The sequence below is a fragment of the Haemophilus haemolyticus genome (assembly GCF_003490595.1).
In the GTDB taxonomy this organism is placed as follows: Bacteria; Pseudomonadota; Gammaproteobacteria; order Enterobacterales; family Pasteurellaceae; genus Haemophilus; species Haemophilus haemolyticus_L.
In genome coordinates this window covers 1-230,686 of the sequence record NZ_QQGY01000001.1, presented here as the reverse complement: position 1 = coordinate 230,686, position 230,686 = coordinate 1, and the positions used below count along the sequence as shown (strand labels likewise).

The following is a 230,686-nucleotide window of genomic DNA, read 5'->3' as shown; positions in this document are numbered from 1 at the left end:
TTGAGACAGGCTTTATGCCTGTCTATTTTCACTCTAAACAAGCAAAAAGTGCGGTTATTTTTTCCCGAGAATTTTATGACAAATATTCAAACTCAAATAGATAATCTACGCAAAACCTTACGCCAATATGAATACGAATATCACGTTCTAGATAATCCCACAGTGCCTGATAGCGAATATGATCGTCTATTTCATCAGCTAAAAGCATTAGAACTAGAACATCCTGAATTTCTTACTTCAGATTCACCAACTCAACGAGTTGGGGCAAAACCACTTTCTGGGTTTAGCCAAATTCGCCATGAAATTCCCATGCTCTCTTTGGATAATGCTTTTTCCGATGAAGAATTCAATGCCTTTGTAAAACGCATTGAAGATCGTTTAATCGTATTACCTAAAGCACTTACCTTCTGTTGTGAACCTAAACTTGATGGTTTGGCAGTGAGTATTTTGTATGTAAATGGCATTCTCACCCAAGCTGCCACTCGTGGTGATGGCACCACAGGCGAAGATATTACAGCCAATATCCGTACTATTCGTAATATTCCATTACAACTTCTAACGGACAATCCTCCAGCACGTTTAGAAGTGCGAGGCGAAGTTTTTATGCCACACGCGGGATTTGAGCGTTTAAATGAATATGCACTAGAACATGGTGAAAAAACTTTTGCTAACCCTCGTAATGCGGCAGCAGGATCTTTGCGTCAACTTGATCCTAATATTACAAGTAAACGCCCATTAGTATTAAATGCTTATGGTATTGGGATCGCTGAAGGCGTTGAACTGCCAAGTACTCATTATGCTCGTTTGCAATGGCTAAAATCTATCGGTATTCCTGTGAATCCAGAAATTCGTTTATGTAATGGCACAAATGAAGTTTTAGATTTTTACCGAGATATTCAGAATAAACGAAGCTCGCTGGGTTATGACATTGATGGGACAGTATTAAAAATCAATGATATAGCCTTACAAAATGAGTTAGGATTTATTTCTAAAGCACCTCGTTGGGCAATTGCTTATAAGTTCCCAGCTCAAGAAGAATTAACGGTGCTGAATGATGTTGAATTCCAAGTTGGCCGAACGGGTGCAATCACACCAGTCGCTAAATTAGAACCAGTGTTTGTTGCAGGTGTTACAGTAAGTAATGCCACCTTACACAATGGTGATGAAATTGAACGCTTAAATATTGCTATTGGCGATACTGTTGTCATTCGCCGAGCAGGCGATGTAATTCCACAAATTATCGGCGTATTACATGAACGTCGCCCTGATAATGCAAAACCAATTATTTTCCCAACAAATTGCCCTGTGTGTGACTCTCAAATTATTCGTATTGAAGGCGAAGCGGTGGCTCGCTGTACGGGAGGATTATTCTGTGCCGCACAACGTAAAGAGGCATTAAAACATTTCGTCTCTCGTAAAGCCATGGATATTGATGGTGTAGGCGGAAAATTAATAGAGCAATTAGTAGATCGCGAACTGGTTCATACACCAGCGGACTTATTTAAACTTGATTTAACTACGCTCACACGTTTAGAAAGAATGGGTGCAAAATCTGCAGAAAATGCGCTCAATAGTCTTGATAAAGCCAAAAGCACGACTCTTGCTCGCTTTATTTTTGCTTTAGGCATACGTGAAGTGGGTGAAACCACTGCATTAAATCTTGCCAATCACTTCAAAACCTTAGATGCGCTTAAAGCCGCTGATCTTGAAGAACTTCAACAAGTGCCTGATGTAGGTGAAGTTGTAGCAAACAGAATTTTTGTATTCTGGCGTGAAGCGCATAATGTTGCCGTCGTTGATGATTTAATCGCACAAGGCGTACATTGGGAAACCGTGGAAGTAAAAGAAGCAAGTGAAAACTTATTCAAAGATAAAACCGTCGTCCTCACCGGCACTCTCACACAAATGGGTCGCAACGAAGCAAAAACATTACTACAACAGCTAGGCGCAAAAGTAAGTGGCTCAGTTTCCAGCAAAACGGACTTTGTCATCGCAGGTGACGCAGCTGGCTCTAAACTCGCAAAAGCACAAGAACTAAATATTACAGTATTAACAGAAGAAGAATTTTTAGAGCAGCTTAATATTTTAAATTAGTTGAATAAAAATCATATAAACAAGAGCGGCCAAAAATTATCGTATTTTTGACCGCTCTTTTATATCTGAAATACGCTACTAATGTCTGCCTCCAAAAGGTGGTTTTGCAAACCAAATCACAATAAACAATCCTAAGAATCCCATAGCTGATAGCCAAAATATTTCATTTGCGCCAATAATAAATCCTTGCGATGTTATTTGTTGAGCGAGATAAGCTGAAGTTTGGGTATCACTTAAACCAAATTGATTCATTTGATGGTAAAAACTTTGGGAAATTGGGTTATAAGGATTAATGTGTTCTGTTAATTGAGTATGATGAACAGCTTCACGGTTATACCACATAAATGTGGTTAAAGATGTTCCTACAGAACCCGCTAAAGTTCTCAAGAAGTTAAATAAGCTAGACGCAGAAGCCATTCTATGCGCAGGCAAACCAGATAACGTTATTGTGGTAAGTGGCATAAAGAAACAGGCTACCGCTAAACCTTGTACTAATTGTGGTAAAGCCACATCAGCAAAAGCCATTGATGGCTCGAAAGTCACCGCTCGCCAATAAAATGTTATTGCATATACAATAAAGCTTATCGTCACTAAAATTCGCATATCGATCTTATAACCGAAACGCCCAATAATCGGTGAAAGCAAAATTGGGAATAATCCAACTGGGGAAGCAGCAAGCCCTGCCCACGTCGCGGTGTAATGGAAGACTTGTTGTAGCAAGAGCGGAATTAATACCACAGAACCTAAATAAATCAAAAAGGCTAAACTAGTACATAAACACCCTACGCTAAAATTACGTGAGCGAAAAAGCGAAATATCCACTACAGGATTGTCATCCGTCAATTCCCAAATAACCAAGGCAATCAGACAAACGACAGCGATAACGGCTAATATAATGATTTCATTAGAATTAAACCAATCTTGCTCACGGCCCTGATCAAGCATTAATTGCAAACATCCCACGCCTAAGACAAGTAAAACTAAACCGACTTTATCAATAGGTTGATGAACAATTTCACTTTCTCGGCTACCCAAAATCTTCCAGCTGATTAGCACAACTAATAAACCAATCGGAACATTGATAAAGAAAATCCATCCCCAGTGGATATTATCACTAATCCATCCGCCTAAAATTGGGCCAAAAATAGGCGCAACCACAATAGTCATTGACCAAAACGCCAATGCCATTCCGCGTTTTTCTGGTGGATAATTATTCAATAATAAACTTTGCGAAAGAGGGATCACTGGGCCTGCGACAGCACCTTGAATGACTCGAAAAATAATTAATGCTTCAAGACTATCTGCAATCCCACAAAGCCAAGAAGAAACAACAAATAAAAAAGTTGAGACTAAAAATAACCGCACTTCACCAAAACGTTTTGCTAACCAACCTGTTATTGGAATAGAAATCGCATTTGCCACACCAAAAGAAGTAATTACCCACGTACCTTGACTAAAAGAGGCGCCAAGATCGCCCGCTATAGTAGGAATCGCCACATTTGCAATCGTAGAATCTAATACCTGCATAAAGGTGGCGAGAGATAAAGCCAGCGTCAATAAAATCAGGGCGCCACCTTGAATAGGAGGGAATTTTTTTGCGGAATTTTCCATAACGTCGCCTTAATGGCTGTTTTGCTGAATGATAGATTCAATTAAATCTTCTACCGCACTTTCATCATATTTAAGTGTATCAGTAGAAAATAACGTTTTCGGTTCTGTTTTTTCTCGCAACATTGGACCAGATGAATCGGAAATTCTTACTTTTGCCGTTGCAGAAAGACCAATTCTCAATGGCGTTTCGGCAAATTGTTGTGGATCTAATTTAATTCGCACAGGTACACGTTGCACCACTTTAATCCAGTTACCAGTAGCATTTTGTGAAGGTAAGAGAGAAAACGCATTACCAGTCCCCATTTCAATACCATTTATCACGCCATCAAATTCTTTATTTTTACCGTATAAATCAAAATGAATTTTCACTGGCTGGCCAATGCGCATATTCGTTAATTGGGTTTCTTTGAAGTTAGCTTCTAACCACATTTCCTCATTAGATACCACCGCCATTAATGCGCCTCCCACTGAAACGGCTTGCCCAACTTGAGCATTACGACGCGCCACATAGCCATCAATTGGGCTTCTAATTTTTGTACGTTGTAAATTCAACCAAGCCTGTTTGAGCGAACTCATTGCATTCTGTATTTGCGGTTGTTGACGTAATGGAACGTTACTCAATAAAGCCTGATTAGCAGCTAATTGGTTTCTAGAGGAATTTAAATTTGCTTTGGAAAGCTCAACGGCTTCTTTTGCATGTTGGAAAGATTCTTTATCAATCGCGCCCATTTTTTCAAGTTGAACTCGGCGCGCCAAATTGCCTTGTGCTTGAGCTAAAGAAATTTCATTGGCGTGCACAGCTGATTGCAATTGCTGCACAGTAAAACCGAGTTGTTCTACCTGACGTACAGCATTGGCGAGATTGCTTTTTGCCTGTTCGAAACTAAGTTTTGCATTCGTATCATCCAATTCAACTAGAATGTCACCTGCATGGACTTTATCCATATTGTCAGCATTAATCTTCGCTACATTACCCGCAACTTGTGATGACACCATTACTTGATTTCCGCCCACATAAGCATCTTCTGTTTCTTCAAAATCCTTCAAGAAGAAAAACCAATACAAAGCACAAGCAATACCAATAATAAGCAGGACAAGAATAAAAATGCTTAAGCCTTTTTTACGGTTAGTTTTATTTGATACAGATTTAGTTGATTGGGTTTCAGTTGCAGTTTGCGTCATAATGCCTTCCCTGATTTGGGATAATGTTTAAAAATGGGATATTTAAAACTATCAAAAATAAAATGAAAGGTCATTATGAAACTTTAAAAAGGGGAACTCAAGGGAAAATCATCATCTCTTTATTTTCTAGATTAATGAATGTTCTAAAGATATGGTCTCATTAATTTGATTTATTTTCGTGTAAGAATCAAAGATCGACAATCATAGCGATTTTGTTCATCCGCCTCACGATATTCATCAAATTCAATTTTCCACTCATCCCAATTCAATTGAGGGAAAAAAGTATCACCATCTAGTTCTGCCTGAATTTGAGTAAAATATAACTTATCTGCTTGTGGCAAATATTGTTTGAATAACTCTCCCCCACCAATCAACATAATTTCATCAAAATCTCTGACAAAATCGACCGCTCTTTCAAGGCTATCTTTCCATACCACACCTTCGTGTTCAAAAGGCTGACGAGAAAGTACGATATTCGTCCGTTTAGGTAGCGGACGACCAATACTTTCAAACGTTTTACGCCCCATGATGACCGGTTTGCCAGTAGTGTTCTGACGAAACCATGCTAAATCTGCGGGCAAGTGCCAAGGCATTTGGTTATCTTTACCAATCACGCTATTTAATGTCGTCGCCACAATTAAACTAAATGTCATAAATCCCCCCTAAAATTTGACGTTACTATACCTGATATTAGGTGATTTTTCAATGTCATAAATCCCCCCTAAAATTTGACGTTACTATACCTGATATTAGGTGATTTTTCATTGATTTAGTGATAACGTTAATGCCGATTTTAAGAACTTTGGAAACGACTATGAACAAAAAAACAATCGTAGTGAAATTTGGTACAAGTACCCTAACACAGGGTTCACCAAAACTGAATTCACCGCACATGATGGAAATCGTTCGTCAAATTGCAAAACTGCATAATGATGGATTTCGTATAGTGATCGTTACTTCTGGCGCTATTGCAGCGGGTCGCCATTATCTGAATCATCCTCAATTACCCCCCACAATTGCCTCAAAGCAACTACTTGCAGCGGTTGGTCAAAGCCAATTAATTCAGGCTTGGGAAAAATTATTTGCTATTTATGATATTCATATCGGACAACTTTTATTAACTCGTGCCGATATTGAAGATCGCGAACGTTTTTTAAATGCGCGAGATACTTTACACGCACTTTTAGATAACCACATTATTCCTGTGATTAATGAAAATGATGCGGTGGCGACCGCAGAAATTAAAGTTGGCGATAATGACAATTTATCTGCATTAGTCGCAATTCTTGTTCAAGCAGAACAACTTTATTTATTGACTGATCAACAAGGTTTATTTGATAGTGATCCGCGTAAAAATCCTGAAGCAAAATTAATTCCAGTTGTAGAACAAATCACTGATCATATTCGCTCAATCGCAGGTGGAAGTGGCACTAATCTTGGCACTGGAGGAATGATGACTAAAATCATTGCAGCCGATGTTGCCACTCGCTCTGGAATTGAAACAATTATTGCCCCAGGTAATCGCCCAAATGTGATCGCAGATCTTGCTTATGAACAAAATATTGGTACAAAATTTATTGCACACCAATCTGATCGGTTAGAAAGTCGCAAACAATGGCTTTTCGCCGCGCCATCTGCAGGCATCATCACTGTTGATGAAGGGGCTAAAAACGCTATTCTTGAACAAAATAAATCCTTATTACCCGCTGGCATTATTAACGTAGAAGGGCTTTTTTCGCGTGGTGAAGTAGTCAAAATACGCACTCAATCGGGTAAAGACATTGCGCTAGGTATGCCACGCTATAACAGCGATGCCCTACAATTAATTAAGGGCCGAAAATCAGCAGACATTGAGAATGTTTTAGGCTATGAATACGGTGCAGTCGCAATGCATCGTGATGATATGATTATTTTGTAATAACCCTTAATGAAAAAATCCCAACTAATTGCACCGCACTTTTAGTAGGGATTTTTTTATTTCAATGATAGAGATCTAATGTATCAAGATAACTCAACAATGTTAGATTAGCATCACATGCCAATCACAACACAATCTGCCACACTTTTGGCTTTACTTTGCGCTTGCACTGCGGCATCTCGACTAGCAAATCCACCAACACGAACACGGTTCCATTCACCATTCACTTGTACTTGTGCATTTAAACCAGTCATTGCTAAACGACCTTGCATATTTTCAGCTTGTGCTCGATTTTTGAAAGCACCACATTGCAAACCAAATTTTTTACCACCATTCGGATTATCTGCTGTTTTAGGTTGCTCAACTTTTTTAGCAGTATCAATTTTAGGCTGTTCTTGTTTTTGTGTAGATTCAGGTTTCACTGTTTCTATTTTTAACACTTCAGGCTTTTTCTCCTGCTCTACTTTTTGTGTCACTTGAGCTTTAGCTGCTTCTTCCGATCGTTGTTGCTCCGCTAATTTACGCGCCTCTTCTGCTGCTTGTTGTTCTTTTTCCATTTGCACGAGGACTTGGCGTTGTTCTTCTGTTAAGCGCATATTTTGCTCTACGCTCGCAGGTTTATTATCAACAGGAACAGTTCGCGTTTCTAACGCTTTGATATAACTCCAAACTTCCTCTGGCCGATTAGGTAAGACACTTTTAGGTTGCGTTTTTTCTTGTTGTGTCGCAGCCTGTTGCACTACAGCTTCGCTATTTTTATTTTTCAACAAATAAAGTCCTGTGCCAAAAGCCAACACAATGACTAAAGCGAGGATGATCAGAATATTCTTATTCTTTTTTGTTTTTTTCTTATTATTTGAACCGCGACGTGCGGCAAAATCTCGATGAGCCACAATAAATTCCTAAATTTGAAGTGATATTTTAATAATTCAACAAAACTCATTAAGTTTACTGAAAAATAGGCTTTAAATAAAGACTAACATCAATAGATTATTGTGTATAAACACAAAATAAAAATACCGCACTTATTAGCTAAGTGCGGTATTTTTTCACAATATTTTGAGAAAATTATTTCTCGTCTTTGAATCCTGACTCAACGCCACTCATATCAGGTAATTGGTGTGCAATACCTTTGTGACAGTCAATACAAGTTTTACCTTCAGTCTTCATTTTTTCATGCATACGTGCTGCCACAGAACGTTGATCGTTGAAGTTCATACGATCTACTTTATGACAGTTACGGCATTCTTTAGAATCGTTAGCTTTCATACGAGCCCATTCGTTTTCAGCCATTTCTAAACGATGTGCATTGAATTTTTCTAAGGTATCCACTTTCCCAGTATAGTGAGCAAATACTTCTTTCGCTGCAACAATTTTACGTTTCATTTTTGCGCCAAATTCATGTGGCACATGGCAATCTGGACAACTTGCGCCTACACCTGTACGAGTTTGATAATGCACGCTATGCAAATATTCTGGATAAGCATCTTGAGTATGACAACTCGCACAGAACTGCTCAGTGTTAGTTTTCTCTAGACCATAGTTAAAACCAACCCAAGAAAGAATACCGCCAATAGCTGATAAGATAATAATTGTACCTATCGCCATACGGCTTGGTTTTCTAAACCATTGCCAGAAACGCTTTAAGATATTTGGTTTTTTCTCAGACATATAGACCTCTTAAATTAGTTTCCGTAACCTTTCATCGGTTTGAAATCATTTGGAACAATCGGATCTACGTTTGATTGAGAAACGTGACATTGTAAACAGAAATAACGACGTGGTGATGAGCTTGAACCCACTTTACCATCACGATCCATAAAGTGAGTTGGGCTGATTCGGGTTGCACCACTCAAACGAGAATTTTCTGGACTGTGGCAATTTAAACATTGGTTCGCATTTTTTGTCACTTGATAATTTGCAACACTATGTGGAACCATTGGAGGTTGGTTTACATAGTTTAATGCTGGTAATTCACTTTGGCGTGGCGCATTGTGAAATGCCGGTGCAATATTTTCTGCCGCTTGAGTTAAATCTTTTCCCACTGCTGGTGCATCAGATGCCATCAGTGAGCCAGCAAAAAGTGCGGTAAATAATCCCGCTAAAATTTTAGATACCTGTTTAGTCATATTAATCACTCCCCTGAATGATCGAATCTGGTCGAAAATTTAAAAACTTTTTCAGCGCAAACGTCAATACAACGTCCGCAGCTGATGCAATCTTTGGAAAGCACAAGTAGGCTTTCGTCTTTTTTTCCATGTAAAGGTGAACGTAACACTTGGGCTTCGGGACAAACATTGTAACAATCCATACAATTATCGCATTTTGCACGATCAATCACTTTGATACGGATTAAACTTTTTGCACCAATCACACCATAAGCAGCGCCAATCGGGCAAAGATGTCCACACCAACCATGTTCTGCAATCAATAAATCAAAAAGAAAAATAACAAGTAATAGCCAACCTGTTGCACCAAAACCAAATATAAAGGCACGGCCAAGTGCAGCCACTGGATTAACCCACTCCCAAAGCAACATTCCGCTTACGCAACTGCCTAATAAAATAAGCGCAAGAATACCATAACGTAAACCGCGCGAAATTTTTGCCGTTTGGCGAATGCCTAACTTACGGCGTAGCCACGCAGCACAGTCAGTCACAACATTTAGTGGACATACCCAACCACAAAATACTTTACTACCAAGCACTGAGTAAAATAACACAATAATTGCTGCTCCAATCAAGGTGAGAGCATCAGGTAAATGTCTTGCAGCCAAGCTTTCTGCTGTAATTAAAGGGTCGCTTAATGGAACAGTATCGAGCAATAAGCTTCCACTATAATTGCCTTTTAAAATCCACACGCCAAAATAAGGACCGCTTAAAAACATCGCAAGAATGCTAAGTTGGCTTAATCGACGCCAAAACAAAAAGCGGTTTGCGTACCACCAACCCCATTTTTCTCGCGACTCTCTACCTGCAAATTTTGGTGTATTTGCCATTATTTGCCACTCCCTAAAATAGGTGCAAGCACGGGTTCTGCCGGTTCAGGAATTACAGTTGTTCCTTCTGGCGTTCGAGTAGGCAATGAAATCATATCTTTAGGCGCAAGAGAATGGCCAGCTTTCGCTTTTTCTTCCCAGCCTAAACGATAATGTTTACCTAACATACCTTTTGCAAGATCCATTGGTAAAACCTTAATCGCAGCTTCTTCTAACACACAAGCTTGCTCACATTTCCCACATCCGGTACAGGCATCAGAATGTACTGTTGGAATAAATAACGCATGCTTATCAGAACGTTGATTATGTTGTTTTTCCAATGTAATCGCTTTATCGATTAATGGACAAACCCGATAACAAACATCGCAACGTAACCCTTGCCAGTTCAAACACGTTTCATGGTCTAACAGTACTGACAGCCCCATACGCGACTCATTAATATCTGTCGCATTGCGATCAAGTGCGCCTGTTGGACAAGCATGAGCACAAGGAATATCCGGACACATTTCACAAGGTTTATCACGCGCAATAAAATACGGTGTTCCCGCTTCTACTGGCGATAATAAAGATGCTAAATGCAGCATATCGTAAGGGCAGGCTTGAACACATTGCCCACAACGAATACAAGCGGCAGAAAACGCTTTCGCATCTTGCAAAGCAAACGGCGGACGTAATGGCACACCTTCGCGCGCAAGACTTTGATTTTGCTGCAATCCCAACAAAATCCCAACGCCAGCTAAACCACCCGCAGTACGGGTTGCTTCTTTAAGAAATTTTCTACGTTCAGGATTGAGAGCGGGCTTCTTCATTTTCTTTTTAGATTTTAACCGCACTTTCATCTTCCTATGTTATTGATAGGAGGAAAATAAAGTGCGGTTGATTTTTACATGGTTTTTACGCAGCCTTTTCCACTTTTACCGCACATTTTTTGAAGTCGGTTTCTTTTGAAATTGGGTCTGTCGCATCTAGCGTTAAGCTATTTGCAAGCTGACCTGCATCAAAGAAAGTGGTAAATACTAAGCCACGAGGTGGTTTATTACGTCCGCGAGTATCTAAATAAGAAATCATTTCTCCTCGACGAGATGAAATCTTAATTTTATCGCCATGGCGTAAACCACGAGCTTCAGCATCTAATGGGTGCATCCAAACAAGGTTATTCGGCATTGCACGGTGTAATTCAGGCACACGACGAGTCATAGTACCTGTATGCCAATGCTCTAAAACACGACCGGTAGATAACCATAAATCATATTCTTTATCTGGAGACTCAGCTGCAGGCTCATAAGGTACCGCAAGAATAATCGCTTTCTTGTCTGGATAACCGTAGAATGCCACACCTTCACCTTCTTTAACGTACGGATCGTAGCCTTCACGGTAACGCCATAAGGTTTCTTTACCTTCTACAACCGGCCAGCGTAAACCACGCGCTTTGTGATACATTTCAAACGGAGCCAAGTCATGACCATGACCGCGACCAAATTCAGCATATTCTTCGAATAAACCTTTGTGTACATAATAACCAAAGTGTTCTGATTCGTCGTTTAATTGACCTTCAGCAAGTTCGCTTAATGGGAATTTATCTACTTGACCATTTTTGAAGAGCACATCATATAAAGTTTTACCTCTATATTCAGGCATTTGAGCAAGTAATTCTTCTGTCCACATTTCATCAGTTGTGAAGTATTTTGCAAACTCCATTAATTGCCATAAGTCTGATTTTGCTTCACCTGGTGCTTTTACTTGTTGACGCCAGAATTGGGTACGACGTTCTGCATTACCGTAAGCACCCTCTTTTTCTACCCACATTGCAGTTGGAAGAATTAAGTCAGCAGAAAGTGCGGATACAGTTGGGTAAGGATCAGATACAACAACGAAGTTGCCTTCTTTACGCCAGCCTGGTAAACGATCTTGATTAATGTTTGGACCAGCTTGCATATTGTTGTTACACATTTGCCATAGCACATTCATTTTGCCATCGTTCATTGCACGGTCTTGTGCAATTGTGTCCAAACCAACTTTTTCAGAAACCGTACCTTTTGGTAATTTCCAAATACGTTCCGCTGTTTCACGGTGTTTAGGATTAGTTACCACTAAGTCTGCTGGTAAACGGTGAGGGAATGAACCTACTTCACGCGCTGTACCACAAGCAGAAGGTTGACCTGTTAATGAGAATGGTCCACAACCTGGAAGTGAGATTTTCCCAGTTAATAAGTGGATATTATAAATTAGTTGGTTTGCCCACACACCACGAGTGTGTTGGTTGAAGCCCATTGTCCAGAAAGATACCACTTTTTTGCTTGGATCAGCATAAAGTTTTGCTAAGGTTTCAAGCTGAGTTTTATCCACACCTGACATTTCAGATACTTTTTCAAGTGTGTATTCAGACACAATTTGTTTTAATTCTTCGAAAGAAGAATCATACATTTTGCCCGCAGTTTTACGGTTAGTATCTTTTTCTAATGGATTTTCAGGACGTAAACCGTAACCAATATTGGTTTCACCACGTTTGAATTTAGTGTGTTTGTTCACAAAATCGTGGTTTACAGCATTGTTCTGAATTAAATAATTGATAATATAGTTCATGATCGCCAAATCGGTTTGTGGTGTAAATACCAAACCGTGATCAGCAAGTTCGAAACTACGATGCTCGTAAGTAGAAAGTACAGTTACACGAACATCAGGATTAGAAATACGGCGATCAGTAATACGAGACCACAAAATTGGGTGCATTTCCGCCATATTTGAGCCCCAAAGAACGAAAGCATCTGCATTTTCAATGTCGTTATAACAACCCATAGGTTCATCCATACCGAAGGTACGCATAAACGCAACTGCAGCCGATGCCATACAGTGACGTGCATTCGGGTCTACGTTGTTAGAACGGAAACCAGCTTTCCAAAGTTTGTTCTTCGCGTAGCCTTCCCAAATGGTAGACTGACCAGAACTGAACATACCTACTGCATTTTGACCGTTCTTTTTGAAAGCTTCTTTGAATTTTTCAGCCATTGTTTTGAACGCAAAATCCCAAGAAACAGGCGTAAAATCGCCGTTCTTATCAAATTTTCCGTTTGTCATACGTAAAAGTGGCTGAGTTACACGGTCTTTACCGTACATAATTTTCGGTAAGAAGTAACCTTTAATACAGTTTAAACCACGGTTTACTTCTGCATCTGGATCACCTTGAGATGCAACAACACGTCCATCTTTAGTACCAACTAATACTGCACAACCGGTACCACAGAAACGACATACTGCTTTATCCCATTTAATTTCGGATTCAGCCGCAACCACATTTTTGACTGGGATGGTTAGCCCCGCAGCCGTTGCCGCAGCTACAGCTGCGTTGGCTTTCATAAAGTCTCGACGACTTAAACTCATCGCGTTTCCCCCACGTTAAACGTTTGATTTTAAATTTATTTCTTCTGCTCGTCTTGCTCGTGATACACCAATGACACATTAATAACACCATCAATGTCTTTCACGCTTTCCATCTTTTCAAGCAAGATATGTTGATCATGCGATTGCATCACTACGACCATCTTTCCAAATTTTTCATCAAAAGTTGGAATTTCAGTGTGCTCAATCGCTAAAAGTGCGGTTCGAATTGCCGCAAATTTTTCCGGATTACCTTGAACAATTAGCCCAACAACATGCCAATCTTTTGCACTTTCCGGAGATAAATTTGTATTACTCATTTTGTTTTAGATAACTAATTTTAATCGCATTCACCGGACACCCCTGTAAACAAGCCCCACAGCCGTTACAAACATCCGTATTCACTAAAGGCTGTGCCACTCCACCCATTTGCAGATGAAAACTAATTGCTCTCATCGAGCAACTGTCTTGGCAAGAACGACACTCAATGCGATGTTGGCTTAAACAAGCCATGCCAATTTCGATTTTGTGTAACCACGGCTTTTCATCGCGAGAATGAAAAATAGGTTGTTTACACACATCTACACATTTTCCACAAAAAGTACATTCGCCATTATCAAAACGAACTTCAGGAAAGCCTCCATCGCCTTTCACCAAAATATTGGTTTCACAAACAGAAAGACAATCGCCACAGCGCGTACATTGCTCCACAAAAATAGAATTTTCTACAGCCCAAGGTGGGCGAACTCCATCAAAGCCTTGTTTTTGCTCATTTTCTGAATGTAAAGACGTTAAGAATTTACCTCGTAAAAACTGTCTGCGGGGTAAGTTTTCAACGGTCATCGAGCGTGCCTTTTGTGAATAAATAAACAAATGCTTTTTTAAGGCCTAGAATTATGCGACGCAACAGTTACAATATGAACCACCCAAAATGGGTAGATCGTTAAATTATTGAGCTTTATTTGTGATAGATCAAAAAATCTAAAGTGCGGTGAATTTCGCTAATATTTTTAATAAAACAGCACAGCAATTTATGCCATGCTGTTTTTAAATCAAATTACTCTGCTTTTGCTGGATATTCCCACCAAATATCAAATAATTCACTTACTTCAATTTGTTGCAAACCATTGGTTTCTAACCATTTTTTCACAGTTTCACGATGGCTTTCATCACATTTACCAATTTTTTCTAGGCAAACTAAACCTTCCCAATGTAAATACCCGCTACCTTCATAAGCTAAACCATTTGGTTGAATCACTTCGTTAATAAAACGATCAACAATTTCATCTACTGTTTCAATCGCAGTACCTTCTGCAAATTGGAAATTTACAAGAAAACCAAGTTCTTGGAATTCAGCAAGGTGAAGTTTTTTGCGTTGGCGTTGATTGTAAGATTTAGACATGGTATTTCTCCTATTAAGGTTATATTTAAACGCGTATTCTATATTAAATTCGTGAATTTGGCATCGGATTTCCCCAACATCAATCTTCACCCAAAAGTTAATTTGCCCAAAATAGGCTTATTTCTTCACAAAATATAAATCCCAAACACCGTGTCCAAGTCTGTGACCTCTGGCTTCAAATTTAGTTAAAGGTCTAAAATCTGGTCTTGGAATATAATCGCCATTTTTCGAGGTATTCACTAAATCGGTGTTTGCGCTTAATACTTCTAGCATTTGCTCAGCATAATTTTCCCAGTCTGTTGCCATATGGATAAAACCATTTTCACCTAATTTTTGTACAACTTGTGTCACAAAGTGCGGTTGAACAATACGGCGTTTATGATGTTTTGCTTTATGCCAAGGATCGGGGAAAAATAATTGCAAACCGCCAAGCGCATCATCAGCAATACTGTCACGTAAAATTTCCGTGGCATCATGACAAATCACGCGTAAATTCGTTACGCCTTTTTCCACTGCATAAGCAATACAAGCACCAACGCCAGGAGTATGAACTTCAATGCCCAGGTAATTTTTGTCGGGATTAGCAAAAGCCATATCCACGAGCGACTTCCCCATTCCAAAGCCAATTTCTAATACAACTGGATTATCGTTACCATAAATCTTCGCAAAATCAAAAGTTTCCGTTTGATAATCTAAACCCAGTGTTCCCCAGTTATCATTCATCATGTTTTTCTGAAATTCGCTCAAACGACCAGTGCGGAGCACAAAACTACGGACTTTGCGTTTATAGCGGCCATCTTCGGTAAATTCTGCGGTTTCAACGGTTTTACGTTTTTGATCAGCAAAAGTTTGTGTCATAAAAATCTTGTTCGTAAAAAAATTGGCGGCGATTATACCAATTTTTCTCGTATAATAGGGCAAATTTTTTCCCAAGGTTGATTATGAAAATTGTCCGAGTGGCACTGGCTGTGCCGCTTCCTCGTTTATTTGATTATCTCTTCCCCGATGATGTTTCATTACAAATCGGCACACGTGTTCTTGTGCCTTTTGGTACGCAAAAACGCGTCGCCATTGTGGCTGATTTCCCGACAAAATCAGACGTGCCAGAAGATAAGCTCAAAACCATTCTTCAACCATTAGATTTAGCACCGCTCTTCACCCCAATTTATTGGGATTGGCTTCATTGGGCAGCAAATTATTATCAAGCGGGATTAGGCGATGTGTTATTTCAAGCCTTGCCTGTGAAATTACGTAACGGCGAAAGTGCGGTAAAAAATGACCGCACTTTTTGGCGAATTACAGATGCAGGAAAAAATGCCCTTGAACAAGGCGAATTAAAACGCTCGAAAAAGCAAGCTGAAGCCCTACAATGCTTATCTGAAACTGATCTTGAAAAAGGCAATAATGATTTTTCTTCTGCGATTTGGTCAGCTTTAAAAGCCAAAGGGTTTATTGAGGAAATTACTCTCCAAACAAAACCCCTAAGCTGGCAACAAAGCTTAGGCGATAACCCAATTATCAATACTGAAAATCGTTTAACCTTAAATAAGCAGCAAGCCTTAGCTTTCAGTCAATTGCGTTTTCATTCTGGTTTCAATGTATGGCTGCTCGATGGGGTGACGGGTTCAGGCAAAACAGAAATTTATCTGCAATATATTGAAGAAATTTTAAAATCGGGTAAGCAAGTATTAGTGCTTGTACCCGAAATCGGGCTAACACCTCAAACGGTGCACCGTTTTAAAGCACGTTTTAATGTAGAAATTGATGTGCTGCATTCTAATTTAACCGATATACAACGGCTTTATGTATGGGATCGTGCTCGTTCTGGACAAAGTGCCATTGTGATTGGCACGAGATCGGCATTGTTCACACAATTTTCTAATCTTGGTGCAATTATTTTAGACGAAGAACACGACGCGTCTTACAAACAGCAAGACAGTTGGCGTTATCACGCGCGAGACTTGGCGATTGTACTTGCTCAAAAACTAAATATTGCCGTATTAATGGGCTCCGCCACGCCAAGTTTAGAAAGTATTAATAATGTACAAAACGGCAAATACCAACATTTAGTTTTATCAAAAAGAGCGGGAAATTCTACCGCACTTCGTCATTTCGTTATTGATTTGAAAAATCAACACATACAAAATGGGCTTTCAAAACCCTTATTGGAACGGATGAAAGCTCACCTCGAAAAAGGCAATCAAGTGTTGCTTTTCTTAAATCGTCGTGGCTTTGCGCCCATATTGCTTTGTCACGAATGTGGTTGGATTGCACAATGCCCTCATTGTGAAAAACCTTATACCTATCATCAGCATCAAAATGTATTGCGTTGTCATCATTGCGGTGCACAGAAAACTATTCCTCGTCAATGTGGCGATTGTGGTTCTACCCATTTAGTTACCACAGGTCTCGGCACAGAACAATTAGAAGAAACCTTGAAAATGCTATTTCCTAATTATTCTGTGGCTCGAATCGACCGCGATAGCACTGCGCGTAAAGGAAAATTGGAAGGTTATTTAGAAGATATTCAACAAGGCAAAAGTCAAATTTTGATTGGCACACAAATGCTGGCGAAAGGACATCATTTTCCGAATGTTACCCTCGTTGCCTTAGTGAATGTAGATAGCGCATTATTTTCACTGGATTTTCGTGCAGAAGAACGTTTAGCTCAACTTTATATTCAAGTTGCTGGACGAGCTGGACGTTCCGATAAACAAGGCGAAGTCGTGCTACAAACACATTATCCTGATCACCCTTTGCTTACCACGTTATTAGCGAATGGCTACCAAGCTTTTGCAAAAGAAACCTTACAATTACGCCATTCAATGGGATTGCCACCTTTCACTTTTCAGGCATTATTTAAAGCACAGGCTCGCCATTCTGAGCTTGCAGAAAATTGCTTAAGCCAGGTTGCAGATTTTTTTCAATCGAAGCAAATCACGGGATTACAAATGCTTGGCCCAATGCCTGCACCGTTCAGCAAAAAAGCAGGGCAATATCGCTGGCAGTTATTATTGCAGCATCCTTCAAGAATGACGTTGCAAAAAGCATTAAGAGAATATCAACAAGCCGAAATTGAAAAAAACAGCCAAGTGCGGTTAATTTTGGACGTCGATCCGCAAGACTTATCATAAAAAATGCGGTGAAAATTCACCGCACTTTCTCTATAAAATCTATTTGAAATCCTCGACATCCCCCAATAGACAAGCATATTTTGCCGTATTGGGACTGGACTCCAAGGCAATTTTTAATGCCATCGTCAGAGGAACAGACAGTAGCATTCCCACTGTTCCAAGTAACCATCCCCAAAACAATAATGAAAGGAACACCACTAACGTTGAAAGCCCTAATCGTTGGCCCATCATTTTAGGCTCAATAATGTTACCGACAACCATATTGATCGCAATAACACCGATTGCCACACCAAAGCCAATTCCAAAACCGTTCAGTAATAAGGCTTGAACAATAATCGGAATAGCCGCGATGATTGAACCAATATTCGGAATATAATTCAGCAAGAAACTCAAGGTTGCCCACAAAATGGCATATTGAACCCCACAAGCCTCTAACAAAATAAAAATACCAACGCCAGTAAGCAAACTCGTGATACTTTTAATGCCAAGATAACCAATTACGCCTTGTAAAACGCGGTCAATATGGCGTTCTTCTTTGGCGGCATCATGAGGGGTGGAACTAATCACCATAGCAAATTTATGTTTCATCGTTGGTGCTTCAGCAAGCATAAAAATCACGACCAACACCAAAACAAACACATTACTCACCACACCAGAGAAATTCAACAATACTCGGCTCACAAAATTCATAATGATGCTTGGGTCAAAATTTTCTTGGATGGTTTCACGCGAAAGCGTGAAAGGCAGATTGAAACCTTGCAACAATCCAGTTAAATCACTCACGCGTTGTGAAAGCAAAACTTTATATTGTGGAATTGATTGGGTAAATTCTCTTGCTGTGCTGTTAATCAGCCCGACTAATAAGAAAAACACCAAAGAAATCAAGACGAAAAGCAAAGTAATGGCCAACCAATGAGGAATTCGGCGTTTCGTCATCGCCTTAATCATCGGTGAACAAATTATCGCGATAAATAGCGATAGCAAGAATGGCACTACAATTTCTGCCGCCAATGCAACACCAGCTAAGATAATAATCACCGAAGCAATGCCACGCAAAGTGCGGTGTAAATTTAAATTATTTTGCACTAAATCGCCTCCTCGTTTTCTTCGCCCGTGCGAATGCGGATCGCTCGCTCAACGTTATAAACAAAAATTTTGCCGTCACCGATTTTGCCTGTTTGTGCCGTTTCAATAATAGCTTCAATACATTGATCCACAAGCTCATCAGGAACTACCACTTCCAATTTCACTTTCGGCAGAAAATCCACCATATATTCCGCACCACGATAAAGTTCTGTATGACCTTTTTGGCGACCAAATCCGCGTACTTCCGTGATTGTCATACCTGAAATACCAATATCTGAAAGACTTTCTCGCACATCGTCTAATTTAAAGGGTTTAATCATTGCTTCGATTTTTTTCATACTATTTCTCCAGATTTTCGCGTCTTGCAGATTTAGGACGGAAACTTTCGATGATTTCTGGCTTGGTATCAATATATAAGCCGTTAATCAGTTGCAAACAATAAGGCACCGCGCTGAAAATGCCTTTTACAAGCACATTTCCCTCTTTATCTTTCACACCTTCCAAGGTTTCTTTAATTGCTTTAGGCTGTCCCGGAAGATTTAAAATCAGGCTTTCCTTACGAATCACTCCCACTTGGCGGGATAAAATTGCGGTAGGCACAAAATGCAAACTCACTTGACGCATTTGTTCGCCAAAACCTGGCATTTCTCGATCTGCTACCGCAAGGGTAGCATCAGGCGTTACATCGCGTTTTGCAGGCCCAGTTCCACCAGTTGTCAGCACTAAATGGCAACCATCTTCATCCACCAGCTCTTTTAATGTTTGTTCAATAATCGGTTGTTCATCGGGGATTAATCTTGTTTCCAAATGGAAAGGATCTACTAACGCTTGTTCTAACCAAGCCTGTAATTCTGGGATACCTTGATCTTGATATACGCCTGCTGATGCGCGATCAGAAACAGACACCAGACCAATTTTTAAAAGTGCGGTCATATTTTTCCTTATTTTTATAAATGATTTTGACGTGATTGGATAAATCAAAAATGCGGTAAAAACTTACCGCACTTTGGAAGGGCTAGAAGAATAAGATTCCGCCCCAAACGATACCGACAATACAAAGGGCAATAAATACCGATGCAGAACCTTGATCTTTCGCACGCCCTGAAAGTTCGTGGCGTTCTGTACCAATGCGATCAACGACAGCTTCCACCGCACTATTTAAAAGTTCTAACGCCATCACAAGCAAAACAGAAGAAATCATCAAGATAATTTCAATTTTTGTTTCGCCTAAAAAGAACGCAAGAGGAATTAAAATGCAGGCTAAAAAACATTCGTGACGAAAGGCTGTTTCATTTTTAAACGCACTTTTTAAGCCTTGTAATGAATATTTAGTGGAGTTGATTAAATGGGTTAGCCCTGTCGTTTTATACATAACTTTTCCTATTTTTATAAACGTTTCGCTTCGATAACATCATCTAATTTTGCTAATCGAGCCAATATTTTACTTAAACTTTCAACATTATGGAGTTCAATTTCCATATCAATGGTAGCAAGCTGTTTTTTGGTATCAGCACGGCTTGACACCCCTAATACGCTAATTTTTTCATTTGCCAGAACCGTCGTAATATCACGTAATAAGCCATTGCGATCGCCTGCCACAATACGGATATTAATATGAAACCCACTTGCGTAATTTTCGCCCCAAATTGATTCCACCACGCGCTCGGGGTGAGCCGCTTGCAAATCTAAGAATTGTTCACAATCCGCTCTGTGAATAGAAATACCACGCCCCATTGTGATATAACCAACAATCGCATCGCCAGGAATAGGCTGGCAACAGCGTGCAATATGATGCATAAGATTGCCCACACCTTCCACAATCACATAGCCATTGTTCTTTTCAGATTTCTGCTGAGAATTCACCGCACTTTTGTTAGCAACATGACGCAAAATTTCTTGATCAACTTCTTCAGCAGTCACTTTAATCAATTTACTTTGCAAGAAATTGATTAAGTTATTTAAACGAATATCGCCACTGCCAATGCCAGCATAAAGATCGTCCACATTTTTCAAGTTATAGCGCGGTAACGCATAAGGTTCCACTTGCTTAATACTTAAATTTAAACGCGCTAATTCATTATCGAGTAATTCTTTACCCGCTGGAATATTTTTATCACGATCTTGTTTTTTAAACCATGCTTGAATTTTGGCGCGAGATTTTGCAGTGTGAGTAAATCCCAAATTTGGGTTTAGCCAGTCACGGCTCGGGTTCGGATTTTTCTGGGTAATAATATCGATTTGATCACCCATTTGTAGCTGGTAGGTAAATGGCACAATACGCCCCGCCACTTTTGCCCCGATACAACGATGACCAATTTCACTATGAATTGCATAAGCAAAATCTAATGGTGTAGATCCTGTTGGCAAATCCACCACTTCGCCCTTTGGCGTAAACACATATACACGGTCATCAAACACTTGGCTACGCAACTCTGCCATCACTTCGCCTGAATCCGTAATATCATCTTGCCAAGCTAACAATTTACGCAACCATGCAATTTTTTCTTCGTAGGCAGACATACTGCCTGTATTGCCTTCTTTATATTTCCAGTGCGCCGCCACCCCTAACTCTGCATCATCATGCATTTGTTGGGTTCGAATTTGTACTTCAATTGGCTTGCCACCTTTACCTAAAACAACAGTATGAATAGATTGATAACCGTTCGGTTTCGGGTTAGCTACATAATCGTCAAATTCTTTGGGTAAGTGTTTAAATTGAGTATGCACAATCCCAAGTGCGGTGTAACAATCTTGCAATTTTTGCACGATAATTCTGACCGCTCTTACATCATATAAACCGCTAAACTCAAGATGCTTTTTCTGCATTTTGCGCCAAATGCTGTAAATATGTTTCGGACGACCATAGACTTCCACTTGCTCGATACTTTCACGTAAATAACCGCTCAACTCGCTAACGAAATCAGCAATGTAATGTTCTCGATCAAGGCGACGTTCCTGCAATAATTTAGCAATAGTGCGATATTGTTCTGGATGGAGATAACGGAAGCAGTAATCTTCTAACTCCCATTTCAACTGACCTATCCCAAGACGATTGGCAAGAGGAGCATAAATGTAAGAACATTCTTTGGCGGCAAGGACTTTATCTTCTTCGGCGCAACGATGCTCTGCATCACGCAAGAAAGTAATACGTTCGGCAAGTTTAATGATTACGCAGCGGAAATCGTCCACCATCGCTAACAACATACGACGAACATTATCCACTTGTAATGCGTTAGCGGAATGGCTGGCATTGAGTTGACGGATGTTATCCATTTCCAACACGCCTTTGAGCAATTTAGTGATTTTCGCACCAAACTTTTCTTTTAGGCTTTCCCAATCGGTTAATTTATTTGCAACCACAGGAAACAACATTGCAGTAAGCAATGTTTCCGCATCCATATTAAGTTCGTGCAAAATTTCTACCATTTCCACGCCGGACTGGAGCATCAAGGTAGCATTCTTCATTTCATCGGGATGGGTGCTCATTAAGTCGCGTGCGTAATACCACGCATCGATCAAACTTTTTTCTGTTTGTTCTGCTAGTTTTAAGCCAGCGCACCATTGTTCAATCACAAAATCCTGCGGATTTAACAAATGAGAACCACGAACAGCAACCATAACACCCCCTTGTTGATGAAGAGCAAGCAACTTCCTGTCACTTTTATTTTGGGTGGCTATTCTATCAGAATATCCTCGTTATTTTGTATTAAATTGCTGAATTAATAGGAGGGTCAAATCTATCCCATTGAAAATTATATTTTTTCTATGTTGGTAATCTAAACAAATGGGTTTGCGGAGATGATAACAATACGATTGATTCTATACCTTGTGCCAATAGCCTGCACCATATACGAGCCTTATCCCTAGCGAAAGTAAGTGGAATTAATGGATAGTTTCCAAAAGATTTTTTAATGCGTTTTTTGGTTGTTGGGTGAGTGTAAATGAATCGCCATATTTTGGCCCCAGTTGGTTTAACCAATAAATACTGATTATCCTTATCAGAAAATAGTTGCTCTTTATCGGTTGGTTTAATTCCATGAATATAAGAATCAGTGAATTTTTTTGAAAAGTCTCTAGCCATTGTTCAAACCCTAATAAATAAAAATTTACCGTTCTTCTGTTCCCTCGTTTTTGTTCCTTCATAAAGAGGGAACATTTAAGGGAACAATAAAAACGAACAATGACAAACAATAAAAGACGAAAACAACAATAAGGTTGATTCTCAAATGCTGTTTGTATGATGTTTTTTGACAAAAAAGACGTTATTTGACAAGTCGAATGGTCCCCCCTGCCGGACTTGAACCAGCGACCAAGCGATTATGAGTCGCCTGCTCTAACCGACTGAGCTAAGGGGGGAAAGTGCGGTGATTATAGAGAAATAATCACTTGAAGTCTATAAAAGAAGGGATGATTGATGAAAAATCAATCATCCATTTTTATCACTATTAAAAGAAGTGCTCTAAATGTAACTCTATATTTAATTATGGAAAGTATTCAAATTATTACGTATTACACCTTGCTCTTTGACGATCATCCTCTAGATCAGAAGGTGCATCATGTCCTCCCATAATATAACCCAAATGAGGCTTAACCCCCCTTACTCTTTCCTTATCACAAAAAATTTCAAACCAATCAGCTAACCAATACGGCTTTTCTTTTTTTAAGTTTTCAGTTAATTCAATTGCAAGAGATTTTCGTATTAAATATAAACTTGAACCTTGATTATTATAACTATGATACATAGGACAGAAATTTTCATCTAAATTAAACCAATCAAAGGCTAAACTTTGTAAAATAATTAAATCTACATTTTCTTGGTTCAAGAAATATCCGTTTTCAAAAACATCAATCACTTTTTGAAGTGATGATTGTAAATCATCTTTTAAAAGCACATCATCTTCGGCAATAATAGCAAAATCTCGCTCTAGTAAATCATCATCATTTGCAATTGCTTTCCAGCACGCAATATGGGAAAGGGTACAAGCAATTTCACCTGAAGTTATCTTCTGCCCCAGTAAACTTTCACACTGTGAAATATTAAAAAAAATTTCTAAATCAAATAGCTCAAGCAACTTCTTATCAACAGCAGGCATACGCGTAAATAAATTTGCTGAAGTTTGAGAAAAAAACTTTTTTAATCGATCAGGAGACCGATTTAAATTAATAACGTATCCTTTTGTTTGTTTGTTTGTTTGTTTGTTTGTTTGTTTGTTTGTTTGTGCAAGCATAATTTCCTTTTTTGATTAGAATCGAAATTTAAAAGCCCATTTCTGGGCATTAAATCATTATTGAAGTGCTGAAATATCCGCCACTTGTAAGAACAAGCCTTGTAACGTGTTTAAAATCGCTAAGCGGTTTTGGCGTAATGCTGGATCTTCAGCATTTACCATTACGTTATCAAAGAAGCTGTCTACTGGTGCGCGTAAGTTCGCTAATTTATCTAATACAGCCGTGTAATCACCTTGTGCGATAAGCGGTTGTACTTCAGTGCGTAATGCAAGTACCGCTTCAGCAAGGGCTTTTTCTGCTGGCTCTACGCAAGCGGTCAAATTGATCTCGCCAATTGCAGCATCCGCTTTCGCTAAGATGTTGCTTACACGTTTGTTTGCTACTGCTAACGCTTCCGCTGAATCTAAAGTACGGAAATGTGAAACCGCACGCACGCGCGCATCAAAATCAGCTGGACGAGTTGGACGATGAGCCAATACGGCTTGAATCACATCCACTGCAATGCCTTCATCTTGATACCATGCACGGAAACGGCCGAGCATGAAATCCACCACATCAGTAACCACGTTTTTATTAGTAAGTTTATCACCGAAAAGTGCGGCTGATTTTTTCACTAAATCTTCTAAATCCAGCGGCAAGTTTTTCTCTACGATAATACGTAACGCACCTAATGCCGCACGACGCAATGCAAATGGGTCTGCACTGCCTTTAGGTGCTTGGCCGATACCGAAGATCCCTGTTAAAGTGTCAAATTTATCCGCTAAAGCGACCGCACTTGCCACTAAAGATTTTGGTAACTCATCACCGGCAAAGCGTGGCATATATTGTTCATTTAATGCGACTGCCACTTCTTCATCTTCACCGTCATGACGAGCATAATGCATACCCATTACACCTTGCGTATCGGTGAATTCGAATACCATGTTGGTCATCAAGTCACATTTTGACAGTAAACCTGCACGTTTTGCTTTCGCTTCATCTGCACCAATTTGTTTTGCAATTTCGCCTGCAAGTTGCTCAATGCGATCTGTTTTGTCTTTCAATGTGCCCAGTTGTTGTTGGAACAACACGGTTTCTAAACGTGGTAAACGATCGACCAGTTTTTGTTTTAAGTCGGTTTTGAAGAAGAATTCCGCATCGGTTAAACGTGGACGAACCACTTTTTCGTTCCCTTCGATAATCGCGGTTGGATCTTCTGGGTTGATGTTCGAGACAAAAATAAAGTGCGGTAATAATTTGCCATCTTTGTTATAAATTGGGAAATATTTTTGGTCGCCTTTCATGGTGTAAACCAAAGCTTCCGCAGGCACTGCTAAGAAACGCTCTTCAAATTTTGCCGCTAATACATTTGGATATTCAACTAATGAAGTCACTTCTTCAAGCAAGCTTTCTTCAATATCAGCCACGCCGCCAAGTGCGGTTGCTTTTGCTTGAGATTTTGCAAGAATTTCTGCTTTACGCTCGTTGAAGTCGGCTACAACAGAACCTTTTTCACGCAATAATTGCGGATATTGGTCTGCATGTTGAATTTCAAATTCTTTCTCGCCTAAGAAACGGTGACCGCGAATAGTACGCGCACTTGCTACACCTAAAATTTCGCCTTCAATTAACTCATCACCTAACAACATAGTCACGGTGTGAACTGGACGAATAAATTGCACGGTTTTATCTGCCCAACGCATTGGTTTTGGAATTGGCAATTTCGCCAACGCATTTGCCACAATGTCGTTCAGCAAGTTTTTGGTCGGCTGACCTTCAATTTTTGCACGGTGAACAAGCCATTCACCTTTATCGGTCGCAATGCGTTCTGCTTGCTCAACGGTAATGCCACAACCACGCGCCCAGCCTTCTGCCGCTTTGGTCGGTTTACCTTCTGCATCAAAGGCTGCTGACACTGCCGGCCCGCGTTTTTCGATTTCTTTGCTTGGCTGTTGTGTGGCTAAGTTTAACACTTTCACTGCCAAACGACGTGGCGCCGCAAACCATTCGATTTTATCGAACGCTAAGCCTGCTTGGTTTAATTCCGCCTCAACGTTATCCGCAAAAGAGGTCGCTAATGTTTTGAGAGCTTTTGGTGGCAGCTCTTCAGTGCCGATTTCTACTAGGAAGTTTTGGGTTGTCATTGAAATATCTCTTAGATTTTTTAGAAAATCATCTAATTCTTGAGGTAAAAATATGAATTTAAAATCTAATTTAAGTCCTATTTTAGCAAAGCTTTTAAAATAAGCATTTAATTTATTTATAGTAATTTCTGCGCCTTTTCTATACCCATTATCAGAATGTATATTAGATGTCAACTTGCTATAAACAGGGTTTGGATGCTGATTTTTACCACCATTTTTTTCAGGATTGCAAATTATAAAACAGGATATATTTAATTCTCTTAAACAACTATTCTCGTTTAAAAAATATAATAATACAGAAATTCCCTGATAATACTTATTTTGTAAGTCTTTAAAAGAAACATTTCCCGTGCTCTGATCCTTAAACTCAATAAATAAGAATTCTGTGTCTGTATAGTAAAGACCATCTGATGAGCAAGTGGTTCCTTGTTTACCTTTAGCTATCAACGTTTTTTCTACTGAAAATATATTAGCCAACTTATCAAAATTTAAAATAAGTTTATCGTTGTCTAGAAACCATTTTTGATTTTTTTCTTTAGATACCTCAGATATCCTCTGAATTTGCTCAGGATATCTATCACAAATATCTTTATACAATTCTTGGTAATGCATACAAATTTTATTCAGTTAATTATAGTTAATACATTCCTTCTAATTCATTAGCAAACTTTAATACGATCCCCCCCATTACATTGTCTGTATATTCTTCAAAACTAGTGGAACCATCTATCTTATTTGCCCAATAGAAATTTTTACGTGCATTATCTATTTCTTTTGAGTAATGATATAAAGAAGATACGATATAAGGGCTATGAGTAACCGCAATAATTCTTATATTATTTTCTACAAGCTTACACAATAATCTTGCATACTCATTCTGCCATTTTGGATGCAAATTAGTTTCTGGTTCATCTAAAATAAGTAACGTATTTTTATTTATAACATTTCCTTTGATTAAGGCATTAATTAACCCTATAGATTTTATTCCTGATGCTGTATTCATGGATGAAATCTTTTTCCCGTTCCTATGAAGTACGAAATCATCAAATTCATCATCATAAGAAAAATCACCATCTATTAACAAAGAAATTTCATTAGATAGTTTTTGCAATTCCTCATCTCCTATTAAATCAATTAAATCAGATTGGTAATTAGTTAGTTTTTTTGCAAGATCCTTTAAATGCAAAGAAACTGTATCCCTCATCCAAGGACGTCTAGGTAGATTTTCATCTAAAGATGTAATTGCATTATAAAACATTCTTCTAAATTGAAGAATAAAAGGACTTTCAATATAAGTAATATCACTTATATTCATTCTCTGTCCAAATTCAACATTGTCAATAACAGAATTACTAATACTAAATTTAATTAAATTATCACCATCTTCATTAAGTAAATTAATACGTGATAAATTTTCTGCTAATTTACCAAATTCGGAAAAAATAGCTTTCCTTAACGCATCTCTTTTAAGTTTATTTTCATCGGGCTTATTATTAATGAGATTTTGTATATTTTCTATAATTTCCTCAATCTTATTTTGTATAGGATTATAAATATTTACTTGTTCCAACTTATGAAGTAATATACTAATATCTTTACTAATTATTAAATCTTCAGGATCTAATCTCCTAACTTCATTAGAAATAACTCTAGCTTTATTGTCATTTGGTAAAGATAATAATGAACTAAGCCTAATTAAACTAGAACGAATTTCCGATATTACCCCTACCTCTAAATCATCTTCATATTTTTGACTAGATTTAATTAGAGCAAATAATAATTTCCCTATAGTGCTTTTCCCTGAGTCATTTTCACCACAGATAACAGTTAGTCCGTTTATATTTACTGATGCTGATTCAATTATTCCAAAATTTTGGATATTTAGTTTCATTTAACTTCTCCTATTAGAATTCTCATTCTATTAGATAATATGGGCTATTTCATTAAAATTTTTTATACTATAAATTTTTGTTCAGATGTCTAGGCATACTTTACTTTTTAAAAATTAATATGCTTTTAAAAGCTAATTAATCCTAGATTTCCCACTACAACCATTTACTATTTGGTGCGTTAAACTAATACAATAATTTCATTGGTAAAGGCATTGACTACATTTACCAGCATTATTTATTTTCTAACTGCTTACCCTTTTCAACACTCTCCCTCAACACCTGTTGAAAACGCTCATAATCACAAAAGCCCTTTTCATCTTTTTCACAGCCTTTGAGGGTTAATGCTGTTTGGTTTGGTGGTGTTGCTAAACTTAATGGCGTGATGTTAATCAGTTGTTCAGTGCTTTGATACACATAATCCAACTTAAATTTGAGCTTGCCACTTGGTTTGTGCTTCCACACTTCAAATAGTAACTTGCCACCGATTGGGATATTTTCCAATGAATCATTCAATTCATAAGGCTCAACACCTAGTGCTGCAAGCAGAGCGACGATATTAGAATCGTGTCCAACTAATAAGCTAATTTTGTTCTCACTATTTAGCTGTTGCTGAATAAATGCCAATAACGGATATGAGGCATTTTGCGCCAACGCTTCGTTGTTTTTAAATAAAGTGCGGTAATATTCGTTTTTAATTTCGTTAATTGCACGCCATTTTTCTTGGCTATCTACGCGGCCGTTTGCGATTTCTGAATCAGGCTTACCCACATAATGTGCAAGCAATAACGCACTGACAATTTTCTTTCCTGTGCTGATAGAACCCGTAATTTTGACCGACTTGCCGTCTTTAATACTGTATTCACCGACTTTTCCACCTAAATCACATTCGCCTTTTTGTAAGCAGTTTGGTGAGTTTTTGTAATCGATAATTTCACTCAATAGCGCATAATTTGGCGCTAATTTTTGCTGTAAAGCGGTTAAATCAACGTTATTTTTTGCAGATTCAATCAAGGCTTTACTTGGATTATGCGCCTGCGTGTTAAAAATTGGATCTTTTTCTGAACCAATTTTACCGTGATGTTGCAGTTGAACATTACAGCCCGCAAATGCACCAGAAACAATCGCCTGACCTGTTGCAATTGTGCGTTGCACTCCATTGGCATAAGCGAAAATACCTTCGCCTGATGCACAACGTTCTGTTGTTAATAATCCTTTATCTGCAAGCCATTGACCTAAATACTGCCCGAAATAAGTTTCTAGCACCGTCCCTTTTGCCGTGAGATAGCCAGATGGTACATTCCATTTTGCCCATTCATAAGGGGAATATTTCGCCATTTCTTGCGGATCTTTTTCCACTGGTGAACGCAATCCGTGTCGGCTGAAAATCAATACTTTCTCTAATTCATAATCAGCACTTGAGGAATTTAGGCTATTTTCTGTTGCTAACACACTAGTTGCTAAAGCAGAGCCGAGCAAAAGTGCGGTAAATTTTAGGGTTATTTTTTTCATATTTGAGACTTAATCATTTAATGCTGAATTGAGCTATAAAAATTCAATGCATATTTGGTGCCGTAAACTAACACCATAAATACCGCAACAATATTGACTACCGCAAAAAAGATTAACTGTTTACTGTTGCTTTCCAGCCAGAGCATTTTAAATAATGCGAGCGTACCAATATTTTCATCAAGTTCGCTCTCTCCACTCAGTGTTCTTAAGGTTTTCAGCATCTTACGTACAAAAAAGACGGTATTAATTGCCATTACACTAAGTGCAATAAATCCGGAAGCGAGGCATAAAAATAGCACAAGCAGATTACCCCACTCCCAATGCCGCCAATCCAGTTCAGAAAACATAAATAATGCCAGTGATAAAAATAACACTGCTGGCGTTAAGTTACGTAAAAACATTAAATAATCATCGCCAATTTTAAATAAAAATTGCCAAAACCCGACTTTCTTCATTACTTTAAAAAATCTCTTTTAATTTGGATTCATCCAAAATAACACGGTCGTCATCTAACAATAACGCCGGAAAGCCCGCATAGCCTTGTGCTTTTGCATCATCAAATGCGGCGTGACGATCACGCAAGCGTAACCATTGTTTCAAATTCGGGATGGAAGATAGTACTTCCACTGACTCATAATCCACGCCCAAGCGTTTTAACTCAGCCACAAATGGCGCAGTATCAGGGCAATCTGCCGCATAATAAAGAATGGGTTTACTCATTTTGCTCTCCTAAAGTGCGGTTAAATTTCACCGCACTTTTGTGAATTACCTTTAAATGTTATTTTTTACAACCTGGGAAACCTAAGGCTTCACGGCTTGCATAATAGGCCTCTGCCACACTTTTGGTTAAGGCACGAATGCGTAAAATATAGCGTTGGCGTTCGGTTACCGAAATCGCTTTGCGTGCATCTAACAAGTTGAAGCTGTGTGCCGCTTTTAAAATACGCTCATAAGCAGGCAATGGTAATGGTTTTTCTAAGGCTAATAACTCTTGTGCTTCTTTTTCGTATTGATCGAAGCAGTAGAATAAGAAATCTGTGTTTGCGTGTTCAAAGTTATAGGTTGATTGCTCAACTTCATTTTGATGGAAAACATCGCCATAAGTGGTTTTGCCAAGCGGGCCATCAGACCAAACTAAGTCATACACAGAATCTACGCCTTGAATGTACATTGCCAAACGCTCTAAACCGTAAGTCACTTCGCCCGTGACAGGTTTACATTCTAAGCCACCCACTTGTTGGAAATAAGTAAATTGAGTCACTTCCATCCCGTTTAACCATACTTCCCAGCCTAAGCCCCAAGCACCTAAGGTTGGGTTTTCCCAGTTATCTTCCACGAAACGAATATCGTTTTGTGTCGGATCGAAACCGAGCATTTCAAGTGAACCTAAATAGAGTTCTTGAATGTTATCTGGAGACGGTTTAATCACCACTTGGAATTGATAGTAATGTTGTAAACGGTTTGGGTTTTCGCCATAACGACCATCGGTTGGACGACGTGAAGGTTGCACATAAGCAAATGCCATTGGCTCTGGGCCTAATGCGCGCAATGCGGTCATTGGGTGAGAAGTACCTGCGCCCACTTCCATATCAAACGGCTGAACAATGGTGCAGCCTTGGTTTGCCCAATATTCTTGCAGGGCTAAAATCATACCTTGGAATGTTTTTACGTTAAATTTTGTGCTCATAATCGTTGATCTAATGTGATTAAAAATGCCCGCATTATACTTGAAAGCGCAAGACGGATAAAGGCGAAAAAGTGCGGTTAAAAAACGAATTTTTTTACAAAATGAACAGAATTTGTAAAGGAAATGAAAATTCTCAACTAGGAAATGAATTTCTATTGTGTCAAAATAGCGCACTTTTTAAAAAGAGGAACCAACTTAATGAAAACTAACTTAATTACTACCGCACTTTTATTGAGTGCATCGGCTTTTGTACAAGCTGAAACCAAAACCGAGCTTGAACCGATCAATGTGTATTCAGCATCCGCCACCCCTATCAGCCTTCACCAAACAGCGTCGTCTGTTACCGTATTAACAGAAAAAGATTTTGCAGAGCGTAATGCGACTTATGTGAGTGATGTGTTGAAGACTGTGCCGGGAGTAACGATGATGGCTTATGGCGGTCGTGGTACATTAACCAATTTCTCTGTTCGTGGCTCTGAAACTAATCACACTGCTGTGATTATTGATGGAGTAAAAGTAAACCCTGCAACAGGCTATGGCTATGACTTCGGTGGTTTATCATTGAGCAACATTGAACGCATTGAAGTACTACGTGGCGAACAATCTGCTCTGTGGGGTAGTGATGCAATGGGCGGTGTAATTTATATCACTACCAAAAGTGGCTTATACAAGGATAAACCATTCAATGTTGATTTCGATTTTGGCACTGGATCTCATCGCACCCGCGATGCTTCAGTTACTGTTTCAGGACAAAATAACGGTTTCTATTATGCTGTTCACGGCGACAGTCATCGTACTCATGGCATTTCAGCGATTAGCTCACACACTTTCCATTACACCGCAGAAAATGGTACACAATTTACGACAGGTGGAGCTGTTGAGAAAGATAAATTCCACCGCGATAATACTTCTGTTCGTTTAGGCTACGATATTGGCGATAAAGGCGTAGAAGTATTAGCTTCTCATTCTTCACAAACAGGGCATTATGATAATTCTTCATTTAGTAATGGTCGTTTGGTTGAAATTAACCCAACTTCAGACAGCTATACTCGCATGCGTGAAACCGTATTCAAACTCAGCAGTTATGTCGGTAGCGATGATGAACTATTCAAAAATAAAGTTAGCGTGAGCCATGTTAAAACAGATAGCGATACCACAGAAAGTGGAAATGATAGCTACTATGATGGTAAAAAACTTAACGCAAATTATCAATTAGATGTAAATTTTGATCGTGAAGGTGATGTAAAACAAGCCTTTAGCTTCTTAAGCGAATATCAAAATACGCACTATGATGCCCAATCCTCTTTTGCTACTTTCCAAAATAAAAAATTAACAGAGAAAAGTGCAGCAGCAGAATATCGCCTTTTTACTAAAGATGATCATAGCCTTTCTGTTAGTGGACGTTACAACAGCAGCTCGCAATATGAAAATGCATGGACAGGACGTATTTCAGGAGCTTATCGCTTATCTCCAAACTTTAAAGCGCATGCAAGTTTAGGGACTGCTATTCAAAACCCAACTATGACTGAATTTTATGGCTGGAGTGGTAAATTTATCGGAAATCCTGACTTAAAACCTGAACGCAGCCGTGGTGGAGATGTTGGTTTATTGATTGAAACTAACGATAAAGTACACAGCCTTGATATTACTTACTTTGGACGTAACGTAGATCGTTTAATTACCACAGAAACAATAGGCGTATGGCCAAATTCTGTTTCTCGTTCAATTAACTCTGATGGTATTACCAAAATTAAAGGCGTAGAAGTAGCATATAACGGAAAACTTACCGAAAAATTGACCGCTTACACTAACTACACCTATATGCGTGCAAAAGATAGCAATGGTGTTGAAGTAAAATATCGTCCGAAACATACTGCCAATGCAGGTGTGGCATATCAAATTACCGAACAATGGAGTACTGATGCAAATGTTTCTTATGTGGGCAAACGTATCGGAACTTATCCTCTTCGCACCCAAATGCCCTCTTACACTTTAGCGAATATTGGCGTGAATTATAAAGTTATCCCGAACTTGACGATTTATGCAAACCTCAACAATTTATTCGACAAAAAATATGAAAACTACCTTGGCTACGGCCAAGAAGGACGTAATGTTTACGTTGGATTGAAAGGATCGTTCTAATTATTATCCACCTATAAGGGCGTGCTTAGCACGCCTTTTTACATTATTAACGGCGTAGCGTATTATTATTATCTATATGCAAAAAACTCGTTTAATTTTAACCGCACTTTTCTTGCCCTTGACTTCGCATGCGTCGGAGCAATTTGTCTCGCTTACGCTTTGTAGCGATCGTCTTTTGTCGGAAATTGCACGTCCTGAGCAAATTGCCGCACAATCTCCTTATTCTAAAAATCCCTTGATGATGTTGGATAAACTCAATGTGGATAAACCAACCCTTGAGCCACAACTCACTGCATTATTGCCCTATCTCGATAAAACGTTTCTGATCAATGAAACCTTTTATCCACAACTTGTAGCAGATTTAAAAAAACTCGGGGCAAAAATTGAACCAATTAATGACACGCCACAAACGGCAGAACAATTATTTGGGCTAATATTGCACTTGGGCAAACTCACGGGTAACGAAACCCATGCGAAATCTTTAATCGATAAACTTAAATTACAAGATTCTCGCCTCAATCTATCACTCACTGACACATTAATACTTTCAGATACAGGCATTGTAGAAACTTATACGCCACAGTATCCTACTTTACTTAACTTGCTAGGCTTAACCCCGCTAAAAACACCACTTACGGCACAAAATTTTTCTCTTGAAAAAGTGTTACGAGCCGAACCCAACGTGTTGATTGAAATCAGCGACCAACAAAGTTATAACGAGCAAGCGGAATTGCTTAAACATCCGCTTTTGCAAAATCTTTTTAAAAATCGACCGCACTTTCGTATTCCAATGAAATATACTTATTGCTTTGATCACGGCGTGTGGCAAGGGGCAGAGAAGATTTATCAACAATTAAAATGATATTTGGATTACATAGGAAATTGATCATTGACCAAAACATTAAAATTAAATACCGCACTTTTCTTCGCGTTGCTGTTGATTAGCGGCTTTGCAATTTATCATCAGCTCGGCGATTTTGCTCATCTCAAAAATGCCGATGGTGTGCTCACGGATATGCGCTCGCTCGTATTGCTTGATATTCGCCTACCGCGCCTCGGATTAGCCATTTTAACTGGTGCAAGCCTTGCTTTAGCAGGCAATGCAATGCAGGGGATATTTCAAAATCCACTGGCAAGCCCTGGATTATTGGGCAGTAGTGCCGGCGCCACCACCATCAGTGTCTTTTTGCTCTATTATTTTTCCGTGCCCTTAAGTCTGTTGCTTATTGGCGGTGTGGCTGGTGCGTTATCTAGTTTTTTATTGGTTTATTTAATCGCTAAAAATCATGGTACAACAGCGATGATCTTAAGTGGTTTAGCCGTCAATATGTTGCTCTCTGCTGCTGTTGCATTACTACTTTCGAACGCAGAAAACCCGTGGGCGTTAGCTGAACTCTACCGCTGGCTACAAGGCTCTCTTGTGTGGGCAAAACTTGACACGCTACTCATTTCATTTCCAATCGTATTATTGGGATTGTTCTGTTTATATCGTGAACGCCGCTATATTGACTTGCTCACCTTCGGTGAAGAAACTGCGAGTACAATGGGCGTGAATCCTAAACGTAGCTTTTTCATCACGACCTTTGGCGTAGCATTATTAGTGGGTGCAACGATTCCGCAAACAGGCACTATCGGTTTTGTTGGCTTAATCGCACCGCACTTTGCTCGTCTCTTGCTAAAAAAACGCCCATCACAACTTTACATCACCAGTGCATTACTTGGCGCATTATTGCTACTTATTGCGGATCTTTGCGTGCAATATATTCCAATCTTTTCACATATTTATATTGGTACGCTCATCGCAATCATTGGCGCACCTTGCTTAATTTGGATTTTAATTACGGAGCAACGCAAGTTGGCAAGATAATGATTAGAATCGAAAACCTTTCTCAGCCTTATGGCTTAAACAACATCAGCTGCACGCTTCCTAAAGGAAAACTGATCGGCATTATGGGCGCAAATGGTGCGGGTAAATCAACTTTGCTCAAAACGATTGCAGGAATTTTACCTATTACAAAAGGTGAAATTTATTTTGGGAATAGCCCGTTAAGCAAAATGAGTACAACGGAAAAAAGCCTGCAACTCGCTTATCTGTCTCAAGATACCAATATCCATTGGGATTTATCGGTTTATGATGTGATTGCTCTCGGCTTAAATTCCCCCTTATCATCGGCAAAAGAGCGGTCAAAAATCACGGAGATTTCACAAAAATTTTCGATAGAACATTTGCTTAATAAATCCTTTCAAAAACTATCAGGCGGAGAAAAAGCACGAGTGCAACTCGCTCGTTGTTGTATCAAAAATGCGCCACTATTGCTTGCCGATGAACCAATCGCACCACTCGATCCCTATTATCAAATAGACATGATAGAACAATTAAAATCGCTCACGCCCCAGCATACTTGCGTTGTAGCGATCCATCATTTATCCCTTGCATACAAATACTGTGATGAAGTGATTTTGCTCAACAAGGGGAAAATCATTGCGACAGGCAAAACACAAGCGGTGCTAAATTCAGCGAATCTTGCAAAAGCCTTTGATATAAGCGTGAAATTTGATGTAGAAAGAAGAGAGATTTATGGAATAGAGAAATTGGAAACCTAATTCCAATTTCTCATTTTTCTGAAAGTAAAAAATTATTTTCGATAAAAATCAACCGCCCTTACAAATCAACCAAGGAACTTGCTTGCCTTGTTGATTCTTGTAGTAAATTGAGCTTTGAGATCGCGCGATTAAGTCCACATAACTTCCTTGAATCGGATCATACGAACGATAAACCACTTCAAATTTTGTACCGCGCGCATTCAGTGTCAGCGTATATGAATGATCAAAAGGCACCGCCTTGCCATTATCTAACTGGAAATAAAACCCGAAGTTATCTTTCATACGGCTTTCACGCGACAGAGGGAAATAAGTCGTCAAATGAGAAATCCCCCCAGTCTCTTTATTATTACAACGATAATGATATGGCTTGTAATTAACAGAATTATTTAACTCAGTTTGGCTAATATTATTCTTTAAAAATCGAGATTTAACCGTCTTCTTCGGCTGATGTGTTGTAGTACAAGCAAATAAACTCACAAGAGCTCCCACAAACAGCGCCATCTTTAATTTATTCATAAATACAAAATTCCGAGAAATAAGAAAGCGCGTATGATAGCGGAAATTGGGGATTGTGCAAGGGATTGGAATGAGACTAAAAAAACCGCAATAAAAACTGGAAATGTAATTCCAAATACATACAAAAAAATAAAATATGGAAATTAACTCCCAAAGATTGTACACTTTTTTACAAATATGAAATTAACTTCCAATTAGTAAAACTATGATCTCTCGTGAAAATTATTTACAACAACTGATTCAATTTAAAGATACCGATTTTATTAAAGTCATCTCTGGTGTTCGTCGTTCCGGTAAATCGGTGTTACTCATGCAATACCGTGATTACCTTCAACAACAAGGAGTTTCCCCTGAAAATATTCTTTACCTCAATTTTGAATCTTTTGAATATCAATGGGTGAAAGACGCTCAAGACTTCCAACAGCTTATTCAAGAAAAAATGCCGTCTTCTCAAGAGAAAACTTACTTTCTGATTGATGAAATTCAGTTTGTGGAAGGTTGGCAAAAAATTGTCAATGCGCTTCGCGTGAGTTTTAACACCGATATCGTGATTACAGGTTCCAATGCCAATTTGCTTTCCGGTGAGCTTGCGACGCTGTTAAGCGGTCGATATGTGGAAATTAAAATTTACCCACTTTCTTTTAAAGAATTTTTACGTTCCAAAAATGTAGATAGTCAGTCAAGATTGGTGGATAAACTCTATTCGGAATACGAAAAATATGGTGGTTTCCCCAGTGTCGCCATTGCTGATGAACCTTTAAAAGAAACGATTTTATCCGGCATTTTTGATTCCATTGTGCTGAATGACATTGCTCATCGAGCCGGCGTGAAAGACACGCATATTCTTAAAAGCGTGATTCTTTTTTTGGCGGATAACGTAGGGCAGTTGGTGAATCCAAGCAAAATTAGCAACACGCTCACGTCCGAACGTGTTCCCACCTCAAACCATACGATCAGCAAATATCTTGATTTGTTAGAAAATGCCTTTCTTTTTTATAAAGCAAAACAATATGATATTCGCGGAAAAGGCTATTTAAAAACCAATGCGAAATATTTTATTGTGGATAACGGTTTAAGACGACACGCTATCGGCAAAAAAGGGACGAATTATGCCAATCGCTTAGAAAATATTGTTTTTATTGAATTGCTAAGACGGGGTTATAGCGTTGATGTGGGTAAACTCGACAGCAAAGAAATTGATTTTATCGCCCGAAAAGCCGATGAAATTTTATATGTACAAGTTGCCTTTGAAATCCCTGAAAATACCCACGAAACAGATAATCTTTTGCATATTAAAGATAACTATAAAAAGATCTTAATTACGGGAAAATATTACGAACAAAAAGAGATTGATGGGATTGAAGTTATTTATGTGGTGGATTGGTTGATTGGGGCTAGAGGGTAACAAGTTACCCTCGGTTACGCATAGTCCAACCCCGTTGGGGTTGTGTGGTTTGAAATACCCCAAAGGGGTATGGTTATGCTTAACCGTGGGTATACTTACCCACGGATTAAGGTATTATGCTGACATGTGTTTTTCCAACTTAAGTCTTTGAAATAAAATGCAGTTAGTTTGATAAAATTTAATTATTTGATAAGTTTAATATCATTGATACAGCTAAGTAAAAACTTTGGTTCTGTGATAATAAAGTAATAAGAACCAGCAGCTACCAATAATGCTACAAACATACCAATCAAGTTACTTTGCGTTTTTGAAGCTATTGAATAGCTAAGAAACTTATATGTATAGATTAGATTCATAACCAATAAAACCACACTTAATATCGAAGAAATAAGGAAGTATATAGAATAAACTTTCCATTCTCTTACCATTTCCCAATACTCTGAAAAGCTTTTATTCTGAGCATACTTAGATAGAGCATGAAATTTTTCCATTGAAAACAATTCTTTTGCGTAGAGAAAAGATATCAATCCTATCAAGAATATCAAAATAAGGTTGAAAAAATCTTTTTTGTCAAAATCTCCAATTTTAAAAAGGTTATAGACTGATATCAGATTTAACAATAAAAATACATGAAGATATAGAATGGTCTTCGAAATGCAATCAGCATATTTAAATAGGTAATAATTAATTGCTGCTATTATTATGATGGCGGCAACACCAACGCCAGCAATTGAACTTATTTCATTATTGTTTTTGGGAGTGTTATTGTAATAATTGTTAGTTGTATTATTACTATTATTTTGATTTCCAATACCTATTTGAGTAACATTGTTTGCATTGCCCGAAGTATTGCCTTTACCTATTTGTGCTCTAATTTGATGCCCCATGAGTTTTCTCCATTAGTTTAAGTTTAGTTAATAAAAATATTGATAAATATTACTTCATCGCCACACCCAACCATTTCATCATCTCCCTCTCATCCCAACCTTTACGTTTGGCATAATCTTGAGCTTGGTCTTCATCAATGCGACCTAAAGTGAAATAGTTACTTGCGGGGTGGGTGAAGTACCAGCCGCAGACAGAAGCTGCCGGCCACATGGCGTAGCTTTCGGTGAGCTTCATGCCGATGCGTTGTTCCACTTCTAATAAATCCCAAATCAAAGCTTTTTCCGTATGTTCTGGGCAGCTTGGATAACCTGGCGCCGGACGGATGCCGACATAGTTTTCATTGATTAAACCTTGATTGTCGAATTCTTCTTGCGTGTAGCCCCAAATACGGGTGCGTAGCTCAAAGTGCAGGTATTCCGCCATGGCTTCAGCGAGGCGGTCGCCCACGGCTTGTAGCAAGATGGCATTGTAGTCATCGCCTGCCGCTTTATAGCCTTCCACCAAATCCATTTCTTCAATACCGGCACACACGGCGAACATGCCGAACCAGTCTTTTTTACCGCTTTCGCGATCGGCAATAAAGTCGCTTAAGCAGAAGTTAAATGGACTTTTACTGTTTTTACCACGTTCCGTTTGTTGGCGTAAGCCGTAAGCGGTACCAATTGGTTGTGTGTGTTCTTCATCAGAGAAAAGCACCACATCATCGCCCACACGTTCTGCAGGGAAAATACCTAAAATACCGCTTGGGTTGAGTTTGTGGTTTTGTTCTAATTCATCTAAAACGACTTGTGCATCGTTCCACACTTTGCGTGCTTCTTCGCCGCCTTCTGGATAATCAAAGGCATCAGGGTAGCCGCCCATCAATCCCCAAATACGGAAGAATGGTGACCAGTCGATGAATTTGCGTAATTCAGCAATCGGCACGTTTTTAAATTCCACAATGCCGGTTTGGTTTGGTGTTGGTGGCACGTAATCTGCCCATTCTCCACTAAAGCCATCAAAGCGGTTCGCTCGTGCTTCTTCAATGCTAAGTTGTTTACGCAACGGTTTGCGGTTGGCAAAAGATTGTTGGATTTTCTCGTAATCCTTTTTGAACTGTTCCCACAATGCTGCACGCCCTTCTGGGTTCATTAAGGTGGCACATACTGTTACCGCACGGGAAGCGTTAGAGGTATAGAACACGCCATGTTGTTTGTATTTTGGATAAAGTTTAATGGCTGTATGTTCTTTGGACGTGGTAGCACCGCCGATCAATACAGGCAAGTTCAAACCTAAACGCGTCATTTCTCCGAGGAAGTATTCCATTTCGTCTAGGGATGGCGTAATCAAACCGCTCAAGCCGATAATATCCGCTTTTTCATCAATGGCGGTTTGAATGATTTTGTCCGCTGGTACCATCACGCCTAAGTCAATGACTTCAAAGTTATTACATTGCAACACCACGCTCACAATATTTTTGCCGATATCGTGCACGTCACCTTTTACGGTAGCGATCACCACTTTACCGTTGCTTGAGCCTTTTTGTTTGGTGGCGTTAATAAATGGCTCTAAATACGCCACGGATTGTTTCATCACCCGCGCGGATTTCACTACTTGCGGCAGGAACATTTTGCCGTCGCCGAACAAATCACCCACCACGTCCATGCCTGCCATCAGCGGACCTTCAATCACTTCCAGTGGCGTTGGTAATTTTTGGCGCGCTTCTTCGGTGTCTTCGATAATGTGCGTGGTAATGCCTTTCACGAGGGCGTGTTTCAAGCGCTCTTCCACCGGCCACGTACGCCATTCGGCCACAGAATCCACCGCACTTTCATCGTTGCCTTGGTTGCGATATTTTTCCGCAATATCCAGTAAACGTTCGGTGCCATCCGGTGTACGGTTTAAGACGGCGTCTTCAATTACATTGCGTAATTCCGGATCCAGATCATCGTAAATCGCGAGCTGTCCTGAGTTCACGATTCCCATGTCCATGCCTTGTTTAATGGCATGATAGAGGAATACGGCGTGAATGGCTTCACGCATCACGTTGTTGCCGCGGAAGGAGAAGGACACGTTTGACACCCCGCCCGAAATTTTCGCATGCGGTAAAGAGCGTTTAATGCGGCCGGTGGCGTTAATGAAATCCACACCGTAGTTGTTGTGCTCTTCAATCCCCGTACCGATAGCGAAAATATTCGGGTCAAAAATAATGTCTTCTGGCGGGAAGCCTACTTGGTTGACTAAGATGTTATAGGCACGGGTACAGATTTCCACTTTACGCTCTTCGGTATCAGCCTGCCCCACTTCATCAAATGCCATCACCACAACGGCCGCACCGTATTTATGCACCAATTTAGCCTGATGAATAAATTTTTCCTCGCCCTCTTTCAAAGAGATGGAGTTCACAATTGGTTTGCCTTGCACCGATTGCAAGCCCGCCTCAATCACTTCCCATTTGGAGGAGTCGATCATCACCGGCACTTTAGCTGCATCCGGTTCTGTTGCCATAATGTTGAGGAAACGGGTCATGCATTTTTTGCCGTCGAGCAAGGCTTCATCCATGTTCACGTCGATGACTTGTGCGCCGTTTTCTACTTGATCGATAGCAATTTCAATGGCTTCTGCAAATTTGTCTTCTTTAATTAAGCGTTTGAATTTTGCCGAACCTGTCACATTATTACGCTCGCCCACGTTCACAAACAGGCTTTCATCATCAATATTGAGTGGTTCTAAACCGGACAAACGCATCGCGGTTTTGATTTGTGGTAATTTGCGTGGTGGGATATTTTCTACCGCTTCAGCAAAGGCTTTAATATGTTCCGGTGTGGTGCCGCAACAACCGCCGATAATGTTCACAAAACCACTTTCTGCCCACTCTTTTAAGTGAGCAGCCATCTCTTCTGCCCCTAAATCATAACCACCAAAAGCATTCGGCAAACCTGCATTCGGATGCACAGAAACATAGGTTTCACTGATTTTTGAAAGCTGTTCTACATATTGGCGTAATTCTTTTGGACCTAAAGCACAGTTCAAACCGAAAGTGAGTGGTTTTGCATGACGGAGGGAGTTATAGAAAGCCTCAGTAGTTTGCCCAGAAAGGGTACGCCCTGAAGCATCGGTAATGGTACCAGAAATCATGATTGGCAATTCTACGCCTAATTCTTCGAATACACTTTCAATGGCGAAAACGGCCGCTTTAGCGTTAAGCGTGTCGAAAATGGTTTCGATCATAATTAAATCCGCGCAACCTTCGATTAAGCCTTTTGTTGCTTGGGCATAAGCATCCACCAACTCCATAAAAGTCACATTACGGAAACCTGGGTCGTTTACATCGGGTGAAATGGAGGCTGTACGGTTTGTTGGCCCTAACACGCCCGCGACAAAGCGAGGTTTTTCTGGCGTACTATATTTATCTGCAGCCAAACGCGCTAATTTTGCGCCAACAAAATTGAGTTCATAAGCGATAGATTGCAAGTCGTAATCCGCTTGAGCAATCGTAGTTGAACTAAAAGTATTGGTTTCAATAATATCTGCACCCGCTGCCAAATATTTCTCATGAATAGCGGAAATTAGCAGTGGCTGAGTCAATGTCAATAAATCATTATTACCGCGTAAATCGACCGCACTTTCCTTAAACTTCTCACCTCTAAAATCGGCTTCTGTCAGTTTATATTTTTGGATCATCGTCCCCATTGCACCGTCTAAAATGAGAATGCGATTTTCTAGAGCTTGTTTAAGTTGAGCGGTTTTATTCACCATAATTATTTTGTTCCGTAAATCTTAATAATAACTAGGGAATAATAGGTGTAAGGGCTAGGGGTGTCAAATGTTAGAAGGAAAGTGCGGTTGGAAAATAAAATATTTTTTATATAAGAAAAATAAAAAGTTTATGCAAAACGGTTGAATTATTGCTCAAAAATCCGTTAGCATAGTGGCGTATTAGTTTATCTAATATGTTAAGTTTAACTATTATTAACTAGAGGATCTCTTCATGAAGAAACTTATCGCAGTTGCGGTGCTTTCTGCGTGTGGCTCGTTAGCTCATGCAAACACCAATATTCCAAACTACAATACAGACGCCCATCTTTACGAATTCACGCAAATCTACGATTTAGTTGCACCAAAAGGCTCGCAAGGACAAACCAATTTATGGGTTCCATTGCCATTTAATGGAGAATACCAACAAGTGAAATCGATTCACTTTGAAGGTAATTACATGAATGCCTATGTAACAGAAAACAATAAATACGGTGCGAAAACCTTATTTGCAACTTGGGATAAAAATGCACAAAAACGTGATTTAAAAGTCACTATGGTCATTGAAACAAAAGACCGTGAACCGATGGTGAAAGGTGCTTTAGAGAATTATACTCCGCCAAAAGATATTCAGTATTCCGTGGATGTACAAGAATACTTAAAAGCGACTCCACATATTAAAACTGATGGCATAGTGAAAGAATTTGCTGACAAAATCGTAGGTAAAGAAACTAATCCATTAAAAAAAGCAGAACTTATTCACCATTGGATCGTAAAAAATATGGAACGTGATAATTCTGTATTAGGTTGTGGCGACGGCGATGTAGAAAAAATTCTTACCACTGGCGTATTAAAAGGTAAATGTACCGATATTAACTCTGTATTTGTGGCGCTTGCTCGTGCGGCAGGCATCCCAGCTCGTGAAATTTTTGGTATTCGCTTAGGGGCGGCAGAGAAAATGGGCAAATATTCAAAAGGTGCCTTCGGTAGTGCGAATGAACAAGGCATCGCAAACGTAAGTGGTGGCCAACACTGCCGTGCTGAATTCTACCTTGCAGGGTTTGGTTGGGTACCAGTTGATTCCGCAGATGTTGCCAAAATGCGTTTAGCAGAGAAAAAATCTGTTGAAGATAAAGATACACAAGCCGTAGCAAAATATTTGTTTGGTAACTGGGAAGCAAACTGGGTTGGATTCAATCATGCCCGTGACTTCGATTTATATCCACAACCAGAACTGGCTCCAATCAATAACTTCGGCTATCCGTATGCTGAAGTGGGTGGTGATCCGTTAAATTCCTTTGATCCAAAAGAATTTAAATATGACTACGTCTCTAAAAAGCTCTAATAAATCCTTTTGGGTTGCCATAGCCACCGCACTTAGCGCCGCGGTGGCATCAACTTTGTGCTGTATTGCGCCATTAATCTATTTAGTATTTGGCGTGTCTTCCACTTGGTTGATTGGCTTAGGCGAATATAATTATTTGCGTATTCCGATGCTTATCGTTTCATTATGCGCCTTTGCCTATGGGTTTTGGCTGTTGATGTTTTCCAAAAAAATCATTTGTAGCAAATATATTTCCCGTAAAAAACTTGTCGTACTTTATTGGATTGTATTTATTGTGATGATTTTTTTCTTAACCTATCCAACAATTTTGCCTTGGATTTTAGAATTAGCTAATTAGGAATAAAAATGAAGAAATTATGTACCGTACTTTTGCTTTCACTGTTTGCCATTTCTTTCGCTCATGCGAATGAAACCAAACAAATTGTGCTAAAAGTAAAAGAAATGAATTGCCAGCTTTGCGCCTACTTAGTCAATAAAGAACTGCGTAATATTGATGGCGTTATTTCAACAAAAGCATCCATTAAAGATGGTTTAGTGACGGTTGTTGAAGATCCTAAAGTCACAAACCAACAATTATTCGATGCGATTCACAAACTGAAATATACTGCTGAAGTCGTGAATTAAACGTTAAATATCTAGCAAAAAAGTGCGGTGAAAATTGATCTGACCCCAAAAAGTTAGACTGTTATTTAAAGGATTGTTTTCGGTATTGTATCGGACTCAGTCCTTTTAATTTTAGTTGAATCCGTCGGTGGTTATAGTAATCCAAATAATCCCTGACGGCATCAACTATCTCCTCTCTACTGTTAAATTCCCGACCATAAAAACATTCCGTTTTTAATCGCCCAAAGAAACTTTCCATCGCGGCATTGTCCAAGCAATTCCCTTTTCTTGACATACTTTGAATGATGCCATGTTCAGCCAAGATTCGACGATAAGCTACCATTTGATATTGCCATCCCTGGTCTGAATGTAAAATGACACCACAAGCTTTGTTTAATCCTTTGACAGCTTGCATTAACATGTCCTCTACTTGTGCCCAGTTTGGGGAATAGCTGAGATTATAGGAGACTATCTCATTGTTAAATAAGTCTAAAATTGGGGATAAATAGACTTTACTTCCATCTTTCGCCTTAAACTCGGTGATATCAGTTACCCATTTTTGTTTCGGGGCCGTTGCACTAAAATCACGTTCAAGATGATTCGGTGCAATCACCCCTATCGTGCCTCGATAGGTGGTAAATTTCTTGCTTTTTCTTGACCGCACTTGGAGCCCAAGTGCCTGCATTAAACGTTGGACTTTTTTATGATTCACGCCTGGCAAACAGGCATGAACACGTCGGTAGCCATAATCAGGATGATTGGCTTTGATGCGTTGAATGGCCTTTTTCAGAGGCTCATCCTTATCTAGTTTAATCTGAAGTTTAGCAAAAAACGTACTACGCGCTAACTGTGCAAAGCCTAAAAGCCATTTTAACGGATAGCGGGTTCTTAACCTTTGGATAATTTCTGTTGCTCGGCTTCGTCCTGAAGTCTGAGCCTTCTCAACTCCTTTAGGTAGGCTACCTCCGCTTCAAGCTGTAAAATTCTCAAACGTAAACGCTCTTCTTCAGTTTTGGGTGGCGGTGGCATTCTGGCATATTTGGGTTTCATCGGCGGTAGTCCTGATGGTTTGCGGGGAATCAGTCCTTTTATGCCACTTTTTTCAAACCGTTTCAACCATGTCCCGACTAAGGCGTTGGAAGGAATATTGTAAAAACGCGCGGCTTCTCTAATACTCATTTTTCGATTCAGAATAGGTTGAAGAACCTGTAATTTAAATTCGATTGTGTAGTGTCTACCCATAAAAAATCTGCACCTCAATTGTTGGTTTGTTTAGTCCAACTTTTGGGGTGCAGATCAAAATTCACCGCACTTTTCGTTTCGAACAATCGAATTATTTAATCACGCCACATGCCATACGTGGGCCGCCACCGCCAAGTGGAGCTGGATGATCGGAGTGATTATCACCACCAGCATGGATCATAATAGAGTGACCGCGAACATCATCTAAATGTTTAAGACGTGGTGCTAAAACAGGATTAGTTGCAGTGCCATCATGTAATACAGTTAATGCAGGTAAATCACCTAAGTGTGCATCATCTTGCCATGGGTAACCATGTTGTTTTGCGCCTTTAGGATCCCAGTGACCACCAGCGCCTAAACCAGCTGTCAATTTACCCTCTTTTTCTTTTGGCTCACAGCTTGGGTTTTCATGGATGTGGAAACCATGTAAACCTTCGCTTAATCCTTGTAAATTAGGGGTAAACACAAGACCATAGTTAGATTCAGTAATAGTCACAGTACCCACATCTTTGTTACCATTTACTGGATCAAGTTGTTGCACTTTCACTTCAATAGAAGCACCTTTTGGTGCCATATTGTGATCGTGATTATGCTCATGTGCTTGCGCAACACCAACTGAACATACCGCACTAACCGCTAGTGCTAATAAGGTTTTCATATTCATTGCAATCTCCTTTATTGCAGTAAAAACTCACGACTATTTTAGTCAATTTTGTTTTAAAAGCCGATAAGTTTTTACGAAAATTTTACATTATTTTAAACATCCACGTACAATCAATACGCCAACATTTCGAGCTTGCGCGACGGCTTTCGGTTTACTCAGTTTAATTTTTAATCCTTGAAGTTGATAACTTGACTCAAGCAAATCAGCCACTTCATAAGCTACTCGCTCAATCAACAAGAAAGGTTTACTTTCCACATAATCAATTATCACTTGGCTCACTTCAGCATAATTTAAACAATATTCAACATCATCCGTTTCTGCTGCTTGTTTACAATCCCACGCCATTTCCAAATCAAACTCAAGTTTTTGTTTAATTTGCTGTTCCCAATCATATACACCGATTTGTGCAAAAACAGTCAATTCTTCAATAAAAATACGATCCATAAGGTTTCCTCTAAAATTATTGTAGGCGTATGCTATCAACTTTGGGTAAAATAACGAACAGTTTTTCTTGCTGGAGTGTAAAATGAGCCTTTTCGCCCTTTTTTATATGCTTTTTGCCTATCTTTTAGGCTCAATTTCCAGTGCGATTTTAATTTGTCGCCTTACTGGATTGCCCGATCCACGTCAAAATGGCTCACACAACCCTGGTGCAACGAATGTATTACGTATTGGAAATCGTAAGTCTGCGTTGGCGGTGCTTATTTTTGATATGTTAAAAGGGATGATTCCTGTATGGGCAGGTTATTATTTAGGTTTAACCCAATTTGAATTAGGGATGGTCGCACTTGGTGCTTGTTTAGGGCATATTTTCCCCATTTTCTTCCAATTTAAAGGTGGCAAAGGTGTTGCAACTGCCTTTGGGGCAATCGCACCAATTTCTTGGACTGTTGCAGGTTCAATGTTTGGTACGTGGATCTTTGTTTTTCTTGTTAGTGGCTATTCTTCATTAAGTGCGGTTATTTCTGCTTTACTTGTGCCTTTTTATGTGTGGTGGTTTAAACCTGAATTTACTTTTCCCGTTGCCTTAGTCTGTTGTCTATTAATTTATCGTCATCACGATAACGTTCAACGTTTATGGCGCGGTCAAGAAGATAAAGTTTGGGCTAAATTTAAAAAGAAATAAAAAATTCACCGCACTTTTCTAAATTTCCACTGGAGTTTCCTGTGCATACTAAAAGTTCCGTTTCCACCCGTATTGCTAAATATTTATTTATCATTCTTATCGTTGCTGGTGTGATTAGCTCGCTAAGTTTGGCAATTATGAGCAGTAATAAATATGACGCAGAAGCCATTAATATTTCAGGTTCTTTGCGGATGCAAAGTTATCGCCTGCTCTATGAAATGCAAGAACAACCAGACAGTGTGGAAACGAACTTACGTCGTTATCATATAAGCCTTCATTCATCTGCTTTATTGGAAGTTCAAAATCAATTTTTCACACCGAATGTATTAAAACATTCCTATCAAAACATTTTGCAACGTTGGACGAACATGGAAAAATATGCCCGCCAACACGATGTAAAAAACTATAGTAATCAGCTCACTGACTATGTGGCAGATGTTGATTATTTTGTGTTTGAGCTACAACGTTTTAGTGAACAAAAATGGATTTTGGGCGTATCGGTACTTTTTTTCGCGATGTGGTTAATTTTACTCATGGTGTCTTATGTAATTTGGTACACACAGCGGGAAGTCGTAAAACCACTGCACTTAATGACGAAAGCCAGTATGCAAGTGCAAATGCGTCAATTCAATCACATTCCTCTAGATACAACGAAACAAAATGAACTCGGTACATTAGCGCGTATCTTCACACAAATGTCCACGGAGCTTGGGCAGCTTTATTCACGTTTGGAAGAAACAGTAAACGAAAAAACACAAAAGTTACGCCAAACCAACCGCTCTTTGACGACCCTTTATCAAAGTTCTCAAATTCTTAATGCCAACACAATCAATGATAAAGTATTAAGCCAAGTGCTCGATCACATTCTGGTCAGCGAGAATTTGAAATATATCAAAGTTGAAGTTATGGGTGCAGAGCATTGGGATATTGCTTTTGGTACTCAAGATTTAGACTGCTCGTTGCAAACTGAGACACTTTCTGTCGATAACGAAGAATTCGGCGTACTCTCTTGGCAAGCAGGATTGCCTTGTCCCGACCCGAGAATGATGCAAAACCTTGCTCAAATGCTTGGGCGAGCCCTTTATTTCCAAAAAAGTTTACGCCAACAAGAACAGCTCTTATTGATGGAAGAGCGGTCAATTATCGCACGAGAATTGCATGACTCGTTGGCTCAAGTGCTATCATTTTTACAGATCCAGCTTACATTACTTAAACATAACTTGAAAAAAGAAGGCGATTCATCCAAAGAACAAAGTTTGGTCATTATTCGTGATTTTGAACAGGCTCTTTCTAGTGGATATGCACAATTACGCGAGCTTTTAGCCACTTTCCGTTTAACTATACAAGAAGCCAATTTACAGCTTGCGCTAGAACAAGTGATTGATTCATTACGTTCACAAACAACGATGCAAATGAACGTTAATTGCCAATTGCCATCACAAAGTTTGAATCCACAACAACTGGTTCATGTGCTACAAATTGTACGCGAAGCCACCACCAATGCGATCAAACATTCTCAAGGCACAGCAATTGAAATTAGCGCCAAAATTAATGCAGAAGGCGAATACGAAATTTTAGTTGAAGATAATGGTATCGGAATTCAAGACCTTGAAGAGCCTGAAGGTCATTATGGGTTAAATATTATGACTGAACGTAGTCGTCAACTTAACGCAGAATTTAACATCATCCGTCGCGAACAAGGCGGTACACAGGTAAAAATCACGCTTCCACACGCATTATGTTGATTACGGTGGATATAATTATTCATAGCAACTGGTATAAAAGATAAATTTTTTATGCACCCTACAATGGTATTTTAAATGCAAAATTTACAACCTTTTCACACTTTCCATATTCATGCTAATGCTCGCGAAATTATCGAAGCGCATAGCATTGAACAACTACAACAAGCATGGGCTCATTCAAAAGCGGAAAATTTACCCGCACTTTTTCTAGGTCAAGGCAGTAATATACTATTTCTAGATGATTTTAATGGAGTGGTGATTTTAAATCGTTTAATGGGCATTACTCACCAGCAAGATTCTAATTTTCACTACCTGCATGTGAATGGCGGTGAAAATTGGCATGAATTGGTGGAATGGTCTATTAACAATGGTATTTATGGATTAGAAAATCTGGCTCTGATTCCTGGCTGTGCAGGCTCTGCGCCCATTCAAAATATCGGTGCTTATGGCGTTGAATTTAAAGATGTGTGCGATTATGTAGATGTGCTTAATTTAAATACAAATGAAACCTTCCGACTCGATGTAGAACAATGTGAATTTGGTTATCGTGAAAGTATTTTCAAACATCGTTATCAACAAGGTTATGTGATTACAGCGGTTGGATTAAACCTCACAAAAAATTGGCAGCCTATTCTAAAATATGGCTCGCTTGTAGAGTTCGATCCAAAAACAGTCACCGCTAAACAAATTTTTGATGAAGTCTGTCATATCCGTCAAAGCAAATTACCTAATCCAAATGAATTTGGTAATGCGGGGAGTTTCTTTAAAAATCCCGTTGTCAGTTCAGAACATTTTGAGGAAATCAAAAAACATCACGAAAATCTACCGCACTTTCCGCAAGCAGATGGCTCAGTGAAATTAGCGGCAGGCTGGCTGATTGATCAATGCAATCTTAAAGGTTTTCAAATTGGCGGCGCTGCCGTTCATGAAAAACAAGCATTAGTGTTAATTAACAAAAGCGGGGCGACAGGACAAGACGTAGTCAAACTCGCCCATCATGTTCGCCAAACTGTTGCAGAAAAATTTGGTGTATATTTACAGCCTGAAGTACGATTTATCGGCAAAACTGGCGAAGTAAATAGCGAACAAACTATCGCATAATTTATATAGATTAAGGAAATAAACCATGAGCTTTAAAGAAATTTTAGAAACCTTACCCACAATCGATCATTTAACCGGTTTAAATGTGATGGATGGTGAAACGATTATCCACAACATTCCAGCCATACCAGGTAAATTAGGATCAATGCGCCTTTATAATGCGTTAGCTGAAAAATTTAACGGGAAATTAAACCGCACTTCCGCACAACAAGGTGTTGAATGGTTTGCAGAACACGTCGAAGATGCAAAAGCGAATCCAGGCAAGCATCCGAATATTGATTTGCTATTTAAAGTGGTTGATGAAAATCTTAATTTAACCCTCATTCCACTTTGCTAATTAATCAGAATTATTTAGAATAATTGAACTTTTAATTGATAAAACCTGTCTTATTAACAAATTGGTTCAATAAGATAGCTTATTGTGCTATAACTAGGCTCATTGATTGGCAAAAGCCAAAATAAAGAAGGGAAACGATGGATAAAGAAACACAAATAATGTTAGTTCCTCAAGGCAGTATCGAAGGTTATATTCGTGCGGCAAATGAATATCCGATGCTGACCGCAGAGGAAGAAAAGGAATTGGCAGAACGTTTGTATTATCACGAGGATTTAGATGCAGCGAAAAAACTCATTTTGTCGCATCTTCGTTTCGTGATCCATGTTGCGCGTGGCTATTCTGGCTATGGTTTGCCTCAAGCTGACTTAATCCAAGAAGGCAATATCGGCTTAATGAAAGCTGTTAAACGTTTTAACCCTGAAGTTGGGGTACGTTTGGTGTCATTCGCCGTGCATTGGATTAAAGCAGAGATTCACGAATATGTTCTTCGTAACTGGCGTATCGTAAAAGTCGCAACCACGAAAGCTCAACGCAAATTATTTTTCAACCTACGCAAAACTAAACAACGTTTAGGTTGGTTTAATGAAAATGAAGTTGATATCGTGGCAAATGAATTGGGTGTTTCCAAAGAAGATGTGATCGAAATGGAATCGCGTATGAGCGGTGCAGATGTAGGTTTTGATTTACCCACTGATGATGCAGAAACAGAGACCTATTCTCCAGCCCTTTATTTGGAAGACAAAAGTTCTAATTTCGCAGCGGAGCTTGAAAATGAAAACTTTGAAAGTCAAGCAACCGAGCAATTAGGTGCAGCGCTACAAAGCCTAGATGCGCGTAGTCAGGATATTATCAAAGCTCGTTGGTTAGATGATAACAAAGCTACATTGCACGACTTAGCGGCAAAATATAATGTCTCTGCTGAACGTATTCGTCAATTAGAAACCAATGCACTGAAAAAATTAAAAAGTGCGGTGAGTTTTTAAATAATTTAGAAAAAGAAAACCTGCTGATTAGCAGGTTTTTTTATTTATCATTTAAACGTAATTTCAAATCTTCAGCAGTTTGGCAAGTCTTAATCTTATCAAACACTTGGTTCGCTTCATCATATTCTTTATTCAAATAACGTAACCATTGTTTAATTCGTGCCACATGGTAAAAACCGCTGTCATATTCATTTTCAACATTAGCATATTTTTGCAAGATTTTTTGAATCTCACGCCAAGGCATTTTTTCTGCATTTGATTTCAGCACATGGCTTAAATTCGGAATATTCAACGCACCTCGTCCCACCATTAAATCTTGACAACCTGTTTGAGATAAGCAGTCTTGCCCATCTTGCCAATGCCAAATTTCTCCGTTAGCAATAACAGGAATGGATAAACGCTCTCGGACTTCACCAATTTTTTTCCAATTAATTCGATCAGCACGATAACCATCGGCTTTTGTGCGTCCATGAACTGTAATTTCGGTTGCGCCCCCTTGCTCTACCGCATCAGCGATTTCAAAGGCTTGAGAAATATCATCCCAACCTAACCGCACTTTTACACTAACAGGAAACTCATTGGGCACGACTTGGCGTAAGGCTTGAGTGGCACGATAAATCAATTCAGGCTGTTTCAATAATGCTGCACCACCATTACTGCCATTTACTGTTTTAGAGGGGCAACCACAATTTAAATCAATGCCATGAGAACCAAGATCGATCGCACGAATTGCATTTTCAGCAAGGCATTCTGGATGCTGCCCAAGCAACTGTACTCGCACAGGCGTGCCAGAAGAAGTAAAGCCCTGATTTTTTAATTCAGGGCATAAACGATAAAATACTTTTTCAGGAAGAAGTTGATCAACTACTCGGACAAATTCTGTTATACATAAATCGTAGTCATTTACTTCGGTGAGAAGTTGGCGTACAAAGGGATCTAAAACCCCTTGCATAGGCGCAAGAATAACACGCACTATTTCCAGCCTTTTGCTTTACAAATTAAATCGTAAGCAGCTTGAATCTGTTGAGTTTTTTCTTTTGCCATTTCCATCATTTCTGGCGGTAAACCTTTAGCCACGAGTTTATCTGGATGGTGTTCATTCATTAAACGACGATAAGCGCGCTTAACCGTGTTTTGCTCATCGGACTCAGTCACACCCAATACTTTATAAGCATCATTTAAAGTTGGGCCAGAAGCATGTTGGTAACCACCACTATTTTGTTGCTGATATTGGTAGCCACCTTGATAGGCACCTTGTTGATATTGATGATAAAAACCACCTTGAGTAAAAGCTCTAGCAGCCATTTCCATCGCAATCATTTGTTCAAATTGCATACGAGAAAGACCAAGTTCTTCAGCAATTACATAAAGCACTTCTTTCTCATTTTCGTGAAGTTCTGAATCGGCAAAAGCCGCTTGAACTTGCACTTGTAAGAACATTCGCAATAAATCAGCACGTTGCCCACAACCAATGCGAAATTCACGGATAACTTGGCGAATTGGGAAATCAGATTCTTTACCACGACGAAACGCATCTTGCGCTAATTTACGCCCCGCATCATCCAATTTAAGCTGAATCATTAATTGATTCGCTAATTGAATATCTTCTTCTGTTACGCGCCCTTTCGATTTACTTAAATGTCCTAACACCGCAAAGGTAGTTTGCATAAACAAGTCTTGACGCGTTGTTTTCTTTTTAAAGAAACTGGAACTTACCGAGCCAAGCTCATACAATTTTTTATCTGCAATAGAACCTAAAATAAGCCCAGCAATCGCACCAAAAAATCCACCAACTTTCCAACCTAAAAATACGCCTATAATTTTTCCAATAAATCCCATTCTTTCCCCTGTTAAGTCAAAGTGCGGTTATTTTTATAATGTTATTTATAATGATGACAAAAATTTATTTCTCAAGTTTTATACGCCAAATTCAGCACGATAAGCACGCATTTCTGACAAATGGCTACTATATCGAGGATCTTGTTCGATAAATTGCATCAAATCATCTAAATCAATGATTGATAGCACTTGGCATTGATAATCACGTTCTACTTCTTGAATTGCAGAAAGCTCGCCTTTTCCTCGCTCCTTACGGTTTAAGGCGATTAATACCGTCGCAAGCTCTGCCTTATTTGCACTGATTAATTCCATAGATTCACGGATCGCAGTGCCAGCCGTAATCACGTCATCCACAAGCAAAATTTTTCCTTGCAATGGGCTACCAATTAAATTGCCGCCCTCTCCGTGATCTTTCACTTCTTTGCGATTAAAACACACGGGTTTATCAATACCATAACGATTAAATAATGCCACCGAAACTGAAGTGCCAATTGGAATACCTTTGTAAGCAGGGCCAAAAACAACATCAAAATCTACCGCACTTACCTGAATTGCCGCAGCATAGAACTCGCCTAAACGCGCTAAATCTGCCCCCGTATTGAACAAACCCGCATTGAAGAAATACGGGCTTTTACGCCCTGATTTCAAAGTAAACTCGCCGAATTTCAATACATTTCTGCTTAAAGCAAATTCGATAAAATCGCGTTTATATTGTTCCATTTTTTAACCCCTATAAACTGTGTTTATAAGCCTAGCGCTTCGCGTTGAGCGATAAAAATTTGATTACAGCCTTGTTTCGCTAAATCTAATAATGTTAATAATTCTTCATGGCTAAATGGCTCGCCTTCTGCAGTGCCTTGCACCTCAATCATTCGACCATCTTCCATCATCACAACATTCATATCTGTTTCTGCTGCAGAATCTTCCACATATTCCAAATCACAAACGGCTTGCCCCTCAACAATCCCTACAGAAATTGCTGAAACCAATCCTTTAATTGGATTAGTTTTTAACGTGCCATTCTCAATTAAACCATTGATCGCATCACATAATGCGACAGCAGCACCAGTAATGGATGCGGTACGTGTGCCGCCATCTGCTTGAATAACATCGCAATCTAAAGTAATCGCACGTTCACCAAGAGCTTTGAGATCCACCATTGCGCGCAAAGAGCGGGCAATTAAGCGTTGAATTTCCATTGTGCGCCCACCTTGTTTACCTTTAGCCGCTTCACGTTGCATACGACTATGAGTTGAACGTGGCAACATTCCATATTCAGCCGTGACCCAGCCTTGCCCTTGTCCTTTTAAGAAACGTGGTACAGCATCTTCCACTGTTGCAGTACAAAGCACTTTGGTATCACCAAATTCAACAAGCACGGAACCTTCAGCGTGCTTGGTGTAATTACGGGTAATTTGAATTTGGCGGGGTTGATTATTTTCTCGATTATTTGGACGCATAATTATTCCTTGATAGATTTAGAACGATGTAATAAAAAAGCGCACTATTCTAGCACGCTTTAGTTTTCATTATTGGGTAGTTTTTTCAAAGTCACGAATTTTATGGAAAGTTTCGTTTAAATCTGCCGCAAAATTAATTTTTTGAATATCTGGCGAAGAATTAGATTTAACTAACATTCTCAACGGCTGGAATTGCATATTGCACAAGTAAAGTTGTTGATGCGGCAACATATGTTGAACAAATCGAGTAAGCGCATGAATTCCACCAGCATCAAGCACTGTCACTGCATCACATTGCAGCACAATATGTCTGATTTCATGATCGGTATGAACCGTTCTATCATGCAAATCCGCAAACAATTTATCCGCTGCAGCAAAGAAAAGCGGACCGCTAATTCGGTAAACCAAAACATCATCCAAATCTTCAGGCGCATTGTGTTCAATTGCTTTTGTCATCTCAGCAATCGTCCGAATAAACAAGAGACTTGCAAGCAACACACCCACACTAATCGCAATCACCATATCAAACAATACAGTCAAAATAAGACAAGTCAGCAACACCGCCATTTCATTTTTGCCTGAACGGCGAGTAAGGTGAATAATATCGTGCACACTTGCCATATTCCACGCCACCACCAACAACAAAGCAGCCATAGATGACAAAGGCAAATAAGAAAGGGCTTGTGAAAACAAAAGTAAAGCGAATAAAACAAGTATTGCGTGCACGACACTCGATATTGGCGATACTGCCCCTGATTTCACATTAGCCGCAGAACGAGCAATCGCAGCTGTTGCCGTAATCCCACCAAAAAACGGAGAAATGATATTCCCCAAGCCTTGTGCTAATAACTCGTTATTAGAGTGATGTTTAGTATCTGTCATATTATCTAAAATCACTGCACAAAGAAGTGATTCTATTGCGCCCAATACCGCCATTGAAAAAGCAGCAGGTAACAACGCTTGTAAACTATTAAAATCCCAATGAATTAATTGACCTTGCGCATCAGGAATATTCCACGGCAGAGAAAAATCTGGCAATACATTAGGTATTCCATGACCAATCGAACCATCAGGCAAAGTATATTGGAATGCAGATCCAATCGTCGACACCTCAAAACCAAAATGCTGTAATGCTAGAGCTAAAATTGTACCAATAATCACGGCAGGTAGATGTCCTGGCACAGCCAAACGCAATTTATGCCATTGAGTTAGGACTAATAGGGTTACAACACCAACCACTGCATTCGCCCAATTTATCGTAGGAAGTGCGGTAAAAATTGTTTGGATTTTTGCGAGATAATGCGCCGGCATTTTTTCTATGGAAAGCCCCAAAAAATCCTTAATCTGCAAAGTACCAATAGTAATGCCAATCCCACAAGTAAAACCTAAGGTTACGGGCAACGGAATATATTCAATTAAACGCCCTAGACGAAATAACGCCATCAAAACTAAAATGAGCCCCGAAAGCAACGTTGCCATCAAAAGACCACTTAGTCCAAATTGTTGAGTAACTGGGTAAAGAATCACAACAAAAGCGGCCGTAGGCCCAGATATATTAAAGCGAGAACCACCAGTCAGCGCGATAACGATACCCGCAATAATTGCCGTATAAAGACCATGTTGTGGCGGCACACCACTTGCAATAGCTAAAGCCATGGAAAGCGGAATTGCAATCACCCCCACGGTCAACCCTGAAATAATGTCGCGAATCAGCGATTTTTTCGAATAACCAAAACGAAAGGAATCTTTCAGCGCGCTAAAGGGTTTTACGGCTAAAAAAACATTTTTAGAAAATAACGCTTTAATATGCATAAAAAACTACAAACGATAAATAAAGTGCGGTTATTCTAGCGAAACTTTTAAAAGTTTTTTATGTTCTAGCGCAAAAAACTTGACTAAACTGGAGCAAATCTTTATAGTTTGCGCACCTTTTACGGTGAGATGTCCGAGTGGTTGAAGGAGCACGCCTGGAAAGCGTGTATGTGGGAAACTGCATCAAGGGTTCGAATCCCTTTCTCACCGCCACGAACCAATTCATTAACGTTCACCAACGTTCATATTCGATAACAAACTATTGATATTTCAATAAGTTATCGTTCACAAATATTTACTACTGTTTATTTCTGATTGCTTATAACCGCACTTTTTAGATCCCAGTTTAGATCCCTCACTGTTTAGGGCTTTTTTCGAGGGATCTAAAAAGTCATACATTTTATTTTATGAGATGATGACTTATGAGCAAGATTGTTAAACCACTGACAAATACCACTTTACAAAACCTTAAACCGATTTCCAAAGAATATATTAAATCTGATGGAAACGGGCTTTATATAAGAATAAAACCTAATGGCACTAAAATTTGGTACTTTGCCTATAAATGGCATAAGAAGCACAGAAAAATTAGTCTTGGTGCATTTCCTGATTTATCTCTTGCATACGCCAGGGAAATAGCTACAGAATATCGTGGACTGATTTTACGTAACATTGACCCGCTAGAATATCGAAACTCTTCTAATATAGAAGAAAAGAAAATAACCTTTGCAGAAATGGCGATTAGATGGCGTGATAAGCGTTTAAAATTGGGAAAACTTAAACCCGAAACAGTCAATGATGCTTTCCGCCGCGTGGAATTGCATTTATTTCCGAAAATAGCAGACTTACCTATTGAGCAAGCGAGTTATAAAACCTTTGAACCCGTATTATTGCCGCTTAAAAACTCAAATACGCTTTATAAGATAAACATTGCAATAAATCAGATTTTCAGAATGGCAGAGGATGAAGATTTAATAGTTAAGAATCCGTTTAGAAAAATTCATGATGAGTTTACTTATGTGGAAACTAAAAATCATCCGACACTTGCACCAGAAGAATTACCCCGCTTATTTGAAGTGATGCAAGGGGCAAATTTAGAAAAACCAACCGCACTTTTAATCGAATGGCAATTATTAAGCATTTTACGCAGTTCAGAGGCCGTTAGTATTGAATGGGCAGATATTGATTGGGATGCGAAAGCTCTACATATTCCCGCTGAACGAATGAAAGGCGGTAAGCGTTCCCATAGTGTTCCACTTTCTCGACAGGCTTTGAATATATTAGAGCAAATGCGCCGTTATAATGGCAATCGTAAATATGTGTTTTGTTCACGCATTGCACCTTATAATCGCCCGATGAATAGCGGTGCGGCAAATGTTGCTTTAAAGCGTATGGGATTTAAGGGGTTGTTAGTTGCTCACGGTTTACGCAGTATAGCAAGCACTTATTTACATGAATTAGATCGATTTTCTTCTGAAGCTATTGAGTTATGTTTATCTCACGAAAATCGGGGGAAAGTGCGCGCGGCTTACGATAAATCGAAAAAATGGCGTTCTAGACAAGAGATTATGCAGACGTGGGGGGATTATGTGGAGGAATGCAAAATAAAGGCGTTACGCACTTAACATTGAACGAAGCTCTTGTTTTTTATCGTCAGGCAGGTTCGTGATGATATATTTAAAATAATTCTGTTCTTCTAGTTTGCTAGGCTTTGTTGTGTGACTAAAGATTAAGTGTATGACGAATTTATGTGCACAATCCTTATTTTTACAGGTGCAATAAAGCTTAGTATATTCTTTATGTTCTCTTTTGCTTCTATTAATCACTGCCTTATAACCACAGATTTTACAAAAAATCATTTTTTCACGCTTCCTTAACTGAAATACTTTTCTTATTAATTCTCTCACGGAAAATTTAAAAAAATATTATAAATCAGATATTTACATTTCACTTCTTAATATATCACTTTTTCCTTAACTGAAAAACACTGAAAAAATGTGTAATTTTTACAGTTAAGAAAATTCAATAAATAAGCATCCAAAGCTAGATATAGCAAGGCTTTACGCAATTTTAAAGACTGAAAATTAACTGTAATTTCTTCAATTTTTAACGCAAATTCGGCGGGGGAGGAAGTGGATTTTCCGTGACGTTGAATTTTCCGTGGAAAATTTCCGTGGGCCCTGGTTGAAATGGTTACTTTTTATTCTCTTTTTGTGGATTCTAATTTCACAAACAAACTTTCTATTCAATCTATCACTAATCTTTTATTTTTTGCCTATCCAATGGGATGTATTGAGATTCCTAGGAATCCAATTTTTATAAGGAAAATATTTATGAATGAAAAAATGCCACAGGCGGAACGCTTCATAAAATTACCCGAAGTGATAAATAAAACGGGGCTAGGACGATCAAGCATTTATCGAAAAATGAATGCTGGCGATTTTCCCAGAAGCATTCAACTAAACAAAAATAACATCGTATGGCTTGAAAGCGAAGTAAATGCGTGGATGCAAGCACAGATAGAAAAACGTAACCAAAAGGAGAAGTAGAATGAAACTACAAAACCAAGATAAGCAAGCCGAATTAGAACAACTGATCGGCAATTTAAACGTTAGCAATCAAGTATTCTACGAAATACAAGATAAAGCCTTATCAATTAAAGAAAACATATCGCGCAATAAAAAACTCATTGAAGCCTTAGAAAGCGATAACCAAGAAGCACAGAAAGAAATAGACAATCTTCAAGTTAGCGACACTGGCGAGATTAATTTTGATGGCTTTGATGAACTTTCAGAACGAATCAGTAAAAACACCCGTAAAATCGACACAATTAGAAAAGTGGTTGAAAAATTCGAAATTCAATTAGAAATTCTTTTGATGACGGAATACGAACAACACCTAAAAATATGTAACGAGTCTGCCCGCAAATGTTTTTCACTTATTGGCGATGAGTTACTCAATGAATTTATTTCAGGCGGTATAGCAGAAGAATTAAGCCGAATACTTACTATTTTTGATAAAGGCGGAAGATATGCAGATGTTTTTAAATATTCAACGGATAGCAATATTCGCGATATTTTTATTGATGAATTAATAAAACTACTAAGACCTCGTATTAATGCGGGTTCAAATGTACAGGATCTAGGCGTTATATCGCCAGAAGTTAAACTATCTATCCCGATTCCTAGCTGCAGTTCATTTCAGAGAAATAAACATTTAGAAGAACTGAACAATAAACTAAATCAATACTAAGCCGTAGCCCTGTTAAAAACAGGGCTTTTTTTATGCCATTTTGAACTATTTGGGACGAATTTAGACGGCTTGAGACTATTCAGAATACTTATGATATGCTATCTTTATACTATATAAAAACACAGTAGAGGGCATGATTATGGGATTGTATTCAGCGGAACAAGACTTTCTCACTATTGAGCAATTTATTTCTAACTTCAAACGAGAACACGATAAAAAACTCTCAATTATTGATATTTTAGATTTTTTTGAAAATAAAAAAATCTCTTTGTTTTTATCGGTAAAAAAAGATGAAAACGAAATAAGAATTGCAAGTAGCACCTTTAAAAAAACTGAAATCAGTGCTAGACATAGTAGAGATCAACTAAATAAATCAACGCTGTTTCACTCTGATAAAAGAATGGAAAAGATGAATGATGGTTTATTTCAATTTAATAGAAAGGATTATATTAAAGAAGATTATACTTCATTATACAGTGAGAAAAATACATTCCATAACATATCAGGAATAACAAATAATAAACTATTCTATAAAAAACCGTCAGAAAAAACCTCAACTAATCTATATACAAATAAAAAAGAAAAGATAAATCTATGGGAAGAGCAAGAAATTCATATATTGGAAGATTGCTTTTATAGCGGTTACTTTAAAATCCCTCAAAGGCGAATAAATTTAGGATTCTTATTAAAACCGGAAATGATTCCAGAAAAAGTGCGGGTTATTATAGAACATTTATTACCTGAGTTAGAACTTTGTAGCCATTATGAGATCACAGGGAACGAGGATACAGAAGATGGTTATAAAACGTCTTTAATTAATATTTTCATTCCTAACTATTTAGATAAGCTAAAAATAGCACCGCTTAAGGACCTCTATATTTCAAAAGATGATATTGAAAAAATCAGAAAAGATCTAAATCTACTTTCTATTCTAGACACAAGACCGCCACAAATACCAGAAAAAATCACACAAGAAATAGGGAAACTTAAAGATGATAACGCATTATTATATTCAATAATTGATTCAAAAAATCAAGAAATCCTAGCACTAGAAGAAAAGAATAAAGAACTGATAAAACATAAAAATAAATCAGTCCTAATAGAAAGAGATAAGATGTTATCAAGTCATCAAACGATTATTAAAGGCTTATTATTAGTCATTGATAAAATGCACAATAAAAAACGGGTATTTACCTCTCCTAAAAAAAGAATCTCCCCTAATGAAATTAGCAAAGAAATTCTAACCATCATTGAGGAAAATCCTAATGATTTTCTAGATGAAAAAATTGGTGATAGCACAATCAGAAAATATTTACGAAATAGCCTAAAAGAAATAGAAGATAAATAATCAAAGATTATACCTAGAATAATGCAGTTATTCATTATTATCCTTATTGATGAATGGTTAAGGGTTTAATACAAAATCTCCTATATGTTCCCAGCACAGGAGATTTTTTTTACCCATAGTTATTTCAAGTCTATTTTTTAACCACTTACCAACTTCTCTATTTTTCACTTTTCACCCTTTTAAAAATCAATAGGTTACAAATTTATTTGGTATTTCGTTCCCTTTTTTGGTATTTGCCAACTTCTTTTTTATTCTTTTCCTACAATACTTTCCGCAATCAAACATAGACAAAGGTGAACGTTAATGAAGATTGCTCAGTACATATGCACACTTACTTATTCAAGAGGAATAACAAAATGAAAGATTCTCAAATAAAGCAATATGCAAGCCAACTTGTGACAAAATATCAAGGTCAACCAAGCAAACAGTCTGACGTTGTTCTATCTATCACACTAAATGAGAAAGCCCTACAAAGTCTAATGACAGATTTTAAGGCGCGCTCTGATTTTTTAGGGGAAGTTAACTGGCTCCCGGTCAAAAACGTTGAAGGAAAAAAATTCTTAGGTGCATTAAAAGGCACAACAACAGGACGCAAACAAGAGGGGCGAAATCGCTCTATTATGGAATATGGCGAAACTTACAAAACTTGCGAGATAGATAGCGGCGTGCAAATTAACTGGCGTTTAATTGATGAGCTTGAAGTCACTCAAGAAAACTTTGAAGAGCTTTTCACTCGGTTGACGGAAAACCAGTTTATTTTAGATATGCTGAAAATAGGCTGGCATGGTGAAAGCCAAGCGGTAAACACACAAGCCGAAGATTTATCAGATGTTACAAAAGGCTGGCTGGCACAACTGAAAGAACAAAACCCAGCGAATATCATTACGGGCGGAAAAAGTACGGGCAAAATTGTCTTATTTACTGAAAAAGCCGACTACAAAAATTTAGATGAATTAGCGACTGCATTGCGCAATAAATTGCCAGCAGAATATCAAGAACGCAATGATCTTGTATTTCTTGTAGGGGCTGAATTAGCCTCTAAAGCCAATGCCAACATTAAAGGTGCATACCTTTATTCTGAAAATAACGGCATGAATAATCTTTATTTATCAAATTATTTTGGCGGTATGCCTAGCATTATTCCGCCGCAATTCCCGAAAAAATGCGCCGTGGTTACCACGCTTAAAAATTTAAGTATTTATACACAAAAAACAAGCTGTCACCGCTCTATTTATAACGAAGAAAACACGGGCGACTATATTAACGCCTACTATCGCCAAGAGTGCTATGTTGTAGAAAACCTCAATTTAATGACGGCAATCGAGCATAAAAACGTGGTATTTGAAAATGAATAAAGCCTTATCTGTAATGACCGAGTTATCCCGCTTGCCAATTTCAACGCAACGCCGTTTTATTAATGAAATTGCGCGTGAACTTTTACAAGAGAAAATTCCGTTACATAGCTCAATTTTACCGAGATATGACGAACTCAACCATAATGAAAAAAGAACGTTCTATTTTGTTCTGATGGAATATATGGAAAAAGATAATGTAGGCAAAACCCTGATTAAATAAATAAAGTGCGGTCAATTCCGCACTTAAATAAAAGGAAAGAATATGACATTAAAAACCTTATTGACGATTCAAGAGCTTGAAGAAATGGGCATTGCCAAGCGCACAAAGATTTATTACATGATGAAGCGTGGCGATTTTCCGAAGCCGTTAAAATACGACAGAACCAACCGATGGGCGCGTGAAGATGTACAAGCCTGGTTAGATAAACAAAACCCAAACCGCAAACAAGAGGCGCAGCATGGCGGGCTTACGGCTTAATTGCCCTGAATGTGGTAAAGCGTTACAAATTCGTTCTTCTGTGCGACCGTGCGCAACGGTAACGATAGCTTATGTTTATTGCTCTCATTGCGAATTGAAAGGCGTTTATAAAGCAGGATTTGAACAAGGGCAATTTGCGCAATTCCAGCCAATTGAACAGCCACACCAATGGGCGCAAGACCGCCCACCCAAAAAATAAGGGCTTACCTCGAAAGATAAGCCCGTTCCCTATAACGACAATTTAAAGCGAATAATTCAATGAACTATTTAAACGACAATCTACCGTTTAATGCGGTAGCGTGCAACCTTTTTACACGTAAAAATAAACCATTTTTACAAAATGGCTTGACAGATAAAACGAGATTAAACTATATTAATCCCGCACTCGCAAAATCGAGAGCCAGCCGTGACAAGCTGAATTTATCAATGGCGAACAGTAGCACGCCATTTTTAACTCGTGCTTTTTTTGTTCGTAGCATTTACGCACCTATCCAAAATAATCTATCTTTTGATAGACTATTCTCAATGGTAGCGCGTAATGGGCAACCCTTAGCGGTTGGCTGTTTTCCATTGATAGCAGTTTGTCACCCTGTTACGTGCTACCGCCCGACCGTGACAAGTCTAGCGGTAGTTCTTGAAAATTTATCAATGGACACCGCAGAAATGATCTATAAATTTCTATGCGTTAATCGCACACACCCGCACTTTAATTTGTGCATTCAAACTATTCACGCCAACGCCGAAGAAAGCGCAAGATTAAGCCTTAACGCTGATTTTCGCCACCTCGTCACCGTTGCAAAAATCAACCCGAAATTTAACCGCACTTTAGCGATGAAAGGGGGGATTTATGCGTAATCTATCCCTTCATTTAATTGATGAAATTCAAAGCGAAATAACCCGATTTGATACGTTGAACACCTGTTTAGAAATGGTTGGCGCAACTTTTTATTTGAAAGATGAGAGCGAATTAAAGGGATTTATGCTGAATATGTCGCATTTTTATGCCTTACAGTGTGCGCATATTCAACAGAAATTAGATGAATGCTTTCCTCAAAAACAGCCTCAATCACAAGGGGGCGCGAAATGATGACGCATAAAATCACCTTACCAGACGGCACGATTATTGAAATTTTCACTAATGCCGATGAAGTGGGCCAAACTGATTTAGATGTTCAAGCATTATGGTGCGAGGCAGAACAGAAAGCGCAACGCAAAATGAAACTTGATGAACATATTAAACACAAGTCAATACAGCGTAAGAAAAAACGCCGCGCGCACCAAAAACAGGCAAGACGGAAACAACGCTAGGGGGAAATATGGAAAAGCAAACAGAAACCACCGAATTTTTATTAAATGAATTGGAGAGCCTGAAAGCCCGTGTGCAAGCAATAGAAAATCAATATGCGCAAGCAGATCAGATATGGACACCACTCGATATAGCTGCTTATGCAAAAGTTTCTTATGGTTATGTGATTCAAACCTTAATTAAATTGCCTGGTTTTCCCACAACGTTAGGCGACTCACGTCCACGCGCCCCGAAAAAATACCGCGCGGCAGAGGTTATCGAGTTTTTTAAGAATCGGAATAAGGCATAGGGGGAAAAGATGAGCTATAAAAAACACCCACCAAAAGCACCGCACTTTGACGAACAAGGGCGCGTAGCCTTTGAGCATATTCACGCATTAATTGGCAATAAAGCCTGGAATGCTTGGGGATTTGGTAAAGATAAAGGCAATGGCCTTGAATGGAGTTTATTGCGCGATAAATTAGGGCTTGAGCGTGATTATAAGCCGATAATTTTAGATGCGGAGAAGTTGGCAAATGCTGGCGATTATCAGATTTTAAAAGATGATGTGCACGCCGTGACATTTTACCGTTTTGGCAACGTGACAAGCGACCAAGAAAACGCGCTATTACTGGCTCTGGCGACAAATAGCAAAGTTAAAAAAGTGTTTTTCGCCGATAATCTAGGCGATAATTTGGAAGAATTAAGCCACCGTTTAGAAGATTTACGCAATAGTGCAGAATCCCGAAATTTAGCAGAAATGCGCGTGGAATATATGGATAAACCAGATGCGCCAAAACGTGAGCCTTATGTAGAGTATCGAGAAAACGGCAAAATTAAAGGGTTACATTACATCAAGCCTAAAGTTGATAATGATACTGGCGAAATCATTAAAGAGAATATGACATGGATTTGTGATGATTTGGCACTGGTTGGCGAGGGGAAAACGCAAGGCGGCGAATATTACTATCTTTTTCAATGGCAAAACCGAGATGAAAATAAACCGCGCACCGTTGCTATCGCCCGTGAAGATTTTGGCACAGATTCAGGCTGGAAGATGCTGAAAGCACAAGGCTTGAAAATGACACAAGGCTCAGGCTTAACACAACGCCTTACCGAGCACTTTCACTTTAACGGCGACCATTTCACACAGTGGACTATCACAAATGTGACAGGCTGGCTAAATGGGGCGTATTTATTACCGAATGGGGAAATTATTGGCACGCCACTTAAACCGATCTATTTTACCGACCGAAGCAGTTCAAGCCTCGGCTATACGACAAGCGGCACGCTTGCAGATTGGCAGCGAGAAATTGCGCAAAATGTACGTGGTAACGCCTCAATGATGATTGGCGTAGCGGTTGCGTTAGCTGCACCTATGCTTTCACTTTTAGGGCGGGAATCTTTTGGCGTGCATTTATTCGCGGAAAGTTCAAAGGGAAAAAGCACAACCCTAAATATTGCCAACAGTATTTACGGCAACCCCGAAAAAATAAAATTAAGCTGGAGCACCACCGCAACAGGCGTAAAAAATGAAGCAGCTGCACGCAATGACGGCTTTATTACTCTAGACGAAATCGGACAAGCCAAAGACGGAAAGAATCTAGAGACTATCGCCTATGATTTGTTTAATGAAACGGACAAAATCAGAGGCGAAAAAGAGGGCGGAAACCGACAAATAAAACGCTGGAAAGTATCCGCACTTTCGACAGGGGAAAAAGATTTAGAAACCCAGCTAAGACAGCAGGGCGCAAAGGTGCACGCAGGGCAATTAGTACGGCTTTTAAATGTGCCGCTTGAGGAAGCAAAGCATTTACACAACTTTCCCAATAATAAAGCGCACGCCGACCATTTAAACGAAAAAGTGCAAGAATGTTTTGGCGTAATTGGGCGCGAATGGATAGCCTTTCTTTCTAACAATGCGGATGCAGTGAAAAGCACCTATAAGATAATTCGCCAAAAATGGTTAGATTTATCTAATAATATGAGCGGACAAGTGCAACGTGTAGCGGGCGACCGTTTCGCCGTGCTAGAAACCGCACTGTATTTAGCCAAAGACTTAACCCAATGGACGGAAGAAGAAAGCGCACAAGCCATTTTAAAAAACTTTCTCAACTGGAAAGAAGAATTTGGCGAAAATAGCCGAGAAGAAACAAGTTTAATCAGAATTTTGACCGATTGGCTATTAGTCAATGAAGCAAGTTTCATTGAATATCCAGCGGATCCTAATGCAAGAACACCGATTAAAGTATCAGGTGTTAGAGTGTTGGCCAATGAAGCGAAAAAGGAAGAAGAGCATTATTTCATTTATCCTAAAATTTTTGATGAAATTATTGAGGGATTCCCTAAAAATATGGCGCACAGCATACTTTTTTCATCAGGGTTATTAAAAAAACCGAAAAAGCCCGAGAATGGCTATAATGAATACATTTTCAAAATATCGAAAAAGTATATAGGCAAAACGGTTAGGGCTTATAAAGTGATGCCATTTTCAGATGATGAAAGTGATTCAGAAAAAACCGAATAAAAATTAAAGCAAGGTTCGCTACCTTGCTTTTTTTATGTTTTAAAAGAATTTTTCTGCCAAAAGATAGGATTTTTATAGGAATCACAGGAATAAAATATCACATATCTTTATAAATCAATAACTTATAATAATAAAAAATTCCTATTACCTATCTAAAAATTCCTATTCAGTGGGTAAAAATTCCTATTTTTGCTCTTTTTGTTCCTATTGTACAAAAAACAGCCTTAAAAAATTCCTGTAAAATTCCTAAAAAATTCCTGTTTAAAAAATAATCACAGGAATTTTTTCAAACCCTCAACCTATTAATAAATAAAGATTTTTTTCATAAAAATTAAAAAATTCCTGTAATTCCTGTAATTCCTGTAAAAAAAACGCACCAACAGAAAAAAATAATTTAAAAAACCAATACCCATCAATAAAGGCATTCTAGAAATCTTTTAAAAACTCTTTTAAAGTGTTACGATTCAGAAGAACTAACAACAAAAAGAGGATATTTATGGCCATTCATCAAATACTAACAGAGCAGGCTGCAAGCATTACCGATCTAAAACGAAACCCTATGGGCGTAATGCGAGAAAGTGAAAATGGCGTGATTGCTATATTGAATCGTAACCAACCAGCTTTTTATTGTCTTACGCCTGAAATGTTCGCTTATATGCAAGAGTTAATCGAAGATGCAGAACTAGTACGCATTGCAGAAGAGCGAAAAGCTGAGGGCGGTTTTATTGAGGTTGATATTAATGACTTATAAACTGACATTTAGCCCAAAGGCAAAGAAAGAATGGGATAAACTTGGCGATACCATAAAAAACCAATTTAAGAAAAAGTTATTAGAACGCTTAGAAAATCCACACGTGCCCGCAGATCGGCTTTCTGGCTTTTCTGGTGTGTTTTATAAAATAAAACTTCGCTCGGTAGGTTATCGTTTAGTTTATGAAGTTATTGAAGATAAAGTTATCGTTTATGTTCTTGCCGTTGGCAAGCGTGAACGCGCTGAAGTTTACACCGCTGCACGGGATAGATTAAATTAATCTATATTTAATGATATTACTTGTTATTAATCACAAATTAATTTACATTGCACCCTATCTTTGATCCCTGTTTAGATCCCAGTAAACATAAGCGATCACGACTAAACCCCAGTAAAATCAAGGCATAAGCGTTAAAAATTGTTGTTCTTTCTCACCGCCATCCTAATTTTATTCCCTAATCATTCCCCTTTTCTTTCTTCTTCAAATTCAGTTTTTTTATTCTAATTATTTTTGTTATTACGCTCATTGAATTTTTTCATCAATGCAGTAAACTAGCCACCGATTTTTAATCACCTTTCTTTTCACTTTAAATGTTACCCGCGAGTAACAAAAGGACACATCATGACAAACAAAGTAAACAGTTATGGCTGGAAAGCTTTAATTGGCTCTGCCGTCGGCTATGCAATGGACGGTTTCGATCTTCTCATTTTAGGTTTCATGCTTAGTGCAATTTCCGCAGACTTAAATCTAACACCCGCACAAGGTGGCTCTCTCGTGACATGGACGCTTATTGGTGCCGTATTTGGCGGTATTTTATTTGGCGCATTAAGCGATAAATACGGTCGTGTACGCGTACTGACTTGGACCATTCTTCTTTTTGCGGTATTTACTGGGTTATGTGCGATTGCACAAGGTTATTGGGATTTACTGATTTACCGCACAATTGCTGGCATTGGCTTAGGCGGTGAATTTGGAATTGGGATGGCTCTAGCAGCAGAAGCATGGCCAGCACACCACCGAGCTAAAGCAGCATCTTATGTTGCATTAGGTTGGCAAGCTGGTGTGTTAGGTGCCGCATTACTTACACCATTATTGCTCCCGCATATTGGCTGGCGTGGAATGTTCTTGGTGGGTATCTTCCCTGCATTTGTCGCTTGGTTCTTACGTTCTCATTTACATGAACCTGAAATTTTCACTCAAAAACAAACCGCACTTTCAACTCAATCCAGCTTTACTGATAAATTACGTTCATTTCAGCTTCTGATTAAAGACAAAGCTACGAGCAAAATCAGCATTGGTATCGTCGTACTCACTTCCGTACAAAACTTCGGTTATTACGGCATTATGATTTGGTTACCTAATTTCTTATCAAAACAACTTGGATTCAGCTTAACTAAATCTGGGCTTTGGACAGCTGTTACTGTCTGCGGTATGATGGCTGGAATTTGGATTTTCGGACAACTCGCCGACCGCATCGGACGCAAACCAAGTTTCTTACTTTTCCAATTAGGCGCAGTGATAAGTATCGTGGTTTACTCACAACTTACCGATCCTGACATCATGCTTCTTGCAGGGGCATTTTTAGGTATGTTTGTGAACGGAATGATGGGCGGTTACGGTGCATTAATGGCAGAAGCCTACCCAACAGAAGCTCGAGCAACCGCACAAAACGTACTTTTCAATATTGGTCGTGCCGTAGGGGGATTTGGACCTGTGGTTGTGGGCGCAGTTGTACTCGCCTACTCTTTCCAAACTGCCATCGCCCTACTTGCGATTATCTACGTAATTGATATGTTAGCGACAATTTTCTTAATCCCTGAATTAAAAGGTAAAGCCTTAGACTAAGAAAATATAAAAGATAAAAATGCTCGCCAAGTGCGAGCATTTTTTATGAAATAAAAGGGAACAATTGTGATAACACTTGTTCAGCTGAAATCTCTTTCATTGAACTTGCCGATAAGTAATGCTGATTTTTTATCGTAGAAAAAAGACGCTAACGGCTCGCGGATACTTTGACGATCATAGCCATGTTTCACACCTTGAGCGAAACGAGTTGCAAATAAAGCACTTTTAATGAGCTCTTGCGCATCAATTACCGCATCATAGTTTTCAGCCTGCAACAAAGTGCGGTAATTTTTCCACTCATTTCTTGTTTGAATGGAAAAAGGCGATTTACGCCAACGGCGCAAAGCAATAGGAATCACGCAATTTACGGCGGAATGCCAACGTGGAATTTCTGCAAAGTTTTCTTCCGCCACCCAATCAATACTTAAACTGGGGATCGCCTTTTGAGCATCAGTCAAGGCGGGCAAAGTGTGGATAACATCCCCCATAGAGGAAGTCTTAATCACGCACACTTTCATTTAATTAACCTTCTTCCCCAGTGCATAATCCCAAGCCCAGATACGGCTAAAATGCCCCCAATAATTAAGGAGGAATCCACCTGTTCATTCAACCAAACGGCTGAAAATAAAATGCCTAAAATCGGCACAAGAATAATGTAAGCCGAGGCATTGCCTGCCCCTAAGTGTTTCACACCATCAAAATACCATGCATAAGCCAATACCGTTGCACCAAATGCAAGACCAAGTAAACTAAACCATTGCGTTCCATTTAATTGAAATACGCTTGCCCAACCTTCCGCACTTTCCGTCCATAATGCTGCCAACGTCAGCATAAAAAAACCAAAAGTAGAAGAAATCGTGGTAGCGGTGAGAGAATCAATTCCGATTAATACTTTACGAGCCAATAAAGTATAAGCAACCCAGCAAACTAAAGCACAAAGCAATAACATTTGACCGAATCCAAAATTTTGTAAGAGGTTAGTTGGATTCCCTTTTGTCATGGCTAACAAAGAACCGCTAATGGCAATAATCATCCCTAATACAACCCAGCGATTCCATTTTTCTTTAAATAATAAAATAGCAAAAAACATCGTAAAGACAGGATTAGAGGCAACGACCATCGTTCCTTGCCCTGCTGGAACATATTTCAAACCCAAAATAAAGAAAGTCGAATAACCAAAGATCCCAAGCAAAGCCGTTAATAATAATCCAAACCATTGGTTAGGACGAAGCTTTCTCACATAAATAAAGCGATTAGCCACATACAACCAAATCAACAATGGAATAATCGCGAACAAAAATCGTAAACTTGAAGCAACAAATGTCGGCATAGCTTGGGCAACCACTCGTCCCCAAGGCCAAGAGGCGCCCCATAAAATCACCATTCCAATTAATTGTAAATGTATGCGTAGAGGGTTCATATCATTAACATATCCAGTTACGCCTTTTCTATTTACTTAAAGGCTCTGCTTGGTAAGCTTTTATTTTTTCTCGTAAAGCGGCTTCAAATTCTGCTCGATGAGCATCATCTTGAAAGGCTGAATGAGGAATTAAGAAAAACAAGCCTGTATCAACTCGAATCATTAAGTAACCATAATGATTTTCGATATGATGAATGTACCGATAATTATATAAAGTTTGGCAGAGCGCTATTTCAGAATATAAACCATCGTCTTGAATACGTACGGTTCTCTTTTCTTGCTCTATTCTATTAAGTACTTGGCTTTGAATTGCTCGATTATTTAAATAAGGTCGAATTAAAACTGCGTATATAAATGCTAATAGAGAAATGACAAGTAATATATATCCCACATAATAAGCCAAAATATTTTCATAATAATCATAAAAATATTCAGACCAATCCATCATTACAAAGGCAATAAAACAGCTTGGAATCAGAAATAATAAATACAATAGGAAATCACCAATATGCATTATCTTACGAAATTTATTATGTTTATAAATATCACGACTTACTTTCCTAGCTACTTTAGAATAACTTTTATCTAATACAGGTTGATATGTAATTTCCATTTTATATTCCTTTTTTGTTAGCACTTAAAAGTGCGGTCAATTTTTCCAATACTTTTTCCGGCGTAATATCGATCAAACTTTGATGATATCCTTCAGCGCTGTCGGTGCTTTTACGCACTTTAATCAAATCGCCTTCAATTAAACGGATGATTTCTGCTTTATCGGATAGTGGAGGTGTGTACGTTGGGCTGGTTGGGCCGTAAAGCGCCACTAACGGACGATCAGTAGCAGCGGCAATGTGCATTAAACCACTGTCGTTACTCACGATCGCCGTGCAGTGAGCAATTAAATCCACCGCCTGATTCAGATTAGTTTGCCCCGCTAAATTTAAACAAAATGATTGTAGCTCGGCTGGTAATGCATTGCGAATTTGCTCTCCTGCTTCCACATCTTTTGGTGAACCAAATAATTCTACCGCATAGCCTTTTTCAATGAGCATTTCGGCCAATTTAGCATAATGATAATGTGGCCAACGTTTTGCAGGGCCAAATTCTGCGCCAGGACAAAAACCAATAATTGGACGTTCGCCTAAAAGTGCGGTTTGTTTTTCAAATTTTTTTAAGGTTTCAGCTTGTTGCGCTAGCTCAACCGTCAAATAGGGTTTCAAGACAGGAATATCATCAGCTTTTGGTACAGCATCTTTTTCAAAAGCCAATGCAACATAACGCTGCACCATCATTGGATAATCTTTTTTATTGGCTCGTAAATCATTCAATAAAATATAACGGCTTTCGCCTTTCCAACCACGACGATGGGCAATTTTTGCAAAGAAAGGAATAAACGTAGATTTCAATGAATTAGGCAAAACAATCGCCATATCATATTGTTCACGCAAAGACTTTCCTAAACGATAACGCGTTCCCAATTCAAAGGCTCCGTGCCCTAATGGCATTTCAATCGCCTCACGCACCTCTGGCATACGCGCAAGCAAAGGCTTACACCAATTCGGTGCCATCACATCAATATTGCAGTTTGGATATTGAATTTTCAGTTGCTGGTACAAACTGTGCGACATCATCATATCGCCAACCCAAGATGGGCCGATAATTAGAATATTCATAATATTTCTTATAAAAAGCATGGTATATATTTCTGTTATTATGGCATAAAGTTATAAAAATATGTTCTTAACAATTCAACCGAAACTCTTTCGGAGTCATTTCGAATTCTTTCTTAAACACAGAATAAAAATATTGAACAGAAGGATAACCACAAATATCTGCAATTTCTTGAATAGAAATATCAGTTTGTTGTAATAAATTCTTTGCTCGGGAAATTTTTTCTTCGTGGATGACTTGGTGAATTGTTTTATTCATTTCATTCTTAAAACGTTGTTCAAGATTAGAACGTGAGGTTTCAAGATGATCTAAAACTTGTTCTACTTTAATTCGATGACAGGCACGATGACGAATATAATGCATTGCTTGAATGACAAGCGGATCTGTTAATGATCGATAATCTGTAGAATTTCGAGAGTGAACGGTAATCGGTGGAATTAAAATAGGGGTATGTGAAACTTTTTGACCATTGAGTAATTTATGTAATAACTTCGCTGCTTGATATCCAATTTCTCTTGCCCCTTGCTCTACAGAAGAAAGAGATACTCGCGATAAATATTGGATCAATTCTTCATTATCAATACCAACCACACAAAGCTCTTCAGGTACAGCAATTTTACTGTACTCACAAGCCTGCAACAAATGACGAGCACGCGCATCCGTAACAGCAATAATACCAGTATGAGAAGGAAGAGATTTTAACCAGACAATTAGCTTTTGTTGCTCTTCCAACCAATTTTGAGCATGAACCTGTACACCCTCATATAGGTAAATAGGGTAATGATTTTTCTCCATCAACTCTACAAAGGCATCTCTTCGTTCTATAGACCAATGCTTATGAGTATTTACTTGCAAACCATAAAACGCAAACTGTGACAGCCCTTTCTCCTGTAAATGAGATAAAGCCATTTCAACCAATGCTGCATTATCTGTTGCTACATAAGGAAAGTGAGGATAAAAATCAACTTGTTTATAAGAACTGCCGACTGCGATAGTAGGAATAAGAGTATGTTGCAATAATTCGACGGTTTTCGGATCATCAAAGTCCGCAATAATACCATCAATAGAAAGTTGATTAATGGTATCAGTATGATAGATAAATTCATCTTCTACAAAAATATCCCACATACATTGCGATGCCTGAATATATTGTCCAATACCCTCCACCACCTGCCGATCATATACTTTGTTTGCATTAAATAAGAGGGCAATTTTGTAGTATTGTTCCGTCATTTTATATCCTTATCTATGGGAAATTGCTATTTAAGTTATAATAGAAAAGATATTTAGCTTCAAGATAAAAATAGCCAGAATAACTGGCCATTTTTATATCCAATACCACATTTATTTTTTTAGCTTCGCAATACCTATTCCACTTGCACCATAAATAATAGCAAAGATAATACCGCTCCAACATAAAATTGCCCAAGGTAAATAAGACAATGTTGCAACACCTAATGTGCCTGCCATATATGCACCTGCGGCAGTCCATGGCAAAATAGGTTCAATAATTGTTGCGGAGTCTTCTGCTGTTCGACTTAGATTTTTTGGATGTAATCCTTTTTCTACATACGCATCTTTAAGCATTTCTCCTGGAATTAGAATAGAAATTTGCCCATTACAAGTAACCCCAATCATTGTTAAACCGCAAAGAATCGTTGTAATAATCAAAGAAAGAGTTGAATGAACAAAGGTGAGTAATTTTTGAATAATCACGGTTAATGCACCGCTCAATTGTAATACACCTGCAAATGACAATGCACAGAAACAAATTAATAGTGTTCCCATCATTGAGTTCATTCCACCACGATTCAACAAACGACTTAAATCAGAGCTAACTGAAGTATGGTGAATCATTGAGGTATCAAATCCATTAACTGCGCTATTAATCACATCAGATAGAGAGAATTTTTGAATTAAGATAGCATTAATAATTGCGATAAATGCTGATAATAACATCACTGGAATAGTCGGTTTCTTAGTAATAGATCCCCATAATACAATAGCGACTGGAATAAGTAATAGAAAGTTAAAATGATAAACTTGCTCTAACTCATGAATCATTGTATTTACTTTTTCTGGAGTCGCCACATTAGAAAAATCGTAGTTTAAACCATATACCACATAGACAGTAGCCGAAAGAATAAAGGATGGTAATGTTGTATAAAGTAAGTGAGCGATATGCTCATATAAATCTACGCCAGCAGCTGCAGATGCAATATTGGTTGTATCAGATAATGGCGATAATTTATCTCCAAAATACGCACCAGCGACCACAGCACCTGCCGTAGCAGCCAAATTGGCGTCTAATCCAATCGCAACTCCCATAAATGCCACACCAACAGTCCCTGCTGACCCCCAAGAGGTTCCAGTACAAATGGAAACAATAGCAGTAAGGAATAAGGCTGTCACATAAAGATATTCTGGTGATATCGCTTTTAGTCCGTAGTAGATCATCATAGGAATTGTTCCTCCACTAATCCAAGTTCCAATTAATAATCCTACAGTAATTAAAATTAATAGCGCAGGCATTGTTTTAGCTATTTTTTCTGAAATGGCGTCTAAAATATCTAAATAGCAATGACCTAATTTAATAACTAAAAAACCAGCAAATACCGTTGAAATAATCATTAATGGCTCAGCTGGCAAATCAAATAAAGCATACCCAAGCCCTAACAGTAATAGCATCACTATGATTGGTGAAAAAGCTTCTAATGTTGTTGGCATTCTTGTACGATGAGTGGTTTTCATATTAAATCTCCCTATTGTTTAATAAACAAAACCCATTTTTGATTCGATTCAATGCTTCTAATAATTTTTCTCTAGGCATAGCGACATTCATACGAAAGAAACCGTCTCCCTCTTTGCCAAATTCACTCCCCAAAGATACTTTTACTCTTGATAAATTATTAATCCAATAAGCTAATTCATTTTCATTTATACTTAGCTTTTTATAGTTTATCCAAAGTAAATAAGTTCCATCACTTTCAGTAATATCTAATAATGGAATATACTCATTGAAAAATTCTTTTACTATCTTCTTATTATTCTTTATGTATTCTTTTAGATAGATTACCCAATCAGTACAATATTTATACAGCGAAATAATAGCTGGTATAGAGAAATAATTTGGATTATGTATACCTAATGCCATCATTTCTTTTATAAATTTTTCTCGAATTTCTTTATTCTCAATAATTAGGTTAGCTATTTCCAATCCAGGAATATTAAAAGTTTTTGCTGGAGATAAACAGATCATTGAGTGATTTGCTACCCATTCATCTAATGATGATATTAGATAGTGGGAATTATTTGTTAATGTAAAGTCTGCATGGACATCATCGGAAATGATAAATACATTATATTTTTTAGCTAAGTTTATAATTTCAATAAGGACTTCTTTGTTCCAAATCGTTCCAGTTGGGTTATGAGGAGAAATTAAAACAAATACTTTAGAATGTTTAAAACATTCCTCTAATAAATTAAAATCAATACGATACTTTCTATTCTCATAAATCAAAGGACATTTATATAATTTTCTGTCATTTAATTTTATCGTGTTTAATATTGGACTATATGAAGGTGATAGAATGCATATTCCATCAGTTTCTTTTGTAAATGCTCGTATATAAATAGATATGGCTTGAATTATTCTTGGGCAAAATACAATTTTTTCAGAGAGAACAGAATAATGATATTGTTCAAAAATATAATCACTGATTATCTTGTGATAGTCGGCTGGTAATTCAGTATAACCATAAATTCCTAAACGATTAAATTTTTCTAATTCATCTATCATCAATTGAGGTGCTGGAATATCCATATCCGCAACAGACATTGGAATAATATCATTATCTACATTCCATTTAGCACTAAATGTATTTAGGCGATCAATAATCACATCAAAATTATAAAAATTATTCATTATTCCTCCTTATGTATAAGGCAAATTTACTTTAGTCAAAGAAGGAAAAAATTAAAATTACTAAAACTACTTTATCTATTACGTTTTTTCACAACTGTGATCCACTCCACAGTTGCAAATAATCAACATAGAAAAATTAAATAACATAATTGATGAAAATCTAGTTTTTCACAAAAATACGAAAAATTTCATCACCTAGAGAGGAAAATGTTATGACAACCTATTTCGATAAAATTGAAAAAATCTCCTTTGAGGGAGAAAAATCAACAAATCCTTTTGCTTTCAAACATTATGATGCTAATCAAGTAATTTTAGGTAAAACTATGGCTGAACATTTACGCTTAGCTGTGTGTTATTGGCATACCTTTTGCTGGAATGGGAATGATATGTTTGGGCTAGGTTCTTTGGAACGAAGTTGGCAGAAAAATCCAAATTTGCTTGCTGGCGCAGAACAAAAAGCCGATATTGCTTTTGAGTTTTTGAATAAGTTAGGCGTGCCTTATTATTGTTTTCATGATGTTGATATTGCACCTGAAGGTAATTCAGTGCGGGAATATGTACAAAATTTTCATCATATTGTTGATATTTTAGAACGCAAACAAGTAGAAACGGGTGTAAAGCTCTTATGGGGAACTGCAAATTGTTTTACTAATCCTCGTTATATGTCTGGTGCAGCAACTAATCCTAATCCTGAGGTTTTTGCTTGGGCTGCAACACAAGTGTTTAATGCGATGAATGCCACTCAACGTTTAGGTGGAGAAAATTACGTATTATGGGGTGGACGTGAGGGATATGAAACTTTATTGAATACCGATTTGAAACGCGAACGTGAACAAATTGGTCGTTTTATGCAAATGGTGGTAGAACATAAGCATAAAATTGGGTTTAAAGGTACATTATTAATTGAGCCAAAACCGCAAGAACCAACTAAACATCAATATGATTATGATGTGGCAACAGTGTATGGTTTCCTAAAACAATTTGGTTTAGAAAAAGAAATTAAAGTTAATATTGAAGCTAACCACGCGACGCTTGCTGGCCATACCTTTCAACATGAAATTGCAACAGCTTGTGCATTAGATATTTTTGGCTCAATTGATGCTAATCGTGGCGATCCACAATTAGGCTGGGATACCGACCAATTCCCAAATAGTGTTGAAGAAAACACGTTAGTTATGTATGAAATTTTAAAACATGGCGGTTTTACTACTGGGGGTTTTAATTTTGATGCGAAAATTCGCCGACAAAGTATTGATCCTTATGATTTATTTTATGCTCATATCGGTGCAATTGATGTATTGGCATTATCCTTAAAACGTGCAGCAAAAATGTTACAAGAGGAAACCTTACAAAAAATTGTTAATGAACGCTATGCAGGTTGGAATAGTGAGCTTGGCCAGCATATTTTGCAAGGTAAAACTTCACTTGAAACACTTGCGCAACTTGTCCAACAAAAAGATTTAGCACCAAAACCAGTTTCAGGTCAGCAAGAATATTTGGAAAATTTGGTAAACCAAGTTATTTATAGCTAAAAATGAAGCAAAAGTGCGGTTGTATTCCACCGCACTTTTTTATTTTAGGAGACATTATGTATATAGGAATTGATTGTGGCACACAAGGAACAAAGGCGATAGTGCTTGATTCTGTCCAAAAAAAAGTGATTGGAGTTGGTTACGCAAAACATGAATTAATTACACAATCCAATGGAAGACGTGAACAACAACCAAATTGGTGGATTGAGGCATTACAACAAGCATTACAAATTGCATTGAAACAAGCAAAAAATTCACCGCACTTTTCACCTAATTTAGTGAAGGGAATAGGCATTTCAGGGCAACAACATGGACTGGTAATGTTAGATAAAAACGATCGTCCTCTATATAAGGCTAAGCTTTGGTGTGATACAGAAACCGCTACGGAAAATGATATGCTGATCGAAAAATTAGGCGGACAAACGGCCGCATTTGAAAAATTAGGTATCATTTGCCAAACTGGTTACACGGCTTCAAAACTGAGTTGGTTTCGTCAAAATTATCCTGATAAATTTGCCAATATTAGCAAAATTATGCTGCCACACGATTATCTAAATTATTGGCTAACAGGAAAATTCTGCACTGAGTTTGGTGATGCTTCTGGTAGTGGTTATTTCGATGTTGTGAAAAGAGAATGGAAAAGAGAAGTCTTCAAATATCTTGCGCCAGAATTAAATATGGATGAAGTGTTACCAAAATTACTTTCTGCTGAACAAAAAATCGGTGTGATTAAACCTGAAATTGCGACTTTATTTGGTTTTAATGAGAATGTCATCGTCTCCACAGGTGGAGGCGATAATATGATGGGAGCAATTGGTACAGGAAATATTCGAGAAGGGATTGCTACGATGAGTCTCGGTACTTCTGGTACCTTGTATGCTTATACGCAAAAGCCATTACTTAATTTACCACCAATGATCGCAAATTTTTGTTCAAGTAATAATGGCTGGTTACCACTGGTTTGTGTAATGAATATAACCTCCTCAAATAAACAGCTAATGAATTTGCTCAATATTGATATTGAAGAATTAAATCAACTTGCTCAACAAGCACCTATTGGCGCGAATGGCATCACTATTTTGCCATTCTTTAATGGTGAAAGAGTTCCACCTTTACCCAATACAAAAGCGAGCATTTTAGGGTTAGATTCAAGTAATTTCACACGAGAAAATCTTTGTCGAGCAATGATGGAAAGTGCTACTTTTACGCTTCGCTATGGCTTAGATTTATTTCGTCAAGCTGGCCTCAAAACCTCACAAATTCGCCTAATTGGAGGTGGCGCGAAAAGCTCATTTTGGCGGCAAATGATTGCTGATGTGATGAATTCTGAAGTGGTATGTTTGCAGGAAGAAGAAGCTGCTGCATTAGGAGGAGCAATTCAAGCTATGTGGGCAAATGGAGAAGGAGAACTGGAATTTTTATGCGAAACCTTCATTCACTTAGATGAAAACTCAAAAGCTTATCCCAACTTATCACAGGTGAAAAATTATCAAAGTGCTTATGAGCGTTATTTAACACATTTATCACAATTATATTAAATAAAATCCCCTATACCGATAAGCTATAGGGGATTTACTACATTAATAATTTATTTTCTATTCAACCATGCCATATATTCAGTCACGCCTTCCGCGACTGTTTTGAATGGTTTATCGTAGCCTGTTGAACGAAGTTTAGTTAAATCAGCTTGCGTATATTCTTGATAACGAGATTTCAAATGCTCTGGGAATGGAATGGTTTCAATCTCGCCTTTTCCGTGGAATTTCACTACCGCATCAGCCACCGCACGGAAACTTTCTGCATTTCCTGTACCAAGGTTGTAAATACCCGAAATACCATTTTGCCAACACCAAATATTCACTGCAGCCACATCGCCTACATAAACGAAATCACGGCGGAAGTGTTCGCTACCCGCAAACAATTTTGGATTTTCGCCTTTTAAGATTTGGTTATTCAAGTGGAATGCTACACTCGCCATAGAACCTTTATGATTTTCACGCGGCCCGTAAACATTGAAATAACGGAAACCACATACTGGCGATTTTGCTTCAGGCAAAATGTTACGCACATATTGGTCGAACAAGAATTTAGAATAGCCATAAACATTTAATGGGCCTTCAAATTCACGTTCTTCACGGAATACTTTAGTATCACCATAAGTTGCTGCGCTTGAGGCATAAAAGAAAGGAATTTCGCGGTCAAGGCAATAATGTAACAACTCTTTAGAATATTCGTAGTTATTGTGCATAATGTATTTACCATCCCATTCCGTAGTCGCAGAACATGCCCCCTCGTGGAATACCGCATCAATATCGCCAAATTCGTCGCCTGCGATAATAGAAGCAATGAAATCTTCTTTATCACAATAATCTGCAATGTCTAAATCAACTAAATTGGCGAATTTTGTGCCATCTTTTAAGTTATCTACCACTAAAATATCTTTGCGCCCTAAATCATTTAATGCTTTGACAATATTGCTGCCAATAAAACCTGCGCCACCTGTTACGATAATCATAATTCTGTCCTCTTTAAAATAAGTCTGCGTATTGTAATAGATTTTCTACCGCTTAGCCAAAAAACTCTGTGAAAAACAACCGCACTTTTAATCCCCAATAACTCGTTAAGCCCGTCGTAACAAGATCCATTTTGCCTTTACTCAACAGCACAATTGTGGGCGTCACATTAATTTGCCATCGTTCTGCAAATTCCCCTTTAGGATCGTTAACCGTGATGAAGTGGTAGTCATGTTCACTTAAATAATCATTTACTGCCGACTCATTGCCTGAGCGTAACGCCACCGATACAACTTGATACCCTTCTTTTGCTAAAGAATTAATTGCTGGCGAAGTATAGCGACAATAACCACACCAAGTTCCCCAAAAATAAAGCAGCGTCGCTTTATTTTGATCAAGGCTTTCAAGAGAGAATGTATTCCCTTGAAGATCTTGTAGCGTGATTTTATTTATTTCCTCTGGCACCACAGGACGACGAACAAAATCCAGTATGCTACTCATCACAATAAAAGTTAAAAAGAGGGATAATCCATTCTTAAGTAGTTTTTTAATCTTCATTTTCTTTATTCCTTATCTCGTTGAGGTGATTGTAATCAAGCATAAAAGCACAGTCAAAAACAAGGGATTTTTGCTACAATAGGTAAAACATAAATAAAGGAGGAAAATAATGACACCAAATCAACTTGCTCAATATATCGATCACACCGCACTTACCGCAGAAAAAAATGAACAAGATATTTTGACACTCTGTCATGAAGCGATTGAACACGGATTTTATTCTGTATGTATCAATTCTGGTTATATTCCACTCGCTAAAGAAAAACTTGCGGGCTCAAATGTAAAAATTTGCACCGTAGTTGGCTTCCCTTTGGGGGCGAATTTAACCTCAGTCAAAGCATTTGAAACACAAGAATCCATTAAAGCGGGCGCAGATGAAATTGATATGGTGATTAATGTAGGTTGGATAAAATCGCAAAAATGGGATGCAGTAAAACAAGATATTCAAGCGGTGTTTAATGCTTGTAATGGCACGCCATTAAAAGTGATTTTAGAAACTTGTTTGCTCACTAAAGATGAAATAGTGAAAGCCTGCGAAATTTGTAAGGAAATCGGTGTGGCTTTTGTTAAAACATCAACAGGCTTCAATAAAGGTGGGGCGACCGTAGAAGATGTTGCATTGATGAAACAAACGGTTGGCAATATTGGTGTTAAAGCATCAGGCGGCGTGCGTGATACTGAAACTGCACTTGCAATGATTAAAGCGGGTGCGACTCGTATTGGTGCAAGTGCGGGCATTGCAATTATTAGCGGTACACAAGATACCCAAAGCACTTACTAATCCTTTCACGCGTGGTATATTCTCACCACGCGTTTTTACATATTCGACAATTTCTGCAACAAACGATCCATTGCACGATAGCCCAAGGCCTCCGCCAAGTGCGGTTGAGAAATTTGTTGTTCTCCTTGTAGATCGGCAATGGTTCGAGAAACTTTCAAAATACGATGGTAAGCCCGTACAGAAAGCCCCAGTTTATTCAGCGCATTTTCAAGGAAAAAGGCATCTTTATCACTTAACTTACAATCTCGCTCAATCTCTTTACTGTTCAAATAAGCGTTAATTTTTCCCGCTCTTTCCATTTGAATCTCACGCACTTTTAACACTTTTTCGCGTACTTGCGCGCTGGTTTCACCCCGTTCCCCCGTATTTTGTAAGCTGCCTTGTGGCAATAAAGGCACTTCAATAGACAAATCAAAACGATCTAAAAAGGGCCCTGAAAGTCGATTCAAATAACGCATAATTTGCTGGGGTGAAGTGCGGTTATGTGTCCCAGTGTAATGCCCTGTCGGACTTGGATTCATCGCTGCTACTAATTGAAAACGAGCCGGAAATTGAATTTTTGCATTAGCACGAGAAATAATAATCTCACCACTTTCCAAAGGCTGACGTAGCGCATCCAATACTTTTCGTTCAAACTCTGGAAGTTCATCAAGAAAAAGTACACCATTTGTTGCTAAGGATATTTCACCAGGTTTAGGGATCGTCCCACCTCCAACTAAAGCCGGCATTGATGCACTATGGTGCGGAGCTCGAAAAGGACGTTGTTTCCAATTATGAAAATTTAGCTCATTTTGTACTAAACTCGTTACAGATGCCGTTTCAATCGCTTCTAGATCGGTCATCTCAGGTAACAGTCCTGTTAATCGGCTAGCGAGCATGGTTTTCCCTGTGCCAGGAGGACCAAGAAAAAGCAAATTATGCTGCCCCGCTGCGGCAATGGTCAATGCTCGTTTGGCGTGTTGTTGTCCGATAATATCTGTTAAATCTAACGTATTTTTGCCCGAAAAATTTACCGCGCTTTCTTTCACAATTTCAGTGGCGAGGGGTAATTTTTCCTGACCATTGAGAAATTGCACCACATCTAAAAGCGTTTGCGCAAAATAAGTATTTTGATCAGACACGAGCGAGGCTTCATTAGCATTTTGCTTCGCAATAATTAACTCTCGCTTTGACTTTTGCGCTGCAAGAATAGCGGGGATCACACCATGTACGCCACGCAATTGCCCCGTCAGCGCAAGTTCAGCCACAAATTCAAATTGCTTTAAGCGGCTCGCATCAAGCTGATCCGATGCGGCTAAAATTCCGATAGCAATAGGCAAATCAAATCTTCCGCCTTCTTTCGGCAAATCTGCAGGTGCGAGATTCACAGTGATACGCTTGGCTGGGTATTTAAATTGTGCATTCATCAACGCACTACGCACCCGATCTTGTGCCTCTTTCACCGTTTTTTCGGGCAAGCCAACAAGTGTAAATCCGGGTTTTCCGTTGCTTAAATGTACCTCAATGGTGACTAGCGGTGCTTGCACACCCATAGAAGCACGGCTGTAAACAATAGCAAGGGACATGATAATCCTTAAAGTGCGGTAAAAATGAAGATAGTTTTTGCACTATAAAAAAAGCACATAATGAAATCATTCATCATGTGCTTTTCTTGCGATCTAGATCGCAAAATTTACATTTTATTCCGAAAAAAGTGGCGAAAACCAAAAATCTAACTTCGCTGCAAGTTTATCAATACCAATTTTATTTTGTGCAGAAAAGGCTTCTACTTGAATATCGCCTTGGAATGGAAGAATCGCTTCACGCACCATTTTTACTTGTTTACTACGTGCGCTTTGGCTCAATTTATCGGCCTTAGTAAGCAATAAAAGCACCGGTAAATCTGCTGAAACCGCCCATTCAATCATTTGTTGGTCAAGATCCTTAAGCGGATGGCGAATATCCATCAACACAACCAATCCCGCCAAACATTCGCGTTTTTGCAAATATTCACCTAATGATTTTTGCCATTGGATTTTCATTTGCTCTGGCACGGCAGCATAACCATAGCCTGGTAAATCTACCAATTTACAATTTGGTTCCACTTCAAATAAGTTGATTAATTGCGTGCGCCCCGGTGTTTTTGAGGTGCGCGCTAAATTTTTTTGATTGGTTAATGCATTAAGTGCGGTCGATTTTCCTGCATTTGAACGACCTGCAAACGCAATTTCAATGCCAGTATCTTCAGGAATGGAACGAATATTCGGCGCACTCGTTAAAAAGTGAGTTTTATGATAATTAAGTTTAATTTCAGACATAAGGATTCCTTTTAAAATTGCACTTAGAATAGCATAAATGGAAAATTTCCTGAAATTATGTCAAAATTCGCGCCAAAATTATAACCAATTCATGGCAATTCTGATGACAACAAAAACAACTTACCAATGGCCTCAGTCTAAGGATATTTATCCATATCGACCAGGGCGTTTTGATGCACCAAAACATTGGCGTTATAACTTACGTAGCTTTTTAAATCGCGGTTCAATTCGTCGCTTTGAGCAATTTATCAATCAACATCCTTTTCTCGTCGATATTTTTAATACGCACTTGGATTATAGTTATCCCGTTGCTTGTCGTTTTCTGGATAAACGCTTCAACGCTTCACAACGTTTTGATGCTGTTTGTGATAACCTTTTATTTTTACCCAAAAAACTTACCGCACTTTCTACGCCATTATGGGAAAAACCATTAAGTTTTGGCGAAGTCATTCCTGATTTTGAAATGACATTAAGCATGACAACCCATCAACCTATGGAGGGGTATTGGGTATTGGAGCTATGGCATAAACCAAGAAATGAATTAGTCTATTTGCTTACCTTTGCCAAATTGGGCGATGCTCTACTCATTGCTGTTGTACAAGGGCCAAATTTTGAAGGCTCAAAAGAAATGGTGAAACAACTAACCAAATCATGCCACGGATTGCGCCCAGCCTATTTAATGGTTGAAACCATGAAATCGCTCACAAAAATTCTAGGCTACGATAAATTGCTTGGCATTCCACAAAAATACCAAAATAAATCTCGCTTCATCCAAAGCAAACAATATACGGTGGACTATGATGCAATTTTTGGTGAATCTGGCGGAGAATTAAAAGATTACTGGGAATTGCCTTTAGAAATGGATAGAAATTTGGATGATATTCCAAGTAAAAAACGTTCCATGTATCGTAAACGCTATGCCATGTTAGATGAAATAACTCTCACCATAAAAGACACCCTCAAACTTTAAAACAATGGCGCAGATCAACGCCTGCGCCTATTTTTTCTATCGAAAAATTTTTCCTTTTAAGATTAAATTTATGCTATCGTAGCCGACATTATTCATTCCATTTCACTCGAATAGGAGATACAAATGACAACTCAATTAGATTCACTTCGTCAAATGACCGTTGTGGTCGCAGACACCGGCGATATCGACGCGATTAAAAAATATCAACCACAAGATGCGACTACTAACCCATCATTAATTCTAAGCGCATCTGCACTTCCACAATATGCGCCATTAATTGATGAAGCGGTAGCTTATGCAAAAGCTCAAAGCAATGATAAAGCACAACAACTTATTGATGCAGAAGATAAATTAGCGGTAAATATTGGTTTAGAAATTTTAAAAATCGTTCCGGGACGTATTTCTACTGAAGTGGATGCGCGTCTTTCTTACAACACACAAGCAACGGTTGAAAAAGCGCGTAAATTAATCGCACTTTATAATGCAGCAGGCATTTCAAACGACCGTATTTTGATTAAAATTGCTTCAACATGGCAAGGTATCCGAGCTGCAGAAATCCTTGAAAAAGAAGGTATTAACTGTAACTTAACCTTATTATTCTCTGAAGCTCAAGCTCGTGCTTGTGCAGAAGCAGGCGTTTACTTAATTTCTCCATTTGTAGGCCGTATTTTAGACTGGTACAAAGCAAACTCCGACAAAAAAGAATATGCGCCAGCAGAAGACCCAGGCGTTATTTCTGTTACCAAAATCTATAATTACTACAAAGAATATGGCTACAACACCGTTGTGATGGGTGCAAGCTTCCGTAATGTAGGTGAAATTACTGAACTTGCAGGTTGCGATCGTTTAACCATTGCACCAGCATTACTGAAAGAATTGCAAGAAAATTCAACCGCACTTGTACGCAAACTAGAATACAAAGGCGAAGTAAAAGCGAAACCACAACCATTAACAGAATCTGAGTTCTACTGGCAGCATAATAGCGATGCTATGGCTGTTGAAAAATTAGCAGAGGGTATTCGTAAATTTGCTGTTGACCAAGAAAAATTGGAAACCATGCTTTCAGCAAAACTTTAATCCATCATTCAATATAAAAAATAACCGCACTTTTGAGTAATCAAAGTGCGGTTATTTCTATTCAAGGACTGAATAATTCAGACCTATTTGTTTAATTTCGCTTTGTAAGTTGGGTTCATTAAGTTTTCTACAGAAAGAATGTCATCTAATTGTTCTTCTGTTAATAAACCTTTTTCTAACACAACTTCACGTACGCCTTTACCTGTTTGAGCACAGATTTTACCCACTAAGTCGCCGTTGTGGTGACCGATAAATGGATTCAAGTAAGTCACGATACCGATTGAATTAAACACGTAGTTTTCACAAATTTCTTTGTTTACAGTGATGCCATCCACACATTTATCGCGTAAGTTCACACAAGCATTCGTTAAGATATCAATAGATTCAAACATTGCTTGACCAATCACGGGTTCCATTACGTTTAATTGTAATTGACCTGCTTCAGATGCGAAGGTCACAGTGGTATCGTTACCAATTACTTTAAAGCATACTTGGTTCACCACTTCAGGAACAACGGGGTTTACTTTTGCAGGCATAATAGAAGAGCCAGCTTGTAATTCAGGTAAGTTAATTTCTTTAATACCAGCACGTGGACCAGAAGAAAGTAAACGTAAGTCATTACATACTTTAGAAAGTTTAACAGCAGTACGTTTTAATGCACCGTGAACCATGACATAAGCGCCACAGTCAGATGTTGCTTCAATTAAGTTTTCTGCTGGTACACAAGCTAATCCAGTTACTTCAGCAAGGTGTTTTACAACTAATTCTGTATAGCCTTGTGGCGTATTTAAACCAGTACCGATTGCAGTCGCACCAAGGTTTACTTCAAGTAATAAACCTGCTGTACGTTTTAAGTTACGTACTTCTTCTTCAAGTAATACTGCGAAAGCTTTAAATTCTTGACCTACAGTCATTGGCACCGCATCTTGCAATTGAGTACGCCCCATTTTTAAGATGTTCGCAAATTCTTTTGCTTTATTATCAAAACCGTCGTGTAAATATTGAATTTTATCAATCAATTTTAAGATACTGTTGTACACCGCAATACGGAAACCAGTAGGATACGCATCGTTGGTTGATTGGCTTGCATTAACGTGATCCATCGGATTAATCACGTTATATTCGCCTTTTTTATGGCCAATTTTTTCAAGGGCAAGGTTAGCAACTACTTCATTGGTATTCATATTAACAGACGTACCTGCACCACCTTGATATACGTCTGATGGGAATTGATCTAAGCATTTTCCAGTAGTAAGGATTTCATCACAAGCTGCTACAATCGCTTTTGCAATATCACTTGGAATTGCACCTAATTCACCATTGGCTAAAGCCGTTGCTTTTTTCACCATCACCATGCCACGTACAAACTCTGGTACGTCAGAAATGGTTACGTTAGAAATATTGAAATTTTCTACCGCTCTTAATGTATGAATACCCCAGTACGCATCTGCTGGTACATCACGTTCACCGAGTAAATCTACTTCTTTTCTAAATTGAGTCATTTGAATCACCTTTTCTGGTTGTTAATTAATTTGAGGTAATTATAGGAATTTACAGAGAAAATAAATTTGACTTGGATCACATTTCAGATAAGACATCTAAGAGATATTTTCATTTCTCGCATAAGTTTTTTTAGGGAAAACATCACTTGGCAATATTAATTTTATGCTGATTTTAGTTGCTCACCGATCTTCTCAAAGAGCTTTTGAATGAGCTCAGCACGATGACCAAGCACTCGTACAATAAGTCCACCTTCATTTAATTGAGAAACGCCAATAAGTAGAGATTTTTCACTTTCCTGCTGTTGAAGTGTTTGGACGATTTGTTTAACTTCAGTTGGTGTTTTCTGCAAATTGAGATAAACCAACGATCCTTGATGTGAGAACCCTTCCATTTGGCTTAATGCGGTCAATTTCATTTGTGCTGGTTGCCATTGAATACAATCCAAAACAAGCGGTTTAGTTTGCCCATTATTTTGTAAAAGCTGAACATTCAGGTGAGAAGAAAATTGACGAAATTCAAAACGCTCATTATTTGACACTCGACCAATAGCCACAATTTCACCATAAATTAGCGTACTCTCAAGTTGCATATTGATTAACGTTTTTTGCTTAAGAGCAGAATTCTTATGCAAAACCAATGGATGAGGTAAATAAAATAAACAACTTTTCTCAGCAAGTTGAATCAATGTATTTTGCTCGGCAAAATCTCCCTCATTCATTGCCTGAACTCGAGTAAATGCCTGCGTATTTAAAGAAAGTGCGGTAGATTTTTCGAGCATTATTTGAATATCAACTCGATCCCCTGCCAATAACCCTGGCGAAGAAGACATTTGCATTGCGCTAAGTCCATTTTCCCAAGAATCGCTATAAGCAGATAACGTCATTACTTTAAAAGGTGGCGTCACAAAGTATTCATCAAGTTGAGTTTTGCTGTTTGAGGAAAGTTTGGTTGAAAGTTTGAGGGTACTATTCATAATCTTTTCAATTTGTAAAAAACTCCCCTCTTTAAAGGAGAGGGGATGATTTTTTATCTCACTAACGCCTTAGGTTCTTCTACATTCTTCAATAACGCATATTTTTCAATCCAACCAATCACGCCATCTAGGTTTTCTTTTTTCATCAGGTTAGTGAAAATAAACGGCTGACCATTACGTATACGGCGTGCATCGCTTTCCATGACGCTTAAATCAGCCCCAACGAATGGAGCGAGGTCTGTTTTGTTAATCACTAACAAATCTGAACGCGTAATACCTGGTCCACCTTTGCGTGGGATTTTCTCGCCTTGAGCCACGTCAATCACGAAAATAGTCACGTCGGCTAAATCGGGGCTAAAAGTTGCCGATAAGTTATCACCACCAGATTCGATAAAGACAATTTCTACATCTGGAAAACGTGCCACCATTTCATCGACCGCTTCTAAATTCATTGAGGCATCTTCACGAATTGCCGTATGTGGGCAACCACCTGTCTCCACGCCCATAATTCGCTCTGGTGGAAGTAAACTATTTTTCGTTAAAAATTCCGCATCTTCTTGAGTGTAAATATCGTTAGTAATGACTGCCACGCTATATTTACTCGCCATTTCGCGAGTGAGTTTTTCAATTAAGGCAGTTTTGCCCGCGCCAACAGGGCCGGCCACGCCAATTTTAATGTAGTTACGCATAATGTTCCTTTCGTTGATTATCGTAGAGGCTCATTCTTATAACCTCTGCGATAAGTAAAAATTCAATAAAAAATGACCGCTCTCACGACATATAAAGTCGCGTATAAAGTACTTCGTGTTGCATTGCTCGTATATCATTCGCCAGCGTTGCAGCGCCAAGCCACTCTTCGTCAGGGTCAAGGCTTAATTCCACCGCTTGCACGAGCGATCCTCGCAAATCGAACAGGATATCTTGCCCATCCATTTGGCTGAGAGGAATTAGCTTCACGCCGTTAGTGATTGCACCAACTGCTGCGTTGTAGTAGAACGCATAGAGCGTATCTGCTTTGCTTAAACCCATGGCTTGAGCAACCATTGCAAACACGATAGGGAAATAGCCCTGCACGCGTTTTTCTGCAATCGCTTGCTGGTAAGCTGTGAGCAACGTATGTGTTTCGTAGCGAATAAAAATTTTCAGCAATCGAACGCCGAGTTTGAAACATCCTTCACGACTTTCGCGTGCTACTTTGGTAGCGGAAAGTTGCCAATCCAATTCGCACAAGCGGTCAAAATTGCCCTCGTTCATTGCATCAAAGGCAAGGGAAAGATACGCCCCGTCGTTGTAAATCCAGTTCTGCAACAGCTGGGTTTGCACATATTCTTCTAGGGTCGCTTTGCTTTCTACCACACGTTGCTGGACGAAGGTTTCTAAGCCATTGGAATGGTTAAATCCGCCAATCGGTAAGGTGGGATCGACCAAGTGCAACAACGCACCTAAATCCGTTAAAGAGCGGTTTAATGTTTGTGCCAATTTCCATCTCCGTGATGATGATAGCCGTGATGATCATGCGAATGCCCATGTCCTTGTGCCGAATTGGCACGTAAAGCTTGGCTTAAACGGCGTTCTGCTTTTTGCGGATGAAATCCCGCCGCTTGTAACCATTCAAACATCGGCTTATCGTAAGGCAATGTTACTTCATCGCCATCTAAAAAAAGCGGCGAATGTTTGTTGCCGATTTCATAACAAGCTCGAGCCATTTCAGGCAAGGTTTTGGGCGACAGCACAATTACTTCGCTTGGCAAGATTTCGATCACAATCGCCAACTCATCACTGATAAACACCACATCATCGTGTTTTAAACGTTGCCCTTCTTTTAGCAAGCGAAAGGCGACTTCACGCCCCGTATTTGTAGTTTTACGCAAAATATTCCGTTCGCTTTCATACCACTGCAACGGCACACGTTCAATGGTTTGATGGGTAATTTTGCCTTCTGTTTGGAGGCTATTTAAATCGCCTAAAATAGTGTCCATAATAGGCAGAATGGGGTTGAGGATTTTCATTTTTATATTACTTATTTTCTTCGGTTATGATACTACCAAATCTCCCCTTCCCCTCTTTGCTAAAGAGGGGATTTTCTTTATAAATTTGCGGTCATCTGACTAATTTATATTTGCCATATCAAAGTAGAACAATGATATAAAATCTCGCTCGTTCCTCCCCCCTCTTTAGCAAAGAGGGGTAGGGGAGATTTGGCAGAAGAAAAAACAGAGAAATTAGGTTATTTAGCCCAATTTCGTGACGCCACAAAAATGGTTACAAAGTTGGCTTTGTTTCTCTTAAAACCTCATATTTTTCATTCATCTCTGCCGCCCAAGCGGTTAAATTTGGAAATTCTTTTGCAAGATCTAATCCAATTTTTTCTGCTCTAAACAAGAACCAATCAATGACTGCAACCGCCGTTAACGTACCAATGTTTAATTCCGTGCCAAACGGTTTTAAATCTTGCTCAAGTCTTGCAAAACTTTGGCGATTACGTTCGGTTAGTTGTTGATGACGAGCCGTCCACCATTCACTTTCAGGGCGAAGCATTTTTTCAGCCATCATCGGCACGGTGTTTTCCATAATGCCATCCGCCAAATTATGTAAGGCGAGTGCTGCCCAACGTGGCTTGCCACTTTCTGGAATGAGTTTAGGCTCAACCTTGCCTTTTTGGTCGAGATATTCGCAAATCAGCAAGCTACCATAAAGCCAGTTGCCACAATTACGTTCTAACGCTGGCACTCTACCCAGAGGATTCGCCTGATTATGCGGAGAACTTGCATCAAATGATGAACCAATTTTAATCAGTTCTGTTTTGCCTAATAGTTGTTGATATTTCAACGTTACCAGCACTTTACGCACATACGGGCTGGTGGTGGAGTACCAAAGTTTCATTGTAAATTCTCCTTAAAATTTGACCGCTCTTTTCTGCTTAGAACATAAAATACCGTTGTCCTAATGGCACCGTATCCACGGGTTCGCAGGTAATGAGTTCACCATCTACACGTACTTCATAGCGCTCTGGATCCACTGTAATTTCAGGTGTTGCATTGTTGTGAACCAGATCTTTTTTACCCACGCTGCTGCAGCCTTTTACGGCAATGGTTTCTTTGTGTAAACCGAATTTCGCACGAATACCGGCTTTTTCAGCGGCTTGTGAAACAAAGAATACCGCTGTTTGTGCTGTCGCCAAACCTTGTGCACCGTACATTGGACGGTAGAATACAGGTTGCGGCGTTGGTATAGAGGCATTTGGGTCGCCCATTTTCGCGTAACTAATAAAGCCTTTTTTAATTACGACTTCAGGTTTTACGCCAAAGAACATCGGTTTCCACAACACGATATCTGCGATTTTACCCACTTCTAACGAGCCAATATGCTCCGCAATACCATGTGCAATTGCTGGGTTAATAGTATATTTCGCAATATAGCGTTTAATGCGGAAGTTATCGTTTCCTTCATTGCCTAACTCACCACGTTGCATTTTCATTTTATCTGCCGTTTGCCATGTACGAATAACGACCTCGCCTATACGGCCCATTGCTTGAGAGTCAGAACTCATAATCGAGAAGACGCCCATATCATGCAAAATATCTTCCGCTGCAATAGTTTCAGGACGGATACGGCTATCAGCAAATGCAACATCTTCTGGCACGCGTTTATCTAGGTGATGGCAAACCATCAACATATCCAAATGTTCATCGATAGTGTTTTTCGTAAACGGGCGAGTTGGGTTGGTTGATGCGGGTAAAACGTTTGGATACATTGCCGCTTTAATAATATCTGGCGCATGGCCGCCGCCCGCACCTTCTGTGTGGAAGGTGTGAATTACACGTCCGTCAATCGCTTTCATCGTATCTTCTAAGAAGCCACTTTCGTTCAGCGTATCGGTGTGGATTGCCACTTGAATATCCATTTCATCTGCTACTTTTAAGGCAGAATCAATTACTGCTGGCGTTGCGCCCCAGTCTTCGTGGATTTTTAAACCTAATGCACCCGCTTCAATTTGTTCGCGTAGCGGGTCTAAAGTTGAACAGTTTCCTTTACCAAAAAAACCTACGTTAACAGGTAAGGCTTCTGCCGATTGGAACATTCGTTCCATATACCACGCACCTGGTGTACAAGTCGTTGCGTGTGTACCATCAGCAGGGCCTGTTCCACCACCAATTAGCGTGGTAACGCCACTTTCAATCGCATGTTGTGCTTGTTGTGGGCAAATAAAGTGAATGTGGGTATCGATACCGCCAGCGGTCGCAATTAAATGAGCGCCGTTATGTACTTCTGTGCTAGCACCGATAATCATGTTTGGCGTGACGTTATCCATGGTGTCAGGGTTACCTGCTTGTCCGATACCGACAATACGACCATCGCGAATACCAATATCGGCCTTGATAATACCTAATTTAGCATCAATGATCATCACATTGGTAATCACAAAATCCAATACATTTGGATTGTCGCGAGTTGCCGTACCACTTTGCGCCATGCCATCGCGTACGCTTTTACCGCCACCAAATTTACACTCATCACCTTTTGTTAATAAATCTTGTTCAATGGTTGCCCATAAATTGGTATCACCTAAACGGACTTTATCGCCAACGGTTGGGCCATAAGTTGCTACATATTGCGCTCTTGAAATTGTTAATGCCATCTTACCCTACCTTATAATTTGCCATCAATTTGATTATGGAAACCGTAAATGATTTGATTACCACCAAAAGCCACCAATTCCACGGATTTCACTTCACCGGGTTCAAAACGCACCGCATTGCCTGATGGCACGTTTAAACGCATACCGCGTGCCAAAGTGCGGTCAAACTTAAGAGCATTATTGGTTTCAAAGAAATGGTAATGGGAACCTACTTGAATTGGGCGGTCGCCTGAATTGGTTACTTCGATTGTGACCGTTTTTCTGCCAACATTGGCAATAATATCGCCTTCAGCTAATTGGTATTCGCCTGGGATCATATCTTTGTTCCTTGTAGGGTGGGCTTTAGCCCACCATTGATATTTTTATTTTGGTGGGCTAAAGCCCACCCTACGGCTATCTGATTGGATTATGCACGGTAACAAGCTTCGTACCATCTGGGAAAGTTGCTTCAATTTGTACTTCGTGCACCATTTCAGCAACGCCTTCCATGACATCATCAACGGTTAAAAGTGTTGAGCCATATTGCATCACTTCCGCTACACTCATTCCGTCTCTTGCTGCCTCTTGTAAATGGCTCGCAACATAAGCAATGGTTTCTGGATAATTTAATTTAACGCCTCTCGCTTTACGTTTTGCTGCCAGTTCACCGGCTAAAAAGAGCATTAATTTCTCTTGTTCTCTTGATGTTAGGTGCATATCTTCATTCCTTCATTTATTTATCGCACAAAGAGCGGCGAATTTTACGTAAAAAATCCCAATAGGAAAAACATTTTGTCAGAATTTTTTTATTCATAGCCCTTGAAAGCGAAAAAATCCTCCTTATATAAAAATCGCACTTACAAATTCTTTAGAAGGAAATTAATCATGAATATTCGTCCTTTACACGATCGTGTAATTATTAAACGTGAAGAAGTCGAAACCCGTTCAGCTGGCGGTATCGTATTAACAGGCTCAGCGGCGACCAAATCAACCCGTGCTAAAGTATTAGCAGTAGGTAAAGGTCGTATTTTAGAAAATGGCACTGTTCAACCTTTAGATGTGAAAGTTGGCGATACCGTAATTTTCAACGACGGTTACGGTGTGAAAAGCGAAAAAATCGATGGTGAAGAAGTATTAATCATTTCTGAAAACGACATCTTAGCAATTGTAGAATAATTAGATAAGGGAAAAGAAAATGGCAGCAAAAGACGTAAAATTTGGTAATGACGCACGCGTAAAAATGCTTAAAGGCGTGAATGTATTAGCCGATGCAGTAAAAGTAACCCTTGGCCCGAAAGGTCGCAATGTAATTTTAGATAAATCATTTGGTGCACCAACTATCACTAAGGACGGTGTATCTGTTGCTCGTGAAATCGAATTAGAAGATAAATTCGAAAACATGGGTGCACAAATGGTGAAAGAAGTGGCATCTAAAGCAAATGATGCTGCAGGTGACGGTACAACCACTGCAACAGTACTTGCGCAAGCTATCGTAAATGAAGGCTTAAAAGCAGTAGCGGCAGGCATGAATCCAATGGATTTAAAACGTGGTATCGATAAAGCAGTAAGTGCGGTTGTTTCTGAACTTAAAAATTTATCTAAACCTTGTGAAACAGCAAAAGAAATTGAACAAGTAGGTACTATTTCTGCAAACTCTGACAGCATTGTAGGTCAATTAATCTCACAAGCAATGGAAAAAGTGGGCAAAGAAGGGGTGATTACCGTTGAAGATGGTACGGGTCTTGAAGATGAATTAGATGTGGTTGAAGGGATGCAATTCGACCGTGGTTACCTTTCTCCATATTTCATCAACAAACCAGAAACTGCAACGGTTGAATTAGATAATCCATATCTTCTTCTTGTAGATAAAAAAATCTCTAACATTCGTGAATTACTTCCAGTGTTAGAAGGTGTTGCGAAAGCAGGTAAACCGTTATTAATCATCGCTGAAGATGTGGAAGGTGAAGCGCTTGCAACCTTAGTGGTGAACACTATGCGCGGTATCGTGAAAGTTGCAGCAGTGAAAGCACCAGGTTTTGGTGATCGTCGTAAAGCGATGTTACAAGATATTGCGATCTTAACTGCAGGTACTGTGATTTCTGAAGAAATCGGTATGGAATTAGAAAAAGCGACACTTGAAGATCTTGGTCAAGCAAAACGTGTTGTTATCAATAAAGATAACACAACCATTATTGATGGTATTGGTGATGAATCTCAAATCAAAGGTCGTGTGGCTCAAATTCGCCAACAAATCGAAGAATCAACTTCTGACTACGATAAAGAAAAACTTCAAGAACGCGTGGCTAAACTTGCCGGTGGCGTAGCTGTAATCAAAGTTGGTGCAGCAACTGAAGTTGAAATGAAAGAGAAAAAAGACCGTGTAGATGATGCGTTACACGCAACTCGTGCAGCGGTTGAAGAAGGTATCGTTGCTGGTGGTGGCGTTGCATTAGTTCGCGCAGCAGCGAAAGTTGCAGCAAACCTAAAAGGTGACAACGAAGAACAAAATGTGGGTATCAAACTTGCATTACGTGCGATGGAAGCACCTTTACGTCAAATCGTAACTAACGCGGGTGAAGAAGCATCTGTTGTAGCAAGTGCGGTTAAAAATGGCGAAGGAAACTTTGGTTATAACGCAGGTACAGAACAATACGGCGATATGATCGAAATGGGTATCTTAGATCCAACTAAAGTAACTCGTTCTGCGTTACAATTCGCGGCATCTGTAGCAGGCTTAATGATTACCACTGAATGTATGGTAACCGAGCTTCCAAAAGATGAAAAAGCTGACCTAGGCGCAGGCATGGGCGGTATGGGTGGAATGGGCGGAATGATGTAATTCGGCTCATCATCAGGTAAAAAGTGCGGTCGTTTTTCCACAAGGAAAAGCGATCGCTTTTTTATTTACAAAGGTTTACACTAATTTCAAATTTACTCAGGAAATCTATTATGCTCATTTCTCATTCTGACCTTAACAAACAACTTAAATCTGCTGGAATCGGCTTTAATGCCACAGAACTACACGGCTTTTTAAGCGGTTTACTTTGTGGTGGCTTAAAAGATCAAAGTTGGCTACCGCTCTTATATCAATTCAGCAATGATAATCACGCTTACCCAACAGCATTAGTTCAACCCGTTACAGAACTTTATGAAAAAATTAGTCAAACCTTATCAGATGTTGAAGGATTTACCTTTGAACTTGGTTTAACCGAAGATGAAGATGTCTTTGCACAAGCAGATAGCTTATCTGACTGGGCAAACCAGTTCTTACTTGGTCTTGGCTTAGCACAACCTGAATTAGCAAAAGAAAAAGGCGAAATTGGCGAAGCCGTAGATGATTTACAAGATATTTGCCAACTTGGTTATGATGAAGACGATAACGAAGAAGAACTAGCGGAAGCACTAGAAGAAATCATTGAATATGTTCGCACCATTGCTATGTTGTTCTATTCTCATTTCAACGAAGGAGAAATTGAGAGCAAACCTGTATTACATTAAGGAGATCTAGAATGGAATTGGCTTATATGGCTGAATTGCCTAAAGAAGAATTTTGGGAACGCCGCACACGAGTATTCGCTCAAATGCAACCTAATTCGGCATTATTGCTTTTTTCTGAAATCGAAAAACGCCGTAATAATGATTGTACCTATCCTTTCCGTCAAGATAGCTATTTTTGGTATTTAACGGGCTTTAATGAGCCGAATGCAGCGCTGTTATTACTGAAAACAGAACAAGCAGAAAAAGCCATTATTTTTCTTCGTCCACGCGATCCGTTACTTGAAACGTGGAATGGTCGCCGATTAGGTGTTGAACGAGCACCACAACAACTTAATGTAAATGAAGCCTATTCTATTGAAGAATTCGTTACCGTACTCCCCAAAATACTGAAAAATTTGACCGCACTTTACCATGTGCCAGAAATTCATACTTGGGGTGATAAATTAGTGGCAGAAAGTGCGGTAAATTTTAGCGAGATTTTAGATTGGCGACCAATGCTCAGCGAAATGCGCCTTATAAAATCGCCTAATGAAATCCGATTAATGCAACAAGCGGGACAAATTACGGCACTTGGGCATATTAAAGCGATGCAAACGACACGCCCAAATCGCTTTGAATATGAAATTGAAAGCGATATTTTGCATGAATTTAATCGCCATTGCGCAAGATTTCCTTCTTACAATTCCATTGTTGCAGGGGGAAGTAGCGCCTGTATTTTGCACTACACAGAAAATGATCGTCCATTAAATGATGGGGATTTAGTGCTCATTGATGCTGGCTGTGAATTTGCGATGTATGCAGGCGATATTACCCGCACTTTTCCTGTAAATGGAAAATTTAGTCAGCCTCAACGTGAAATTTACGAGTTAGTTTTAAAAGCCCAAAAACGTGCGATTGAATTACTTGTACCTGGCAATTCCATTAAGCAAGCCAATGATGAAGTCATTCGTATTAAAACCCAAGGATTAGTAGATTTAGGTATCTTAAAAGGTGATGTCGATACACTCATTGAACAACAAGCTTATCGACAATTTTATATGCATGGATTAGGGCACTGGCTAGGGTTAGATGTACATGATGTCGGTAGTTATGGCCAAGATAAACAGCGGATACTCGAAATCGGCATGGTGATTACTGTTGAGCCTGGTATTTATATTTCAGAAGATGCTGATGTGCCAGAGCAATACAAAGGCATTGGCGTGCGCATTGAGGATAATTTACTGATGACTGAATATGGTAATAAAATCCTAACCGCAGCGGCCCCTAAAGAAATTGCAGACATTGAAAATTTAATGAATTTTGAATAAAAATGTTTAAATTGTGATCTAGTACACAGTTTTTTATTGCTCAAAATGTTAGCATTAGAACCAGTTAAAAGCCGAACCAATCAGTTAAGGAGTCGATTATGTACAAACACGTTTTAGTGGCAGTAGATCTTTCTGAAGAGAGTCCCGTTTTACTTAAAAAAGCGGTTGGGGTTGCAAAACGCCACGAAGCAAAACTTTCTATCATCCACGTTGATGTGAACTTCTCGGATCTTTACACTGGATTGATTGATGTGAATATGTCTTCGATGCAAGACAGAATTTCCACGGAAACACAAAAAGCCTTATTAGATTTAGCTGAAAGTGCGGATTATCCAATTTCAGAAAAATTGAGTGGCAGTGGTGATTTAGGGCAAGTTCTAAGTGATGCCATCGAACAATATGATGTAGATTTATTAGTGACGGGACATCACCAAGATTTTTGGAGTAAGTTAATGTCTTCAACACGTCAAGTGATGAATACGATTAAAATTGATATGTTGGTTGTTCCGCTTAGAGATGAATAATTAACAAGAAATTGTTTTTTGAATAATCTGAAATAACTTAAATTTTAACCGCACTTCTCAAATAGCGTCGTGAAGTGCGGTTTTATTTTGGGGTTTTGGCAAAAAGCCTTTTTATAAATTTCAAAAATATGCAAAAATAGTACGGTTTAGTTTTTATTTTTATTATGGGTAACAAGGATTCTTTTTAATGAAAACAACAGCAGAAATAAGACAATCATTCCTTGACTTTTTCCATAGCAAAGGCCACCAAGTAGTTGAGAGTAGCTCACTTGTGCCGGAAAATGATCCGACTTTGCTTTTCACGAATGCTGGGATGAACCAATTTAAGGATGTATTCCTTGGAATGGATAAACGCCCTTATTCTCGAGCCACCACCGCGCAACGTTGCGTGCGTGCTGGTGGTAAGCATAACGACTTAGAAAATGTTGGTTATACCGCGCGTCATCATACTTTCTTTGAAATGCTCGGTAACTTCAGCTTTGGTGATTACTTTAAACACGATGCGATTAATTTTGCTTGGGAATATTTAACTTCTCCACAATGGCTTGGTTTACCTAAAGAAAAACTATGGGTAACCGTGTATGAAACTGATAATGAAGCTTATGATATTTGGCATAAAGAAGTTGGTGTGCCAGCAGAGCGTATTATCCGTATCGGTGATAACAAAGGTGCGCCTTATGCATCAGATAACTTCTGGGCAATGGGTGACACCGGTCCTTGTGGTCCTTGTACTGAAATTTTCTACGATCACGGTGATCATATTTGGGGCGGACCTCCAGGCTCACCAGAAGAAGATGGCGACCGTTATATCGAAATCTGGAACGTTGTGTTTATGCAGTTCAACCGTTTAGCTGATGGCACAATGGAAAAATTACCACGCCCATCAGTTGACACAGGTATGGGCTTAGAGCGTATTTCTGCTGTATTACAACATGTTAACTCAAACTACGAGATTGATATTTTCAAAACATTAATCGCAAAAACGGCTGAAGTTGTAGGCACAACAGATTTAAGTAATAAATCATTACGTGTTATCGCTGACCATATTCGTTCTTGTGCATATTTAATCGCAGATGGCGTTATTCCATCAAACGAAGGCCGAGGTTATGTATTACGTCGAATTATTCGCCGCGCAGTTCGTCACGGTCACTTATTAGGTGCCAAAGAAGCCTTTTTCTATAAACTCGTGCCAACTCTAATTGAAGTGATGGCTGAAGCTGGAAAAGACGTAAAAGCAAAACAAGTAAATGTTGAAAAACTATTACGTTTAGAAGAAGAACAATTCGCTCGCACTCTAGAACGTGGCTTAAGCTTATTAGATGAAGCCCTTGCTCAAGTAAAAAATGGCGTTCTTTCAGGTGAAGTTGCATTCAAACTGTATGATACCTATGGTTTCCCATTGGATTTAACGGCTGATGTATGTCGTGAGCGCAATATCACTATTGATGAACAAGCGTTTGACCGTGAAATGGAAGCACAACGTACTCGTGCTCAAGCCGCGAGTCAGTTTGGTGTGGACTACAACAGCGTTATTCGCGTAGATGGTGAAACTAAGTTCGAAGGCTATACTGAAGTCGAATCTCAAGCAAAAATCACCGCACTTTTCTATGATGGTAAATCAGTAGAAAGTATCAAAGCGGGTCAAAGTGCGGTCGTTATTTTAGAAAATACGCCGTTTTACGCAGAATCAGGTGGTCAAATTGGTGACAGCGGATATTTGAGCGCACAAGGCGTGACCTTTAATGTTAAAGATACCCAAAAATATGGGCAAGTATTTGGACACATTGGAGAATTAACGCAAGGAAGTTTGAAAGTTGGGCAATCAGTGAATGCTATCGTGGATGCAGAACATCGCCACAACACATCACTCAATCACTCAGCAACCCACTTATTGCACGCGGCCTTACGTCAAGTTTTAGGTCAACATGTTGTGCAAAAAGGCTCACTTGTTTCAGATAAAGCCTTGCGTTTTGACTTTGCTCAACCTGAAGCCATTACAAAAGAGCAATTGACTCAAATTGAAATATTAGTGAACCAAAAAATCCGTGCTAACTTCCCTGTTCAAACAGATATTATGGACATTGATTCAGCAAAAGCTAAAGGGGCAATGGCGCTCTTTGGCGAGAAATATGGTGATAAGGTTCGCGTATTAACCATGGGCGATTTCTCAATTGAGCTTTGTGGTGGTATTCACGCAAAACGCACTGGGGATATCGGTCTATTTAAAATTATTACTGAAAGTGCAGTGGCGGCAGGCGTTCGTCGTATTGAAGCTGTAACAGGTGAAAATGCGATTGAGTGGTTACATAATCAACAACGTATTCTAACCCAAAGCGCGGACTTATTAAAATCAGACGTAAATACCTTAGCGGAAAAAATCCAGCAACTTCAAGACAAAGCGAAGAAAGTGGAAAAAGAATTGCAAGGTCTGAAAGAAAAAGCCGCAATGCAGGCTGGTTCTGATTTTGTAAAAAGTGCGGTGAAAATCAATGGTGTTTCTGTTATCGCACAACAATTAGACGGCATAGAAACAAAATCATTACGTGTGATGGTCGATGATTTAAAAAATCAACTCGGCTCAGGCGTAATCGCATTCGCATCGATCTTAGATGAAAAAGTCAACCTTGTCGTTGGTGTAACAAACGATTTAACTACCAAAGTAAAAGCTGGAGAGCTCGTTAATTTAATGGCTCAACAGGTCGGGGGTAAAGGCGGTGGTCGTCCGGATATGGCAATGGCAGGAGGCTCCCAACCAGAAAATGTGGCACAAGCAGTTAAAGTGGCGCAAGACTGGTTAAACAAAAATCTGTAGTACAAGCCGGTTGGTGGGATGCCAACCCTTCCTTGATTGATAGGGATATCTAATAAATGCAAACTAAGGAGATAAAAGATGTTAATCTTGACTCGTAAAGTTGGCGAAAGTGTACTTATTGGAAATGATATTTCTATCACGATTTTGAGTGTACGTGGAAACCAAGTTAAACTCGGTGTAGAAGCGCCTAAAGAAGTATCCGTTCACCGAGAAGAAATTTACCAACGAATTAAACAGATGAAAGATGAACAATTAGACAGTTCATCATAATCGTAAATAATGGATTTTATATTATGAAAGCAATTATTCCTGTAGCCGGTCTTGGTACACGTATGTTGCCTGCCACGAAGGCAATTCCGAAGGAAATGCTTACTTTGGTTGATAAACCATTGATTCAATACGTGGTAAATGAATGTGTTGCAGCTGGCATAAAAGAAATTGTGCTTGTCACTCATTCATCGAAAAATGCTATCGAAAACCATTTTGATACCTCTTTTGAACTAGAAACAATGCTAGAAAAACGTGTTAAGCGTCAACTTCTAGAAGAAGTGCGTTCTATCTGTCCAAAAGATGTAACTATCATGCATGTTCGCCAAGGTAATGCAAAAGGACTTGGACACGCTGTATTGTGCGGTCGCCCACTTGTAGGCAATGAGTCATTTGCCGTTGTGTTACCTGACGTATTGTTAGCAGATTTCAGTGCAGATCAGAAAAAAGAAAATCTTTCTGCAATGATTAAACGCTTTAATGAAACTGGAGCAAGCCAAATTATGGTAACGCCTGTTCCACAAGAAAATGTGAGTAGCTATGGTGTTGCAGACTGTGGTGGCATCGTTCTTAATGGTGGTGAAAGTGCAAAAATTAATAGTATTGTTGAAAAACCTTCTATTGAAGACGCACCATCAAATCTTGCTGTGGTTGGGCGTTATGTTTTTTCAGCAGCAATTTGGGATTTATTAGAAAAAACACCAATTGGTGTTGGTGATGAAATCCAATTAACCGATGCTATTGATATGCTCATTAAAAAAGAAACTGTTGAAGCATTCCATATGACAGGTGAAACATTCGACTGTGGTGATAAAATTGGCTATATGGAAGCTTTCGTAGAATACGGTATTCGTCACGAAAAATTAGGTAAAGAATTCAAAACCTTTATCAAAAATTTAGCAAAAACGCTATAAATAGCACTCATACAGATAGAATGGACAAAATGAAAGATTTTGTCCATTTTTGTTTTATTATTAATATAGAATATTGCTTTATGCATAAATATGCACAATAATAGAATAACTAATTAAAATAAAAAGGAAAGATTATGGCACTTTGGGGTGGGCGTTTTACGCAGGCAGCGGATAAACGTTTTAAAGATTTTAATGACTCGTTACGTTTTGATTATCGTTTGGCAGAACAGGATATTCAAGGCTCAATTGGTTGGTCTAAAGCCTTGGTGAAAGTGAATGTATTAACTATCGAAGAACAGCATCAACTTGAACAAGCACTAAATGAATTACTTATTGAAGTGCGGTCAAATCCGCAAGCAATTTTACAAGATGATGCAGAGGATATTCATAGTTGGGTTGAAAGTAAGCTAATTGATAAAGTAGGCAACCTTGGTAAAAAATTACATACTGGCCGTAGCCGTAACGATCAAGTGGCAGTAGATATAAAACTATGGTGCAAACAACGTGTGGTTGAATTACAAGAATCAGTACGTAATTTGCAACGCCACTTAGTTCAAACCGCAGAAAACACACAACAAGCAGTAATGCCTGGCTATACCCATTTACAACGAGCTCAACCAATCACTTTTGCTCATTGGTGTATGGCATATGTGGAAATGTTCGACCGCGACTATTCACGTTTAACAGATGCGTATAATCGAATGAATACCTGCCCACTTGGTAGTGGTGCGCTGGCGGGTACGGCTTATGCTGTAGATCGTGATTCACTTGCGCACGATCTTGGTTTTGCCTTCGCAACTAGAAATAGCTTAGATAGTGTCTCTGATCGCGATCATATCGTCGAGTTGCTTTCCATCGCATCCCTCAGTATGGCACATCTTTCCCGCTTTGCTGAAGATATGATTATCTTTAACAGCGGAGAGGCAAATTTCGTGGAATTATCCGACCGCGTGACTTCTGGCTCATCATTAATGCCACAAAAGAAAAATCCTGATGCATGTGAGTTAATTCGAGGCAAAGCCGGCAGAGTGATTGGCTCATTAACAGGCATGTTAATCACCTTAAAAGGCTTGCCACTTGCGTATAATAAAGATATGCAAGAAGACAAAGAAGGTATTTTTGATGCCTTAGATACTTGGCAAAACTGTGTGGACATGGCAACGTTCGTATTAGATGAATTGAAAGTAAATGTTGAACGTACTCGTGAAGCTGCGTTAAAAGGCTATTCAAACGCAACTGAATTAGCGGATTATTTAGTCTCTAAAGGCGTACCTTTCCGAGATTCCCATCATATCGTGGGTGAAACGGTTGTTTATGCAATCGAGAAAGGCAAAGGATTAGAAGATCTTACTATCCCTGAATTCCGCCAATTTAGTGAGGTAGTGGGAGATGATGTTTACGAGATTCTTTCCCTCCAATCTTGTTTAGACAAACGTTGTGCAAAAGGTGGCGTATCGCCATTGCGTGTTGCCGAAGCTATTGCAGAAACCAAAACAAGATTTGCTTAATCATATTTTAACGCGCATATCACAATTGGATTTCACAAGACTCCCTTGCAATCCACTGAATAGTCCCAATTATGAGTAACAACACTTAAATAAGATGATAAAAACAAAAAGTGCGGGAAAAACTACCGCACTTTTTATTTCAATTAGGAATGATCAATGACCAATCAACAAGACTATACTCAAGACAATGACAAGCTTTACCGTTATCTTTTCCAAAACCGTGCGGTTCGTGGGGAATGGGTTCGCTTAAATAAAACATTCACTGATACATTAAATACCCATCAATATCCTAAAGCAGTACAAGATTTATTAGGTGAAATGATGGTGGCGACTAATTTGCTCACTGCCACACTAAAATTTGACGGCAATATCACCGTACAAATTCAAGGCGATGGTCCATTACGCTTAGCATTAGTAAATGGCAATGATCAACAACAAATCCGCGCCCTTGCTCGAGTGGATGGGAACATCACTGAAAATATGAGTCTGCACAATATGATTGGTAAAGGCGTATTAGTCATTACTATTGCACCAAAAGAAGGCGAACGCTATCAAGGTGTAATTAGTCTGGATAAACCGACAATCACAGAATGCTTAGAAGATTATTTTGTACGCTCAGAACAGCTTCAAACTCAATTAATTATTCGTACTGGAGAATATGAAGGCAAGCCAGTGGCAGCAGGTATGTTATTACAAATTATGCCTGATGGTTCTGGTACACCAGAAGATTTTGAACATTTAACTACGCTCGCAGCAACAGTAAAGGATGAAGAATTATTTGGTCTCCCTGCAGAAGAGTTACTCTATCGTTTATATCACGAAGAAACCGTCAATCTTTATCCAGCACAAAATGTACAATTTTTCTGTGGCTGCTCTGCTGAACGTTCTGGTTCAGCATTACTTTTAATCTCTGATGAAGAAATTGATGAAATATTAGCCGAACATAAAGGCAGTATTGATATGCAATGTGAGTGTTGTGGTACACACTACTTCTTTAATAAAGAAGCGATTGAAAAATTAAAATCAACAAAACTTTAAAAACAATCCCGACGCTATGTCGGGATTGTTGATCTACATCATTAATACACCTAAAAATAGGTAATGGAGAGCTATAATTTTTCAAAAATGAGATCTAGTTAACATTTTTTTGCATTGACATTCTTTAGAATAGGCGACAGTTAAATTTTAATCTTAAATATTAGAGGTGACTTATGACAGACTTAAACAAAGTAGTAAAAGAACTTGAAGCGCTAGGCATTTATGACGTAAAAGAAGTTGTCTATAATCCAAGCTACGAGCAATTGTTCGAAGAAGAAACCAATCCAGGTTTAGAAGGCTTTGAAAAAGGTACTTTAACTACGACTGGTGCAGTAGCTGTAGATACTGGTATCTTCACTGGCCGTTCACCAAAAGATAAATATATCGTGTTAGATGAAAAAACCAAAGATACTGTTTGGTGGACATCTGAAGCTGCGAAAAATGATAACAAACCAATGAACCAAGCTACATGGCAAAGCTTAAAAGACTTGGTAACTAACCAACTCTCTCGTAAACGCTTATTTGTAGTTGATGGTTTCTGTGGCGCTAGCGAACACGACCGTATTGCAGTACGTATTGTAACTGAAGTTGCATGGCAAGCTCATTTTGTGAAAAACATGTTTATTCGCCCAACTGAAGAACAACTCAAAAACTTTGAACCAGATTTCGTTGTAATGAATGGTTCTAAAGTAACCAATCCAAACTGGAAAGAACAAGGTTTAAATTCAGAAAACTTCGTTGCCTTCAACTTAACTGAGCGCATTCAATTAATCGGTGGTACTTGGTACGGCGGTGAAATGAAAAAAGGTATGTTCTCAATGATGAACTACTTCCTACCACTTAAAGGTGTTGGCGCAATGCACTGCTCAGCTAACGTGGGTAAAGATGGTGATGTAGCAATCTTCTTCGGCTTATCTGGCACAGGTAAAACAACACTTTCAACCGATCCAAAACGTGAATTAATCGGTGATGATGAGCACGGTTGGGATGATGTGGGTATCTTTAACTTTGAAGGTGGTTGCTATGCGAAAACCATTCACCTTTCAGAAGAAAATGAACCGGATATTTACCGCGCTATCCGTCGTGATGCATTATTAGAAAACGTGGTTGTTCGTGCAGATGGTTCTGTTGATTTCGATGATGGTTCAAAAACAGAAAATACTCGCGTGTCTTACCCAATTTACCACATCGATAACATTGTAAAACCAGTTTCTCGTGCTGGTCACGCAACGAAAGTGATTTTCTTAACTGCAGATGCATTTGGCGTATTACCACCAGTATCTAAATTGACACCAGAACAAACTAAATACTACTTCTTATCAGGTTTCACTGCAAAATTAGCAGGTACTGAACGTGGTATTACTGAACCAACTCCAACATTCTCAGCATGCTTCGGTGCAGCGTTCTTAACCCTTCACCCAACTCAATATGCAGAAGTGTTAGTAAAACGTATGCAAGCAGTGGGTGCTGAAGCTTACTTAGTGAATACTGGTTGGAATGGCACAGGCAAACGTATCTCAATCAAAGATACTCGCGGAATCATTGATGCAATCTTAGATGGCTCAATTGAAAAAGCTGAAATGGGCGAATTGCCAATCTTCAACTTAGCAATTCCTAAAGCATTACCAGGTGTAGATTCTGCAATCTTAGATCCTCGTGATACTTACGCAGATAAAGCACAATGGCAATCAAAAGCTGAAGACTTAGCCGGTCGCTTTGTGAAAAACTTTGTTAAATATGCAACTAACGAAGAAGGCAAAGCTTTAATTGCAGCTGGTCCTAAAGCTTAATTAAAAATACTAAAAATATTAACCGCACTTTGGGTAACTGAAGTGCGGTCATTTTTTATCTGTTTTCAAGCTGATAAATGTATTCAAAAATTGACAAAAATCCAGTAGAATCACCACGTTTTAACTTTCGTCAATTAAAAGGACAATGTAATGCTTAACCAAATTAAAAAAGATGCTCAAGATCGTATGGAAAAAAGCCTTGAAGCATTAAAAGGTCATATTTCAAAAATCCGTACTGGTCGTGCACAACCGAGTTTACTTGATGCAATTCAAGTTGAATATTACGGTGCAGCGACCCCACTTCGCCAATTAGCAAATGTCGTTGCGGAAGATGCTCGGACTTTAGCTGTAACTGTTTTTGATCGTTCTTTAATCTCTGCGGTAGAAAAAGCAATTTTAACCTCAGATTTAGGTTTAAACCCATCTTCAGCGGGTACCACAATCCGTGTTCCGCTTCCTCCATTAACAGAAGAACGCCGTCGCGATTTAATCAAAATTGTAAAAGGCGAAAGTGAACAAGGTAAAGTTGCGGTTCGTAATGTGCGTCGTGATGCGAATGATAAAATCAAAGCATTATTAAAAGACAAAGAAATCAGCGAAAATGAACAACATAAAGCAGAAGAAGAAATCCAAAAAATCACAGATATTTACATTAAAAAAGTAGATGAAGTATTAGCGGATAAAGAAAAAGAATTAATGGATTTCTAATCATAAAAAATGCGAAAGGCAGACAGTTTTGTCTGCCTTTATTTTATTAGGTATGCGGATTTAGACGTACCAATGAAAATATAATCAACAAAATTGCGGTAAAGATTCTATGCAAAAACAAAACATTGTCATTCTTGGTTCAACGGGATCAATCGGTAAGAGCACCCTTTCTGTTATCGAAAATAACCCTCAGAAATATCATGCATTTGCACTCGTAGGCGGAAAAAATGTAGAAGCAATGTTTGAACAATGCATAAAATTCCGACCGCACTTTGCGGCTCTTGATGATGTAAATGCTGCTAAAATTTTACGTGAGAAATTAATTGCGCATCATATTTCAACGGAAGTATTAGCAGGACAACAAGCTATTTGTGAACTCGCAGCACACCCAGATGCCGATCAGATAATGGCATCGATTGTTGGTGCAGCAGGATTGTTACCGACGCTTTCAGCGGTTAAAGCAGGTAAACGGGTATTACTAGCAAATAAAGAATCATTGGTAACCTGCGGACAGCTTTTTATTGATGCTGTAAAAAACTATGGCGCAAAGCTTTTACCAGTAGATAGTGAACATAATGCTATCTTTCAATCGTTACCGCCAGAAGCACAAGAAAAAATTGGCTTTTGCCCACTTTCTGAATTAGGTGTAAGTAAAATTATACTCACTGGTTCTGGCGGGCCATTTCGTTACACACCACTCGAACAGTTCGCAAGTATCACACCAGAACAAGCGGTTGCGCACCCTAATTGGTCTATGGGTAAAAAAATCTCTGTCGATTCAGCAACAATGATGAATAAAGGCTTAGAATACATTGAAGCTCGCTGGCTTTTCAACGCAAGCGCGGAAGAAATGGAAGTCATTATTCATCCACAATCTATTATTCATTCTATGGTGCGTTATGTTGATGGCTCAGTCATAGCTCAAATGGGAAATCCAGATATGCGTACACCAATTGCAGAAACTATGGCATATCCTCACCGCACTTTTGCTGGAGTAGAACCACTCGATTTCTTTAAAATCAAAGAACTGACGTTTATTGAACCTGATTTTAATCGCTATCCGAATTTAAAACTGGCTATTGATGCCTTTGCTGCGGGTCAATATGCGACAACAGCAATGAATGCAGCTAATGAAATTGCTGTACAAGCATTTTTAGATCGTCAAATTAGCTTTATAGATATTGTAAAAATTAATTCGAAAACAATTGAGAAAATTTCGCCTTATACCATTCAAAATATTGATGATGTACTCGAAATTGATGCACAAGCAAGAGAGATTGCGAAAACACTAATTGGGGAATAGAGGTCTAGTTTATTCGATTTAATGGAATACAAATTCCAAAATACACATATAAGCTGCAATACAAAATAAAATAATCGCCAATAATTTTCTTGTTAAAGCCGGATTCATTAATCCGCGCAATTTCATTGAGAAGAAACTCATTCCAAATGAACCCAAGGTAACGACACAAACTACAAGAAAATTTACATATCCTAATTGACCACTTAGACTGACATCATAAGGAAAGGCTCTTGTGAGATAGCCATATAAATTACCAATCCCACCAATAATCATCATATAGTTCGTATAAACGGCAATTTGCTGCGTTTTTACCCCTTTTAATTGGCCTACAAGCGGAGCAAGGATAGAGCCGCCTCCAATACCTGTAATACCAGCAATCAAGCCCCCTCCACAGCAACTAATACTACCTTTAGCTCGTTCTATAGGAGACATATTAAACACTTCTATTTGCGTTCTCGATCTGTTTAAAAATGTTTTAATCGCAAGTGCACTTAAACTAACCATAAAAATTAAACTAATGATCGCTGTAGAAAAATAAAAACTTAATTCAAAACCAATTTGCACGCCAATCACCATAGCAATAGACCATAAAATCATATTGATATAATCAATTTTAATTTTTTGCTTATGGAAAAATAATAAGTTAATCAATGCGGTACACATCACGATGGTGAGTGATGTAGCTGAAATAACTTGAATCGGCAATTCTGGAAATAATGTACGTAAAATTGGCACCATCAATACCCCACCGCCAATACCAAAAATAGCAGAAACCATATTGGTACAAATACCGCAAATCAGTAAGATAAAAATTGTACTAATTGCCATTGCTACTCCTATCAAGAAAATCAGCTTAATAATATATTCTAATTGTGGCGTAAGGGGATGAGCATATCTTATGATCAGCATCATATACACTTAAAAATATTCTGTTATGATGAAAAAAATAGAAAGGATATGATGTATGAACGCATTTCAATTAATGGCAAAACCTACTGGCTCAATTTGTAATTTAGATTGCCAGTATTGCTTTTACTTGGAAAAACCTCATTTAAATCAACGTGCCATGAGTGATGAGGTATTAGAAACCTATATCAAATCTTACATAGAAACAGCCCCTCAACAACAAGTGACTTTCCTCTGGCAAGGCGGTGAACCAACCATGGCTGGCCTTGATTTCTATAAAAGAGCGGTCGATTTTCAGCATAAATATGCTAATGGGAAACAAATTGAAAATTCCCTACAAACCAATGGTGTATTACTTAATGCCGATTGGTGCCGTTTTCTGCATGATCATAATTTTCTTGTGGGGCTTTCTATAGATGGTCCAGAACGCTTACATGATGCCTATCGTTTAACTAAAAATAGAAAAGGCACGTTTCAACAAGTAATAGATGCACTAGATTTACTGAATAACTATCAAGTATCTTTTAATACTCTCACAGTAGTGCATAATCTAAATGTTCTACATGGCAAAGAAATCTATCATTTTCTAAAACGAATTGGATCGCCATATATGCAATTTATTCCACTAATGGGAGATTATAAGCAACAAGCCTCTGCAAAGGATTATGGCCAGTTTCTAATTAATATTTTTGATGAATGGTACGCCAATGATGTAGGAAAAATTGGGATTCAGTTTATTGAACAATGGTTTATGGCCTATCTTGGATTACAACCGGGTTTATGTATTTTTCGTGAAACCTGCGGTGATCAATTAGTTATTGAACAAAATGGGGATATTTATAGTTGCGATCATTATGTTTACCCTGAGTACAAGTTGGGAAACCTCATAGAAACACCACTAGTAACATTGGTTGATAACATAAAACAAAAACATTTCGGTTCAGCGAAATCCTTTCTTTCCGAACGATGCAAAAGCTGTAAATTTCGTTTTGCCTGTCATGGAGGTTGCCCAAAACATCGAACTGTTCAAGGATTTGGAAAACCACATAATCAACTCTGTGAAGCCTATTATACGGCACTCTCTCACATGGAACCCTATTTGAAAGAATTTGCAAAATGCTTTGGTAAAGCAAAATAACATTATTCATTTAAAATAAAAATTTTGTTACCAAGTTAACACTTTTAAAACTTGCTTATAGCGGATAAAAACAGAAATTTGTATAGTAACCGAAAGGTTTTTATGTATTAAAAGGATATTTATGTCAAGCTCATCACCTTATTTACCTCAAAACTTATACCAATGCATGATTTCTGAAAGTAAAACACTAGGGAAAAACAGCTTAATTTATACTCAAGGTGAAAAACCTAAAGAATTTTATTTTTTAAAACGAGGGCTTGTCGGGCTTTATCATAGCTTAGAAAATGGTAAAGAAACCTTGATTCGACTTTATCATGCTAACGAATATTTTGGGTTTAGAACAATCTTTAGTGAAACAACTTATCATTGTAGTGCAAAGGTATTACTAGAAGCAGATATTATTCGTATATTTCCTGGAAATCACACTACTTTTATCGCAAATAATCCTGATTTTTCCTGCTATCTAATGAAGCAACTCTCGAATGAATTATATGATGCAGAACACCGAGTAAGTAGTACAGCCTATAAACGAAGCTACGAGCGTATAATTGATGCGATTGAAAATCTAACTGAAAGTTATCCCGATTATCCTTGGACCTACCGAGAAGTAGCCGAATTTTGTGGATGCGAAACAGAAACTGCTATTCGTATTAGTCAAGAATTAAAGAAACAAGGAATTCTAGACAAAAATACAAGACATTTACGGATCTGCTCTTAAATTCAAGATTATGGTTTTGGACTATCCATCCAAATAATATTTTAGTAAGTAAAGTGCTTTTTACCTACATATAAAATAAAAAAGCTCACTATGAAGTGAGCTTTTCCTTTGAATTGATTTTTATTCCTCAGTAGCTACTTCAGCAACTTCTGGGCGATCAACTAACTCAATGTATGCCATTGGTGCATTATCGCCTGCACGGAAACCACATTTCAAAATGCGAGTGTAACCACCTGCACGTTGAGCAAAACGTGGACCTAATTCATTGAATAATTTCGCAACAGTTTCGATGTTACGAGTACGAGCGAATGCTAAACGACGGTTTGCAACGCTATCTTCTTTTGCTAATGTAATTAACGGTTCAACTACACGACGTAATTCTTTAGCTTTAGGTAAAGTAGTCTTGATAATTTCGTGACTAACTAAAGCACTTGCTAAATTACGGAACATCGCTTGACGATGGCTGCTATTACGGTTTAGTTGACGACCACTCTTACGATGGCGCATGATCTTATCCTTCTCAGAAAAATCTTAACCTATGACCAAACTAGTCTTCAGCAATACTTGCTGGTGGCCAATTCTCAAGGCGCATACCAAGTGACAAACCACGTGAAGCGAGAACGTCTTTAATTTCAGTAAGAGATTTCTTACCAAGGTTAGGCGTTTTTAATAACTCAACTTCTGTACGTTGTACTAAGTCACCGATATAGTGAATTGTTTCTGCTTTCAAACAGTTAGCAGAACGAACTGTCAACTCTAAGTCATCTACAGGACGTAGTAAAATCGGATCAAATTCCGGTTTTTCTTCCTTAACTTCAGGTTGACGAACATCACGCAAATCAACGAATGCATCGAGTTGTTCTGCTAAAATTGTTGCTGCACGACGAATTGCTTCTTCAGGCTCAAGCGTACCATTAGTTTCTAACTCAATAACAAGTTTATCTAAGTCCGTACGTTGTTCTACACGCGCTGCTTCTACATTGTATGCAATGCGATCTACAGGGCTATAACAAGCATCCACTAATAAACGACCAATTGGACGCTCCTCAGTTTGGCTATGTGTACGAGCTGAAGCTGGAACATATCCTCTACCACGTTGAACGCGAATACGCATACTAATTGATGCATTCTCGTCTGTTAAGTGACAGATTACGTGATCCGGATTCACAATTTCAACATCACCATCGTGGGTAATGTCCGCTGCAACAACAGGGCCAATTCCAGATTTATTTAATGTCAGAATAACGTCATCTTTATTCTGTACTTTAACCGCTAGACCTTTAAGGTTTAAAAGTACTTCAAGAACATCTTCTTGAACACCTTCCTTACTACTATATTCGTGCAATACGCCATCAATTTCTACTTCAGTTACAGCACAACCTGGCATTGAAGACAGAAGGATACGACGCAATGCATTACCTAGAGTATGGCCAAAACCGCGCTCTAACGGTTCTAAGATCACCTTAGCATGAGTTGAACTAATTTGTTCAATATCTACTAAACGTGGTTTTAAAAATTCTGTAACAGAACCCTGCATTTTATCCTCTCTTTGCTTTTAAGCTTAACTATTATTTAGAGTAAAGCTCAACGATCAGATGTTCGTTAATGTCTGCTGATAAATCAGAACGTTCAGGAACACGTTTGAACACACCTTCCATTTTCGCAGAATCAACTTCTAACCAAGTTGGTTTCTCTCTTTGTTCTGCTAATTCTAATGATGCTTTAATACGTGCTTGTTTTTTAGATTTCTCACGAACAGCAACAACATCATTTACTGAAACTTGGAATGATGGAATATTAACAACACGACCATTTACAACAATTGCTTTGTGGCTCACTAATTGACGAGCTTCTGCGCGAGTTGCAGCAAATCCCATGCGATAAACAACGTTATCCAATCTACCTTCTAATAACACTAATAAGTTTTCACCAGTGTTACCTTTTAAACGGTTTGCTTCTTTATAGTAGTTACGGAATTGACGTTCTAAAATACCATAGATACGACGAACCTTTTGTTTTTCACGTAATTGACTACCATAGTCAGACAAACGCGGTTTACGAGCACCGTGTTGACCAGGTGCTGTATCAATTTTACATTTTGAATCAATCGCACGCACGCCTGATTTAAGGAATAAATCAGTGCCTTCACGACGGCTGAGCTTGAGTTTTGGACCCAAATATCTTGCCATTTTCTTTCTCCAACTATCCTATTACGTCTTAAACACGACGTTTTTTCGGTGGACGACAACCGTTATGAGGAATCGGAGTCACATCTGTAATGTTCGTGATACGGAAACCCGCTGCGTTTAACGCGCGAATTGTTGATTCACGACCTGGACCCGGACCTTTAACCATAACTTCCAAATTCTTTAAACCAAATTCTTTAACCATTTCTGCGCAACGCTCTGCAGCAACTTGAGCAGCAAATGGAGTTGATTTACGAGAACCACGGAAACCTGAACCACCAGCGGTTGCCCAAGCTAGTGCATTACCTTGACGGTCAGTAATGGTTACGATTGTATTATTGAAAGATGCGTGAATATGTGCTACGCCATCTACAACTTGTTTTTTTACACGTTTACGTGCACGAACTGGTGTTTTAGCCATTCTTTATTTACCCCGACTATTTTTTGATCGGCTTACGTGGACCCTTACGGGTACGCGCATTAGTTTTAGTACGTTGACCACGTACCGGTAAACTACGACGATGACGTAAACCACGGTAACAACCTAAGTCTAAAAGACGTTTGATGTTTAGTGTTACTTCACGACGTAAGTCACCTTCAACGGTAAATTTACCAACTTCGTCACGCAGTTTGTCAATCTGCTCTTCAGACAATTCTCTGATCTTAACATCTTCAGCAATACCCGCTGCAGCACAAATAGCTTTAGAACGAGTTTTACCGATACCGTAAATTGCAGTTAAAGCGATTACAGCGTGTTTGTGATCAGGAATGTTAATGCCTGCAATACGGGCCACTATGCACTCCTATTATTTTAACTAATTTGGCACTCTGATCTTGAAAAGCCCGTTTTCAGGATACTCAAACAGAATGCCAAGGACATAAATGAGTTGAGCAGTATAACCGCCCAACTGGTTCTTTGCAAGAAGAATATCAATTAACCTTGACGTTGTTTGTGTTTAGGGTCGCTGCATAATACGCGCACAACACCTTCACGTTTAACGATTTTACAGTTACGACACATTCTCTTTACGGAAGCACGAACTTTCATTGCTTATCCTTTTTTTATTAAATGAACAATTATTGTCCAAAACCTTTAAGGTTTGCTTTTTTCAACGCAGATTCATATTGAGATGACATTAAGTGACTCTGAACCTGAACGATGAAATCCATAATTACAACGACTACAATTAAAAGAGATGTTCCACCGAAGTAAAATTTAACATCCCAAGCCGATGTCATAATATAAGGAACTAAACACACAAACGTTACATAAAGACCGCCAATCAGTGTAAGACGAGTCATAACTTTATCAATATAACGAGAGGTTTGTTCCCCTGGTCTAATTCCTGGAATAAATGCACCAGATTTTTTTAGATTATCTGCTGTATCTCGCGGATTATACTGCATTGCAGTGTAAAAGAAGCTAAAGAAAATAATTGCTACAGCATAAACAAGTAAATAAAGAGGCTGACCAGGATTCAACAACATAGATAAGTTATTTAACCACTCAAACTTATCATTTTGTCCAAACCATTGAGTTAAGGTAGCTGGAAATAAAATAATACTTGAGGCAAAAATTGCCGGCATTACGTTTGCCATATTTACTTTCAATGGTAGATGTGTTGAATGACCACCTAAAATTTGACGACCTTGTTGACGCTTTGCATATTCAACGCGAATTCTACGTTGTCCTCTTTCAACAAAAACAACGAAATAAGTTACTGCAAATACAATAGCTGCGATCAGAAGAAGCACTAATGGATGCATCTGTCCTTGACGAGCCTGCTCAATAGTTTGAAGTATAGCTGATGGTAAACCAGCTACGATACCGCCAAAAACAAGAATTGAGATACCGTTACCAATACCTCTTTCAGTAATTTGTTCACCTAACCACATGAGGAACATAGTTCCAGTTACTAAGCTAACAACTGAAGTGAAGTAAAAACCAAATCCAACATTTGGCACTAAGCCAGGTAACATATTTGGTAAACCTGTTGAAATAGCTACTGCCTGAATGGTTGCAAAAACAACTGTCGCATACCTAGTATACTTAGAAATTTTACGTTGACCAGCAGCACCTTCTTTCTTTAATTCTGCTAAAGCAGGAGAAACCGTTGCAAGCAACTGAATTACAATAGATGCCGAGATATACGGCATAATACCTAATGCTAAGATAGATGCACGGCTCAATGCACCACCAGAGAACATATTAAACATATCAATGATGGTGCCTTTTTGTTGTTCAACTAATTGAGCTAGCACAGCCGCATCAATACCAGGAACCGGAATGAAAGAACCAATTCGGTAAACGATAAGCGCACCTAAAACGAAAAGTAATCGGCTTTTTAATTCACCTTTACCGCTATTAGTACTTCTTGCTTGATAACCTGGTTGTTTAGCCATTTGCTAATTATTCCTCAACTGAACCGCCAGCAGCTTCAATTGCTGCTTTTGCACCCTTAGTTACACGCAAACCACGAACTATTACTGCAGATTTCACTTCACCCGCTAAAACTACTTTAGCGAATTGGATATCTTTAGTTAAGATGTTAGCTGCTTTTAATGTTTCTAAGGTTACTACGTTACCTTCAACTTTAGTTAATTCATTCAAACGAACTTCTGCGGTTACCGCAGCTTTCATTGAAGTGAAACCAAATTTTGGTAAACGACGGTATAATGGCATTTGACCACCTTCGAAACCGCGACGAACACCGCCACCGGTACGAGATTTTTGACCTTTATGACCACGGCCACCTGTCTTGCCTAAACCTGAACCAATACCACGACCAAGGCGTTTAGCACTGTGCTTCGCACCTTCAGCCGGAGATAGAGTATTTAAACGCATCTCTTACTCCTCCACTTTAACCATGTATGAAACTTGGTTAATCATACCACGTACTGCAGGCGTATCAATTAACTCAACAGTGTGGTGCATATGGCGAAGACCAAGACCACGCAAGGTAGCTTTATGCTTTGGTAAACGAGCGATTGAGCTACGAACTTGTGTTACTTTAATAGTTTTAGCCATTATTCATTACCCCAAGATTTCATCAACAGTTTTACCGCGTTTCGCAGCAACCATCTCTGGTGATTTCATATTTGCTAATGCATCAATAGTTGCACGAACAACGTTAATTGGGTTGGTAGAACCATACGCTTTAGAAAGAACGTTACGTACACCTGCAACTTCCAATACTGCACGCATTGCACCACCAGCGATGATACCTGTACCTTCACTTGCTGGTTGCATAAATACGCGTGAACCGGTGTGAACACCTTTAACCGGATGTTGTAATGTACCTTCATTTAAAGCGACATTGATCATATTGCGACGTGCTTTTTCCATCGCTTTTTGGATCGCTGCTGGAACTTCGCGTGCTTTACCATAACCAAAACCTACACGGCCATTACCATCGCCCACTACAGTTAATGCAGTGAAACTCATAATACGACCACCTTTTACGGTTTTTGATACACGGTTTACTGCGATTAGCTTCTCTTGCAGTTCACCAGCTTGTTTTTCGATGTTTGACATCTCAATTTACCTCATTAGAACTGTAGACCAGCTTCACGTGCAGCGTCCGCTAAAGTTTGGACACGACCATGATATTTGAAACCGGAACGGTCAAAAGCAACAGCTTGAATGCCTTTCGCTAATGCGCGCTCAGCAACTGCTTTACCTACTGCAGCTGCAGCATCTTTGTTACCGGTGTATTTTACTTGCTCACGAATTGCTTTTTCAACAGTTGAAGCAGCGGCAAGCACTTCTGAACCGTTTGGTGCAATAACTTGTGCGTAGATATGACGCGGAGTACGGTGAATAACTAAACGAGTTACACCTTGCTCTCTCATCATATGACGTGCACGAGCTGCACGACGGATACGAGCTGATTTCTTATCCATAGTGTTACCTTAATTATTTCTTCTTAGCCTCTTTGATACGTACCACTTCATCAGCGTAACGTACCCCTTTACCTTTATAAGGTTCAGGACGGCGATAAGCACGAATATCTGCTGCAACTTGGCCGATTAACTGTTTGTCAGCGCCTTTCAACACGATTTCGGTTTGAGATGGGCATTCTGCAGTAATACCTGCCGGCAAAGTGTGCTCTACTGGGTGAGAGTAGCCTAAACTTAATGCAATTGCATTGCCTTTAAGTTGAGCTCTGTAACCAACACCCACCAATACTAATTTCTTAGTGAAGCCTTCAGTAACACCGATAACCATTGCATTAACTAATGCACGAGCTGTACCCGATTGAGCATTCGCTTCAACAAAACCTTCACGAGGTGTGAAAGTAAATTGTCCGTTATCTTGTTTTACTTCAACTGATTTGTGAATTTCGCGAGATAACTCGCCATTTTTACCTTTTACTGTTAATAGCTGACCGTCGAGTTTAACTTCAACGCCGGCAGGAATACTAACAGGTGCCTTTGCAACACGAGACATTTTCCTACCTCTCTATTAAGCTACGTAACAGATAATCTCACCGCCTAAACCTGCTTGACGAGCAGCGCGGTCAGTCATAACACCTTTAGATGTAGAAACAACTGCAACACCTAAACCACCCATCACTTTTGGTAATTCGTCTTTACGTTTGTAAATACGAAGACCAGGACGGCTTACACGTTGGATGCTTTCTACAACCGGTTTACCTTGGAAATATTTTAAAGTAATTTCCAATTCAGGTTTTGCACCTTCTAAAACTTTAACGCTTTCGATATAACCTTCAGCAGCTAATACATTGGCGATTGCCACTTTTAGCTTGGATGAAGGCATATTGATCGCAACTTTATTCGCAGCTTGACCGTTACGAATACGGGTCAGCATATCTGCGATTGGATCTTGCATACTCATTGTACTTTTTCTCCGATTCCAAAATAAAGTGGTATATTACCAACTCGCTTTCTTAAGGCCTGGGATTTCACCGCGCATCGCAGCTTCACGAACCTTAATACGGCTTAAACCAAACTTGCGTAAAATGCCATGAGGACGTCCAGTTTGGCGGCAACGGTTACGTTGACGAGATGGGCTAGAATCACGTGGTAAAGTTTGTAACTTTAACACTGCATCCCAACGATCTTCATCAGAGGCATTGACATCAGAAATGATTTTCTTTAATTCAACACGTTTTGCGTAGAATTTTTCTGCCAATTTAACGCGTTTTACATCGCGTGCTTTCATTGATTGTTTAGCCATTTGTAACCTGCCTTATTTACGGAATGGGAAATTAAAGGCAGCAAGTAGTGCTTGACCTTCTTCATCATTCTTAGCAGTAGTTGTGATAGTGATATCCAAACCACGTACACGATCTACTTTATCGTAATCGATTTCAGGGAAGATGATTTGTTCACGCACACCCATGCTATAGTTACCACGACCATCGAATGATTTCGAGCTTAAACCGCGGAAGTCACGAATACGTGGAACAGCAATTGTAATTAAACGTTCAAAGAACTCCCACATACGCTCACCGCGTAGTGTTACTTTACAACCGATTGGATATCCCTGACGGATTTTAAAGCCAGCAACAGATTTACGAGCTTTAGTTACTAAAGGTTTTTGACCGCTGATTGCTGCTAAGTCCGCTACTGCGTTGTCTAGCAATTTTTTGTCGGTCAATGCTTCACCCACACCCATATTCAGGGTAATCTTTTCGATTCGTGGGACTTGCATGACAGATTTGTAGCCGAATTTATTTTTTAATTCGCTTACTACTTGATCTCTGTAGTAATCATGCAGTTTCGCCATCGCATTACTCCAGTTTGTTAGATAATTTCATTGTTAGATTTGAAGAAACGTACTTTTTTGCCGTCTTCGAATCTAAAACCTACACGGTCAGCTTTATTTGTTTTAGGATTGAAAATCGCAACATTTGAAGCGTCAATTGCAGCTTCTTTTTTCACTAAACCACCAGCTTTTCCTAATGCAGGAACTGGTTTTTCATGTTTAGTAATGATGTTGATACCTTCAACAAACACTTTACCGTTTGGTAACACTTTAGTTACCTTGCCACGTTTGCCCTTATCTTTACCAGTAAGAACAATTACTTCATCATTTTGACGGATTTTAGCAGCCATTACATTCCCCTTACAGTACTTCTGGAGCTAAAGAAATGATCTTCATGAATTTCTCAGAACGAAGTTCACGAGTCACTGGTCCAAAAATACGAGTACCGATTGGTTGCTCAGTGTTATTATTTAAAATTACACAAGCGTTACCATCGAAACGAATAACTGAGCCATCTGGGCGACGAACACCCTTCTTGGTGCGCACAACAACTGCTTTTAATACATCACCTTTTTTTACTTTACCGCGTGGAATTGCTTCTTTTACAGTAATTTTGATGATGTCACCAATCGCAGCATAACGACGGTGCGATCCACCTAGAACCTTGATACACATTACGCTGCGAGCGCCTGAATTATCAGCAACATCCAGCATAGTCTGTTCTTGGATCATATTAGTGCTCCGTTAAGATTAAAAAAACACCCTTTCGGGACGAACCTGTTACCCTAAGGTAAACAGGCTGTTGAGTCTAGCAAATTCACCACTTAAAAGCAACTGAATTTTCAGTTTACCACTAAGATTAATTGTAATCACACAAAAAAAAAGAGCGGTCCAAAAACGTTGTTTTTTTAACCGCTCTTTAACTAAAAATGCTGTTTACGACGTTCGCCACTATAATCAGTTTGCAACGTAAAATCTCTAATCCAATTAGCTAACTCATCAAATTCAGATAAACCATTTTCATTTATTGGTATATATTGATATTTTTGCTTATTGCATCTATGTTCTGTTATAAACTTTATATACCTGTGCCAAACCTCAGGCTTAGTTGACGAACGAGAAAGCTGTTTTTTTATTTTTTCATATTCTTTTTCTTCATCAACATCACACCCTCCCGCTCTAGCATAATCATCACATAATTCTTTAGCAAGTCTTCTTACATCCCAGCCCACGTTTCGTAATAGAATCTTAAGTTCTTTTTTGAGTAATAATGATTGAACGCTCTCCATAATTTCCTCATTTTTATCAAATTGTCCCGATTTGTCCCCATCTCGCTGCTTATACTAGTTTCCACTAAAGCAATTGCTTTAGGACATTAAATTATGTTCATCAATAAAAGGATTTCGTTATGAAAATTCGAAAACAACTGTATCGGGAAACATTTTCTCTTTGTAATACACAAAGAACATCAGGCTCTCATCGTGAAAATGAACCACCAAGCGCTAAGATTAGAGGAAATTGATATGAAATATTCATCAGATAAACATATTAATCAATTTGTGACTCAACTTGTAAAACTTGGTTGGCTATTCACACGTAGAAGTAAGCATAGTTTACTCATCTCTCCAGATGGCTTGCAACATATTTTTGTTGCTTCATCTCCTAGCGACAAGCGTGCTTTTTTAAATATTAAAAAGCATGTGAAAAAATTTGGGTTTAAAAAATATTATAATGGAGCAAAAAATGAACGAGCTAGTTATTAATTGGCATATTACGGAAGCCTGCAATTTTAAATGCCAATACTGTTTTGCCAAATGGCAAAAACCATGTAAAAAAGAACTCTTGCGTTCTGATAATGATGTTTCTCAACTAATTGAACAATTTCAAACGCTTTTAACCCTAATTAATCACAAATATCAAAGCCACTTTGAACAAATTCGATTAAATCTTGTTGGCGGTGAAACTTTCTTATATCGTAGTGCAATAAAGAACATTATTATGCAAGCTAAAAAGCATAATATGATTTTATCCGCTATTACAAATGGTAGCAAATTAACTCCAGAATTAAATCAAATTATTGCCAATCAATTTAAAATGATCGGCTTTAGTATTGATTCAATTAAAGATAATACAAACCTACTTATTGGTCGCCAAACTAATAATAAAGCTATGGATTATCAGTTATTATTGCGGAATATTGAAATAATTCGCAGCATTAACCCAACTATTCAAATTAAAATTAATACTGTCGTAAATAAACATAACTACTCAGAATCATTATCGGAATTCATTTCACAGGTAAAACCAACAAAATGGAAAATATTTAAAGTTTTACCAATTATAAATGATGCTCTTTCAATTAATGATCAGCAATTTTACTATTTTCTTGAAAATCATCGCGAATTTGAAAATATCATTAGCGCAGAGAATAACGAAGAAATGACTCATTCCTATTTGATGGTTGATCCTTCAGGGCGTTTTTTTCAAAACATCGAACAGCAAACAGGTTATCAATATAGTGAACCCATTTTATCTGTTGGTATTGAAAAAGCATTTCAACAAATTCCATTTGAAATAGTAAAATTTTTACATCGTTACCACTAATACAATTTGCTCTCTGAAAAAGAGAGCAAATTAATCACATCTCTGATAATATTTACTAAAACTTTGTTTAAACTCATATTCTCCGCCACCTTTTCCTACTGTATTTATTGCTTTAGCCAACGCACATGCACAAATCTTTCTTTTTTCTAAGGTAGCATAATTTCCAATACAATTGCTCATTAATTGATATTCTACTTCAATAGGAAATCTTGTTTGTTCAACATAATCATTAAATTGATAACCCGCAACAGCACCTAAAATAACTGCTGTTACGGTTATTTTCTTAGCTCTTGTCCATTCCATTTTCTATCTCAACTTACTTAAACAAAATTTCACACATAATATACTTTTATTTATATTAAAAAAATCAAGTTTTTTTAACCGCACTTTAAAGCATAAAAAGCCCTAGCTTTCGCTAAGGCTTTTAATTTTTTAATGTAGAAAATTAAGCAATAACTGCTTTTTCAACTACACGAACTAAAGTCCAAGATTTGGTTTTTGATAGAGGGCGACATTCGCGAATCTCTACGGTATCACCAACTTTGGCTTCATTGTTCTCATCGTGTACGTGTAATTTAGTTGTACGACGGATAAATTTACCATATAAAGGGTGTTTTACCTTACGTTCAATAGCAACAACGAAAGATTTTTCCATTTTGTCGCTAACAACTTTACCTTGTACGCTACGAATTTTATCAGTCATTACTCACCCGCCTTTTCGGTTAATACAGTTTTTACACGTGCAATATCACGACGCACTTGTTTAGCCTGATGGGTTTGTTGAAGCTGACCGGTGGCTGTCTGCATACGCAACTTGAATTGTTCACCTAAAAGGTTTACTAATTCAGCATTCAGCTCTTCAACACTTTTTGTACGTAAATCTTGAGCTTTCATTACATCACCGTCTTAGTTACGAAAGTGGTCTTAACTGGCAATTTAGCAGCTGCTAATGCAAATGCGTTTCTTGCTACTTCTTCAGACACACCATCCATTTCATAAAGCACTTTACCCGGTTGGATTAAGGCTACCCAGTACTCAACGTTACCTTTACCTTTACCCATACGGACTTCTAATGGTTTTTCAGTAATTGGTTTATCTGGGAATACACGAATCCAGATTTTACCTTGACGTTTTACTGCACGTGACATTGCACGACGTGCCGCTTCGATTTGACGAGCGGTTAAACGACAACGACCAACTGCTTTTAAACCGTAACTACCGAAACTAACTTCAGTACCGCCCGCGATACCACGGTTACGGCCTTTGTGAACTTTACGGAATTTTGTACGTTTTGGTTGCAACATTTAGCGTTTCTCCTTACTTACGACCTTTACCGCGTGGAGCCTTTTTAGGCTTGTCGGCAGGTTGTTGTTCTGATTGCGCAACGGCAGCCATTCCACCAAGAATTTCACCTTTGAAGATCCACACTTTAACGCCGATTACGCCGTAAGTTGTGTGAGCTTCTGCAGTGTTATAATCGATGTCCGCACGAAGAGTATGTAGAGGTACGCGACCTTCACGATACCATTCTGAACGTGCGATTTCTGCACCACCTAAACGACCGCTAACCTCAACTTTGATACCTTTAGCACCTAAACGCATTGCGCTTTGTACCGCACGTTTCATTGCACGACGGAACATTACACGACGTTCTAATTGAGAAGCGATGCTATCTGCAACTAATTTCGCATCTAATTCAGGTTTTTTCACTTCAGCAATGTTGATTTGAGCAGGAACGCCAGTGATTTTAGACACTGCGTTACGTAATTTTTCAACATCTTCGCCTTTTTTACCGATTACGATACCAGGACGAGCTGTGTGAATAGTTACACGAATACTTTTAGCTGGACGCTCAATAGTAATACGTGAAACTGAAGCATTTGCTAATTCTTTATTTAAGAATTGGCGTACTTTGAAATCGCCTTCAAGATTGTCAGCGAAGTCTTGTGTATTCGCGAACCAAGTAGAGCTCCAAGGTTTAACAATACCTAGGCGAATACCATGTGGATGTACTTTTTGACCCATTGCTATTCCTCTACTTATTAACGATCTGACACAACCACAGTAATGTGGCTAGTACGTTTTAAAATACGATCTGCACGACCTTTAGCACGTGGCATAACACGTTTCATGCTAGGACCTTCATCAACGAAGATTTTAGCAACTTTAAGATCATCGATATCTGCACCGTCATTGTGCTCTGCGTTTGCAATAGCTGATTCTAAAACTTTCTTCACTAAAGCTGCTGCTTTTTTGTTAGTGAAAGTTAAGATTTCTAATGCTTGCGCAACTTTTTTACCACGAATTAAATCGGCAACTAAGCGAGCTTTTTGGGCAGAAGTGCGAGCGTAACGATGTTTTGCGATAGTTTCCATCTCTTTACCTCTTATTTCTTAGCTTTCTTATCTGCCGCGTGACCGCGGTATGTACGAGTCGGTGCAAATTCACCAAGCTTATGACCGATCATTTCATCAGATACATAAACAGGAACGTGCTGACGACCATTATGGACTGCGATGGTCAATCCGATCATTGATGGAATGATCATTGAACGACGGGACCAAGTTTTGATTGGTTTTTTATCCCCGCTTTCCACCGCCTTCTCTACCTTCTTCAACAAGTGTAGGTCAAGGAAAGGACCCTTCTTGAGAGAACGTGGCATGGCTAATCCTCTTTAATTTAATCTATTATTTGCCACGACGACGTACGATATATTTATCAGTACGTTTGTTGTGACGAGTTTTCTTACCTTTGGTTTGAACGCCCCAAGGAGTTACTGGGTGTTTACCAAAGTTACGACCTTCACCACCACCGTGTGGGTGATCTACTGGGTTCATTGCTGTACCACGAACTGTAGGGCGAATACCTCTCCAGCGGTTAGCGCCAGCTTTACCCAATACGCGAAGCATATGTTCTGAGTTACCAACTTCACCGATTGTAGCAACACATTCAGCTAATACTTTACGCATTTCGCCTGAACGTAAACGTAAAGTTACGTAGTTGCCTTCACGTGCGATGATTTGTACATAAGCACCAGCAGAACGAGCGATTTGACCGCCTTTACCTGGTTTTAATTCAACGTTATGTACTGTTGAACCAACTGGGATATTACGCATTGGTAATGAGTTACCCACTTTAATTGGTGAGTTTACGCCAGCTTGGATTTGATCGCCTACTGACAAACCTTTAGGTGCTAAGATATAACGGCGTTCACCATCTTTATAAAGCACTAAAGCAATGTTAGCAGAACGGTTTGGATCATATTCTAAACGCTCAACAACCGCTGGGATGTCTAACTTGTTACGTTTGAAATCGATTAAACGGTAGTGTTGTTTGTGACCGCCACCAATGTGACGAGTAGTAATACGACCATAGTTGTTACGACCACCAGTTTTAGATTTAGTATCTAGAAGAGGTGCGTAAGGTTTACCCTTGTGTAATTCAGGGTTCACGATTTTAACAACGTGACGACGACCAGCGGAGGTCGGCTTACATTTAACGATAGCCATTCTCTAATTTCCTCCGATTACTCTGCACTGTCCACGAAGTCCAAGTTTTGGCCTTCGGATAAAGTTACATAAGCTTTTTTCCAGTCGCTGCGACGACCCATTTTGTTACCACGGCGTTTAGTTTTACCTTTAACAACCACAGTACGAACTGAGTCAACTTTTACTTCAAATAATTGAGCAACAGCAGCAGCAATTTCAGCTTTGTTCGCATCTAAAGCAACTTTAAGTACAACAGTGTTAGATTTTTCAGCATTGTTAGTTGCTTTTTCAGAGATGTGCGGTGCACGTAGCACGCTTAGCAAACGTTCTTGACTCATGCTAGGATCTCCTCAATTTGTTTCACAGCGTCAACAGTAACAATCACTTTATCGAAAGCGATTAAGCTAACTGGATCGATACCTTGAACATCACGTACATCAACTTTATATAAGTTACGTGCTGCTAAGAATAGATTTTCATCTAAACTTGCTGTGATAATTAATGCATCTTCAACGGCTAAATCTTTTAATTTTTGTACTAAAACTTTAGTTTTTGGTGCATCTAATTCAAATTTTTCAACAACAACCAAACGGTCTTGACGAACTAATTCAGAAAGAATGCTTTTGATAGCACCACGGTACATTTTCTTGTTCACTTTTTGGCTGTGATCTTGTGGTTTAGCCGCGAAGGTTATACCACCAGAACGCCAGATTGGTGATTTAATATCACCAGCACGAGCACGACCTGTACCTTTTTGACGCCAAGGTTTTTTACCTGAACCAGACACTTCAGCACGAGTTTTTTGCGCACGAGTACCTTGACGCGCACCTGCTGCATAAGCAACAACAACTTGGTGGATCAACGCTTCGTTAAACTCACGTCCGAAGGTAGTTTCAGAAACAGTTAGTGCGTTTGCACCTACAACTTGTAATTCCATCTCTATCTCCTAGACTTATGCTTTAACTGCTGGCTTAACGATAACATCGCCATTGATAGCACCAGGTACAGAACCTTTTACTAATAGCAATTTGCGCTCAGCATCTACACGAACAACTTCAAGTGATTGAACAGTTACACGTTCAGCACCTAAATGTCCTGCCATTTTTTTACCTTTAAACACACGACCTGGAGTTTGGTTTTGACCAATAGAACCAAGTACACGATGTGATAAAGAGTTACCATGAGTCGCATCTTGAGTACGGAAGTTCCAACGTTTAACACCACCTTGGAAACCTTTACCTTTAGAAGTACCAGTAACATCTACTTTTTTAACATCTGCAAAGATGTCAACATTGATTTCTTGACCTAAAGTGAATTCTTCACCTTCAGTACGAAATTCCCATAAACCGCGACCAGCTTCAACACCTGCTTTCACGAAATGACCTGCTTCAGGTTTAGTTACACGATTCGCTTTTTTAGAACCAGTAGTAACTTGAACTGCAGTATAGCCATCGTTTTCAAGAGTTTTAACTTGAGTTACGCGGTTGGCTTCGATTTCGATAACGGTAACTGGTACAGAAACACCGTCTTCATTGAAGATACGGGTCATACCAACTTTACGACCGACTAAACCAATCATTGTAATAACCTCTTAATTAACCTAGGCTGATCTGCACGTCCACGCCGGCAGCCAAATCTAAACGCATTAATGCATCAACAGTTTTTTCTGTTGGCTCTACGATATCTACTAAACGTTTGTGTGTACGAATTTCGTATTGATCACGCGCGTCTTTGTTCACGTGTGGAGAAATCAACACGGTAAAACGCTCTTTACGAGTTGGTAAAGGAATTGGACCACGAACTTGTGCACCAGTACGTTTAGCTGTTTCTACGATCTCCGCAGTAGATTGATCGATCAAACGGTGATCGAAAGCTTTTAAGCGGATACGGATTCTTTGGTTCTGCATTAGACCAGAGCTCCAATAAAATTTAGCTAATAAAAAACTAACACCAATCACAATTCTAACTTCAAAATAGAAAAGGAGGTGCAAGTTACCTGTTATATAGTCTCCAAATCGGAAACATTGTTTAGCGTGACATATCGTCATGCTCGTTTAATAAATGATTACATTAAACGGCTTTCATATTGAAAGCTTACAAATACTACACAAAAGTTAAACAAATTGCAAGGGATTTATTCAAAGCAAATAAAAAGTGCGGTCATTTATCGCCGTGTTTTCTCATCGAAAAATACCTAGAAAAATCACCGCACTTAGCATATTAAAATTATTGATGGTTATCTAATAGCGTGATATGTCGTTTTGCTACAATCCACGCACCAACATATCCCATAATTAAACAGCACACTAATAAGAATACAAATTCGCCAACGCCTAATCCATTCAAACTGAATTGGACGGCAAAAATATCCGTTACGTATTTCACGGCAGAAGTAAAATAGCTGATAATAAAGCTACTAAAAATTGCAGCAACTAACCCACCTAACACAGCATAAATCATACCCGTATAAAGATAAGGACGAAGGATAAATTGATCTGTTGCACCAAGCAATTTCATCACATCAATACTTGATCGGCTACTGTACACATCAGAGCGAATGCTGTTACCAATAACTAAAAAGACCGCTATCGTCATTAATGCAGTGCAGAAAATTGCCACATGGGCGATTAACCAAGAAAGTGCGGTTAATTTTTCCATCCAATCGTTATCCAAGCGAACTTCTTGCACGCCTTTAATTTTATTTAAATTCGTACGTAACTCATCACGTTTTTCTGAAACATTAAATTCGCTCGTTGGTTTTACCATGACGACAGCAGGTAATGGATTATCATCTAGAATTTCTAATTCTTCGCCAAAGCCAGACCAGCTTTTAAATTCCTTTAAACTTTCTTGGCGAGAGACATAATTCAGTGATTCCACCCCATCTTGTTGACGAATTTTCTCTACTACTAAATTCGCGTCTTCTTCACTTAAATTTTTGTGAAGATAAATCGTCAATTCACTTTCCGGATAAAATTGCGTGGTTGCTAAATGTAAATTTTTCCACATTAAATAGCTCACGGTTGGGATCGTCAAAGAAACAGCGATAACCAAAATCGTGAGCAGCGTGCCAAATTTACGTTGCCATAAATCCACCCATACTGCACGCAAAGTATAGGCTGTTTGAACAAAAAAGGATGCATCCGTTGATCGGCTCATGATTATTCCTTAATAACGTAAATAGCCTTGTTCAAGAACAAGACAAGGTTTTGGTTTTTGTTGAATTAAATTAATGTCGTGAGTAGCAATTAACACAGTCATTCCGAGACGATTAAATTCTTCAAACAAATTAAAAATGCCTAAAGAAAGTTCATCGTCTAAATTACCCGTTGGTTCATCTGCTAGTAAGAGCTGAGGTTTATGTACAATCGCACGCGCAATATCAATGCGTTGCTGCTCCCCTCCAGAAATTTGTGGTGGCAAATATTGCGCTTTATTACGCAATCCTACACGATCTAAAGATGCCATCGCACGTGTATGCGCATCTTTTGGATGCATACCTGCAATAATCAATGGCAATGCCACATTTTCCACCACCGTACGATCTGTTAATAAACGATAATCTTGGTGAACCATGCCAATTTGTCGACGCAGAAACGGAATTTCATATTTTGACAAGCGAGTAATATCGTGTCCGTTAAACCAAATTTGACCCGCATTGGCTTTTTCCATTCCCATAATAAGCTTGAGTAATGTACTTTTCCCTGCGCCTGAATGTCCAACTAAGTAAGTCATACTTCCCACAGGAAGATGAAAATTCAAGCCTTGTAACGCAGGCTGTGTTGCGCCATGATAGGCTTTAGAAACATTTGAGAACTTAATCACAATTTTTCCTTATTCTTTTTATTCTTCTTCATGAACGAATAATGCCTCAATAAATTCTTTCGCATTAAACTCACGTAAATCTTCAATTTTCTCGCCTACACCGATATAGCGAATAGGCAACTTAAACTGATCGGCTATGGCAAAAATCACGCCACCTTTTGCCGTGCCATCTAATTTAGTTAGAGAGATCCCTGTTAAACCCACAGCTTCATTAAATAATTTCGCTTGGCTAATGGCATTTTGCCCCGTTCCAGCATCCAGCGTAAGCATAATTTCATGTGGTGCAGTTTCGTCATATTTTTTCATAACACGAACAATTTTTTTCAGTTCGTCCATTAAGTTATTTTTATTTTGCAGACGACCCGCCGTATCCGCAATAAGAATATCAATATTGCGTGCAGCCGCTGATTGCATCGCATCAAAAATCACCGATGCAGAGTCAGAACCCGTGCTTTGGGCAACAACTGGAATATGATTTCGTTCTCCCCAAACTTGAAGCTGCTCAACAGCCGCTGCACGGAAAGTATCGCCCGCCGCAAGCATCACGGATTTTCCTTCAGCCTGAAATTTACGTGCAAGTTTACCAATTGTCGTCGTTTTACCCACGCCATTTACGCCCACCATTAAAATCACATAAGGTTTTTTCGTGCTATCAATCTCTAACGGTTGTGCTACTGGCTCAAGAATATCTGCCATTTCCACCTTTAATTGCTGATATAAAAGCTCAGCATCTTGTAATTCTTTGCGACTTGCATGTTCAGTCAAATTTTTGACGATTTTACTTGTTGTCGGCACGCCAATATCTGCGATCAAAAGTTGCTCTTCTAATTCTTCAAACAACTCATCATCAATTTTCTTTCCTAAGAAAAAACTACGAAAACCCGCGCCAATATTTTGTTTAGTTTTCAGTAATCCCTTAACTAAACGACTAAAAAAGCCCCCTTCACTTGGCTTTTCACGAGTTTCAATTTCAACAACAGGCTGAAGCTCATTTTTAATATCTTCAACAATTTCAGATTCAACTAAGGTTTCTGTAATCGGAAGATCATCTTCTAAATTTTTCGCTTCGATGATTTTTTCAATCGGCTCAAGTGCGGTTGAAATTTCCTGCATTTTTTCTTCTTCAACGATTTCATTCGTTTCAATGCTTTCTACTAAAAACGGCTCAGAATCCACCGCACTTTCTACTGACTCTAATTCAGACGGTTCTTCAACTAAATCATGGGTTTCAAGTTTTTCAATAGACGGCTCGATATCTTTTATCTTTTCTTCTTCAATTATTGGCTCAATTTTAGGTTCATCTTGCTTTTTATTACGTCCAAATAACGATGCCCAAAATCCGCCTTTTTTATTTTCTTCAGCCATAAAATGCTCTCTTAACTATAATCCGATAAAAATGTCGTTTATTCTAGCAAAAAATCGTCTAAACTAAGCACAATTTTCAATAAAAATCGAATCTTTATGAAAAAAATACAAACGCCAAATGCAAAGGGCGAGGTTCGCATTATTGCTGGACTGTGGCGAGGTCGAAAACTTCCAGTATTAAATTCAGAAGGCTTACGCCCAACTGGCGATAGAGTGAAAGAAACGCTTTTTAATTGGTTAATGCCTTATATCCATCAGTCTGAATGTTTAGATGGCTTTGCGGGAAGTGGTTCATTAGGTTTTGAAGCACTTTCTCGTCAAGCGAAAAAGGTGACTTTTTTAGAACTAGATAAAACTGTAGCCAATCAATTAAAAAAGAATTTACAAACACTCAAATGCTCATCAGAACAGGCTGAAGTGATTAATCAAAGTAGTTTGGATTTTCTAAAACAGCCACAAAATCAACCGCACTTTGATGTGGTGTTTTTAGATCCGCCCTTTCATTTTAATTTGGCAGAACAAGCAATTAACTTGCTTTGTGAAAATAATTGGCTAAAACCCAATGCGTTAATTTACGTAGAAACAGAGAAAGATAAACCGCCCATCACTCCTGAAAACTGGACGTTATTGAAAGAAAAAACAACGGGAATGGTGAGTTATCGTTTATATCAAAATTAGAGAAAAAATTATGTTAGATATTGTTTTATATGAACCAGAGATCCCACAAAATACCGGTAACATTATCCGCCTTTGTGCCAATACAGGATTTCGCTTGCACTTAATTGAACCGCTAGGTTTCACCTGGGATGATAAACGCTTACGCCGCTCAGGTTTAGATTATCACGAATTTGCAGAAATCAAACGGCACAAAACCTTTGAAGCATTTTTAGAAAGTGAGAAACCCAAACGTCTCTTGGCACTCACAACAAAAGGCAGTCCAGCACATAGCCAAGTGAAGTTTGAACTTGGTGATTATTTAATGTTTGGCCCAGAAACTCGCGGCATTCCAATGTCAATTTTAAATGAAATGCCGATGAAACAAAAAATCCGCATTCCAATGACAGCCAATAGCCGCAGTATGAACTTGTCTAATTCTGTCGCAGTAACGGTTTATGAAGCTTGGCGACAATTAGGCTATGAAGGTGCAGTAAATTTACCAGAAACCAAATAAACAAAAAGGACGATTAAAATTCAATGAGATTTTTAACCGCTCTTTTGTTATTTAAATGGAACTTGTTTTCCGAATATCCGTTTTTTTATTCTAATTAGTTCATTTTTTATTTTAGCTAAAGGTTTAGCGGGAATTTGGTTTTTATGCACTTTTTCTCTGCCATTATGCAAACTACTCTCAAAATGATTTTCATCATGCAGAATAAAGCTTTGAGCGCATATTGCAGGGGAAAGTTGCATAACTTTATAATCTTTTTGGCCTAATAATTCATCAAAAATTAGAGTATCAATAGCAAGATAAAGTTGTTTATTTCTTATGTTATTCAATAAATATCTAGCACCCTTAGCTGTGATTGAATAGCCAGCCATTCCAGTATGTTTGAATTTCAATCGGGAAATATTTCTATTACATTTTATTTGCTCACACTTTCCATAAATTATTGTTCCATGAGCTTCTAACTTCAATATATCAGTATCTTCAGGTATATAATCAATATTCAACAATTCTTTTGCATTTTCTCCCAAATAAATATCGTCTTCAAAAATATTAATATAATCTAAATTATTTTCTAAAACGAAATTCCATAAAACGATATGGCTTAATGCACAGGCTATCTCAGCATCACACAAAGTTGCTTTTGATGAACGGTCAAAGATGATATTAAATTTTTTAGCGGTTTCTTCAATAAGATTGGGCGTGATAGCATCAAAAAATACGAACGGAATATTCTGCTTACCGAATTCCTCTGTAATATGTTTTCGGCGTTTTTGTTCAGTCGTTAAACTAATAACATAATTGTGCTGTGCTGTGCTGTGCTGTGCTGTGCTGTGCTGTGCTGTGCTGTGCTGTGCTGTGCTGTGCTGTGCTGTGCTGTGCATAAAAGTAACCCAAATAAATAAAAAAGTGGAACAGTATAATATAAAAAGTGCGGTGAAAAATCATAGAAATTTTAACCGCACTTTTCTCTCTAAAATTAAATATTATGTGCTAAACGATATTCAACCAAATCTTCAATGGTTAACACTGAATAACCAAATTTCTTCGCAAATTCTACAATCTCAGGGGCGCGAGCCATTGTGCCATCGTCGTTAGTAATTTCACAAATAACGCCTGCTTCTTTAAATCCTGCCAGACGCGCTAAATCAACGGAAGCTTCAGTGTGTCCGCGGCGAGTAAGTACGCCACCATTTGCTGCACGAAGTGGAAATACATGGCCCGGACGATGTAAATCTGTCGGAATAGCATTATCCGCAATAGCCGTTTGAATAGTGGTTACTCGGTCTGCGGCAGATACGCCTGTAGAAACACCTTTCGCAGCTTCAATCGTCACAGTGAAAGCCGTTTTGTTTACGCTATTATTGTGTTCTACCATTGGCGGTAAATCGAGTTGTTGGCAACGTTCATCGGTAATGCATAAACAAACAATGCCACTGCCATAACGAATTAATTTTGCCATTTGCTCTGACGTGATTGTTTCTGCTGGAAAAATTAAATCGCCTTCATTTTCACGATCTTCATCATCTAAAACTAATACGCCATTTCTATGTTTGAAAGCATTAATTGCATTAAGTACGCGTTCTTCAGCGGTATTGCCGAATGGAGATAAAATTGACTGATTCATAGTAATTTCCTAATTTGAGATTTCAATTAAATACCAGAATCAGGGCTGAGAAATGCAAATAAAATGAACGATTTGGGAACCCAATTCGTTTTATTCTCTTTCATCCAGACTTTACTGTCGGCTTTGGAATTTCACCAAATCTGCTGACTTTAAAAGTGAAAATCAGGACAATTTAGCTGGAAAAATTTTCCAAAAATTGACCGCACTTTTAAACGCTCGTGGGCTTTACCACCGGTAGGGAATTTCACCCTGCCCTGAGAATGCGTACTAAGTATAGCGCAAAATACTTAGGCACTAAATCAGAACGTGAAAAATATTTTCATTTAGCCTACAATAAACGCACTCAATTCTTACGCTATTAAGAGCGGATTATGTCAAAAGCAAAAGAGAAAAAAGTCGGTGTCATTTTCGGGAAATTTTATCCCGTGCACACAGGCCATATAAATATGATTTATGAAGCGTTCAGTAAAGTCGATGAACTACACGTTATCGTGTGTAGTGATACAGAACGCGATTTGAAATTATTTTACGATAGTAAAATGAAACGTATGCCAACCGTGCAAGATCGTTTACGTTGGATGCAGCAAATTTTCAAATATCAAAAAAATCAGATTTTTATTCATCATTTGGTTGAAGACGGTATTCCAAGTTATCCAAACGGCTGGCAATCTTGGAGTGAAGCGGTTAAAACCCTATTTCATGAAAAACATTTTGAACCTTCAATCGTATTTAGTAGCGAACCTCAAGATAAAGCGCCTTACGAGAAATACTTAGGTTTAGAAGTATCGTTAGTCGATCCTGACCGTACTTTCTTTAATGTGTCCGCAACTAAAATTCGTACCACACCATTCCAATATTGGAAATTTATTCCAAAAGAAGTTCGCCCTTTCTTTGCCAAAACGGTGGCGATTTTAGGGGGAGAAAGCAGTGGTAAAAGCGTGCTTGTGAATAAGTTAGCCGCCGTATTTAATACCACTTCCGCGTGGGAATACGGGCGTGAATTCGTGTTTGAAAAGCTCGGTGGCAACGAGCAAGCGATGCAATATTCTGACTATCCGCAAATGGCTCTTGGTCATCAACGATACATTGATTATGCAGTGCGCCATGCACATAAAATTGCATTTATTGATACGGATTTCATCACTACCCAAGCATTTTGCATTCAGTATGAAGGAAAAGCTCATCCATTTTTAGACTCAATGATTAAAGAATATCCATTCGATGTCACTATTTTGCTGAAAAATAATACTGAATGGGTGGATGATGGCTTGCGCAGTTTAGGTTCACAAAAGCAACGCCAACAATTTCAACAACTACTCAAAAAACTGTTAGATAAATATAAAGTCCCTTACATAGAGATTGAATCACCAAGTTATCTTGATCGCTATAACCAAGTTAAAGCAGTCATTGAGAAAGTGTTAAATGAAGAAGAAATCAGTGAATTGCAAAATAGTTCATTTGTTATAAAAGGAAAACATCAATGATCTTATTTGCCGGTGATCCACACGGAAGCTACGATCATATTTATCCTTTTGTGAGAGAACAGGAAAATGTCGCACTCATAATTTTAGGCGATTTACAGCTCACGACAACAGATGAGTTGGATAAACTTGCGCAACATTGTGATATTTGGTTTATTCATGGAAATCATGATAGCAAAACAATTAGTGCTTTTGATGCGATTTGGGGCTCTGAATGGCAATCACGCAATTTACACAATCGCGTAGTTGATATTCAAGGAACCCGCATTGCGGGGTTAGGCGGTGTATTCCGTGGGCAAATCTGGATGCCACCAAATCGCCCCATGTTTTTTGATCCTATTCATTATTGTCAATATAGCCCACAAGAGAAAATCTGGCGAGGCGGTGTGCCTTTGCGTCATCGCACGTCAATTTTTCCATCAGATATTGAAATCTTAGAAAACCAACAAGCGGACGTATTGATTTGTCACGAAGCCCCTAAACCACATCCGATGGGTTTCCAAGCAATCAATGATTTGGCAATGAAGATGGGGGTTAAGCAAGTATTCCACGGACATCATCACGAAAACTTTACTTATCGAACAAAGTATCCCTACAAAATCACGAATGTAGGTTTCCGTAGTCTTGCTGACGCCGAAGGAAATTATTTGCTACAAACGATCGACGATCGTGAAAAATAAATCTATTCCAAAACAAAAGCCGATTCATTTGAATCGGCTTTTTTACATTCAAAGTGCGGTATTATTCCGCATTGTTTTTCGATTTAATAATGGCGTAAACTACACCTGTTGATAAAGCACCAATCGCAATTGCACCGAGATATTTCAACGGCTCAGATACAAATGGAATGACAAATAATCCGCCGTGTGGAGCTTGTAACGTAATATTTAATCCCATTGAAATCGCACCAGTCACTGCACCACCAATCACAGAGCTAATAATGACTCGAATTGGATCAGCTGCCACAAATGGTAATGCACCTTCAGAAATAAAACATAAACCAAGAACAAATGATGCTTTCCCTGCATCGCGTTGGCTAACGGTGAATTTGTTGCGAGCAATCCAAGTTGCAACTGTCATACCAATTGGAGGAACCATACCCGCTGCCATTGCCGCAGCCATTGGCGTATAAACTTGGGAAGCAATTAATCCGACAGAAAAGGTGTACGCTGCTTTATTTACTGGTCCACCCATATCGATACACATCATTGCGCCGATAATTGCACCTAACACAATCGCATTCACTTCGCCCATTGAAGTAAGCCAATTACTTAGCTCTTTCATAATTTCAGCCACTGGTGGATTGATGAGGTAAATCATCGTCAAACCAACAATCATTGAACCTAAGAGCGGTAAAATTAAAATCGGTTTTAATGAAGTCAGGCTTGCTGGCAATCGAATAATCACATTCAGCCCTTTCACTACATAGCCCGCTAAGAAACCCGCAATAATACCGCCAAGAATCCCTGCCCCCGCTTCACTTGCCAGCATCCCAGCAATCAAACCAACTGCAAGCCCTGGACGATCAGCGATAGAAAATGCAACGTAACCAGCAAACACGGCAATCATTAACTTGAACGCCACACCACTACCGATATTCATCAACATATTCGGAAGATCTTGAAAAACTCCTGTATTTTCAATTACATTAAAACTAAACATAAACGAAATCGCGATCAACAACCCACCCGCAACTACTAACGGTAACATATGAGAAACACCAGTCATTAAGTGTTTGTATACACCTTTTTTCTCGCGGCTTTCTTCTTTCGCTCCCACATTATTTCCACCATCAAAAATTTTGGCTTCTTTAAATGCCTTATCAAATTCTTGCTCGGTTTTCTTCAAGGCTAATCCTGTTGAAGTGCGGTACATTGGCTTACCTTTAAATTTATCTAAAGGTACGTCAATATCTGCTGCAACAAATACCAGATCAGCCGCGGCAACTTCTTCTGCAGTAATTTCATTGCCAGCCCCAACTTGACCACGAGTTTCAACTTTTACATTCCAACCTTGCTTTTTCGCATAGGCTTCAATCGCTTCGGCTGACATAAACGTATGCGCAACGCCAGTTGGACAAGCAGTTACCGCAACAATATTTTTTACACCAGAAACACCCGTAAAACTTACCGCACTTTTCGGTGCAACATAATCTGCCCCATTGGCTAAGGCATTTGCCAGCGTGACTTCAGGGGAAATCATGGCGATAGCTTCGCCGATAATAAAGACTTTTTTACCAACTAACGCAGGGTTATTTGGTAAGACAGAACCAAATACGAGAACAAGATCTGCTTCGGCTGGTGTTTCTACAATAGAAACATTTGCTTTTTGCGCAGCCGCTCGAAAAACTTCATGTAATAAATAAGCTTTCGCATTGCCTACATTAGCTGATTGGGTTAAAAATAACTTCATACTATCCTTCAATCATCGTTATTTGTACTTTTTCTAAAATGGAGTCAAGTAAACTCAAATCACTCACACCGACATTACTTTGAGAAACTGCAAAAGCGGACACAGCCGTAGCAAAAGCTAAGGTTTCTGCTTTCGATAAACCTTTTTCAAAACCATAAATTAAGCCTGCTACCATTGAATCTCCTGCCCCAACAGTACTCACTACATTTTCACATTTTGGTGGTTCGGCTTTGAGCACGCCTTCATTATTAATCCATAAAGAACCTTTTGCGCCCATTGAAATAATCACGTTTTCAATACCTTCCGCTTTGAGTTTCTGTGCAGCGGCAATAATTTTCTCAAGACTATTTAATGGATGACCAACCCAAGCCTCAAGTTCTCGATGGTTGGGTTTTACTAGCCAAGGTTTCGCTTTTAATCCAGCAGTGAGCGCAGAATTACTACTATCAAGCACAACTTTTACACCAGCTTGGTGGAGCTGATTCAACCAATCAGCAAACAATTCTGGAGACACACCTCGAGGTAAGCTGCCACAAACAGCGACAATGTCATAATCTAAACAATAAGCCAAAGAATCCGTCACAAATTGTTGCCAAACTTGTGGGCTTATTTGATATCCCAAGAAATTTAAATCTGTCACATCAGCTTCAGTCTCGGTGATTTTTACATTGATACGCGTTTTGCCATCAACACGGTGGAATTTATCTTCCAAACCGTGCTTATTAAACATTTGCTCGAAATCAGCTGAATTATCCTCACCCAAGAAACCGCCTACTGCAACATCAACGCCTAAATCTTTTAGTACTTTTGCGACATTAATGCCTTTCCCAGCAGGAAATAAGCCAAGAGTTTCTACGGTATTTACTTCGCCAAGTTGAATACGTTTTAAACGTCCGACTAAATCATAGGCGGCATTTAAGGTAATTGTTACGACGTTTGCCATACTATTCCCCTAAACCCGATTCAATCACAGCACCGATTCCGTCAATAGCTTGTTGCGCTTCATCGCCCGTCGCAACAAAACGTAAACGAGTCCCTTTCACCACACCTAATGCCACAATTTTCATCAAACTTTTAGCACTGACTAATTGAGAATTACGATCAAGATTTTGAACCGCCACAGAGGCATTATATTTTTTCACTTCGTTTACCAATACTGCACTTGGGCGAGCGTGCAAACCGTGTTCGTTCTTAACCACAAACACTGCCTCAATAGCATTTGCTGGCAAGTTATTATCTTCGCTTACCGCTGGTGCGTGAATTTGTTCCCCCATAATCTCAATGGTATCTGGTTCAGATGGCGGAACGGCAGAAACATTCTCGCCCAAGCCATCGGCAATCGCTTTGCCCAATGCTTCAATAGCTTGTTTTGCATCTTCCCCCTCTGCCACAAAACGTAAACGATGGCCTTGCGTTACACCAAGCGCAACAATCTTCATCAAGCTTTTTGCACTCACGACTTCACTTTCACGAGTAAGATTTTGCACGGTAATTTTCGAAGTGAATTTTTTCACTTCATTAACCAAATTTGCACTTGGACGCGCATGTAAACCATGTTCATTACGAATCGTAAAGGTTCCTACAACGGCCCCCTCTACTGATTGAGTTTCAACATCACTCGACGCCCCAAAAAGTGCGGTCAAAATTTCTGTTGAATTACCATTGAGCAAGGTTGTTTGAACATCGTCATCTAATAAACGAGCTAAAGTTGGATTAATTTGATCACTGACGGCTGCAACAGTTATCACGCCTTTTACCGCTTTGCCATTGTGGCTAAAAATCGTTTTGGCACGACTAAATGCCAAGGCATTTTTCACATTTCCTACGACAGAATCCGTTACCCATAACCCTTTGCCAAGCGGTAATGCCGCATTGTTAATCACTTCAGAAATAAAACGATTTTCCACCGCACTTTGCACCTGCAATTGCCCCGCATTAATCGCGACTAAAGTTAATAAACTTTGGGTATCTACATCTAAACTGATATTAGCAGCAGGAATTTCAAACGGTTCGATAGTTTCACCCATTAAAATTGCGCGAAATTCAGCAATATCAGTCATTTTTGCTAATTTTGCTGCGGTATCTTCATCACTCAAAACGTGAGTAAGTTGACGTAATAAGGACAAATGCTCATCAGATCGCGCCGCAATACCAATCACGACATAAGCAATATTTCCTTCGCCCCATTCTATACCTTGAGGAAATTGAAACACTTGCACACCCGTTTTCTTTACCATCGAACGCGTATCCAAGGTGCCATGAGGAATAGCGATGCCATTGCCTAAAAAGGTTGAAGTTTGCTGTTCGCGCGCTAGCATCCCTTGTAAGTAACCATTTTCAACATTGTCTGCTTGAACTAATGCGGACGCGGCCATTTCAATCGCTTGTTGTTTATCAGCTGCGTTAGCATTTAAATGAATGTTGCTTTCCGAAAGTTCTAACATTCTTGCTCCTTAATAATTTAAAAATAAAGCTGCTGGTGAAATAAATCGACCAGCAGCTTGTTGAAAAACAATTATTTAGATGTACAGGCTTTCAGCAGCGCTTCACTACCTTGCGCAATATATTCATCATTTTCACCGCGCTCTTTGCCTTTTTGCAAATCACGCATCGCATCATAAATACCTTGAGTCATGCTTTGCGAATCCACTTTTTCCCAACAATTTGCACTCAAACGTTTAAGGTTAGCTTGCAATGCTTCCGCATGTAACACACCGCTATAATAAGCATATACATCAGAATCATGTCCGCCAGTATAAAGTTTATCCTGAATTTGTTTCACAGGAACTAAAATACGGCCTAAATACCAGTCATTCGCACCACTTGCAAAATTATCTACAAAGAAATTTTCATTCACGCGACCTTTATATGTCGCCACTGTCGCTTCATAAGCTACTGCATAGGATTTCTGATCGATTTTATCTTTATCTAAATCAATCACTTTTTTATCCTTTCCCATAAATGGAACATAGTTGGTAACCGATGACCAAGAAGAACAACCTGCCAACATTAACGTAAAAAATAAGACAGAGATTTTTTTAAACATAGTCATACCTAATTGAGAATCAATAAAAACGCAGCCATTATACTGGCTGCGTGGGATTAAGCAAGGAAGCCTATAAGCCCCATTTAAACAAATGCTTAATTTCGTATAAAGTCAGTGAAGTCAGACCATTGCTCAATACGAAAAGCGCGAATATCTCGTACGGACTGAGAAATCCACGCCAACTGTTTTAGTGCATTCATTGCCTGAAAAAGATTCGCCATATCTTCATTCGTATTGGTATATAAACTTCCTTGTGTTCTAACAAAACCAAATTGTGCTAAGGTTGCGCCAATGTCTGTGTAAGCCTGTTGAACGCCCTTTGGATGATAATCTTGAGTGTCTTTTACAACTAAATCAAAAGCAATCGCGTACATAATTTTCCTTATTCAGCTTCGGGATCTTCAAGTAGGTGAGATAAGCGATAAATGTCTTTTTCACCAGATTGTAACAATGTGATATTCACCAGCACATCACCATCCGGCAAAAATTCCGCGACCTCTCCAACCACATAAGGCACGCCAAATTGCCCGAATTGTTTAATACAGCCTGTTGGAATTTGTTGTCTTAGTTCCATATTTAACCTCATATTTTTATGGTTTTATAACATAATTTTGTAGAGAAATGGATAAAAATTTACCGTACTTCTACTCCTGCTCTTTTACTAAAGACACCAAAATCTGATCGATTTTAAAGTTTTCCGTATCAATCACTTCAAACTTGTATTTTCCGTAAACCACAGAATCAGTTTTTTTCGGGATTTTACGTAACATATACATCATAAAGCCACTGATGGTTTCGTAATTTTCTTCATCTGGGAAAGATTCAATATCTAACACTCGTGTCACATCCTCTAATGGCGTTGCGCCATCAATCAGCCACGAGTTTTCATCACGGCTCACAATATATTCTTCTTCGTTAGAAACCAATTCCCCCATGACAATACTCATTACATCATTTAGCGTAACAATACCCACGACAAGGGCATATTCATTCACAATAATGGCAAAATCTTCACCAGTAGATTTAAACAATTCCAACACTTCGTAAAGAGAAAGCGTATCAGGCACAAATAATGCTTTACGGAGTAGTTTAGGATCTGTGAGCACCACATTTTCATTCTGCAAATACATGGTGAGCAACGTATGGGATTCTACATAACCTAAGATTTTATCGAGGCTATTGTCACAAATCACAATTTTAGAATGCGAATCACGAGAAAGCGTATCCATGACTTCTTGGCGAGAAAAAGTGCGGTCTAAATACACGATATTTTCACGCGTTGTCATGGTGGAAGTCACTGTACGTGATTGCATATCGAAAATGTTTTCAATGAGATAATGCTCTTGAGTTTTTAATACACCTGCCTCCGCACCAGCTTCTACTACGGCGAAAATATCTTCAGACGTCATGCCATCTTCACGCACAGTGGAAATACGAAATAAGCGGAAAAATACATTAGCTATCGTATCAAAAAACCATACAAGCGGCTTAAAGACAAACATACTGAAATTCATAATGCCGACAACGCGCAACGCCACCATTTCAGGATAAGTAATGGCAATGCGTTTTGGAATAAGATCAGCAAATAAGATAAAGAAACAAGTAACCAATACAAACGCGATTGTAGACGCGGTTGGTTCAATCCAATCGCCCACAAAAGAACGACTTAAAATTTCCGCGATATAAGGGCTTAGTGCGCTTTCACCAATTCCCCCGCCAAGAATCGCCACCATATTCAAACCGATTTGAACCACGGTAATAAAACGACCGGGATGCTCTTGTAATTTAAGCACTTGAAGCGCGCGTACATCCCCTTCATTCGCAAGGGTTTGTAGTTTTAATTTACGCGAACCCGCCAGTGAAATTTCTGCAGAAGAAACAACTGCACTAATTAGAATTAAGGCAATAATCGCCAAAATAGTATGAAATAATTCCATAATCATTACTCAAAAATATGAAAGAAAACGACCGCACTTTGCGGCCGTTCAGGATATTACTCTTCGCTGTCAAACCAGCCGCGAACAAATTGAATAGACAAGAATAAAGTAGCTAACAGGAATGCATAGAAAATCCAAGAAACGATTGGATGACTTGGCGTATCATCAGCAGTAATTTCTTTAATTGAGGTTGCATTGCGATATTCATCCATCATCGTAATACGCCAACCATAGTATTTAATTTGTACAAGTTTGTTGTCATTACCCAAGGCCTGCGCTTCAGCCTGTAAATTAGCTGAGCCAAATTTGAAGTAGAATGGAAAACCCCAACGTGTATCTTCATTGCGATACACCATAATTTTTCCATCGTCATTTTGCGTATTAATGTAATAGACATCACGTGTTGGGCCATCAGCTGGATTCGATTTTGTGATTGGCCCATCTTTATCAACACGTTTAACTTCTACGCCTGTAACACGTGTCACATCATAATGAGGGAACACATAATTCACCACAGAAAACATAAAACCGTGGAATAAAAAAACAACAATAAATAAGAAATATTTAAAAAACTTTCGCATACTTTTCCCTTGTCAGAACTGTGCATTTATTCTACACGAATTTTAAATAAACGCTCGAAATTTTGCGTGGTGATTCGAGCAAACGACTCAGCCGAAACACCCTTTAAGGTTGCCACATATTCACATACTTCTCTCGTATAAGCCGGTTGGTTTTCTTTTCCTCGATAAGGTACTGGCGCAAGATAAGGCGAATCTGTTTCCACCAATAAGCGATCCATTGGCACATAACGAATAACCTCACGAATTGCTTCAGCATTTTTAAAGGTGACAATGCCAGAACAAGAAATGTAAAAGCCTAAATCCAACGCTTTTTTCGCAAATTCCATCGTTTCCGTAAAACAATGAATAACTCCACCGCACTTTTCAGCATGGTGTTGGCGTAACATTGCAATAGTATCATCACCCGCAGAACGTGTATGAATAATCACAGGCTTATCTAATTGGTTTGCAATATCGATTTGACTACCAAACACCGCTTGTTGCGCTGCTTTATTGTCCGCGCTGTAATAATAATCTAATCCAATTTCGCCAATAGCAATCACTTTTGGATCTTGCGCCAAACGCAATAAACGTTCTGCGTCATAAGGTTCCTCTTCAAAATCCAGTGGATGAACACCGCAAGCAAGCGAGACATTATTAAATTCGCGTAAAGAGTCATAAGCCTGCTCAAAACGGCTTAACGTTACACCAATCGCGAGCAAATGTTTCACATCACGCGCGCGCGCTTTTTCCACCACATCTGCTATGTTTTTATGTAAATTTTCATAATCCAATGCATCTAAATGGCAGTGGGAGTCAACAATGAACATAATTATTTTTCCTTATGTCTAAGGCTTGAACGCCATAGACGATATATCTTTAATTTATTGCGTTTCAAATACTTCTGTGACTAATCTGGTCAAGCTATCTAATAGCATCAATTCAACATTCACACCATTAATTGTCAGCAAATCTGACCGCACTTTTTGCATAATTTTGATTGCTTGTAATAAACCAAGAGCAGTTTGCTCATCGCTGAATTGTTCTATGCCACGGCCAAGATCGGCAACTTGTCGATGACTATCAATTTCAAGTTTATGCTTTAAACAATCGGAAAGAAAAGCCAAAATCCAATCCACTTGGTGAACATAGCGTTCTTTATCAAACAACGGAAGCAATTCCAATGGTGAACGTCGGCGATAGAACACCCAAAATTGACGCAAGAAGTTTTTACGCTGTTCAATCAGCCCTTGTTGTAAAGTTTCTAAGGCTAAAAGCGGTCGTCCAAGATTCATCGCAAGTGCGGTCAAAATTTCCTGATTTTCTGCCGCACTTCCTGATTTCAACCAATCAAGAGCCATTTGTTCATTAGGCACGGACAGATTCCACACTTGGCAACGACTGTAAATAGTTGCCAACAAACTTGCCGAACTATCCGTTTGAAGCAAAAAATAAGTATTTGGACGAGGCTCTTCCAATGTTTTCAATAACGCATTAGCAGCCGCTTCCGTTAAACGTTCCGCTCCTTGCACATACACCACTTTATTGCCGTTTTGTTGTGCGTGCTGCGCGACGATTTCATTAATGTCGCGAACTTGATCGACGCCAATATCCTTACCGTCAATCGGGCTTAGTTCGTGATAATCTGGATGGCTATGGGCTTGCATTAAATGACAAGAATGGCATTGACCACAAGGCTTATCGCTTTGAGCCACACACATTATTTTCTGTGCAAGTGCATCAAATAAACGTTCTACACCTAAACCAGAATCAGTTTTAATCAGCACAGCATGATGGCCCAAACCTTCGTCAAAGGTTTGAGCAATTTGATGATAAATTGGCATTAGCCAAGGGTAAAGAGCGGTCATTTTTCCAAAAATTTTTGAGAATAACGAGAGCAATTATACACATTTTCAAACTGGCTTGACAAAATAGCAAAAAGCAAACGTTTACTTTTAATAAATAAGAAATAAATAGAGAAATTTGAACCAAATGGCATTTTTTGTTCAGTTTTATGCTAGAATCTGCGCCCCATTTATTTTTACTTGACAAAAGAAAGCTTATTATGAAACTCAAAGTAAGAAAAGGTTTAATTTTTTTCTTGATTACATTTAGTTTGTTTATCCCTCGTTTTAGTTTTGCATATCCTGAATTTTTTGAAAAATATTGGAATGAGCGGGGAATTCTGCATCGAGGTGAAGGATTTCACGAAACTGTATTTTATTCATTAGAAGATATGCTAAATCCAAATTCGGTGGCTTGGCGTCGTATTCCCAAACAAGTTATTGATTATGCAAATTCTGACGACTGTAATGATAATCCTAAAGATGGTTGTAAACTATTCGGCTCTAATACTTACGAAAGAAAATGGTACTTTACAGATTTAGAGGAGAATAGATCTGGAGCAGAACAAGAAGGGGAGTGGTATGATTTTAATGCACCATATGCGAAACATTTTATGAATTCTTTCCGAGAAAATGCCCCTTGCGATTGGTGTTTACCCGTTTTGTATCAGTCTTATCTATATGATAACGATGAAGCAGGAAAAACAAGCCGACCATTAAATGCGTTAATCAATAACAGGGTATATGATTTTAATGTACTTGCTATTGACAACTATCGATTTAAGTTTCCAGGTGAAACAAGAGGATTGACTCTCACAGTGAAAAACCAAAGTGAAGTGCGCGGCGCCACCCTTCAGTTATTAAAAATGGTTTTACAAGATTCTCTTTGGGAGCCGCGTTTTGACTCTGATGTACATCACTTAGAGACACAAAATGCCAATATTCGCTTTAATAGCACAAATACAAGATTAACTGTGCATGAAAATTATCAAGGTGACGGCTCTCGCTTTTTCATTAAATTTAATCCAAAAGAAGCTACTCAACCTGTTTTAACCTTTGATAAAGATGTGACAGGAACGTCTAATATCATTTTTGAAACGCCAATTGAAGACTTAAAAAGTCTAGACGGGCATCAAATTATCAAAGTAAATGGCACAGCAGATAAACGCGCATTCCGTCTTTCTGGCAAATACCGAAAGGGAATTTATACGCTCTCTTTACAACAACGCCAAGATGGCTTTTTTACCAAAGTACAAGAACGCGATGATATTGCGATTTATGCACAACAGGCTCAAGCCGCCAATACGTTATTCGCCTTGCGTTTGAACGATAAAAACAGCGATATTTTTGACCGCACTTTGCCACGCAAAGGCTTGTGGTTGCGTGTGATTAACGGACATTCCAGCCAATGGGTACAAGGCAAAACTGCGCCTGTAGAAGGCAATCGTAAAGGCATACAACTTGGTGGCGATGTTTTCTCCTTACAGAATCAAGACTACCAACTTTCCTTTGGTTTAATGGGTGGACAAGCAGAACAACGTAGTACTTTTCGTAATCCAGATACAGACAATCTTACAACAGGAAATATGAAAGGCTTTGGTGCGGGCATTTATGCCACTTGGCATCAACTTCAGGACAAACAGACAGGTGCGTATGTTGATAGCTGGATGCAGTATCAACGTTTCCGCCATAACGTCAATAGTGAAGATGGGGTAGAACGCTTTACTTCAAAAGGTATCACCGCCTCAATTGAAGCAGGTTACAATGCTTTATTAGCAGAACACTTAACGGGGAATGGGACTCAAATTCGTTTTTACCTACAACCACAGGCACAACTGACTTATTTGGGTGTAAATGGCGGCTTAACCGATAGTGGAAATAGTCAAGTGAATTTACTTGGCTCTCGCCAATTACAAAGCCGAGTGGGCGTTCAAGCTAAAGCACAATTTGCTTTCACTAATGGAGTCATTTTCCAACCATTTGTTGCTGTCAATTCAATCTACCAACAAAAACCTTTCGGCGTGGAAATAGACGGTGAACGTCGAGTGATAAACAATAAAGCGGCAATTGAAAGTCAATTAGGTGTAGCAGTGAAAATCAAATCTCACTTAACTTTACAAGCGACATTCAATCACCAAACGGGTAAACATCACCATGCTAAACAAGGTGCGCTGAATTTACAGTGGACGTTTTAAGTTTAGTAGTAACAAAATAAAATCGGCAGAAAAATTCTCTGCCGATTTTTTATTCTGAAAGTGCGGTCATTTTTCGTTTGATTTCCACCAATTTTTTACCGCGCTTTCGATATCAGCTTGAACAAGTTCAATACTTTGCTCTGCATTAATCACCACTGCTTTTGGATTATCTTTTACTAACTCTAAATAGCGTGCTCGAGTACGGTGAAAAAAATCTAAATCCATTTGCTCAATACGATCTAACTCGCCTCGTCCACGAGCTCGCGCTAAACCGACACTCGGTTCTATATCCAAATAAATTGTGAGATCTGGCTCAAAATCACCTAATACGGTTTCTTTCAAGGTGAGCATAAAATGCGGGTCTAATTGACGTCCACCACCTTGATATGCCTGAGATGACATATCGTGACGATCACCTACCACCCATTTTCCTTGCGTTAAAGCAGGTTTAATCACATTTTCCACCAACTGAATACGTGCTGCATAAAGCATTAATAACTCTGCTTTCGCTGTCACAGGTTCTTCAGTTTCATGTTTGATGAGATGACGTAATTTCTCAGCCAGTGGCGTTCCGCCCGGTTCGCGCGTAAACACGACATCTTGAATACCGAGTTCATGCAAAACTCGCACAACAGATTGATGGGCGGAGCTTTTCCCCGCGCCTTCCAAACCTTCAATGACAATAAATTTTCCTTTCATATTTTCTTCCGCACTTTTATTTGGTATTTTTCTGGCTGCGATACCAACGTAAATATTCTTGCACGGCTTTATTATGCTCGTTCAGATTACGAGTAAATTTATGGCCGCCATTTCCATCGGCAACAAAATAATAAAAGTCTGTTTTTGCTGGATGAGCCACAGCTTGTAAAGCACTCTCACTCACCATCGCAATTGGTGTTGGTGGTAGCCCCTCAATCATATAGGTATTGTAAGGGGTTATCGTTTCCAAATCTTTCTTACGAATATTACCGGTATAACTCTCATCCATTCCATAAATCACGGTTGGGTCAGTTTGTAGTTTCATATTGGCTCTTAAGCGATTAATAAATACGGAAGCCACTTGTGGGCGCTCCGCCGCAATCCCCGTTTCTTTCTCCACAATAGAAGCCAAAATCAGCATCTGATACGGATCCGCTAATGGGAGGTTTTCATCACGTTCATTCCACGCTTTATCTAAGGCTTTTTGTAGACGAGTCGTTGAACGTTTTAATAATTCAAGATCTGTTGAGTTTGGCGTGTAATTATAGGTATCTGGATACAACCACCCATCCATGTTATTCCATTCGTAAACGGCTTTTGCAATGGCTGGAATATCCAATAACGCCATAATTTCTTTATCACTTTTACCTTGCAAGGTTTGTTTTAAGTGCGGTGCGTTTTCAAGGTTTTTACGCCATTCCTTGAACGTTTTACCTTCAATAAACTTCACACTAAATTGCGCTTCCTTGCCGGAATTAATGATATCCAATAAATCTTGCAACGTTTTCACACCCTCAAGAGAATAAGTCCCTGCTTTTATTTTATTTAGCTCAGGTTTCAACTTCAGCAAATAAGGTAATAATTTCCCATCATCAATTAACTTTTCTTGCTCAAAAAGTGCGGCTAATTTTAAACCTGTTGTGCCACGTTCAATCGTTAAAAGTTGATCTGCCTGCACATTTACCGGTGTTTTTACAAATTCAGTAATTTTGTAATAACCAAAACTCGCTGCGCCCGCCAAAATCAAAATTAAAAGTAAAATCGCAATTAAAAATTTCTTCATAAGATATAAGAAAGAGAAAATAAAAAACAACAAAAGGGGCAATTAAGCCCCTTTATTTTTGATACTTTGTTATTTATTAAAATACTGAATATTCGCTCTTTTACGCAATGCTTTAACCCAATCCTTTGTCGCATCTTGTAATTGAGTGTTCACTAAACGTTCATATGCTTTTTGTGTGTAGGCTTCTGCTGTAAGATCGCCATCACGTACGCCAGTTACTTCCAAAATATGCCAACCAAACTCAGTTTTAAATGGTGCAGAAATCACACCTTGTTTACTTTTCACGACGGTTTGCGCAAACTGTGGTGCATAAGTTTCTGGGAACGCATAACCTAAACTACCGCCATTCGCACCTGATAAATAATCTTTAGAATATTTTAAAGCCGCATCAGCAAAAGTCATTTTGCCCGCAATAATATCAGCGCGAATTCTTGTTAATTCAGCTTTGGCTTGTGCATCATTTAACATCGGGTTAAGTTTTAACAAAATATGGCGAACTTCGTATTCTTTACCCGTTACTTTTTGTGCTGTGCCTTGCGATTTTGCCTCATCTAACATTTTTTGACCAAGCGCAACAACTTCTTCACGCGTCACCGCAACGCTTTCATTGATCGCTTTATTACGCACCGCACCCATCATCATTTGATTGGCAATTTGCTGACGGAATGTATTTAATGAAATGCCTTGATAATCTAACGCATCCAAAAATTGACCATAAGTTAAACCATTTCTTGCTGCAGTATCTTCCACAACATGATCGATTTCGCGCGGATCAATTTTTACACCTGATTCTTGAATCGCTTTTTGCACTAAAAGATCATCAATAATTTTATCAAGTGCACTTTGGCGATCGCCTTTTTTACCCATATTGGCACGAACTTGGCTTTCTAAAATAGGAATACCATCTACTGTTGCAACAACACGTTCCCCAGCTTGAGCCATAGAAGTAAAAGCAACACAACCTAAAGTAGCCAATAAAAAAGATTTTAGAATAAATTTTTTCATTTTCATCTCATCAAAAAAGAGTCCATAACGTTGGTTAGAGTAACAATTCTATTGAAGGTTCACAATAGATAAGATTTATTTCCCTAGAATAGCAACTTCGTAACAGCCATCTTGTTTTTCAGTGCGAACTTGCACAAGTTCATCACGGCTTGTTGGCACATTTTTACCTACGTAATCAGCACGAATGGGTAATTCACGATGACCACGATCAACAAAAATCACTAATTCAATTTTTGCCGCTCGTCCAAAATCGGTGAGTGCATCCATTGCCGCTCGAATGGTTCGACCAGTAAACAAGACATCATCAACCAAAATGACGGTTTTATCTTGAATATTCAAATATTGTGATGAACCACTATAAACTGGCATTTTATCTTCCTGATCAACCAAAGTTAAATCATCGCGATAAAAGGTGATATCCAGTTCCATTGAAGGTAAATTTATACCACTTAATTCTTCAACTCGATGTTGTAATAATTCGGCAATTTCCGCACCACGGCGTTTAATCCCAACAATCACTAGATCATCTAACGTTTGATGTTTTTCAATAATTTCGTGAGAAATACGCGAAATCGTACGAAGAAAACGATCGTGGTCGATAATAATTTTTTCCATTTTTCCCAGCTTTATCAATAGTATTTCAATGCGCAAAGTATAAAGAAAATGCGCCTAAAAAGCGACGGTATTTGCACCATTTTTCTTGTTCGTTATACTATCCAAAACATTCCATCAAAGGAAATAAAATTATGCGCTACTCTATTCAAGATTTTATTCAACTCATTGCTCAACTTCGCAATCCAAATGGCGGATGCCCTTGGGATTTAAAACAAAATTATGAATCCATGATTTCTTGCTTAACGGAAGAAACTTACGAAGTAATCGAAGCGATTGAGAAAAAAGATATACCAAATTTACGCGAAGAATTAGGCGATTTATTGTTGCAAGTCATTTTCTTCAGCCAGCTTGCAACGGAAGATAAATACTTTACTTTTGACGATGTATTGCAAGATATCGCTGAAAAAATTGTGCGCCGTCATCCTCACGTATTTGGTGATGCAAAAGCGGGGGACGAAACAGAAGCCCTTTCCCGTTGGAACGAAATGAAAGCCAAAGAAAAACAAGGTAAAAGTGAAGAAACCTCTATTTTAGATAATGTGCCTCGTGCTTTACCTTCTCTTACGCGAGCAGCAAAATTACAAAAACGTTGTTCAAAAGTAGGGTTTGATTGGGAAGAAATTTCCCCCGTATTTGACAAAGTGCAGGAAGAATTAGAAGAAGTTCAAGCTGAAATTAACCACACTTCGATTGAACAAAATAAAGTGGAAGAAGAAATCGGCGATTTATTGTTCGCAACCGTCAATCTTGCTCGCCACTTAAAATGTGATCCTGAAGATGCATTGCGGAAAGCGAATTTAAAATTTGAACGTCGTTTTCGAGCAGTAGAACAAGCGGTTCAACAACAAGGTAAGCAAGTTAATGATGTGCCACTTATTGAGTTAGATTTGTTGTGGGATGAAGTGAAAAAACAAGAAAATTAATTGAGAAGTGCGGTAAAAATTTCTCTCATTTTTTCCCGCACTTTCTTCCTTAAAGTTGCTGAATATTCAATGCCATTTGGTCTAACATTTCATAACGTTTACGATACATAGAACGTTTTTTACTTGCGATATCTTCTAATTGTTTGCGTTCAATATCCAAAGGTAATTGCCAATAATTATTGCGATATTCCCCTTGATTCTCTTGCCAGAACTCATCGTAATTAAACAAAATCTTACTGCGCGCAGAAAGACGATATTTTCCTTGCGCTTTGTGCGGAATGCCCACTAACTCACATTGCCATTTTTCAGCAAGCATTTTAAATGCATTGACTAACAGAAACATTGGTCGCATACCGTGTAATGCTTTCGTAGCCTGTTTTACAAGTTCTTGAGCATTATCACTTGAGGGGCCTTGAATCGAGGCGATAAGCAATTTATTCGGGCTTAAAAAAGTGAAAGACGCATCATATACTCGTTCGTTATTTTGATTGCGAATATTAATAGAAAAATATCCCTCAAAGGGATCGATATGATTGATACTCAACGATAAACGCAAATCCTCTGTTAATTGAGTTAGCACGATATGTTGTTGAGCCAATAATTGTTGGCAAAGCAAACGTCCCATTTTTTCTTCTGCCAAACGTAAATTCTCCGTAATCGCCGTTAAACGTTCTGAAGCAGAAAAGCGTTTATCGCAAAAAGTAGTCAGAATTGTATTGATACGATAATAATCTTGCGTAAATAAAGGCTGCCATTGAGTTTCTGTATTAAGAAAATCCACTAATTGGCTACATTGCTTTTGATACAACCATTTATAGCCATAATAACGTAATTTTTCCCGCACTTGTTTGAGAAAAGGGCGATCCTTGGAATAAGGATACATTTGAACGTAAGTGGGGAAAATAAAATTATTTTTCGTGGACATAACTCAATATTTTGTGAAATTTAATAAAATTGTCAGTTATTTTAGCGATTATCACTTCATTTGCCAAAATTCTTTTTTGTTTAAAACCCACTTTACAACTCAGATTTTGTTATAATCTTTTCCTTGAATTCCTTTTTCCCTACCCCAATATTTACCCAAATTATCGGAAAGAATTAAGAGAGATAAATTATGGCGAAGAATACCCAACGTACGATGCCCGTATTGCCATTACGCGATGTCGTCGTTTTCCCTTATATGGTGATGCCACTTTTTGTAGGGCGTGCAAAATCAATTAATGCCCTTGAAGAAGCGATGAACGATGATAAACAGCTTCTTTTAGTATCTCAAAGAGAAGCAGATTTGGAAGAACCGACCCCTGAAGATTTATTTGATGTGGGTACCATTGCTAACATTATTCAGTTACTAAAATTACCTGATGGCACAGTGAAAGTGCTAGTTGAAGGTCAAAATCGCGCGAAAATTAACAGCCTTGAAGATGGCGAGAAGTGCTTTTCCGCAAAAATTACCCCTATCGAAACCACTTATGGTGATGAAAAAGAGTTAGATGTTGCGAAAAAAGCGGTACTTTCTGAATTCGAAAATTATCTCACCTTAAATAAAAAAATCCCTGCTGATGTATTAAATGCACTTCATCGCCTTGGTGATGCAGATCGTTTATCAGACACAATGGCTGCTCATTTGCCGGTAAGTGTTCGCCATAAACAAAGCGTCTTAGAACTTGCTAATGTGCAAGACCGCTTAGAATATCTGCTTGGTATGATGGAATCAGAAGCGGACATTCTCCAAGTTGAAAAACGTATTCGTGGCCGCGTAAAAAAACAAATGGAGAAAAGCCAACGTAACTATTATCTAAGCGAGCAAATTAAAGCCATTCGCAAAGAAATGGATAGTGGCGAAAATGAAGATACGATTGATGAAGTTGAACAACTTCGTCAAAAAGTAGAAGCAGCAGGCATGCCAGCAGAGGTACGCGACAAAGTAGAAAATGAGTTACAAAAACTCAAAATGATGTCAGCCATGTCTTCTGAAGCGACCGTTGTGCGTAGCTACATTGAATGGATGATCCAAGTGCCTTGGCATCAACGTTCTAAAGTGAAAAAAGACATTTCGAAAGCACAACAAGTATTAGATGCCGATCACTATGGTTTAGAACGAGTGAAAGAACGTATTCTTGAATATCTTGCAGTACAAGCTCGTTTAAACAAAGTGAAAGGACCCATTCTTTGCTTAGTTGGCCCTCCAGGCGTAGGTAAAACCTCTCTTGGTCAATCTATTGCTAATGCCACTGGTCGTAAATATGTACGTATGGCATTAGGCGGTGTTCGCGATGAGGCAGAAATCCGTGGTCACCGTAAAACCTATATTGGAGCATTGCCGGGCAAATTAATTCAAAAAATGGCAAAAGTGGGGGTGAAAAATCCATTATTCTTGCTTGATGAAATCGACAAAATGGCATCCGATATGCGAGGTGACCCAGCATCAGCGTTGCTTGAGGTACTCGACCCTGAGCAAAACACCACGTTTAACGATCACTATTTAGAAGTGGATTATGATCTTTCTGACGTAATGTTTGTGGCAACATCAAACTCCATGAATATTCCAGGCCCATTATTGGATCGTATGGAAGTTATTCGTCTTTCTGGTTATACCGAAGATGAAAAACTTAATATCGCGATGCGTCATTTGTTAGCGAAACAAATTGAACGTAATGGTTTGAAGAAAGACGAACTTACTGTCGAAGAAAGCGCAATTTTAGATATTATTCGCTATTACACGCGTGAAGCGGGTGTTCGTGGATTAGAACGTGAAATTTCAAAAATCTGCCGTAAAGCAGTGAAAAATTTATTAGTAAATCCAAAACTTAAATCTATCACGGTAAATTCAGATAATCTGCACGATTATCTTGGTGTCAAACGCTTTGAATTTGGCAAAGCTGATACACAAAACCGCATTGGTGAAGTGACAGGCTTAGCTTGGACAGAAGTGGGTGGCGATTTACTCACTATTGAAACTGCCTCTGTTGTCGGTAAAGGAAAACTCACTTTCACAGGTTCATTAGGTGATGTGATGAAAGAATCCATCCAAGCGGCCATGACGGTTGTGCGCGCTCGTGCGGATAAACTTGGTATTAATTCTGAGTTCCATGAAAAACGCGATATTCACATTCACGTGCCTGATGGTGCAACACCAAAAGATGGCCCGAGTGCCGGTATTGCAATGTGTACTGCATTAGTTTCTTGTTTAACAGGTAATCCTGTACGTGCGGATGTAGCGATGACAGGTGAAATCAGTTTACGCGGTAAAGTATTACCAATCGGTGGATTAAAAGAAAAACTTCTTGCGGCACATCGTGGTGGAATTAAAACCGTATTAATTCCAAAAGAGAACGTTAAAGATCTTGAAGAAATTCCAGAAAACGTAAAACAAAATCTTGCAATTCACGCAGTAGAAACCATTGATGAAGTACTTGGTCTTGCGTTGGAAAATCCACCTGAAGGCATTGAATTTGTTAAAGTGGAGGCTAAACCTAAAGCACCACGCCGTAAAGTGACGAGTAAATCAGAAAGAGCGGTCAATTAATTGAATATTTTAGGGCTTGTGAAAACAAGCCCTTTTATCGACATTTAGGGCATCAACAACAATTTCATCTTTACACAAGGTTAATTTATACTTTTCCAAATTGAAAATTTATTAATAACACAATGCTCAAACTTCCTCCACTTTCCCTTTATATACACATTCCATGGTGCGTTCAAAAATGCCCTTATTGTGATTTTAATTCACACGCACAAAAAGGCGATATACCAGAGCAAGACTATATTCATCATCTTCTGCAAGATTTGCAGGCTGATTTACAACGCTTTAAAGATTCCATTCAACAACGAAAACTCCATTCAATTTTTATTGGTGGCGGTACGCCAAGTTTGTTTTCGTCAGAAAGTATTGCGCACCTCTTAAAGGAAATAAAAAAGCAGATTGATTTTGAAGATGACATTGAAATCACATTAGAGGCTAATCCCGGTACGGTAGAGGCTGAACGTTTTAAAGGTTATGTATCCGCAGGCATTACGCGAATTTCTATGGGAATTCAAAGTTTCAATGATGATAAATTACAACGTCTTGGGCGGATTCATAATGCAGCAGAGGCAAAAAGTGCGGTCAATTTAGCGAAAGTTTCTGGACTAAAAAGTTTCAATTTGGATTTAATGCACGGTTTGCCGAACCAAACGCTGGAAGAAGCCTTAGATGATCTTCGCCAAGCTATTGAGCTATCTCCTCCCCATCTTTCTTGGTATCAGCTCACTATTGAGCCAAATACCATGTTTGCCTACCGCCCACCTAAATTACCAGATGACGATGTGCTTTGGGATATTTTTGAGCAAGGCCACCAACTTTTAACCGCAGCGGGCTACCAGCAATATGAAACCTCGGCTTACGCAAAAGCGGATTTTCAATGTAAACATAATTTGAATTATTGGCGGTTTGGGGATTATTTAGCCATTGGCTGTGGCGCACACGGGAAATTGACGTTTCCGAATGGTGAGATTACCCGCTTTTCTAAAACAAAACACCCGAAAGGTTATTTGCGTGGCGAATATCTTTACGAAGAAAAAAACGTGCCAGAAATTGACCGCCCTTTTGAATTTTTTATGAATCGCTTTCGTTTGTTAGAAGCGGTACCCAAACAAGAATTTGAAGATTACACGGGTTTATCGCAAAGTGCGGTGAAAAATCAAATTGATTTTGCCATTCAACAAAACTATATTGTGGAAAACGCTGATTCTTGGCAAATCACTGAGCATGGCAAGTTATTTCTCAATGAACTATTGGAATTATTTTTAACGGAATCGTAACTTATCCGTTAAACCTCTCATTACTGAAAATTACACTTGTTTATTAAATACTCTCGTAATAAAGTAACGCAATCGTTTACTTATTAAAATAAGGAAAAGAAATGAATCAATTAGAAATGAAAAAACTCGCCGCACAAGCCACATTACAATATGTAAAAGCAGATACGATTGTTGGGGTGGGAAGCGGCTCCACGGTGAACTGCTTTATTGAAGCTTTGGGCACAATCAAAGATAAAATTCAAGGCGCCGTTGCGGCTTCAAAAGCATCAGAAGAATTATTACGTAAACAAGGTATCGAAGTATTTAATGCAAATGATGTCTCGAGCTTAGATATTTATGTGGATGGTGCAGATGAAATCAATCCACAAAAAATGATGATTAAAGGCGGCGGCGCAGCGCTCACTCGTGAAAAAATCGTCGCGGCATTAGCGAAAAAATTTATTTGTATTGTAGATTCGAGTAAACAAGTGGATGTATTAGGATCTACCTTCCCATTACCAGTTGAAGTTATTCCAATGGCTCGTTCACAAGTAGGCAGAAAATTAGCCGCACTTGGTGGCGCACCTGAATATCGTGAAGGCGTGGTAACGGACAACGGTAATGTGATTTTAGATGTACACAACTTCACTATTTTAAATCCAGTTGAAATGGAAAAAGAATTAAACAACGTTGCGGGTGTTGTCACTAACGGGATATTCGCGTTACGTGGCGCAGACATTGTAATCGTCGGTACGCCTGAAGGCGCCAAAATTATTGACTAACTCATAATAAAAATCATAAGGAAGCAAACATGACAAACAAAGTCTCTCTAGACAAATCAAAAATCAAATTTGTATTGTTTGAAGGTGTGCATCAAAGCGCACTTGATACGCTCCATGCGGCAGGCTATACCAATATTGATTACTATAAAAAAGCACTAGATGGTGATGAATTAAAAGAAGCCATTAAAGATGCACACTTTATTGGCTTGCGTTCTCGCACCCACTTAACGGCAGAAATGATTGAAGCCGCACCCAAATTAACCGCTGTGGGATGTTTCTGTATTGGTACCAACCAAGTGGATTTAAATGCAGCAAAAGCGCGTGGAATCCCTGTATTTAATGCTCCATTCTCAAACACTCGCTCCGTCGCAGAACTTGTATTAGGCGAGATTTTATTACTTATGCGCAATGTACCACAGGCTAATGCCGAAGTACATCGTGGCGTCTGGAATAAATCAGCGACGGGATCTCATGAAGTGCGGGGTAAAAAATTAGGAATTATTGGTTACGGCCACATTGGTTCACAATTAAGTATTATTGCTGAATCATTAGGCATGGATGTATATTTCTACGATATTGAAAATAAACTTCCGCTTGGCAATGCCAAACAGGTTCGTAGCCTTGAAGAATTACTCAGTTCTTGCGATGTGGTTTCATTACATGTGCCAGAACTGCCATCTACCAAAAACTTAATGAACGCTGAGCGTATCGCACAATTAAAACAAGGTGCAATTTTGATCAATGCTGCGCGTGGCACAGTAGTAGATATTGATGCGCTCGCTCAAGCCTTAAAAGACGATAAAATTCACGGTGCCGCAATTGATGTATTCCCAATTGAACCTGCGTCAATTAACGAGGAATTTGTCTCACCGTTACGCGAATTTGATAATGTGATTTTAACTCCACATATCGGCGGTTCAACAGCAGAAGCACAGGAAAATATCGGTTTTGAAGTGGCAGGCAAATTTGTTAAATATTCAGACAATGGCTCAACCCTTTCTTCGGTAAACTTCCCAGAGGTCTCTTTACCAGAACATGAGGGAACAAAACGCTTATTGCATATTCACGAAAATCGCCCCGGTGTATTGAATAAACTGAACCAAATTTTCGTCGAAGCCAACCTCAATATTGCCGCGCAATATTTACAAACTGACCCGAAAATTGGTTATGTTGTCGTTGATGTAGAAACGAATGATGCATCGCCATTACTGACGAAATTGAAGGAAATCGATGGCACAATTCGTGCGCGGGTACTTTACTAAATGACAATTCGTACGTAAAACAAGAGGTTTTTATCCCCCTATAAGGGACTATACTTCACAAGCCTCTCTTGGGGCTTGTGAAAACTGACAATCCCTGCCCCTGATTCCCACTTAAAAGGAGCTACATATTCTTTCATTAAGAAATTATCTTATGTGGGTATTTGCATAAGGAAAAAAATATTTGGTAGAAATAATTTAGGGGGCTGACATAGATTAGCCCTAAATACCACACCATTTTCTCAATATTTTAAGCTGTTCTTTTGGTGCTCCAAAGTTAAACCGAAATTCACATTCCTTCAAGAATAAAGGAAAGTTTTTTCGGTCGATTCCATTATATTTTCGGAGGATTATCTTCGCCTAACTCCAGAAATTTTCTATTCCATTTATGTGGTTTTGTTTCACCGCAAATAGTTCAGAATGATTGATTCATTCGTGGTGAAATTTGCTTACATCAAGAGCATCATAGCTTCGATAAGTATCTGTATACACCCAGCTGTCAGGCTTGATTTTCCTCACAATAACAGGTATTAATGTCTCTGTTCTGGTATTTTCTACCACTACCGTAAATACTTTTCCTTGTCGCTTTAACAAACCAAATACGGCAACTTTTCCTGCTGCGCCTCGACCTCGTTTTCCTTTACGATGACCGCCAAAATAGCTTTCATCAAGCTCAATTTGACCATCAAAAACCTCATCGGCTTCAAGGGCTAAATGATAGCTAATGACTTCACGAATTTTTCGGTAAAACAAAATCGCTGAATTGGCTTGGATGCCGAGTAAATCAGCCGCTGCTCGGGCTGTCACTTCTAATACAGAAAATTCAAGGAGCTTATTTTGTATAGATTTCTTTAATTTACAATGAGTTATCTTCATTTTTATAGACTAGCGTACTTGCTAATCTACGTCAGCCCCAAATATTTACTAAATGTATCAAAAAATATTAAAATTTGAATTTTAAATAATTTTTACACTTTATATATTATTCGATATCTTTTTATAAGCAATCTTAATTAAATCTAAATGAAGGACTAATTATGTTAAAAAATTTAATTGAGTCATGCTAATAAAAAGCAGAAAAAATCACTCATTGAACTAAGCTGACTCTGTAGATTTTGAAAAATTGAAAGATTTAATTAAACAATTAGGTGATGAAATCAGTGAAGCTGAAAAGCATTCCTGTAATCTATCCACTCACTATTCTAACTAATAAACCACTCCCAATTGGTATTATCACGTAAAGTGAGTTCATAACGTAAAACTGTCAGATTTTTAGTCCAATAATGCCATGGTGCAGATATCATAAAAAACGGATTAATATAACCTTCCTATTTTTGACAACATGGATAGTACAGGAGCCAGCAAAGAACAAAACAACTTAAGCAAAGCGAGACATTTTACATTCAGACCAAAGCTGTAAGGATTATTTGGATTACTATAACCAGCAACGAATTAAACTGAAATTCAAAGACTGACTTCGATGCTGTGTTATCATCAGTTCTTAGGTAAATAGTCTATTTTTGGCTAGATCAAAATTTCACCGCACTTTTGTAAGATTTATCCCACCATTTTCTTTAACTGATACAAATACGCCAAGGCTTGTTTAGGGCTTAAATCATCGGGATCCAGTTTTTCAATAGCCTCTCTTAGTGCATCCGTTTCTTGTTCAAACAATAATTCACCTTGAGTGTGATTGGCTTCACGCAATGCCTGAATTTGCTGATCGGCTGAATGACCTGAGGTTTTTTCTAATTGTGTCAATTTCTGTTTTGCCAGTTTAATAACGGATTGCGGCACGCCAGCCAAAGCCGCAACTGCCAAACCATAACTTTTACTTGCGGCGCCATCTTGTACGGCATGCATAAAGGCGATGGTGTTGTTATGCTCAAGGGCATCTAAATGAATATTAGCGATGCCTTCTAGCTGTTCTGGCAATGCGGTTAATTCAAAATAATGGGTGGCAAATAATGTAAGTGAGCGGATTTTTTTGGCTAACCATTCTGCACAAGCCCAAGCTAAGGATAAGCCATCATAAGTGGATGTGCCACGACCGATTTCATCAATAAGCACGAGACTTTGGGCTGTCGCTTGATGAAGAATATTTGCCATTTCAGTCATTTCCACCATAAAGGTTGAACGCCCTGAAGCTAAATCATCAGACGCACCAATTCGAGTAAAAATACGATCAATCGGTCCAATTCGCGCGCTGTCTGCTGGCACAAAACTGCCGATATACGCCAGCAATGTAATTAATGCGGTTTGGCGCATATAAGTACTTTTACCGCCCATATTTGGTCCAGTGATAACTAACAAATGACGGTTGTGATTTAACTCCACTGGGTTGGCGATGAAAGGATCTTTCAATACTTGTTCCACAACAGGATGGCGACCATTTTCAATTTTCACACTTACTTCATCACAAAATGTTGGCATCACGTAATTGAGGGTGTCTGCGCGCTCGGCGAGATTGACCAATACATCCAATTCAGAAAGTGCAAGGCTCGCCAGCTGTAACGCGCCTAAGTGCGGTAATAATAAATCAAACAATTCATCATAAAGCTGCTTTTCTAACGCTAACGCTGCGCCTTTCGATTTTAGTACTTTGTCTTCATATTCTTTGAGTTCAGGAATAATGTAACGCTCTGCATTTTTCAGAGTTTGACGGCGAACATAATGAATGGGCGCTTTATGCGCTTGGCCTTGGCTAATTTGAATGTAATAACCATGCACTGCATTAAAACCGATTTTTAAGGTGTCAATGCCCGTGCTTTCACGCTCACGTTTTTCGAGGTTTTCCAAATATTGAGTTGCACCATCAGACAGCATACGCCATTCGTCCAACTCAGCATGGTAACCTTCAGCAATCACACCACCATCCCGTATTAAAAGCGGGGGCGTTTCAATCAATGCACGTTGCAATAAATCGCACTGCTCGGTGAAATCGGCAATTTGACCGAAAAGAGCGGTTAAAAATGGCGGTGTTTTTTGTTGCACAATCGCGCGTAATACTGGAATTTGTTCTAATGCCGTGCGCAAGCGGGTGAGATCGCGTGGACGAGCTGAACGTAGCGCAACACGCGCTAAAATACGCTCCATATCGCCGACTAATTGCAAATAAGGTTGGAGTTCATCAACCAAATCAAAATTCAGAATTTCCGTAATCGCTTGTTGGCGTTGTTTTAATCTTTCCACATCACGAATAGGTTGGTGAATCCAACGTTTCAATAAGCGGCTGCCCATTGGTGTGACGCATTTATCCAATACAGACGCTAGCGTATTTTCTGTGCCACCCGCAAGATTTTGCGTCAATTCAAGATTTCTGCGAGTGGCGGCATCTAACTGAATGCAGTCTTGATTTTGAATTAAGCTAATGCTTTGAATATGGGGTAATGCGGTACGTTGGGTTTCTTTTGCATATTGCAATAAACAACCTGCCGCACTTAAGCCTAGAGGGGATTTTTCTACACCAAAGGCACGTAAATCTTTTGTGCCAAATTGGCGATTCAGTAACGTAATGGCGGTGCTAAGTTCAAATTCCCAAATCGGGCGACGGCGTAATCCCTTGCAATGTTCAATTGCAGCCATTTCATTAAATTCTTCACAATACAGCAATTCCACAGGTGCAATACGTTGCAATTCAGCACGTAATGTTTCTTTATCTGCAGGTTCACAAAGCTGAAAACGGCCAGAGGTCATATCTAAAGTGGCTAATCCAAATTTTTCTTTTTCTTGATATACCGCAGCAATCAGATTGTCTTGGCGCTCTGGCAACAGTGCTTCATCACTTACCGTACCAGGCGTAACAATTCGCACAATTTGGCGCTCCACAGGCCCTTTGCTTGTGGCAGGATCACCAATTTGTTCGCAAATCGCAACAGGTTCACCCAACTGAACCAATTTTGCTAAATAGCCTTCCACCGCATGATAAGGCACCCCCGCCATTGGAATTGGTTGCCCTGCTGATTGACCTCGTTTCGTCAAAGAAATATCCAACAATGCGGCCGCTTTTTTCGCATCGTCATAAAACAACTCGTAAAAATCCCCCATGCGATAAAACAACAAAATATCTGGATTCTCTGCTTTGAGTTTTAGATATTGTTGCATCATTGGCGTGTGCTGTTGGAAATTTTCTTCGGAAATCATCTAATTACCTGCTTTTGAAACTGAATAAAGATAGGTTTTGTGGTGGCTATTTTAGGTGCCGAAAGGGGAAAAAGCTAGATAAAAAAAGAGCGGTGAAAATTTGTTGAGTTTTTTCACCGCTCTTTCAGTTGATATTTATCCTTTAAAGACAGGCAAGTAGTCAAACATTGCTAGAAAATGGAAAATAGCCACAAAAACACCAAATAATGCAATGAAGATTATTAATCCATTTCCACCAAAAACTCGGAATGTTGTTGCTGCTGCATTTATTTTGCGAGATTTATAAGCAAGAAGCGCTGGAATTATGCAAGTCCAAATTGTCGCTACTGCGCCGGCATACCCAATGGCTTTTAAGAAACCCAATGGAAATAAAATTGACATAATTAGTGGAGGTAGGAAAGTCACTGCCCATGACTTTGTTCGTCCAATTTTGCCATTATCAAATTTGAAGAAATCAGCGAGATAATCGAATACGCCTAACCCTACGCCAATAAAAGATGACAAAATTGCGGCGATAGAAAAGGCATTAATCATTTGTTTAACCATGTTAGATTCTATTACCCCACCTAAAGCGTTAAGTAATATATCTAGATTGCCATCACTAGCTATTACAGGTGCAAATTGATCGCGAGGCAAATTTCCAAAAATTGAAAAAATCCAAAGTAAATAAAGAGTAAGAGCAATTGCTGTTCCGCCTAAAATAGCGTATTTCGCTTTTTTCTCTTCCCCATAGTAGGCTCGCATCGTACAAACAGAATGATGGTAACCGAAAGATGTTAACGCAACAGGAAACATCCCTACTGCATATTTTGCATAGTTTGTATCTTTTCCACCAATATCTAATAAAGTATCTAAACTAATATTAGTTGCTAATCCATAAGTACTAAAAATAAAAGTAAACCCCATGAATACAATCAATAAAACAGATATTCTGTCTACAATGCGAGTGGAATGCCAAACAAAGAAGGAAAAGACTAATACAAATACAGTGGAGCAAATTGCCAATGTAGATGAACCAAAATCAATCCACGGTTTAATAAGGTTTTCTAGTATACCTCCAGATGCAGTGGTATAAGCATAAAGTAAAATACCCCCGACAAAATACACAGCAAGATTATTAATAGAATTGATAGTTGAACCGAGCATATCTTTAGTTACGGTACTAAATGATGCTCTTAAATCATAAGTAGAATAGGCCTCAAGTAATAACCAGCCTGATAATGTCATGATTATCATCGTTAAGCAAATTGCTAATGCTGACCATATTGTCCAAGCTCCAGCACCAGATGTTGGTAAACCAAGCATTCCAGCTCCGACACAAACACTAGCAATAATACAGGCGCCACCAAAAATGGAAGGTTGTTTTTTCATAGAACATCCTTATCAATAACAAATTATTGAGTTAGCTGTTGATAAAAAAATGCAGTTCAAAATGAACTGCATTTTTCGTGATATTATTCAACTTCTTTTAAACGTGCCGTAAAGTGGCGGAGAACTTTTGGTTCATAAGTAAAGGTTAAACCCTTAATATTCTCTGCATTTTCTTTCACTTTTTGGAACGCCTCAATAATGAAATCCATATGAGTTTGCGTATAAGTTGCACGTGGTACAGTTAAGCGTAAAAGCTCAGCTGGACACGGTAGTTGTTTACCCGTCTTCGGATCTCGTCCTAATAAAAATGAGCCAATTTCTACCGCTCTTATACCTGCAACTTTATAAAGTTCGCAAGAAAGTGCTTGTGCTGGGAATTGGTCGGCTGGAATATGTGGTAATAATTTACCTGCATCTACGAACGCTGCGTGGCCACCCGGTTGTTGACAAGGCACACCAATTTTTTCTAAGCCTGCAACCAAATATTCAATTTGCGCAATACGATAAGCCAGCCATTCTTGGCGCATACCATCATGCAAGCCAACAGCCAAGCGTTCCATTGCACCACCTTCTAAACCACCATAAGTAGGGAACCCTTCTTGCACAACACAAAGCGTTCTACACTCGTGATAAACATCCTCCATTGATTGATCTTTAAACGCTAAAATACCGCCCATTGGTACCATAGCATCTTTTTTGGCGGACATCGCTAAACCGTCAGCATAGCGATAACTTTCGTAAGTAATTTGTTCAATAGTCCAGTCTTTATAAGCTTCTTCACGTTGTTGAACAAAATAGGCGTTTTCTGCAAAACGAGCTGAATCCATGATAACTGGAATATCGTATTTACGCGCAATTTCATACATGCCTTTTAAGTTTGCAATAGAAACTGGCTGACCACCCGCAGAGTTACAAGTAATGGTACATACAATGTAAGGTACATTATGTGCTCCCACTTCTTGAATGCCTTTTTCTAATTTTTCTAAATCGAAATTACCCTTAAATGGATGTTTTGCTGTTGTATCAAATGCCTCTTTGATATAAACATTGCGAACCGTTGCCCCATTAATTTGGCTATGTCCTTGTGTGGTATCAAAGAAATAGTTAGAGAAAACCACCATTTTGCTGCGATCTAAACCTTTCTCACGTTCACGTTTAGCAATCAATACTGGAATATAAATTTGTTCTGCACCACGGCCTTGGTGAGTAGGGATTGTATATTCATAACCAAAAATATCTTTCACTGCTTTGGCTAGCGCATAATAACTGCGACTGCCACTATAGGCTTCATCGCCACGTAACATTGCAGCTTGCATATCTTGTGTAACAGCGCCAGTACCGCTATCAGTGAGTAAGTCAATGAAAATATCTTCACTATCCAATAAAAATGGATTCATGCCTGATTTTAAGATCGCTTGTTCACGATACTCACGAGTAGTTCTTTTTACTGGTTCAATAACACGAATGCGGAAAGGTTCAGGTAAATGTTTAAAATTTTCCATAGCAAAATCCCCAAAAATTAATTTGCTTAGTTTAAATAAAAAATTATTTTCTAAAATGAAAACACTTTGATGGTTAATAAGAAAGGATTAATAAATTATGGGAAAATAAAAAGATAATCTTGGATCAATAAGAACCCAAGTTTGGTTAGGAGAGAGCAAGTTGAGCATATTAAACTCCTTTTAAGAGAAGAGAAACTTAATAAAACTTAACACTGACTTCTAACTACGAAGCATTATCAGAATAATATAAAATTTAACATTGTCATCTATTATTTTTTTATTTTGTGATGCTCCTCACAGAATATTTTTAATAAAAAAAGAGCGGTGAAAATTTGTTGAGATTTTTCACCGCTCTTTGTTAGAAGAAGATTAACGTCTTGGGAGGTAACGTACTGGATCCACTGATTTACCTTTATAGCGAATTTCAAAGTGGAGTTTCACGGTATTTGTACCAGAGCTACCCATTTTTGCGATTTCTTGACCAGCTTTGACTTCTTGTTGATCGGTTACAAGAATTTTGTCGTTATGCGCATAAGCACTTAAGAAATCATCATTATGTTTGATGATGATTAAATTACCGTAACCACGTAAAGCATTGCCAGCATACACGACGCGACCTGATGCAGCCGCTTTAACAGCTTGTCCACGAGAACCACTAATATCAATCCCTTTATTTCCGCCATCAGTATTGGAGAAACCTTGAATGATATTACCTGAAGTAGGCCATTGCCATGCAACATTTGATGCGATTGGAGCAACAACATTGGCATTAATCGGTGTGCTATTGGTGTTCTCTACTGGTGTAGTTGGTACTGATGGTGTTGTCGCTGGGGTAACAGGAGTTGTCGCAACTGGTACCATTGCTGGTGCGCTATTTGCTACACCTGCGCCAGATTTAATTGGTCCAATGATTGTGCCATCAGATCCCATTTGCGTACCATTTGCACCTGGCGTATAGGTGACTGCTGGTTCTGCAGGTGCAGCCACAGTAGTTGTTGTCGTTGCTACCGCAGGTTGTTTTACAGGAACCGTTGTTGTCACTGTTTTTGTACCACAATTAGAAATTTTTAAAGTTTGACCTAAGCTCAAACTATAAGGCTCAGTCATGTTGTTCAATGCTGCTAATTCTTTTACATCAATGCCTGCCAAGTAAGCGATTAAGAACATGGTATCGCCTTTGTTCACTTTATAGGTATTGCCTTTGTAAGAACCTTTTTCAATTTGGCTATAATCTGGTGCATTGGTATTTGGATTACGTGGAACATTAATATGTTGCGAATCTACGCAATCAGAAACAGTTTTAGTGATTGTTTTTGTTTGTACAGCTGGCGCTTGTGTTGGCATAACTGGTTTTTGAGCTGGCTGAAACGCTGGCTGTGCAGGTTTGAATGCCGGTTGAGCAGGCTCTGCTGGCATGGCAGGCTGTTGATAGGTTGGTTGGAAATTTGGCTGTGGAGTTTGCACGCCTGTTGGAACACCGCCCATCGCTGGTACCGTGTTTTTTTGAATTTCAGGTTGCCAAGAACCGCCCGTGCTCTCGCCATTTACAGGTTGCATAATACCAGGTGAAAGGGTGTTATCTGCATTGGTAATTGGCGCAGGAGAATTAGAGGTACAAGCTGATAATACAACAAGACTCAAAGGGAGTAAGAGAAACGATTTTTTCATAGTAATTCCTTATTGTTCCGTTATTATTTCATTTGAGCTGGCATCGTATTTTTTTGAATTTCCGGCATAAAGCTACCACCAGCAACTGCACCTGTACCTTCTACTGGTTGCATGATGCCGTTTGGCAACGCATCTGGATCTTTAACCGGTTCTGATGCACATCCAACTAATACGAATCCAACCATTAAAATAAGACCTAATTTATTCATTTTTTATCCTAGTTTTTCAATATAAAGTAAGCTATGACAGCCAGTGCCACCACTGACCAACCAATAATTTCAATAGATTTTCGCAATTTTGCTGCGAATTTTTCACCGCCCCATGCGGCTAATTTTGCCACTAGCAAGAAACGCGCTAAACGTGAAACAAATGCGGTAATGGCAAAAGGGAAAAATGCCATTTGCATTACCCCAGAGCAGAGAGTAAACACCTTGTAAGGAATTGGGCTAAAACCCGCCACAAACACAACTAATACGCCCCATTGCTCAAACCAATTTATGGCTTTTGCCCAATGCGCACCATATCCCCATTGTTGCACAATGTTTTCTACCCAGTCGGTTGCATAATAACCAATAGCGTAACCGATAACTCCACCGATGACAGAAGCAATCGCCGTATAAAATGCAAATTTTACCGCACTTTTTGGCTTTGACATTGACATTGGGATCAACATCACATCAGGTGGAATAGGAAAAAATATCGCCTCGATAAAACTAACAAAAGAGAGCCAGAAAGTCGCAAAACGGTGCGTTGACCATTGCATAGTTTTATCATACATCGTACCGAAAATTTTCATATTTCTTCTCTATTTGGTAAAACGCGCCATTATTCCTGCTCTAACCAATCTTGTAAAGCCGAAAGTGAATTATGGGCAGTAAGATCTGCCTGAATTGGCGTGATAGACACATAACCATTTTTCACCGCATGGAAATCTGTTCCCTCGCTTTCATCCTCAGGTAATGCTGAAGGGCCAATCCAATAAATGGTTTCATCACGAGGATCCCTTTGTTTAATGACTTCTGCAGACGAAGCACGGTAACCCAAGCGACATACCTTGTAACCCTTTAATTCTTCAAAAGGCAAATCAGGCACATTAATATTAATAATTTCACGAGGATTTAATAATTGATGACGTAATTTTGGGATGAGATCACACACCACTCGCGCTGCAGTTTCATAATGTTGACGACCATCTAACGAAACCGCAATAGCAGGCAAGCCTAAATGACGTCCTTCAAGGGCTGCGGCTAATGTGCCTGAATAAATCGTATCATCGCCCATATTACAACCCGCATTAATGCCTGATACCACTAAATCTACTTGGCCAGATAAAAATCCGTTTAACGCTAAATGTACACAATCTGCAGGTGTGCCATTTACACAATAATCGCCATTATCTAAATGGCGTGGGCGCAATGGCTCCACTAATGTGAGCGAGCTTGATGCCGCACTTCGATTACGATCGGGGGCAACAACAATGACTTCTGCAATTTTTCTTAATTCTGTTGCTAAAACTTGAATGCCTTCCGCGTGAAAACCGTCATCATTACTGACTAAAATTCGCATTGTACTTCCTTATGCTTCTGTATAATTTACTAACTCACGAACCAATGCTGTGGCATAACTGCCCGCAGGTAAATAAAATTTCAAACGCAAGCCCTCAGGCTCAAATGCCCAAGAAAACGCTTTTGCCTTCATTAATAATGGACGACGCGCCGCTTTCATTCTTTCTTGTTTCATTAGAGGATCGAAAACTGAATGTTGATTTACAATTTCGTTTTCAATATCGCTTGCGGCCAACACATCTTCGCCAATTAAAGGGGCGGTGAGTAAAATATCTTGATTTTCTAACCGCACTTGCAAGGCATTTAAGTCTTCTTTTTCGTCCGCTTTGAACCAACTGTGCGAACCGGCTAATTGCACAATATCATTTGGCAAAACTTGATTTGTTGCGCCCTTTTCGATACGTGCAGCCACAACTAGATTAAAAATTTCACTGCGTGCAGCGGAAAGATAAAAACTGCGTTTTTTGCGATCTTTTACCTTGATTTCCCCTTGCGCCCAACGCAATGCTTGCGTGAGGTTATGACCATCCCGACCAAAACGTTGTTCCGTAAAATAATTGGGGAAACCAAAATTTGCTACAAAATCCAACTGCGCTTTAAGCTCATCAGATTCTTCTGCACCGCGTAATAAAATATCGAAATAATTTCCCTCAAGGCTACCCGTGCGAATTTTTCGGTTATGTCGAGTAACCGTTAAAATCTCTACGCCATCTAATTCAAATTGACTGAAATCGGGCGTTTCCATTCCTGGCATTTGTAAACAAAACCATTGTTCTGTCACCGCTCGACGATCTTTTAACCCCGCATATCCCATATTACGTTCAGAAACACCGGCAAATTTAGCTAATTTTTCGCCAACAAATAAGGTGTTGCAATCTGTTTTGCGTACATACAAGGCAACAAACTCCCCTTCGCCTGACATTTCATAGCCTAAATACTCTTTTACAATAAAATCCGCACATTCAGCCTTTAAAAGTGCGGTGGTTTTTGGCGGTGTTTTTAATGCCAAATAAGGGAGTTGTTCGAGCATGATTAAGGGGTCTTTTTTATAGAAAATAATTGCACGAAATTTTATGCGACTTTTGGTGATTTATCCACTAAAATAACCGCACTTTTGTTCTTGTTGAAGGATTTTATTATGTCAAAATTGGCTGAGTTACAAGCAGAAACCCGTGAAATTATCGCTGATTTACTTAACGATGGTAGTGACCCGGATGCGCTTTATATTATTGAGCATCACATTGCTCATCACGATTTTGATTTATTAGAAAAAATTGCGGTAGATGCGTTTAAAGCCGGTTATGAAGTTTCCGAAGCAGAAGAATTTGAAGATGATGATGGCAAACCAATTTTCTGTTTTGACATTATCAGTGAAGTAGAATTAAAAGCGGAAATTATTGATGCGCAACAAAAAGAAATCCTTCCGTTGTTAGAAAAACATAAAGGCATTTATGATGGTTGGGGCACCTATTTTGAAGACCCGAATGCCGATGACGATGAATACGGCGATGATGGGGAATTTTTTGATGATGAGGATGAAGAAGAACCTCGTGTACATTAATCCGTAAAGCCTTGCGTGCGGAATAATTTTCGTTACAATGATACAGCTTTTTTAACCGATTTTTTATAAGGAAAACATAATGAAAGTAGCAAAAAATGTAGTGGTGAGCATTGCTTACCAAGTTCGCACACAAGATGGCGTATTGGTAGATGAAGCTCCAGCGAATCAACCACTAGAATATTTACAGGGCCACAATAATTTAGTGCTCGGTCTTGAAAAAGCGCTTGAAGGCAAAGAAGTAGGCGACAAATTTGAAGTACGTGTACAACCTGAAGAAGGTTACGGTGCATACAGCGAAAATATGGTTCAACGTGTACCAAAAGATGTATTCCAAGGTGTTGATGAACTTGAAGTTGGCATGCGTTTCTTAGCGGATACTGACATTGGTCCAGTTCCAGTGGTGATTACTGAAATCGATGGCGATGAAGTTGTGGTTGATGGAAATCACATGTTAGCTGGTCAAGAATTACACTTCACCGTTGAAGTTGTCGCAACTCGTGAAGCAACGTTAGAAGAAATCGCACACGGCCACGTTCACGGTGCGCATAGCCACCACCACGATGATGACGAAGAAGGTCACGGTTGTGGCTGTGGTGGTCATCACCACCATCACGACCATGATCATGACCACAACGGATGCTGCGGCGGTGGTCACGGGCACGGACATGGTCACGGCAGCTGTGGCTGCGGCGGTCATTAATTAAAAACAGTCGAAAACATTACCGCACTTTAGCAATGAAGTGCGGTATTTTTTTATGAAAAAACCGACAAAATGCGCTGAAAATATTGGATCCTAACGAACTTCTCGGTAGACTATAGCGCAATTTACTTAGAAAATTTTAGCCCCTTAAAATGAAGAAAAAATCGCTAAAACTCACCGCACTTTTTTTAGCATTAAGTTGCTTTCCCGCATTTGCTGAACAAACTGTTGATATTGAAGTTCAAGGCATCCGTGGTTTCCGTGCTGTTCGTAATACGGATCTCAATGTTCATCTGATTAACAAAGAAGAAATGGATGGATCTGAACGCTATCAACATTTGGTGACCAAAGCTGTGGATCGTGGTTTGCGTGTGTTTGGTTATTATGAATCTTCCGTGCGTTTTGAACGAAAACAGCGTCAAGGCAAACGCGATTTGTTGATTGCTCATGTTACACCTGGCGAGCCAACAAAAATTGCGGGCACTGATGTGCAAATTGAAGGGGAAGCTGCACAAGATGAAAATTTTGGTGCGTTACGTAAAAACTTGCCGAAAGAAGGCGTTTTGGTTGAACACCAAACTTACGATGATTACAAAACAGCGATCTCACGTTTAGCATTAAATCGTGGATATTTTGATGGGGAATTTAAAATTTCACGTTTAGAAATCAGCCCTGAAACCCACCAAGCATGGTGGCGAATGTTATTTGATAGTGGCGTTCGTTATCATTATGGCAATATTACTTTTAGCCATTCACAAATTCGGGATGATTACTTAAATAATATTCTTAACATCAAATCTGGTGATCCGTATTTAATGAATAACTTATCGGATTTAACCAGCGATTTTTCATCTTCAAATTGGTTTAGTTCAGTATTAGTTCAACCTAATGTTAATCATAAAAGCAAAACTGTGGATGTGGAGATAATTCTTTATCCACGTAAAAAAAATGCGATGGAACTAGGGGTGGGCTTTGCAACTGATGGTGGCCTGCACACTCAAATTGGTTGGACAAAACCGTGGATTAATAGCCGTGGACATAGTTTCCGTACCAATCTTTATCTCTCTGCACCAAAACAAACTTTAGAGGCAACTTATCGAATGCCACTGCTTAAAAATCCATTAAATTACTACTATGATTTTTCTGTCGGTTGGGAAGGTGAAAAAGAGAATGATACCAATACGAGAGCGCTTACGTTGTCCGCGTTACGTTATTGGAACAACGCGCATGGCTGGCAATATTTTGGCGGACTTCGTGCGCGATACGACAGTTTTACACAAGCCGATATAACCGATAAAACATTCCTCCTTTATCCAACAGTCGGATTTACTCGCACCCGATTACGTGGCGGTTCTTTTGCAACTTGGGGCGACGTACAAAAAATCACGTTTGATGTGGGTAACAAAGTTTGGTTATCGGAAGCGTCTTTCGTAAAAGTGCAAGCCTCTAGCGCATGGATTCGTACTTATGCAGAAAATCACCGTATCGTTGCTCGTGCTGAAGTTGGGTATTTACACACAAAGGATATTGAAAAAATTCCGCCCGCACTTCGTTTCTTTGCTGGTGGCGATCGTAGTGTACGCGGTTACGGCTATAAAAAAATTGCGCCTAAAAATAAAAACGGAAAATTGGTTGGTGGCTCGCGATTACTTGCGGGTTCTTTAGAATATCAATATCAAGTTTATCCGAATTGGTGGGCAGCAACCTTCGCAGATAGTGGATTAGCAGCCAATGATTACACAACGAAAGAATTACGTTATGGCGCAGGCATTGGTGTCCGTTGGGCATCACCAGTGGGTGCGATTAAATTTGATATTGCCACCCCGATTCGTGATAAAGATAACAGCAAAAATATTCAATTTTACATCGGACTTGGTACAGAAATTTAAGGTGAATTTATGACAGAACAAATACAACCATCAGAAACTTCACCAAAATCACCTGAGAAACCGAATAAAAAACATTGGGTACGCAAGGCTGTTTGTATCGGAAGTGCGATTATTTTGGTACCTGTTTTAGGTGTTGCTGGAGCACTTTCTTTTGATGCGGGGCAAAGGGGTTTAATTCAACTTACCGATAAAATGCTTGATAGTTTTTCCGTTGAGCAAATTGAAGGCGGATTACAAAATGGCTTAGTGCTGAATAATGTTCGTTATCAAACCGCTGGGATTGATACTCATATTGCGCAAGCACGTTTACAGCTTGATTTCGGTTGTTTGCTTTCACGTGAGGTTTGTTTACGCGATTTCACCTTAAATAAACCGACGATTGCGATTAATACAGCATTACTGCCTCCATCAACGCCTGATGATTCAAAGTCTGGCCCGATGAAACGCATTTCCTTGCCAATTAGTATCAATGCAGAAAATTTGGTGGTGCAAGATTTATCTGTAAATGTTGATCAGACTCATCTTACTCTCAGTCATTTTAAAAGTGCGGTAAGTTTAAATAATGAAAAAGGCTTAACTCTTGCGCCGACTGAAATTAACGATATTTCAGTTATTTCAAAAAAATTGCCTGAAGTTAAATCAGAGCCGAAAGCCGAACAGCCGAATAAGCCTGTAGATTGGGATGCGATTGAGCAATCTTTAACGCCTGCTTTTTTAGGCAATGTATCAGAAATAATTCTTCCTTTTGATTTACATATCCCCGCGATTAAAGGCAAAAACTGGCATTATCAAGCGGTGAATGAAAAAGGTGAAACACTTCAATCTATTGAAATCCCAAGCCTGATTGCACAGGCGGATACCGTCGATAACCAACTGCAATTACAAAAATTAGCGGTAGAAAGCTCGTTGGCTAATCTTTCTTCTCAAGGTAAATTACAACTCGATGGCGATATGCCACTAGATTTAACCTTAAAATCCCATTTGGAGCCGTTGAAATCCGCTGGAAAAGAAATTTTGCCAGCGAGTGATGTCGATCTTACGCTTTCGGGAGCATTGAAAAAATCCACCGCACTTTCTTTAAAAACAAAAGGCGTATTAGATGCTGAACTGAATGGCGAAGTGCAATTAGCACAAGACAAAATGCCCTTAAACCTCACATTAAATGTGGCAAAAGGACAATACGCTTTTGTAAACACGATGGCGCCACTCAAAATTAATGATGTGACACTTAAGCTCACAGGGGATTTACTGAATTATCACGCTGAGCTTAAGGGTGGCGTAGATGGAATGGATTATATTCCCGCATCTAAAGTGGACCTTAATGCCGACGGCAAACTTTATGAAGTAACCGTAAATAAACTGGGGATAGCTTCGTTAGACGGTAAAAGTGAATTTGTAGGGGCGGTAAGCTGGAAAGAAGGCGCCAACTGGGATGTACAAGCTGATTTAGAAAAAATGAATATCGGTTTTTATGTGCCTGTCATGCCTGCAACATTATCTGGCAAATTGCATTCACGTGGTTTTGCCGGCTCTCAAGGCTGGCAAGTGGAAGTGCCAGTGGCCGATTTAAATGGGACACTGTCTTCAACCCCCATCAGTTTAAAAGGCTCCGCAACACTCAATCAAAATGTACTTCTAACAGTACCTGATTTGCAGGTGAGATATGGTGAAAATCATCTTAACGCAAAAGGAGTATTAGATGACCATTCTGATTTTGTATTAGATGTCGATGCACCGAATTTGCGTGGTTTATGGTCTGATTTAAGCGGCAATGTGAAAGGGCATACGGCTATTTCGGGTCAGTTTACCAATCCAAATCTTGATCTTGACTTAACCTCGTCTAATTTACACTTGCAAGGTTTCCAGTTATCTAAAGCGAGCGCGAAAGGGAATATCAAAAGCGATCCTTTAGCTAAAGGACAATTCAATATTAAGGCAGAGCAACTCCATTATGGTGAAAATGTTAAACTCCGTTTACTTGATCTCGCCTTATCTGGCGATGAACAAAATCATCTGTTAACGCTTAAATCCCAAGGTGAGCCTGTTGCTGCAAATTTACAAATTAACGGTCATTTTGACCGCACTTTGGAACAGTGGAAAGGCACACTTTCCCAAGCAAAATTCGATACACCTATTGGTGATGTAAAATCCAACCAAGCTATTGCGGTGTCTTACGATAATAAACAAACGAAAGTCAATATTGCTGCACATTGCTGGCAAAATACAGATGTAGAATTATGTTTTCCACAATCTTTTAATGTGGGCAAGCAAGGGAATATTCCTTTCCAATTTAAACGTGTTAATTTGGATTTAGTGAATAAACTTATCGAACAAGATAGCCTCAAAGGCAATTTACAAGCGCAAGGTAATGTTGCTTGGTTTACGGATAAACCATTCCAATTTACCGCCAAAGTAGATGGCAATCACTTAGCTTTCTCTCAAAAATTGGATTACCGTACGTTTAAATTGGATATTCCAAAATTAACCCTTAACGCCGACATTCAAAATAACAATTTGGTTTTAAAAACAGATATCAATGTGCATAACCAAGGCAGGATTGTAGGTGATATTCATTTAAATGATCTGGCTAAAAATCGTCAACTTGGCGGAACCCTTGCAATAGAACGACTAAACTTGTCGATCGCAAATCAGCTACTTACTAGTGGTGAATCAGTGAATGGTGAGGTAGTCTCGAAGTTGAGTTTTGGCGGGAATTTAGAGAAACCATTATTAAATGGCAACTTCAATATTCGTAATATTCGTACCAAATTAAAATCCATGCCAGTCAATATTACTGATGGCGATATTGCCGTACATTTCCACGGTAATAATTCCACCTTACAGGGCAAAATTGAAACTAGCGATAGTCGTTTAAATTTAACTGGCCGAGCAAACTGGGCGAATATTGAACATTGGACAACAGAATTAAATGCTCAGGCAAATAATTTCAACGTGGATATTCCTTCTATGGCGAAGCTACGTTTCAGTCCAAATATCACGGTAAAAGCGAATCCTAAAGAATTGAATTTAAGCGGAACGGTGGATATTCCTTGGGCGCGAATTAGAATTGATAGCTTACCAGATACTGCTGAGCCAGTGAGCGAAGATGAAGTTATTTTAAATGGCCCTCATAAGAGCAAAGAAGAACTGATTAAACGTGAATTTGCGGCAAAAACAAAATCAGGAATGGATATTCGCTCTGATTTACGCATCAATATTGGTAAAGACGTCAGCCTTGATGCTTATGGCTTGAAAACCAATCTTGACGGTTTACTTTCTGTGAAACAAGATAAAGGCAATTTAGGTTTATTTGGTCAGATTAATTTAACTAAAGGTCGCTATGCTTCTTTCGGACAGGATTTACTGATTCGTAAAGGGCTTATTAGTTTTTCTGGCCAAGCGACACAACCTACATTGAATATTGAGGCTATTCGTAATCCTGAAGCAATGGAAGACAGCAAAATTACTGCTGGCGTGAGAGTGATTGGCATAGCTGATAGCCCCGAAGTTACTATTTTCAGTGAACCAAGCAAACCACAAGATCAAGCACTTTCTTATTTATTAACAGGTCGTTCGTTAGAAAGTAGCGGTGAAGCTGGCTCCAGTGGTTCAATTGGCGCAGCATTGATTGGTTTAGGCATTTCAAAGAGCGGTAAATTAGTGGGCAGTATTGGCGAAGTTTTTGGTATTCAAGATTTAAACCTTGGTACATCTGGCGTGGGCGATAAATCCAAAGTGACGGTAAGTGGTAATATTACCAATCGCTTACAAATAAAATATGGCGTAGGTTTATTTGATGGGTTAGCAGAAATCACATTACGTTATCGCCTAATGCCACAGCTTTATTTTCAATCCGTTTCTAGTACAAACCAGGTGTTTGATTTGCTTTATAAATTTGAGTTTTAGGAATGTTATGAATGACGCTATTTTAGAACCCAAGCATCGTGGCAATGTACGTGAAATTGCCGCGATTGATCTTGGTTCAAACAGTTTCCACATGATTGTGGCACGTATTGTAAACGGCTCAATCCAAGTGCTTTCGCGCTTAAAACAAAAAGTTAAACTCGCAGAAGGTTTAGACGAAAATGCGGTGCTTAATCAAGAGGCTATCACACGTGGCGTGAATTGCTTAGCCTTATTTGCTGAACGTTTACAAGGTTTTCCTGTTGAAAATGTTAATGTAGTTGGCACTTATACCTTACGTAGAGCCATCAATAATGATGAATTTTTACGTCAAGCAGCCAAAGTTTTCCCCTATCCCATTAATATTATTAGTGGGCAAACTGAAGCTAAAACCATCTATGCAGGCGTATGCCACACGCAACCAGAAAAAGGCCGTAAGCTCGTTGTGGATATTGGTGGTGGCTCGACAGAAATGATTATCGGCGATAATTTCACGCCGCTTATGGCTGAAAGCCGCCATATGGGATGTGTGAGTTTTGCGACTCAATTTTTTACCGATGGCGTCATTTCCCCAGAAAACTTTCAACGCGCGCGTCAAAGTGCGGTCAATAAAATCGAAGATTTAGGATTTGAATATCGCAAATTAGGTTGGCAATCTGTGCTTGGATCATCGGGCACGATTAAAACTGTTGCACAAGTCATTGCGACTAATCTTGATCCAAATGGAACCATTACAGCAGAGCGATTACATGCTTTAATTGAGCAAACGCTACAAGCTAAACATTTTACCGAGTTAAATATTAACGGTTTAAACCAAGACCGCGTGGATGTTTTTGTTCCCGGTTTAGCAATTTTAAGCGCGGTGTTTGAAGTTTTTCATATTCAACAAATGCGCTATTCTGACGGCGCATTGCGCGAAGGCGTCATTTATAGCCTAGAGAAAAACTTCCAAGTTGCAGATATTCGAGCTCGTACAGCTTGGGGATTAAGCGAACAATTCAATATTGACCAAGCTCAAGCTCACCGCGTTGCAGATAGTGCTAATTTACTCAGTGCACAATATAAAGATTGGCAATCGACAGAATTTATTGAAGAAATGCGCGAAATCCTGCTTTGGGCAGCGCGCTTGCATGAAGTTGGCATTGTGATTAATCACAAAGGTTTACAAAAACATTCAGCTTATATCTTACAAAATATGGAATTACCTGGGTTTGATCGCGAACAGCAACGTTTGCTTACCGCGTTAGTGCGTTGGCATATTGGCACGCTTAAACCTGCTGAATTTTTTAAATTTGCACGTTATAGCGAGCAAGATGTGATGGCTTTAATGCGATTGCTTCGTCTTGCGGTTATTCTCAATAAATCCCGTCAAGCAACAGAAACAGCAAAAAATTTCACCCTTGAAATGCACCGCACTTTGAATGATTGGACATTGAATTTTGAAAGCGGATACTTAGATCGCAACCCGTTAATTTGGAATGAATTGAGAGCAGAAAGTAATCTTCTGAAAGAGTTTGAAAGTAGTTTAATCTTTTATTAAGCTTCTTTCTGCTTAATGTTTATGAGCAAAAAATTTAGGGCAAGCTAAATACCTGCCCTATTTTTATAATTTAACGGTCTGAAATAACGCTTTTATTTCATCCAATGATAATAATCTAAATGAGCCATTTTCTAATCCACTAATAGATAATGAGCTCATACTCACTCTTACTAATCGTAAGGTGGGGAAACCAATATGCGCAGTCATTCTTCTCACTTGGCGGTTGCGCCCTTCACTAATTTTAATTTCTAACCAGCTTGTGGGAATATTTTTTCGCTCTCGGATAGGTGGATTGCGTTCCCATAAATTTGGCTCTGAAATTAACCGCACTTGAGCGGGTTTAGTCACGCCATCTTTGAGTTCTACGCCTTTTCTCAGTTGTGCTAAATCGGTTTGTTCAGGAATGCCTTCCACTTGCACCCAATAGGTTTTTTCTGTTTTAAATTTGGGATCGGCCAAACGATGTTGTAATTCGCCATTATTAGTTAAAATCAGTAATCCTTCACTGTCTCTATCTAATCGCCCTGCCGCATAAACATTCGGAATTGAAATAAAATCTTTTAAGGTGGCACGTCCTTGTTCGTCGGTAAATTGCGTGAGTACATCAAAAGGTTTATTGAATAACACAACTTTGGTTTCATCCAACGACAGCGTTTGAGGTTTTGATTTTGACTTAAAAGTGCGGTGAAAATTAACCGCACTTTTTCCTTTAGCGGACAATTTTCCTACCGAAAAATTCTTCTTCATTAACTTATGATTTCTATTTTGAAAGATTTGCAACATCATAACAAAACTTAAGCATGTAGTAATGATGATTACTTGAGTTAATCTCAAAAACTAAAAAGGCTAAGCCAGTAAAAAACTGAGCTTAGCCCCCAAACTAAATTTTTAGAATCGATATTTAAATCGATGTTTTTAATGGAAAATTATTTACCATCCCAAGCTTGTACTGCATCTAAACGAGCTTTGATTTTGCCTTGTGTATCTTTTTTGAAATACCCGTTAGCTAAGCCGCCTTCCCAGCCACCGTAGTTTGCGTTAGGTAACATGATGAAGGTTTTACCAAATTTGCCTTGGTTTTGATCAACGAATGCACGACGGTCTGCGTTTAATTTGCCATATACGGTATCACCGAAGTCATCTAAGTTATCGCCTACATAAAGTACGATTTCATAACCTTGTTTTTCAATTTCTGCAAAACGAGCCGCTTTAGCTGATTTGTCTTTTTTCAAATAAAATGCAGATTCTTCCACGCCATTGAAACCTAAGCGTTTCATATCATCGATAGTGCCGGCTTTTTCAGAGCTATCTTTGCGGTTTGTTACGTAGAACATTTTACCTTTGTGGCTGTTTACGTAATTATTAAATTCTACCGCACCCGGAACAGCACGAGATTGACGCGCTTCTACCCAACGAGTCCAATCTTTACCATCGAATGGTTTGTTATGTTGAACTTGCCAGCCAGCATAAGGGCTGTTATCTAACATGGTTTCATCTAAATCAACCACAACCGCTTTCTTCTTACCTTTTGCTACTTTTGCGTGATCAAATGCTACTTTTGCCGCATTATATGCTTGATAAGCTAATGCTTTATATTCACCAGAATCTTGCATCCAGTTTAAGCCAAGAACAGCTTGTTGTTGCAATTGCATTTTTGCGTGTTCTTCTGATTTCATTTGGTGTGAACCACAGCCAGATAAAACAAGAGCAGAAAGTGCTGCAAGTGCGGTCATTTTTAACGTTGTTTTCATGTTATATTCCTTTTAACTTTAGGGTTAGTAAAAACGGGGAGAGTATAGCAAGCCTTTTTATTTTTTGGGGTGTTTTCTTAGTAATTCTATTAAATTTGTGATGTTCGTCACATTTTTAACGCGAAATTTAGGTGTAAAACTTACCGCACTTTCTTTTTTTATCCTATCGCCTTTCCCCCCTTTTCACGGTAAACTAACCGCAATTTTATTCATCACCAACATTTTTATGCGACTTCTTATTCTCATTCTTTTTGCCGTATTAGCTTTGTTTCAATATGACTTATGGTTTGGCCGTAATGGTTTCTTCGATTACCGCGACACTGCCGCAAAGATTGTAGAAAACCAAGCGGAAAATGAAAAACTGTCTCAGCGCAACCAGCGTATTAATGCGGAGATTCAAGGGCTAACTAAAGGCTTTGAAGCTATTGAAGAACGTGCACGAATGCAGCATGGCATGGTAAAAGAAAACGAAGTGTTTTATCACATTGTGAAAGAGAATAAATAATGGCTCGTTCAATTATTGCGGTATTGCCAGCAGCTGGTGTGGGCTCGCGAATGCAAGCAGATAAACCGAAACAATATTTAACTCTACTCGGCAAAACACTGCTCGAACACACACTTGATGTTATGCTTTCTCATCCTGCTGTATCTAAAATTATTTTGGCGGTGAGCAAAGATGATCCTTATATTGCTAAGCTATCACTCACCCCTAAAATTCAGTTAGTGGAGGGGGGCGCAACTCGAGCTGAATCCGTATTAAATGGTTTAAATGCGATTGAGGAAAAAGATGCGTGGGTGCTTGTTCATGATGCTGCTCGTCCTTGTTTACAACACGCCGACATTAATAAATTGCTAGCCATTGAAGATGAACATGGTGCTATTTTGGCAATTCCAGCGACGGATACGATTAAACGGGCGGATAATCAGCAATGTATTGTGAAAACAGAAGATCGTCGTCAACTTTGGCAAGCGATGACACCACAGTTTTTCCCAGTAGATATATTAAGAAATGCGCTTTCCACAGGGATTCAACAAGGTGCGAATATAACGGATGAAGCATCAGCAATGGAACTGGCAGGATTTCGACCGCACTTGGTGGCTGGGCGTAGCGATAATTTAAAAGTGACTCGTCCAGAAGATTTAGCATTAGCAGAATTTTATTTAACAAGGAATAAATTATGATCAGAATTGGACACGGTTTTGATGTTCATGCGTTTGGTGAAGATCGCCCATTAATTATTGGCGGCGTAGAAGTACCTTATCATACTGGGTTTATTGCGCACTCTGATGGCGATGTGGCATTACATGCCTTAACCGATGCTATCTTGGGTGCAGCGGCTCTAGGTGATATTGGAAAGCTTTTCCCTGACACCGATATGCAATATAAAAATGCTGATAGCCGTGGGCTATTGCGTGAAGCATTTCGTCAAGTGCAAGAAAAGGGATATAAAATTGGTAATGTTGATATCACTATCATTGCACAAGCACCTAAAATGCGCCCACATATTGATGCTATGCGTGCAAAAATAGCTGAAGACCTACAATGCGATATTGAGCAAGTCAATGTGAAAGCAACGACTACTGAAAAACTAGGCTTTACGGGAAGACAAGAAGGGATCGCTTGTGAAGCTGTTGCCCTTTTAATCCGACAATAATTATTTATTCTTAAAAGTGCGGTGAAAATTTTAAAAGAATTTCACCGCATTTTTATTTTTGTGATCTAGATCACAGTTTTAACCTAGGAAAAGGCATACCATATTCTTGTACAGTGAGTTTGTAGCTGATAACACAGACTATAAATGAAAAGATTTAGGCGCAAGAATGGATGTTTGTGCCATTTGGCATTGCGCTGTGCACTTTGCCTATTGGGTTTGGCGGGCTGTTGTCTGACATTCCCGATTGTCCCTAATCAGTGATAATGGCAGTGGGTGATAATTCACCTTTGTTATTAAAGTGGCCATTGGTGAGAGGAAACGTCCATTTATGGACGAGGGAGCAATGGAGGGCTTCAGTTCGCCTTTTTGCTCACCAACCTTGTTGTTAGGTGCTATGTTGTTAGTTGACGTTGACTAATGGAATATGTACGTTTAACGCAGATATTCCATTAGTTAAGCTATTTAGCGTGCTTAATTTTCTAAAAGTCTTAAGAATCCTATTACTAAATCTACCGTTCTATTTATACATTCAACCAAAACGTAACAGGGCCATCGTTTGTTAAACTCACTTGCATATCCGCTGCAAATTGCCCTGTTGAAACAGGTAATTTCTCACCGCACTTTTGGGTAAAGTATTCATATAATTCATTAGCCAATGCTGGGGGCGCACCTTTTGAAAAGCTTGGACGCAAACCTTTTTGTGTATCCGCAGCTAATGTAAATTGAGAAACAATAAGTAATTCACCTTGTGCTTGTTGAACATTTAAGTTCATTTTGTCATTTTCATCACTGAAAATTCGATAATTAAGCACTTTTTCAGCAAGTTTATCCGCTTTCTCTAGATTATCTTCTTTTTCTACACCAAGCAAAACCAGCAAACCTTTGCCAATTTGTCCTATTGTTTCACCGTTTACATCAACTTTCGCTTGGGTTACACGCTGGATTAAGGCAATCATTTTAATCCCTCGATAAAGCTCGGTAACCATGTTTCAGCATAGCCTTCTTGATCATCCACGTTTAAAACGTCAATTTTTAAAGTTTCGCAAATTTTTACCGCACTTTTTTCTTGGAGAGTTTGCTCCACTTTGTCCGCTGCATAGCAAAAAGTATCATAATCAGAATTACCTAATCCAACGACCGCAAAACGAACATCTGAAAAATCGCTTTGATTTTTAGCTAATTCATCAAATAGAGGTTTTAAATTATCCGGCAACTCGCCTGCACCATGAGTTGAAGTCACAACAAGCCAAATTTTTTCATTTTCGATGTCGGATAAACTTGGTCCATGAAAAAGAGCGGTGGAAAAACCTTGAGTTTCTAAAACATCGTTTAAATGTTCGGCAACATATTCTGCGCCACCTAAAGTGCTGCCAGAGAGAATGCAAATGTGCATTTGATTATCCTGTATTTATTTGCTTCCCTAACACAGGGAAAAGTAAAAGAATATTTTTGAAATGATGAAAATAAAAAGGCTTAGATTCTCTAAGCCTTTTATTACGATTAAACGTTATCGAATTTGCCAAGCAATGAACGAATATGTTCTTGCCAGTTGCGGTGTTCATTTTTCAGTTGTTCGTTTTCAGTTTGTAAACTTTCGATATTTCTATGCGATTCTGCGTTTTTCTCTTTTAATTCTTCAACTTCTAATTGAAGTAATTGGATAGTTTCTACCGCTTGTTTAATTTTTTCTTCAAGCTGGTCTAAAATTTCTAAAGACATAATGATTTCCTTTTAAATATGGGTAAGTTTGAGAGTATTTTACCCAGTAAATTTGCCTTTTTAAAGCGTTGGAGAAAAAATTATTATGCAAACGATTACGCGGTGATAAAATAACGTCATTTTGCCATGATCTAGAAAAGTAAGCAGAAGGAGAATAATGATGAATCGTGCATTGGCGATTGAATTTTCACGAGTGACTGAGGCAGCTGCGTTAGCGGCTCATATGTGGCTTGGTCGAGGGGATAAAAATGCAGCTGACGATGCCGCAGTGAAAGCCATGCGTTATATGCTGAACTTAATTCATATGGATGCTGAAATCGTGATTGGTGAAGGGGAAATTGATGAAGCGCCAATGCTTTATATTGGCGAAAAAGTCGGTTCTGGTATGGGAGAATTGGTTTCTATCGCCGTTGATCCTATTGATGGCACGCGTATGACCGCAATGGGTCAGTCTAATGCTATTTCTGTCTTGGCTGCTGGTGGCAGAAATACCTTTTTAAAAGCACCAGATATGTATATGGAAAAATTGGTGGTTGGCCCAGATGTTAAAGGCATGATTGATTTAACTTTACCACTAGAACAAAATCTTCGCCGTGTCGCATCTAAGCTAGGAAAATCCCTTTCTGATCTCACCGTAATGGTATTGGCAAAACCTCGTCATGATGCGGTAATTAAACAAATGCATAACTTGGGCGTGAGAGTGATGGCAATTCCTGATGGTGATGTGGCAGGTTCCGTATTGTGCTGTTTGCCTGATGCCGAAGTCGATCTTCTTTACGGAATCGGTGGCGCACCAGAAGGTGTGGCAGCTGCAGCTGCAATTCGTGCATTAGGTGGCGATATGCAAGCTCGTTTGCTTCCTCGTAACGAAGTAAAAGGTGATACCGAAGAAAATAAAAAAATTGCTGCCGATGAAATTCAGCGTTGTGAAACATTAGGCGTAAAAATCAATGAAGTGTTAAAACTTGAAGATCTTGTGCGTGATGACAACCTTGTATTTACCGCAACGGGTATCACCAATGGCGATTTGCTTAAAGGTATCTCTAGAAAGGGCAATTTAGCCAGCACTGAAACAATTTTAATTCGTGGAAAATCTCGCACAATTCGTAAAATCCAATCCATCCATTACCTAGATCGTAAAGATTCTGAAATTTATAAGATTTTGAATATTTAGTTTGGACAAACAAAAGTACGGTGAATTTTCACCGCACTTTTAAGAGGTATATTTAGCAAGATACTACCAACTATAATGATAAATCGCTTGAATTGCATAAGGTTTATCGAAGTTTTTACCATCTTCACGGCTTACTTCTAAACCAAAACGATGATTTGCAAATCCAGCATTTAAACCGACCGCACTTTCAAAACGTCCACGGCTGCTTGCGACATCAAGTGCACTGTTTGTGTAATGAATTTTGCTGCTACGGTTTTTGCTAGTAATCGCATTGACTTCTGCATAAGGCTGTAAATTCCAACCATTACTTAATGCAAAGCCTTTGGCTACACGTAAACCAATTCGAGAATAAATAGAAGATAAGCTATCTTCATTCTCTTGTGATGAAATACGTGTCCACGCTAATTGTGCTTGAGGAGTGATTGTCCAATCGTTCACAAGGCTAAAGCGTTTGCCTAACTCACTTGAGATAGTATAAGCATTGTAATGACGTTTTTCAGTGTGATCTGAATTAGCGTGTAAACGGCTGTATTTCACGATGTTATCTACATAAATACCGTTATCTGCAAGGTAAGCTGCATATAAGCCCACGCTGTTGCTTCTTACTTTGCCATCACCGTAATAACCATTGAAATCGACGTTAGCTTGGCTACGGCCAACAAATCCACCAACACGGAGGTTATCAGTTACAGCAGCATCAGCACCCACTTGTACGCGATGTACGTTTTGTTTAAAGCCAGAAGTTTCACTCTCACCAGTAGAAAGTGCGGCTAATTTTTGGCGAGAATTCACATTACGAACCCATACATTACCTTTTTCACCGTTTTCCACTTCGCCTAGACGTTGATGAATGCCACTTAAATCATCTTCCACTAAAAGCAATTGTGCTTGGCGAAGAGAAACTTGTGCATTTGCTAAGTCTGAAAGCAGTGGTGTACTTGGTAGAACTGGGGCAGTTGGTGTCACTACAGGATTGCTTGGCGTCGCTACAGGATTGCTTGGAGTCATCACCGGATTGCTTGGAGTTGCCACAGGATTGCTTGGCGTCACCACAGGATTACTTGGCGTCACCACAGGATTACTTGGCGTCACCACAGGATTATTTGGGGTCACCACAGGATTATTTGGCGTCACCACAGGTTTATTTGGTGTGACTGGTGCAACAGGTGGAGTTGGGGTGACTGCATTTTTAGAGTTCGCTAATACCCAATTATTTCCTTCTTTTGTTAGGAAATATTGGTAAGCCCCTAAATCTACACGATTATTCGGGTTCGTTAAGCTAAATGCAGCGTTACCACCATTGGTTTCGATAAGTGTCACTTTTCCGTTAGCAACATTTTCACCTTGGTTAGTGACACCAATTTTATGATTACCTTCAGCGGTGCCTTTAACAACGATTTTATCGCTTTTGTTTTCAGCGATATTGGTATTGAGGTTAAATGTGCTAGAACCTCTGAGGTTATCTTTAATTGTTAATGTTTTATATTCAGAAGTTGGAGTAAATGTAATCTTAGAACTGTTAGCATCTAAGTTATTCAATGTGCTTGATTTATTGAAACTCCATTGACTATTAGACATAGATAAATTGATTTCATTCTTAACTGGCCAATCTGGATTTTCAAGAATTGCGCCAGTTAGTTTGGAGTTTTTACTCGCAGTAAGGTTTAGATGATAGATTCCAGCTGGTGTAGAATTGGATGCATCATCCTCATCATCTTTTGCTTCAATAGGGAAGTTTTTATCATTAAGCGAGATTAATGCTTGAGTAGCATTTAATGTTGTATTTTCTAAATTAATTTTAACTAACTGCTCATCGCCCAATGGGAATGCGAGTAAACCATAACCTGTATTACTTTCTGAATTTGTTAGTGTTATTGTTTGCGATCCGCTATCTGATGTGGTAAATAAACCACTTTTATTGTTAAGAGTTACATTTAAACCATTAGCGATAACCGTCTGAGCTGCATTCTCATCATTTGTACCGATGTCAAAAGCAAATTGCATATCTTGATTTCCAGTAATTTGTACATTACTGATATTTGCTATATCTTTTGCACCATATAATACGTAGGCAATATCACTCTTTCCATTCATCTTGATACTATGATTGGATGAATTGATAACTGAGGTCTTTTGAGATTCAATTGCACTAGAACCATCGTTATTTATTTCAATATCAGCTTGTGTATTAATTTTGCCACCACGAGATTCAATCGCTGAGTTACCACTTGAATCACTATAAGCATCAGTTATATTGTGAATTTGTGCGTAATTTTTCTCAATAATGAGTTTTGAGCCTCTTTCTAACGTGGCAGTTCCACCCCATATACTTAAGAGTGAGCTTGATGGATAGTCTTCTTTGAGTGTGGCATTTACACCAGATTTAACAGTAATATGATTATTTCTATCAGTAAGGTCAAAAATACTAAATAATGAATCGCTAGAGGCTAGTGGTTTTCCTCCATGTGTGCTAGTTCCAACATCGGTTTTAGCGATATTTTGGTAGTTTCCTGATGTAATAGTTACATTAATTGCATCACTAATTGATGTTTGTTGGCTTTTGTTGAAAGTCCAAAAATTAGGTAATGATCCCCAAGAATACTGACATCCTGTCGAGTTTGAGCAAGTAAGATCTGTTGCCCATGCCGAATTAACTAATCCTAACGCCACAGCCACCAGACTCACTTTAAAAGTGCGATTAAAAATTTTGTTGTTTTTCATATTAATTCCTTGGGATTATAAAAAAAGCCAACTTATTGAATAAGCTGGCTTAAATTTTACCGATTTAATAATTAACCCGCAACAGCGATACGTTTCATATCCGTCATATAACCACGTAATTCTTGACCGATTAATTCAACAGGATGGTTACGAATTGCATCGTTTACATCGCAATAGCATAAATGGGCTAATTCCTCATAAACTATCAAGACAACCATTTATGCTAAAATGCATCCTCCACCTAAAACGGAAGAAAACCGCTTACGTTTGAGAATTTTACAGCTTAAACCTATCGTCGAATCTTGGCAGAAAATAGCATCATTCAAAGTATGTCTAGAAAAGGGAATTACTCGGACAATACCGCAATGGGAAGTTTCCTTGGGCGATTAAAAATGGAATATTTTTATAGTCAGAAATTCAACACTAGAGGGGGAGGTAGTTGATACAGTTAGAGATCATTTGGATTACTATAGTCATCGACAGATTCAACTAAAATTAAAAGGACTGAGTCCGATACAATATCGAAAACAATCCTTTAAATCACAGTCTAACTTTTTGGAGTTAGATCAATTTTTACCGCACTTTCGATTTTTATAAACTAATTTCTAGCTGTTCATAAGCTTGTTTTACTTTTTCCAACGCTTTTTCAACGGATACATCACGCGCAAGTAAAACGCCTAAGCGTCGATGACCATTCACTTCACCTTTACCAAATAATCGAATATTAGTATGAGGTTGTGCCAGTGCTTTTTCGATTCCACAAAATTGCACATTTTGTGATTTGCCTTCCACAACAATAGCTTTAGACGCCGATGGGCTAATCAACGTAATTTCTGGGATTGGTAAACCTAAGATTGCACGAGCATGTAAAGCGAATTCGGAAAGCTCTTGAGAAATCAGCGTTACCATTCCAGTATCATGAGGACGAGGTGATACTTCATTGAAAATCACCTCATCACCACACACAAACATCTCCACACCAAAAATACCGAATCCACCCAATGCACTGGTAATCTTTTCAGCAATCGATTGCGCTTTTGATAATGCAATATCCGACATAGCTTGAGGCTGCCAAGATTCCCGATAATCACCATCTTCTTGACGATGACCTATTGGCGCAAGGAAACTTGTACCATTGATATGGCGAACTGTCAGTAACGTGATTTCATAATCAAATTTGACAAAACCTTCAACAATCACTCGACCTGCACCCGCACGCCCACCTTCTTGCGCATAATCCCAAGCTTTTTTAATGTCATCTTTAGACTTTAAAATGCTTTGCCCATGTCCAGAAGAAGACATAATCGGTTTCACCACACAAGGAATACCAATTTTTTCAACCGTACTTTGAAAGTCTGAAAAATTATCCACAAATTGGTAAGGTGAAGTTGGTAGCCCTAACTCTTCTGAAGCTAGACGACGAATCCCTTCACGATTCATCGTAAGTTGAGTTGCTTTTGCAGTCGGCACAACATTAAAGCCGGCTTGCTCTAATTCAACCAAAGTGGCAGTCGAAATAGCTTCAACTTCGGGAACAATGTAGTCAGGATTTTCTTTCTCCACAAGCGTTTTCAATGCATTACCATCTAACATGGAAATGGTGTATGCACGATGTGCCACTTGTTGTGCTGGGGCATTTTCATAGCGATCGACTGCAATAACTTCAACGCCTAAACGTTGCAATTCAATCACTACTTCTTTACCCAGTTCACCAGAACCCAACATCATTACTTTGGTTGCATTAGGGGTTAATGCTGTGCCAAGTGTTGTCATGATTTCTCCTATTTTAATAACGAATCATCAAGTGCCAAATCTTCATTTTTATTCACGCCCACACCGCGTGCGATAACATTTTTTGCAATTTCGTGTGCTTCTTCCAAAGAATGTTCGGTATAAGTACCGCATTGATAAATATTTAATTCAGGGATAGTTGTTTGATCTTGCACACCTAAAATATCCTGCATTGAAGCTAGCCAAGCTTGTGCTACTTGCTGTTCATTTGGCGTACCAATCAAGGACATATAGAATCCCGTGCGACATCCCATCGGAGAAATATCAATAATTTCAACGCTATCGCTATTTAAATGATCACGCATGAAACCCGCAAACAAATGTTCAAGCGTATGAATACCTTTTGGAGGAAGAATTTCTTTATTTGGAATACAGAAACGTAAATCAAAAATGGTAATGTCATCACCTTTTGGCGTGCGCATCGTTTTTGCAACACGTACTGCTGGTGCATTCATTTTGGTATGATCCACTTTAAAACTATCAAGTAATGGCATAAAGTTTTCCTTATAAATCAGTAAATTAAAAATAAATTTGAATAAATGTTCATTTTTTGCAAATTCTAATGAACTTTATGGCAAAGCTCATTGTCTTATGTAACAAGCAGCTTGCAGTTGTTTTAATAAAATTGGTTCCTTAGGTTATTGCCCCACATTTATTGTGGGGTTTCTTTTATACAAAAATTTTTATTTTGAAAGTTTTCAAAAAAATTTGAACTTTCTTATAAAGTGCTAGTCTCATGGAACAAGCAACTTGCAGTTGTTTTAATAAAATTGGTTCCTTAGGTTATTTGCCCTGCATTCATTGTGGGGCTTTTTCTTGCGCATTTTATAATAAGAATGGTGCACTAAAAAACAATAACGCAACATAACGAACCAGTTTTCCAAGAAAGATAAAGACGCTACTTACCACAAAATTTAATCTTAACCAACCTGCTATGGCACAAAATAAATCACCAACGACAGGTAGCCAGCTTAAAAGTAAAGTAATCGCCCCATAACGCTTTATCTGATTCCTGACCCATAAAGTGCGGTGATTTTTTGGATCAAATTTTGGCATCCACCGCCCAATCCCGTAAGTAGTTAAACTCCCCAATCCATTGCCAAGCGTGGCGAAAAAAACGAGTGCCAATATATCTGAACTAAATAAAGATCCCAACGCCAATTTAGGGATTGCAAGAGCAACAAATACAACCTCTGAATTACCTGGTAATACCGTTGCACTCAAGAATGCACTAAAAAACATAAGACATAACGCATGAGTTTGCCAAAAATCAGCACTAAAAAATGAAAAAATATCCATTATCTTGGCGAAATAATTTCTCGTGTACGCACATCAAACACGTCCATTCCAGCATTTAATCCCGCTTGTACACCTAAATCAGCATCTTCAAATACAATACAACGACTTGGATTTGCTTGAATTAATTCCGCACAACGTAAAAAAGTTTCTGGGTGTGGTTTATGTTCTTTTACATCATCGGCACTAACAATCGCATTAAAGTAAGGTGCAATAGCCAGTTTATCCATCAACATATCAATAATTTTACGGTGTGAGCCAGATCCCAGAGCAATCGGCTTTTTCTGATGAAAAGATTTAACAATTTCAAAGGTTGGTAATAACTTTGATTGAGTCGGAATAAGTTGATAAGACAACTCACGTTTTGCAGCCAGCACATCCTCAATTCGATCAAGTGGCATATTCGCCGCTTTCATCATTTCCCCCGCGATAGTTCGAACTGTCGCTCCACCAAAGTTATACATAATTTGGCAATCAAATTCATAGCCAAATCGCTCTCCCACCATCGTCCAGGCCTGCGCATGCACGGGCATGGTATCGATTAAAGTTCCATCCATATCAAAAATCAATCCTTCATATGGATTGAACATCTCATAATCTAACATTTTTACATCCTTACAAATTTTTTACCATTTTGCTACAAAACTGTGATCTGTGCACTGTTTTATTTCAGTAAAGTGCGGTAAATTAGTGAACAAATTTTGAACTAATAAAACAAATGCGGTTATTTAAGCAACTAGAACGTTGGAAAATTCGCAAGCAAATAAATCAATCTATTATTGATGTGGTATTTCGTTTACGAGATCGATTAGCTCATTACTGGCAAGCTGATGTGAATACACCTCAAGTGGATTTTATGCTGCTACACATTGCTTGCAGCTTAGGTCGAATAGAACGAGGAGGTTGTGTTTCACCACTTTATCCAGAAATGCTTGAAGAAATTCAAAGTGCGGTCATTTTTCCACAAGTTTTAGCCATCCATCAAGACTTACTCAAGTTGATGCCGTTTTCCATTCCTGAAGCAGAACAAACTTATTTTTTAGCGAACATTCATTCTTTGGTTCTTGAACAGAAACAATTAAATCATGTGGTAATAAATAAGCCCACTCATAAAAAATGACCTAGTTTTTAAACTAGGTCATTTTTATATCTTAACGATATTTATCTAAAAACTTGTAATACTGCACACCAATCTTTGTCGCAAGATCTTTGATAATTCGACCACCATAAACAGATGGGACTTTCAGGCCTTCAAAAATAGATAAACGTTCATCGTCACCCAAAATCGCTTCCGCTACAATTCGCCCCGCAAGACCAGTCAAAGCAACACCGTGACCAGAATAACCCTGTGCAAAATAAATATGCGGAGAAATACGACCAAAATGTGGCGTTGAGTTTAAGGTCATATCAATCGGGCCAGCCCATCCATAATCGACTTTTACATTTTCAAGTTGCGGGAATACACGCAACATATTTTTCCGCATAATCGCGACCATCTCTTTTTCTGAACTAGAATCACTACCAAAAAGCAAGCGATTGTCAGCACTTAAACGATAATAGTCTAATAATAAATTGTTATCGCACACCGACATGCCATTATTAATAACAGAATCAGCAACCGCTTGGCTTAGCGGCTCTGTGGCGATAATAAAACTTTCTACAGGCAATATTTTACGATTAATTCCGTGATGAATAGATTTCGGGAGAGCATCAATATAAGCATTGGTGGCTAAAATAACGTCTTGAGAAATAACCGCACTTTTAGCTGTTTTAACCTCAACGCAACCATTTTTCTCAACCATATCTACTACAGGAGATTGTTCAAAAATTTGAACACCCAGATCGACACAAGCTTTCGCTAAACCTAAACAATAATTAAGTGGATGCAAATGCCCTGAATTACTATCAAATAAGCCACCCACATAAATATCACTGCCTAAGTGTTGTTTTAATTTAGCCTTATCCCAAAGCTGCATATTTTGATAGCCAAAATTCTCATGACTTTCTTTTTCAATTTCAATTAAGTCATCCATTCGGCGTTCATTTAATGCCAATGTGGCATAGCCTTTTTTCCAGTCGCATTGAATGCCATATTTTTCAATACGCTCATCAATAATATCAATGGCCTCTAATGACATATTCCAAAGTTTATGCGCTTTATCTTCGCCAACTTGTTTAACGTATTCATCAATGCCTTCTTCAAAGCCATTAATTGCCTGCCCACCACTACGACCAGAAGCACCAAAGCCTACTCGAGCACCCTCTAATACAATGACTTTTTTTCCTTTCTCCGCTAGTTCTAATGCCGCAGATAAACCAAAAAATCCAGCCCCTATCACACATACATCAGCATGTTCAATTTGAGTGAGCGGCGGGAATTGAAAATCTTGGTTACGAGAGTCGAAATAATAAGAGCGAACGTGTTCTTGATAGGCAAAATTAAGCATAAAAAATCCCTTAGGAAAAAACTGGCAAAATCTTACCCCGAAAGGGAAATATGTCAAACCTTTTACGAAAAAAATGCTATACTGCGCGCGCGCAAAATTTGTGCGTTTTATGATGAACGATAACCCTCGGAGGTCAATAAATTGAAAAAATTCTTTGCTCACTCACTCAAAAATCTTTTCCTTTCCACTACCGCACTTTTCGCGGTTTCCGCTTTTGCCAATAACAAACTTTACGTCTATAACTGGACAGACTACGTGCCTTCTGATTTAGTCGCACAGTTTTCTAAAGAAACTGGCATCGAGGTAATTTATTCTACCTTTGAAAGCAACGAAGAAATGTATGCGAAACTTAAACTTACTCAGAATACTGGCTCTGGCTATGATTTGGTGTTTCCATCAAGTTACTACGTAAATAAAATGATTAAGGAAAAGATGCTTCAACCGATTGATCAAAGTAAATTGACCAATATTCATCAAGTCCCTAAACATTTATTAAATAAAGAATTCGACCCAGAAAATAAATATTCATTACCTTACGTTTACGGACTTACCGGTATTGAAGTTAATGCAGATGAGGTTAATCCTAAAACCATTACCAGCTGGGCAGATTTATGGAAACCTGAATTTAAAGGCAAAGTTCTCATGACCAGTGATGCGCGTGAAGTGTTCCACGTAGCATTATTGCTTGATGGTAAATCGCCTAATACCACTAATGAAGAAGACATCAAAACAGCTTATGAGCGTTTAGAAAAACTTTTACCAAATATAGCGACCTTTAACTCTGACTCGCCAGAAGTCCCTTACGTACAAGGTGAAGCAGCAGTTGGTATGATTTGGAATGGTTCTGCTTATTTAGCACATAAAGAAAATCCATCTCTTCAATTTGTGTATCCCAAAGAAGGCGCAATTTTCTGGATGGATAACTATGCGATTCCAACTACAGCAAAAAATGTTGAAGGCGCGCATAAGTTCATTGACTTCTTACTTCGTCCAGAAAATGCCAAAGTTGTAGTAGAACGCATGGGCTTTTCTATGCCAAATGAAGGAGTCAAAGCATTACTCAGCCCAGAAGTTGCCAATGATCCTAAACTATTTCCACCAGCATCAGAAGTAGAAAAAGGGATTATGCAAGGAGATGTTGGTGAAGCGGTTGATATTTATGAAAAATATTGGGGTAAATTAAAAACCAATTAATTTCTAAATTTAGAAAACAAAAAAGTGCGGTGAAAATGATCTGCACCCCAAAAGTTGGACTAATCAAACCAACAATTGAGGTGCAGATTTTTATGGGTAAACACTACACAATCGAATTTAAATTACAGGTTCTTCAATCTATTCTTAATAGAAAAATGAGTATTAAGAAGCCACTAGTATTTATAATAAACAAAGCTAATAGTATCATTTTCTATCAGATGGAGGCATATTGTCGATTTCATTACTGAAAATGGCGGTATTCAAAGTATATCAAGAAAAAGGAATTTCTTAGATATATGACATATAGAAAGTTTCTTTGGAACTCTTAAATTCACCGCACTTTTTTATATAGCTAATATAAAAAAGGAGCATCAAATGATGCTCCTAAAATTTAAATCTAACTTAAGCGTGCTCTTCCGCTTTTTCAACCGTTCCTTTGACAGTCAGACAAATTTCCGTTGAAATCAAATGAGAAAGTGTTGAAGCCAAATATTCTATTTTCTCAAGATTGCCATTGCCTGATTCATCAAAATAACCTTGCTCTTTCAAATTCGCAATGAACATAGAGAAGACGGCTTTATCAAAGAATTCTGGCGCGTTAATACCATGCAATACAGATAAACGTTGTGCAACGAGTTGGCTTTCTTTTTCCAGTTCTGCACGTGAAATATCTGGTTGTTTTTGCAAAATTGTCACTGTGATGTAATAACGTTGCAAGATTTCACGCATTCCCGCAGACCAAAGTTGTAAAATACGTACTTTCGATTTATTAATAGATAAGAAATTATCATTAGAGTTAATCACCTGTTGGCGCGCAAATTCATCAATAATTTGGTGAATTTGATTTTTTAACTCTTCCTCACTAAAGTGCAAGAATAATTCGCCTTTTAAGAACGGATAAATCTTGCCGACAGCTTCGACTAATAAATCTTTTTGAATCGCCTCATAATGCAAAATGATGCTTGCAACTAAAGACGGCAAAACAAATAAGTGTTGAATGTTATTGCGGTAGTAAGTCATCAACACGGCCGATGCGCGTTCCAAACGCACAATTTCCCCAAAGTTATCCTTTTCAACTAACACGCCAACACGATCAAGCGTTAATACATGATTTAACATCATTTCAGGCGTAGCCGTTGGCAATACAACATCTGCGGAATAAGGCACGTTTTGTAGTAATTGTTGGTAACTCGCAAGTTGTTCCAAAAGTTGCTCACGAGAAAGTGCACGCTGACGAGAAGACAATAATGCCGTTCCAACTAAATTCATTGCATTCACTGCTGCTGCTTTATTAATGTTCACCATCACTTGTTTTGATACAGAATCAACTGCAGGAGCAAACCACTGTGGTTTTTCTTCGTGATTTTGCTCTTTCCAATCAGGGAAATGTTGATTCAAGTAGTTGGAAAGCGTAATTGGCTCACCAAAATTCACAAAACCTTGACCAAGATTGCGTAATTTTTTTATTACTCGAATAACCAAACCCGCATTCTCTTTTTCTTTCGCCGCACCACGCAATTCTTTTGCGTAAGTATCCACCTCTAATACATGCTCATAGCCCACATAAACTGGCACAACAGAAATTGGACGAGTTTGATTATGTTGCAAGGCTTGAAGTGTCATCGACATCATTCCAGTTTTTGGCGCAAGTAAACGGCCAGTGCGAGAACGCCCCCCCTCAATAAAATATTCTACCGAATAACCACGGTGGAATAACTCTGATAAATATTCGCGGAAGATTGCAGAATATAATCTATTTCCTTTAAAAGTGCGACGAATAAAGAATGCGCCCCAACTACGGAACATTCTACCTACAGGCCAGAAATTTAAATTAATTCCTGCTGCGATATGCGGAGGAACAAGCCCTTGATGATAAAGTACGTAAGAAAGCAATAAATAGTCGATATGACTACGGTGACAAGGAACATAAACAATCTCATGACCTTCAAGTGCTAATTTACGTACACGATCTGCATTTTGTACATCAATACCAGAATAAAGTTTATTCCAAAGCCAACGTAAAAAACGATCAGCAGCTCGTAAACTTGAATGACTTACATCTGCAGCGATTTCATCCAAAATCTTATGTGCTTCTTTTTGCGCTTTTTCAATACTGATATTTTTCGATTTTGCTTCATCTTCAATCGCACGTTGAATCGCTTCTGATTGCAATAATTTATTAAACATAGCTTGGCGATTAGGTAAACGCGGGCCTGTCGCAGAAATACGCTGTTTAGCAAAATGCATTTTTGCAACTCGAGCCAGCTTTTGCGCAATTTTTTCATCGGAGCCATGCTCATTCACCATATAACGTAATGAAACGGCTTGAGAAAAACGCACAAAAGTATCACGTCCAAACCAAATAGCAGCAAAAGTTTTTTGCATGCCATTTAACAAACGCAAGTTAGGCAAACCAGATTTATCTTCATGCCCAGGAGAACGCCCCCAAAGAACGGAGACTGGAATAAGTTGCACATCTAAGTTCTCAGAAGTGCGGTGTAATTCGAGGTATTTATTGAAGATCGTGGTGGTTTCATCTTTCGCACCTTTCGATTTAAAAATGCGGCGTCCCTCATCTAAATACACATAACGAGGCAACTTCACACCAGCAATTTCATTTTTCTCAGCAGGATCAGGCAAACCTAACGCCAAACAATTTCGACGGAAAATAACGAAATCGGTTTGAGAGGTATAAGGCAAAACATAAACAACAGGTTGGTGAATATTGAGGGAAAGCTCTTCTATCGGATTGGCTGGAATTGGATTATTTTTCACTAATACTGACAGAGGCAAGCTCAATAATTGACGATACATATTTACAAAATTTGCCATGATAAATTTTCTCTTTGTTGTAAATTTGAAATATTTTAACACATCCGATCTCAACCGCTTTAAAAAATTTAGTGACAGAATGTGACCTAATACACAGATTTAAAAAATAACTATTGCAACTTCACGTAATCTGTATACAATACCAGTTATCTGTATTTAAAAACAGGAGTGTATATGAGACCATTAACAGCACGCCAACAAGAAGTGTTGGATTTATTAAAACGTCATTTAGAAACAACAGGCATGCCACCAACACGAGCTGAAATCTCTCGAGAATTGGGCTTTAAATCACCCAATGCGGCAGAAGAACATTTAAAAGCGCTTTCACGCAAAGGTGCCATTGAAATTATTCCTGGCGCATCTCGCGGTATCCGTATTTTAGACAATAGCGCAAATGAAGAATTTGATGGTTTACCACTCGTGGGGCGCGTAGCGGCTGGAGAACCGATTCTTGCAGAACAACATATCGAAGCAACTTATCGCGTAGATGCCGATATGTTTAAACCACAAGCAGATTTCTTACTAAAAGTTTATGGTCAATCCATGAAAGACATCGGTATCCTAGATGGTGATTTATTAGCTGTACATAGCACCAAGGATGTACGCAATGGACAAATTGTCGTTGCTCGTATTGAAGATGAAGTGACGGTAAAACGCCTTGAGAAAAAAGGTTCTATCATTTATCTACACGCAGAAAATGAAGAATTTGATCCAATCGTGGTAAATCTTGAAGAACAAGAAAACTTCAAGATTGAAGGCATTGCCGTAGGGATCATTCGCAATAATGCTTGGATGTAATCTGAGTAAATTGGCGAATAAAGTGCGGTAAAAATTTCCTGTGTTTTACCGCACTTTTCTTAATCTAAAATTCTGAATTTGCCATTCTTTTTACCGCTCTCTATAATGCAATCAATCTTGAATTTAAATAAAGGATGGAAAAATGCAGTTTTCCAAAATGCACGGATTAGGCAATGATTTTGTTGTGGTTGATGGTGTTACTCAAAATGTTTTTTTCACGTCAGAAACCATTCAACGCTTAGCTGATCGCCACCGTGGAATTGGTTTTGATCAGCTTTTGCTTGTTGAGCCACCTTATGATCCTGAACTCGACTTTCATTATCGCATTTTCAATGCCGATGGAAGTGAAGTTTCGCAATGTGGAAATGGTGCCCGCTGTTTTGCTCGTTTTGTGACATTAAAAGGGCTAACTAACAAAAAAGACATCGCGGTTAGCACACAAAAAGGCAATATGGTTCTAACAGTAAAAGACGATAACCAAATTCGTGTGAATATGGGTGAACCGATTTGGGAGCCAGCAAAAATTCCATTTACCGCAAATAAATTCGAGAAAAATTACATTCTGCGCACGGACATTCAAACCGTCTTATGTGGTGCCGTTTCAATGGGCAATCCTCATTGTGTTGTACAAGTAGATGATATTCAAACAACAAATGTTGAACAGCTCGGTCCCTTGCTAGAAAGTCACGAGCGTTTTCCTGAGCGTGTCAATGCTGGTTTTATGCAAATCATCAATAAAGAGCATATTAAACTTAGAGTTTATGAACGTGGTGCAGGAGAAACGCAAGCCTGTGGAAGTGGCGCTTGTGCAGCTGTTGCAGTTGGAATTATGCAAGGTTTATTGAATAATCGAGTTCAAGTCGATTTGCCAGGCGGTTCATTAATCATTGAATGGAATGGCGTTGGTCATCCACTTTATATGACTGGCGAAGCGACCCATGTATATGACGGTTTTATAACCCTTTAATCTTCTTATCCCCATCAAATTCTTAAAGATGGGGATTTTATCTCCAGCTTACGCAAACGTTTTCGTTTCTAAAAATATCCTTTATAATACCCCTCAATTTTCATTCCTATCCTCATAAAGGAACCCCTTATGTTTCAAACTTTTCGTGGCTCACCCGCCCTTTCTGAATTTCGTATTCAAGGCTTAATGCAAAAATTCCAACAAAATCAATTACCGGTGAAATCGGTTTATGCGGAATATTTGCATTTTGTGGAATTAAATCGACCGCTTGTTAGTGAGCAGGAAGCTAAGTTAAAAGCATTGTTACATTACGGCCCAACCTTGGCAGAACACGATGCCAAAGGCGAAACTTTTATCGTTATTCCACGCGTTGGCACGATTTCTTCTTGGTCTTCTAAAGCGACCGATATCGCACATAATTGCGGTTTAAATGAAGTAGAGCGCATTGAGCGTGGTTTGGCGTATTATTTTGAGTTAAGCCAACCGCTTGATGAAAAAACAACAGAGAAATTGACCGCACTTTTACATGACAGAATGATGGAAACCGTGGTGCGCAATCCACAAGATGCGGAGATTTTATTCCGTCATCAAGATCCGAAACCATTTAAAACCGTGGATATTTTGAACGGTGGACGTGAAGCCTTGGTCACAGCCAACGTAGAATTAGGTTTGGCACTGGCAGAAGATGAAATTGATTATTTGGTGGAAAACTTTACCCAATTAGGGCGCAATCCGCACGATATTGAACTTTATATGTTCGCGCAAGCCAACTCTGAGCACTGCCGTCATAAAATCTTTAATGCAGATTGGATTATTGACGGCAAAAAACAGGATAAATCCCTGTTTAAAATGATTAAAAATACCTTTGAGAAAACGCCTGATTTCGTACTTTCAGCCTATAAAGATAATGCGGCAGTAATGGAAGGCTCAAAAGTTGGCCGTTTCTTTGCGGATCAAGATGGGCAATATCGCTATCACAATGAAGATGCACATATCTTAATGAAAGTGGAAACCCACAACCACCCAACCGCAATTTCGCCATTTCCAGGGGCTGCAACAGGTTCGGGCGGTGAGATTCGTGATGAGGGTGCAACCGGTCGTGGTGCAAAACCAAAAGCAGGTTTAACCGGTTTCTCGGTGTCAAACCTCGTCATTCCAAACTTTGAGCAACCTTGGGAAAATCCACTTTCTAAACCAAATCGTATTGCCTCAGCCTTAGATATTATGATTGAAGGCCCATTAGGTGGCGCAGCATTCAACAATGAATTTGGTCGCCCTGCCTTATTGGGTTATTTCCGTACCTATGAAGAGAAAGTCAACAGCTTCAATGGTGAAGAAGTGCGAGGCTATCACAAACCGATTATGTTAGCGGGTGGTATTGGCAACATTCGTGGCGAACACGTTCAAAAAGGTGAAATTCCAGTCGGTGCGAAATTGATCGTATTAGGTGGCCCTGCAATGAACATCGGCTTAGGCGGTGGTGCTGCTTCTTCCATGGACAGTGGGAAATCAAAAGAAGATTTAGATTTTGCCTCTGTTCAACGTGAAAACCCAGAAATGGAACGCCGTTGCCAAGAGGTGATTGACCGCTGCTGGCAACTAGGCGAAGAAAACCCAATTCTCTTTATTCACGATGTGGGCGCAGGCGGTTTATCTAATGCGATGCCTGAATTGGTGCACGATGGCGAACGTGGCGGTAAATTTGATTTACGCTCAATTCTTTGCGATGAAAAAGGCATGTCGCCATTAGAAATTTGGTGTAACGAATCACAAGAACGTTATGTATTAGCCGTTGCGCCAGAAAAACTCGAATTATTTACCGCACTTTGTGAACGTGAGCGCGCGCCGTTTGCGGTCATTGGTGAGGCAACGGAAGAGAAACATTTAGCCTTGCGCGATAGCCATTTCGACAATAATCCAATTGATTTGCCAATGAATGTATTATTAGGCAAAACCCCGAAAATGACGCGTGAGGTTTCGTCAAAAACTGTCGAAAATCGACCGCTTGCAACGGAAAATATTCAATTAAAAGAAGCTTTCCATCGCGTATTACGCTTACCGGTGGTGGCAGAAAAAACTTTCTTAATTACCATTGGCGACCGCTCGGTAACCGGAATGGTAGCGCGTGATCAAATGGTCGGTCCGTGGCAAATTCCGGTGTCTGATGTGGCCGTCACAACTGCATCATTAGACAGCTATCATGGTGAAGCCATGGCAATGGGTGAACGTGCACCAGTGGCATTATTAGACTTCGGAGCTTCTGCACGTTTAGCGGTCGCTGAATCTATCACTAACATTGCGGGCACCAACATTGGCGATATTAAACGCATCAAACTTTCTGCAAACTGGATGTCTGCAGCGGGTCATGGTGGTGAAGATGCAGGTTTATATGAAGCGGTAAAAGCGGTCGGTGAAGAACTTTGTCCTGCATTAGGCATTACCATTCCAGTGGGTAAAGACTCTATGTCGATGAAAACCACTTGGGAAGAAAATGGCGAGAAAAAATCAGTAACAGCTCCGCTTTCTTTAGTGATTTCATCTTTTGCTCGCGTGGAAGATGTCCGCAAAACCGTGACACCTCAATTACGCACAGACAAAGGTGCAAGCCGCTTATTGTTGATTGATTTAGGCGAAAGAAAAAATCGCTTAGGCGCGACCGCACTTGCGCAAGTGTATAAACAATTAGGTGACAAACCAGCCGATGTGGTGAACGTAGCCAAACTGAAAAACTTCTTCGATGCAATGCAAGCACTAGTAGCAGAGCGTAAATTATTGGCTTACCACGACCGTTCAGACGGTGGTTTAATTACCACACTTGCAGAAATGGCATTTGCGGGTAACTGTGGCGTGGATGTTGATATTTCTCCGTTATTCGATAGCGGAAAAGGATGGGCGCTTGAGCTCGGTGCGGAACACTATGCGCAAGAAATTTCCGAGTTAGCCATTTTATTTAACGAAGAATTAGGCGCGGTGATTCAGGTATTAGAGGCGGAACTTGACGCTATTTATACGGTGTTGAAAACACATGGATTAGAGGGAATTACCTACGACATCGGCAAGGTTAGCAACGATGATCGCATTGTGATCCATCAATTCGGAAGGGAAATTTTGGATGAAAAACGCTCAGAATTGCGTGGCATTTGGGCGGAATTGACCCATCAAATGCAACGCTTACGCGACAACCCGGAATGTGCCGACCAAGAATTTGAAGCGAAAAAAGCAACAGACAACAAAGGTTTATCTGCTCACTTAACCTATGATGTGAATGAAGATATTGCTGCGCCTTACATCAGCAAAGGCGTGAAACCAAAAGTGGCCGTATTACGTGAGCAAGGCGTAAACAGCCACGTTGAAATGGCAGCGGCCTTTGATCGTGCAGGCTTTGCAGCGATTGATGTTCACATGAGTGATTTAATGGCGGGCCGTTACAACTTAAACGACTTCAACGCGATGGTGGCCTGTGGTGGCTTCTCTTACGGTGACGTATTAGGTGCTGGCGGTGGCTGGGCGAAATCCATTTTATTCAACCCACAATTACGCGATCAATTTAGCCAATTCTTCGCCAATAAAAACACCCTTTCATTAGGCGTATGTAATGGTTGTCAATTTATCTCCACTCTTGCGGAAATTATCCCTGGCGCAGAAAATTGGCCACGTTTCGTGCGTAATAAATCAGAACGTTTTGAAGCTCGTGCTGCGATGGTGAAAATCAACGACACCAACTCATTGTGGTTTAAAGGCATGGCAGGTTCACATATGCCGATTGCGGTTTCTCATGGTGAGGGGCGCGTAGAATTCAAAACACCTGAGAATTTGACCGCACTTCAAGCCCAAAACTTGATTGTCGCGCAATATATCGACAGCCATTTAAACGTGAGTGAAACTTATCCAGCCAACCCGAATGGTTCAGCATTGGGTATTACCGCCATTTCTAACGTGGACGGTCGTATTGCCGCGATGATGCCACACCCAGAACGTGTATTCCGTGCCGTGAGCAACTCATGGTATCCTGAAGATTGGTCTGAAGATGGCGCTTGGATGCGAATTTTTAGAAATGCGAGAGTGAATTTCAAATAATGTGAGATTGTTCACAGAAAATTAATACAAAATAAGAGATACTGGGTGAGCTAGTATCTCTTTTTTATACTGAACAATTTTGGATATTTTGTCCGTAATATCAATTGAACTATATGAGGAGTTCTTAATGAGTAGTTTAGTTACATTGCTAGCTAATATTGTTGCACCATTGCAACGTCAATTTATCAACTTTATCCGCATTGCTATTTGTGTGGTGATGGTTTAGATTGGCAGCTTAAAAGTTTGCCAATATGAGGCAGATGGTATCGCACATTTTGTATCAAATAGCCCTTTCTTAAGCTTCCTTTATAAAAATGGAGCGAATATGGTAAAAAATGATAAGGGTGTTTTAGTAAAAGAATATACCTTATATAAAAACCCTGAAGGCAAAATGGTTGCAAAAAATATCGAATGGCATAAAGCCAACGGTACCTACACAGCTTCTTATATTATTGGCGCAATTATTGTGACTATTGGTATTTTAGTATTAGCGGGGATTTGGTCACCAACACTCGGGCTATTTGGAGGCTTACTCACCTTTGGCATGTCGATAGTCACTCTGTCCTTCCTAATATTTACGCCAGAAACCTGGGTGCCGAATTTAGGCGGGGACTTCCCTACACCTAATTATGGCTTCCCATATCTCTCAGGTGCTGACCGACTCGTTATTAAAAATATTATTATGATGGCGGGTGGTTTAGTTGCTGCAGCAGAATGTGCAAAACGCTATTTAGAGAATAAAAAGCAATTTGCTTAATTAGTTTATTTAAAAGGCTTGCTGAGAGAAATAGCAAGCTTTTTTGTTATTAACTAAATATTTACTCGCTTAGAATATAAAAATTAGGAGAATTTATCTAATTCAATATAGATAAAATATAATTCATGGAACTATTTTAGAATAGTAAATCTTTTCTTAGTTCTAATGCAATCCATATATTTTCCATTATTCCAATATATTATCTAAGATTTTCAAAACTTCTATCCCTGATTTATAATATCCCATTATCGTTCCTATGGATTCAGTACAATTTGTACCATGAGCTATCTGATTTCTTAGTTGAACTAACGAATTTAGATCATACCTAAGATCTTTAGTGTTCTCTTCTTTATATTCACTTAACTTTTTAGATAATTCTTTTTTCCATTCTTTTTCAAATTTAGCTAGAAAGTCTAAGATATTATCTGGAGACGGGTTAGTAGAACTTTTTATAATCATTTTTTCAAAGAATTGATGTATTCTCTGATGACTAGTTTGGCAATTATGTTCAATTATTTGTTTATATAATATTGATTTGAAAGTTGATTCAATGCTACCTGAAGCTTTAATAACAGCATAATTTGTTAAAAAACTAGATATTCTAGATATTTTATTTTTATTTATTTCTTTCTCTACTTCATTAAGCTCAAATAAATCATCATTAAGTTTTTTCTCAACATCAAAATTCATAGTCTATTCCATATAAAATCTGTGATGCTATTGATATTCTTTTTCTTATATTCTCCCCCATGATAGCGCGCGTCTCCTGACGCGTGCTTTTTTATGCTCTGAACTTTGGGCACGCGTCGGGAGACGCGCGCCAGCGTTATTCCGGCAGTATAGAATGTGCTATCTCTATTTATAGAAATTAATTTTGTTTTGAGATCTGAGTTCCAAGATGAGTGTTTTATTGTTGAATTTATATTTTCTGCTAATTATGTTGTCCACTTTTGAGGTGTGTGATGAGCAGAAAATATAAATTTAATAATAAAGAAGGAATCTATTTTGTTAGTTTTGCAACCGTATATTGGATTGATGTTTTTATTCGAGAATCCTATTTTGAACTGATGATTCAAGCGTTATCATTCTTTCGAAAAGAACGTGGAATGCTGATTTATGGATATTGCATAATGCCTAGCCATGTTCATTTATTATTTCAAGCTAAAAAAGAGAATCCATCGGCGCTGATAAGAGATTTAAAAAAATTTACAGCAACGAACCTGGTGAATTTAATTCGTGATAATCAACAAGAAAGCCGTAAAGAATGGTTGTTGTGGATGTTCAAAAGGGCAGGAACAAAAAGCTCCAATGTCACTCACTATCAATTCTGGCAACACCACAACCACCCCATCGAAATTCATTCCGATAAATTTTTTGACGAAAAGTTAGACTATATTCATCAAAATCCGGTGGTAAGCGGGTTTGTGTCTGAACCGCAGGATTGGAAATATAGCAGTGCAAAAAACTATTGGCAAGCGGTTAATCCTGTTTTAGACATTGATGTTCTTAGCTAAAAGTGCGGTGAAAAATCCAAACGTTTTTTCACCGTACTTTGATCCCCCCCAAAAAAAAACAGGACACCTAATTTGAGGTGCAGATTATGTCCTACTCTTATTAATTTCGTTTGAAAATTATCAAACTCGTCATTGAACAGGATTATGGTATCCGTGAGGTGGGTAAAATTCATAAAATTTCCCACGCTCTCGTCATTTATTGGCTAAAAGCATTTCAGCAAAGAGGGGGGATGGCGTGAAATCTCCTTATACAACCCTTCAAACATCGAAAATAGTGAAGCCAAAGATGAAAAAGAAAGAAATTGAAATTCTAAAAACAATAAACTTTTCTAATTCCACCACACTTTATTTTTCCAAATGACTTTGACCAACTTTACAATCTTGCATTAGAATACAAACCTTTGATTTTTGCTGTAAGGAATAAAAAATGGAAGAATCTCCAGAATTAGAAAAATTGCCACGAATTATTACTGGTGTATTGAAAATCGTGCTTTGCACGGCATTGATTGCGTTGGCGATTGTACTCATCATTGCCCTTGGGAAAATCACTTATACTTTAGCGATGATGGTGCTTAATACTTCGACTGTCGTGCCTTATGATGTAGCTGAACAAGCAGTGATGTTTTTCTTATATTTCGGGTTTATTGGTTTGATTGTGCAGTATTTTAAAAGCGGCTATCACTTCCCTTTGCGCTATTTTATTTATGCTGGGATCACTGCGATGTTGCGTTTAATCATTGTTAATCATGAAAGCTCAGTGGATACCATCTTATTTGCAGGTGCAATTTTGATTATGGTGATCGCACTCTGTTTGGTGTTATATTCTAATAAACTGAAAAATATATAGTTTTAGATTCAAAGCAACAAAAAACGCACTTCACTTGAAGTGCGTTTTGTCTTTTAAGTTGAGTTACTCAGATTTGCTTTCTAAAAGTGCGGTTGAATTTTCTTCTGTTTTTTCTTCCTCACTTTCTGGGACAACATCTTGAATTGCCATCACTGATTTCAAACTCTCTTGGCGAACTTGCTCAGCTAATGCTTTATCACCCGCTTGTTCAAATACATAAGATGCCATCATCAAATCATTTGTCTCTAACTGTTCAGGACAAGCCATCACATTTTTGAAGACATCTGCTGCTTTAGCAAATTCATTGTTACGAACATATAAATAACCCAAGGCACGATTGATACAGCATTTTTGTTTTTCATCTGCACGTTTTGCACGTTTTTCGATTAATTTGAGAAGTTTACTATTATCTTCTGGTTGTAAACGTGTAATTTGAGTACAAAGTTCTTTGCTAATGCTGGTGTTATCGCCAATTTTCTTCAATACTTCAACAGTAAATTCTGATGCTGACTCATGGTCATTACAATCAATTAAACGCTGAATTAAACCAACTTTGAGATCAATATTATTACGACGACTACGAGACTGAGCATCCCACCACTCAAGCAAACCATCTACGCCTTCTTCATTCATTTTCTCATCAAGCAAACCATTTTCTGTTTGAGAACGAAGATCTTTGAACTCTTCAGCACTAAATAAACCACTATTTTCAACTCCATCTAGAATCTTATCGAGGGCTTGATAAGCTTTAGAACGAAGATAAATTTCTACCGCAAGTTTTAACACTTCTTTATTGCGACCAGCCATTTCTAGCAGGCTATCCACAGAACTACGCGCTGCCGGCAATTTGTTTTGTTGCAATAAAATACGCGTGCGGGCAATTTCCACCAGCAAATTATCTGAGCCAGCTAATTCAGTGGCTTCAATCAAATAACGATTTGCACTAAATTCATCACCACGTTGTTGTGCTGCTTCAGCAGCTTTGATGAGGTTTAACACAGGCTCAGCAGAATGTTTGGCATTCTTACCAATCAATTTTTCTGCTTTGGCGTAATCCCCTTCATTCATCTTCATCAAACCTTCAAGGGTTTGTTTCTGCGCTCTCACACGTTTACGGCTAGAAAACCAATTATAAGAACCGCGACTTAAACGTAAAAAACGTGTGACGATCCATTCCAAACCATAAATAATCGCTAAAGCAATCACGAAGAAAATCACTAATGTCGTAATCGACATTTCAACGATATTATTTGTTGTTTCAATACGAACATAGCCTTGCTGACCAGAAAGATAAGGCCCTGCAATCAACCCAGCAAGCAATGCTAGCATTAAAAAAAGCACTCTAAACATAGGCTATCCTTATTTTTGTGTCTCAGCTTTTGCCGGTTGAGATTCTTGTTTTTCTGGTGCAGATGCTTCTGTTACCACACCTTCAGCTTTAGGCATAGTTTCAATCGCTTTATCCGCTTCAATTTCCACCTTTTGGACATCTAACGGCGCACGATTGAGATATTTATCAAGCAAGGTCAAACTTTTTAATTGCTCTGGCACATCGACATAAATAGAAGAATCAGCCAGCTCATCTACTGATTTTAAAAAATTTTGCGTCACTTCTGCACTCGTATCGAAATAGCTACGAACCCAAGAAGCAACCGCATCTAAAGATTGTTTATAAAGTTCATCTTGCTGGCGTGGCACGGCCATAATAGCAAGTTGTAAACGTAAGCGAATGTTCTCACGAAGATAAATATCTTGGTTTGGTGCAAGCAATTCTTTTTTATCCGCACTTTGTTTTGGCGAAATACGAATGAAGTGATTTAGGAAAGAAGTTGCGCTCTTTTCTACATTTTGCTGCCAATCTGCAATATCATCAGATAATTTACCGCTCTTTTCTGGCGTTTCATCAAAATTTACATTCAATGCTTGTAACTCATCCACGGTGTTAGCAAGCAGTGAAAGTTTTTGCATTACTGCATTTTGGTCTACGCCTGAAAGTGAAAGAAGTTGTTTTAAATCTTGATTGATTGCCGTACGAATCGCATTCGCTTGTGAATTGTTTACCTTAACGAGGGTTTCATCAGCCAATTTTAATAAAGAAATAGCTGTATCAACATCGTTATCTAAAACAAGTTTACGCAAGGCGTTATTTAACAAGAAATCTGCTTCGGAAAATAACCAGTCACTCGGTTGTTGTGCACCAACCAATTGACTAACTTGTTTTACTTGGGCTTGTAGTGCAGCAATTTCGCCTATTTTGCCTGCAACTAATTGCTCAAGTTGCTCGACTTTATCTTGTGCGGTTTTTAAGCCTTGTTCTAATTGTGTAACCTGTCCACTATTATCAGACACAGGAGCAGAAACAGCTACACTACTTTGGCTTTCAAGTGCGGTTAATTTTTGCTGAATTTCAGCTATTTGTTGCTGACCCAAATAATAACCAGCCCCACCGACACCTAGCGCAATGAGAATTGCCAATAAACTCAATGCTGTGCCCGTTTTTTTCACAATAGTTTGTGGAACTAGCTGTATCGTTTCTGTTTTTTCAACCACTTTTGGCGCATCACCAACTTGTTCAGTGATGTCGTTATCTTGATCTTTTGCCATATCAATTCCTTAATAAGTCAGATTGAATAAGTTAATGTACTCGCTTTAATAAGAAAAATACCGAGCAGTCGCCAATGGTAAAAATATAGATTCTCATATCAGCGAAATTAAGCCATTTACGCAATAAATTTGTTGGCTATCCTATCACTCTTAGGTTAAAAAGTCATTTTGATTGTTGATATAAGAAACACCTCAGATATGAGAAATTGAATTAAAAATAAGATTTTTAGTCATTTATTTTGCTTTCTAATGACTCAAAGTCTCTGATTCTTCAAAAACTGTGATTTGTATCACAATTTTTTGCATTTATACTCCCTAAGTGGTAAATTGTTCGCCAATTTTTGTTGTTCTGGTAGGGACACCGCGTGGAATGTAATCTAGCACAAGCAAAACAATGGGTTAGCGACTTGGATCAACGCCGTTTTGAGCGTGCATTACAAGGTTCAGGCGATGCATTCCAACACGTTTTAGCGGTTGTTCCTTTACTTTTACACCTAAACCATCCACAACTTCCTGGCTATGTTATTCACGCCCCCTCTGGCATTGCGAATTTCCTTGCTTCTGATTATCAAAAAAAATGGCTCACCAATGAATACAGTATTCACTATGCTGAACACAAATCTTCAGCACAAAAAAGTGCGGTGAGTTTTCACGAGGTTTTGCCTCCAATTTTAGGTGTTTATGTAATGGGAAGTTTTGGTTCAATAAGCCAGACTTCTTCTTCAGATCTCGATACTTGGATTTGTGTCCGTGATGGCTTGAGTCCAGATGAATATGCACTTCTTACTCAAAAAGCTAAGCGGATTAGTGAATGGGCAATGCAATTTAATGTGGAAATTAATTTTTATTTGATGGATCAACAACGTTTCCGCAATGAACATTATGCTGACCCACTCACTGTTGAAAATAGCGGCTCTGCGCAATATATGTTATTGCTTGATGAGTTCTATCGCTCCGCTGTACGCTTGGCTGGTAAACCTCTACTTTGGTTACATTTATGGGTGGAAAATGAAAAAGACTATGAAAAAGAGGTCGCTCGTTTAATTACGGAAGGGGAAATTGATCCAAATGATTGGGTGGATTTTGGCGGTTTAGGACAATTTTCTGCAAACGAATATTTCGGTGCCAGTTTATGGCATCTTTATAAAGGGATTGATTCGCCTTATAAATCTGTGCTCAAAATTTTGTTGTTGGAAGCCTATTCCAAGGAATACCCAAACACTTGCTTAATTGCCCGCACTTTTAAGCGAGATTTACTTGCTGGCAATACCAATCCTGACCACCATTTTGATCCTTATATTGCCATTCTTGCAAAAGTAACCCGATATTTAACCGTACTTTCTGAATTTAAACGTTTAGATTTTGTGCGCCGTTGCTTCTATGTGAAAGCAACGGAAGATCTTGCGCGTTACCAAGCCAATAATTGGCGTATTCGTTATATGGAAATCCTTGCGCAAGAATGGGGATGGTCTGCAGAAACGGTAAAACATCTCAATAAGCGTCCATTTTGGAAAATTAAGGCAGTAAAAGAAAACCACGATAACATAATGAAATTTTTAATGTTGAGTTATCGTAATTTAGTGGAATTTGCGCGAAAGCATCATATTCACTCGAGCGTCGTGCCACAAGATATCAACATTCTTTCTCGTAAACTTTATACTGCTTTTGAAGAACTTCCCGGCAAAGTGTCCTTACTCAACACACAGATATCTCACAATTTATCAGAAGCACACCTGACTTTTGTGGAGGTTCGCGGCAATAAACATTTTAAAGATGGTTGGTACCTTATCAATCAACCAACGCACCATATTATGTTCTCTAAAGAACGGGTCATTGAATACGGGGAAAGCCTCAATAAATTAGTTTCTTGGGCTTATTTCAATCATTTACTCACTGAAAAAACCGAATTGTCAATTTTTAGCAAGAATGTGACTTTAAGCACATTGCAAAGCTTTGTCACTAACTTGCGTCAGTCTTTTCCAAGCACCATCGCCAAACAACCTAAAAATAGTGATTTATTAAATCAATGCGAAATTCGTAGCTTGTTTATTGCCATAAATCTCACCACCGATCCAACATCTAAAGTAGAAGAAATATTAACCGGTATTTCATCGCGAGATTTATTTAGTTTTGGATCGCTTGAACAAAGCCTTGTGGGCAGCATCGATTTTACTTATCGCAATGTGTGGAACGAAATCCGAACGCTCCATTTTGAAGGGCAAAACGCCATTTTGCTTGCGCTAAAAGTGCTTTCTAACAAAATTTATCGTGGCGTTAATCGCCCAGATTCCATCCAAGTATATTGTTATAGCGAACGTTATCGCCAAGATTTACGCCAATTAGTGATGGGATTAGTCAATCGATGCGTTAGCATCCAAGTCGGCGATATTCAAAAACCTTGCCAAACGTCACGTTTACGCGTAGCGGGTAAAAACTGGCAATTATTTTTTGAAGATCGTGGGATTAGCTTACAAGAAATCGGAAATGAATCGGTCTGTAATGAAGCTGAAAGTGCGGTGGATTTTGACGAAGTTTTACAAACGCCAATTGAAGATGGCGAGACAAACCAAGAAAGTCGTCGCTATCCTCCAGAAATGGATGCCTTCGCAAGTGAAGGATTCCTACAATTCTTTTTTGAAGATAATTCCGATGACAGCTTCAATGTTTACATTTTAGATGAATCTAATCGTCTCGAAATCTATCGCCGCTGCGATGGTGAAAAAGATGAAAAAGTGCGGGAGATTAGTCAACTTTATCAAAATGCTAAACTGGAAAGCGATAAAAATCCTTACAATATCGTTCAACGTAATTTTAACTACCCTCAATTTTATCAACTAAAAAATGGAAAAAATGGCGTATCCATTGTGCCGTTTAAATTCCGCCCAATGAATAAGTAATATTTTCCTGTGGTTGATAGGTCACCGAAAGATATCTATACTTATTTCCTCTTTCACTAGATAAATTGTGGATATGACAACTACGCAAACACCAATCACTGTGCTAGGTGCAGGATCTTATGGAACTGCGCTGGCAATTACCTTTTCTCGCAATGGTTCTCCCACTTATTTATGGGGGCACAATCCCGCCCATATCGCCCAAATGCAGATAGAACGACAAAATTATCGTTTTTTACCAGATGTCATCTTTCCTGAGGAACTTCATTTAGAAAGCAATCTTGCGCAAGCAATGGAATATTCTCAAGATATTTTAATCGTGGTACCAAGCCATGCTTTCGGTGAAATTCTTATAAAAATCAGACCACACTTAAAAGCCCACCACCGATTAATTTGGGCAACAAAAGGTCTGGAACGTAACACAGGGCGTTTACTACAAACCGTAGTTGAAGAACAACTCGGAACACAATATCCACTAGCTGTACTCTCTGGTCCAACTTTTGCAAAAGAATTAGCGCAAGGTTTACCAACAGCCATTACGCTCGCTTCCAATAACGAGCAGTTCGCGCAGGAATTTCAATCGCGTATTCATTGTAGTAAACATTTTCGAGTCTATATAAATTCGGATATGATTGGCGTTCAACTTGGTGGTGCAATTAAAAATGTGATCGCAATTGGCGCAGGTATTTCAGATGGTATGGGATTTGGCGCAAATGCTCGTACAGCACTGATTACGCGTGGCATTGCGGAAATCAGCCGATTAGGTACCTCGCTCGGTGCAAATCCCAATACGTTTATGGGAATGTCTGGATTAGGCGATTTAGTGCTAACTTGTACCGATAATCAATCTCGCAATCGACGTTTTGGATTAATGCTAGGTGAAGGATTAGATGCCCAAACGGCTATGGAAAATATCGGGCAAGTCGTAGAAGGTTTTTATAATACAAAAGAAGCCTATTTGCTTGCACAAAGACAAGGTGTGGAAATGCCGATTACAGAACAAATTTATCAAATGCTGTTTTGTGGCAAAAGCGCACAAGATATAGCGATCAGCCTTTTGGGGCGAGAATGTAAAGGCGAATAAAAGGAGAAATTATGGCATTAGATGTGTGGCAACATATTCGCCAAGAAGCCAAAGAACTTGCCGAAAACGAACCTATGCTTGCCAGTTTTTTTCATTCTACGATTTTAAAACATCAAAATCTGGGCGGTGCGCTAAGTTATTTATTGGCTAACAAATTAGCCAATCCTATTATGCCCGCCATTTCTCTCCGAGAAATTATTGAGGAAGCCTATCAAGCTAATCCTTCGATTATTGATTGTGCTGCCTGCGATATTCAAGCTGTTCGCCACCGAGACCCTGCTGTGGAGTTATGGTCCACCCCCTTGCTTTATTTAAAAGGTTTTCATGCGATTCAAAGCTATCGAATCACCCATTATTTATGGAATCAAAATCGTAAATCCCTTGCCCTTTATTTACAAAATCAAATTTCTGTGGCTTTCGATGTCGATATTCATCCAGCGGCGAAAATTGGCCACGGAATCATGTTCGACCATGCAACAGGTATTGTTGTCGGTGAAACATCTGTGATCGAAAATGATGTCTCAATTTTGCAAGGCGTAACACTTGGCGGTACGGGAAAAGAATCAGGCGATCGCCATCCAAAAGTACGAGAGGGTGTCATGATTGGGGCGGGAGCAAAAATTCTCGGTAATATTGAAGTGGGTAAATACGCCAAAATTGGGGCAAATTCTGTTGTGCTTCACCCAGTGCCAGAATATGCCACAGCAGCAGGTGTACCAGCTCGCATTGTGAGTCAAGATAAAGCGGCAAAACCTGCTTTCGATATGAACCAATATTTTATCGGCATTGATGATGGCATGAATTTGAATATTTAAGGAAATAAAATGATTAATAAAGATACCCAACTCTGTATGTCTTTATCATGTCGTCCGGGCAATTTCGGTACCACCTTTCACAATTATTTGTACGACAAACTAGGCTTGAATTTCATTTATAAAGCCTTCACCACGCAAGATATTGAACACGCCATCAAAGGCGTGCGCGCATTAGGAATCCGTGGTTGTGCAGTTTCAATGCCATTCAAAGAAGCTTGCATGCCATTTTTAGATGAAATTCATCCGTCAGCACAAGCCATTGAATCCGTAAACACCATCGTGAACGATAATGGCTTTTTGCGAGCATATAACACTGATTACATTGCCATCGTAAAATTAATTGAAAAATATCATTTAAATAAAAATGCTAAAGTCATTGTTCATGGCAGTGGTGGTATGGCAAAGGCCGTTGTGGCCGCCTTTAAAAATTCAGGTTTTGAGAAATTAAAAATTTACGCACGCAACGTAAAAACAGGTCTATATCTCGCCGCACTTTACGGCTATGAATACATTGATTCTTTAGAAAACCAACAGGCAGACATTTTAGTCAATGTTACGCCAATCGGCATGAAAGGTGGCAAAGAAGAAATGGATTTAGCCTTTCCAAAAGCACTCATTGATAATGCTAGTGTCGCGTTTGATGTAGTGGCTATGCCTGTTGAAACGCCCTTTATTCGTTATGCTCAAGCACAAGGAAAACAAACCATTTCTGGCGCAGAAGTGATTGTACTTCAGGCTGTAGAACAATTTGAACTTTATACACATCAACGCCCAAGTGATGAATTAATAGCAGAAGCTGCGGCGTTTGCTCGAGCTAAATCTTAACATCAAAAGTGCGGTGGTTTTTCACCGCACTTCTAATCTTTAATAAAACCAAATTCTCCGCTTTCATCCATTTTTAAAATTGACGCGTAATTTTTTCGCCAATCCCCTAATACAATTCGCGTAAATCCTTCTTGTTGATGAATCGCCTCACGGTGTGTGTGTCCGTGAATTAATAAATTTACACCAAACTCTTGTACTTTTTCTGTCGTAAAGGCTTGATTTACATCCATGATTTCCTGTGATTTGGCTTGTTTATCTTGATTACTCTTTGCTCGAATTTTCTCCGCAATTTTCACCCGCACTTTTAATGGTAAACACAAAAATAAACGCTGCAGCCATTTTTGATGCACTCTACGACGAAATTGTTGGTAAGCCTCATCATCAATGCAAAGCGTATCGCCATGACAAAGTAAGATTTTTTTATCATAAAGTGCGATTAATTGATAATCAGGTAAAAGCTGAACTCCCGTTTCTTTTGAAAAACGTTCACCAATTAAGAAATCACGGTTGCCGTGCTGAAAATAACATTGCACACCTTGATTACTTACAGACTTAATTAAATCTTTAACTTGTTGAATCAATGCGGATTGCTCGTCATCACCAATCCAAAAATCAAAAAGATCACCTAAAATGTAAAGCCGTTCAGCCTGTGGGGCAAGATTCTGCATAAAATCAACAAAAAGTGCGGTCAATTCAGGCCGTGTTTCGCTTAAATGCAAATCAGAAATAAAATAGCTATGTTTCATAAAAATTCCACGATTTTTGTTTAGATTAGCACATATTGATATTGAATTTGCTATACTTTAACGAAATTTTGTATAGGGCATCCTCATGTTAAAACTACTTCGAATTTTCCTCGTATTAATCTGCTGTATTCTAATTTGTGTACTGGGTACGATTTATTCTTTTATCCGCTTTAAAAATCCAAGCAATGTAGGCATTGTTGCACGTTGGTTTGGACGCTTATATCCACTTTTTGGCTTAAAAGTAGAACATCGTATTCCTCAAAATCAAGAGCAGATTGGACGCGCGATTTATATAGGTAATCACCAAAATAATTATGATATGGTAACAATCTCTTATATGGTGCAACCTCGCACAGTAAGTGTGGGTAAAAAAAGTTTAATTTGGATCCCCTTCTTCGGCATTCTGTATTGGGTAACGGGCAATATTTTCTTGGATAGAGAAAACCGCACAAAAGCACACAGTACAATGTCGCAACTCGCACGACGAATTAATGAAGATAATTTATCTATTTGGATGTTCCCAGAAGGCACTCGCAGTCGCGGTCGTGGTTTATTACCCTTTAAAACGGGTGCATTCCATGCGGCGATTTCAGCAGGTGTACCGATTATTCCAGTGGTTTGCTCAACCACACATAACAAAATTAATTTAAATCGCTGGGATAATGGCAAAGTGATTTGCGAAATAATGGATCCAATCGATGTTTCAGGCTATACCAAAGACAGTGTTCGAGATCTTGCTGCTTATTGTCACGATCTAATGGAAAAACGCATTGCCGAACTTGATGAAGAGATAGCAAAAGGAAACTAAAATGCCACGCCTTTCCCGCCGTCAATTATTAAAAACAGCTGCGATTTCTACCGCACTTTCCACAGTGCCCGCACCATTGTTAGCGGCAAGCCGTGAAAAACTAGTTGTGCCGCCACTAATTGAAGTTCGCCGCGGTCGCCCAATTGTATTAACCATGCAGGAAATGAATTATCCCCTAGATGGCTCACACAATGTGACAGTATGGGGATTCAACGGTAATTACCTTGGCCCAACCATTAAAATCAAATCAGGTAGCTTTGCCAAACTTAATTATCATAACAATTTGCCACAATCCGTTGCCTTGTCTATTCAAGGCTTACAAGCATCGGGTGAACTGTTTGGTGGGGCGGCTAGAATACTAAAAAAAGGCGAGTCTTGGGCGCCCATCGTGCCTATTGAACAACCCGCAGCAAGCTGTTGGTATCGTTCCGCGACATTAGCCAACTCAGCCTATCAAACCTATCGTGGCTTAGCTGGAATGTGGTTAATTGAAGATGACCAAAGCCTAAAAGCGAATCTTCCCAATAAATATGGCGTTGATGACATTCCATTGATTTTACAAGATATGGAATTTAATAATGATGGTCTCCAATTATTCAAACAAAATCAACCGCACTTTGTAGGCAATCGCTTACTAGTAAATGGTATTGAAGCACCATATTTAGATGTCGCACGCGGCTGGATTCGTTTACGTTTGCTCAATGCCTCATTAGCTCGTGCTTATGATTTACGCTTGGATAATGATCAAGAAATGCTACTTATCGCACAAGATTTAGGTTTCTTACCCAAAGCGAAATCAGTCAAATCTTTGGTTCTATCGCCAGGCGAACGCGCAGAAATACTCGTTAATATGAATGAAATTGACAACGTATCGCTTATTAACGGAAGTAAACGTAGCTTGTACGAAAAAATGAAAAATATGTTGTTCTCAGGCGATGAACTGGCAGATAACACAGTACTTGAATTACGTGCTCAAGGACAACTATCCGCATTTAACAAACAACCAAACCTCATTTTCGAAACGGATGCGCCAGCAATGTTGCAGCAAGCCGTTGCACAAACTCGAGAATTTAATATTGATGTTACAAACGGCTTAATTAACCAAAGACGTTTTGACCCACGTAAGGTTGATGTTATGGCTCATAAAGGCACCATTGAACGCTGGATTTTAAATGCAAGTTTACCTGTTGGATTTACTATTCAAGGTGCCAAATTTGTGGTGGAAAGCCAAGGAGAACATCAATTCCAAGCTGAAGAATTAGCTTGGAAAGATACAGTTTGGGTAAAAAACAAAACTCAAATTTTAGTGAAATTTGATCAAGCATCTTCTGGCAACTACCCATTCTTATTTGGGGTATCGAATTTAATGCTAGAAGATATGGGATGCATTGGCGTACTGGTGGTACAATAGTTCTAACTATCCTAAAAACACCATGAATTTTAATCATTCATACTTTATTTAAAGAGGAAATCGTAATGAAAAAATCATTAACATTAGCCGTTCTTTCTTTATGCGCAGCATCATCTGTATTTGCCGCGTCCGATGTTCCACAAGAACCGCAACCAACACTTTACCTTTCAACCTATGATATGTCTGGAAAAACTCCAACGGATTTAGGTAAAAAAGATATTTCTCGTTCAGCTAAAGCACACCAACTTTGCTGGGTAGCTAATGGTAATTTTGCGAAACAAATTACTGTTACCGAAGTATTTAAATCGCCTGAAAAAACAACCTTTGCTGTATCAGAAAATCCAAATTCAGTTAAAGTTTCTGAAGATCAAATGACCCACACAATCACAACCACTCGTGATGCATTAAACCAAGGTAAAACGGTAGTAAATTGCTGGAAATTTGATGAAAAGGATCCTAGAGGTCAATATACGATCCAAGTTCAAGTGGGTGAGATTGTTTATGACCCGTTGACATTTAACGTGGTAAAATAGGAAAAATAAAAACTCAGCTTTTGCTGAGTTTTTTAATTTTAGGCAAGAAAAATTATAGAAAATCCTAGATACATTCCACCAACAGTTTATTGAAAAATATTACTAGCCTTGAGCTTTTTCCAGTATAATCTGACCAATTTTCTGACAAATTAAAACAAGACGATGAATAAAAAACACACTTTAATTTCACTTGCTATTTTGACCGCACTTTATAGCCAACAAAGTTTGGCGGATTTGCATGAACAATGTTTAATGGGCGTGCCAAAATTTAGCGGTGAAGTCGTGACGGGTGATGTAAATTCCCTGCCTGTATATATTGAAGCGGATAATGCAGAAATTAATCAGCCAAATGATGCGATTTATCAAGGTAATGTGGATTTGAAACAAGGTAATCGTCATTTGTTAGCACAATCTGTGCAAGTAAAACAATCAGGAAACCAGCCTACGCCTTTACGCATGGCTTATGTCCGCGATGGATTTGATTATAAAGATAATCAGATCAATATGTTGGGTAAAGATGCGGAATTTAATTTAGATAGTCACAATGGTAATTTAACAAATTCAGAATATGAATTTGTCGGTCGTCAAGGACGTGGTAAAGCTGATAATATAACACTGCATAATAATTATCGTGTAATGAAGAATGCAACCTTTACGTCATGTTTGCAAGGTGATAATGCTTGGGCAGTAGATGCGTCAGAAATTCGTCAATACGTGAAAGAAGAATATGCTGAAATGTGGCATGCTCGCTTCAAAGTGCATGGCGTTCCCGTCTTTTATACCCCTTACTTACAATTACCCATTGGAGATCGTCGTCGTTCTGGCTTGTTGATTCCAAGTGCGGGAACATCTAGCCGAGATGGTCTTTGGTATGCACAACCAATTTATTGGAATATCGCACCTAATTACGATCTTACTTTTACCCCGAAATATATGTCTCGCCGTGGTTGGCAAGCAAATGGGGAATTTCGCTATTTAACCCCTATTGGAGAAGGTAAAGTCGCAGGAGAATATTTAGGTAAGGAGCGCTACTCTGAATATTCTAGTGATAATCAAAAACGTCATTTGTTCTATTGGAATCACAATTCTAGCTTTTTACAAAATTGGCGTTTAAATATTGATTATACCCGAGTAAGCGATAAACGTTATTTCAGTGATTTTGAGTCCGTTTATGGTCGCAGCACTGACGGCTACGCAAACCAATATGCTCGCATAGCTTATTATCAACCAAATTATAATTTTTCTCTCTCTGCACACCAGTTCCAGATTTTCGATGAAGTGGACATCGGCCCTTATCGTGCAATGCCACAATTAGATTTCAATTATTACAAACATGATTTGGCTAATGGATGGTTAAATTTCAAATTACATTCACAAGCAGTTCGTTTTGATAATGACAGTGAATTAATGCCAACTGCATGGCGTTTCCATGTAGAGCCTAGTCTAAATTCTTTAATGTCAAATAAATACGGCAGTTTGAATATTGAAACTAAACTTTATGCAACTCGTTACGATCAGAAAAAAGGTTCAGGAAAAAATGCAGAGAACGTGCAAAAAACGGTAAATCGAGTTATTCCACAATTTAAAGTTGATTTACAAAGCGTATTAGCACGCGATACAACGATCTTAAAAGACTATACACAAACCTTCGAACCGCATGTGCAGTATTTATATCGTCCTTACCGAAATCAAAGCAATATTGGTTCAAAACTTAATAATGAATATTTAGGATTTGGTTACGATTCAGCCTTAGTACAGCAAGATTACTATTCGCTATTCCGTGATCGCCGTTATAGTGGCTTAGACCGAATTTCATCGGCAAATCAAGTTACATTGGGTGGCACAACGCGTTTTTATGATATTGGTGGTGAGGAACGCTTTAATTTATCTGCAGGTCAAATTTATTACTTAAGTAATTCTCGTATTGATGAAAATCCAGCAAATAAAACGCCGACTTCATCATCAGCTTGGGCATTAGAATCTAATTGGAAAATGAGTGATAAATGGCATTGGCGTGGTAGCTATCAATTTGATACTCATACCAATTCAACATCATTAGCGAATACATCACTAGAATATAATCCTGAAAAAAATAATTTAATTCAGTTAAATTATCGATATGCGAACCAAGAATATATTGACCAAAACTTAGGTAAATCAGCCAACGCATATCAACAAGATATCCAACAAGTAGGATTAGTTGTAGGCTGGGAAATAGCGAATAATTGGGCTGTAGTAGGACGCTATTATCAAGATCTCGCCTTACAAAAACCAGTAGAACAATATATTGGCGTCCAGTATAACAGCTGTTGTTGGGCGGTTGGTGTCGGTGCTAGACGCTATGTCACAAGCCACCAAAATCAAAAGCATAATGAGGTCGTTTACGATAATAGCATTGGCGTAACCTTAGAATTAAGAGGTTTAGGTACCAATGACCATCAAAGCGGTATTCAAGAGATGTTAGAAAAAGGAAAACTACCTTATATTCGAGCATTTAGTTTGGATTAAACATGGTTCAATATAAACGTTAAATCAACAAAAAGAGCGGCTAAAAAATAGCCGCTATTTTGTTACAATATACAAAATAAAATACTGATTAGCGATTACCTAACTTTTCGTTTAAAACGCTGAGCAATTGATCTTTACTAATCATTTCTTTTTCACCGGTACGACGGTTCTTATATTCAATTTCACCGTTCTCTAGGTTTTTCTCACCGATTACAACCATATGCGGCACACCAATGAGTTCCATGTCTGCAAACATCACGCCAGGGCGTTCTTTACGATCATCAAAAATCACATCTACGCCTTGCGATTGTAAAGTGCGGTAAAGTTCTTCAGCGTATTTTTGCACGGCTTCAGATTTGTGCATGTTCATTGGCACAATCGCCACAGTGAACGGTGCAATTTCATCTGAAGGCCAAATAATACCGCGATCATCATGATGCTGTTCAATCGCTGATGCAACCACTCGAGTCACGCCGATACCGTAGCAGCCCATCGTCATTACAAGAGGTTTACCATCTTCGCCTTGCACGGTCGCTTTCATTGCTTCGGAGTATTTTTTGCCAAGTTGGAAAATATGCCCCACTTCAATACCACGTTTAATTTGAAGAGTACCTTTACCATCTGGACTTGGATCACCTTCCACGACATTACGTAAATCAAATACTTCTGGCATTGCTACATCGCGTTCCCAGTTCACATTGAAATAATGTTTTCCATCAATATTCGCGCCACAACTAAAATCAGACATTAACGCTACAGTGCGGTCAATAATTGCAGGAATATTTAAATTCACAGGACCTAAAGAACCAACACCCGCACCAATTTTTGCTTTGATTTCTGCTTCGTCAGCAAACTCAAGCGGATCCGCCACTAATGGGTGTTTTTGTGCTTTGATTTCATTTAATTCATGGTCACCACGAATAATCAACGCAACAAGCGGTTGTTTTTCGTCTGCACCTTTCACAATCAAGGTTTTCACAGTTTTAGTAATTGGTTGATTAAATTGTTCTACAAGCTCATTAATAGTTTTCGCATTTGGTGTATCCACCAACGTCATTTCTGCTGTCGGTGCTTGGCGTTCGCCCACTGCTACTGCTTCAGCAAGCTCAATATTCGCCGCAAAATCCGATTCTGTTGAGAATACAACATCATCTTCCCCGCTTGAAGCTAACACTTGGAACTCATGGGAAGCTGAACCACCGATTGACCCCGTATCCGCTTGCACCGCACGGAAATCTAAGCCTAAACGGTAAAAAATGTTACTGTACACTTGATACATCACATCATAGGTTTCTTGCAAACTTTCTTGTGTAGTGTGAAATGAGTACGCATCTTTCATAATAAATTCACGCGAACGCATTACCCCAAAACGAGGACGCACTTCATCACGGAATTTCGTTTGAATTTGATATAGATTAAGTGGAAGCTGTTTATATGAAGAAACTTCTCGGCGCACTAAATCAGTAATCACTTCTTCGTGAGTTGGCCCAAGTACAAAGTTACGGTTTCCGCGGTCTTCAAAACGAAGAAGCTCAGGGCCATATTGCTCCCAACGACCAGACTCTTCCCATAATTCCGCAGGTTGCACCACAGGCATTAATACCTCAATTGCACCACCTTTGTTCATCTCTTCGCGAATAATCTTTTCTACTTTTTTCAATACGCGAATACCCGTCGGCAACCAGTTATATAAACCTGATGCCATTGGGCGAATCATACCTGCACGTAACATTAATTGGTGGCTCACAACCTGAGCATCATTTGGCGTTTCTTTAAGGGTGGAGAATAAATATTGACTTGTACGCATTGTTTAACCTTAGATTCTAAGAACTGAAAAAATTGGCGCAAGTATAACAAAAAGTGCGGTGATTTTTAACCGCACTTTCGATACTTACTCATTATTTTGCGCTTTCGCCAAAATTGCTTTATGTTCCTGAATCAATGCCATAAAAGGCTGGCCAAACCGCTCTAATTTGATAGAGCTCACGCCATTAATTTGAAATATATCAATGAATTGTTTATCTATGTAAGTGTAATCCTTCATATCCTAACTTTAAGTGACGTAATTCTCTTGAAATCATTAGCTCATGATAATTAAGTTATTGGGCTATTTTATCTGAGGTGTAATAGCTATAATGTAAAACCATTATGATTTCATACTCAAATAAGTTAAGTTAGAAGCTATATAGATTTTCGTAAAGTGATATGATTTAGAAAGTGTAAACAAATTATATCTATTTTCTTTATGAAATACCTTTTTTATTAATTCAAGGGCAATTATGTATCAATCAGTTAAATATGAAAATTTTATTGTCCTATGCAACGGTTTTTCCCGCTTGCTAGGAAACATTGTAAAAATTCTGAGTTATCCATTTCACGCCCTTTTTCCCAAAAAACGTTTCACTATCCCCGAATTTAGTGCTGCGAAGTTAAGTACAGGTCGCCAAGATAAAATCAACCGTACAATTTGGCAAACCAATTATTCAAACAAAGTAACCCTGCCAATATATTGCAACTATTTGTTTAATCGCTTAATGTCTTTGAGCTACGATTACCGCTATATCAGCACCGAAAACCGCGAGGAATACATTAAAGCCTACGCTGAGCCACACGTTTTTAACGCCTACAGCCAACTTACTGACGGTGCTGCTCAAGCGGATTTCTGGCGTGTATTTATTCTTTGGCGTGAAGGTGGAATTTACATCGACATCGACGGGCATTTAGTTTTTCCGCTATCTCAAATTATTCGTGAGCAAGATTCAGAAGTGCTGATCAAACGCCGTGATAAATACACCAACTTCTTCCTTGCGTGCGAAACAGGACATCCTATTATGAAAGCTACACTAGATTTAATTGTAGAGAATATCGAAAACCGCCGTATAGACGGAGGCGTTTTTGCAATGACAGGTCCTGAAACATTAAATGCAGTAATTGACCCTAAAATGATAAATACTCGTCAGGACAAAGTCACGTGCACTCAAGGAACATTTACCAACGAATACTTCCAATATATCGACAAGCCACGTAGTAAGTGGATTTACAAAAAGAGCGAGGATCTATTAAAATAGTTACAGAGGGGATGCTCGCTTTTTGCTTTTAAGTGGTCATTTTAAGTTGTTATCTGGTCTGTTATCTTTTTCTCGGATAAATAAATTTACCTCTATTATTCTATCTCTTTGCCAAAATTGCTTTATGTTCCTGAATCAATGCCATAAACGGCTGGCCAAACCTCTCTAATTTGATAGAGCCCACGCCATTAATTTGCAGCATTTCAATATTGTTTGTTGGCATATATTGTGCCATTTCTTGCAAGGTCGCATCATTAAAGACAATGTACGGTGGAATATTTTCTTTATCGGCAATTTGTTTGCGCAAGAAACGCAAGCGTGCAAATAAATCCTTATCGTAATTTGCAACACTTTGGCGTTGTGGATTATGGGCAATTTTACTGATTGCAGAAATACGAGGCATTGCCAGTTCTAATGGTTCTTCACCTTTCAAAATCGCTTTAGCACTTTCAGTAAGTTGTAACGTTGGATTTAATTCACCAATGACCTGTTGCACAAAACCCAAATGAATAAGCTGACGAATAACAGACTGCCAATGCTCTTTGCTTTTATCTTTTCCGATGCCATACACTGAAAGTTTATCATGTTGGCGTTCAATAATTTTCTGATTGTGCATTCCACGCAGCACCGCAATCACATAATGTGCACCGAAACATTGCCCCACTCGATAAATAGTAGACATTACTTTTTGCGCATCGACTAATCCATCATATTTTTTAGGAGGATCAAGGCAAATATCACAGTTATTGCATGGTGTTTGTCGATGCTCACCAAAATAATTGAGAAGAACTAAACGGCGACAAGTCTGGCTTTCTGCAAATTCACCTATAGCTTCTAATTTATGCTGCTCAATCTGACGCTGTGGCGTTTCTGGCTTTTCTAAGAGAATTTTTTGTAACCAAGCGTAATCCGCCGGCTCATAAAACAAAACAGCCTCTGCAGGCAAATCATCACGTCCTGCTCGCCCCGTTTCCTGATAGTAAGATTCAATGCTGCGAGGTAAATCAAAATGGGCAACAAACCGCACATTGGATTTATTAATACCCATTCCAAAAGCAATGGTTGCGACGACTACTTGAACATTATCACGCTGAAAATCCTGTTGCACACGCTCACGCAGTGCCGTTTCCATTCCCGCATGATAAGCAGCAGCAGAGACACCTTTATTGCGTAAACTTTCCGCAATTCGCTCAACCTTGTTTCGGCTGTTGCAATAAATAATTCCACTCTTGCCCTTTTGAGCCAACACAAAACGTGTCAATTGCTCCATTGGTTTATATTTTTCTTCCAAAGTATAACGAATGTTTGGTCGATCAAAACTACCAATATATCTATGTGGATTTTCTAGATTGAGGTGAGTCAAAATATCTTGGCGAGTCGCATAATCAGCTGTCGCAGTGAGCGCCATAATCGGTGCATGAGGGAAACTAGCTTTTAAACCACCAAGCTGGGTATATTCAGGGCGAAAATCATGCCCCCATTGAGAAATGCAGTGTGCTTCATCAATCGCAATAAAGCAGACTTTGCTATAAGAAATAAGTTGAAAGAAACTGTTCGTCATCACTTTTTCTGGCGACACATAAAGCAGTTTAAGTTGCCCAGAAATCAGTTTATTTTGTACTTTTTGCTGCTGTTCTAAAGTCTGACTAGAATTAAGAAAATCCGCCTCAATTCCACTAGCTTGAAGCTGATCCACTTGATCTTTCATCAAGGAAATCAGCGGAGAAATCACTAAAGTTAATCCCTCAAAACAAAGCGCGGGAATTTGATAACAAAGTGATTTTCCATTCCCCGTTGCCATTACCACCAAAGCATCTTGTCCGTTTAAAGCGGCATTGATGACTTCTTCCTGCCCTTTACGGAAAGATTGATAACCGAAAACCGATTTCAAAACAGAAAGTGCGGTTGGTTTTTCTATTATTTTTGGTGATAAAGGAGAATCAAGCATCTTAGAACTGCACGTTCTCGCCATGTGCAGCACAAGCTTCTACTAAACAATCCCAAAAACGTTTTCCGTCGTTAGAAACCCAGTCGCCATTTTTAAAAGCAAAATGAAAACCACCTAATTTACTCGCAATCCAAAGCTCAAGTAATGGTTCTTGCTTGTTAATCACTATTTGTGTGCGATTATCAAAGGTGATTGTAAATACTGAACCTTGCGTTTCACAATCTACATCCGCACCTTGCGCTTCTAATTCTTCTTCAATTTTTTGCCAAACTTGTTCAATATTTTGGTGAAATTCTGCAATATTCATAAAATGTTCCTGTTTAAATCTGATAGAATGCGGCAAATTATAAAGCCTTTCTTAAGCTTGTGAAAGGCGGATTTACCGATAAGTAAGAGAGAGAAAAATGAAAAAACTACTATCAATTTTAGTGCTTAGTGCAATTTGCATTGTGGCAACAGGATGCGGCGTAAAAGGTCCTTTATATTTCCCAGAAAAAGAACAAGCACAACAAAACAAATAAGCGATTATCCAATTAAAATCCCCAAAAAACAGGAACACAACATGAATTTCTTCCAATATAAAAATAATAAGCTTTATGCTGAAGATATTCCGGTTCAACAACTTGCTGAACAATTCGGTACACCTCTTTATGTATATTCTCGCGCAACACTTGAACGCCATTGGCATGCTTTTGACTCAGCCTTCGGTAAGCGTCCTCACTTAATTTGCTTTGCCGTAAAATCTTGCTCAAATATCGGCGTATTAAATATCATGGCAAAACTAGGTTCAGGTTTCGATATTGTCTCGCAAGGCGAACTTGAGCGTGTACTTGCCGCGGGTGGCGATGCATCAAAAGTTGTTTTTTCGGGCGTAGCAAAATCGCGAGAAGAAATTATTCGAGCACTAGAAGTTGGAATCCGTTGCTTTAATGTGGAATCAGTTTCTGAACTCAAATACATTAACCAGATCGCAGGCGAGATGAGGAAAATAGCGCCAATATCTTTACGAGTGAATCCAGATGTTGATGCGCATACGCACCCTTATATCTCAACAGGATTAAAAGAAAATAAATTTGGTGTAAGCGTCAATGAAGCTCGAGAGGTATATAAATTAGCCTCAACGCTGCCAAACATAAAAATAACAGGGATGGATTGTCACATAGGCTCACAACTCACTGAATTACAACCATTCTTAGATGCAGCAGATCGCTTAATTGTCCTAATGGAACAATTAAAAGAAGATGAGATTAACTTAAAACATCTCGATCTGGGCGGTGGTTTAGGCGTGACTTATACGGATGAAATACCACCTCACCCAAGCGATTACGCCAGTGCATTGTTAGAAAAACTAAAAAATCATTCTGAACTTGAAATTATTCTTGAACCAGGCAGAGCAATTTCTGCAAATGCGGGAATTTTAGTGGCCAAAGTGCAATACCTAAAAAATAATGAAAGTCGTAATTTCGCGATTACCGACACAGGAATGAACGATATGATCCGCCCTGCATTGTATGAGGCTTATATGAATATCGTAGAAACTGACCGCACTTTAGCAAGAGAAAAAGCCATTTATGATGTTGTGGGGCCAGTTTGCGAAACGTCTGATTTCTTAGGTAAACAACGAGAACTTTCTATTGCTGAAGGTGATTATATAGCTCAATGCTCAGCAGGCGCCTATGGAGCAAGCATGTCATCAAACTATAACTCAAGACCCCGTACTGCAGAAGTTTTAGTAGATAGAGATAAATCCTATTTAATTCGTCGTCGAGAAACCTTACAAGAACTTTGGGCATTAGAGTCGACCATTTAATCTTTCTTATCCTAAAAGAGCGGTAAAAAATTATCTATTTTTTGATCTGACCCCAAAAAGTTAGACTGTTATTTAAAGGATTGTTTTCGATATTGTATCGGACTCAGTCCTTTTAATTTTAGTTGAATCCGTCGATGATTATAGTAATCCAAATAATCTCTGACAGCATCAACTATCTCTTCTTTTGTTTTAAATTCCCGACCATAAAAACATTCCGTTTTTAACCGCCCAAAGAAACTTTCCATCGCGGCATTGTCCAAGCAATTCCCTTTTCTCGACATACTTTGAATGATGCCATGTTCAGCTAAAATTCGACGATAAGCCACCATTTGATATTGCCATCCCTGGTCTGAATGTAAAATGACACCACAAGCTTTATTTAATCCTTTGACGGCTTGCATTAACATGTCCTCTACTTGTGCCCAGTTTGGGGAATAGCTGAGATTATAGGAGACTATCTCATTGTTAAATAAGTCTAAAATAGGGGATAAATAGACTTTACTTCCATCTTTCGCCTTAAACTCGGTGATATCAGTTACCCATTTTTGTTTCGGGGCCGTTGCACTAAAATCGCGTTCAAGATGATTTGGGGCTATAACCCCTATCGTGCCTCGATAGGTCGTAAATTTCTTGCTTTTTCTTGACCGCACTTGAAGCCCAAGTGTCTGCATTAAACGTTGGACTTTTTTATGATTTACGCCTGGCAAGCAGGCATGAACGCGTCGATAGCCATAATCAGGATGATTGGCTTTGATGCGTTTAATAGCCTTTTTCAGCGGCTCATCCTTATCCAGTTTAATCTGAAGTTTTGCAAAAAACGTACTACGCGCTAACCGTGCAAAGCCTAAAAGCCATTTTAACGGATAGCGTGTTCTTAACCTTTGGATAATTTCCGTTGCTCGGCTTCGTCCTGAAGTCTGAGCCTTCTCAACTCCTTTAGGTAGGCCACCTCCGCTTCAAGCTGTAAAATTCTCAGGCGTAAACGGTCTTCTTCTGTTTTAGGTGGCGGTGGCATTTTTGCATATTTGGGTTTCATCGGCGGTTGTCCTGATGGTTTACGGGGAATAAGTCCTTTTATGCCACTTTTTTCAAACCGTTTCAACCATGTCCCGACTAAGGCGTTTGAAGGAATATTGTAAAAACGAGCAGCTTCTCTAATACTCATTTTCCGATTCAGAATAGGTTGGAGAACCTGTAATTTAAATTCGATTGTGTAGTGTTTACCCATAAAAAAATCTGCACCTCAATTGTTGGTTTGTTGAGTCCAACTTTTGGGGTGCAGATCATTTTCTACCGCTCTTTTTTCTATCCATCAATCAACCTACCTCAAACAGTAAGTTTGTGAGATAAATCAAATTTTTTTCTATTCTAGATTGGCATAGAATTGAATTCTTTATAGAATACTACATTTTTTAAATGTGGACTTTTGCCACTAAAGGGGAAATTATGCAAGAAAAACTAAAAGTTTTATTGATTGACGACCATCCGTTAATGCGTCGTGGCATTAAACAACTTGTAGAATTAGACGATAACTTTGAAGTGGTGGCTGACGTAGGCAGCGGCACAGAAGGGATTTCTGTGGCATTACAAACATCACCTGATGTGATCATTTTAGATCTCAACATGAAAGGACTTTCTGGGTTAGATACGCTCAAAGGATTACGCGCAGAAGGCGTCGATGCACGAATCTTAATTTTAACAGTGTCTGATGCAAAAAATGATATTTATACTCTGATTGATGCAGGTGCAGATGGTTACTTGCTAAAAGATACGGAACCAGATACTTTACTAGACCAAATAAAGCGCATTGCACAAGGTGAAGTCATTCTGAGTGATTCTATTAAAAATTTACTATTAGAACGTACTCATGAAGAAAATCCATTAGACAGCCTAACGGATCGTGAAATGGGCGTACTTCGTCAAATTGCGACAGGTCTATCAAATAAACAAATCGCAGCACAACTGTTTATTTCAGAAGAAACCGTGAAAGTACATATCCGTAATTTATTGCGCAAATTAAATGTACATTCTCGCGTTGCCGCAACGGTATTATTTTTTGAACAAAATCGTTAACAAAAATAATCATAAAAAAATGCGCTAGGAGAGACTTAGCGCATTTTTCTTTACAGTCACACTATTTACATTAATTCAATAGATTTAATATCTTCTAATAATATATACAATTCTTTTTTAATATCTTGTTCAAATTGTACTTCTGCACTTTCCCGATCTAAATCTAGACGCATTCTTGCTCTTTTATCAAGCAATTTACGAGCATCATGTGTAGGCATATCACGCACAACTTCATATAAGTTAGCCATCGCAGGATAAGTAGATAAATTCTTACCAAAAGGCCTCAATAGCATTGTAAGACGGATTACTCCTTCTGAAGTATTACATTCCCCAGATTGCATTGCTCGAGCAATAACATCAATGCTTTCTTTTAATCGTATAGTGCGCTGATGCTTGGCTTTAGTAATCAATTCCTTTTGGATTTTTAACTGTTTTAATAAATATATTGCATATAAACTCAATCCAATCAGCAAGAAAAATGCAATTACAATAAATAACCAAATCATAACTTATCTAAATTGGTTAATATCGATATGCTCGAAAGTGCGGTATAAATCATCTTCACTTTCATCTTCGTCTTCAATGCCAAGTTCTTCCATTAATTCAGAAATTCGATCTAAGCATTCATCTACAAATTGTTGATCTACTTTACTAATAGTTTTACCTTCATCTAAAGCATCCAATAATTCATTAAGAATTTCGTTATTTTCCAGATTTTCAAGCTCTTTCATTGGATCTTGTTTTTTCACCTGTTTTATTACAGGAATTAATTGACCTTTTTCAGGTTTATTAATAAATTCAACAACCAACGGTATCTTTTTCTTACTACCAATTTTTGGATCTTTAATTTCATTTTGAAGTTTATTCGCTTTTTCTTCAACCGCACTATGACGAGATCCTGAAGCTAAACCTTTATGCTTACGTTTTTTCTTATCTTCACGAGCTTTAGCATCCAATTCATAACGTGTAAGCTTTTTACCAGTGCGCACTTTTGTTATATCTATTTTTTTATCTGCTTTTCGAATTGGCATAATATCGGTAATTCGACGTGTTTTTTTCTTACGAGCCATAGGGTACCTTTCTTAAAATTTTTCGGATTGTATCACTAGTGCGTGTTTTTCTCACTAATAAATATAAACTTTATATAAACTGATTTTGTTAAAGTATAAACTTCTAAAAAAGAAAAACCCCATATCTTTCGACACGGGGTTCTTCTGTTTTTATTTAATTTAACTTAGATAAGTATTTGGTAACCTGGCGGTGCCCTACTCTCACATGGGGATGCCCCACACTACCATCGGCATTACAGCGTTTCACTTCTGAGTTCGGTATGGTTCAGGTGGTTCCACCGCACTATCGCCGCCAGGATAATTCTTTGATAACTTGTCTTTTCTCTTTTATCTTTCGCTACTCAGCTCTTACTCGACCTTTCACTCGTTCTTATTGGCCACAAGCTGAACGTTTAGTTAATTTCTTTTACTCTGTTTTCCAAAAACACTTGAGCGTTGTATAGTTAAGCCTCTCGGGCAATTAGTACAGGTTAGCTCAATGACTCACATCACTTACACACCCTGCCTATCTACGTCTTAGTCTTAAACAACCCTTACAATCTATAAGATTGGGAGAACTCATCTCTTGGCAAGTTTCGTGCTTAGATGCTTTCAGCACTTATCTCTTCCGCACTTAGC

233 protein-coding genes, 2 tRNA genes, 2 rRNA genes, 6 pseudogenes and 1 riboswitch are annotated in these 230,686 nt (G+C 38.8%); of the genes and pseudogenes, 95 read left to right on the top strand and 148 right to left on the bottom strand.

What is annotated here, in order from left to right; genetic code table 11:
• The first annotated feature begins 75 nt into the window (after positions 1–75).
• Positions 76–2,094, top strand: coding sequence for an NAD-dependent DNA ligase LigA (gene ligA / locus DV415_RS01215; RefSeq protein WP_118790528.1), 2,019 nt, complete (start codon positions 76–78; stop codon positions 2,092–2,094).
• A 78-nt stretch (positions 2,095–2,172) separates the two neighbouring features.
• On the opposite strand, the gene DV415_RS01210 is transcribed toward ligA, so the two are convergent.
• From DV415_RS01210 to folA, 3 genes are all read right to left on the bottom strand, one after another.
• Positions 2,173–3,705 carry a DHA2 family efflux MFS transporter permease subunit gene (locus DV415_RS01210; RefSeq protein ID WP_118790527.1) on the bottom strand — a complete coding sequence of 511 codons (1,533 nt, stop codon included), beginning with the start codon at positions 3,703–3,705 and terminating at the stop codon, positions 2,173–2,175.
• Between the two features lie 9 nt (positions 3,706–3,714).
• Positions 3,715–4,887: an EmrA/EmrK family multidrug efflux transporter periplasmic adaptor subunit gene (locus DV415_RS01205; RefSeq protein WP_061659656.1), complete on the bottom strand. Its 1,173-nt coding sequence runs from the start codon at positions 4,885–4,887 to the stop codon at positions 3,715–3,717.
• Positions 4,888–5,057: 170 nt separating this feature from the next.
• The gene (gene folA, locus DV415_RS01200) at positions 5,058–5,540 is read right to left on the bottom strand and encodes a type 3 dihydrofolate reductase (protein ID WP_061659655.1); all 483 of its coding nucleotides are present in this window, start codon (positions 5,538–5,540) and stop codon (positions 5,058–5,060) included.
• Positions 5,541–5,701: 161 nt separating this feature from the next.
• Between folA and proB the strand changes: the two genes are divergently transcribed.
• Positions 5,702–6,805 (top strand): glutamate 5-kinase, encoded by a 1,104-nt coding sequence (gene proB, locus DV415_RS01195; protein WP_118794385.1) that lies wholly within the window; start codon positions 5,702–5,704, stop codon positions 6,803–6,805.
• 113 nt (positions 6,806–6,918) lie between these two features.
• On the opposite strand, the gene ftsN is transcribed toward proB, so the two are convergent.
• From ftsN to trmB, 10 genes are all read right to left on the bottom strand, one after another.
• On the bottom strand, positions 6,919–7,698 hold the full coding sequence (gene ftsN, locus DV415_RS01190) for a cell division protein FtsN (RefSeq protein ID WP_118781776.1): 780 nt from the start codon (positions 7,696–7,698) through the stop codon (positions 6,919–6,921).
• 175 nt (positions 7,699–7,873) lie between these two features.
• The gene (locus DV415_RS01185; protein ID WP_005632140.1) at positions 7,874–8,476 is read right to left on the bottom strand and encodes a cytochrome c3 family protein; all 603 of its coding nucleotides are present in this window, start codon (positions 8,474–8,476) and stop codon (positions 7,874–7,876) included.
• A gap of 14 nt (positions 8,477–8,490) precedes the next feature.
• Entirely contained in the window at positions 8,491–8,934 is a 444-nt protein-coding gene (locus DV415_RS01180) for a nitrate reductase cytochrome c-type subunit (protein WP_005632144.1), read from the bottom strand.
• Between the two features lie 5 nt (positions 8,935–8,939).
• Entirely contained in the window at positions 8,940–9,803 is an 864-nt protein-coding gene (gene napH, locus DV415_RS01175) for a quinol dehydrogenase ferredoxin subunit NapH (protein WP_118781775.1), read from the bottom strand.
• A complete protein-coding gene (gene napG / locus DV415_RS01170) occupies positions 9,803–10,642 on the bottom strand; it encodes a ferredoxin-type protein NapG (protein WP_114891535.1) in 840 nt (279 codons plus the stop codon). The genes napH and napG overlap by 1 nt, the downstream gene beginning before the upstream one ends.
• A 55-nt stretch (positions 10,643–10,697) precedes the next feature.
• A complete protein-coding gene (gene napA / locus DV415_RS01165) occupies positions 10,698–13,181 on the bottom strand; it encodes a nitrate reductase catalytic subunit NapA (protein ID WP_118790526.1) in 2,484 nt (827 codons plus the stop codon).
• A gap of 35 nt (positions 13,182–13,216) precedes the next feature.
• Positions 13,217–13,498 (bottom strand): chaperone NapD, encoded by a 282-nt coding sequence (locus DV415_RS01160; protein WP_065246585.1) that lies wholly within the window; start codon positions 13,496–13,498, stop codon positions 13,217–13,219.
• Entirely contained in the window at positions 13,491–14,021 is a 531-nt protein-coding gene (gene napF / locus DV415_RS01155; protein WP_114908252.1) for a ferredoxin-type protein NapF, read from the bottom strand. The genes DV415_RS01160 and napF overlap by 8 nt, the downstream gene beginning before the upstream one ends.
• Positions 14,022–14,235: 214 nt before the next feature.
• Positions 14,236–14,580 carry a YggL family protein gene (locus DV415_RS01150; protein WP_005632159.1) on the bottom strand — a complete coding sequence of 115 codons (345 nt, stop codon included), beginning with the start codon at positions 14,578–14,580 and terminating at the stop codon, positions 14,236–14,238.
• Between the two features lie 117 nt (positions 14,581–14,697).
• A complete protein-coding gene (gene trmB / locus DV415_RS01145) occupies positions 14,698–15,438 on the bottom strand; it encodes a tRNA (guanosine(46)-N7)-methyltransferase TrmB (protein ID WP_114908253.1) in 741 nt (246 codons plus the stop codon).
• 83 nt (positions 15,439–15,521) lie between these two features.
• On the opposite strand from trmB, the gene priA reads away from it, so the two are divergent.
• Positions 15,522–17,714, top strand: a complete 2,193-nt coding sequence (gene priA / locus DV415_RS01140; protein ID WP_118791492.1) for a primosomal protein N' — start codon at positions 15,522–15,524, stop codon at positions 17,712–17,714.
• 39 nt (positions 17,715–17,753) lie between these two features.
• Here the strand turns inward: priA and DV415_RS01135 are convergent, their stop codons facing one another.
• From DV415_RS01135 to glyQ, 14 genes are all read right to left on the bottom strand, one after another.
• Positions 17,754–18,800: an AI-2E family transporter gene (locus tag DV415_RS01135; protein WP_118790525.1), complete on the bottom strand. Its 1,047-nt coding sequence runs from the start codon at positions 18,798–18,800 to the stop codon at positions 17,754–17,756.
• The gene (glnB, locus tag DV415_RS01130) at positions 18,800–19,138 is read right to left on the bottom strand and encodes a nitrogen regulatory protein P-II (RefSeq protein WP_005635169.1); all 339 of its coding nucleotides are present in this window, start codon (positions 19,136–19,138) and stop codon (positions 18,800–18,802) included. The genes DV415_RS01135 and glnB overlap by 1 nt, the downstream gene beginning before the upstream one ends.
• A gap of 1 nt (position 19,139) precedes the next feature.
• On the bottom strand, positions 19,140–19,733 hold the full coding sequence (gene mog / locus DV415_RS01125; RefSeq protein WP_118790524.1) for a molybdopterin adenylyltransferase: 594 nt from the start codon (positions 19,731–19,733) through the stop codon (positions 19,140–19,142).
• An 82-nt stretch (positions 19,734–19,815) separates the two neighbouring features.
• The gene (locus DV415_RS01120; RefSeq protein WP_005627042.1) at positions 19,816–20,172 is read right to left on the bottom strand and encodes a diacylglycerol kinase; all 357 of its coding nucleotides are present in this window, start codon (positions 20,170–20,172) and stop codon (positions 19,816–19,818) included.
• 14 nt (positions 20,173–20,186) lie between these two features.
• Positions 20,187–22,418: a GTP diphosphokinase gene (gene relA / locus DV415_RS01115; RefSeq protein ID WP_118790523.1), complete on the bottom strand. Its 2,232-nt coding sequence runs from the start codon at positions 22,416–22,418 to the stop codon at positions 20,187–20,189.
• Between the two features lie 145 nt (positions 22,419–22,563).
• Positions 22,564–22,881, bottom strand: a complete 318-nt coding sequence (locus DV415_RS01110) for an Arm DNA-binding domain-containing protein (protein WP_204626714.1) — start codon at positions 22,879–22,881, stop codon at positions 22,564–22,566.
• A 198-nt stretch (positions 22,882–23,079) separates the two neighbouring features.
• A tRNA-Ile gene (locus DV415_RS01105) sits at positions 23,080–23,156 on the bottom strand.
• Between the two features lie 146 nt (positions 23,157–23,302).
• Positions 23,303–24,028 carry a glycosyltransferase family 25 protein gene (locus DV415_RS01100; RefSeq protein WP_118791491.1) on the bottom strand — a complete coding sequence of 242 codons (726 nt, stop codon included), beginning with the start codon at positions 24,026–24,028 and terminating at the stop codon, positions 23,303–23,305.
• Positions 24,029–24,085: 57 nt separating this feature from the next.
• A complete protein-coding gene (gene glyS / locus DV415_RS01095) occupies positions 24,086–26,152 on the bottom strand; it encodes a glycine--tRNA ligase subunit beta (RefSeq protein WP_118790585.1) in 2,067 nt (688 codons plus the stop codon).
• 637 nt (positions 26,153–26,789) lie between these two features.
• Entirely contained in the window at positions 26,790–28,043 is a 1,254-nt protein-coding gene (locus DV415_RS01090; protein WP_118790521.1) for an AAA family ATPase, read from the bottom strand.
• Positions 28,044–28,275: 232 nt separating this feature from the next.
• Positions 28,276–29,553, bottom strand: a complete 1,278-nt coding sequence (locus DV415_RS01085) for a histidine-type phosphatase (RefSeq protein ID WP_118790520.1) — start codon at positions 29,551–29,553, stop codon at positions 28,276–28,278.
• 17 nt (positions 29,554–29,570) lie between these two features.
• Positions 29,571–30,008: a hypothetical protein gene (locus tag DV415_RS01080; protein ID WP_118781762.1), complete on the bottom strand. Its 438-nt coding sequence runs from the start codon at positions 30,006–30,008 to the stop codon at positions 29,571–29,573.
• Positions 30,009–30,012: 4 nt separating this feature from the next.
• Positions 30,013–30,273, bottom strand: a complete 261-nt coding sequence (locus tag DV415_RS01075) for a hypothetical protein (protein WP_005628150.1) — start codon at positions 30,271–30,273, stop codon at positions 30,013–30,015.
• Positions 30,274–30,331: 58 nt separating this feature from the next.
• Positions 30,332–31,240, bottom strand: coding sequence for a glycine--tRNA ligase subunit alpha (glyQ, locus tag DV415_RS01070; RefSeq protein ID WP_118790519.1), 909 nt, complete (start codon positions 31,238–31,240; stop codon positions 30,332–30,334).
• Positions 31,241–31,438: 198 nt separating this feature from the next.
• Here glyQ and DV415_RS01065 point away from each other — a divergent pair, with 198 nt between their 5' ends.
• From DV415_RS01065 to DV415_RS01050, 4 genes are all read left to right on the top strand, one after another.
• The gene (locus DV415_RS01065; protein WP_118790518.1) at positions 31,439–33,382 is read left to right on the top strand and encodes a TonB-dependent receptor plug domain-containing protein; all 1,944 of its coding nucleotides are present in this window, start codon (positions 31,439–31,441) and stop codon (positions 33,380–33,382) included.
• Positions 33,383–33,458: 76 nt separating this feature from the next.
• Entirely contained in the window at positions 33,459–34,244 is a 786-nt protein-coding gene (locus DV415_RS01060; protein ID WP_118790517.1) for a substrate-binding domain-containing protein, read from the top strand.
• A gap of 27 nt (positions 34,245–34,271) precedes the next feature.
• Positions 34,272–35,249 (top strand): FecCD family ABC transporter permease, encoded by a 978-nt coding sequence (locus tag DV415_RS01055; RefSeq protein WP_118790516.1) that lies wholly within the window; start codon positions 34,272–34,274, stop codon positions 35,247–35,249.
• Positions 35,249–35,986, top strand: a complete 738-nt coding sequence (locus DV415_RS01050) for an ABC transporter ATP-binding protein (RefSeq protein ID WP_118790515.1) — start codon at positions 35,249–35,251, stop codon at positions 35,984–35,986. Before DV415_RS01055 ends, DV415_RS01050 begins: the two co-directional genes overlap by 1 nt.
• Positions 35,987–36,034: 48 nt before the next feature.
• Here the strand turns inward: DV415_RS01050 and DV415_RS01045 are convergent, their stop codons facing one another.
• Positions 36,035–36,502 carry a hypothetical protein gene (locus DV415_RS01045; protein WP_118781757.1) on the bottom strand — a complete coding sequence of 156 codons (468 nt, stop codon included), beginning with the start codon at positions 36,500–36,502 and terminating at the stop codon, positions 36,035–36,037.
• A 205-nt stretch (positions 36,503–36,707) separates the two neighbouring features.
• On the opposite strand from DV415_RS01045, the gene DV415_RS01040 reads away from it, so the two are divergent.
• Complete coding sequence (locus tag DV415_RS01040) at positions 36,708–37,907, top strand: ATP-binding protein (protein ID WP_192877451.1); 1,200 nt, start codon at positions 36,708–36,710, stop codon at positions 37,905–37,907.
• Between the two features lie 182 nt (positions 37,908–38,089).
• Here the strand turns inward: DV415_RS01040 and DV415_RS01035 are convergent, their stop codons facing one another.
• Together DV415_RS01035 and metH are read right to left on the bottom strand one after the other, a co-directional pair.
• Positions 38,090–38,794 carry a hypothetical protein gene (locus DV415_RS01035; protein ID WP_118781755.1) on the bottom strand — a complete coding sequence of 235 codons (705 nt, stop codon included), beginning with the start codon at positions 38,792–38,794 and terminating at the stop codon, positions 38,090–38,092.
• 49 nt (positions 38,795–38,843) lie between these two features.
• Complete coding sequence (metH, locus tag DV415_RS01030; RefSeq protein WP_192879062.1) at positions 38,844–42,533, bottom strand: methionine synthase; 3,690 nt, start codon at positions 42,531–42,533, stop codon at positions 38,844–38,846.
• Between the two features lie 232 nt (positions 42,534–42,765).
• Between metH and DV415_RS01025 the strand changes: the two genes are divergently transcribed.
• The 3 genes from DV415_RS01025 to DV415_RS01015 are packed head-to-tail and all read left to right on the top strand — an operon-like array spanning position 42,766 to position 44,499.
• Positions 42,766–43,875 (top strand): transglutaminase-like domain-containing protein, encoded by a 1,110-nt coding sequence (locus DV415_RS01025; RefSeq protein ID WP_118793739.1) that lies wholly within the window; start codon positions 42,766–42,768, stop codon positions 43,873–43,875.
• Positions 43,850–44,212, top strand: coding sequence for a mercuric transporter MerT family protein (locus tag DV415_RS01020; RefSeq protein WP_192877453.1), 363 nt, complete (start codon positions 43,850–43,852; stop codon positions 44,210–44,212). Before DV415_RS01025 ends, DV415_RS01020 begins: the two co-directional genes overlap by 26 nt.
• 8 nt (positions 44,213–44,220) lie before the next feature.
• On the top strand, positions 44,221–44,499 hold the full coding sequence (locus DV415_RS01015) for a heavy-metal-associated domain-containing protein (protein ID WP_118781752.1): 279 nt from the start codon (positions 44,221–44,223) through the stop codon (positions 44,497–44,499).
• Positions 44,500–44,560: 61 nt separating this feature from the next.
• Here the strand turns inward: DV415_RS01015 and DV415_RS01010 are convergent, their stop codons facing one another.
• The 4 genes from DV415_RS01010 to folB all read right to left on the bottom strand — a co-directional run bounded on the left by DV415_RS01010 (position 44,561) and on the right by folB (position 46,828).
• Positions 44,561–45,379, bottom strand: coding sequence for an IS3 family transposase (locus tag DV415_RS01010; RefSeq protein WP_239990898.1), 819 nt, complete (start codon positions 45,377–45,379; stop codon positions 44,561–44,563).
• Positions 45,367–45,720 carry a helix-turn-helix domain-containing protein gene (locus tag DV415_RS01005; RefSeq protein ID WP_118794382.1) on the bottom strand — a complete coding sequence of 118 codons (354 nt, stop codon included), beginning with the start codon at positions 45,718–45,720 and terminating at the stop codon, positions 45,367–45,369. Before DV415_RS01005 ends, DV415_RS01010 begins: the two co-directional genes overlap by 13 nt.
• Positions 45,721–45,811: 91 nt before the next feature.
• Positions 45,812–46,384, bottom strand: a complete 573-nt coding sequence (gene sodC / locus DV415_RS01000) for a superoxide dismutase family protein (protein WP_005626862.1) — start codon at positions 46,382–46,384, stop codon at positions 45,812–45,814.
• Positions 46,385–46,471: 87 nt separating this feature from the next.
• Positions 46,472–46,828 carry a dihydroneopterin aldolase gene (gene folB / locus DV415_RS00995; protein WP_118793741.1) on the bottom strand — a complete coding sequence of 119 codons (357 nt, stop codon included), beginning with the start codon at positions 46,826–46,828 and terminating at the stop codon, positions 46,472–46,474.
• 82 nt (positions 46,829–46,910) lie between these two features.
• On the opposite strand from folB, the gene plsY reads away from it, so the two are divergent.
• The 5 genes from plsY (at position 46,911) to rpoH (ending at position 51,676) form a co-directional block, all read left to right on the top strand.
• Entirely contained in the window at positions 46,911–47,510 is a 600-nt protein-coding gene (gene plsY / locus DV415_RS00990; RefSeq protein WP_118793742.1) for a glycerol-3-phosphate 1-O-acyltransferase PlsY, read from the top strand.
• A gap of 41 nt (positions 47,511–47,551) precedes the next feature.
• Positions 47,552–49,255 (top strand): nitrate/nitrite two-component system sensor histidine kinase NarQ, encoded by a 1,704-nt coding sequence (gene narQ / locus DV415_RS00985; RefSeq protein ID WP_118793743.1) that lies wholly within the window; start codon positions 47,552–47,554, stop codon positions 49,253–49,255.
• Between the two features lie 75 nt (positions 49,256–49,330).
• Positions 49,331–50,356, top strand: a complete 1,026-nt coding sequence (gene murB / locus DV415_RS00980; protein WP_118794381.1) for a UDP-N-acetylmuramate dehydrogenase — start codon at positions 49,331–49,333, stop codon at positions 50,354–50,356.
• A gap of 25 nt (positions 50,357–50,381) precedes the next feature.
• Complete coding sequence (locus DV415_RS00975; RefSeq protein WP_118794380.1) at positions 50,382–50,693, top strand: DUF2322 family protein; 312 nt, start codon at positions 50,382–50,384, stop codon at positions 50,691–50,693.
• A gap of 137 nt (positions 50,694–50,830) precedes the next feature.
• On the top strand, positions 50,831–51,676 hold the full coding sequence (gene rpoH / locus DV415_RS00970; protein ID WP_118794379.1) for an RNA polymerase sigma factor RpoH: 846 nt from the start codon (positions 50,831–50,833) through the stop codon (positions 51,674–51,676).
• Between the two features lie 40 nt (positions 51,677–51,716).
• Here the strand turns inward: rpoH and dusC are convergent, their stop codons facing one another.
• The 5 genes from dusC to dauA all read right to left on the bottom strand — a co-directional run bounded on the left by dusC (position 51,717) and on the right by dauA (position 56,787).
• A complete protein-coding gene (gene dusC / locus DV415_RS00965) occupies positions 51,717–52,649 on the bottom strand; it encodes a tRNA dihydrouridine(16) synthase DusC (RefSeq protein ID WP_118794378.1) in 933 nt (310 codons plus the stop codon).
• Positions 52,649–53,515, bottom strand: a complete 867-nt coding sequence (gene djlA / locus DV415_RS00960) for a co-chaperone DjlA (RefSeq protein WP_118790391.1) — start codon at positions 53,513–53,515, stop codon at positions 52,649–52,651. The genes dusC and djlA overlap by 1 nt, the downstream gene beginning before the upstream one ends.
• Positions 53,516–53,593: 78 nt before the next feature.
• Positions 53,594–54,235 carry an orotate phosphoribosyltransferase gene (gene pyrE, locus DV415_RS00955; RefSeq protein ID WP_118790390.1) on the bottom strand — a complete coding sequence of 214 codons (642 nt, stop codon included), beginning with the start codon at positions 54,233–54,235 and terminating at the stop codon, positions 53,594–53,596.
• 23 nt (positions 54,236–54,258) lie between these two features.
• Positions 54,259–54,975 carry a ribonuclease PH gene (gene rph / locus DV415_RS00950; protein WP_118791484.1) on the bottom strand — a complete coding sequence of 239 codons (717 nt, stop codon included), beginning with the start codon at positions 54,973–54,975 and terminating at the stop codon, positions 54,259–54,261.
• A 69-nt stretch (positions 54,976–55,044) separates the two neighbouring features.
• A complete protein-coding gene (dauA, locus tag DV415_RS00945; RefSeq protein ID WP_118791483.1) occupies positions 55,045–56,787 on the bottom strand; it encodes a C4-dicarboxylic acid transporter DauA in 1,743 nt (580 codons plus the stop codon).
• Between the two features lie 123 nt (positions 56,788–56,910).
• Here dauA and DV415_RS00940 point away from each other — a divergent pair.
• Both DV415_RS00940 and DV415_RS00935 read left to right on the top strand, forming a co-directional pair.
• Positions 56,911–57,000, top strand: a tRNA-Ser gene (locus tag DV415_RS00940).
• A gap of 209 nt (positions 57,001–57,209) precedes the next feature.
• Positions 57,210–58,412, top strand: coding sequence for a tyrosine-type recombinase/integrase (locus DV415_RS00935; RefSeq protein ID WP_118790389.1), 1,203 nt, complete (start codon positions 57,210–57,212; stop codon positions 58,410–58,412).
• On the opposite strand, the gene DV415_RS00930 is transcribed toward DV415_RS00935, so the two are convergent.
• Positions 58,401–58,646, bottom strand: coding sequence for an ogr/Delta-like zinc finger family protein (locus DV415_RS00930; protein WP_118790388.1), 246 nt, complete (start codon positions 58,644–58,646; stop codon positions 58,401–58,403). The two genes, DV415_RS00935 and DV415_RS00930, sit on opposite strands and share 12 nt — an antisense overlap.
• 474 nt (positions 58,647–59,120) lie before the next feature.
• Between DV415_RS00930 and DV415_RS00925 the strand changes: the two genes are divergently transcribed.
• From DV415_RS00925 to DV415_RS00855, 15 genes are all read left to right on the top strand, one after another.
• Positions 59,121–59,336 (top strand): helix-turn-helix transcriptional regulator, encoded by a 216-nt coding sequence (locus DV415_RS00925; RefSeq protein ID WP_118790387.1) that lies wholly within the window; start codon positions 59,121–59,123, stop codon positions 59,334–59,336.
• Between the two features lies 1 nt (position 59,337).
• Positions 59,338–60,039, top strand: coding sequence for a hypothetical protein (locus DV415_RS00920; protein ID WP_118790386.1), 702 nt, complete (start codon positions 59,338–59,340; stop codon positions 60,037–60,039).
• 139 nt (positions 60,040–60,178) lie between these two features.
• A complete protein-coding gene (locus DV415_RS00915; RefSeq protein WP_118790385.1) occupies positions 60,179–61,387 on the top strand; it encodes a hypothetical protein in 1,209 nt (402 codons plus the stop codon).
• 356 nt (positions 61,388–61,743) lie between these two features.
• Positions 61,744–62,742: a phage major capsid protein, P2 family gene (locus tag DV415_RS00910; RefSeq protein WP_192879061.1), complete on the top strand. Its 999-nt coding sequence runs from the start codon at positions 61,744–61,746 to the stop codon at positions 62,740–62,742.
• The gene (locus DV415_RS00905) at positions 62,735–62,962 is read left to right on the top strand and encodes a hypothetical protein (protein ID WP_118790383.1); all 228 of its coding nucleotides are present in this window, start codon (positions 62,735–62,737) and stop codon (positions 62,960–62,962) included. Before DV415_RS00910 ends, DV415_RS00905 begins: the two co-directional genes overlap by 8 nt.
• A gap of 42 nt (positions 62,963–63,004) precedes the next feature.
• Positions 63,005–63,220 carry a helix-turn-helix transcriptional regulator gene (locus tag DV415_RS00900; protein ID WP_032823658.1) on the top strand — a complete coding sequence of 72 codons (216 nt, stop codon included), beginning with the start codon at positions 63,005–63,007 and terminating at the stop codon, positions 63,218–63,220.
• Positions 63,201–63,419: a transposase gene (locus tag DV415_RS00895; protein WP_118790382.1), complete on the top strand. Its 219-nt coding sequence runs from the start codon at positions 63,201–63,203 to the stop codon at positions 63,417–63,419. Before DV415_RS00900 ends, DV415_RS00895 begins: the two co-directional genes overlap by 20 nt.
• A gap of 59 nt (positions 63,420–63,478) precedes the next feature.
• The gene (locus DV415_RS00890) at positions 63,479–64,075 is read left to right on the top strand and encodes an ash family protein (RefSeq protein ID WP_118790381.1); all 597 of its coding nucleotides are present in this window, start codon (positions 63,479–63,481) and stop codon (positions 64,073–64,075) included.
• Positions 64,068–64,307, top strand: coding sequence for a hypothetical protein (locus tag DV415_RS00885; RefSeq protein ID WP_105886806.1), 240 nt, complete (start codon positions 64,068–64,070; stop codon positions 64,305–64,307). The genes DV415_RS00890 and DV415_RS00885 overlap by 8 nt, the downstream gene beginning before the upstream one ends.
• On the top strand, positions 64,304–64,528 hold the full coding sequence (locus DV415_RS00880) for a hypothetical protein (RefSeq protein WP_118790380.1): 225 nt from the start codon (positions 64,304–64,306) through the stop codon (positions 64,526–64,528). Before DV415_RS00885 ends, DV415_RS00880 begins: the two co-directional genes overlap by 4 nt.
• Before the next feature lie 8 nt (positions 64,529–64,536).
• Positions 64,537–64,815: a hypothetical protein gene (locus DV415_RS00875; RefSeq protein WP_118790379.1), complete on the top strand. Its 279-nt coding sequence runs from the start codon at positions 64,537–64,539 to the stop codon at positions 64,813–64,815.
• A 9-nt stretch (positions 64,816–64,824) separates the two neighbouring features.
• A complete protein-coding gene (locus DV415_RS00870; RefSeq protein WP_118790378.1) occupies positions 64,825–67,032 on the top strand; it encodes a DUF927 domain-containing protein in 2,208 nt (735 codons plus the stop codon).
• Between the two features lie 496 nt (positions 67,033–67,528).
• Positions 67,529–67,783 carry a type II toxin-antitoxin system Phd/YefM family antitoxin gene (locus tag DV415_RS00865; protein ID WP_032823666.1) on the top strand — a complete coding sequence of 85 codons (255 nt, stop codon included), beginning with the start codon at positions 67,529–67,531 and terminating at the stop codon, positions 67,781–67,783.
• Positions 67,773–68,063: a type II toxin-antitoxin system RelE family toxin gene (locus DV415_RS00860; RefSeq protein WP_012054909.1), complete on the top strand. Its 291-nt coding sequence runs from the start codon at positions 67,773–67,775 to the stop codon at positions 68,061–68,063. The genes DV415_RS00865 and DV415_RS00860 overlap by 11 nt, the downstream gene beginning before the upstream one ends.
• A gap of 342 nt (positions 68,064–68,405) precedes the next feature.
• Positions 68,406–69,629, top strand: coding sequence for an MFS transporter (locus tag DV415_RS00855; RefSeq protein ID WP_118790377.1), 1,224 nt, complete (start codon positions 68,406–68,408; stop codon positions 69,627–69,629).
• A gap of 116 nt (positions 69,630–69,745) precedes the next feature.
• Here the strand turns inward: DV415_RS00855 and waaC are convergent.
• From waaC to DV415_RS00820, 7 genes and pseudogenes are all read right to left on the bottom strand, one after another.
• A pseudogene (waaC, locus tag DV415_RS00850) lies at positions 69,746–70,147 on the bottom strand (lipopolysaccharide heptosyltransferase I); the annotation flags it as partial.
• The gene (locus DV415_RS00845; RefSeq protein ID WP_118790376.1) at positions 70,144–71,049 is read right to left on the bottom strand and encodes a DMT family transporter; all 906 of its coding nucleotides are present in this window, start codon (positions 71,047–71,049) and stop codon (positions 70,144–70,146) included. The pseudogene waaC and the gene DV415_RS00845, both read right to left, overlap by 4 nt.
• A 28-nt stretch (positions 71,050–71,077) precedes the next feature.
• Positions 71,078–71,662 (bottom strand): YcxB family protein, encoded by a 585-nt coding sequence (locus tag DV415_RS00840; protein WP_118790375.1) that lies wholly within the window; start codon positions 71,660–71,662, stop codon positions 71,078–71,080.
• Between the two features lies 1 nt (position 71,663).
• Positions 71,664–72,722 carry a lipopolysaccharide heptosyltransferase II gene (waaF, locus tag DV415_RS00835; protein WP_118790374.1) on the bottom strand — a complete coding sequence of 353 codons (1,059 nt, stop codon included), beginning with the start codon at positions 72,720–72,722 and terminating at the stop codon, positions 71,664–71,666.
• 67 nt (positions 72,723–72,789) lie between these two features.
• A complete protein-coding gene (locus DV415_RS00830) occupies positions 72,790–73,953 on the bottom strand; it encodes a XylR family transcriptional regulator (RefSeq protein WP_118794377.1) in 1,164 nt (387 codons plus the stop codon).
• Between the two features lie 111 nt (positions 73,954–74,064).
• Entirely contained in the window at positions 74,065–75,471 is a 1,407-nt protein-coding gene (nhaC, locus tag DV415_RS00825) for a Na+/H+ antiporter NhaC (RefSeq protein ID WP_012054497.1), read from the bottom strand.
• Position 75,472: 1 nt separating this feature from the next.
• On the bottom strand, positions 75,473–76,645 hold the full coding sequence (locus DV415_RS00820; RefSeq protein ID WP_118794376.1) for a MalY/PatB family protein: 1,173 nt from the start codon (positions 76,643–76,645) through the stop codon (positions 75,473–75,475).
• Positions 76,646–76,857: 212 nt separating this feature from the next.
• On the opposite strand from DV415_RS00820, the gene xylA reads away from it, so the two are divergent.
• Positions 76,858–78,177, top strand: a complete 1,320-nt coding sequence (gene xylA, locus DV415_RS00815) for a xylose isomerase (RefSeq protein ID WP_015702065.1) — start codon at positions 76,858–76,860, stop codon at positions 78,175–78,177.
• Positions 78,178–78,233: 56 nt separating this feature from the next.
• Positions 78,234–79,715: a xylulokinase gene (gene xylB / locus DV415_RS00810; RefSeq protein ID WP_162790753.1), complete on the top strand. Its 1,482-nt coding sequence runs from the start codon at positions 78,234–78,236 to the stop codon at positions 79,713–79,715.
• A 50-nt stretch (positions 79,716–79,765) separates the two neighbouring features.
• Here xylB and rfaD read toward each other — a convergent pair whose 3' ends face one another.
• Together rfaD and DV415_RS00800 are read right to left on the bottom strand one after the other, a co-directional pair.
• Positions 79,766–80,692: an ADP-glyceromanno-heptose 6-epimerase gene (rfaD, locus tag DV415_RS00805; protein ID WP_005632797.1), complete on the bottom strand. Its 927-nt coding sequence runs from the start codon at positions 80,690–80,692 to the stop codon at positions 79,766–79,768.
• A 52-nt stretch (positions 80,693–80,744) separates the two neighbouring features.
• A complete protein-coding gene (locus DV415_RS00800) occupies positions 80,745–81,248 on the bottom strand; it encodes a protein disulfide oxidoreductase (RefSeq protein WP_118790370.1) in 504 nt (167 codons plus the stop codon).
• Positions 81,249–81,357: 109 nt separating this feature from the next.
• Here DV415_RS00800 and deoC point away from each other — a divergent pair, with 109 nt between their 5' ends.
• Positions 81,358–82,029, top strand: a complete 672-nt coding sequence (gene deoC / locus DV415_RS00795) for a deoxyribose-phosphate aldolase (RefSeq protein ID WP_118790369.1) — start codon at positions 81,358–81,360, stop codon at positions 82,027–82,029.
• A 35-nt stretch (positions 82,030–82,064) separates the two neighbouring features.
• Here the strand turns inward: deoC and DV415_RS00790 are convergent, their stop codons facing one another.
• Together DV415_RS00790 and yihA are read right to left on the bottom strand one after the other, a co-directional pair.
• The gene (locus DV415_RS00790) at positions 82,065–83,594 is read right to left on the bottom strand and encodes a YifB family Mg chelatase-like AAA ATPase (RefSeq protein WP_118790368.1); all 1,530 of its coding nucleotides are present in this window, start codon (positions 83,592–83,594) and stop codon (positions 82,065–82,067) included.
• Between the two features lie 114 nt (positions 83,595–83,708).
• Positions 83,709–84,326 carry a ribosome biogenesis GTP-binding protein YihA/YsxC gene (gene yihA, locus DV415_RS00785; protein ID WP_065265539.1) on the bottom strand — a complete coding sequence of 206 codons (618 nt, stop codon included), beginning with the start codon at positions 84,324–84,326 and terminating at the stop codon, positions 83,709–83,711.
• A 103-nt stretch (positions 84,327–84,429) separates the two neighbouring features.
• Here yihA and DV415_RS00780 point away from each other — a divergent pair, with 103 nt between their 5' ends.
• Complete coding sequence (locus DV415_RS00780) at positions 84,430–85,296, top strand: VirK/YbjX family protein (RefSeq protein WP_166635697.1); 867 nt, start codon at positions 84,430–84,432, stop codon at positions 85,294–85,296.
• A 123-nt stretch (positions 85,297–85,419) separates the two neighbouring features.
• Positions 85,420–86,373 carry a transaldolase gene (gene tal, locus DV415_RS00775; protein ID WP_118794375.1) on the top strand — a complete coding sequence of 318 codons (954 nt, stop codon included), beginning with the start codon at positions 85,420–85,422 and terminating at the stop codon, positions 86,371–86,373.
• An 83-nt stretch (positions 86,374–86,456) separates the two neighbouring features.
• Here the strand turns inward: tal and aspA are convergent, their stop codons facing one another.
• From aspA to ureA, 9 genes are all read right to left on the bottom strand, one after another.
• Positions 86,457–87,875 (bottom strand): aspartate ammonia-lyase, encoded by a 1,419-nt coding sequence (gene aspA / locus DV415_RS00770; protein ID WP_118794374.1) that lies wholly within the window; start codon positions 87,873–87,875, stop codon positions 86,457–86,459.
• A 161-nt stretch (positions 87,876–88,036) separates the two neighbouring features.
• The gene (locus tag DV415_RS00765) at positions 88,037–88,849 is read right to left on the bottom strand and encodes an urease accessory protein UreD (protein ID WP_118790366.1); all 813 of its coding nucleotides are present in this window, start codon (positions 88,847–88,849) and stop codon (positions 88,037–88,039) included.
• 53 nt (positions 88,850–88,902) lie between these two features.
• Entirely contained in the window at positions 88,903–89,538 is a 636-nt protein-coding gene (ureG, locus tag DV415_RS00760; RefSeq protein WP_118790365.1) for an urease accessory protein UreG, read from the bottom strand.
• A gap of 82 nt (positions 89,539–89,620) precedes the next feature.
• Complete coding sequence (locus DV415_RS00755; protein WP_118790364.1) at positions 89,621–90,328, bottom strand: urease accessory protein UreF; 708 nt, start codon at positions 90,326–90,328, stop codon at positions 89,621–89,623.
• Positions 90,313–90,858 (bottom strand): urease accessory protein UreE, encoded by a 546-nt coding sequence (ureE, locus tag DV415_RS00750; RefSeq protein WP_118790363.1) that lies wholly within the window; start codon positions 90,856–90,858, stop codon positions 90,313–90,315. Before ureE ends, DV415_RS00755 begins: the two co-directional genes overlap by 16 nt.
• Before the next feature lie 253 nt (positions 90,859–91,111).
• A complete protein-coding gene (locus DV415_RS00745; RefSeq protein WP_118790362.1) occupies positions 91,112–91,732 on the bottom strand; it encodes a glutathione S-transferase in 621 nt (206 codons plus the stop codon).
• A gap of 37 nt (positions 91,733–91,769) precedes the next feature.
• The gene (gene ureC / locus DV415_RS00740) at positions 91,770–93,488 is read right to left on the bottom strand and encodes an urease subunit alpha (RefSeq protein WP_118790361.1); all 1,719 of its coding nucleotides are present in this window, start codon (positions 93,486–93,488) and stop codon (positions 91,770–91,772) included.
• Positions 93,489–93,499: 11 nt separating this feature from the next.
• On the bottom strand, positions 93,500–93,805 hold the full coding sequence (gene ureB / locus DV415_RS00735) for an urease subunit beta (protein ID WP_118790360.1): 306 nt from the start codon (positions 93,803–93,805) through the stop codon (positions 93,500–93,502).
• 76 nt (positions 93,806–93,881) lie between these two features.
• Complete coding sequence (ureA, locus tag DV415_RS00730; RefSeq protein WP_118790359.1) at positions 93,882–94,184, bottom strand: urease subunit gamma; 303 nt, start codon at positions 94,182–94,184, stop codon at positions 93,882–93,884.
• A gap of 168 nt (positions 94,185–94,352) precedes the next feature.
• On the opposite strand from ureA, the gene DV415_RS00725 reads away from it, so the two are divergent.
• The 13 genes from DV415_RS00725 (at position 94,353) to ispC (ending at position 109,136) form a co-directional block, all read left to right on the top strand.
• Positions 94,353–94,643 (top strand): co-chaperone GroES, encoded by a 291-nt coding sequence (locus DV415_RS00725; protein WP_005629492.1) that lies wholly within the window; start codon positions 94,353–94,355, stop codon positions 94,641–94,643.
• Positions 94,644–94,662: 19 nt separating this feature from the next.
• Complete coding sequence (gene groL / locus DV415_RS00720; RefSeq protein WP_118790358.1) at positions 94,663–96,306, top strand: chaperonin GroEL; 1,644 nt, start codon at positions 94,663–94,665, stop codon at positions 96,304–96,306.
• 110 nt (positions 96,307–96,416) lie between these two features.
• Positions 96,417–96,965, top strand: a complete 549-nt coding sequence (locus DV415_RS00715) for a YecA/YgfB family protein (RefSeq protein ID WP_118790357.1) — start codon at positions 96,417–96,419, stop codon at positions 96,963–96,965.
• Between the two features lie 11 nt (positions 96,966–96,976).
• Positions 96,977–98,272, top strand: coding sequence for a Xaa-Pro aminopeptidase (gene pepP, locus DV415_RS00710; RefSeq protein ID WP_118790356.1), 1,296 nt, complete (start codon positions 96,977–96,979; stop codon positions 98,270–98,272).
• 98 nt (positions 98,273–98,370) lie between these two features.
• The gene (gene uspA, locus DV415_RS00705) at positions 98,371–98,796 is read left to right on the top strand and encodes a universal stress protein UspA (protein WP_005629483.1); all 426 of its coding nucleotides are present in this window, start codon (positions 98,371–98,373) and stop codon (positions 98,794–98,796) included.
• A 187-nt stretch (positions 98,797–98,983) separates the two neighbouring features.
• Positions 98,984–101,608 carry an alanine--tRNA ligase gene (gene alaS / locus DV415_RS00700; protein ID WP_118790355.1) on the top strand — a complete coding sequence of 875 codons (2,625 nt, stop codon included), beginning with the start codon at positions 98,984–98,986 and terminating at the stop codon, positions 101,606–101,608.
• A 78-nt stretch (positions 101,609–101,686) separates the two neighbouring features.
• A complete protein-coding gene (gene csrA / locus DV415_RS00695; protein WP_005625841.1) occupies positions 101,687–101,878 on the top strand; it encodes a carbon storage regulator CsrA in 192 nt (63 codons plus the stop codon).
• A gap of 23 nt (positions 101,879–101,901) precedes the next feature.
• Positions 101,902–102,789 carry a UTP--glucose-1-phosphate uridylyltransferase GalU gene (gene galU, locus DV415_RS00690; protein ID WP_118791482.1) on the top strand — a complete coding sequence of 296 codons (888 nt, stop codon included), beginning with the start codon at positions 101,902–101,904 and terminating at the stop codon, positions 102,787–102,789.
• 134 nt (positions 102,790–102,923) lie between these two features.
• Positions 102,924–104,297 (top strand): argininosuccinate lyase, encoded by a 1,374-nt coding sequence (gene argH, locus DV415_RS00685; RefSeq protein WP_118790354.1) that lies wholly within the window; start codon positions 102,924–102,926, stop codon positions 104,295–104,297.
• A 156-nt stretch (positions 104,298–104,453) separates the two neighbouring features.
• The gene (hslO, locus tag DV415_RS00680; RefSeq protein WP_111696071.1) at positions 104,454–105,335 is read left to right on the top strand and encodes an Hsp33 family molecular chaperone HslO; all 882 of its coding nucleotides are present in this window, start codon (positions 104,454–104,456) and stop codon (positions 105,333–105,335) included.
• 173 nt (positions 105,336–105,508) lie between these two features.
• Positions 105,509–107,125: a phosphoenolpyruvate carboxykinase (ATP) gene (pckA, locus tag DV415_RS00675; RefSeq protein WP_118781818.1), complete on the top strand. Its 1,617-nt coding sequence runs from the start codon at positions 105,509–105,511 to the stop codon at positions 107,123–107,125.
• Between the two features lie 150 nt (positions 107,126–107,275).
• Positions 107,276–107,833, top strand: coding sequence for a ribosome recycling factor (gene frr / locus DV415_RS00670; RefSeq protein WP_118781819.1), 558 nt, complete (start codon positions 107,276–107,278; stop codon positions 107,831–107,833).
• A 109-nt stretch (positions 107,834–107,942) separates the two neighbouring features.
• The gene (gene ispC / locus DV415_RS00665; RefSeq protein ID WP_118781820.1) at positions 107,943–109,136 is read left to right on the top strand and encodes a 1-deoxy-D-xylulose-5-phosphate reductoisomerase; all 1,194 of its coding nucleotides are present in this window, start codon (positions 107,943–107,945) and stop codon (positions 109,134–109,136) included.
• Between the two features lie 18 nt (positions 109,137–109,154).
• Here ispC and DV415_RS00660 read toward each other — a convergent pair whose 3' ends face one another.
• Positions 109,155–109,964 carry a sulfite exporter TauE/SafE family protein gene (locus tag DV415_RS00660; RefSeq protein WP_118790353.1) on the bottom strand — a complete coding sequence of 270 codons (810 nt, stop codon included), beginning with the start codon at positions 109,962–109,964 and terminating at the stop codon, positions 109,155–109,157.
• A gap of 136 nt (positions 109,965–110,100) precedes the next feature.
• Here DV415_RS00660 and DV415_RS00655 point away from each other — a divergent pair, with 136 nt between their 5' ends.
• Both DV415_RS00655 and DV415_RS00650 read left to right on the top strand, forming a co-directional pair.
• Complete coding sequence (locus DV415_RS00655) at positions 110,101–111,180, top strand: anaerobic sulfatase maturase (protein WP_118790352.1); 1,080 nt, start codon at positions 110,101–110,103, stop codon at positions 111,178–111,180.
• A gap of 121 nt (positions 111,181–111,301) precedes the next feature.
• Positions 111,302–111,898 (top strand): Crp/Fnr family transcriptional regulator, encoded by a 597-nt coding sequence (locus DV415_RS00650; RefSeq protein ID WP_118790351.1) that lies wholly within the window; start codon positions 111,302–111,304, stop codon positions 111,896–111,898.
• 120 nt (positions 111,899–112,018) lie between these two features.
• Here DV415_RS00650 and rplQ read toward each other — a convergent pair whose 3' ends face one another.
• From rplQ to DV415_RS00560, 18 genes are all read right to left on the bottom strand, one after another.
• On the bottom strand, positions 112,019–112,405 hold the full coding sequence (gene rplQ / locus DV415_RS00645; RefSeq protein WP_118788634.1) for a 50S ribosomal protein L17: 387 nt from the start codon (positions 112,403–112,405) through the stop codon (positions 112,019–112,021).
• 40 nt (positions 112,406–112,445) lie between these two features.
• Positions 112,446–113,435, bottom strand: coding sequence for a DNA-directed RNA polymerase subunit alpha (locus DV415_RS00640; RefSeq protein WP_005632767.1), 990 nt, complete (start codon positions 113,433–113,435; stop codon positions 112,446–112,448).
• 31 nt (positions 113,436–113,466) lie between these two features.
• Positions 113,467–114,087, bottom strand: coding sequence for a 30S ribosomal protein S4 (rpsD, locus tag DV415_RS00635; protein WP_005625866.1), 621 nt, complete (start codon positions 114,085–114,087; stop codon positions 113,467–113,469).
• A 28-nt stretch (positions 114,088–114,115) separates the two neighbouring features.
• The gene (gene rpsK / locus DV415_RS00630) at positions 114,116–114,505 is read right to left on the bottom strand and encodes a 30S ribosomal protein S11 (RefSeq protein WP_012072238.1); all 390 of its coding nucleotides are present in this window, start codon (positions 114,503–114,505) and stop codon (positions 114,116–114,118) included.
• 16 nt (positions 114,506–114,521) lie between these two features.
• On the bottom strand, positions 114,522–114,878 hold the full coding sequence (gene rpsM / locus DV415_RS00625) for a 30S ribosomal protein S13 (RefSeq protein ID WP_005625867.1): 357 nt from the start codon (positions 114,876–114,878) through the stop codon (positions 114,522–114,524).
• Positions 114,879–115,018: 140 nt separating this feature from the next.
• On the bottom strand, positions 115,019–115,132 hold the full coding sequence (rpmJ, locus tag DV415_RS00620) for a 50S ribosomal protein L36 (RefSeq protein WP_053465808.1): 114 nt from the start codon (positions 115,130–115,132) through the stop codon (positions 115,019–115,021).
• Between the two features lie 29 nt (positions 115,133–115,161).
• Positions 115,162–116,487: a preprotein translocase subunit SecY gene (secY, locus tag DV415_RS00615; RefSeq protein WP_005625869.1), complete on the bottom strand. Its 1,326-nt coding sequence runs from the start codon at positions 116,485–116,487 to the stop codon at positions 115,162–115,164.
• Positions 116,488–116,494: 7 nt separating this feature from the next.
• Positions 116,495–116,929 (bottom strand): 50S ribosomal protein L15, encoded by a 435-nt coding sequence (rplO, locus tag DV415_RS00610; RefSeq protein WP_046943114.1) that lies wholly within the window; start codon positions 116,927–116,929, stop codon positions 116,495–116,497.
• Between the two features lie 3 nt (positions 116,930–116,932).
• A complete protein-coding gene (gene rpmD / locus DV415_RS00605) occupies positions 116,933–117,112 on the bottom strand; it encodes a 50S ribosomal protein L30 (protein ID WP_005543631.1) in 180 nt (59 codons plus the stop codon).
• 6 nt (positions 117,113–117,118) lie between these two features.
• A complete protein-coding gene (rpsE, locus tag DV415_RS00600) occupies positions 117,119–117,619 on the bottom strand; it encodes a 30S ribosomal protein S5 (RefSeq protein ID WP_046943115.1) in 501 nt (166 codons plus the stop codon).
• Positions 117,620–117,633: 14 nt separating this feature from the next.
• Complete coding sequence (rplR, locus tag DV415_RS00595; RefSeq protein WP_053465805.1) at positions 117,634–117,987, bottom strand: 50S ribosomal protein L18; 354 nt, start codon at positions 117,985–117,987, stop codon at positions 117,634–117,636.
• 13 nt (positions 117,988–118,000) lie between these two features.
• The gene (rplF, locus tag DV415_RS00590) at positions 118,001–118,534 is read right to left on the bottom strand and encodes a 50S ribosomal protein L6 (RefSeq protein ID WP_118790350.1); all 534 of its coding nucleotides are present in this window, start codon (positions 118,532–118,534) and stop codon (positions 118,001–118,003) included.
• A 15-nt stretch (positions 118,535–118,549) separates the two neighbouring features.
• Positions 118,550–118,942 carry a 30S ribosomal protein S8 gene (gene rpsH / locus DV415_RS00585; protein ID WP_005632761.1) on the bottom strand — a complete coding sequence of 131 codons (393 nt, stop codon included), beginning with the start codon at positions 118,940–118,942 and terminating at the stop codon, positions 118,550–118,552.
• A 36-nt stretch (positions 118,943–118,978) separates the two neighbouring features.
• Positions 118,979–119,284: a 30S ribosomal protein S14 gene (gene rpsN / locus DV415_RS00580; RefSeq protein WP_118790349.1), complete on the bottom strand. Its 306-nt coding sequence runs from the start codon at positions 119,282–119,284 to the stop codon at positions 118,979–118,981.
• A gap of 12 nt (positions 119,285–119,296) precedes the next feature.
• Positions 119,297–119,836, bottom strand: a complete 540-nt coding sequence (rplE, locus tag DV415_RS00575) for a 50S ribosomal protein L5 (RefSeq protein ID WP_118775686.1) — start codon at positions 119,834–119,836, stop codon at positions 119,297–119,299.
• 17 nt (positions 119,837–119,853) lie between these two features.
• Positions 119,854–120,165, bottom strand: coding sequence for a 50S ribosomal protein L24 (gene rplX, locus DV415_RS00570; RefSeq protein WP_005635734.1), 312 nt, complete (start codon positions 120,163–120,165; stop codon positions 119,854–119,856).
• Positions 120,166–120,175: 10 nt separating this feature from the next.
• Positions 120,176–120,547: a 50S ribosomal protein L14 gene (gene rplN / locus DV415_RS00565; protein ID WP_005548786.1), complete on the bottom strand. Its 372-nt coding sequence runs from the start codon at positions 120,545–120,547 to the stop codon at positions 120,176–120,178.
• Between the two features lie 191 nt (positions 120,548–120,738).
• Complete coding sequence (locus DV415_RS00560) at positions 120,739–121,104, bottom strand: hypothetical protein (RefSeq protein WP_118790348.1); 366 nt, start codon at positions 121,102–121,104, stop codon at positions 120,739–120,741.
• A 234-nt stretch (positions 121,105–121,338) separates the two neighbouring features.
• Between DV415_RS00560 and DV415_RS00555 the strand changes: the two genes are divergently transcribed.
• Positions 121,339–121,578 carry a hypothetical protein gene (locus DV415_RS00555; RefSeq protein ID WP_118790347.1) on the top strand — a complete coding sequence of 80 codons (240 nt, stop codon included), beginning with the start codon at positions 121,339–121,341 and terminating at the stop codon, positions 121,576–121,578.
• The gene (locus DV415_RS00550; RefSeq protein ID WP_118790346.1) at positions 121,559–122,419 is read left to right on the top strand and encodes a viperin family antiviral radical SAM protein; all 861 of its coding nucleotides are present in this window, start codon (positions 121,559–121,561) and stop codon (positions 122,417–122,419) included. Before DV415_RS00555 ends, DV415_RS00550 begins: the two co-directional genes overlap by 20 nt.
• A gap of 30 nt (positions 122,420–122,449) precedes the next feature.
• Here DV415_RS00550 and DV415_RS00545 read toward each other — a convergent pair whose 3' ends face one another.
• The 15 genes from DV415_RS00545 to ftsY all read right to left on the bottom strand — a co-directional run bounded on the left by DV415_RS00545 (position 122,450) and on the right by ftsY (position 131,097).
• Positions 122,450–122,722: a hypothetical protein gene (locus DV415_RS00545; protein ID WP_118790345.1), complete on the bottom strand. Its 273-nt coding sequence runs from the start codon at positions 122,720–122,722 to the stop codon at positions 122,450–122,452.
• Between the two features lie 142 nt (positions 122,723–122,864).
• Entirely contained in the window at positions 122,865–123,122 is a 258-nt protein-coding gene (gene rpsQ, locus DV415_RS00540) for a 30S ribosomal protein S17 (protein WP_005625886.1), read from the bottom strand.
• Positions 123,122–123,313, bottom strand: a complete 192-nt coding sequence (rpmC, locus tag DV415_RS00535) for a 50S ribosomal protein L29 (RefSeq protein ID WP_005625888.1) — start codon at positions 123,311–123,313, stop codon at positions 123,122–123,124. Before rpmC ends, rpsQ begins: the two co-directional genes overlap by 1 nt.
• The gene (gene rplP, locus DV415_RS00530) at positions 123,313–123,723 is read right to left on the bottom strand and encodes a 50S ribosomal protein L16 (RefSeq protein WP_114908323.1); all 411 of its coding nucleotides are present in this window, start codon (positions 123,721–123,723) and stop codon (positions 123,313–123,315) included. Before rplP ends, rpmC begins: the two co-directional genes overlap by 1 nt.
• A gap of 13 nt (positions 123,724–123,736) precedes the next feature.
• Positions 123,737–124,444 carry a 30S ribosomal protein S3 gene (gene rpsC / locus DV415_RS00525; RefSeq protein WP_118790344.1) on the bottom strand — a complete coding sequence of 236 codons (708 nt, stop codon included), beginning with the start codon at positions 124,442–124,444 and terminating at the stop codon, positions 123,737–123,739.
• A gap of 17 nt (positions 124,445–124,461) precedes the next feature.
• Positions 124,462–124,794 (bottom strand): 50S ribosomal protein L22, encoded by a 333-nt coding sequence (rplV, locus tag DV415_RS00520; protein WP_005625897.1) that lies wholly within the window; start codon positions 124,792–124,794, stop codon positions 124,462–124,464.
• Between the two features lie 11 nt (positions 124,795–124,805).
• Entirely contained in the window at positions 124,806–125,081 is a 276-nt protein-coding gene (gene rpsS, locus DV415_RS00515; protein WP_005539416.1) for a 30S ribosomal protein S19, read from the bottom strand.
• Positions 125,082–125,106: 25 nt separating this feature from the next.
• Positions 125,107–125,928: a 50S ribosomal protein L2 gene (rplB, locus tag DV415_RS00510; RefSeq protein WP_005625898.1), complete on the bottom strand. Its 822-nt coding sequence runs from the start codon at positions 125,926–125,928 to the stop codon at positions 125,107–125,109.
• Positions 125,929–125,945: 17 nt separating this feature from the next.
• Positions 125,946–126,245, bottom strand: a complete 300-nt coding sequence (rplW, locus tag DV415_RS00505; RefSeq protein ID WP_118790343.1) for a 50S ribosomal protein L23 — start codon at positions 126,243–126,245, stop codon at positions 125,946–125,948.
• A complete protein-coding gene (gene rplD, locus DV415_RS00500; RefSeq protein WP_005625901.1) occupies positions 126,242–126,844 on the bottom strand; it encodes a 50S ribosomal protein L4 in 603 nt (200 codons plus the stop codon). Before rplD ends, rplW begins: the two co-directional genes overlap by 4 nt.
• A 15-nt stretch (positions 126,845–126,859) precedes the next feature.
• Positions 126,860–127,486: a 50S ribosomal protein L3 gene (gene rplC / locus DV415_RS00495; RefSeq protein ID WP_005632753.1), complete on the bottom strand. Its 627-nt coding sequence runs from the start codon at positions 127,484–127,486 to the stop codon at positions 126,860–126,862.
• A 16-nt stretch (positions 127,487–127,502) separates the two neighbouring features.
• Entirely contained in the window at positions 127,503–127,814 is a 312-nt protein-coding gene (gene rpsJ / locus DV415_RS00490) for a 30S ribosomal protein S10 (protein ID WP_001181005.1), read from the bottom strand.
• A gap of 319 nt (positions 127,815–128,133) precedes the next feature.
• The gene (gene ftsX, locus DV415_RS00485) at positions 128,134–129,066 is read right to left on the bottom strand and encodes a permease-like cell division protein FtsX (protein WP_118790342.1); all 933 of its coding nucleotides are present in this window, start codon (positions 129,064–129,066) and stop codon (positions 128,134–128,136) included.
• A gap of 9 nt (positions 129,067–129,075) precedes the next feature.
• Positions 129,076–129,732, bottom strand: coding sequence for a cell division ATP-binding protein FtsE (gene ftsE / locus DV415_RS00480; RefSeq protein ID WP_118790341.1), 657 nt, complete (start codon positions 129,730–129,732; stop codon positions 129,076–129,078).
• A gap of 18 nt (positions 129,733–129,750) precedes the next feature.
• On the bottom strand, positions 129,751–131,097 hold the full coding sequence (gene ftsY / locus DV415_RS00475) for a signal recognition particle-docking protein FtsY (RefSeq protein ID WP_118790340.1): 1,347 nt from the start codon (positions 131,095–131,097) through the stop codon (positions 129,751–129,753).
• Between the two features lie 96 nt (positions 131,098–131,193).
• Between ftsY and rsmD the strand changes: the two genes are divergently transcribed.
• Together rsmD and trmL are read left to right on the top strand one after the other, a co-directional pair.
• Entirely contained in the window at positions 131,194–131,775 is a 582-nt protein-coding gene (gene rsmD / locus DV415_RS00470; RefSeq protein ID WP_118790339.1) for a 16S rRNA (guanine(966)-N(2))-methyltransferase RsmD, read from the top strand.
• A gap of 10 nt (positions 131,776–131,785) precedes the next feature.
• Positions 131,786–132,268 carry a tRNA (uridine(34)/cytosine(34)/5-carboxymethylaminomethyluridine(34)-2'-O)-methyltransferase TrmL gene (gene trmL / locus DV415_RS00465; protein ID WP_118790338.1) on the top strand — a complete coding sequence of 161 codons (483 nt, stop codon included), beginning with the start codon at positions 131,786–131,788 and terminating at the stop codon, positions 132,266–132,268.
• Positions 132,269–132,315: 47 nt separating this feature from the next.
• Here trmL and DV415_RS00460 read toward each other — a convergent pair whose 3' ends face one another.
• Entirely contained in the window at positions 132,316–133,146 is an 831-nt protein-coding gene (locus tag DV415_RS00460; protein WP_239990895.1) for a glycosyltransferase family 25 protein, read from the bottom strand.
• Between the two features lie 95 nt (positions 133,147–133,241).
• A complete protein-coding gene (gene ribB / locus DV415_RS00450) occupies positions 133,242–133,889 on the bottom strand; it encodes a 3,4-dihydroxy-2-butanone-4-phosphate synthase (RefSeq protein ID WP_118790337.1) in 648 nt (215 codons plus the stop codon).
• A gap of 88 nt (positions 133,890–133,977) precedes the next feature.
• A riboswitch (FMN riboswitch) is annotated at positions 133,978–134,155 on the bottom strand.
• On the opposite strand from ribB, the pseudogene nadR reads away from it, so the two are divergent.
• Both nadR and DV415_RS00440 read left to right on the top strand, forming a co-directional pair.
• Positions 134,150–135,373 (top strand): annotated as a pseudogene (gene nadR / locus DV415_RS00445) (multifunctional transcriptional regulator/nicotinamide-nucleotide adenylyltransferase/ribosylnicotinamide kinase NadR). Its footprint overlaps the riboswitch before it by 6 nt.
• A complete protein-coding gene (locus tag DV415_RS00440; RefSeq protein ID WP_118790336.1) occupies positions 135,370–136,050 on the top strand; it encodes a metallophosphoesterase family protein in 681 nt (226 codons plus the stop codon). The pseudogene nadR and the gene DV415_RS00440 overlap by 4 nt, the downstream one beginning before the upstream one ends.
• A 61-nt stretch (positions 136,051–136,111) precedes the next feature.
• Here DV415_RS00440 and DV415_RS00435 read toward each other — a convergent pair whose 3' ends face one another.
• The 10 genes from DV415_RS00435 to DV415_RS00390 all read right to left on the bottom strand — a co-directional run bounded on the left by DV415_RS00435 (position 136,112) and on the right by DV415_RS00390 (position 145,193).
• Complete coding sequence (locus tag DV415_RS00435) at positions 136,112–137,782, bottom strand: fructose-specific PTS transporter subunit EIIC (protein WP_118790335.1); 1,671 nt, start codon at positions 137,780–137,782, stop codon at positions 136,112–136,114.
• Between the two features lies 1 nt (position 137,783).
• Entirely contained in the window at positions 137,784–138,725 is a 942-nt protein-coding gene (gene fruK / locus DV415_RS00430; RefSeq protein WP_118790334.1) for a 1-phosphofructokinase, read from the bottom strand.
• 1 nt (position 138,726) lies between these two features.
• Positions 138,727–140,226 (bottom strand): fused PTS fructose transporter subunit IIA/HPr protein, encoded by a 1,500-nt coding sequence (gene fruB, locus DV415_RS00425; protein WP_118790333.1) that lies wholly within the window; start codon positions 140,224–140,226, stop codon positions 138,727–138,729.
• Between the two features lie 71 nt (positions 140,227–140,297).
• Positions 140,298–140,828, bottom strand: coding sequence for a hypothetical protein (locus DV415_RS00420; protein WP_053466449.1), 531 nt, complete (start codon positions 140,826–140,828; stop codon positions 140,298–140,300).
• Between the two features lie 95 nt (positions 140,829–140,923).
• Positions 140,924–141,202, bottom strand: a complete 279-nt coding sequence (gene vapD, locus DV415_RS00415) for a virulence-associated protein VapD (RefSeq protein ID WP_118790332.1) — start codon at positions 141,200–141,202, stop codon at positions 140,924–140,926.
• Positions 141,203–141,210: 8 nt separating this feature from the next.
• Positions 141,211–141,402, bottom strand: a complete 192-nt coding sequence (locus DV415_RS00410) for a DUF5397 domain-containing protein (protein ID WP_005649350.1) — start codon at positions 141,400–141,402, stop codon at positions 141,211–141,213.
• 70 nt (positions 141,403–141,472) lie between these two features.
• Positions 141,473–142,771 (bottom strand): polyamine export protein PaeA, encoded by a 1,299-nt coding sequence (gene paeA, locus DV415_RS00405; protein ID WP_118785226.1) that lies wholly within the window; start codon positions 142,769–142,771, stop codon positions 141,473–141,475.
• 50 nt (positions 142,772–142,821) lie between these two features.
• On the bottom strand, positions 142,822–143,346 hold the full coding sequence (locus DV415_RS00400) for a DUF1523 family protein (protein ID WP_005626131.1): 525 nt from the start codon (positions 143,344–143,346) through the stop codon (positions 142,822–142,824).
• Positions 143,347–143,372: 26 nt separating this feature from the next.
• Positions 143,373–144,155: a YchF/TatD family DNA exonuclease gene (locus DV415_RS00395; RefSeq protein WP_118791480.1), complete on the bottom strand. Its 783-nt coding sequence runs from the start codon at positions 144,153–144,155 to the stop codon at positions 143,373–143,375.
• A 54-nt stretch (positions 144,156–144,209) separates the two neighbouring features.
• A complete protein-coding gene (locus DV415_RS00390) occupies positions 144,210–145,193 on the bottom strand; it encodes a DNA polymerase III subunit delta' (protein ID WP_118794373.1) in 984 nt (327 codons plus the stop codon).
• A 197-nt stretch (positions 145,194–145,390) separates the two neighbouring features.
• Here DV415_RS00390 and DV415_RS00385 point away from each other — a divergent pair, with 197 nt between their 5' ends.
• Positions 145,391–147,364: an autotransporter outer membrane beta-barrel domain-containing protein gene (locus DV415_RS00385; protein WP_118794372.1), complete on the top strand. Its 1,974-nt coding sequence runs from the start codon at positions 145,391–145,393 to the stop codon at positions 147,362–147,364.
• A 66-nt stretch (positions 147,365–147,430) separates the two neighbouring features.
• Here DV415_RS00385 and tmk read toward each other — a convergent pair whose 3' ends face one another.
• The 4 genes from tmk to pyrR all read right to left on the bottom strand — a co-directional run bounded on the left by tmk (position 147,431) and on the right by pyrR (position 150,746).
• Positions 147,431–148,063: a dTMP kinase gene (gene tmk / locus DV415_RS00380; protein ID WP_192879059.1), complete on the bottom strand. Its 633-nt coding sequence runs from the start codon at positions 148,061–148,063 to the stop codon at positions 147,431–147,433.
• Positions 148,064–148,079: 16 nt separating this feature from the next.
• Positions 148,080–149,126 (bottom strand): endolytic transglycosylase MltG, encoded by a 1,047-nt coding sequence (mltG, locus tag DV415_RS00375; protein ID WP_118790398.1) that lies wholly within the window; start codon positions 149,124–149,126, stop codon positions 148,080–148,082.
• Between the two features lie 69 nt (positions 149,127–149,195).
• Positions 149,196–150,131 carry a peptidylprolyl isomerase gene (locus tag DV415_RS00370; protein ID WP_192878794.1) on the bottom strand — a complete coding sequence of 312 codons (936 nt, stop codon included), beginning with the start codon at positions 150,129–150,131 and terminating at the stop codon, positions 149,196–149,198.
• Positions 150,132–150,206: 75 nt separating this feature from the next.
• Positions 150,207–150,746 (bottom strand): bifunctional pyr operon transcriptional regulator/uracil phosphoribosyltransferase PyrR, encoded by a 540-nt coding sequence (gene pyrR / locus DV415_RS00365; RefSeq protein WP_118781841.1) that lies wholly within the window; start codon positions 150,744–150,746, stop codon positions 150,207–150,209.
• 131 nt (positions 150,747–150,877) lie between these two features.
• On the opposite strand from pyrR, the gene mazG reads away from it, so the two are divergent.
• On the top strand, positions 150,878–151,669 hold the full coding sequence (gene mazG, locus DV415_RS00360) for a nucleoside triphosphate pyrophosphohydrolase (protein ID WP_118790327.1): 792 nt from the start codon (positions 150,878–150,880) through the stop codon (positions 151,667–151,669).
• A gap of 49 nt (positions 151,670–151,718) precedes the next feature.
• Here the strand turns inward: mazG and DV415_RS00355 are convergent, their stop codons facing one another.
• A complete protein-coding gene (locus DV415_RS00355; RefSeq protein ID WP_118790326.1) occupies positions 151,719–152,594 on the bottom strand; it encodes a VirK/YbjX family protein in 876 nt (291 codons plus the stop codon).
• A 189-nt stretch (positions 152,595–152,783) separates the two neighbouring features.
• On the opposite strand from DV415_RS00355, the gene lon reads away from it, so the two are divergent.
• From lon to serA, 4 genes are all read left to right on the top strand, one after another.
• Complete coding sequence (gene lon / locus DV415_RS00350) at positions 152,784–155,195, top strand: endopeptidase La (protein WP_118790325.1); 2,412 nt, start codon at positions 152,784–152,786, stop codon at positions 155,193–155,195.
• A 122-nt stretch (positions 155,196–155,317) separates the two neighbouring features.
• A complete protein-coding gene (gene hemW / locus DV415_RS00345; RefSeq protein ID WP_118790324.1) occupies positions 155,318–156,469 on the top strand; it encodes a radical SAM family heme chaperone HemW in 1,152 nt (383 codons plus the stop codon).
• 101 nt (positions 156,470–156,570) lie between these two features.
• Positions 156,571–157,230, top strand: a complete 660-nt coding sequence (gene rpiA, locus DV415_RS00340; protein ID WP_118790323.1) for a ribose-5-phosphate isomerase RpiA — start codon at positions 156,571–156,573, stop codon at positions 157,228–157,230.
• 29 nt (positions 157,231–157,259) lie between these two features.
• On the top strand, positions 157,260–158,492 hold the full coding sequence (gene serA / locus DV415_RS00335; RefSeq protein WP_118790322.1) for a phosphoglycerate dehydrogenase: 1,233 nt from the start codon (positions 157,260–157,262) through the stop codon (positions 158,490–158,492).
• 219 nt (positions 158,493–158,711) lie between these two features.
• Here the strand turns inward: serA and DV415_RS00330 are convergent.
• The 10 genes and pseudogenes from DV415_RS00330 to truD all read right to left on the bottom strand — a co-directional run bounded on the left by DV415_RS00330 (position 158,712) and on the right by truD (position 169,768).
• Positions 158,712–159,365, bottom strand: a pseudogene (locus DV415_RS00330) (IS1595 family transposase).
• 681 nt (positions 159,366–160,046) lie between these two features.
• The gene (gene mutS, locus DV415_RS00325) at positions 160,047–162,632 is read right to left on the bottom strand and encodes a DNA mismatch repair protein MutS (protein ID WP_118790321.1); all 2,586 of its coding nucleotides are present in this window, start codon (positions 162,630–162,632) and stop codon (positions 160,047–160,049) included.
• A 135-nt stretch (positions 162,633–162,767) separates the two neighbouring features.
• The gene (locus DV415_RS00320; protein WP_118776205.1) at positions 162,768–164,003 is read right to left on the bottom strand and encodes an aromatic amino acid transporter; all 1,236 of its coding nucleotides are present in this window, start codon (positions 164,001–164,003) and stop codon (positions 162,768–162,770) included.
• Between the two features lie 83 nt (positions 164,004–164,086).
• Positions 164,087–165,505, bottom strand: coding sequence for a tryptophanase (gene tnaA, locus DV415_RS00315; RefSeq protein WP_118790320.1), 1,419 nt, complete (start codon positions 165,503–165,505; stop codon positions 164,087–164,089).
• An 87-nt stretch (positions 165,506–165,592) separates the two neighbouring features.
• Positions 165,593–165,673 (bottom strand): tryptophanase leader peptide, encoded by an 81-nt coding sequence (tnaC, locus tag DV415_RS10455; RefSeq protein WP_071819912.1) that lies wholly within the window; start codon positions 165,671–165,673, stop codon positions 165,593–165,595.
• Positions 165,674–165,874: 201 nt separating this feature from the next.
• The gene (nlpD, locus tag DV415_RS00305) at positions 165,875–167,173 is read right to left on the bottom strand and encodes a murein hydrolase activator NlpD (protein ID WP_118790319.1); all 1,299 of its coding nucleotides are present in this window, start codon (positions 167,171–167,173) and stop codon (positions 165,875–165,877) included.
• A gap of 23 nt (positions 167,174–167,196) precedes the next feature.
• Positions 167,197–167,382 carry a hypothetical protein gene (locus DV415_RS00300; protein ID WP_118776208.1) on the bottom strand — a complete coding sequence of 62 codons (186 nt, stop codon included), beginning with the start codon at positions 167,380–167,382 and terminating at the stop codon, positions 167,197–167,199.
• Positions 167,383–167,390: 8 nt separating this feature from the next.
• Positions 167,391–167,969 carry a YqaA family protein gene (locus DV415_RS00295; protein WP_065246487.1) on the bottom strand — a complete coding sequence of 193 codons (579 nt, stop codon included), beginning with the start codon at positions 167,967–167,969 and terminating at the stop codon, positions 167,391–167,393.
• Positions 167,970–167,998: 29 nt separating this feature from the next.
• Positions 167,999–168,739, bottom strand: coding sequence for a 5'/3'-nucleotidase SurE (gene surE / locus DV415_RS00290; RefSeq protein ID WP_118776209.1), 741 nt, complete (start codon positions 168,737–168,739; stop codon positions 167,999–168,001).
• Positions 168,740–168,748: 9 nt separating this feature from the next.
• On the bottom strand, positions 168,749–169,768 hold the full coding sequence (truD, locus tag DV415_RS00285) for a tRNA pseudouridine(13) synthase TruD (RefSeq protein ID WP_118776210.1): 1,020 nt from the start codon (positions 169,766–169,768) through the stop codon (positions 168,749–168,751).
• Between the two features lie 108 nt (positions 169,769–169,876).
• Between truD and rraB the strand changes: the two genes are divergently transcribed.
• The 5 genes from rraB (at position 169,877) to ppx (ending at position 178,331) form a co-directional block, all read left to right on the top strand.
• Positions 169,877–170,299: a ribonuclease E inhibitor RraB gene (gene rraB / locus DV415_RS00280; protein ID WP_009500694.1), complete on the top strand. Its 423-nt coding sequence runs from the start codon at positions 169,877–169,879 to the stop codon at positions 170,297–170,299.
• 79 nt (positions 170,300–170,378) lie between these two features.
• Positions 170,379–170,999, top strand: coding sequence for a peptidylprolyl isomerase (slyD, locus tag DV415_RS00275; protein ID WP_118790318.1), 621 nt, complete (start codon positions 170,379–170,381; stop codon positions 170,997–170,999).
• A gap of 152 nt (positions 171,000–171,151) precedes the next feature.
• The gene (gene tamA, locus DV415_RS00270) at positions 171,152–172,888 is read left to right on the top strand and encodes an autotransporter assembly complex protein TamA (protein WP_118790317.1); all 1,737 of its coding nucleotides are present in this window, start codon (positions 171,152–171,154) and stop codon (positions 172,886–172,888) included.
• A gap of 9 nt (positions 172,889–172,897) precedes the next feature.
• On the top strand, positions 172,898–176,794 hold the full coding sequence (gene tamB / locus DV415_RS00265) for an autotransporter assembly complex protein TamB (protein ID WP_118790316.1): 3,897 nt from the start codon (positions 172,898–172,900) through the stop codon (positions 176,792–176,794).
• A gap of 7 nt (positions 176,795–176,801) precedes the next feature.
• Positions 176,802–178,331: an exopolyphosphatase gene (gene ppx / locus DV415_RS00260; protein WP_118790315.1), complete on the top strand. Its 1,530-nt coding sequence runs from the start codon at positions 176,802–176,804 to the stop codon at positions 178,329–178,331.
• Positions 178,332–178,394: 63 nt separating this feature from the next.
• Here the strand turns inward: ppx and DV415_RS00255 are convergent, their stop codons facing one another.
• Both DV415_RS00255 and hel read right to left on the bottom strand, forming a co-directional pair.
• Positions 178,395–179,078 (bottom strand): rRNA large subunit pseudouridine synthase E, encoded by a 684-nt coding sequence (locus tag DV415_RS00255; protein ID WP_192879058.1) that lies wholly within the window; start codon positions 179,076–179,078, stop codon positions 178,395–178,397.
• Between the two features lie 179 nt (positions 179,079–179,257).
• A complete protein-coding gene (gene hel / locus DV415_RS00250) occupies positions 179,258–180,082 on the bottom strand; it encodes a lipoprotein e(P4) (protein ID WP_118790313.1) in 825 nt (274 codons plus the stop codon).
• Between the two features lie 226 nt (positions 180,083–180,308).
• On the opposite strand from hel, the gene ftsB reads away from it, so the two are divergent.
• The 3 genes from ftsB to ispF are packed head-to-tail and all read left to right on the top strand — an operon-like array spanning position 180,309 to position 181,737.
• The gene (gene ftsB, locus DV415_RS00245; RefSeq protein ID WP_005627159.1) at positions 180,309–180,587 is read left to right on the top strand and encodes a cell division protein FtsB; all 279 of its coding nucleotides are present in this window, start codon (positions 180,309–180,311) and stop codon (positions 180,585–180,587) included.
• Positions 180,587–181,264 carry a 2-C-methyl-D-erythritol 4-phosphate cytidylyltransferase gene (ispD, locus tag DV415_RS00240; protein WP_118785507.1) on the top strand — a complete coding sequence of 226 codons (678 nt, stop codon included), beginning with the start codon at positions 180,587–180,589 and terminating at the stop codon, positions 181,262–181,264. Before ftsB ends, ispD begins: the two co-directional genes overlap by 1 nt.
• Positions 181,261–181,737, top strand: coding sequence for a 2-C-methyl-D-erythritol 2,4-cyclodiphosphate synthase (ispF, locus tag DV415_RS00235; protein ID WP_005687916.1), 477 nt, complete (start codon positions 181,261–181,263; stop codon positions 181,735–181,737). The genes ispD and ispF overlap by 4 nt, the downstream gene beginning before the upstream one ends.
• A 521-nt stretch (positions 181,738–182,258) precedes the next feature.
• Here the strand turns inward: ispF and dtd are convergent.
• The 3 genes from dtd to DV415_RS00220 all read right to left on the bottom strand — a co-directional run bounded on the left by dtd (position 182,259) and on the right by DV415_RS00220 (position 183,456).
• Positions 182,259–182,693, bottom strand: a complete 435-nt coding sequence (gene dtd / locus DV415_RS00230; protein ID WP_118790312.1) for a D-aminoacyl-tRNA deacylase — start codon at positions 182,691–182,693, stop codon at positions 182,259–182,261.
• Positions 182,690–183,130 (bottom strand): FMN-binding protein MioC, encoded by a 441-nt coding sequence (gene mioC, locus DV415_RS00225; protein WP_118790311.1) that lies wholly within the window; start codon positions 183,128–183,130, stop codon positions 182,690–182,692. Before mioC ends, dtd begins: the two co-directional genes overlap by 4 nt.
• 107 nt (positions 183,131–183,237) lie before the next feature.
• On the bottom strand, positions 183,238–183,456 hold the full coding sequence (locus DV415_RS00220) for a cell division protein ZapB (RefSeq protein ID WP_005627167.1): 219 nt from the start codon (positions 183,454–183,456) through the stop codon (positions 183,238–183,240).
• Positions 183,457–183,616: 160 nt separating this feature from the next.
• Here DV415_RS00220 and glpX point away from each other — a divergent pair, with 160 nt between their 5' ends.
• Positions 183,617–184,630 carry a class II fructose-bisphosphatase gene (glpX, locus tag DV415_RS00215; RefSeq protein ID WP_118790310.1) on the top strand — a complete coding sequence of 338 codons (1,014 nt, stop codon included), beginning with the start codon at positions 183,617–183,619 and terminating at the stop codon, positions 184,628–184,630.
• A 63-nt stretch (positions 184,631–184,693) separates the two neighbouring features.
• Here the strand turns inward: glpX and DV415_RS00210 are convergent, their stop codons facing one another.
• The 6 genes and pseudogenes from DV415_RS00210 to DV415_RS00190 all read right to left on the bottom strand — a co-directional run bounded on the left by DV415_RS00210 (position 184,694) and on the right by DV415_RS00190 (position 191,043).
• Positions 184,694–187,351: an autotransporter outer membrane beta-barrel domain-containing protein gene (locus tag DV415_RS00210; RefSeq protein ID WP_118790309.1), complete on the bottom strand. Its 2,658-nt coding sequence runs from the start codon at positions 187,349–187,351 to the stop codon at positions 184,694–184,696.
• Between the two features lie 71 nt (positions 187,352–187,422).
• A pseudogene (locus tag DV415_RS10160) lies at positions 187,423–187,521 on the bottom strand (NADP-dependent ketol-acid reductoisomerase); the annotation flags it as partial.
• A gap of 421 nt (positions 187,522–187,942) precedes the next feature.
• Positions 187,943–189,124, bottom strand: a complete 1,182-nt coding sequence (gene purT, locus DV415_RS00205) for a formate-dependent phosphoribosylglycinamide formyltransferase (RefSeq protein ID WP_118790308.1) — start codon at positions 189,122–189,124, stop codon at positions 187,943–187,945.
• An 8-nt stretch (positions 189,125–189,132) separates the two neighbouring features.
• Positions 189,133–189,636 (bottom strand): S-ribosylhomocysteine lyase, encoded by a 504-nt coding sequence (gene luxS, locus DV415_RS00200; protein ID WP_009499584.1) that lies wholly within the window; start codon positions 189,634–189,636, stop codon positions 189,133–189,135.
• 331 nt (positions 189,637–189,967) lie between these two features.
• The gene (locus DV415_RS00195; RefSeq protein WP_118776224.1) at positions 189,968–190,441 is read right to left on the bottom strand and encodes a YqaA family protein; all 474 of its coding nucleotides are present in this window, start codon (positions 190,439–190,441) and stop codon (positions 189,968–189,970) included.
• Positions 190,441–191,043, bottom strand: coding sequence for a beta-phosphoglucomutase family hydrolase (locus DV415_RS00190; protein ID WP_005635675.1), 603 nt, complete (start codon positions 191,041–191,043; stop codon positions 190,441–190,443). Before DV415_RS00190 ends, DV415_RS00195 begins: the two co-directional genes overlap by 1 nt.
• Before the next feature lie 113 nt (positions 191,044–191,156).
• Between DV415_RS00190 and DV415_RS00185 the strand changes: the two genes are divergently transcribed.
• Complete coding sequence (locus tag DV415_RS00185) at positions 191,157–191,558, top strand: PRD domain-containing protein (RefSeq protein ID WP_118790307.1); 402 nt, start codon at positions 191,157–191,159, stop codon at positions 191,556–191,558.
• A gap of 31 nt (positions 191,559–191,589) precedes the next feature.
• Here DV415_RS00185 and DV415_RS00180 read toward each other — a convergent pair whose 3' ends face one another.
• Complete coding sequence (locus tag DV415_RS00180) at positions 191,590–192,885, bottom strand: NAD(P)/FAD-dependent oxidoreductase (RefSeq protein ID WP_118790306.1); 1,296 nt, start codon at positions 192,883–192,885, stop codon at positions 191,590–191,592.
• Positions 192,886–193,026: 141 nt separating this feature from the next.
• On the opposite strand from DV415_RS00180, the gene DV415_RS00175 reads away from it, so the two are divergent.
• Positions 193,027–194,079 (top strand): extracellular solute-binding protein, encoded by a 1,053-nt coding sequence (locus DV415_RS00175; RefSeq protein WP_118790305.1) that lies wholly within the window; start codon positions 193,027–193,029, stop codon positions 194,077–194,079.
• Between the two features lie 402 nt (positions 194,080–194,481).
• Here the strand turns inward: DV415_RS00175 and plsB are convergent, their stop codons facing one another.
• Positions 194,482–196,911 (bottom strand): glycerol-3-phosphate 1-O-acyltransferase PlsB, encoded by a 2,430-nt coding sequence (plsB, locus tag DV415_RS00165; RefSeq protein ID WP_118790303.1) that lies wholly within the window; start codon positions 196,909–196,911, stop codon positions 194,482–194,484.
• 174 nt (positions 196,912–197,085) lie between these two features.
• Here plsB and lexA point away from each other — a divergent pair, with 174 nt between their 5' ends.
• From lexA to DV415_RS00145, 4 genes and pseudogenes are all read left to right on the top strand, one after another.
• Positions 197,086–197,709, top strand: a complete 624-nt coding sequence (gene lexA, locus DV415_RS00160) for a transcriptional repressor LexA (protein WP_118790302.1) — start codon at positions 197,086–197,088, stop codon at positions 197,707–197,709.
• Positions 197,710–197,851: 142 nt separating this feature from the next.
• Positions 197,852–198,676 carry a diaminopimelate epimerase gene (gene dapF, locus DV415_RS00155; protein ID WP_118790301.1) on the top strand — a complete coding sequence of 275 codons (825 nt, stop codon included), beginning with the start codon at positions 197,852–197,854 and terminating at the stop codon, positions 198,674–198,676.
• Positions 198,677–198,805: 129 nt separating this feature from the next.
• Positions 198,806–202,753 carry a phosphoribosylformylglycinamidine synthase gene (gene purL, locus DV415_RS00150; protein ID WP_118790300.1) on the top strand — a complete coding sequence of 1,316 codons (3,948 nt, stop codon included), beginning with the start codon at positions 198,806–198,808 and terminating at the stop codon, positions 202,751–202,753.
• 127 nt (positions 202,754–202,880) lie between these two features.
• Positions 202,881–203,510, top strand: a pseudogene (locus DV415_RS00145) (YkgB family protein).
• A 186-nt stretch (positions 203,511–203,696) separates the two neighbouring features.
• Here the strand turns inward: DV415_RS00145 and DV415_RS00140 are convergent.
• Positions 203,697–204,200, bottom strand: coding sequence for a HEPN domain-containing protein (locus DV415_RS00140; protein ID WP_118790299.1), 504 nt, complete (start codon positions 204,198–204,200; stop codon positions 203,697–203,699).
• Between the two features lie 272 nt (positions 204,201–204,472).
• Here DV415_RS00140 and DV415_RS00135 point away from each other — a divergent pair, with 272 nt between their 5' ends.
• The 3 genes and pseudogenes from DV415_RS00135 to psiE all read left to right on the top strand — a co-directional run bounded on the left by DV415_RS00135 (position 204,473) and on the right by psiE (position 205,871).
• Positions 204,473–205,024, top strand: a complete 552-nt coding sequence (locus tag DV415_RS00135) for an REP-associated tyrosine transposase (protein ID WP_118790298.1) — start codon at positions 204,473–204,475, stop codon at positions 205,022–205,024.
• Positions 205,025–205,134: 110 nt separating this feature from the next.
• Positions 205,135–205,355, top strand: a pseudogene (locus DV415_RS10280) (helix-turn-helix domain-containing protein); the annotation flags it as partial.
• 96 nt (positions 205,356–205,451) lie between these two features.
• Positions 205,452–205,871: a phosphate-starvation-inducible protein PsiE gene (psiE, locus tag DV415_RS00125; RefSeq protein ID WP_005625591.1), complete on the top strand. Its 420-nt coding sequence runs from the start codon at positions 205,452–205,454 to the stop codon at positions 205,869–205,871.
• A 63-nt stretch (positions 205,872–205,934) separates the two neighbouring features.
• Here psiE and DV415_RS00120 read toward each other — a convergent pair whose 3' ends face one another.
• Both DV415_RS00120 and DV415_RS00115 read right to left on the bottom strand, forming a co-directional pair.
• Positions 205,935–207,221: a heme biosynthesis protein HemY gene (locus DV415_RS00120; protein WP_118790297.1), complete on the bottom strand. Its 1,287-nt coding sequence runs from the start codon at positions 207,219–207,221 to the stop codon at positions 205,935–205,937.
• Positions 207,222–207,230: 9 nt separating this feature from the next.
• Entirely contained in the window at positions 207,231–208,475 is a 1,245-nt protein-coding gene (locus tag DV415_RS00115) for a uroporphyrinogen-III C-methyltransferase (RefSeq protein ID WP_118790296.1), read from the bottom strand.
• A 365-nt stretch (positions 208,476–208,840) separates the two neighbouring features.
• On the opposite strand from DV415_RS00115, the gene DV415_RS00110 reads away from it, so the two are divergent.
• The 4 genes from DV415_RS00110 to DV415_RS00095 all read left to right on the top strand — a co-directional run bounded on the left by DV415_RS00110 (position 208,841) and on the right by DV415_RS00095 (position 214,093).
• Positions 208,841–211,372: a class I adenylate cyclase gene (locus DV415_RS00110; RefSeq protein WP_118791701.1), complete on the top strand. Its 2,532-nt coding sequence runs from the start codon at positions 208,841–208,843 to the stop codon at positions 211,370–211,372.
• Between the two features lie 73 nt (positions 211,373–211,445).
• Positions 211,446–212,453 carry an NAD(P)H-dependent glycerol-3-phosphate dehydrogenase gene (gene gpsA, locus DV415_RS00105; protein WP_118791700.1) on the top strand — a complete coding sequence of 336 codons (1,008 nt, stop codon included), beginning with the start codon at positions 211,446–211,448 and terminating at the stop codon, positions 212,451–212,453.
• A gap of 11 nt (positions 212,454–212,464) precedes the next feature.
• Positions 212,465–213,268, top strand: a complete 804-nt coding sequence (gene cysE / locus DV415_RS00100) for a serine O-acetyltransferase (protein WP_118791699.1) — start codon at positions 212,465–212,467, stop codon at positions 213,266–213,268.
• Between the two features lie 9 nt (positions 213,269–213,277).
• Positions 213,278–214,093, top strand: coding sequence for a shikimate 5-dehydrogenase (locus DV415_RS00095; protein ID WP_118791698.1), 816 nt, complete (start codon positions 213,278–213,280; stop codon positions 214,091–214,093).
• Positions 214,094–214,125: 32 nt separating this feature from the next.
• On the opposite strand, the gene lpxH is transcribed toward DV415_RS00095, so the two are convergent.
• Positions 214,126–214,839, bottom strand: coding sequence for a UDP-2,3-diacylglucosamine diphosphatase (lpxH, locus tag DV415_RS00090; protein WP_118791697.1), 714 nt, complete (start codon positions 214,837–214,839; stop codon positions 214,126–214,128).
• An 85-nt stretch (positions 214,840–214,924) separates the two neighbouring features.
• Between lpxH and DV415_RS00085 the strand changes: the two genes are divergently transcribed.
• From DV415_RS00085 to lptD, 4 genes are all read left to right on the top strand, one after another.
• Positions 214,925–215,647, top strand: a complete 723-nt coding sequence (locus tag DV415_RS00085; RefSeq protein WP_118785566.1) for a 1-acylglycerol-3-phosphate O-acyltransferase — start codon at positions 214,925–214,927, stop codon at positions 215,645–215,647.
• 1 nt (position 215,648) lies between these two features.
• The gene (locus tag DV415_RS00080) at positions 215,649–217,058 is read left to right on the top strand and encodes a multicopper oxidase domain-containing protein (RefSeq protein WP_118791696.1); all 1,410 of its coding nucleotides are present in this window, start codon (positions 215,649–215,651) and stop codon (positions 217,056–217,058) included.
• 65 nt (positions 217,059–217,123) lie between these two features.
• Entirely contained in the window at positions 217,124–217,591 is a 468-nt protein-coding gene (locus tag DV415_RS00075) for a hypothetical protein (RefSeq protein WP_118791695.1), read from the top strand.
• A gap of 162 nt (positions 217,592–217,753) precedes the next feature.
• On the top strand, positions 217,754–220,099 hold the full coding sequence (gene lptD / locus DV415_RS00070) for an LPS assembly protein LptD (RefSeq protein ID WP_118791694.1): 2,346 nt from the start codon (positions 217,754–217,756) through the stop codon (positions 220,097–220,099).
• Positions 220,100–220,187: 88 nt separating this feature from the next.
• On the opposite strand, the gene proS is transcribed toward lptD, so the two are convergent.
• Positions 220,188–221,906: a proline--tRNA ligase gene (gene proS / locus DV415_RS00065; RefSeq protein WP_118791693.1), complete on the bottom strand. Its 1,719-nt coding sequence runs from the start codon at positions 221,904–221,906 to the stop codon at positions 220,188–220,190.
• Between the two features lie 84 nt (positions 221,907–221,990).
• Complete coding sequence (locus DV415_RS10155) at positions 221,991–222,143, bottom strand: hypothetical protein (RefSeq protein ID WP_192877120.1); 153 nt, start codon at positions 222,141–222,143, stop codon at positions 221,991–221,993.
• 235 nt (positions 222,144–222,378) lie between these two features.
• Between DV415_RS10155 and DV415_RS00060 the strand changes: the two genes are divergently transcribed.
• Positions 222,379–223,167, top strand: coding sequence for a glycosyltransferase family 32 protein (locus DV415_RS00060; RefSeq protein WP_118776244.1), 789 nt, complete (start codon positions 222,379–222,381; stop codon positions 223,165–223,167).
• Positions 223,168–223,267: 100 nt separating this feature from the next.
• Here DV415_RS00060 and recQ read toward each other — a convergent pair whose 3' ends face one another.
• On the bottom strand, positions 223,268–225,115 hold the full coding sequence (gene recQ, locus DV415_RS00055) for a DNA helicase RecQ (RefSeq protein WP_118791692.1): 1,848 nt from the start codon (positions 225,113–225,115) through the stop codon (positions 223,268–223,270).
• 1 nt (position 225,116) lies between these two features.
• Entirely contained in the window at positions 225,117–225,422 is a 306-nt protein-coding gene (gene cyaY, locus DV415_RS00050; protein WP_005635590.1) for an iron donor protein CyaY, read from the bottom strand.
• A gap of 97 nt (positions 225,423–225,519) precedes the next feature.
• Here cyaY and lptM point away from each other — a divergent pair, with 97 nt between their 5' ends.
• Together lptM and lysA are read left to right on the top strand one after the other, a co-directional pair.
• Positions 225,520–225,636, top strand: a complete 117-nt coding sequence (gene lptM, locus DV415_RS10275) for an LPS translocon maturation chaperone LptM (RefSeq protein ID WP_118791691.1) — start codon at positions 225,520–225,522, stop codon at positions 225,634–225,636.
• Between the two features lie 41 nt (positions 225,637–225,677).
• Entirely contained in the window at positions 225,678–226,925 is a 1,248-nt protein-coding gene (lysA, locus tag DV415_RS00040) for a diaminopimelate decarboxylase (RefSeq protein ID WP_118791690.1), read from the top strand.
• Between the two features lie 68 nt (positions 226,926–226,993).
• Here the strand turns inward: lysA and DV415_RS00035 are convergent, their stop codons facing one another.
• Both DV415_RS00035 and DV415_RS00030 read right to left on the bottom strand, forming a co-directional pair.
• A complete protein-coding gene (locus DV415_RS00035) occupies positions 226,994–227,812 on the bottom strand; it encodes an IS3 family transposase (protein ID WP_239990897.1) in 819 nt (272 codons plus the stop codon).
• Positions 227,800–228,153 (bottom strand): helix-turn-helix domain-containing protein, encoded by a 354-nt coding sequence (locus tag DV415_RS00030; RefSeq protein ID WP_118791689.1) that lies wholly within the window; start codon positions 228,151–228,153, stop codon positions 227,800–227,802. Before DV415_RS00030 ends, DV415_RS00035 begins: the two co-directional genes overlap by 13 nt.
• Positions 228,154–228,371: 218 nt before the next feature.
• Between DV415_RS00030 and DV415_RS00025 the strand changes: the two genes are divergently transcribed.
• Positions 228,372–228,998, top strand: a complete 627-nt coding sequence (locus DV415_RS00025) for a response regulator (protein ID WP_005635583.1) — start codon at positions 228,372–228,374, stop codon at positions 228,996–228,998.
• A gap of 65 nt (positions 228,999–229,063) precedes the next feature.
• On the opposite strand, the gene DV415_RS00020 is transcribed toward DV415_RS00025, so the two are convergent.
• The 4 genes from DV415_RS00020 to DV415_RS00005 all read right to left on the bottom strand — a co-directional run.
• The gene (locus DV415_RS00020) at positions 229,064–229,504 is read right to left on the bottom strand and encodes a DUF2489 domain-containing protein (RefSeq protein WP_118791102.1); all 441 of its coding nucleotides are present in this window, start codon (positions 229,502–229,504) and stop codon (positions 229,064–229,066) included.
• 3 nt (positions 229,505–229,507) lie between these two features.
• Complete coding sequence (gene yihI, locus DV415_RS00015) at positions 229,508–230,068, bottom strand: Der GTPase-activating protein YihI (protein WP_118791101.1); 561 nt, start codon at positions 230,066–230,068, stop codon at positions 229,508–229,510.
• Between the two features lie 182 nt (positions 230,069–230,250).
• Positions 230,251–230,365: ribosomal RNA gene (gene rrf, locus DV415_RS00010) — 5S ribosomal RNA — on the bottom strand.
• A 142-nt stretch (positions 230,366–230,507) separates the two neighbouring features.
• Positions 230,508–230,686: ribosomal RNA gene (locus tag DV415_RS00005) — 23S ribosomal RNA — on the bottom strand; the annotation flags it as partial.

Excerpts from the sequence above, each read along its gene's own strand:
- ligA (WP_118790528.1), top strand. The coding sequence starts at position 76 with ATGACAAATATTCAAACTCAAATAGATAATCTACGCAAAACCTTACGC.
- DV415_RS01210 (WP_118790527.1), bottom strand. The coding sequence starts at position 3,705 with ATGGAAAATTCCGCAAAAAAATTCCCTCCTATTCAAGGTGGCGCCCTG.
- DV415_RS01205 (WP_061659656.1), bottom strand. The coding sequence starts at position 4,887 with ATGACGCAAACTGCAACTGAAACCCAATCAACTAAATCTGTATCAAAT.
- folA (WP_061659655.1), bottom strand. The coding sequence starts at position 5,540 with ATGACATTTAGTTTAATTGTGGCGACGACATTAAATAGCGTGATTGGT.
- proB (WP_118794385.1), top strand. The coding sequence starts at position 5,702 with ATGAACAAAAAAACAATCGTAGTGAAATTTGGTACAAGTACCCTAACA.
- DV415_RS01185 (WP_005632140.1), bottom strand. The coding sequence starts at position 8,476 with ATGTCTGAGAAAAAACCAAATATCTTAAAGCGTTTCTGGCAATGGTTT.
- DV415_RS01180 (WP_005632144.1), bottom strand. The coding sequence starts at position 8,934 with ATGACTAAACAGGTATCTAAAATTTTAGCGGGATTATTTACCGCACTT.
- napH (WP_118781775.1), bottom strand. The coding sequence starts at position 9,803 with ATGGCAAATACACCAAAATTTGCAGGTAGAGAGTCGCGAGAAAAATGG.
- napG (WP_114891535.1), bottom strand. The coding sequence starts at position 10,642 with ATGAAAGTGCGGTTAAAATCTAAAAAGAAAATGAAGAAGCCCGCTCTC.
- napA (WP_118790526.1), bottom strand. The coding sequence starts at position 13,181 with ATGAGTTTAAGTCGTCGAGACTTTATGAAAGCCAACGCAGCTGTAGCT.
- DV415_RS01160 (WP_065246585.1), bottom strand. The coding sequence starts at position 13,498 with ATGAGTAATACAAATTTATCTCCGGAAAGTGCAAAAGATTGGCATGTT.
- napF (WP_114908252.1), bottom strand. The coding sequence starts at position 14,021 with ATGACCGTTGAAAACTTACCCCGCAGACAGTTTTTACGAGGTAAATTC.
- DV415_RS01150 (WP_005632159.1), bottom strand. The coding sequence starts at position 14,580 with ATGTCTAAATCTTACAATCAACGCCAACGCAAAAAACTTCACCTTGCT.
- trmB (WP_114908253.1), bottom strand. The coding sequence starts at position 15,438 with ATGACACAAACTTTTGCTGATCAAAAACGTAAAACCGTTGAAACCGCA.
- priA (WP_118791492.1), top strand. The coding sequence starts at position 15,522 with ATGAAAATTGTCCGAGTGGCACTGGCTGTGCCGCTTCCTCGTTTATTT.
- glnB (WP_005635169.1), bottom strand. The coding sequence starts at position 19,138 with ATGAAAAAAATCGAAGCAATGATTAAACCCTTTAAATTAGACGATGTG.
- mog (WP_118790524.1), bottom strand. The coding sequence starts at position 19,733 with ATGACCGCACTTTTAAAAATTGGTCTGGTGTCTGTTTCTGATCGCGCA.
- DV415_RS01120 (WP_005627042.1), bottom strand. The coding sequence starts at position 20,172 with ATGTATAAAACGACAGGGCTAACCCATTTAATCAACTCCACTAAATAT.
- relA (WP_118790523.1), bottom strand. The coding sequence starts at position 22,418 with ATGGTTGCTGTTCGTGGTTCTCATTTGTTAAATCCGCAGGATTTTGTG.
- DV415_RS01110 (WP_204626714.1), bottom strand. The coding sequence starts at position 22,881 with ATGGCTAGAGACTTTTCAAAAAAATTCACTGATTCTTATATTCATGGA.
- DV415_RS01100 (WP_118791491.1), bottom strand. The coding sequence starts at position 24,028 with ATGCTTGCACAAACAAACAAACAAACAAACAAACAAACAAACAAACAA.
- glyS (WP_118790585.1), bottom strand. The coding sequence starts at position 26,152 with ATGACAACCCAAAACTTCCTAGTAGAAATCGGCACTGAAGAGCTGCCA.
- DV415_RS01090 (WP_118790521.1), bottom strand. The coding sequence starts at position 28,043 with ATGAAACTAAATATCCAAAATTTTGGAATAATTGAATCAGCATCAGTA.
- DV415_RS01085 (WP_118790520.1), bottom strand. The coding sequence starts at position 29,553 with ATGAAAAAAATAACCCTAAAATTTACCGCACTTTTGCTCGGCTCTGCT.
- DV415_RS01080 (WP_118781762.1), bottom strand. The coding sequence starts at position 30,008 with ATGAAGAAAGTCGGGTTTTGGCAATTTTTATTTAAAATTGGCGATGAT.
- DV415_RS01075 (WP_005628150.1), bottom strand. The coding sequence starts at position 30,273 with ATGAGTAAACCCATTCTTTATTATGCGGCAGATTGCCCTGATACTGCG.
- glyQ (WP_118790519.1), bottom strand. The coding sequence starts at position 31,240 with ATGAGCACAAAATTTAACGTAAAAACATTCCAAGGTATGATTTTAGCC.
- DV415_RS01065 (WP_118790518.1), top strand. The coding sequence starts at position 31,439 with ATGAAAACTAACTTAATTACTACCGCACTTTTATTGAGTGCATCGGCT.
- DV415_RS01060 (WP_118790517.1), top strand. The coding sequence starts at position 33,459 with ATGCAAAAAACTCGTTTAATTTTAACCGCACTTTTCTTGCCCTTGACT.
- DV415_RS01050 (WP_118790515.1), top strand. The coding sequence starts at position 35,249 with ATGATTAGAATCGAAAACCTTTCTCAGCCTTATGGCTTAAACAACATC.
- DV415_RS01045 (WP_118781757.1), bottom strand. The coding sequence starts at position 36,502 with ATGAATAAATTAAAGATGGCGCTGTTTGTGGGAGCTCTTGTGAGTTTA.
- DV415_RS01040 (WP_192877451.1), top strand. The coding sequence starts at position 36,708 with ATGATCTCTCGTGAAAATTATTTACAACAACTGATTCAATTTAAAGAT.
- DV415_RS01035 (WP_118781755.1), bottom strand. The coding sequence starts at position 38,794 with ATGGGGCATCAAATTAGAGCACAAATAGGTAAAGGCAATACTTCGGGC.
- metH (WP_192879062.1), bottom strand. The coding sequence starts at position 42,533 with ATGGTGAATAAAACCGCTCAACTTAAACAAGCTCTAGAAAATCGCATT.
- DV415_RS01025 (WP_118793739.1), top strand. The coding sequence starts at position 42,766 with ATGAAGAAACTTATCGCAGTTGCGGTGCTTTCTGCGTGTGGCTCGTTA.
- DV415_RS01020 (WP_192877453.1), top strand. The coding sequence starts at position 43,850 with ATGACTACGTCTCTAAAAAGCTCTAATAAATCCTTTTGGGTTGCCATA.
- DV415_RS01015 (WP_118781752.1), top strand. The coding sequence starts at position 44,221 with ATGAAGAAATTATGTACCGTACTTTTGCTTTCACTGTTTGCCATTTCT.
- DV415_RS01005 (WP_118794382.1), bottom strand. The coding sequence starts at position 45,720 with ATGGGTAGACACTACACAATCGAATTTAAATTACAGGTTCTTCAACCT.
- sodC (WP_005626862.1), bottom strand. The coding sequence starts at position 46,384 with ATGAATATGAAAACCTTATTAGCACTAGCGGTTAGTGCGGTATGTTCA.
- folB (WP_118793741.1), bottom strand. The coding sequence starts at position 46,828 with ATGGATCGTATTTTTATTGAAGAATTGACTGTTTTTGCACAAATCGGT.
- plsY (WP_118793742.1), top strand. The coding sequence starts at position 46,911 with ATGAGCCTTTTCGCCCTTTTTTATATGCTTTTTGCCTATCTTTTAGGC.
- murB (WP_118794381.1), top strand. The coding sequence starts at position 49,331 with ATGCAAAATTTACAACCTTTTCACACTTTCCATATTCATGCTAATGCT.
- DV415_RS00975 (WP_118794380.1), top strand. The coding sequence starts at position 50,382 with ATGAGCTTTAAAGAAATTTTAGAAACCTTACCCACAATCGATCATTTA.
- rpoH (WP_118794379.1), top strand. The coding sequence starts at position 50,831 with ATGGATAAAGAAACACAAATAATGTTAGTTCCTCAAGGCAGTATCGAA.
- djlA (WP_118790391.1), bottom strand. The coding sequence starts at position 53,515 with ATGGGATTTATTGGAAAAATTATAGGCGTATTTTTAGGTTGGAAAGTT.
- pyrE (WP_118790390.1), bottom strand. The coding sequence starts at position 54,235 with ATGGAACAATATAAACGCGATTTTATCGAATTTGCTTTAAGCAGAAAT.
- rph (WP_118791484.1), bottom strand. The coding sequence starts at position 54,975 with ATGCGTCCAAATAATCGAGAAAATAATCAACCCCGCCAAATTCAAATT.
- dauA (WP_118791483.1), bottom strand. The coding sequence starts at position 56,787 with ATGCATATTAAAGCGTTATTTTCTAAAAATGTTTTTTTAGCCGTAAAA.
- DV415_RS00935 (WP_118790389.1), top strand. The coding sequence starts at position 57,210 with ATGAGCAAGATTGTTAAACCACTGACAAATACCACTTTACAAAACCTT.
- DV415_RS00930 (WP_118790388.1), bottom strand. The coding sequence starts at position 58,646 with ATGATTTTTTGTAAAATCTGTGGTTATAAGGCAGTGATTAATAGAAGC.
- DV415_RS00925 (WP_118790387.1), top strand. The coding sequence starts at position 59,121 with ATGAATGAAAAAATGCCACAGGCGGAACGCTTCATAAAATTACCCGAA.
- DV415_RS00920 (WP_118790386.1), top strand. The coding sequence starts at position 59,338 with ATGAAACTACAAAACCAAGATAAGCAAGCCGAATTAGAACAACTGATC.
- DV415_RS00915 (WP_118790385.1), top strand. The coding sequence starts at position 60,179 with ATGGGATTGTATTCAGCGGAACAAGACTTTCTCACTATTGAGCAATTT.
- DV415_RS00910 (WP_192879061.1), top strand. The coding sequence starts at position 61,744 with ATGAAAGATTCTCAAATAAAGCAATATGCAAGCCAACTTGTGACAAAA.
- DV415_RS00905 (WP_118790383.1), top strand. The coding sequence starts at position 62,735 with ATGAATAAAGCCTTATCTGTAATGACCGAGTTATCCCGCTTGCCAATT.
- DV415_RS00900 (WP_032823658.1), top strand. The coding sequence starts at position 63,005 with ATGACATTAAAAACCTTATTGACGATTCAAGAGCTTGAAGAAATGGGC.
- DV415_RS00895 (WP_118790382.1), top strand. The coding sequence starts at position 63,201 with ATGGCGGGCTTACGGCTTAATTGCCCTGAATGTGGTAAAGCGTTACAA.
- DV415_RS00890 (WP_118790381.1), top strand. The coding sequence starts at position 63,479 with ATGAACTATTTAAACGACAATCTACCGTTTAATGCGGTAGCGTGCAAC.
- DV415_RS00885 (WP_105886806.1), top strand. The coding sequence starts at position 64,068 with ATGCGTAATCTATCCCTTCATTTAATTGATGAAATTCAAAGCGAAATA.
- DV415_RS00880 (WP_118790380.1), top strand. The coding sequence starts at position 64,304 with ATGATGACGCATAAAATCACCTTACCAGACGGCACGATTATTGAAATT.
- DV415_RS00875 (WP_118790379.1), top strand. The coding sequence starts at position 64,537 with ATGGAAAAGCAAACAGAAACCACCGAATTTTTATTAAATGAATTGGAG.
- DV415_RS00870 (WP_118790378.1), top strand. The coding sequence starts at position 64,825 with ATGAGCTATAAAAAACACCCACCAAAAGCACCGCACTTTGACGAACAA.
- DV415_RS00865 (WP_032823666.1), top strand. The coding sequence starts at position 67,529 with ATGGCCATTCATCAAATACTAACAGAGCAGGCTGCAAGCATTACCGAT.
- DV415_RS00860 (WP_012054909.1), top strand. The coding sequence starts at position 67,773 with ATGACTTATAAACTGACATTTAGCCCAAAGGCAAAGAAAGAATGGGAT.
- DV415_RS00855 (WP_118790377.1), top strand. The coding sequence starts at position 68,406 with ATGACAAACAAAGTAAACAGTTATGGCTGGAAAGCTTTAATTGGCTCT.
- DV415_RS00845 (WP_118790376.1), bottom strand. The coding sequence starts at position 71,049 with ATGAACCCTCTACGCATACATTTACAATTAATTGGAATGGTGATTTTA.
- DV415_RS00840 (WP_118790375.1), bottom strand. The coding sequence starts at position 71,662 with ATGGAAATTACATATCAACCTGTATTAGATAAAAGTTATTCTAAAGTA.
- waaF (WP_118790374.1), bottom strand. The coding sequence starts at position 72,722 with ATGAATATTCTAATTATCGGCCCATCTTGGGTTGGCGATATGATGATG.
- DV415_RS00830 (WP_118794377.1), bottom strand. The coding sequence starts at position 73,953 with ATGACGGAACAATACTACAAAATTGCCCTCTTATTTAATGCAAACAAA.
- nhaC (WP_012054497.1), bottom strand. The coding sequence starts at position 75,471 with ATGAAAACCACTCATCGTACAAGAATGCCAACAACATTAGAAGCTTTT.
- DV415_RS00820 (WP_118794376.1), bottom strand. The coding sequence starts at position 76,645 with ATGAATAATTTTTATAATTTTGATGTGATTATTGATCGCCTAAATACA.
- xylA (WP_015702065.1), top strand. The coding sequence starts at position 76,858 with ATGACAACCTATTTCGATAAAATTGAAAAAATCTCCTTTGAGGGAGAA.
- xylB (WP_162790753.1), top strand. The coding sequence starts at position 78,234 with ATGTATATAGGAATTGATTGTGGCACACAAGGAACAAAGGCGATAGTG.
- rfaD (WP_005632797.1), bottom strand. The coding sequence starts at position 80,692 with ATGATTATCGTAACAGGTGGCGCAGGTTTTATTGGCAGCAATATTGTC.
- DV415_RS00800 (WP_118790370.1), bottom strand. The coding sequence starts at position 81,248 with ATGAAGATTAAAAAACTACTTAAGAATGGATTATCCCTCTTTTTAACT.
- deoC (WP_118790369.1), top strand. The coding sequence starts at position 81,358 with ATGACACCAAATCAACTTGCTCAATATATCGATCACACCGCACTTACC.
- DV415_RS00790 (WP_118790368.1), bottom strand. The coding sequence starts at position 83,594 with ATGTCCCTTGCTATTGTTTACAGCCGTGCTTCTATGGGTGTGCAAGCA.
- yihA (WP_065265539.1), bottom strand. The coding sequence starts at position 84,326 with ATGTCTGAAATTAAACTTAATTATCATAAAACTCACTTTTTAACGAGT.
- DV415_RS00780 (WP_166635697.1), top strand. The coding sequence starts at position 84,430 with ATGACAACAAAAACAACTTACCAATGGCCTCAGTCTAAGGATATTTAT.
- tal (WP_118794375.1), top strand. The coding sequence starts at position 85,420 with ATGACAACTCAATTAGATTCACTTCGTCAAATGACCGTTGTGGTCGCA.
- aspA (WP_118794374.1), bottom strand. The coding sequence starts at position 87,875 with ATGACTCAATTTAGAAAAGAAGTAGATTTACTCGGTGAACGTGATGTA.
- DV415_RS00765 (WP_118790366.1), bottom strand. The coding sequence starts at position 88,849 with ATGAATAGTACCCTCAAACTTTCAACCAAACTTTCCTCAAACAGCAAA.
- ureG (WP_118790365.1), bottom strand. The coding sequence starts at position 89,538 with ATGCGTAACTACATTAAAATTGGCGTGGCCGGCCCTGTTGGCGCGGGC.
- ureE (WP_118790363.1), bottom strand. The coding sequence starts at position 90,858 with ATGAAAATCCTCAACCCCATTCTGCCTATTATGGACACTATTTTAGGC.
- DV415_RS00745 (WP_118790362.1), bottom strand. The coding sequence starts at position 91,732 with ATGAAACTTTGGTACTCCACCACCAGCCCGTATGTGCGTAAAGTGCTG.
- ureC (WP_118790361.1), bottom strand. The coding sequence starts at position 93,488 with ATGGCATTAACAATTTCAAGAGCGCAATATGTAGCAACTTATGGCCCA.
- ureB (WP_118790360.1), bottom strand. The coding sequence starts at position 93,805 with ATGATCCCAGGCGAATACCAATTAGCTGAAGGCGATATTATTGCCAAT.
- ureA (WP_118790359.1), bottom strand. The coding sequence starts at position 94,184 with ATGCACCTAACATCAAGAGAACAAGAGAAATTAATGCTCTTTTTAGCC.
- DV415_RS00725 (WP_005629492.1), top strand. The coding sequence starts at position 94,353 with ATGAATATTCGTCCTTTACACGATCGTGTAATTATTAAACGTGAAGAA.
- groL (WP_118790358.1), top strand. The coding sequence starts at position 94,663 with ATGGCAGCAAAAGACGTAAAATTTGGTAATGACGCACGCGTAAAAATG.
- DV415_RS00715 (WP_118790357.1), top strand. The coding sequence starts at position 96,417 with ATGCTCATTTCTCATTCTGACCTTAACAAACAACTTAAATCTGCTGGA.
- pepP (WP_118790356.1), top strand. The coding sequence starts at position 96,977 with ATGGAATTGGCTTATATGGCTGAATTGCCTAAAGAAGAATTTTGGGAA.
- uspA (WP_005629483.1), top strand. The coding sequence starts at position 98,371 with ATGTACAAACACGTTTTAGTGGCAGTAGATCTTTCTGAAGAGAGTCCC.
- alaS (WP_118790355.1), top strand. The coding sequence starts at position 98,984 with ATGAAAACAACAGCAGAAATAAGACAATCATTCCTTGACTTTTTCCAT.
- csrA (WP_005625841.1), top strand. The coding sequence starts at position 101,687 with ATGTTAATCTTGACTCGTAAAGTTGGCGAAAGTGTACTTATTGGAAAT.
- galU (WP_118791482.1), top strand. The coding sequence starts at position 101,902 with ATGAAAGCAATTATTCCTGTAGCCGGTCTTGGTACACGTATGTTGCCT.
- argH (WP_118790354.1), top strand. The coding sequence starts at position 102,924 with ATGGCACTTTGGGGTGGGCGTTTTACGCAGGCAGCGGATAAACGTTTT.
- hslO (WP_111696071.1), top strand. The coding sequence starts at position 104,454 with ATGACCAATCAACAAGACTATACTCAAGACAATGACAAGCTTTACCGT.
- pckA (WP_118781818.1), top strand. The coding sequence starts at position 105,509 with ATGACAGACTTAAACAAAGTAGTAAAAGAACTTGAAGCGCTAGGCATT.
- frr (WP_118781819.1), top strand. The coding sequence starts at position 107,276 with ATGCTTAACCAAATTAAAAAAGATGCTCAAGATCGTATGGAAAAAAGC.
- ispC (WP_118781820.1), top strand. The coding sequence starts at position 107,943 with ATGCAAAAACAAAACATTGTCATTCTTGGTTCAACGGGATCAATCGGT.
- DV415_RS00660 (WP_118790353.1), bottom strand. The coding sequence starts at position 109,964 with ATGGCAATTAGTACAATTTTTATCTTACTGATTTGCGGTATTTGTACC.
- DV415_RS00655 (WP_118790352.1), top strand. The coding sequence starts at position 110,101 with ATGAACGCATTTCAATTAATGGCAAAACCTACTGGCTCAATTTGTAAT.
- DV415_RS00650 (WP_118790351.1), top strand. The coding sequence starts at position 111,302 with ATGTCAAGCTCATCACCTTATTTACCTCAAAACTTATACCAATGCATG.
- rplQ (WP_118788634.1), bottom strand. The coding sequence starts at position 112,405 with ATGCGCCATCGTAAGAGTGGTCGTCAACTAAACCGTAATAGCAGCCAT.
- DV415_RS00640 (WP_005632767.1), bottom strand. The coding sequence starts at position 113,435 with ATGCAGGGTTCTGTTACAGAATTTTTAAAACCACGTTTAGTAGATATT.
- rpsD (WP_005625866.1), bottom strand. The coding sequence starts at position 114,087 with ATGGCAAGATATTTGGGTCCAAAACTCAAGCTCAGCCGTCGTGAAGGC.
- rpsK (WP_012072238.1), bottom strand. The coding sequence starts at position 114,505 with ATGGCTAAAACACCAGTTCGTGCACGTAAACGTGTAAAAAAACAAGTT.
- rpmJ (WP_053465808.1), bottom strand. The coding sequence starts at position 115,132 with ATGAAAGTTCGTGCTTCCGTAAAGAGAATGTGTCGTAACTGTAAAATC.
- secY (WP_005625869.1), bottom strand. The coding sequence starts at position 116,487 with ATGGCTAAACAACCAGGTTATCAAGCAAGAAGTACTAATAGCGGTAAA.
- rplO (WP_046943114.1), bottom strand. The coding sequence starts at position 116,929 with ATGCGTTTAAATACTCTATCTCCGGCTGAAGGTGCGAAGCACAGTGCT.
- rpmD (WP_005543631.1), bottom strand. The coding sequence starts at position 117,112 with ATGGCTAAAACTATTAAAGTAACACAAGTTCGTAGCTCAATCGCTCGT.
- rpsE (WP_046943115.1), bottom strand. The coding sequence starts at position 117,619 with ATGTCAAACATCGAAAAACAAGCTGGTGAACTGCAAGAGAAGCTAATC.
- rplR (WP_053465805.1), bottom strand. The coding sequence starts at position 117,987 with ATGGATAAGAAATCAGCTCGTATCCGTCGTGCAGCTCGTGCACGTCAT.
- rplF (WP_118790350.1), bottom strand. The coding sequence starts at position 118,534 with ATGTCTCGTGTTGCAAAGGCACCTGTTAGTATTCCTGCCGGCGTTGAA.
- rpsH (WP_005632761.1), bottom strand. The coding sequence starts at position 118,942 with ATGAGTATGCAAGATCCAATCGCAGATATGCTGACCCGTATTCGTAAC.
- rpsN (WP_118790349.1), bottom strand. The coding sequence starts at position 119,284 with ATGGCTAAACAATCAATGAAAGCACGCGATGTAAAACGCGTTAAATTG.
- rplE (WP_118775686.1), bottom strand. The coding sequence starts at position 119,836 with ATGGCGAAACTGCATGATTACTACAGAGATCAAGTAGTAAGCGAATTA.
- rplX (WP_005635734.1), bottom strand. The coding sequence starts at position 120,165 with ATGGCTGCTAAAATCCGTCAAAATGATGAAGTAATTGTTCTTACTGGT.
- rplN (WP_005548786.1), bottom strand. The coding sequence starts at position 120,547 with ATGATCCAAGAACAGACTATGCTGGATGTTGCTGATAATTCAGGCGCT.
- DV415_RS00560 (WP_118790348.1), bottom strand. The coding sequence starts at position 121,104 with ATGGAGAGCGTTCAATCATTATTACTCAAAAAAGAACTTAAGATTCTA.
- DV415_RS00555 (WP_118790347.1), top strand. The coding sequence starts at position 121,339 with ATGAAATATTCATCAGATAAACATATTAATCAATTTGTGACTCAACTT.
- DV415_RS00550 (WP_118790346.1), top strand. The coding sequence starts at position 121,559 with ATGAACGAGCTAGTTATTAATTGGCATATTACGGAAGCCTGCAATTTT.
- DV415_RS00545 (WP_118790345.1), bottom strand. The coding sequence starts at position 122,722 with ATGGAATGGACAAGAGCTAAGAAAATAACCGTAACAGCAGTTATTTTA.
- rpsQ (WP_005625886.1), bottom strand. The coding sequence starts at position 123,122 with ATGACTGATAAAATTCGTAGCGTACAAGGTAAAGTTGTTAGCGACAAA.
- rpmC (WP_005625888.1), bottom strand. The coding sequence starts at position 123,313 with ATGAAAGCTCAAGATTTACGTACAAAAAGTGTTGAAGAGCTGAATGCT.
- rplP (WP_114908323.1), bottom strand. The coding sequence starts at position 123,723 with ATGTTGCAACCAAAACGTACAAAATTCCGTAAAGTTCACAAAGGCCGT.
- rpsC (WP_118790344.1), bottom strand. The coding sequence starts at position 124,444 with ATGGGTCAAAAAGTACATCCACATGGTATTCGCCTAGGTATTGTTAAA.
- rplV (WP_005625897.1), bottom strand. The coding sequence starts at position 124,794 with ATGGAAACTATCGCAAAACATCGTTACGCTCGCACTTCTGCCCAAAAA.
- rpsS (WP_005539416.1), bottom strand. The coding sequence starts at position 125,081 with ATGCCACGTTCTCTCAAGAAGGGTCCTTTCCTTGACCTACACTTGTTG.
- rplB (WP_005625898.1), bottom strand. The coding sequence starts at position 125,928 with ATGGCTATCGTTAAATGTAAGCCGACCTCCGCTGGTCGTCGTCACGTT.
- rplW (WP_118790343.1), bottom strand. The coding sequence starts at position 126,245 with ATGAGTCAAGAACGTTTGCTAAGCGTGCTACGTGCACCGCACATCTCT.
- rplD (WP_005625901.1), bottom strand. The coding sequence starts at position 126,844 with ATGGAATTACAAGTTGTAGGTGCAAACGCACTAACTGTTTCTGAAACT.
- rplC (WP_005632753.1), bottom strand. The coding sequence starts at position 127,486 with ATGATTGGTTTAGTCGGTCGTAAAGTTGGTATGACCCGTATCTTCAAT.
- rpsJ (WP_001181005.1), bottom strand. The coding sequence starts at position 127,814 with ATGCAGAACCAAAGAATCCGTATCCGCTTAAAAGCTTTCGATCACCGT.
- ftsX (WP_118790342.1), bottom strand. The coding sequence starts at position 129,066 with ATGAGCCGATCAACGGATGCATCCTTTTTTGTTCAAACAGCCTATACT.
- ftsY (WP_118790340.1), bottom strand. The coding sequence starts at position 131,097 with ATGGCTGAAGAAAATAAAAAAGGCGGATTTTGGGCATCGTTATTTGGA.
- rsmD (WP_118790339.1), top strand. The coding sequence starts at position 131,194 with ATGAAAAAAATACAAACGCCAAATGCAAAGGGCGAGGTTCGCATTATT.
- trmL (WP_118790338.1), top strand. The coding sequence starts at position 131,786 with ATGTTAGATATTGTTTTATATGAACCAGAGATCCCACAAAATACCGGT.
- DV415_RS00460 (WP_239990895.1), bottom strand. The coding sequence starts at position 133,146 with ATGCACAGCACAGCACAGCACAGCACAGCACAGCACAGCACAGCACAG.
- ribB (WP_118790337.1), bottom strand. The coding sequence starts at position 133,889 with ATGAATCAGTCAATTTTATCTCCATTCGGCAATACCGCTGAAGAACGC.
- DV415_RS00440 (WP_118790336.1), top strand. The coding sequence starts at position 135,370 with ATGATCTTATTTGCCGGTGATCCACACGGAAGCTACGATCATATTTAT.
- DV415_RS00435 (WP_118790335.1), bottom strand. The coding sequence starts at position 137,782 with ATGAAGTTATTTTTAACCCAATCAGCTAATGTAGGCAATGCGAAAGCT.
- fruK (WP_118790334.1), bottom strand. The coding sequence starts at position 138,725 with ATGGCAAACGTCGTAACAATTACCTTAAATGCCGCCTATGATTTAGTC.
- fruB (WP_118790333.1), bottom strand. The coding sequence starts at position 140,226 with ATGTTAGAACTTTCGGAAAGCAACATTCATTTAAATGCTAACGCAGCT.
- DV415_RS00420 (WP_053466449.1), bottom strand. The coding sequence starts at position 140,828 with ATGTTTAAAAAAATCTCTGTCTTATTTTTTACGTTAATGTTGGCAGGT.
- vapD (WP_118790332.1), bottom strand. The coding sequence starts at position 141,202 with ATGTACGCGATTGCTTTTGATTTAGTTGTAAAAGACACTCAAGATTAT.
- DV415_RS00410 (WP_005649350.1), bottom strand. The coding sequence starts at position 141,402 with ATGGAACTAAGACAACAAATTCCAACAGGCTGTATTAAACAATTCGGG.
- paeA (WP_118785226.1), bottom strand. The coding sequence starts at position 142,771 with ATGATTATGGAATTATTTCATACTATTTTGGCGATTATTGCCTTAATT.
- DV415_RS00400 (WP_005626131.1), bottom strand. The coding sequence starts at position 143,346 with ATGCGAAAGTTTTTTAAATATTTCTTATTTATTGTTGTTTTTTTATTC.
- DV415_RS00395 (WP_118791480.1), bottom strand. The coding sequence starts at position 144,155 with ATGTTCATTGTTGACTCCCACTGCCATTTAGATGCATTGGATTATGAA.
- DV415_RS00390 (WP_118794373.1), bottom strand. The coding sequence starts at position 145,193 with ATGACCGCTCTTTACCCTTGGCTAATGCCAATTTATCATCAAATTGCT.
- DV415_RS00385 (WP_118794372.1), top strand. The coding sequence starts at position 145,391 with ATGAAACTCAAAGTAAGAAAAGGTTTAATTTTTTTCTTGATTACATTT.
- tmk (WP_192879059.1), bottom strand. The coding sequence starts at position 148,063 with ATGAAAGGAAAATTTATTGTCATTGAAGGTTTGGAAGGCGCGGGGAAA.
- mltG (WP_118790398.1), bottom strand. The coding sequence starts at position 149,126 with ATGAAGAAATTTTTAATTGCGATTTTACTTTTAATTTTGATTTTGGCG.
- DV415_RS00370 (WP_192878794.1), bottom strand. The coding sequence starts at position 150,131 with ATGAAAAAATTTATTCTAAAATCTTTTTTATTGGCTACTTTAGGTTGT.
- pyrR (WP_118781841.1), bottom strand. The coding sequence starts at position 150,746 with ATGGAAAAAATTATTATCGACCACGATCGTTTTCTTCGTACGATTTCG.
- mazG (WP_118790327.1), top strand. The coding sequence starts at position 150,878 with ATGCGCTACTCTATTCAAGATTTTATTCAACTCATTGCTCAACTTCGC.
- DV415_RS00355 (WP_118790326.1), bottom strand. The coding sequence starts at position 152,594 with ATGTCCACGAAAAATAATTTTATTTTCCCCACTTACGTTCAAATGTAT.
- lon (WP_118790325.1), top strand. The coding sequence starts at position 152,784 with ATGGCGAAGAATACCCAACGTACGATGCCCGTATTGCCATTACGCGAT.
- hemW (WP_118790324.1), top strand. The coding sequence starts at position 155,318 with ATGCTCAAACTTCCTCCACTTTCCCTTTATATACACATTCCATGGTGC.
- rpiA (WP_118790323.1), top strand. The coding sequence starts at position 156,571 with ATGAATCAATTAGAAATGAAAAAACTCGCCGCACAAGCCACATTACAA.
- serA (WP_118790322.1), top strand. The coding sequence starts at position 157,260 with ATGACAAACAAAGTCTCTCTAGACAAATCAAAAATCAAATTTGTATTG.
- mutS (WP_118790321.1), bottom strand. The coding sequence starts at position 162,632 with ATGATTTCCGAAGAAAATTTCCAACAGCACACGCCAATGATGCAACAA.
- DV415_RS00320 (WP_118776205.1), bottom strand. The coding sequence starts at position 164,003 with ATGAAAAAACAACCTTCCATTTTTGGTGGCGCCTGTATTATTGCTAGT.
- tnaA (WP_118790320.1), bottom strand. The coding sequence starts at position 165,505 with ATGGAAAATTTTAAACATTTACCTGAACCTTTCCGCATTCGTGTTATT.
- tnaC (WP_071819912.1), bottom strand. The coding sequence starts at position 165,673 with ATGCTCAACTTGCTCTCTCCTAACCAAACTTGGGTTCTTATTGATCCA.
- nlpD (WP_118790319.1), bottom strand. The coding sequence starts at position 167,173 with ATGAAAAAATCGTTTCTCTTACTCCCTTTGAGTCTTGTTGTATTATCA.
- DV415_RS00300 (WP_118776208.1), bottom strand. The coding sequence starts at position 167,382 with ATGAATAAATTAGGTCTTATTTTAATGGTTGGATTCGTATTAGTTGGA.
- DV415_RS00295 (WP_065246487.1), bottom strand. The coding sequence starts at position 167,969 with ATGAAAATTTTCGGTACGATGTATGATAAAACTATGCAATGGTCAACG.
- surE (WP_118776209.1), bottom strand. The coding sequence starts at position 168,739 with ATGCGAATTTTAGTCAGTAATGATGACGGTTTTCACGCGGAAGGCATT.
- truD (WP_118776210.1), bottom strand. The coding sequence starts at position 169,768 with ATGCTCGAACAACTCCCTTATTTGGCATTAAAAACACCGCCAAAAACC.
- rraB (WP_009500694.1), top strand. The coding sequence starts at position 169,877 with ATGTCAAAATTGGCTGAGTTACAAGCAGAAACCCGTGAAATTATCGCT.
- slyD (WP_118790318.1), top strand. The coding sequence starts at position 170,379 with ATGAAAGTAGCAAAAAATGTAGTGGTGAGCATTGCTTACCAAGTTCGC.
- tamA (WP_118790317.1), top strand. The coding sequence starts at position 171,152 with ATGAAGAAAAAATCGCTAAAACTCACCGCACTTTTTTTAGCATTAAGT.
- tamB (WP_118790316.1), top strand. The coding sequence starts at position 172,898 with ATGACAGAACAAATACAACCATCAGAAACTTCACCAAAATCACCTGAG.
- ppx (WP_118790315.1), top strand. The coding sequence starts at position 176,802 with ATGAATGACGCTATTTTAGAACCCAAGCATCGTGGCAATGTACGTGAA.
- DV415_RS00255 (WP_192879058.1), bottom strand. The coding sequence starts at position 179,078 with ATGAAGAAGAATTTTTCGGTAGGAAAATTGTCCGCTAAAGGAAAAAGT.
- hel (WP_118790313.1), bottom strand. The coding sequence starts at position 180,082 with ATGAAAACAACGTTAAAAATGACCGCACTTGCAGCACTTTCTGCTCTT.
- ftsB (WP_005627159.1), top strand. The coding sequence starts at position 180,309 with ATGCGACTTCTTATTCTCATTCTTTTTGCCGTATTAGCTTTGTTTCAA.
- ispD (WP_118785507.1), top strand. The coding sequence starts at position 180,587 with ATGGCTCGTTCAATTATTGCGGTATTGCCAGCAGCTGGTGTGGGCTCG.
- ispF (WP_005687916.1), top strand. The coding sequence starts at position 181,261 with ATGATCAGAATTGGACACGGTTTTGATGTTCATGCGTTTGGTGAAGAT.
- dtd (WP_118790312.1), bottom strand. The coding sequence starts at position 182,693 with ATGATTGCCTTAATCCAGCGTGTAACCCAAGCGAAAGTTGATGTAAAC.
- mioC (WP_118790311.1), bottom strand. The coding sequence starts at position 183,130 with ATGCACATTTGCATTCTCTCTGGCAGCACTTTAGGTGGCGCAGAATAT.
- DV415_RS00220 (WP_005627167.1), bottom strand. The coding sequence starts at position 183,456 with ATGTCTTTAGAAATTTTAGACCAGCTTGAAGAAAAAATTAAACAAGCG.
- glpX (WP_118790310.1), top strand. The coding sequence starts at position 183,617 with ATGAATCGTGCATTGGCGATTGAATTTTCACGAGTGACTGAGGCAGCT.
- DV415_RS00210 (WP_118790309.1), bottom strand. The coding sequence starts at position 187,351 with ATGAAAAACAACAAAATTTTTAATCGCACTTTTAAAGTGAGTCTGGTG.
- purT (WP_118790308.1), bottom strand. The coding sequence starts at position 189,124 with ATGACAACACTTGGCACAGCATTAACCCCTAATGCAACCAAAGTAATG.
- luxS (WP_009499584.1), bottom strand. The coding sequence starts at position 189,636 with ATGCCATTACTTGATAGTTTTAAAGTGGATCATACCAAAATGAATGCA.
- DV415_RS00195 (WP_118776224.1), bottom strand. The coding sequence starts at position 190,441 with ATGGATATTTTTTCATTTTTTAGTGCTGATTTTTGGCAAACTCATGCG.
- DV415_RS00190 (WP_005635675.1), bottom strand. The coding sequence starts at position 191,043 with ATGTTAGATTATGAGATGTTCAATCCATATGAAGGATTGATTTTTGAT.
- DV415_RS00185 (WP_118790307.1), top strand. The coding sequence starts at position 191,157 with ATGCGGTTATTTAAGCAACTAGAACGTTGGAAAATTCGCAAGCAAATA.
- DV415_RS00180 (WP_118790306.1), bottom strand. The coding sequence starts at position 192,885 with ATGCTTAATTTTGCCTATCAAGAACACGTTCGCTCTTATTATTTCGAC.
- plsB (WP_118790303.1), bottom strand. The coding sequence starts at position 196,911 with ATGGCAAATTTTGTAAATATGTATCGTCAATTATTGAGCTTGCCTCTG.
- lexA (WP_118790302.1), top strand. The coding sequence starts at position 197,086 with ATGAGACCATTAACAGCACGCCAACAAGAAGTGTTGGATTTATTAAAA.
- dapF (WP_118790301.1), top strand. The coding sequence starts at position 197,852 with ATGCAGTTTTCCAAAATGCACGGATTAGGCAATGATTTTGTTGTGGTT.
- purL (WP_118790300.1), top strand. The coding sequence starts at position 198,806 with ATGTTTCAAACTTTTCGTGGCTCACCCGCCCTTTCTGAATTTCGTATT.
- DV415_RS00140 (WP_118790299.1), bottom strand. The coding sequence starts at position 204,200 with ATGAATTTTGATGTTGAGAAAAAACTTAATGATGATTTATTTGAGCTT.
- DV415_RS00135 (WP_118790298.1), top strand. The coding sequence starts at position 204,473 with ATGAGCAGAAAATATAAATTTAATAATAAAGAAGGAATCTATTTTGTT.
- psiE (WP_005625591.1), top strand. The coding sequence starts at position 205,452 with ATGGAAGAATCTCCAGAATTAGAAAAATTGCCACGAATTATTACTGGT.
- DV415_RS00120 (WP_118790297.1), bottom strand. The coding sequence starts at position 207,221 with ATGTTTAGAGTGCTTTTTTTAATGCTAGCATTGCTTGCTGGGTTGATT.
- DV415_RS00115 (WP_118790296.1), bottom strand. The coding sequence starts at position 208,475 with ATGGCAAAAGATCAAGATAACGACATCACTGAACAAGTTGGTGATGCG.
- gpsA (WP_118791700.1), top strand. The coding sequence starts at position 211,446 with ATGACAACTACGCAAACACCAATCACTGTGCTAGGTGCAGGATCTTAT.
- cysE (WP_118791699.1), top strand. The coding sequence starts at position 212,465 with ATGGCATTAGATGTGTGGCAACATATTCGCCAAGAAGCCAAAGAACTT.
- DV415_RS00095 (WP_118791698.1), top strand. The coding sequence starts at position 213,278 with ATGATTAATAAAGATACCCAACTCTGTATGTCTTTATCATGTCGTCCG.
- lpxH (WP_118791697.1), bottom strand. The coding sequence starts at position 214,839 with ATGAAACATAGCTATTTTATTTCTGATTTGCATTTAAGCGAAACACGG.
- DV415_RS00085 (WP_118785566.1), top strand. The coding sequence starts at position 214,925 with ATGTTAAAACTACTTCGAATTTTCCTCGTATTAATCTGCTGTATTCTA.
- DV415_RS00080 (WP_118791696.1), top strand. The coding sequence starts at position 215,649 with ATGCCACGCCTTTCCCGCCGTCAATTATTAAAAACAGCTGCGATTTCT.
- DV415_RS00075 (WP_118791695.1), top strand. The coding sequence starts at position 217,124 with ATGAAAAAATCATTAACATTAGCCGTTCTTTCTTTATGCGCAGCATCA.
- lptD (WP_118791694.1), top strand. The coding sequence starts at position 217,754 with ATGAATAAAAAACACACTTTAATTTCACTTGCTATTTTGACCGCACTT.
- proS (WP_118791693.1), bottom strand. The coding sequence starts at position 221,906 with ATGCGTACAAGTCAATATTTATTCTCCACCCTTAAAGAAACGCCAAAT.
- DV415_RS10155 (WP_192877120.1), bottom strand. The coding sequence starts at position 222,143 with ATGAAGGATTACACTTACATAGATAAACAATTCATTGATATATTTCAA.
- DV415_RS00060 (WP_118776244.1), top strand. The coding sequence starts at position 222,379 with ATGTATCAATCAGTTAAATATGAAAATTTTATTGTCCTATGCAACGGT.
- recQ (WP_118791692.1), bottom strand. The coding sequence starts at position 225,115 with ATGCTTGATTCTCCTTTATCACCAAAAATAATAGAAAAACCAACCGCA.
- cyaY (WP_005635590.1), bottom strand. The coding sequence starts at position 225,422 with ATGAATATTGCAGAATTTCACCAAAATATTGAACAAGTTTGGCAAAAA.
- lptM (WP_118791691.1), top strand. The coding sequence starts at position 225,520 with ATGAAAAAACTACTATCAATTTTAGTGCTTAGTGCAATTTGCATTGTG.
- lysA (WP_118791690.1), top strand. The coding sequence starts at position 225,678 with ATGAATTTCTTCCAATATAAAAATAATAAGCTTTATGCTGAAGATATT.
- DV415_RS00030 (WP_118791689.1), bottom strand. The coding sequence starts at position 228,153 with ATGGGTAAACACTACACAATCGAATTTAAATTACAGGTTCTCCAACCT.
- DV415_RS00025 (WP_005635583.1), top strand. The coding sequence starts at position 228,372 with ATGCAAGAAAAACTAAAAGTTTTATTGATTGACGACCATCCGTTAATG.
- DV415_RS00020 (WP_118791102.1), bottom strand. The coding sequence starts at position 229,504 with ATGATTTGGTTATTTATTGTAATTGCATTTTTCTTGCTGATTGGATTG.
- yihI (WP_118791101.1), bottom strand. The coding sequence starts at position 230,068 with ATGGCTCGTAAGAAAAAAACACGTCGAATTACCGATATTATGCCAATT.